The organism is Stenotrophomonas sp. STEN147 (assembly GCF_056757995.1).
Map to the genome: position 1 here is coordinate 1 of NZ_JBRRCG010000005.1, position 198,194 is coordinate 198,194.

At 67.0% G+C, this 198,194-nt stretch carries 184 protein-coding genes and 9 tRNA genes; 76 read left to right on the forward strand and 117 right to left on the reverse strand.

What is annotated here, in order from left to right:
- Nucleotides 1-354: 354 nt before the first annotated feature.
- From ACVOKU_RS07180 to lpdA, 5 genes are all read left to right on the forward strand, one after another.
- Nucleotides 355-1,764, forward strand: coding sequence for a ribosomal protein uL16 3-hydroxylase (locus ACVOKU_RS07180; RefSeq protein WP_481559507.1), 1,410 nt, complete (start codon nucleotides 355-357; stop codon nucleotides 1,762-1,764).
- A gap of 3 nt (nucleotides 1,765-1,767) precedes the next feature.
- The gene (locus ACVOKU_RS07185; protein WP_481559508.1) at nucleotides 1,768-2,670 is read left to right on the forward strand and encodes a GNAT family N-acetyltransferase; all 903 of its coding nucleotides are present in this window, start codon (nucleotides 1,768-1,770) and stop codon (nucleotides 2,668-2,670) included.
- 186 nt (nucleotides 2,671-2,856) lie between these two features.
- Nucleotides 2,857-5,688, forward strand: coding sequence for a 2-oxoglutarate dehydrogenase E1 component (locus ACVOKU_RS07190; RefSeq protein WP_053515372.1), 2,832 nt, complete (start codon nucleotides 2,857-2,859; stop codon nucleotides 5,686-5,688).
- A 43-nt stretch (nucleotides 5,689-5,731) separates the two neighbouring features.
- Nucleotides 5,732-6,937, forward strand: a complete 1,206-nt coding sequence (sucB, locus tag ACVOKU_RS07195; RefSeq protein ID WP_065175459.1) for a dihydrolipoyllysine-residue succinyltransferase — start codon at nucleotides 5,732-5,734, stop codon at nucleotides 6,935-6,937.
- A gap of 65 nt (nucleotides 6,938-7,002) precedes the next feature.
- A complete protein-coding gene (lpdA, locus tag ACVOKU_RS07200) occupies nucleotides 7,003-8,439 on the forward strand; it encodes a dihydrolipoyl dehydrogenase (protein WP_053515369.1) in 1,437 nt (478 codons plus the stop codon).
- A gap of 87 nt (nucleotides 8,440-8,526) precedes the next feature.
- Here lpdA and ACVOKU_RS07205 read toward each other — a convergent pair whose 3' ends face one another.
- From ACVOKU_RS07205 to ACVOKU_RS07255, 11 genes are all read right to left on the reverse strand, one after another.
- On the reverse strand, nucleotides 8,527-8,784 hold the full coding sequence (locus ACVOKU_RS07205; protein ID WP_481559509.1) for a hypothetical protein: 258 nt from the start codon (nucleotides 8,782-8,784) through the stop codon (nucleotides 8,527-8,529).
- Nucleotides 8,784-9,002, reverse strand: a complete 219-nt coding sequence (locus tag ACVOKU_RS07210; RefSeq protein ID WP_053515365.1) for a hypothetical protein — start codon at nucleotides 9,000-9,002, stop codon at nucleotides 8,784-8,786. The genes ACVOKU_RS07205 and ACVOKU_RS07210 overlap by 1 nt, the downstream gene beginning before the upstream one ends.
- Before the next feature lie 118 nt (nucleotides 9,003-9,120).
- Nucleotides 9,121-10,710 carry an alkaline phosphatase D family protein gene (locus ACVOKU_RS07215; RefSeq protein ID WP_481559510.1) on the reverse strand — a complete coding sequence of 530 codons (1,590 nt, stop codon included), beginning with the start codon at nucleotides 10,708-10,710 and terminating at the stop codon, nucleotides 9,121-9,123.
- Entirely contained in the window at nucleotides 10,710-12,953 is a 2,244-nt protein-coding gene (locus ACVOKU_RS07220; RefSeq protein WP_481559511.1) for a TonB-dependent receptor family protein, read from the reverse strand. Before ACVOKU_RS07220 ends, ACVOKU_RS07215 begins: the two co-directional genes overlap by 1 nt.
- A 219-nt stretch (nucleotides 12,954-13,172) precedes the next feature.
- Nucleotides 13,173-14,597: a replicative DNA helicase gene (locus tag ACVOKU_RS07225; RefSeq protein WP_053515359.1), complete on the reverse strand. Its 1,425-nt coding sequence runs from the start codon at nucleotides 14,595-14,597 to the stop codon at nucleotides 13,173-13,175.
- Nucleotides 14,598-14,809: 212 nt separating this feature from the next.
- Nucleotides 14,810-15,364, reverse strand: a complete 555-nt coding sequence (locus ACVOKU_RS07230) for an NADPH-dependent FMN reductase (RefSeq protein WP_481559512.1) — start codon at nucleotides 15,362-15,364, stop codon at nucleotides 14,810-14,812.
- A 65-nt stretch (nucleotides 15,365-15,429) separates the two neighbouring features.
- Entirely contained in the window at nucleotides 15,430-17,370 is a 1,941-nt protein-coding gene (gene asnB, locus ACVOKU_RS07235) for an asparagine synthase (glutamine-hydrolyzing) (protein WP_481559513.1), read from the reverse strand.
- Nucleotides 17,371-17,373: 3 nt separating this feature from the next.
- Nucleotides 17,374-19,653, reverse strand: coding sequence for a thiamine pyrophosphate-dependent enzyme (locus tag ACVOKU_RS07240; RefSeq protein ID WP_481559514.1), 2,280 nt, complete (start codon nucleotides 19,651-19,653; stop codon nucleotides 17,374-17,376).
- An 87-nt stretch (nucleotides 19,654-19,740) separates the two neighbouring features.
- Nucleotides 19,741-20,400: a glutathione S-transferase family protein gene (locus ACVOKU_RS07245; RefSeq protein ID WP_053515351.1), complete on the reverse strand. Its 660-nt coding sequence runs from the start codon at nucleotides 20,398-20,400 to the stop codon at nucleotides 19,741-19,743.
- Between the two features lie 127 nt (nucleotides 20,401-20,527).
- Nucleotides 20,528-21,070 (reverse strand): GNAT family N-acetyltransferase, encoded by a 543-nt coding sequence (locus ACVOKU_RS07250; protein WP_053515349.1) that lies wholly within the window; start codon nucleotides 21,068-21,070, stop codon nucleotides 20,528-20,530.
- 109 nt (nucleotides 21,071-21,179) lie between these two features.
- Nucleotides 21,180-22,022, reverse strand: coding sequence for a glycine zipper 2TM domain-containing protein (locus tag ACVOKU_RS07255; protein ID WP_481559515.1), 843 nt, complete (start codon nucleotides 22,020-22,022; stop codon nucleotides 21,180-21,182).
- Between the two features lie 162 nt (nucleotides 22,023-22,184).
- Here ACVOKU_RS07255 and ACVOKU_RS07260 point away from each other — a divergent pair, with 162 nt between their 5' ends.
- Nucleotides 22,185-22,400, forward strand: a complete 216-nt coding sequence (locus ACVOKU_RS07260; protein WP_262100338.1) for a DUF6116 family protein — start codon at nucleotides 22,185-22,187, stop codon at nucleotides 22,398-22,400.
- Entirely contained in the window at nucleotides 22,397-23,170 is a 774-nt protein-coding gene (locus ACVOKU_RS07265) for a TatD family hydrolase (protein WP_481559586.1), read from the forward strand. The genes ACVOKU_RS07260 and ACVOKU_RS07265 overlap by 4 nt, the downstream gene beginning before the upstream one ends.
- A gap of 35 nt (nucleotides 23,171-23,205) precedes the next feature.
- Here ACVOKU_RS07265 and ACVOKU_RS07270 read toward each other — a convergent pair whose 3' ends face one another.
- Entirely contained in the window at nucleotides 23,206-24,021 is an 816-nt protein-coding gene (locus ACVOKU_RS07270; RefSeq protein WP_481559516.1) for a tRNA threonylcarbamoyladenosine dehydratase, read from the reverse strand.
- A gap of 79 nt (nucleotides 24,022-24,100) precedes the next feature.
- Here ACVOKU_RS07270 and ACVOKU_RS07275 point away from each other — a divergent pair, with 79 nt between their 5' ends.
- Nucleotides 24,101-24,535 carry a hypothetical protein gene (locus ACVOKU_RS07275; protein WP_065175471.1) on the forward strand — a complete coding sequence of 145 codons (435 nt, stop codon included), beginning with the start codon at nucleotides 24,101-24,103 and terminating at the stop codon, nucleotides 24,533-24,535.
- A gap of 136 nt (nucleotides 24,536-24,671) precedes the next feature.
- Entirely contained in the window at nucleotides 24,672-25,166 is a 495-nt protein-coding gene (locus ACVOKU_RS07280) for a glycine zipper 2TM domain-containing protein (RefSeq protein WP_053516924.1), read from the forward strand.
- A gap of 72 nt (nucleotides 25,167-25,238) precedes the next feature.
- Here ACVOKU_RS07280 and ACVOKU_RS07285 read toward each other — a convergent pair whose 3' ends face one another.
- Nucleotides 25,239-25,448 carry a cold-shock protein gene (locus ACVOKU_RS07285; RefSeq protein ID WP_053516923.1) on the reverse strand — a complete coding sequence of 70 codons (210 nt, stop codon included), beginning with the start codon at nucleotides 25,446-25,448 and terminating at the stop codon, nucleotides 25,239-25,241.
- Nucleotides 25,449-25,684: 236 nt separating this feature from the next.
- Between ACVOKU_RS07285 and ACVOKU_RS07290 the strand changes: the two genes are divergently transcribed.
- The 3 genes from ACVOKU_RS07290 to arsC all read left to right on the forward strand — a co-directional run bounded on the left by ACVOKU_RS07290 (nucleotide 25,685) and on the right by arsC (nucleotide 27,789).
- A complete protein-coding gene (locus tag ACVOKU_RS07290) occupies nucleotides 25,685-26,170 on the forward strand; it encodes a DUF456 domain-containing protein (RefSeq protein WP_481559517.1) in 486 nt (161 codons plus the stop codon).
- A 120-nt stretch (nucleotides 26,171-26,290) separates the two neighbouring features.
- Nucleotides 26,291-27,448 (forward strand): phospholipase A, encoded by a 1,158-nt coding sequence (locus ACVOKU_RS07295; RefSeq protein WP_481559518.1) that lies wholly within the window; start codon nucleotides 26,291-26,293, stop codon nucleotides 27,446-27,448.
- Entirely contained in the window at nucleotides 27,448-27,789 is a 342-nt protein-coding gene (arsC, locus tag ACVOKU_RS07300) for an arsenate reductase (glutaredoxin) (RefSeq protein ID WP_481559519.1), read from the forward strand. The genes ACVOKU_RS07295 and arsC overlap by 1 nt, the downstream gene beginning before the upstream one ends.
- Before the next feature lie 65 nt (nucleotides 27,790-27,854).
- Here arsC and ACVOKU_RS07305 read toward each other — a convergent pair whose 3' ends face one another.
- From ACVOKU_RS07305 to ACVOKU_RS07315, 3 genes are all read right to left on the reverse strand, one after another.
- A complete protein-coding gene (locus ACVOKU_RS07305) occupies nucleotides 27,855-28,490 on the reverse strand; it encodes a glutathione S-transferase family protein (protein WP_481559520.1) in 636 nt (211 codons plus the stop codon).
- A 57-nt stretch (nucleotides 28,491-28,547) separates the two neighbouring features.
- Complete coding sequence (locus tag ACVOKU_RS07310) at nucleotides 28,548-28,889, reverse strand: hypothetical protein (protein ID WP_053516936.1); 342 nt, start codon at nucleotides 28,887-28,889, stop codon at nucleotides 28,548-28,550.
- 108 nt (nucleotides 28,890-28,997) lie between these two features.
- The gene (locus ACVOKU_RS07315; RefSeq protein ID WP_065181962.1) at nucleotides 28,998-30,515 is read right to left on the reverse strand and encodes a fumarate hydratase; all 1,518 of its coding nucleotides are present in this window, start codon (nucleotides 30,513-30,515) and stop codon (nucleotides 28,998-29,000) included.
- Nucleotides 30,516-30,641: 126 nt separating this feature from the next.
- Between ACVOKU_RS07315 and ACVOKU_RS07320 the strand changes: the two genes are divergently transcribed.
- The 4 genes from ACVOKU_RS07320 to ACVOKU_RS07335 all read left to right on the forward strand — a co-directional run bounded on the left by ACVOKU_RS07320 (nucleotide 30,642) and on the right by ACVOKU_RS07335 (nucleotide 34,853).
- Entirely contained in the window at nucleotides 30,642-31,538 is an 897-nt protein-coding gene (locus tag ACVOKU_RS07320; RefSeq protein ID WP_481559521.1) for an RNA polymerase sigma-70 factor, read from the forward strand.
- 36 nt (nucleotides 31,539-31,574) lie between these two features.
- The gene (locus ACVOKU_RS07325; RefSeq protein ID WP_481559522.1) at nucleotides 31,575-32,024 is read left to right on the forward strand and encodes a carboxymuconolactone decarboxylase family protein; all 450 of its coding nucleotides are present in this window, start codon (nucleotides 31,575-31,577) and stop codon (nucleotides 32,022-32,024) included.
- Nucleotides 32,025-32,143: 119 nt separating this feature from the next.
- The gene (locus ACVOKU_RS07330) at nucleotides 32,144-33,994 is read left to right on the forward strand and encodes an ABC transporter ATP-binding protein (RefSeq protein ID WP_481559523.1); all 1,851 of its coding nucleotides are present in this window, start codon (nucleotides 32,144-32,146) and stop codon (nucleotides 33,992-33,994) included.
- 79 nt (nucleotides 33,995-34,073) lie between these two features.
- On the forward strand, nucleotides 34,074-34,853 hold the full coding sequence (locus ACVOKU_RS07335) for a ferredoxin--NADP reductase (RefSeq protein ID WP_481559524.1): 780 nt from the start codon (nucleotides 34,074-34,076) through the stop codon (nucleotides 34,851-34,853).
- A gap of 50 nt (nucleotides 34,854-34,903) precedes the next feature.
- Here ACVOKU_RS07335 and ACVOKU_RS07340 read toward each other — a convergent pair whose 3' ends face one another.
- Nucleotides 34,904-35,395, reverse strand: a complete 492-nt coding sequence (locus tag ACVOKU_RS07340; RefSeq protein WP_481559525.1) for a glutathione peroxidase — start codon at nucleotides 35,393-35,395, stop codon at nucleotides 34,904-34,906.
- Nucleotides 35,396-35,513: 118 nt separating this feature from the next.
- Here ACVOKU_RS07340 and ACVOKU_RS07345 point away from each other — a divergent pair, with 118 nt between their 5' ends.
- Entirely contained in the window at nucleotides 35,514-37,682 is a 2,169-nt protein-coding gene (locus ACVOKU_RS07345) for a M3 family metallopeptidase (RefSeq protein ID WP_481559526.1), read from the forward strand.
- 111 nt (nucleotides 37,683-37,793) lie between these two features.
- Here ACVOKU_RS07345 and cfa read toward each other — a convergent pair whose 3' ends face one another.
- From cfa to ACVOKU_RS07360, 3 genes are read right to left on the reverse strand one after another with little or no spacing between them, the layout of a single operon-like run.
- Nucleotides 37,794-38,909, reverse strand: coding sequence for a cyclopropane fatty acyl phospholipid synthase (cfa, locus tag ACVOKU_RS07350; protein ID WP_481559527.1), 1,116 nt, complete (start codon nucleotides 38,907-38,909; stop codon nucleotides 37,794-37,796).
- Between the two features lie 19 nt (nucleotides 38,910-38,928).
- Nucleotides 38,929-39,813 carry a DUF3298 and DUF4163 domain-containing protein gene (locus ACVOKU_RS07355; protein ID WP_065175544.1) on the reverse strand — a complete coding sequence of 295 codons (885 nt, stop codon included), beginning with the start codon at nucleotides 39,811-39,813 and terminating at the stop codon, nucleotides 38,929-38,931.
- A 36-nt stretch (nucleotides 39,814-39,849) separates the two neighbouring features.
- Nucleotides 39,850-40,152, reverse strand: coding sequence for a GNAT family N-acetyltransferase (locus tag ACVOKU_RS07360; protein ID WP_053516908.1), 303 nt, complete (start codon nucleotides 40,150-40,152; stop codon nucleotides 39,850-39,852).
- A gap of 209 nt (nucleotides 40,153-40,361) precedes the next feature.
- Here ACVOKU_RS07360 and ACVOKU_RS07365 point away from each other — a divergent pair, with 209 nt between their 5' ends.
- Nucleotides 40,362-40,523, forward strand: coding sequence for a hypothetical protein (locus ACVOKU_RS07365; protein WP_481559528.1), 162 nt, complete (start codon nucleotides 40,362-40,364; stop codon nucleotides 40,521-40,523).
- Nucleotides 40,524-40,578: 55 nt separating this feature from the next.
- On the opposite strand, the gene ACVOKU_RS07370 is transcribed toward ACVOKU_RS07365, so the two are convergent.
- The gene (locus ACVOKU_RS07370; RefSeq protein WP_053516907.1) at nucleotides 40,579-41,205 is read right to left on the reverse strand and encodes a rhomboid family intramembrane serine protease; all 627 of its coding nucleotides are present in this window, start codon (nucleotides 41,203-41,205) and stop codon (nucleotides 40,579-40,581) included.
- A gap of 7 nt (nucleotides 41,206-41,212) precedes the next feature.
- Nucleotides 41,213-42,778 (reverse strand): POT-type proton-dependent oligopeptide transporter, encoded by a 1,566-nt coding sequence (locus tag ACVOKU_RS07375; RefSeq protein ID WP_481559529.1) that lies wholly within the window; start codon nucleotides 42,776-42,778, stop codon nucleotides 41,213-41,215.
- 164 nt (nucleotides 42,779-42,942) lie between these two features.
- Between ACVOKU_RS07375 and ACVOKU_RS07380 the strand changes: the two genes are divergently transcribed.
- Nucleotides 42,943-43,791, forward strand: a complete 849-nt coding sequence (locus tag ACVOKU_RS07380) for an endonuclease/exonuclease/phosphatase family protein (protein WP_481559530.1) — start codon at nucleotides 42,943-42,945, stop codon at nucleotides 43,789-43,791.
- A gap of 128 nt (nucleotides 43,792-43,919) precedes the next feature.
- Here the strand turns inward: ACVOKU_RS07380 and ACVOKU_RS07385 are convergent, their stop codons facing one another.
- Nucleotides 43,920-44,531: a superoxide dismutase gene (locus tag ACVOKU_RS07385; protein WP_049458515.1), complete on the reverse strand. Its 612-nt coding sequence runs from the start codon at nucleotides 44,529-44,531 to the stop codon at nucleotides 43,920-43,922.
- A 218-nt stretch (nucleotides 44,532-44,749) separates the two neighbouring features.
- Here ACVOKU_RS07385 and ACVOKU_RS07390 point away from each other — a divergent pair, with 218 nt between their 5' ends.
- Both ACVOKU_RS07390 and ACVOKU_RS07395 read left to right on the forward strand, forming a co-directional pair.
- A complete protein-coding gene (locus ACVOKU_RS07390; RefSeq protein ID WP_053516903.1) occupies nucleotides 44,750-45,208 on the forward strand; it encodes a guanyl-specific ribonuclease in 459 nt (152 codons plus the stop codon).
- Complete coding sequence (locus ACVOKU_RS07395; RefSeq protein WP_065175478.1) at nucleotides 45,205-45,618, forward strand: barstar family protein; 414 nt, start codon at nucleotides 45,205-45,207, stop codon at nucleotides 45,616-45,618. Before ACVOKU_RS07390 ends, ACVOKU_RS07395 begins: the two co-directional genes overlap by 4 nt.
- Nucleotides 45,619-45,739: 121 nt before the next feature.
- On the opposite strand, the gene ACVOKU_RS07400 is transcribed toward ACVOKU_RS07395, so the two are convergent.
- Both ACVOKU_RS07400 and ACVOKU_RS07405 read right to left on the reverse strand, forming a co-directional pair.
- Nucleotides 45,740-47,500 carry a hypothetical protein gene (locus ACVOKU_RS07400; RefSeq protein ID WP_481559531.1) on the reverse strand — a complete coding sequence of 587 codons (1,761 nt, stop codon included), beginning with the start codon at nucleotides 47,498-47,500 and terminating at the stop codon, nucleotides 45,740-45,742.
- Between the two features lie 10 nt (nucleotides 47,501-47,510).
- Complete coding sequence (locus ACVOKU_RS07405; protein ID WP_065175480.1) at nucleotides 47,511-48,110, reverse strand: NfuA family Fe-S biogenesis protein; 600 nt, start codon at nucleotides 48,108-48,110, stop codon at nucleotides 47,511-47,513.
- Nucleotides 48,111-48,200: 90 nt separating this feature from the next.
- Here ACVOKU_RS07405 and ACVOKU_RS07410 point away from each other — a divergent pair, with 90 nt between their 5' ends.
- The 3 genes from ACVOKU_RS07410 to zupT all read left to right on the forward strand — a co-directional run bounded on the left by ACVOKU_RS07410 (nucleotide 48,201) and on the right by zupT (nucleotide 49,867).
- Nucleotides 48,201-48,551, forward strand: coding sequence for a 4a-hydroxytetrahydrobiopterin dehydratase (locus ACVOKU_RS07410; RefSeq protein WP_065181954.1), 351 nt, complete (start codon nucleotides 48,201-48,203; stop codon nucleotides 48,549-48,551).
- Nucleotides 48,548-48,961: an energy transducer TonB gene (locus ACVOKU_RS07415; RefSeq protein WP_053516898.1), complete on the forward strand. Its 414-nt coding sequence runs from the start codon at nucleotides 48,548-48,550 to the stop codon at nucleotides 48,959-48,961. The genes ACVOKU_RS07410 and ACVOKU_RS07415 overlap by 4 nt, the downstream gene beginning before the upstream one ends.
- Nucleotides 48,962-49,057: 96 nt before the next feature.
- On the forward strand, nucleotides 49,058-49,867 hold the full coding sequence (gene zupT / locus ACVOKU_RS07420) for a zinc transporter ZupT (RefSeq protein WP_111186415.1): 810 nt from the start codon (nucleotides 49,058-49,060) through the stop codon (nucleotides 49,865-49,867).
- A 148-nt stretch (nucleotides 49,868-50,015) separates the two neighbouring features.
- Here the strand turns inward: zupT and ACVOKU_RS07425 are convergent, their stop codons facing one another.
- Nucleotides 50,016-50,990 (reverse strand): RluA family pseudouridine synthase, encoded by a 975-nt coding sequence (locus tag ACVOKU_RS07425; RefSeq protein WP_481559532.1) that lies wholly within the window; start codon nucleotides 50,988-50,990, stop codon nucleotides 50,016-50,018.
- Between the two features lie 408 nt (nucleotides 50,991-51,398).
- Between ACVOKU_RS07425 and rne the strand changes: the two genes are divergently transcribed.
- Nucleotides 51,399-54,629 (forward strand): ribonuclease E, encoded by a 3,231-nt coding sequence (gene rne, locus ACVOKU_RS07430; RefSeq protein WP_481559533.1) that lies wholly within the window; start codon nucleotides 51,399-51,401, stop codon nucleotides 54,627-54,629.
- A gap of 111 nt (nucleotides 54,630-54,740) precedes the next feature.
- Here rne and ACVOKU_RS07435 read toward each other — a convergent pair whose 3' ends face one another.
- The 10 genes from ACVOKU_RS07435 to ACVOKU_RS07480 all read right to left on the reverse strand — a co-directional run bounded on the left by ACVOKU_RS07435 (nucleotide 54,741) and on the right by ACVOKU_RS07480 (nucleotide 68,524).
- Nucleotides 54,741-55,625, reverse strand: coding sequence for an endonuclease/exonuclease/phosphatase family protein (locus tag ACVOKU_RS07435; RefSeq protein ID WP_481559534.1), 885 nt, complete (start codon nucleotides 55,623-55,625; stop codon nucleotides 54,741-54,743).
- A gap of 2 nt (nucleotides 55,626-55,627) precedes the next feature.
- A complete protein-coding gene (locus ACVOKU_RS07440) occupies nucleotides 55,628-58,795 on the reverse strand; it encodes a discoidin domain-containing protein (RefSeq protein WP_481559535.1) in 3,168 nt (1,055 codons plus the stop codon).
- On the reverse strand, nucleotides 58,792-59,628 hold the full coding sequence (locus ACVOKU_RS07445; RefSeq protein WP_053516890.1) for a carbohydrate ABC transporter permease: 837 nt from the start codon (nucleotides 59,626-59,628) through the stop codon (nucleotides 58,792-58,794). The genes ACVOKU_RS07440 and ACVOKU_RS07445 overlap by 4 nt, the downstream gene beginning before the upstream one ends.
- Nucleotides 59,625-60,506 (reverse strand): carbohydrate ABC transporter permease, encoded by an 882-nt coding sequence (locus tag ACVOKU_RS07450; protein ID WP_065175483.1) that lies wholly within the window; start codon nucleotides 60,504-60,506, stop codon nucleotides 59,625-59,627. Before ACVOKU_RS07450 ends, ACVOKU_RS07445 begins: the two co-directional genes overlap by 4 nt.
- Nucleotides 60,503-61,825, reverse strand: coding sequence for a sugar ABC transporter substrate-binding protein (locus ACVOKU_RS07455; RefSeq protein WP_481559536.1), 1,323 nt, complete (start codon nucleotides 61,823-61,825; stop codon nucleotides 60,503-60,505). Before ACVOKU_RS07455 ends, ACVOKU_RS07450 begins: the two co-directional genes overlap by 4 nt.
- A gap of 25 nt (nucleotides 61,826-61,850) precedes the next feature.
- A complete protein-coding gene (locus tag ACVOKU_RS07460) occupies nucleotides 61,851-63,455 on the reverse strand; it encodes a glucoamylase family protein (RefSeq protein ID WP_053516886.1) in 1,605 nt (534 codons plus the stop codon).
- A gap of 177 nt (nucleotides 63,456-63,632) precedes the next feature.
- Nucleotides 63,633-66,689 (reverse strand): TonB-dependent receptor, encoded by a 3,057-nt coding sequence (locus tag ACVOKU_RS07465; protein ID WP_253119524.1) that lies wholly within the window; start codon nucleotides 66,687-66,689, stop codon nucleotides 63,633-63,635.
- Nucleotides 66,690-66,766: 77 nt separating this feature from the next.
- Entirely contained in the window at nucleotides 66,767-67,804 is a 1,038-nt protein-coding gene (locus ACVOKU_RS07470; protein ID WP_053516884.1) for a LacI family DNA-binding transcriptional regulator, read from the reverse strand.
- A 148-nt stretch (nucleotides 67,805-67,952) separates the two neighbouring features.
- Nucleotides 67,953-68,228 carry a BolA family protein gene (locus tag ACVOKU_RS07475; RefSeq protein WP_074899338.1) on the reverse strand — a complete coding sequence of 92 codons (276 nt, stop codon included), beginning with the start codon at nucleotides 68,226-68,228 and terminating at the stop codon, nucleotides 67,953-67,955.
- Nucleotides 68,225-68,524, reverse strand: coding sequence for a YciI family protein (locus tag ACVOKU_RS07480; protein WP_481559537.1), 300 nt, complete (start codon nucleotides 68,522-68,524; stop codon nucleotides 68,225-68,227). The genes ACVOKU_RS07475 and ACVOKU_RS07480 overlap by 4 nt, the downstream gene beginning before the upstream one ends.
- A gap of 359 nt (nucleotides 68,525-68,883) precedes the next feature.
- Between ACVOKU_RS07480 and ACVOKU_RS07485 the strand changes: the two genes are divergently transcribed.
- The 3 genes from ACVOKU_RS07485 to ACVOKU_RS07495 are packed head-to-tail and all read left to right on the forward strand — an operon-like array spanning nucleotide 68,884 to nucleotide 72,275.
- Nucleotides 68,884-69,789: a segregation and condensation protein A gene (locus tag ACVOKU_RS07485; protein WP_053516881.1), complete on the forward strand. Its 906-nt coding sequence runs from the start codon at nucleotides 68,884-68,886 to the stop codon at nucleotides 69,787-69,789.
- Between the two features lie 13 nt (nucleotides 69,790-69,802).
- On the forward strand, nucleotides 69,803-70,675 hold the full coding sequence (scpB, locus tag ACVOKU_RS07490; protein WP_180875560.1) for an SMC-Scp complex subunit ScpB: 873 nt from the start codon (nucleotides 69,803-69,805) through the stop codon (nucleotides 70,673-70,675).
- Nucleotides 70,668-72,275: a pseudouridine synthase gene (locus ACVOKU_RS07495; protein ID WP_481559538.1), complete on the forward strand. Its 1,608-nt coding sequence runs from the start codon at nucleotides 70,668-70,670 to the stop codon at nucleotides 72,273-72,275. Before scpB ends, ACVOKU_RS07495 begins: the two co-directional genes overlap by 8 nt.
- Before the next feature lie 79 nt (nucleotides 72,276-72,354).
- On the opposite strand, the gene ACVOKU_RS07500 is transcribed toward ACVOKU_RS07495, so the two are convergent.
- From ACVOKU_RS07500 to ACVOKU_RS07510, 3 genes are all read right to left on the reverse strand, one after another.
- A complete protein-coding gene (locus ACVOKU_RS07500; RefSeq protein WP_053516878.1) occupies nucleotides 72,355-72,789 on the reverse strand; it encodes a hypothetical protein in 435 nt (144 codons plus the stop codon).
- A gap of 105 nt (nucleotides 72,790-72,894) precedes the next feature.
- Complete coding sequence (locus ACVOKU_RS07505; RefSeq protein ID WP_461289854.1) at nucleotides 72,895-73,701, reverse strand: amidohydrolase; 807 nt, start codon at nucleotides 73,699-73,701, stop codon at nucleotides 72,895-72,897.
- A 14-nt stretch (nucleotides 73,702-73,715) separates the two neighbouring features.
- Nucleotides 73,716-74,864, reverse strand: coding sequence for a pyridoxal phosphate-dependent aminotransferase (locus ACVOKU_RS07510; protein ID WP_111186422.1), 1,149 nt, complete (start codon nucleotides 74,862-74,864; stop codon nucleotides 73,716-73,718).
- Between the two features lie 142 nt (nucleotides 74,865-75,006).
- On the opposite strand from ACVOKU_RS07510, the gene ccmA reads away from it, so the two are divergent.
- The 11 genes from ccmA (at nucleotide 75,007) to ACVOKU_RS07565 (ending at nucleotide 83,470) form a co-directional block, all read left to right on the forward strand.
- A complete protein-coding gene (ccmA, locus tag ACVOKU_RS07515; protein ID WP_429001223.1) occupies nucleotides 75,007-75,708 on the forward strand; it encodes a heme ABC exporter ATP-binding protein CcmA in 702 nt (233 codons plus the stop codon).
- Nucleotides 75,705-76,400, forward strand: coding sequence for a heme exporter protein CcmB (ccmB, locus tag ACVOKU_RS07520; protein WP_053516872.1), 696 nt, complete (start codon nucleotides 75,705-75,707; stop codon nucleotides 76,398-76,400). Before ccmA ends, ccmB begins: the two co-directional genes overlap by 4 nt.
- Before the next feature lie 43 nt (nucleotides 76,401-76,443).
- Nucleotides 76,444-77,214 (forward strand): heme ABC transporter permease CcmC, encoded by a 771-nt coding sequence (gene ccmC / locus ACVOKU_RS07525; protein ID WP_065181944.1) that lies wholly within the window; start codon nucleotides 76,444-76,446, stop codon nucleotides 77,212-77,214.
- Nucleotides 77,211-77,399: a heme exporter protein CcmD gene (ccmD, locus tag ACVOKU_RS07530; protein WP_053516869.1), complete on the forward strand. Its 189-nt coding sequence runs from the start codon at nucleotides 77,211-77,213 to the stop codon at nucleotides 77,397-77,399. Before ccmC ends, ccmD begins: the two co-directional genes overlap by 4 nt.
- Complete coding sequence (gene ccmE, locus ACVOKU_RS07535; protein ID WP_481559539.1) at nucleotides 77,396-77,872, forward strand: cytochrome c maturation protein CcmE; 477 nt, start codon at nucleotides 77,396-77,398, stop codon at nucleotides 77,870-77,872. Before ccmD ends, ccmE begins: the two co-directional genes overlap by 4 nt.
- A complete protein-coding gene (locus ACVOKU_RS07540) occupies nucleotides 77,873-79,792 on the forward strand; it encodes a heme lyase CcmF/NrfE family subunit (RefSeq protein ID WP_065175491.1) in 1,920 nt (639 codons plus the stop codon). It begins immediately after the preceding gene.
- 8 nt (nucleotides 79,793-79,800) lie between these two features.
- On the forward strand, nucleotides 79,801-80,418 hold the full coding sequence (locus ACVOKU_RS07545) for a DsbE family thiol:disulfide interchange protein (protein WP_053516864.1): 618 nt from the start codon (nucleotides 79,801-79,803) through the stop codon (nucleotides 80,416-80,418).
- Between the two features lie 4 nt (nucleotides 80,419-80,422).
- Nucleotides 80,423-80,869: a cytochrome c-type biogenesis protein gene (locus ACVOKU_RS07550; RefSeq protein WP_481559587.1), complete on the forward strand. Its 447-nt coding sequence runs from the start codon at nucleotides 80,423-80,425 to the stop codon at nucleotides 80,867-80,869.
- Nucleotides 80,863-81,855 carry a tetratricopeptide repeat protein gene (locus tag ACVOKU_RS07555; RefSeq protein WP_481559588.1) on the forward strand — a complete coding sequence of 331 codons (993 nt, stop codon included), beginning with the start codon at nucleotides 80,863-80,865 and terminating at the stop codon, nucleotides 81,853-81,855. Before ACVOKU_RS07550 ends, ACVOKU_RS07555 begins: the two co-directional genes overlap by 7 nt.
- A gap of 161 nt (nucleotides 81,856-82,016) precedes the next feature.
- Nucleotides 82,017-83,129, forward strand: a complete 1,113-nt coding sequence (metX, locus tag ACVOKU_RS07560; RefSeq protein ID WP_481559540.1) for a homoserine O-acetyltransferase MetX — start codon at nucleotides 82,017-82,019, stop codon at nucleotides 83,127-83,129.
- A complete protein-coding gene (locus ACVOKU_RS07565) occupies nucleotides 83,129-83,470 on the forward strand; it encodes a DUF1294 domain-containing protein (RefSeq protein WP_053520347.1) in 342 nt (113 codons plus the stop codon). The genes metX and ACVOKU_RS07565 overlap by 1 nt, the downstream gene beginning before the upstream one ends.
- Before the next feature lie 13 nt (nucleotides 83,471-83,483).
- Here ACVOKU_RS07565 and cydC read toward each other — a convergent pair whose 3' ends face one another.
- On the reverse strand, nucleotides 83,484-85,157 hold the full coding sequence (gene cydC, locus ACVOKU_RS07570) for a thiol reductant ABC exporter subunit CydC (RefSeq protein ID WP_481559541.1): 1,674 nt from the start codon (nucleotides 85,155-85,157) through the stop codon (nucleotides 83,484-83,486).
- Nucleotides 85,154-86,893 carry a thiol reductant ABC exporter subunit CydD gene (cydD, locus tag ACVOKU_RS07575; protein WP_481559542.1) on the reverse strand — a complete coding sequence of 580 codons (1,740 nt, stop codon included), beginning with the start codon at nucleotides 86,891-86,893 and terminating at the stop codon, nucleotides 85,154-85,156. Before cydD ends, cydC begins: the two co-directional genes overlap by 4 nt.
- A 228-nt stretch (nucleotides 86,894-87,121) precedes the next feature.
- On the opposite strand from cydD, the gene ACVOKU_RS07580 reads away from it, so the two are divergent.
- The 6 genes from ACVOKU_RS07580 to ACVOKU_RS07605 all read left to right on the forward strand — a co-directional run bounded on the left by ACVOKU_RS07580 (nucleotide 87,122) and on the right by ACVOKU_RS07605 (nucleotide 91,847).
- Complete coding sequence (locus ACVOKU_RS07580) at nucleotides 87,122-88,711, forward strand: cytochrome ubiquinol oxidase subunit I (protein WP_053520344.1); 1,590 nt, start codon at nucleotides 87,122-87,124, stop codon at nucleotides 88,709-88,711.
- A gap of 17 nt (nucleotides 88,712-88,728) precedes the next feature.
- Entirely contained in the window at nucleotides 88,729-89,880 is a 1,152-nt protein-coding gene (gene cydB, locus ACVOKU_RS07585) for a cytochrome d ubiquinol oxidase subunit II (RefSeq protein WP_053520343.1), read from the forward strand.
- 27 nt (nucleotides 89,881-89,907) lie between these two features.
- On the forward strand, nucleotides 89,908-90,024 hold the full coding sequence (gene cydX, locus ACVOKU_RS07590) for a cytochrome bd-I oxidase subunit CydX (protein WP_053520342.1): 117 nt from the start codon (nucleotides 89,908-89,910) through the stop codon (nucleotides 90,022-90,024).
- A gap of 55 nt (nucleotides 90,025-90,079) precedes the next feature.
- Nucleotides 90,080-90,156, forward strand: a tRNA-Pro gene (locus ACVOKU_RS07595).
- 141 nt (nucleotides 90,157-90,297) lie between these two features.
- A tRNA-Pro gene (locus ACVOKU_RS07600) sits at nucleotides 90,298-90,374 on the forward strand.
- A 267-nt stretch (nucleotides 90,375-90,641) separates the two neighbouring features.
- Nucleotides 90,642-91,847, forward strand: a complete 1,206-nt coding sequence (locus ACVOKU_RS07605; protein WP_053519699.1) for a CynX/NimT family MFS transporter — start codon at nucleotides 90,642-90,644, stop codon at nucleotides 91,845-91,847.
- A gap of 37 nt (nucleotides 91,848-91,884) precedes the next feature.
- On the opposite strand, the gene ACVOKU_RS07610 is transcribed toward ACVOKU_RS07605, so the two are convergent.
- The 11 genes from ACVOKU_RS07610 to ACVOKU_RS07660 all read right to left on the reverse strand — a co-directional run bounded on the left by ACVOKU_RS07610 (nucleotide 91,885) and on the right by ACVOKU_RS07660 (nucleotide 103,189).
- A complete protein-coding gene (locus tag ACVOKU_RS07610; protein WP_481559543.1) occupies nucleotides 91,885-93,156 on the reverse strand; it encodes a glutamate-5-semialdehyde dehydrogenase in 1,272 nt (423 codons plus the stop codon).
- A complete protein-coding gene (proB, locus tag ACVOKU_RS07615) occupies nucleotides 93,153-94,310 on the reverse strand; it encodes a glutamate 5-kinase (RefSeq protein WP_074899354.1) in 1,158 nt (385 codons plus the stop codon). The genes ACVOKU_RS07610 and proB overlap by 4 nt, the downstream gene beginning before the upstream one ends.
- Nucleotides 94,311-94,320: 10 nt before the next feature.
- Nucleotides 94,321-94,584 (reverse strand): YciI family protein, encoded by a 264-nt coding sequence (locus ACVOKU_RS07620; protein WP_065181936.1) that lies wholly within the window; start codon nucleotides 94,582-94,584, stop codon nucleotides 94,321-94,323.
- On the reverse strand, nucleotides 94,584-95,879 hold the full coding sequence (gene argH, locus ACVOKU_RS07625; protein ID WP_481559544.1) for an argininosuccinate lyase: 1,296 nt from the start codon (nucleotides 95,877-95,879) through the stop codon (nucleotides 94,584-94,586). The genes ACVOKU_RS07620 and argH overlap by 1 nt, the downstream gene beginning before the upstream one ends.
- Nucleotides 95,880-95,898: 19 nt before the next feature.
- A complete protein-coding gene (argC, locus tag ACVOKU_RS07630) occupies nucleotides 95,899-96,852 on the reverse strand; it encodes an N-acetyl-gamma-glutamyl-phosphate reductase (RefSeq protein WP_053519694.1) in 954 nt (317 codons plus the stop codon).
- A complete protein-coding gene (locus ACVOKU_RS07635; RefSeq protein WP_065175501.1) occupies nucleotides 96,849-97,451 on the reverse strand; it encodes a GNAT family N-acetyltransferase in 603 nt (200 codons plus the stop codon). The genes argC and ACVOKU_RS07635 overlap by 4 nt, the downstream gene beginning before the upstream one ends.
- A gap of 3 nt (nucleotides 97,452-97,454) precedes the next feature.
- The gene (locus tag ACVOKU_RS07640; protein ID WP_053519692.1) at nucleotides 97,455-98,783 is read right to left on the reverse strand and encodes an acetylglutamate kinase; all 1,329 of its coding nucleotides are present in this window, start codon (nucleotides 98,781-98,783) and stop codon (nucleotides 97,455-97,457) included.
- A 75-nt stretch (nucleotides 98,784-98,858) separates the two neighbouring features.
- Nucleotides 98,859-99,947 carry an acetylornithine deacetylase gene (locus ACVOKU_RS07645; RefSeq protein ID WP_053519691.1) on the reverse strand — a complete coding sequence of 363 codons (1,089 nt, stop codon included), beginning with the start codon at nucleotides 99,945-99,947 and terminating at the stop codon, nucleotides 98,859-98,861.
- 85 nt (nucleotides 99,948-100,032) lie between these two features.
- Nucleotides 100,033-101,229 carry an argininosuccinate synthase gene (locus ACVOKU_RS07650; RefSeq protein ID WP_053519690.1) on the reverse strand — a complete coding sequence of 399 codons (1,197 nt, stop codon included), beginning with the start codon at nucleotides 101,227-101,229 and terminating at the stop codon, nucleotides 100,033-100,035.
- 60 nt (nucleotides 101,230-101,289) lie between these two features.
- Entirely contained in the window at nucleotides 101,290-102,300 is a 1,011-nt protein-coding gene (locus ACVOKU_RS07655) for an N-acetylornithine carbamoyltransferase (RefSeq protein ID WP_053519689.1), read from the reverse strand.
- Between the two features lie 319 nt (nucleotides 102,301-102,619).
- Nucleotides 102,620-103,189 (reverse strand): glycine zipper 2TM domain-containing protein, encoded by a 570-nt coding sequence (locus ACVOKU_RS07660; RefSeq protein ID WP_053519688.1) that lies wholly within the window; start codon nucleotides 103,187-103,189, stop codon nucleotides 102,620-102,622.
- Nucleotides 103,190-103,376: 187 nt separating this feature from the next.
- Here ACVOKU_RS07660 and cysS point away from each other — a divergent pair, with 187 nt between their 5' ends.
- The 3 genes from cysS to ACVOKU_RS07675 are packed head-to-tail and all read left to right on the forward strand — an operon-like array spanning nucleotide 103,377 to nucleotide 106,484.
- On the forward strand, nucleotides 103,377-104,753 hold the full coding sequence (gene cysS, locus ACVOKU_RS07665; RefSeq protein WP_481559545.1) for a cysteine--tRNA ligase: 1,377 nt from the start codon (nucleotides 103,377-103,379) through the stop codon (nucleotides 104,751-104,753).
- 34 nt (nucleotides 104,754-104,787) lie between these two features.
- Entirely contained in the window at nucleotides 104,788-105,240 is a 453-nt protein-coding gene (locus ACVOKU_RS07670) for a SufE family protein (protein ID WP_481559546.1), read from the forward strand.
- Nucleotides 105,237-106,484: an MFS transporter gene (locus ACVOKU_RS07675; RefSeq protein WP_481559547.1), complete on the forward strand. Its 1,248-nt coding sequence runs from the start codon at nucleotides 105,237-105,239 to the stop codon at nucleotides 106,482-106,484. Before ACVOKU_RS07670 ends, ACVOKU_RS07675 begins: the two co-directional genes overlap by 4 nt.
- A gap of 514 nt (nucleotides 106,485-106,998) precedes the next feature.
- Here ACVOKU_RS07675 and dksA read toward each other — a convergent pair.
- The gene (gene dksA, locus ACVOKU_RS07680; RefSeq protein WP_481559548.1) at nucleotides 106,999-108,216 is read right to left on the reverse strand and encodes an RNA polymerase-binding protein DksA; all 1,218 of its coding nucleotides are present in this window, start codon (nucleotides 108,214-108,216) and stop codon (nucleotides 106,999-107,001) included.
- 272 nt (nucleotides 108,217-108,488) lie between these two features.
- Here dksA and yidD point away from each other — a divergent pair, with 272 nt between their 5' ends.
- Genes yidD through ACVOKU_RS07695 form a run of 3 tightly spaced genes read left to right on the forward strand, consistent with a single transcriptional unit; the run spans nucleotide 108,489 to nucleotide 110,939 of the window.
- Nucleotides 108,489-108,743, forward strand: a complete 255-nt coding sequence (gene yidD, locus ACVOKU_RS07685; protein WP_053519683.1) for a membrane protein insertion efficiency factor YidD — start codon at nucleotides 108,489-108,491, stop codon at nucleotides 108,741-108,743.
- Nucleotide 108,744: 1 nt separating this feature from the next.
- Entirely contained in the window at nucleotides 108,745-110,091 is a 1,347-nt protein-coding gene (locus ACVOKU_RS07690) for a dihydroorotase (RefSeq protein ID WP_481559549.1), read from the forward strand.
- Nucleotides 110,091-110,939, forward strand: a complete 849-nt coding sequence (locus ACVOKU_RS07695) for a M23 family metallopeptidase (protein WP_481559550.1) — start codon at nucleotides 110,091-110,093, stop codon at nucleotides 110,937-110,939. The genes ACVOKU_RS07690 and ACVOKU_RS07695 overlap by 1 nt, the downstream gene beginning before the upstream one ends.
- 210 nt (nucleotides 110,940-111,149) lie before the next feature.
- Here ACVOKU_RS07695 and ACVOKU_RS07700 read toward each other — a convergent pair whose 3' ends face one another.
- The 5 genes from ACVOKU_RS07700 to efp form a co-directional block, all read right to left on the reverse strand.
- A complete protein-coding gene (locus ACVOKU_RS07700; protein ID WP_481559551.1) occupies nucleotides 111,150-111,854 on the reverse strand; it encodes a squalene/phytoene synthase family protein in 705 nt (234 codons plus the stop codon).
- An 11-nt stretch (nucleotides 111,855-111,865) separates the two neighbouring features.
- A complete protein-coding gene (locus tag ACVOKU_RS07705) occupies nucleotides 111,866-112,561 on the reverse strand; it encodes a phosphoglycolate phosphatase (RefSeq protein ID WP_481559552.1) in 696 nt (231 codons plus the stop codon).
- Nucleotides 112,558-113,274, reverse strand: coding sequence for a bifunctional 2-polyprenyl-6-hydroxyphenol methylase/3-demethylubiquinol 3-O-methyltransferase UbiG (ubiG, locus tag ACVOKU_RS07710; RefSeq protein WP_111186435.1), 717 nt, complete (start codon nucleotides 113,272-113,274; stop codon nucleotides 112,558-112,560). The genes ACVOKU_RS07705 and ubiG overlap by 4 nt, the downstream gene beginning before the upstream one ends.
- Before the next feature lie 24 nt (nucleotides 113,275-113,298).
- The gene (locus tag ACVOKU_RS07715) at nucleotides 113,299-114,642 is read right to left on the reverse strand and encodes a TRZ/ATZ family hydrolase (RefSeq protein ID WP_481559553.1); all 1,344 of its coding nucleotides are present in this window, start codon (nucleotides 114,640-114,642) and stop codon (nucleotides 113,299-113,301) included.
- Between the two features lie 162 nt (nucleotides 114,643-114,804).
- Nucleotides 114,805-115,371 (reverse strand): elongation factor P, encoded by a 567-nt coding sequence (gene efp / locus ACVOKU_RS07720; RefSeq protein WP_053520087.1) that lies wholly within the window; start codon nucleotides 115,369-115,371, stop codon nucleotides 114,805-114,807.
- A gap of 121 nt (nucleotides 115,372-115,492) precedes the next feature.
- On the opposite strand from efp, the gene epmB reads away from it, so the two are divergent.
- Nucleotides 115,493-116,509, forward strand: a complete 1,017-nt coding sequence (epmB, locus tag ACVOKU_RS07725; RefSeq protein ID WP_481559554.1) for an EF-P beta-lysylation protein EpmB — start codon at nucleotides 115,493-115,495, stop codon at nucleotides 116,507-116,509.
- 60 nt (nucleotides 116,510-116,569) lie between these two features.
- Here the strand turns inward: epmB and ACVOKU_RS07730 are convergent, their stop codons facing one another.
- Genes ACVOKU_RS07730 through ACVOKU_RS07740 form a run of 3 tightly spaced genes read right to left on the reverse strand, consistent with a single transcriptional unit; the run spans nucleotide 116,570 to nucleotide 120,442 of the window.
- Complete coding sequence (locus tag ACVOKU_RS07730) at nucleotides 116,570-118,696, reverse strand: putative bifunctional diguanylate cyclase/phosphodiesterase (protein ID WP_053520089.1); 2,127 nt, start codon at nucleotides 118,694-118,696, stop codon at nucleotides 116,570-116,572.
- Nucleotides 118,693-119,625 carry a phosphate/phosphite/phosphonate ABC transporter substrate-binding protein gene (locus ACVOKU_RS07735; protein WP_053520090.1) on the reverse strand — a complete coding sequence of 311 codons (933 nt, stop codon included), beginning with the start codon at nucleotides 119,623-119,625 and terminating at the stop codon, nucleotides 118,693-118,695. Before ACVOKU_RS07735 ends, ACVOKU_RS07730 begins: the two co-directional genes overlap by 4 nt.
- A gap of 46 nt (nucleotides 119,626-119,671) precedes the next feature.
- Nucleotides 119,672-120,442, reverse strand: coding sequence for an RNA methyltransferase (locus tag ACVOKU_RS07740; RefSeq protein ID WP_053520091.1), 771 nt, complete (start codon nucleotides 120,440-120,442; stop codon nucleotides 119,672-119,674).
- Nucleotides 120,443-120,562: 120 nt separating this feature from the next.
- On the opposite strand from ACVOKU_RS07740, the gene ACVOKU_RS07745 reads away from it, so the two are divergent.
- Nucleotides 120,563-121,390, forward strand: a complete 828-nt coding sequence (locus ACVOKU_RS07745) for an inositol monophosphatase family protein (RefSeq protein ID WP_053520092.1) — start codon at nucleotides 120,563-120,565, stop codon at nucleotides 121,388-121,390.
- A 497-nt stretch (nucleotides 121,391-121,887) separates the two neighbouring features.
- Here ACVOKU_RS07745 and htpX read toward each other — a convergent pair whose 3' ends face one another.
- A complete protein-coding gene (gene htpX / locus ACVOKU_RS07750) occupies nucleotides 121,888-122,754 on the reverse strand; it encodes a protease HtpX (protein ID WP_481559555.1) in 867 nt (288 codons plus the stop codon).
- Between the two features lie 93 nt (nucleotides 122,755-122,847).
- On the opposite strand from htpX, the gene gluQRS reads away from it, so the two are divergent.
- The 3 genes from gluQRS (at nucleotide 122,848) to phaR (ending at nucleotide 125,243) form a co-directional block, all read left to right on the forward strand.
- Complete coding sequence (gluQRS, locus tag ACVOKU_RS07755) at nucleotides 122,848-123,768, forward strand: tRNA glutamyl-Q(34) synthetase GluQRS (protein WP_481559556.1); 921 nt, start codon at nucleotides 122,848-122,850, stop codon at nucleotides 123,766-123,768.
- Nucleotides 123,769-123,785: 17 nt separating this feature from the next.
- Nucleotides 123,786-124,526, forward strand: a complete 741-nt coding sequence (gene phbB / locus ACVOKU_RS07760) for an acetoacetyl-CoA reductase (protein WP_065175510.1) — start codon at nucleotides 123,786-123,788, stop codon at nucleotides 124,524-124,526.
- Between the two features lie 183 nt (nucleotides 124,527-124,709).
- Complete coding sequence (phaR, locus tag ACVOKU_RS07765; RefSeq protein WP_262100364.1) at nucleotides 124,710-125,243, forward strand: polyhydroxyalkanoate synthesis repressor PhaR; 534 nt, start codon at nucleotides 124,710-124,712, stop codon at nucleotides 125,241-125,243.
- A gap of 83 nt (nucleotides 125,244-125,326) precedes the next feature.
- Here the strand turns inward: phaR and ACVOKU_RS07770 are convergent, their stop codons facing one another.
- From ACVOKU_RS07770 to ACVOKU_RS07795, 6 genes are all read right to left on the reverse strand, one after another.
- Nucleotides 125,327-126,274 (reverse strand): TraB/GumN family protein, encoded by a 948-nt coding sequence (locus tag ACVOKU_RS07770; protein WP_481559557.1) that lies wholly within the window; start codon nucleotides 126,272-126,274, stop codon nucleotides 125,327-125,329.
- A 1-nt stretch (nucleotide 126,275) separates the two neighbouring features.
- Nucleotides 126,276-127,205 (reverse strand): DUF1684 domain-containing protein, encoded by a 930-nt coding sequence (locus ACVOKU_RS07775; RefSeq protein WP_253119473.1) that lies wholly within the window; start codon nucleotides 127,203-127,205, stop codon nucleotides 126,276-126,278.
- Nucleotides 127,206-127,216: 11 nt separating this feature from the next.
- On the reverse strand, nucleotides 127,217-129,112 hold the full coding sequence (mutL, locus tag ACVOKU_RS07780) for a DNA mismatch repair endonuclease MutL (protein WP_481559558.1): 1,896 nt from the start codon (nucleotides 129,110-129,112) through the stop codon (nucleotides 127,217-127,219).
- Nucleotides 129,113-129,243: 131 nt separating this feature from the next.
- Nucleotides 129,244-130,794 carry an N-acetylmuramoyl-L-alanine amidase gene (locus ACVOKU_RS07785; RefSeq protein ID WP_164150591.1) on the reverse strand — a complete coding sequence of 517 codons (1,551 nt, stop codon included), beginning with the start codon at nucleotides 130,792-130,794 and terminating at the stop codon, nucleotides 129,244-129,246.
- A gap of 82 nt (nucleotides 130,795-130,876) precedes the next feature.
- The gene (tsaE, locus tag ACVOKU_RS07790; RefSeq protein WP_481559559.1) at nucleotides 130,877-131,359 is read right to left on the reverse strand and encodes a tRNA (adenosine(37)-N6)-threonylcarbamoyltransferase complex ATPase subunit type 1 TsaE; all 483 of its coding nucleotides are present in this window, start codon (nucleotides 131,357-131,359) and stop codon (nucleotides 130,877-130,879) included.
- Complete coding sequence (locus ACVOKU_RS07795; RefSeq protein ID WP_481559560.1) at nucleotides 131,356-132,840, reverse strand: NAD(P)H-hydrate dehydratase; 1,485 nt, start codon at nucleotides 132,838-132,840, stop codon at nucleotides 131,356-131,358. Before ACVOKU_RS07795 ends, tsaE begins: the two co-directional genes overlap by 4 nt.
- Nucleotides 132,841-132,863: 23 nt before the next feature.
- Between ACVOKU_RS07795 and queG the strand changes: the two genes are divergently transcribed.
- Nucleotides 132,864-133,940: a tRNA epoxyqueuosine(34) reductase QueG gene (queG, locus tag ACVOKU_RS07800; protein ID WP_065181916.1), complete on the forward strand. Its 1,077-nt coding sequence runs from the start codon at nucleotides 132,864-132,866 to the stop codon at nucleotides 133,938-133,940.
- A gap of 69 nt (nucleotides 133,941-134,009) precedes the next feature.
- Nucleotides 134,010-135,350: an exodeoxyribonuclease VII large subunit gene (xseA, locus tag ACVOKU_RS07805; RefSeq protein ID WP_481559561.1), complete on the forward strand. Its 1,341-nt coding sequence runs from the start codon at nucleotides 134,010-134,012 to the stop codon at nucleotides 135,348-135,350.
- A gap of 35 nt (nucleotides 135,351-135,385) precedes the next feature.
- Here the strand turns inward: xseA and ACVOKU_RS07810 are convergent, their stop codons facing one another.
- Entirely contained in the window at nucleotides 135,386-136,282 is an 897-nt protein-coding gene (locus ACVOKU_RS07810; protein WP_053520218.1) for a M48 family metallopeptidase, read from the reverse strand.
- An 86-nt stretch (nucleotides 136,283-136,368) separates the two neighbouring features.
- Nucleotides 136,369-138,252, reverse strand: a complete 1,884-nt coding sequence (locus ACVOKU_RS07815) for an SUMF1/EgtB/PvdO family nonheme iron enzyme (protein ID WP_481559562.1) — start codon at nucleotides 138,250-138,252, stop codon at nucleotides 136,369-136,371.
- Between the two features lie 84 nt (nucleotides 138,253-138,336).
- On the opposite strand from ACVOKU_RS07815, the gene rnd reads away from it, so the two are divergent.
- Nucleotides 138,337-139,416, forward strand: coding sequence for a ribonuclease D (gene rnd, locus ACVOKU_RS07820; protein ID WP_481559563.1), 1,080 nt, complete (start codon nucleotides 138,337-138,339; stop codon nucleotides 139,414-139,416).
- Nucleotides 139,417-139,483: 67 nt separating this feature from the next.
- On the opposite strand, the gene ACVOKU_RS07825 is transcribed toward rnd, so the two are convergent.
- Nucleotides 139,484-141,778: a TonB-dependent receptor gene (locus tag ACVOKU_RS07825; RefSeq protein WP_481559589.1), complete on the reverse strand. Its 2,295-nt coding sequence runs from the start codon at nucleotides 141,776-141,778 to the stop codon at nucleotides 139,484-139,486.
- A 252-nt stretch (nucleotides 141,779-142,030) separates the two neighbouring features.
- Between ACVOKU_RS07825 and ACVOKU_RS07830 the strand changes: the two genes are divergently transcribed.
- Nucleotides 142,031-142,106: transfer RNA gene (locus ACVOKU_RS07830), tRNA-Ala, on the forward strand.
- A gap of 38 nt (nucleotides 142,107-142,144) precedes the next feature.
- On the forward strand, nucleotides 142,145-142,579 hold the full coding sequence (locus ACVOKU_RS07835; protein WP_481559590.1) for a VOC family protein: 435 nt from the start codon (nucleotides 142,145-142,147) through the stop codon (nucleotides 142,577-142,579).
- 13 nt (nucleotides 142,580-142,592) lie between these two features.
- On the opposite strand, the gene ACVOKU_RS07840 is transcribed toward ACVOKU_RS07835, so the two are convergent.
- Together ACVOKU_RS07840 and ACVOKU_RS07845 are read right to left on the reverse strand one after the other, a co-directional pair.
- Nucleotides 142,593-142,766, reverse strand: coding sequence for a hypothetical protein (locus tag ACVOKU_RS07840; protein WP_312551774.1), 174 nt, complete (start codon nucleotides 142,764-142,766; stop codon nucleotides 142,593-142,595).
- 109 nt (nucleotides 142,767-142,875) lie between these two features.
- Nucleotides 142,876-143,637 carry an SDR family oxidoreductase gene (locus ACVOKU_RS07845; RefSeq protein WP_481559564.1) on the reverse strand — a complete coding sequence of 254 codons (762 nt, stop codon included), beginning with the start codon at nucleotides 143,635-143,637 and terminating at the stop codon, nucleotides 142,876-142,878.
- A gap of 132 nt (nucleotides 143,638-143,769) precedes the next feature.
- Here ACVOKU_RS07845 and ACVOKU_RS07850 point away from each other — a divergent pair, with 132 nt between their 5' ends.
- Nucleotides 143,770-144,609, forward strand: a complete 840-nt coding sequence (locus ACVOKU_RS07850; RefSeq protein ID WP_065175524.1) for a bifunctional transcriptional activator/DNA repair enzyme AdaA — start codon at nucleotides 143,770-143,772, stop codon at nucleotides 144,607-144,609.
- A 90-nt stretch (nucleotides 144,610-144,699) separates the two neighbouring features.
- On the opposite strand, the gene ACVOKU_RS07855 is transcribed toward ACVOKU_RS07850, so the two are convergent.
- Nucleotides 144,700-145,725 (reverse strand): NADP-dependent oxidoreductase, encoded by a 1,026-nt coding sequence (locus tag ACVOKU_RS07855; RefSeq protein ID WP_312551777.1) that lies wholly within the window; start codon nucleotides 145,723-145,725, stop codon nucleotides 144,700-144,702.
- Nucleotides 145,726-146,090: 365 nt separating this feature from the next.
- On the opposite strand from ACVOKU_RS07855, the gene ACVOKU_RS07860 reads away from it, so the two are divergent.
- The 7 genes from ACVOKU_RS07860 to dxs all read left to right on the forward strand — a co-directional run bounded on the left by ACVOKU_RS07860 (nucleotide 146,091) and on the right by dxs (nucleotide 152,361).
- Nucleotides 146,091-146,166 (forward strand) — tRNA-Phe (locus ACVOKU_RS07860).
- Between the two features lie 74 nt (nucleotides 146,167-146,240).
- Nucleotides 146,241-146,316 (forward strand) — tRNA-Phe (locus ACVOKU_RS07865).
- Nucleotides 146,317-146,443: 127 nt separating this feature from the next.
- On the forward strand, nucleotides 146,444-146,995 hold the full coding sequence (locus ACVOKU_RS07870) for a lipocalin family protein (RefSeq protein WP_481559565.1): 552 nt from the start codon (nucleotides 146,444-146,446) through the stop codon (nucleotides 146,993-146,995).
- Nucleotides 146,996-147,158: 163 nt separating this feature from the next.
- Entirely contained in the window at nucleotides 147,159-147,635 is a 477-nt protein-coding gene (locus ACVOKU_RS07875) for an LEA/WHy family protein (protein WP_481559566.1), read from the forward strand.
- Nucleotides 147,636-147,696: 61 nt separating this feature from the next.
- Nucleotides 147,697-149,487 (forward strand): acyl-CoA dehydrogenase C-terminal domain-containing protein, encoded by a 1,791-nt coding sequence (locus tag ACVOKU_RS07880; RefSeq protein ID WP_481559567.1) that lies wholly within the window; start codon nucleotides 147,697-147,699, stop codon nucleotides 149,485-149,487.
- Between the two features lie 195 nt (nucleotides 149,488-149,682).
- A complete protein-coding gene (locus ACVOKU_RS07885) occupies nucleotides 149,683-150,348 on the forward strand; it encodes an HNH endonuclease (protein ID WP_481559568.1) in 666 nt (221 codons plus the stop codon).
- Nucleotides 150,349-150,453: 105 nt separating this feature from the next.
- Entirely contained in the window at nucleotides 150,454-152,361 is a 1,908-nt protein-coding gene (gene dxs / locus ACVOKU_RS07890; RefSeq protein ID WP_481559569.1) for a 1-deoxy-D-xylulose-5-phosphate synthase, read from the forward strand.
- Between the two features lie 70 nt (nucleotides 152,362-152,431).
- Here the strand turns inward: dxs and ACVOKU_RS07895 are convergent, their stop codons facing one another.
- The 3 genes from ACVOKU_RS07895 to ACVOKU_RS07905 all read right to left on the reverse strand — a co-directional run bounded on the left by ACVOKU_RS07895 (nucleotide 152,432) and on the right by ACVOKU_RS07905 (nucleotide 153,684).
- Complete coding sequence (locus tag ACVOKU_RS07895; protein ID WP_053518700.1) at nucleotides 152,432-152,635, reverse strand: hypothetical protein; 204 nt, start codon at nucleotides 152,633-152,635, stop codon at nucleotides 152,432-152,434.
- Nucleotides 152,636-152,805: 170 nt separating this feature from the next.
- A complete protein-coding gene (locus ACVOKU_RS07900) occupies nucleotides 152,806-153,345 on the reverse strand; it encodes a DUF3011 domain-containing protein (RefSeq protein ID WP_053518699.1) in 540 nt (179 codons plus the stop codon).
- A gap of 132 nt (nucleotides 153,346-153,477) precedes the next feature.
- Nucleotides 153,478-153,684 carry a hypothetical protein gene (locus ACVOKU_RS07905; protein WP_065175527.1) on the reverse strand — a complete coding sequence of 69 codons (207 nt, stop codon included), beginning with the start codon at nucleotides 153,682-153,684 and terminating at the stop codon, nucleotides 153,478-153,480.
- A gap of 404 nt (nucleotides 153,685-154,088) precedes the next feature.
- On the opposite strand from ACVOKU_RS07905, the gene ACVOKU_RS07910 reads away from it, so the two are divergent.
- Nucleotides 154,089-154,364, forward strand: coding sequence for a hypothetical protein (locus tag ACVOKU_RS07910; RefSeq protein WP_111186453.1), 276 nt, complete (start codon nucleotides 154,089-154,091; stop codon nucleotides 154,362-154,364).
- 11 nt (nucleotides 154,365-154,375) lie between these two features.
- Nucleotides 154,376-154,609 (forward strand): DUF1653 domain-containing protein, encoded by a 234-nt coding sequence (locus ACVOKU_RS07915; RefSeq protein WP_312551793.1) that lies wholly within the window; start codon nucleotides 154,376-154,378, stop codon nucleotides 154,607-154,609.
- 57 nt (nucleotides 154,610-154,666) lie between these two features.
- Here the strand turns inward: ACVOKU_RS07915 and ACVOKU_RS07920 are convergent, their stop codons facing one another.
- Together ACVOKU_RS07920 and ACVOKU_RS07925 are read right to left on the reverse strand one after the other, a co-directional pair.
- Nucleotides 154,667-154,840, reverse strand: a complete 174-nt coding sequence (locus tag ACVOKU_RS07920; protein WP_006380555.1) for a DUF1328 domain-containing protein — start codon at nucleotides 154,838-154,840, stop codon at nucleotides 154,667-154,669.
- A gap of 106 nt (nucleotides 154,841-154,946) precedes the next feature.
- Nucleotides 154,947-155,588 carry a LysE family translocator gene (locus ACVOKU_RS07925; protein ID WP_481559570.1) on the reverse strand — a complete coding sequence of 214 codons (642 nt, stop codon included), beginning with the start codon at nucleotides 155,586-155,588 and terminating at the stop codon, nucleotides 154,947-154,949.
- A gap of 202 nt (nucleotides 155,589-155,790) precedes the next feature.
- Between ACVOKU_RS07925 and ACVOKU_RS07930 the strand changes: the two genes are divergently transcribed.
- Nucleotides 155,791-156,486 carry an aspartate/glutamate racemase family protein gene (locus tag ACVOKU_RS07930; RefSeq protein WP_481559571.1) on the forward strand — a complete coding sequence of 232 codons (696 nt, stop codon included), beginning with the start codon at nucleotides 155,791-155,793 and terminating at the stop codon, nucleotides 156,484-156,486.
- Between the two features lie 19 nt (nucleotides 156,487-156,505).
- Here ACVOKU_RS07930 and ACVOKU_RS07935 read toward each other — a convergent pair whose 3' ends face one another.
- The 10 genes from ACVOKU_RS07935 to thrS all read right to left on the reverse strand — a co-directional run bounded on the left by ACVOKU_RS07935 (nucleotide 156,506) and on the right by thrS (nucleotide 164,992).
- The gene (locus tag ACVOKU_RS07935; protein WP_481559572.1) at nucleotides 156,506-156,868 is read right to left on the reverse strand and encodes a hypothetical protein; all 363 of its coding nucleotides are present in this window, start codon (nucleotides 156,866-156,868) and stop codon (nucleotides 156,506-156,508) included.
- 250 nt (nucleotides 156,869-157,118) lie between these two features.
- Nucleotides 157,119-157,195, reverse strand: a tRNA-Pro gene (locus ACVOKU_RS07940).
- Nucleotides 157,196-157,262: 67 nt separating this feature from the next.
- Nucleotides 157,263-157,619, reverse strand: a complete 357-nt coding sequence (locus tag ACVOKU_RS07945; protein ID WP_053518690.1) for a MerR family transcriptional regulator — start codon at nucleotides 157,617-157,619, stop codon at nucleotides 157,263-157,265.
- Nucleotides 157,600-157,899: an integration host factor subunit alpha gene (locus tag ACVOKU_RS07950; protein ID WP_005410432.1), complete on the reverse strand. Its 300-nt coding sequence runs from the start codon at nucleotides 157,897-157,899 to the stop codon at nucleotides 157,600-157,602. Before ACVOKU_RS07950 ends, ACVOKU_RS07945 begins: the two co-directional genes overlap by 20 nt.
- Nucleotides 157,900-157,926: 27 nt before the next feature.
- Nucleotides 157,927-160,308 carry a phenylalanine--tRNA ligase subunit beta gene (gene pheT / locus ACVOKU_RS07955; RefSeq protein WP_481559573.1) on the reverse strand — a complete coding sequence of 794 codons (2,382 nt, stop codon included), beginning with the start codon at nucleotides 160,306-160,308 and terminating at the stop codon, nucleotides 157,927-157,929.
- An 85-nt stretch (nucleotides 160,309-160,393) separates the two neighbouring features.
- Nucleotides 160,394-161,389 (reverse strand): phenylalanine--tRNA ligase subunit alpha, encoded by a 996-nt coding sequence (locus ACVOKU_RS07960; RefSeq protein ID WP_481559574.1) that lies wholly within the window; start codon nucleotides 161,387-161,389, stop codon nucleotides 160,394-160,396.
- A 190-nt stretch (nucleotides 161,390-161,579) separates the two neighbouring features.
- A complete protein-coding gene (gene rplT, locus ACVOKU_RS07965) occupies nucleotides 161,580-161,939 on the reverse strand; it encodes a 50S ribosomal protein L20 (RefSeq protein ID WP_003484828.1) in 360 nt (119 codons plus the stop codon).
- A gap of 10 nt (nucleotides 161,940-161,949) precedes the next feature.
- Complete coding sequence (gene rpmI, locus ACVOKU_RS07970) at nucleotides 161,950-162,147, reverse strand: 50S ribosomal protein L35 (RefSeq protein WP_005410436.1); 198 nt, start codon at nucleotides 162,145-162,147, stop codon at nucleotides 161,950-161,952.
- Between the two features lie 352 nt (nucleotides 162,148-162,499).
- Nucleotides 162,500-163,039, reverse strand: coding sequence for a translation initiation factor IF-3 (infC, locus tag ACVOKU_RS07975; protein WP_081358927.1), 540 nt, complete (start codon nucleotides 163,037-163,039; stop codon nucleotides 162,500-162,502).
- Nucleotides 163,040-163,087: 48 nt separating this feature from the next.
- The gene (gene thrS, locus ACVOKU_RS07980) at nucleotides 163,088-164,992 is read right to left on the reverse strand and encodes a threonine--tRNA ligase (protein WP_481559575.1); all 1,905 of its coding nucleotides are present in this window, start codon (nucleotides 164,990-164,992) and stop codon (nucleotides 163,088-163,090) included.
- Between the two features lie 431 nt (nucleotides 164,993-165,423).
- Here thrS and ACVOKU_RS07985 point away from each other — a divergent pair, with 431 nt between their 5' ends.
- From ACVOKU_RS07985 to ACVOKU_RS07995, 3 genes are read left to right on the forward strand one after another with little or no spacing between them, the layout of a single operon-like run.
- Nucleotides 165,424-165,720 (forward strand): hypothetical protein, encoded by a 297-nt coding sequence (locus tag ACVOKU_RS07985; RefSeq protein ID WP_180876053.1) that lies wholly within the window; start codon nucleotides 165,424-165,426, stop codon nucleotides 165,718-165,720.
- Entirely contained in the window at nucleotides 165,720-165,983 is a 264-nt protein-coding gene (locus ACVOKU_RS07990; protein ID WP_053518684.1) for a hypothetical protein, read from the forward strand. Before ACVOKU_RS07985 ends, ACVOKU_RS07990 begins: the two co-directional genes overlap by 1 nt.
- Nucleotides 165,984-165,993: 10 nt before the next feature.
- Nucleotides 165,994-167,553 carry a PepSY-associated TM helix domain-containing protein gene (locus ACVOKU_RS07995; RefSeq protein WP_481559576.1) on the forward strand — a complete coding sequence of 520 codons (1,560 nt, stop codon included), beginning with the start codon at nucleotides 165,994-165,996 and terminating at the stop codon, nucleotides 167,551-167,553.
- Nucleotides 167,554-167,590: 37 nt separating this feature from the next.
- Here ACVOKU_RS07995 and ACVOKU_RS08000 read toward each other — a convergent pair whose 3' ends face one another.
- Nucleotides 167,591-168,781 (reverse strand): glycoside hydrolase family 18 protein, encoded by a 1,191-nt coding sequence (locus ACVOKU_RS08000; RefSeq protein ID WP_481559577.1) that lies wholly within the window; start codon nucleotides 168,779-168,781, stop codon nucleotides 167,591-167,593.
- A gap of 260 nt (nucleotides 168,782-169,041) precedes the next feature.
- Between ACVOKU_RS08000 and ACVOKU_RS08005 the strand changes: the two genes are divergently transcribed.
- Nucleotides 169,042-170,088 (forward strand): serine hydrolase domain-containing protein, encoded by a 1,047-nt coding sequence (locus ACVOKU_RS08005; RefSeq protein ID WP_481559578.1) that lies wholly within the window; start codon nucleotides 169,042-169,044, stop codon nucleotides 170,086-170,088.
- Here the strand turns inward: ACVOKU_RS08005 and ACVOKU_RS08010 are convergent.
- From ACVOKU_RS08010 to tpiA, 27 genes are all read right to left on the reverse strand, one after another.
- Nucleotides 170,057-171,619, reverse strand: a complete 1,563-nt coding sequence (locus ACVOKU_RS08010) for a winged helix-turn-helix domain-containing protein (protein ID WP_481559579.1) — start codon at nucleotides 171,617-171,619, stop codon at nucleotides 170,057-170,059. The genes ACVOKU_RS08005 and ACVOKU_RS08010 overlap by 32 nt on opposite strands.
- A gap of 137 nt (nucleotides 171,620-171,756) precedes the next feature.
- Nucleotides 171,757-173,865, reverse strand: a complete 2,109-nt coding sequence (gene pnp, locus ACVOKU_RS08015) for a polyribonucleotide nucleotidyltransferase (RefSeq protein ID WP_053518678.1) — start codon at nucleotides 173,863-173,865, stop codon at nucleotides 171,757-171,759.
- 151 nt (nucleotides 173,866-174,016) lie between these two features.
- Nucleotides 174,017-174,277: a 30S ribosomal protein S15 gene (rpsO, locus tag ACVOKU_RS08020; protein WP_005417886.1), complete on the reverse strand. Its 261-nt coding sequence runs from the start codon at nucleotides 174,275-174,277 to the stop codon at nucleotides 174,017-174,019.
- Nucleotides 174,278-174,449: 172 nt separating this feature from the next.
- A complete protein-coding gene (gene truB / locus ACVOKU_RS08025) occupies nucleotides 174,450-175,358 on the reverse strand; it encodes a tRNA pseudouridine(55) synthase TruB (protein WP_481559580.1) in 909 nt (302 codons plus the stop codon).
- A gap of 111 nt (nucleotides 175,359-175,469) precedes the next feature.
- Nucleotides 175,470-175,853 carry a 30S ribosome-binding factor RbfA gene (rbfA, locus tag ACVOKU_RS08030; RefSeq protein WP_053518676.1) on the reverse strand — a complete coding sequence of 128 codons (384 nt, stop codon included), beginning with the start codon at nucleotides 175,851-175,853 and terminating at the stop codon, nucleotides 175,470-175,472.
- A gap of 123 nt (nucleotides 175,854-175,976) precedes the next feature.
- Nucleotides 175,977-178,619 (reverse strand): translation initiation factor IF-2, encoded by a 2,643-nt coding sequence (gene infB / locus ACVOKU_RS08035; RefSeq protein WP_481559581.1) that lies wholly within the window; start codon nucleotides 178,617-178,619, stop codon nucleotides 175,977-175,979.
- A 92-nt stretch (nucleotides 178,620-178,711) separates the two neighbouring features.
- Nucleotides 178,712-180,223, reverse strand: coding sequence for a transcription termination factor NusA (gene nusA, locus ACVOKU_RS08040; RefSeq protein WP_053518673.1), 1,512 nt, complete (start codon nucleotides 180,221-180,223; stop codon nucleotides 178,712-178,714).
- A gap of 4 nt (nucleotides 180,224-180,227) precedes the next feature.
- Nucleotides 180,228-180,818, reverse strand: a complete 591-nt coding sequence (gene rimP / locus ACVOKU_RS08045; RefSeq protein ID WP_053518672.1) for a ribosome maturation factor RimP — start codon at nucleotides 180,816-180,818, stop codon at nucleotides 180,228-180,230.
- Between the two features lie 367 nt (nucleotides 180,819-181,185).
- Nucleotides 181,186-181,262, reverse strand: a tRNA-Met gene (locus ACVOKU_RS08050).
- Nucleotides 181,263-181,344: 82 nt separating this feature from the next.
- Nucleotides 181,345-181,421: transfer RNA gene (locus tag ACVOKU_RS08055), tRNA-Met, on the reverse strand.
- A 126-nt stretch (nucleotides 181,422-181,547) separates the two neighbouring features.
- Nucleotides 181,548-183,008: an NADH-quinone oxidoreductase subunit NuoN gene (gene nuoN / locus ACVOKU_RS08060; protein ID WP_053519920.1), complete on the reverse strand. Its 1,461-nt coding sequence runs from the start codon at nucleotides 183,006-183,008 to the stop codon at nucleotides 181,548-181,550.
- Nucleotides 183,009-183,023: 15 nt separating this feature from the next.
- Entirely contained in the window at nucleotides 183,024-184,532 is a 1,509-nt protein-coding gene (locus ACVOKU_RS08065) for an NADH-quinone oxidoreductase subunit M (RefSeq protein ID WP_481559582.1), read from the reverse strand.
- 23 nt (nucleotides 184,533-184,555) lie between these two features.
- Nucleotides 184,556-186,718, reverse strand: coding sequence for an NADH-quinone oxidoreductase subunit L (gene nuoL, locus ACVOKU_RS08070; protein ID WP_481559583.1), 2,163 nt, complete (start codon nucleotides 186,716-186,718; stop codon nucleotides 184,556-184,558).
- A gap of 7 nt (nucleotides 186,719-186,725) precedes the next feature.
- Nucleotides 186,726-187,031: an NADH-quinone oxidoreductase subunit NuoK gene (gene nuoK, locus ACVOKU_RS08075; protein WP_053519917.1), complete on the reverse strand. Its 306-nt coding sequence runs from the start codon at nucleotides 187,029-187,031 to the stop codon at nucleotides 186,726-186,728.
- Nucleotides 187,028-187,687, reverse strand: coding sequence for an NADH-quinone oxidoreductase subunit J (locus ACVOKU_RS08080; protein ID WP_074899414.1), 660 nt, complete (start codon nucleotides 187,685-187,687; stop codon nucleotides 187,028-187,030). Before ACVOKU_RS08080 ends, nuoK begins: the two co-directional genes overlap by 4 nt.
- 9 nt (nucleotides 187,688-187,696) lie before the next feature.
- Nucleotides 187,697-188,185 (reverse strand): NADH-quinone oxidoreductase subunit NuoI, encoded by a 489-nt coding sequence (gene nuoI, locus ACVOKU_RS08085; RefSeq protein WP_053519915.1) that lies wholly within the window; start codon nucleotides 188,183-188,185, stop codon nucleotides 187,697-187,699.
- A 4-nt stretch (nucleotides 188,186-188,189) separates the two neighbouring features.
- Nucleotides 188,190-189,284: an NADH-quinone oxidoreductase subunit NuoH gene (nuoH, locus tag ACVOKU_RS08090; RefSeq protein WP_481559584.1), complete on the reverse strand. Its 1,095-nt coding sequence runs from the start codon at nucleotides 189,282-189,284 to the stop codon at nucleotides 188,190-188,192.
- Complete coding sequence (gene nuoG / locus ACVOKU_RS08095) at nucleotides 189,281-191,515, reverse strand: NADH-quinone oxidoreductase subunit NuoG (protein ID WP_053519913.1); 2,235 nt, start codon at nucleotides 191,513-191,515, stop codon at nucleotides 189,281-189,283. Before nuoG ends, nuoH begins: the two co-directional genes overlap by 4 nt.
- A complete protein-coding gene (gene nuoF, locus ACVOKU_RS08100; protein ID WP_065175540.1) occupies nucleotides 191,512-192,852 on the reverse strand; it encodes an NADH-quinone oxidoreductase subunit NuoF in 1,341 nt (446 codons plus the stop codon). Before nuoF ends, nuoG begins: the two co-directional genes overlap by 4 nt.
- A 4-nt stretch (nucleotides 192,853-192,856) precedes the next feature.
- Nucleotides 192,857-193,384, reverse strand: a complete 528-nt coding sequence (gene nuoE, locus ACVOKU_RS08105; RefSeq protein ID WP_006381132.1) for an NADH-quinone oxidoreductase subunit NuoE — start codon at nucleotides 193,382-193,384, stop codon at nucleotides 192,857-192,859.
- A gap of 97 nt (nucleotides 193,385-193,481) precedes the next feature.
- A complete protein-coding gene (locus ACVOKU_RS08110; protein ID WP_193396108.1) occupies nucleotides 193,482-194,789 on the reverse strand; it encodes an NADH-quinone oxidoreductase subunit D in 1,308 nt (435 codons plus the stop codon).
- On the reverse strand, nucleotides 194,786-195,532 hold the full coding sequence (locus tag ACVOKU_RS08115; RefSeq protein WP_481559585.1) for an NADH-quinone oxidoreductase subunit C: 747 nt from the start codon (nucleotides 195,530-195,532) through the stop codon (nucleotides 194,786-194,788). The genes ACVOKU_RS08110 and ACVOKU_RS08115 overlap by 4 nt, the downstream gene beginning before the upstream one ends.
- Before the next feature lie 33 nt (nucleotides 195,533-195,565).
- On the reverse strand, nucleotides 195,566-196,120 hold the full coding sequence (locus ACVOKU_RS08120) for a NuoB/complex I 20 kDa subunit family protein (protein WP_005410463.1): 555 nt from the start codon (nucleotides 196,118-196,120) through the stop codon (nucleotides 195,566-195,568).
- Nucleotides 196,111-196,467 carry an NADH-quinone oxidoreductase subunit A gene (locus ACVOKU_RS08125; RefSeq protein ID WP_053519909.1) on the reverse strand — a complete coding sequence of 119 codons (357 nt, stop codon included), beginning with the start codon at nucleotides 196,465-196,467 and terminating at the stop codon, nucleotides 196,111-196,113. Before ACVOKU_RS08125 ends, ACVOKU_RS08120 begins: the two co-directional genes overlap by 10 nt.
- 111 nt (nucleotides 196,468-196,578) lie before the next feature.
- A tRNA-Leu gene (locus ACVOKU_RS08130) sits at nucleotides 196,579-196,663 on the reverse strand.
- Nucleotides 196,664-196,714: 51 nt separating this feature from the next.
- Nucleotides 196,715-197,152, reverse strand: coding sequence for a preprotein translocase subunit SecG (gene secG / locus ACVOKU_RS08135; RefSeq protein ID WP_065175541.1), 438 nt, complete (start codon nucleotides 197,150-197,152; stop codon nucleotides 196,715-196,717).
- A 33-nt stretch (nucleotides 197,153-197,185) separates the two neighbouring features.
- On the reverse strand, nucleotides 197,186-197,941 hold the full coding sequence (gene tpiA / locus ACVOKU_RS08140; RefSeq protein ID WP_065175542.1) for a triose-phosphate isomerase: 756 nt from the start codon (nucleotides 197,939-197,941) through the stop codon (nucleotides 197,186-197,188).
- Between the last annotated feature and the right edge of the window lie 253 nt (nucleotides 197,942-198,194).

Consider the following 198,194-nt stretch of genomic DNA (forward strand, 5'->3'; position numbering starts at 1 on the left):
ACGCCCCGCGCGCTCGCCGGTGTTGCTTTTTATTTTATTTTCCCATCCGGGGGCGCCCCCCGCTGTAAACTGCCCGGGGCGGGGGGGGGGGCCTGCGCGGGGGTGTCCGCCGCATGGATGCGGCGGCCAAGCTTACAGGGACGTACTTGCAGCGTCCCCCGCGCAGCCCACCCGCCCGGCCAGGCACGGCTTTTTGCCTTCACGCGACCAAGCACCCGCCACGAGGGGCTCCGCCGTTGGCCGGACACCCCGCGACAAACCACCGCACGTGCGCAATCCCAACGAACGTCGGACAATGGACGCCTTGGCGGCACGCCGCGCCGCCCTCCCGCTTCCCGCTGCAAGGATTCCCCCATGGCCGCCCGCAAGTCCTCCGCCCCGCTCATCGAAGTCACCGCCCGCCCCGGCCAGCCGCTGGGCATGTCCCCGGCCGTGTTCCTGCGCGATTTCTGGCAGAAGCGTCCGCTGCTCATCCGCAACGCCTTCGCTGATTTCCAGTCTCCGGTGCAGCCGGAAGACCTGGCCGGGCTGGCCTGCGAAGAAGGCGTGCTGGCACGCCTGATCGAGCACGACAAGCGCCAGGACGGCTGGCGCGTACGTACCGGCCCGTTCCAGGAAGACGTATTCCCCGCCCTGCCCGACCACGACTGGACCCTGCTGGTGCAGGACGTGGACAAGTGGGACCCGGACGTGCGCGCGCTGATCGAGCACTTCCGCTTCCTCCCGCGCTGGCGCATGGACGACGTCATGATCAGCTTCGCCGCCACCGGCGGCTCGGTCGGTGCCCACGTCGACCAGTACGACGTGTTCCTGCTGCAGGCCCAGGGACATCGTCGCTGGCAGATCGACGCCAGCGAGTCGATCAAGGGCCGGCGCCCGCCGCTGGGGTTCCGTGCGGACGTGGAACTGAAGCTGCTGGAGGTGTTCAAGCCCACCCACGACTGGGTGCTGGCGCCCGGCGACATGCTCTATCTGCCGCCGAACGTGCCCCACCACGGCGTCGCCGAAGACCCCTGCCTGACGTTCTCCTTCGGCATGCGCGCGCCGTCCTCGGCCGAACTCATCAGTGACTACCTGGACACCCTGATCGCCGATGCCGACGAGAACATCCGCTATCAGGACCCCGACCTGAAGCTGCCGGCCGATCCGAACGAGATCGACACGGTGGCGATGGCACGGGTGATCACCGCCCTCAACGCCATCCGCATGAACGACCCGGACAAGCTGGGCGACTGGTTCGGCCGCTTCATCACCACCTACCGCGCCGCCGGCGAAGTGATGGCCCACCAGGCCGCGCCGGAACAGGAAGAGGTGGTCGCCGCCCTGCAGTCCGGCCTTCTGCTGCAACGCCACCCCTGGGCCCGCCTGGCCTGGCGCCGGGCCAAGCGGGGCGCCAGCCTGTACGTCAGCGGCCAGGACTTCGCGCTGCCGGTGAAGGATGCGCAGCGCCTGGCCGGTGCCGAGCAGCTCGACGCGGCCGCCTATCGCGGACTGTCGGACAAGGGCCGCGCGGTGGTCCAGCAGCTGCTGGTCGGCGGCGTGTTCCAGCTGATCGACCCCAGCGAGCTGTATGGCGCCGACGACGAGGGCGAGGATGAAGGCGTGCTCGGTGAGGTGGTCGAAGGCCGCGACCAGGTGGAGGTGATCGATGACGACGCCGTGTCCGACGATGTCCACGTGGTGACCGTGCATGACGATGGCATCGAGGTCATCGTCAACTTCGAAGACGACGAAGAAGACGACAGCGACGCCGGTCGCGCCTGAGTCATGCCCTCGATCCGCGTCCATCAGGTGGGTCATGCCGATGCGCATGGCGCCATCCACGCTGTGCGCCAGCAGGTGTTCGTGCAGGAACAGGGCATTGCCAGCGAACTGGAGCGCGACGCGATGGACCCGGTCAGTGCCCATGTACTGGCGCTGGATGCCGACGGCACGCCGGTCGGCACTGGCCGCCTCACACCAGATGGCCGCGTCGGCCGCATGGCGGTGCTGGCGAGCCACCGCAGCCAGGGCATCGGCGAAGCCCTGCTCGAGGCCCTGGTCGAGGCCGGCCATGGCCTCGGCCTGGCCGAGCTGCATCTGCATGCACAGCTGCCCGCCCGCGACTTCTACGCGCGGCAGGGCTTCCTGCCTGAAGGCGAGGTCTTCGAGGAGGCCGGCCTGGAGCACCAGCAGATGCGCCGCCGGCTGGGCGGGGCCAGCGCGATCAACAGCCGCGCCGAGGCCGTGGCCGCCACCACCGCCATCCTCCACCGTGCCCGTCGCCAGGCGTGGCTGCACAGCCACCTGCTGGACCCGGGCCTGCTCGATGCCGCCCCGGTACAGGCCGCCCTGCGCCGCTTCGCCAGCGCCCGCCACGACAAGCAGCTGCGGGTGATCGTGCATGACGCGGCGGCCCTTGGTCGTGCCGGCGCGCCGCTGCTGGCGATGGCACAGCGGCTGCCCAGCGTGATCCTTTTCCGCGAGGTGGCCGATCCGGTCGACCGGGCACTGGCGTCCGCCTGCCTGATCAATGACAGGGGCGACTTCTACTTTCGTCTGATCGGCCATCGCCTCGACGGCGAGGCCGGCATCGCGCTGCCGGCACGTTCGCGGCAGTTCGAGCAGCAATTGCAGCGCGTCTGGGACCGTTCGCGCGATTGCAGCGAACTCCGCGCGCTCGGCCTCTGAGCGCGACGGTCGGGTTCAACCTGTCTGGAAGCGGCACCGGGGGACGCACGATGGCCTCCGCGATGCCCCTTCGTGTCCGGATGGGGGTACAATTTGGCTGTTTGAACGCGCCTGCGCAGGGCTATTCATCTTCCTGCCGGGTCCTTCTTAAGCCATACCCCACAAAGCGAATCAACACCCTCCATCGTGGACAATCTACTGAAGCAGTTTGCGCAATCTTCGCAACTCGCCGGCGGCAACGCCTCCTATGTCGAGGACCTGTACGAGCAGTACCTCGTCTCCCCGGACAGTGTCGATCCCAAATGGAAGACCTACTTCGACGGCTTCAAGGGCCGCGAAGCAGGTGACATTCCGCACTCGGCCGTCATTTCCCACATCGCGGACGCGGCCAAGGATGCGCTGAAGGCCGGCACCGGTGCAGGTGCGGGCGACGAGCGTGAGCGCAATGTCGGTCGTCTGATCACCGCCTACCGTTCGCGCGGCCACCTGGACGCCCGCCTGGACCCGCTGGGCCTGGCTGCGCCGGTCAATACGCCGGACCTGGGCCTGCCGTTCCACAGCCTGTCCGATGCCGACCTCAACAGCGAGTTCAGCACCGGTGGCGTCGGCGGCCAGCCGCGCATGAAGCTTCGCGATCTGCTGGCGCGCCTGAAGGCGACCTACACCGGTTCGATCGGTGCGGAGTTCATGCACATCGCCGAGGTCGAGCAGCGCCAGTGGATCTACAAGAAGCTGGAACTGGCCGGCGGCAACTACCAGTTGGACGCTGACACCCAGCGCCGCACCCTGGAGCGCCTGACCGCGGCTGAAGGCCTGGAGCGCTACCTGCACACCAAGTACGTCGGCCAGAAGCGCTTCTCGCTGGAAGGCGGCGATGCGCTGATCCCGATGATGGACACCATCATCCGCAGCGCCGGCAAGGACGGCGTCAAGGACGTGGTGATCGGCATGGCCCACCGCGGCCGCCTGAACGTGCTGGTCAACACCCTGGGCAAGAACCCGCGCAAGCTGTTCGACGAGTTCGAAGGCAAGTTCGAGCACGACGAGCATGCCTCGGCCGGCGACGTGAAGTACCACATGGGCTTCTCCGCCGACGTGGCCACCGAGGGTGGCCCGGTTCACCTGGCGCTGGCGTTCAACCCGTCGCACCTTGAAATCGCCGACCCGGTCGTGGCCGGTTCCGTGCGTTCGCGCCAGGAGCGCCGCAAGGACACCGCCCGCAAGCAGGTCATGCCGATCCTGATCCACGGCGACGCGGCCTTCTCCGGCCAGGGCGTGGTCATGGAACTGTTCCAGATGTCGCAGGCCCGCGGCTTCGCCGTCGGCGGCACCGTGCACATCGTGGTCAACAACCAGGTCGGCTTCACCACCTCCAATCCGCTGGATACGCGCTCCACGCGCTATGCCACCGACGTGGCGAAGATGATTGCCGCACCGGTGCTGCACGTGAACGGAGATGACCCGGAAGCGGTGGTGTTCGCCGCCCAGCTCGCTTTCGAGTTCCGCCAGAAGTTCGCCAAGGACGTGGTCATCGACCTGATGTGCTACCGCCGTTGGGGCCACAACGAGGCCGACGAGCCGGCGATCACCCAGCCGCTGATGTACCAGGTGATCCGCAAGCACCCGACCACCCGCGAGATGTATGCCGAGCAGCTGGAAAAGGCGGGCGTGATCGCCGCCGGCGCCGGCAAGGCGATGGTCGATGCCTACCGCGAGAAGCTGGACGCCGGTGAAGTGACCACCGAACTGGCCAAGGTCGAGAAGACCCCGCCAAGCAGCCCGCTGTTCGTTGATTGGCCGAAGCTGCTGGAAGGCAAGCTGTCCGACCCGGTCTCGACCAAGGTCGAGAAGAACAAGCTGGTCGAGCTGGCCAAGCTGATCAACACCATCCCGGACGAAGTGCAGCTGCACTCGCGCGTGGCCAAGGTCTACGACGACCGCCGCAAGATGGCCGCAGGCGAGATTCCGGGCGACTGGGGCTTTGCCGAGAACCTGGCCTACGCCACCCTGCTGGACGAAGGCCATGCACTGCGCCTGGTCGGCCAGGACGTCGGCCGCGGTACGTTCACGCACCGCCACGCGATCCTGCACGACCAGAAGACCGACAACTACTACATGCCGCTGCGGCAGCTGGTGGATTCGCCGGAGAAGGCCACCGTCATCGATTCGCTGCTGAGCGAAGAAGCGGTGATGGCCTACGAGTACGGCTTCTCCACCACCGATCCGAACACGCTGTGCATCTGGGAAGGCCAGTTCGGCGACTTCGCCAACGGCGCCCAGGTGGTGATCGATCAGTTCATCGCCGCCGGTGAAGCCAAGTGGGGCCGCATTTCCGGCCTGACCCTGCTGCTGCCGCATGGCTATGAAGGGCAAGGCCCGGAACACAGCTCGGCGCGCCTGGAGCGCTTCCTGCAGCTGTGCGCGCTGGAGAACATGCTGGTGGTCGTGCCGTCGACCCCGGCCCAGGCCTTCCACATGCTGCGTCGCCAGCTGCACATGACCACCCGCAAGCCGCTGGTGGTGATGTCGCCGAAGTCGCTGCTGCGCCACAAGCTGGCAGTGTCGACCCTGGACGAGCTGGCCAACGGCGAGTTCCAGCACCTGATCGGCGATGCCAATGCCGACGCCAAGAAGGTCAAGCGCGTGGTGCTGTGCTCGGGCAAGGTCTACTACGACCTGCTGGAAGACCAGACCAAGCGTGGCCAGGACGACGTTGCGATCATCCGCGTGGAGCAGCTGTATCCGTTCCCGCGTGCGCTGCTGGCTGCCGAACTGAAGAAGTACGGCAAGGCCACCGACGTGGTGTGGACGCAGGAAGAACCGCAGAACCAGGGCGCGTGGTACCAGATCCGCCACCACCTGCAGTTCTGCCTGGCCGAGGGCCAGAACCTGCACTACGCCGGTCGCGCACGTTCGGCGTCGCCGGCTGCCGGTCACATGGCTGACCATGTCCGCGAGCAGCAGCAGCTGATTGCCGACGCACTGGTCAACCCGTTCAACGACCAGGTCGCTGAATAACTCTCCTCCCCCTTATTTAGAAGACAAACCAGGAAGCTCCCGCATGGCCACCGAAGTCAAAGCCCCGGTACTGCCCGAATCCGTCGCCGACGGCACCATCGCCACCTGGCACAAGAAGGTGGGCGACGCCGTCAAGCGCGACGAAAACCTGCTTGACCTGGAAACCGACAAGGTCGTCCTGGAAGTGCCGTCGCCGGTCGATGGCGTGCTGAAGGAGATCAAGTTCGACGTGGGCGCCACCGTGACCTCCAGCCAGGTCGTGGCGATCATCGAGGAAGGCGCCGTGGCGGCTGCCCCGGCTCCGGCCGCTGAAGAGAAGAAGGCCGATGCCCCGGCTCCGGCCGCAGCCGCTGCTCCGGCTCCCGCCGCGGCTCCGGCCCCGGCAGCCAAGTCGGCCGCCGATGCGCTGCCGCCGGGTGCCCGCTTCACCGCCATCACCGAGGGCGTGAACCCGGCCGACGTGGACGGCACCGGCCGTCGCGGCGCGGTGACCAAGGAAGACATCGTCAACTTCGCCCGCAACGGCGGCGCCGGCAAGGCCGGTGGCGCACGTCCGGAAGAACGCGTGCCGATGACCCGCATCCGCAAGCGCATCGCCGAACGCCTGATGGAGTCCAAGAACTCCACCGCCATGCTGACCACCTTCAACGAAGTCGACCTGTCCAAGGTGTCGGCCGCGCGCAAGGAACTGCAGGACGAGTTCGTCAAGGCCCACGGCATCAAGCTGGGCTTCATGAGCTTCTTCGTGAAGGCCGCCGCCAACGCGCTGCAGCGCTTCCCGCTGGTCAACGCGTCGATCGATGGTGACGACATCATCTACCACGGCTACTCGGACATCTCCATCGCCGTGTCGACCGAGAAGGGCCTGGTGACCCCGGTGCTGCGCAACGTCGAGCGCATGTCGTTCGCCGACATCGAGAAGACCATCGCCGACTACGCCAAGAAGGCCCGTGACGGCAAGCTGAGCCTGGAAGAACTGCAGGGCGGCACCTTCACCGTGACCAACGGCGGCACCTTCGGTTCGCTGCTGTCCACGCCGATCATCAACCCGCCGCAGAGCGCCATCCTGGGCATGCACGCCATCAAGGAGCGTCCGATCGCCCAGAACGGCCAGGTCGTGATCGCGCCGATGATGTACCTGGCGCTGTCCTACGACCACCGCATCATCGACGGCAAGGACTCGGTGCAGTTCCTGGTGGACATCAAGAACCAGCTGGAAAACCCGGGCCGCATGCTGTTCGGCCTGTAAGACCTCCCGCCCCCTTCCGCGCCCGCGCGGAAGGGGGTTCCGGTAAAGCATCAAGGACTAATTCAATGGCTGAACAATTCGACGTCGTCGTCATCGGTGCGGGCCCGGCCGGTTACCACGCTGCCATCCGCGCGGCCCAGCTGGGCCTGAAGACCGCCTGCATCGACGCAGCGCTGGGCAAGGATGGCAAGCCGGCGCTGGGCGGCACCTGCCTGCGCGTGGGCTGCATCCCGTCCAAGGCGCTGCTGGATTCCTCGCGCCAGTTCTGGAACATGAGCCACATCTTTGGCGACCACGGCATCAGCTTCAAGGACGCCAAGATGGACGTCGAGGCGATGGTTGGCCGCAAGGACAAGATCGTCAAGCAGTTCACCGGCGGCATCGCCATGCTGTTCAAGGCCAACAAGGTCGCCACCTACTACGGCTTCGGTGAACTGCAGCCGGGCAACGTGGTCAAGGTGAAGCAGCACGACGGCTCGGAAGTCGAGCTGAAGGGCACCAACGTCATCATCGCCGCCGGTTCGGATTCGATCGAACTGCCGTTCGCCAAGTTCGACGGCGAGACCATCGTCGACAACGTCGGCGGCCTGGACTTCACCGAAGTGCCGAACCGCCTGGCGGTGATCGGCGCCGGCGTGATCGGCCTGGAGCTGGGCAGCGTGTGGAAGCGCCTGGGCGCTGAAGTGACCATCCTCGAGGCGCTGCCGGAGTTCCTGGCCGTCGCCGACGCCGAAGTTGCCAAGACCGCGGCCAAGGAATTCAAGAAGCAGGGCCTGGACATCCGCCTGGGCGCCAAGGTCTCCAAGACCGAGATCACCGGCAAGGGCAAGAAGAAGGAAGTCGTTGTCACCTACACCGACAGCGAAGGCGAGAAGACCCTGACCGTGGACAAGCTGCTGGTGGCCGTCGGCCGTCGCGCTGCCACCAAGGGCCTGCTGGCGGAAGGCACCGGCGTGAAGGTCAACGAGCGTGGCCAGATCGAAGTCGATGCGCATTGCCACACCGGCGTCGATGGCGTCTGGGCGGTGGGCGACTGCGTGCGCGGCCCGATGCTGGCGCACAAGGGCTTCGAGGAAGGCATCGCCGTGGCCGAACTGATCGCCGGCCTGCCGGGTCACGTCAACTTCGACACGATTCCGTGGGTCATCTACACCGAGCCGGAACTGGCCTGGGTGGGCAAGACCGAAGCACAGCTGAAGGCCGAAGGCATCCCGTACAAGGCCGGCAGCTTCCCGTTCGCCGCCAACGGCCGTGCCGTGGCAATGATCGAGCCGGCAGGTTTCGTGAAGATCCTGGCCCATGCCGAGACCGATCGCATCCTCGGCATGCACCTGGTCGGCGCCAACGTGTCCGAGCTGGTGCACGAAGGCGTGCTGACCATGGAGTTCAGCGGTTCGGCCGATGATCTGGCCCGTATCTGCCACGCCCACCCGTCGCTGTCGGAAGTGGTCCACGACGCGGCGATGGCGGTCAGCAAGCGCGCCATCCACAAGGCCAATTGATCGGCCCGGTGGCATGACAAAAAAACCCCGCCTCGGCGGGGTTTTTTTGTTTGGCCTTCTGATGTGGAGCCGAGCACGGGCCCGGCGCTACACCTTTCCAGCAGGCGGCTCCGGTGCATCGTCACAGATGCGATGCTGCACCACGGTTTCACCCACCCTCCATTCCTTCACCACCCTGCAGCGTTCCTTGGGCCTGTCAGGCTTGGCGAGCTTGGCCGCCGCAGCATCCGCTTCGTCGGCAGCGGCGGTCTGCTGGCGTTCCAGCCAGGCTGATGGCGGTGTCGCGGGCGTGGCAGGGGCCGGCGCCGCGAGCGCCAATACCAGTACCGCGATGGCCGGCGTCATCACGCAGCCACCGGACCGCGGCCGCCACCCAGCAGGCGTGCCGGCAGCATGAACAGCGCGCGCAGGAAAGCGAACAGCGCCGAGAACGTGATGCCGACCAGGCGGAACGGCAGGCTCAGCAGCCACACGAACGGCCAGGCGATCAGGGCAAGGATCGCCAACGGCCAGCACAGCACGAACAGCAGGCACCACACGCCCAGCGCGAACAGGGTCTTCATCACGGTCTCCTTGCGGCGGCCCCTTGCCGCCTGCGACCACAGTGCCGCCCTGCCCCGGAGGGAGCAAACGGTTTGCGACGAAACCCGGCAGGGCGCGATGAAACCCGGAACGCAGCCGCTATACCTGCACCGCCCCTGGGCGGCCGTGGGCGACCTGGAAACGCGCGGCGGTCCGCACCGCGGCATCGGTACGCAGCACGCTGTCGGCCAAGCGCAGTTCCGCACCCACGGCCTGCCGGTTGAGCTGCAGCTTCCACCAGCCACGGCGGTCGCCGTCGAAATAGCGGATGTGCGGATTCAGGGGAATCGACGGTCCGTAGTAAGGGCCATACGGTGTGTCGTCTCCGCCACTGCTGATGGCGGGGGCGATGAACTCGGTGGCCACCACGGGAGCATCGGCCGCATCGAAGTCCAGCTTCAGATCGTTGACGAAGGTGGAATGCCAGTCGCCTCCCAGCACGATCGCATTGCCCTGCCCGCCCGCCTGCAGCGCCTGCAGCAACCGGTTGCGCGCGGCAGGATACCCATCCCAGGCATCGTTCCAGAACCGCTCGCGCGGGGTGCCGCCGTCCAGCCGCAGCTGCGCCATCAGCAGCTGCTGCACCACCACATTCCAGCGCGTGCCCCGCGCGGCCGCCATCGACTGCGCGAACCACGCCTCCTGGCCGGGCCCGAGCATGCTCATGCGCGGGTCCAGTGCCGCCTCGCAGCGCGGCGACTCGCCCACGCCGCAGGGGTTGGCCGGACGGAACTGGCGGCAGTCGAGCAGGCTCAGCTGCGCGAGGTCGCCGTAGCGCAGGCGCCGGTGCACCCGCAGGCCACCATTGCCGGCCGGAGTACTGCGCATGGGCAGGTGCTCGTAGAAGGCGCGATAGGCAGCGGCCCGCCGGACGATGAAGTCCTCCACCGGCACGCTGTCCTTTTCAGGATGGACGCCGGAATAGTCGTTCTGCACCTCATGGTCATCCCAGATCACCGCAAAGGCGTGCGCGGCGTGCGCTGCCTGCAGGTCCGGATCGAGCTTGTACAGCGCGTACTGGTCGCGATAGCGCTGCAGACTGACGGTCTCGCCGCTGAATCGCTCCGCATCCAGTGTTCGGCCGCGTGCGTTCTGCAGTGGACTGTACTCGTACAGATAGTCGCCGGCATGCAGTACCAGGTCGACATCGCTCCGCGCGATATCACGCAGTACCGGGTAGTAGCCGCTGTTCCAGGCCTGGCAGGTGCACAGGGCCAGGCGCAGCTGCTGCAGCTGCGCGTCCGGCAGCGGCGCGGTGCGGAAGTGGCCGACCGTGCTTTCCTCATCACCGTCGCAGGCAAAACGGTAGTAATAGTCACGGCCGGGACGAAGGCCATTGATCTCCACGTGCACCGAATGCGCCAGCTCGGGCACCGCTGCGGCGACGCCGCGCTGCACCGGACGGCGCATGCCGGGATCTTCAGCCACGAACCAGCGCACCGGCACCGCCCGCGACGGCATGCCACCGCCGTTGAGCGGATCGGGGGCGAGCCGTGTCCACAGCACAGCCCCCTGCGGGTCCGGATCGCCGGCGGCGACGCCGAGGGTGAACGGATCGCGGCCCAGACGTGGCCGTGGGCCTGCCGCAGCCAGCCCCGGCATCGCCGCCAGTGCGATCGCCGCCCCCGTCCCCTGCCACGCCATGCGCAGCAGGCGACGACGGTGCTCCGGATCCATGGGCCGCTGCATCAGAAGCGCACGGTCGCCGTCGCCATCACCTGCCGCGGCGCACCCACCTGCATGGTGGCCAGGCTGCGCGTGGGATCTGCGGCATAGGTGCCGTTGGTGTTGATCGAAGACAGGTAACGCTTGTCCGCCAGGTTGGTCAGGTTCACTGCCACTGTCAGGTTCTGCGCGGGCCCCAGAGAGCCGAAATCGTAAGCCACCGAGGCGTTGACCAGCCAGTAGCTGGGAACCGACAGGTCATTGGTATAGGTCACGTAACGCTTGCCGACATGGTTGGCGGACAGGCGCATGTCCCACGGGCCCGGCGTCCAGGCCAGGGTGCTGGCGAACATCCATTCCGGCGTATCCACGGTCTTCCTGCCGCGGGTCGGTACCACCCCGTTGTTGACGTAGTCGTCGTCGTAGGTGCTGTCGTTCCACGACAGTGCGTTGGACCAGGTCACGTCCTGCACCGGCTTCAGCTGCAGGGTCGCCTCGGAACCGCGGCTGGTCACCGAACCGACGTTGGAGAACAACGCAGGACAGCCGAGGATGCCCACGCACTGGGCGATGGCAAGCAGGCGGTTGTCGAACTTCACGTCGTACACCGCGACCGACGCCTCATACCCCTGCCCGTAGCCGCGCCAGCCCAGTTCGATCGTGCGCGACTGCTCCGGCTTGAGGTTGCGCGCACTGGCATCGAAGGCCTGCTGCGGCACGTTGAACGGACTGCCCACGCCCAGCGCATAGGCGGCGATGTTCCTGGCGAACGAACCGAAGATTTCATTGCCTTCGTTGAGCTTGAAATTGAAGCCGGCCTGCGGCAGCAGTCCCTTGCTGGAGGTCAGGCTGCTGTTGTTGGCATAGCTGCCCAGCGGCGTGCGGACGCGGGTGCGGGTGTGCGGCGACTTCGCGCCGATGTCCACCGTCAGGCGGTCGTCGAACAGGCGGAAGCGGTCCTGCACATAGAACTGGCGGGTGATGGTGGTGTAGAGCTGGCGCCACACGCGCTGGTCCGGATTGCGCAGGAAGAAGTCATCGGTGATCGGGCCATCGATGTAGTAGAAGTTGCGCTGCACGCTGTGGCCGTTGTCCTCGTACCACAGGCCGGCTTCCAGCTCGTGCCCGCCGACGTTCCAGGTGAACGCGGAGGTCACGCCGGTACGGTCGATCGCGTACTCGGTGGTGCGGATCGAGATCGGAATCTCGCGCGCGGTGCCCGGATTGGAAGGATTTGACGGACTGAACCAGTGGCCCTGCCCGCGGTTGCTGTGATTGTAGACATTGACCTTCAGGCGCATCGCATCGTTGAGGCCGAAGTCGCCGGCGACGCTGGAGATATCGTCGTTGCGCAGGCCATGACCGGAGTAGTACGCATCCCAGGGGCTGTTGACGCCGCCACTGAACTGCCCGCGTGCCGCGGCCAGCGCGCGGTCCCAGTCCGGCGCGTAGTTGTCCCAGTTCCAGCCCAGGCGGTCGATCATCTCCAGCGACAGATCCTGGTAGTCCGCCTCGACCCGGCGTGATGCGTTGAACAGCGCAGTGATCCTGCTGTCCACGCCGAAGTTGTAAACGGCCTTGCCGTTGAACTGCTTGAGCTCCTGCGAGCCCTTGCCCTTCCACTTGTCGCCTTCGGAGTACACGCCGGACAGGTACGCGGCGAACCCCTGGTGCTCGCCGGTCTCCAGGCGCGCATAGCTGCGCCGCGCGTTGTCGCTGCCGAAGCCCTGCGCCAGCACCACGCCGTACTCGGTGGAAGGGTCGATCGAATAGAACTGGAACACGCCCCCCAGGTTGCTGGTGGACGGCGTCCCCAGCGCGCCGATGCCGGTGGAGACTTCCGCACCGCCCAGGTTCTCGCTGATGACCGCGCGGCTGACATGCAGGCCATTGCTGTTGCCGTAGCTCATGTTGCCCAGCGGAATGCCGTCCAGCGTGTAGCCGAGCCGGTTCTGGTTGAAGCCGCGCAGGCTGATGCTGGTCGACCACTCGTAGGCACCGGTGGCGTCACCCGACTCGAAATGCACGCCCGGCTTGCTGGCCAGCAGCTTGAGCGGATTCGCGCCCGGCGGCAGCACCTTCATGTCCTCGGCGGTGACACGCTGCACCTGGCGCGCTTCGCCGCGGCCGATCACCGAGATCGAATCGAGGGTGGTCGCCGACGGTGCATCGGAGGTGGGGGCGGTTTCAGCGGCCGCCAGCGACGGCAGCGAGGCACAGACCAGCAGAGCCAGCAGATTGCGGCGGAGCGGAGCGTGGGACGGCATGGGAGGCGGATTCCTTGGACGCGCTGGACGCCAGCGACGGGCGTCGGAAGTGGGAGGACAGCGGCGGCATGGTAGGAAGGCCCAGTTACATGTCAGTTACACGTCATGTGACCATCGCCCGGCAAGGTACGCGCCTTGCGCACGCACCAACGCAAAGAGCCGGGCACGCGCCCGGCTCCTGCAGAACAGAAGTAGATCGCCGGCCCGCGGCCGGCAGCCCTACTCGAACGAACCGACCGAATCGTGGGCCAGATTGTCGAAACGCGTGTACTCGCCGAAGAACTTCAGTTTGCACGAACCGGTCGGGCCGCCACGGTGCTTGCCGATGATGATTTCGGCCAGGCCCTTGTCCGGTGAGTTTTCCTTGTTGTAGTAGTCGTCGCGGTAGATGAACACGATCATGTCCGCGTCCTGCTCGATGGCGCCCGATTCGCGCAGGTCAGCCATCACCGGGCGCTTGTCGGTACGCGTTTCCAGCGAGCGGTTGAGCTGGGAAAGTGCGATCACCGGCACGTTCAGCTCCTTGGCCAGGCCCTTCAGCGAACGCGAGATCTCCGAGATTTCGGTCGCGCGGTTCTCGCTGTTGCCGGGCACGCTCATCAGCTGCAGGTAATCGATCACGATCAGGCCCAGGTCGTGCTCGCGCTTGAGGCGGCGGCACTTGGAGCGCAGCACTTCCGGCGATACGCCCGGCGTGTCGTCGATGAAGATCTTGGTTTCCTTCAGCATCTTGATCGCGCTGGTGACGCGGCTCCAGTCCTCGTCTTCCAGCTGGCCGGTACGCAGGCGCTGCGCGTTGATCCGGCCATTGGAGGAGATCAGTCGCATCGCCAGCTGTGATGCGGACATTTCCATCGAGAACACCGCCACGCCCTTCTTCGACTTGATCGCCGCATACTCGGCGATGTTCAGCGCGAAGGTGGTCTTGCCCATCGCCGGGCGCGCGGCCAGGATGATCAGGTCGGTCGGCTGCAGGCCGGCCGTCATCGCGTCGAAATCGTTGTAGCCGGTTGGCAGGCCGGTGATGTTGCCGCCGTTCTCGAAGCGGTTGCGCAGTTCCTCGAAGGCATCCTTCAGCGCGCCGGGCATGGCGACGAAATCCGTACGCCCGCGTGCGCCCTGCTCGGCAATGGCGAACACGCTCTTTTCCGCCGACGCCAGCAGCTCGCTGCTGTCGCGGCCTTCCGGCTGGAAACCATCGTTGACGATGTCGGTACCGACCTGGATCAGCTGCCGCAGCACCGCCTTGTCACGCACGATCTCGGCGTAGGCGGCGATGTTCGCCGCCGACGGCGTGGTGCTGGCCAGTTCGATCAGATAAGCGCCATCCCCTACCAGCTCCAGCTTGCCCTGCGATTCGAACCATTCGCCCAGCGTCACCGCATCGAAGGGTCGGTCACGCTCGGACAACTCGCGGATCGCGCGGTAGATCATCTGATGATCGCGGCGATAGAAGTCGGTCTCGGTCAGCTGGTCGTTGACCCGGTCGAACGCTTCGGGTGCCAGCATCAGGCCACCCAGCACCGCCTGCTCGGCCTCCACCGAATGCGGTGGCACCCGCAGCTGGTCGATGCGCGAATCATCGCGTTCGAAGCCATCACCGCGGTCTCTGCGGTTGGAACGGAAGCCGGGACGGGCGGACATGCGGCGGTGTTTCCTGCAAAAGTGGGCCAGACGAGTGTAGGCATGCGCCGACCCTGGCGGCCATGGACAAGCCTGTGGATAAGCCGTGGAAGAACGGGGGATATCCGCCGGAGCCTGGCCAGAATGGCGCGGAGGCGTCGCACTGCCTGCGACGGGCGCCCGTGCGACGCCCGCAGCCCGCCATTATCGCAGATCCCTTCGCCCGCAGCGGCCTACCGGCCGTGCGTGGCGATCAGCGCCAGGAACCGGTCCACATACCCCTGCAGGAATTCCCGCGTGGCGTCGTTGTGGATCGTACCGTCGGCGTCGATCAGGCCATCCTTGAAATGAATGAACGCTTCCGGCTGGCCGAGCACATGCATGTCGAGGAAGGCCAGGCTGTTGCGCAGGTGCTGCTGCGCCACCGCGGTGCCGATCTGGCCGATGGACGCACCGATCACCGCAGCCGGCTTGCCTGCGAATGCGCTGTCGCCATAGGGGCGCGAGCCGATGTCGATGGCGTTCTTCAGCACGCCCGGCACCGAACGGTTGTATTCAGGCGTCACGAACAGCACAGCGTCGGCGGCACGCACCTGCTCCTTCAGGCGGACACACGATGGCGGGTAATCGGCGTCGAAATCCTGGTCATACAGGGGAAGGTCGCGGATCTGCACGTACTGGAACCGGGCCCGGTCGCCGGCAAGCTTTTCAAGTGCATGGGCCAGCCGGCGGTTGCATGACTCCCGGCGCAGGCTTCCGACGAACACGGCGATGGTGGGAACGGACATCGGACGGACTCCTCATGGGGCGGGAAACCCATCCTATTCACCGCCCCCTTTCCAGGCAGTGAAGGTCAGCCGCTGACGCTGGCCCGGACCTGGCGCCAGTGGGCCTGCCATGCCTGGAACATCAGCACGTTCCACAGATGCGTGTGCCACTTGCGCTGACCGCCAAGGAACTGCTGCCACAGCGGCTGTACCGCGGCCGCCGACAGCACGCCTTCGCGTTCCAGCCGCGAAGGCTGCAGCAGATCGTCGGCCCACGGCCGCAGGTCGCCCTTCAGCCAGTCGCTGACAGGCGCACCGAAACCACGCTTGGGCCGGTGCACCATCGCGTGCGGGACATATCGGCCCAGCACGCGCTTGAGCAGGACCTTGCTGGTCGTTTCACTGCGCTTGAAGCCCAGCGGCAGCGACCAGGCGAACTCGGCCACCCGCCAGTCCAGCAACGGCGCACGCGCCTCCAGGCTGACCGCCATCGAAGTGCGGTCGACCTTGCACAGCAGGTCATCAGGCAGGTAGGTCACGAAATCGGCCAGCATCATCGCGTCTGCCGGCGTGCCCGCGCCGTGCAGCGGATCGGCCAGGTCATAGAAGCTGCCGGCCGGCTGCGCACCGGGCACCACCGCCGCCGGGTCACGCCAGCGCAAAATGCGGTTGCGGTACACATCGCCGATGCCGCGTGCGCCGGTTTCGGCCAGCAGCGCCGCCAGGCCTCCCGTGCGCGACGCCTCGCCCTGCTGCTGCGCGCGGGCACCCATCCAGCGCCGCAGCGGGCCAGGCACGCGACCCAGCATCTGCCAGTTGCGCAGCGCGCGCACGTAGCGGGTGTAGCCGAAGAACAGCTCATCGCCACCATCACCGGACAAAGCCACAGTCACCCCCTGCCTTGCCAGCCGGGCCACCAGCGCGGTCGGCACCTGCGAGGCATCGGCAAAAGGCTCGTCGAACATCGTCGGCAGCTGCGGCACCACCGCCAGTGCGTCGGCTCCACTGACGTAGAGTTCGGTGTGGTCGCAGCCCAGATGCGCGGCCAGTTCCCTGGCCAGCGGTGCCTCATCGTGGGTTGAATCCTGGAAGCCGATGCTGAAGCTGTGCACCGGCTGCCTGCTCTGCGCCTGCATCAGCGCCGCCACCAGCGACGAATCGGTCCCCCCGGACAGGAACACGCCGACGGGCACATCCGCGACCATGCGCAGCGCCACGGCGTCGCGAAGCAGGGCATCAAGCTGCTCCTCGGCCTCCTCGATGCGGCCCTGGAAGGGTGCGGCCAGTGCGGCCTGCATGCGCGCACGCGCGTCCCAGTACGGACGCTGCGCCTGCTCCGGCCGGTGCGCGCCGGCTCCGGCGGCAACCATCGCCGCATCCACCCGCAGCACCCGGCCGGGCATCAGCTTGTAACAGCGCTGATGGATGCTGTGCGGCGCCGGGATGTAATCCAACCGCAACAGCAGCGTCAACGCATCCCGATCGATATCGTTGTCGAACGCTGGATGCTGCCACAGTGCCTTCAGTTCGGAACCGAACACCAGCGCGTCACCGGCCCAGCCGTAGTACAGCGGCTTCTTGCCGACCCGGTCACGGGCCAGCCAGAGGCACTGCTCGCTGCGGTCCCACAGAGCGATGGCGAACATGCCGTTGCAGCGCTGCAGGGTGTCTTCCAGGCCCCACTGCAGGATCGCGGCCAGCAGCACCTCGGTATCGGAGTGGCCACGGAACGCATGGCCCAGCGGCTCCAGCTCGGCGCGCAGGGCCGCGAAGTTGTAGACCTCGCCGTTGTAGGCCATCACATAGCGGCCGTCGGACGATGCCATCGGCTGGTGGCCCAGCGGGGACAGATCGAGGATGCTCAGCCGGCGGTGCGCCAGTGCGATCCCGGCAGCGGCATCGACCCACGTGCCACCATCATCCGGCCCGCGATGGTGCAGCGCCTGGCCCATGGCCAGGGCCTGTGCCTGCAGTTCCTCGGCCGGCACCATCGGTGCCGGCAACAGCATTCCCGCCAATCCACACATGCATCAGGGTTCCTGCGCCAGGTCGAGGGCGGCGCCAATCACCGCATTGTCGCTTGGAAGCCCGAACATTGCTGCCCCCGCCAGCGGCGTATAGGTATCGGCGCCGCAGACCCGACGCAGCGGCAGGTGACCGAAGCCGGCCTCGACCAGGGCCGTGACCACCCCCTCGCCCACGCCACCGCTGTGACGCCCCTCGTCCAGCACCAGCACGCGCCGCGCCGTGGCCGCCTGGGTGGCAATGAATCCGCCGTCCAGCGGTACCAGCCAGCGCAGGTCGACCACCCTCACCTGCCACCCGAGCTGCTGGCCGATCACCCGCGCGGCACGCAGCGCCATCGGCACACCATTGCCATAGGTGTAGATCACCAGATCCTGCGCCTCTGGGGCATACACCCGTCCTTCCCCTGGCAGCAGCGCCTGTCCCTGTTCCGGATAGTCGAACAGCCACTGGCCGTCACCCGGCTCGTGCAGGTCCTTGCTCATGTACAGCGCGATCGGCTCCAGGAACACCGCCACGCGGCCATCCACCCGGGCCAGCGCCGCCAACGTGCGCAGCATCATCACGGCGTCATCGCCACGCGAGGGACAGCCCACCACCAGGCCGGGAATGTCGCGCAGGGCCGTGATCGAATTGTCGTTGTGGAAATGGCCGCCGAATCCCTTCTGGTAGCCCAGCCCTGCCACCCGCAACAGCATCGGGTTGCGGAACTGGTCATTGGAGAAGAACTGCAGTGAACACGCCTCACCACGTATCTGGTCGATGGCGTTGTGAAGGTAGGCCAGGTACTGGATCTCGGGGATCGGCAGCATGCCCATGTTGGCCAGCCCCTGCGCCATGCCCAGGATCATGGTCTCGTCCAGCAGCGTGTTGAACACGCGACGCGGGCCGAAACGACGCAGCAGGTCGCGGGTCAAGGTGTACACGCCTCCCTTCTGCGCCACATCCTCGCCGAACAACAGGCTGTGCGGATACTTGCACAGCAGTTCCTGCAGTCCGTGATTGATCTGGATGGCCAGATGACGCGGCGGTTGCCGCTCCGGCAATGCATCAGCGCCGCCATACAGCGACAGTCGCGCCTCGTCCGCGACCGCGCGCCGGGCCTCGGCGTGCACCGCTGCAGGCGTATAGGGCGCCAGCGGTGCCATCACCTGCTCAAGGGACTGCAGCTTCGGCTGGCGCTCGGCATCGGCGGCGGCCGCCATGCAGCGCACACGCATCGCTTCATAGGCCGCCTCGACGGCCGCGGCGTCCATCCAGCCCGACTCCATCGCGATCTGCGCCGAGCGCAGCAGCGGATCCTGCGCCTCCGCCGCACACAGCTCCGGCAACGCGCGCCACTCCACCTCGAAATCGGTACCGGCATGCCCCATCAGCCGCGTGGTACGCAGGTGCAGGAAGGTCGGCCTGCGGGTTGTCCGGCAATGCTCGACCGCGGCCTGCACCTGCGCATGGCCGCTGGCCAGATCCAGCCCGTCAGCGAAGAAGTAGTCCAGTCCCGGCTGGCCGCCAAAGCGCTCGGAGATCCATCCCTCCGGTGTTTTCACCGAAATGCCCAGGCCATTGTCCTCGCAGACGAACAGGATGGGCGCCGGCAGTTTCTGGTAGGCCGACCACATGGCGGTGTTGAACGCCGTCTGTGCGGTGGCGTGATTGGCCGAGGCGTCGCCGAAGGAACAGACCACGATGCTGTCGGCCGGAATCGGCAACGGCTGGCCCAGGCGCTTGCCGCTCTCGATGGCCAACGCAGTGCCCAGCGCCTTGGGCAGGTGCGAGGCGATCGTCGAGGTCTGTGGCAACACCCACAGCGGCCGGCTGCCCCACACCTTGTGCCGGCCTCCGCTGGCAGGATCGTCGGCGCTGGCGGCGAACGACAGTGCCGCGTCGCGCACTGGATCCATGCCCGGCACCTGCCGCGCGCGCTCGGCCATGAAGGCGCCGGAGCGGTAGTGCAGGAACGCAGGATCGGTGTGCCGGCAGGCCCGCGCCAACAGCGCATTGCCCTCGTGGCCGGACGAGCCGATGGTGTAGAAGACCTTGTTCTGCACGCGCAGCACGCGCGCCATCAGGTCCAGCTGGCGGCTGGCCAGCTGCGATTCGAACAGGTCGGCAAAGGCCGCCGCGCTGAGCGTGCTGCCTGGCAGGATCGGCGCGTGCGGCGCGGGCCGGGGCCGCGGCGTGCCCCGCCAGCCGCGCACCGCCTCCAGGAAATTGACGTCGCACACTTCGGCGCGGTTGAGCCCGCGCATGCGCGCGGGAATGGGATCTGGAACCACAGCGAACATCGAACACCCTCCGTGTCGTTGTTGCGTAGCGTGGCGCGGGCCCGCCGGCGTCCCTCACAGCCGGCCTGCCCGACGCTCCCCCGGGAATCAGGCCACCGCGTTGAATCGCGCCAGCACCTCCGCGCCCACGGCCGGCATCGGCACGAACCGCGGCTGCGCCCGCACCCGCTGCAGCCAGGCCTGCACCTGCGGGAACGGATCAAGGCGGATGCCACCATCGCTGGCAACGTCGGTGTAGGCAAACAGCGCGATATCGGCGATGCCATAACTGCGACCGGTGAACCAGGGCGACTGCCGCAGGTGCTGTTCCATCACCGCCAGTGCGGTGCTGGCGCGCTCCTGCAGGCGCGGCAGTTCGGCGCGCCGCGGGGAATCGGCCGGCGTCCAGCCGCGGATGAAACGGGCTACCGCCACGCAGGGTTCATGCGTGTACTGCTCGAAGAACATCCAGCTCAACGCCTGCGCCCGCTCCCAGCCATCGCCGGGCAGGTAGGGCGTGCCCTCGGCCAGCCAGAACAGGATCGCGTTCGATTCGGTCAACACGCGGCCGTCCTCGCGCACGATCAACGGCACCTTCGCATTGGGATTCAATGCCAGGAACTCCGGCGTGTGGGTCTGGCCATGGGCGCTGTCCACCTCCACCCAGCGATAGCGGCTGCCGAGGTGTTCCAGCAGCATGCGCACCTTGTGGCAATTGCCTGAAACGGACATGCCATGCACCGTCAACGGAACGCGTTCTTCCACCATTGCCTGCTCCAGGAGACCCGGCCGACGACCGGTTGCGCGCAGTCTGGCAAGCGCGCCCGCCGATGCCAAGCGCGGGTGCAGCATGCCCATCGCGCAGCCCGCCGCTGGATGCAGCCCGTCGGGCCCCTCAGCGCACGCGCTGCTGCCACTGCTGGCGCGACTGCCCCCAGATCTGCATCGGTTTGCCCTGGTACGGCGGCGGCAGCTCGCCCATGCGCAGCAGCGTACTGCCCAGCTTGCGGGCCACGACACGGGAATTCTCGTTGTCCTCGGCAATGGTATGGATCACCTCCTCCCACCCGAGTGCGTTGAAGGCCCAGTCGATCGCAGCGGTCGCCGCCTCCGGCGCGTAGCCCTTGCCCCAGCTGGCACGCCGGATGCTCCAGCCGACCTCGGTGCCCGGCCAGTCCTGTGGCTGCCAGGGCCCCATGCGACCGACCCACTCACCACTGGATTTCTCGATCACGCTGAACATCGAAAAGCCGAACAACTGCCACGCGCCAGCCAGGCTGCAGAATCCACGCCATGCCACTGACGGTGGCTGTACTCCGCCCAGCGTGCGCATCACCTCTTCATCCGCGCAGAACGCCAGATAGGGCTCGAAATCCTCGCGATGCGGTGGGCGCAGGATCAGGCGCTCGGTTTCCAGGCGCAGGTCGAAGATGCTCATGCCGACTCCAGGGCGATGACGGAGCGCCATCATCGCAAATGTCACCCGGCCACAAAAACAGACAGGCCGGCAGAAGCCGGCCTGTCGCCTGTCCGCTGCAGCGGCGGGATTACTGGCGGGTCGGTGCCGTGGCGCCGGCTGCCGCTGTCTGCGTGACCAGCTGGCCATCGACCACCGGCAGGCGATCGCTGGCTGGCTTGTTGTCCATGCGCACGGTCTTCTCGGCACCATCATAGCGGTAGGTCACGTTGTAACCCTTGACCACGTCGTTGGTGCCCATGGCGATGCGGTTGCCGGGCTTGCTGGCCATGCGCATGGTGCCGGTGGTGCCGTCCTCGTTGCGATAGGTGACGTTGTAGCCGGTGACACGGCTCGACTCGGAGGTGGCGGTCTCGGTGTGGCACTGGCGCTCGGTGCGGTTGACCACACGGCCACCGACGTGGCGCTTGTCCACCTGGTTGCCGATCAGGCCGCCGGCCACGGCACCGGCTGCGGTCGCCGCCTTCCTGCCATTGCCGCCGCCAACCTGATTACCCAGCAGGCCACCGATCACCGCGCCGGCGACGGTGCCACCGACGTTGCCATCACGCTCGGGCAGGCGTTCCTGCACGACCACATCCTGGCAGACCTCGTGCGGCGTCTGGGTGGTGGAGGTCTCGCGCACCGCGTCGGTGCCGATGACCGTGGCGTACGCCTTCTGCTTTTCGGTGATCGGGTCGACCTTCAGCACATCGGCATACTCCAGGCCGCGCGGCGCGGTGGCATCGAGCTGGTTGCCACGCGCACCATCGTCGGTGGCGCTGCCATCGGCCAGGCGCGATTCGCCGTTGGGGGCGCCGGCGCTGATGGAATCCGGCGACGGGTTGCCGCTCTTCATGAAGGCGGCCGTGGCGATACCACCCACCAGCAGCGCGCCCGCTGCGACCAGGACAGTTGTAGTTGTGCTTTTCATGACCTGCTCCTTGCGGACCGTCCGCAACGTTCTCGGCACAGATTGCAGCACGGCCTCCCTGAACGGAATCTCCACATTTCCTGCTCGTCGCCGTAACCCATTCAGCATCGGGAAATGCTGGGCCCGTGGTAGCGTTTGCATATTCACCAGGAGGATCCCGCCATGGCCAACCCGATGCTGCTGCCGGTACTGCAATGGGCGCGCCGGCTGCGCTACCCCACGCTGTTCAAGCTCACGGCGGGGCTGTTCGCGCTGACCCTGTTCATTCCCGATCCGCTTCCCTTCGTCGATGAACTGGTGCTGGGCCTGGGCACGCTGCTGCTGGCCAACTGGAAGACCCGCGGCACCCGCACGCCGCCACCGCTGGAGCAGCGCTGAGCGTGCTGGTCGACAGCCATTGCCATCTCGATGCAGGCGAGTTCGATCCCGACCGTGCCGCCGTGATCGAGCGCGCGCGCGCGGCCGGGGTGCAGATCCAGGTCGTGCCGGCCGTCACCGCCGCCAGCTGGCCGAAGCTGCGCGAGGTCTGCCAGCAGGCACCCGGCCTGTACCCCGCGTACGGGCTGCATCCGATGTTTCTTGCCGAGCATCGCGCCGGGCACCTTCCGCTGCTGCGGGAGTGGATCGAGCGTGAGCGTCCGCGGGCGATCGGCGAATGCGGCCTGGATTATTTCGTGGAAGGCCTGGAGGCGGAGGCGCAGCAGACCTATTTCACCGGCCAGCTGCGCCTGGCGCGCGACTTCGACCTGCCGGTGATCGTGCATGCGCGTCGGGCCGTGGATGCGGTGATCGCAGCGATCCGCCGCATCGGTGGCCTGCGCGGCGTGGTGCACAGTTTCTCCGGCAGCCCGGAGCAGGCGGCACAGCTGCACCGGCAGGGCTTCCTGCTGGGTCTGGGCGGCCCCCTGACCTACGAACGGGCACAGCGCCTGCAACGGCTGGTCCGGGAGATGCCGCTGGAGCAGCTGCTGCTGGAGACCGACGCGCCCGATCAGCCCGACGCGGCCATCCGTGGGCAGCGCAATGAGCCGGCACGCCTGTCGGTCATCGCGCGCCACATCGCGGCGTTGCGGCAGACGGACCTGGAGACCGTGGCAAAGACCACGACCGACAACGCACGGCGGCTGTTCGCGCTGCCGGCGGCCTGATAGCCGTTCCGCCGGGCGTGGTCCGGCGCTACCGGTCAAACCTCAACGGACTCGGCCTTGACCCTCTTCGGCTCCAGCAGCATTTCCAGCGCCTTGCCGACGGCGGCAAAGGCGAAGGCACCGGTGATATGGGTGGCCGCCCCCAGCCCTGCGCCGCAATCAAGCTTGAGCGCAGCGTCCGCCCCCAGGTTGGGACGGAGGCCGCAGACACTGCCATCGGCCTGCGGATACTTCACATTTTCCAGCGAGTACACCGCCGGCACGCCGAAGTAACGCTTGGCGTTCTTGGGGAAGTTGAACTCGCTGCGCAGCTTCTTGCGGATCAGCGCCAGCATCGCGTCGTGCTCGGTGCGCGAGACATCGCGGATGCGCACCAGGGTCGGATCGGTGCGGCCACCCGCGGCGCCGACCGTCAGCAGTGGCAGCTTGCGGCGGCGGCACCAGGCGATGGTCTCCACCTTGACCCGGAAGCTGTCGCAGGCATCGATCACCAGATCGAAGCGACGATCCAGCAGGTCCGCCATGTTGGCTGTGGTCAGGAACGCCTGCACCGCGTCGACATCGAGTTCCGGGTTGATCGCCCGGCAGCGCTCGGCCATGGCGTCGGCCTTGTTGCGCCCGTAATTGCCCTCCATCGCCGGCAGCTGCCGGTTGGTGTTGGACACGCAGATGTCGTCCGCATCGATCAGGGTGAGATGGCCGACCGCCGAGCGCGCCAGCGCCTCGACCACCCACGAGCCGACCCCGCCCATGCCGACCACCGCCACGCGGCTGCCCTGCAGGCGCTCGAGCGCACCCACGCCATACAGCCGTTCGATGCCGGCGAAGCGTTGTTTGACCTGTTCATTCATCGGTCTATTTTAACGTGCAGCGGCCGGCGTCCACAGCACGCCGGGTCGAACCTACCGTTGCACACCTGGAGAGCCCGCCATGAATGCCAGCCCCCCTCGCCCGCCGTCCTCCGCCTATCGCTACCTGTTCGTGCTCGCGCTGGGTCTGCTGATCGGCCTGATCGCCACCGTGATGGTCGGCCGCGCACTGCAGGCCCGCCGCGACCCCTTCCCGGACAGCCTGATGCAGGTGATGCAGCGGCAATCCCAGCTGCTGCAGCAGGCTCAACAGCAGAACCGCTGCAGCCTGGCCGACAGCGTGCCGCGCCTGCAGACGCTGCGCCTGCTCTCCAACGACCTGGACCTGGCCTTCCCCGGCCTGAAGGACAGCGCGCAGTTCCAGCAGCATGCCAGCCAGTACCGGGCCGGCCTCAATGCCGCCCTGGCGACGCCACCGGCAGACTGCACCGCGCTGGCCCAGGTGGTGCAGACGCTGCAGGCGGACTGCCGCGCCTGCCATCAGGATTTCCGTTGAACAGCGTTCATCCCGCAGCCGGTCATGGCGGCGTTGATTGGCGTCTTGTTCACGTTGGAAAGGAGACGATTCGCGCACCCTGCTGCATGACGCAGTACCACCCAACACATCCGCCTTCACGGCCAGGAGACGCCCCATGAAGATCCAGCTCATCGCCGCCAGTGCCATCGCCACCCTCGCCCTGGCCGGCTGCGCCACCTCGCCGGGTTACGGCGGCGGCGGCTACAACAATGGGTACAACAACGGCGGCTACGGCAACAACTCCGGCTACAACCAGGGCCGTTGCGCCGACTGCGGCATCGTCACCCGCATCAACACCGTGCAGTCCGGCCGCACTGCGCCCAGCGCGACCGGCGCGATCCTCGGCGGCATCGTGGGTGCGGTTGCCGGCCATGAGATCTCCGACCACACCGGCGGCAGCCGCGGCAACAAGAACATCGCCGCAGCGGCGGGTGCCGTGGGTGGCGCGCTGGCCGGCAACCAGATCCAGAAGAACGTGACCAGCGATACGTATGACATCAGCGTGCGCATGGATGACGGACGCACCATCGTCGTCAACCAGCGTGATCTGGGCGGCATCCGCGAAAACACCTACGTTCGCGTGGTCAACGGCCGGGTGATCCTGCGCTGATCCGCTGCCGGTCCCGTACAAAGAAAAAGGCCCGCTTGCGCGGGCCTTTTTCATGTGACGGCTGCAGACCGGTCAGATCGGCTGCACGGCGTCGGCCTGCAGGCCCTTCTGGCCCTGCACGACGGTGAAGGTAACCTTCTGGCCTTCCTTCAGGCTCTTGAAGCCCTGGGTCTGGATGGCGCGGAAGTGCACGAACACGTCTTCGCCGTTTTCACGGCTGATGAAGCCGAAGCCCTTTGCATCGTTGAACCACTTGACAGTACCGTTCTCGCGTTCGGACATCTCACTAACTCCCTGATGACTCTCTCTTGTTGTTGGAAACGCCTTGTGGGCGGCTGACAAGCAAGGGGGAAGCGAGGTGCATCGATGCAGCGGATCGGGAAGATCTTGCTTCATCAGGCCACGATCCACGGTGACCTTGCCAAGCTCAGCGACTGCAACTTAACCCGGCCAAAACGAAAAAGCAACTGGCAAAATCTTTCACTGTCAACCCCAAAAAGACAACCATACGGGACAGCATGGGCCTCTCATTCATCTTGTATCTGCTAGCGGTCATTTTTGTCCTGGTTGGTATAGCCGGCATCGTCCTGCCGGCACTTCCAGGCATCCCGCTGGTGTTCGTCGGCCTGCTGCTGGCGGCGTGGGCCGACGGCTTCACCCATGTCGGCTGGCCGACCCTGCTGGTACTGGGCGTGCTGACCCTGCTTTCACTGCTGGCCGATGTGCTGGCCACGGTGGTCGGGGCCCAGCGTGTCGGGGCCAGCCGCAAGGCGCTGTGGGGCACCTTCATCGGCAGCATCGCCGGTCTGTTCTTCATGCCCATCGGCCTGTTCGCCGGCCCGCTGGTCGGCGCTCTGCTGGGCGAGTACTGGCACACGCGCGAACTGGGCCGCTCGACCAAGGTTGGACTCGCCACCTGGCTGGGCATCCTGCTGGGCCTGGCGCTGAAACTGGCGATGGTCATCGCGATGGTGGGCCTGTTCGCGTTCGCCTGGTTCCTGTAACGCACGATCTTCACGCCACGCGCACACCTGCGCCGGGCATAACTCCACGGGGCTGGCCGTTGCTGCGGGCAGCCGCCACACTGTGCGTCTTCCCGTAGTCACCCCGAAGGGCCTGCTGCAATGACCCTCCCGCCGTTGCTCCCCCGTCTGGCGCCGTTGGCGCTTGCCCTGGCCAGCGCCGCGCCGCTGGCCGCGCAGGAAATCGCGCCTGCCACGACCACCACGCCGGCCGGTTGCGCGGCCATTGAAACCGACGCCGCCCGACTGTCGTGCTACGACCGCCTGTTCGGCCGTAACGCTCCGGCCACTGCCGAAGCCGATGCCGCCGCGCAGCAGGCCGCGCAGGCGCTGCGTGAACAGCGCCGCGCCGCCCGCCTGAGCCAGGGCGAAGAAAACCTGCGGGCGCGGGTCGGTGATGTGCTGCGTCCTGCCCCCGACGACAGCGCCCTGGCCAATGCAGGCCGCGGTTCCCTGCTGGACAGCCGCTGGGAGCTGGCGGAAGACTCCAAGCTGGGTCCGTTCCAGCTGCGCGCCTACAAGCCGGTGTACCTGCTGCCGGCGTTCTGGACCAGCGACAAGAACCAGATGCCGCAGTCGCCGAATCCGGCCAACAGCGTGACCGAGCCGCAGGCGCTGGACAGTTCCGAGCTGAAGTTCCAGATCAGCTTCAAGACCAAGATCGCCGAGAACCTGTTCGGCGACAACGGCGACATCTGGGCCGGCTATACCCAGAGCTCGCGCTGGCAGGCCTACAACGCCGAGAATTCGCGCCCGTTCCGCGAAACCAATTACGAGCCGGAAGTGATGATGGTGTTCCGCAACGGCTACTCCATTGGTGGCTGGCGGGGACGCATGACCGGCATCAGCCTCAACCATCAGTCCAACGGCCGCGCCGATCCCCTTTCGCGCAGCTGGAACCGGGTGATGCTCAACATCGGGCTGGACCGCGAGAACTGGGCGCTGGTGCTGCGGCCCTGGTACCGCATTCCCGAAACGCGCAGCGACGACAACAACCCGGACATCGAGGATTACATGGGCCGCGGCGACGCGACCCTGATCTGGAACCGCAATGGCCACGAAGTGTCCTTGATGGCACGCCATTCGCTGCGTACCGGCGACCGGTCGCATGGCGCCCTGCAGCTCGACTACGGTTTCCCGATCAGCAACCTGCTGCGCGGCCACATCCAGGTCTTCGACGGATACGGCGAAAGCCTGATCGACTACAACCACAAGGCCACCTACGTGGGCGTGGGCGTGTCGCTGCTGGAATGGTTCTGATGGGCGTGACGATCTGGCACAACCCGGCCTGCAGCAATTCGCGCGGCGCACTGAAGCTCATCCGCGACGCCGGCATCGAGCCGGAGGTGATCGAGTACCTGCAGGCACCGCCCGACGTGGCGACCCTGCGCCAGCTGCTTGCCGAATCCGGCTTGGCCGCCACCGACCTGGTGCGCAGCAAGGAACCGGAGTTTGCCGGACTGGCGCTGGCCGGGGCCGATGAGGCGACCCTGCTGGCGGCGATGGCGGCGCACCCGCGCCTGATCAACCGGCCCGTAGTGCGGACGGCCAAGGGCACGCGCCTGTGCCGCCCGCCGGAAACGGTGCTGGAGATCCTGTAGCCGGACGCACCACCCGGTAGCGCCGGGCCATGCCCGGCGGCACGCACTCGGCCCAACGCCGACGATCACCGCCAGTCGCTGATGCCTTCGCGTCGATAGACTTCCGCGAAGGCGGGGCGCGCCTTCATCGCGGTTGCGTGCGCCTTCAGCACTGGCCAGGTGTCAGTGGGTCGGGGCATGTTGCGCGACCAGCGCATCAGCATCACAAGCATGAAATCGACCGCGCTGGGCGCGTCGCCAAGCAGGTAAGGCCCGTGCGCCTGCAGGTGCGCAGCCACATGCTGCCAGGCTGCCTCCAGCTGCTGCCGGGCCATCGCACGCGTTGCCTCCACGCAGGCCTCGCCCGCCGCTTCGTGCGGATAGAACCATGCACGATAGGCAGGCTGCAGGGTATTGGCGCACCAGAACATCCAGCGATAGGCCTCGCCCCGCGCGGGCGTGCCCACGGCCGGCAGCAACCCCGCTTCGGGATGGCGGTCGGCCAGGTACAGCGCGATGGCCGCTGCCTCGGTCAACAGCAGGCCATCGATCTTCAGGGTCGGCACCCTCCCGGCCGGATTCAACGCGAGGTAGTCCGCCGCCTTGTGCTCGCGCCTGTCGAAATCCAGCAGCACCAGTTCGTGCTCGATGCCCAGTTCGATCAGCAGCCAGTGCACGACCAGCGAAGCGGTACTCGACGAACCATACAGGGTGGTGCTCATGCGCGGGATCCGTTGCGGGTGGAGCCAGCGATTATGCGCCCGCCCGGCGGCCACTGCTCAACCGCAGCTGCTCATGCAGGTGTCGCGACGTTCGCCGCAGCTCATCATCGGCTGCCGCAGCGTGCAGTCATGCGCCTTCAGTTCGCAGGAGCGGCGCAGATCGGCATTGGCGATGTCCTTGCAGCGCTTGTCGGCAGCCGGAGCCATCTGCTGTTCGCAGCTGCTCTGCCGACTGCCCAGGCTGTCCGCCTGCGCCATGCAGCTGCGATGGCTGGCCTGGCACTGCATGCGGCATTGCGCCGATGCGCTGAAATCCGCTCCTTCATACGAAGAGGAGGTGCTGCTGCAGCCGGCCAGTGCGAACAGCCCGGCAAGCGCGAAGTTCCGTAACAGCGGCATGAACGTTCCCGGTTCGAGTCGCATGGAAACTAGCAGATGTTCCGTGCCGGCTCGTTAAACGACAAACGGCGCCAACAGGCGCCGTTTGCCACCAAGCGTGTGCCGCGCTTACTCCACCACCACCGGAATCTTGCCGATGCGGGCCTGCCATTCGCGCGGGCCGGTCTTGTGCACCGATTCGCCGGTGGAGTCGACCGCCACCGTCACCGGCATGTCCTGCACGGTGAACTCGTAGATCGCTTCCATGCCGAGGTCGGCAAACCCGACCACCTTGGCTGCCTTGATCGCCTTGGACACCAGGTAGGCCGAGCCACCGACCGCCATCAGGTACGCCGACTTGTTGTCACGGATCGCCTCGATCGCAGCCGGGCCGCGCTCGGCCTTGCCGACCATGCCCAGCAGACCGGTCTGTTCCAGCACCTGGCGGGTGAACTTGTCCATGCGCGTTGCCGTGGTCGGGCCGGCCGGACCGACCACTTCGTCGCGCACCGGATCGACCGGGCCGACGTAGTAGATGAAGCGTCCCTTCAGATCGACCGGCAGTTCCTCGCCCTTGTTGAGCATGTCGACCATGCGCTTGTGCGCGGCGTCGCGGCCGGTCAGCAGCTTGCCGTTGAGCAGCAGGGTCTGGCCCGGCTTCCAGCTGGCCACCTCCTCCGGGGTGATCGTATCCAGGTCCACCCGGGTGCCCTTGGAGGCGTCGTAGGTCAGCTTCGGCCAGTCCTCCAGCGACGGCGGATCCAGCATCACCGGACCGCTGCCATCCAGGGTGAAGTGCGCGTGGCGCGTCGCGGCGCAGTTCGGGATCATCGCCACCGGCAGGTTGGCCGCGTGGGTCGGGTAATCGTTGATCTTGATGTCCAGCACCGTGGTCAGGCCCCCCAGGCCCTGCGCGCCGATGCCCAGCGCATTGACCTTCTCGTACAGCTCCAGGCGCAGCTCTTCGATCCGGTTGGACGCTCCACGGGCCTGCAGCTCGGTGATGTCGATCGGCTCCATCAGCGCTTCCTTGGCCAGCAGCATGGCCTTCTCCGCAGTGCCGCCGATGCCGATGCCCAGCATGCCCGGCGGGCACCAGCCGGCCCCCATGGTCGGCACGGTCTTGAGCACCCAGTCGACGATGGAGTCGGACGGATTGAGCATGGCGAACTTGGTCTTGGCTTCCGAGCCGCCACCCTTTGCGGCCACGATCACATCCACCTTGTTGCCCGGCACGACCTTCACGTTGACCACGCCCGGGGTGTTGTCCTTCGTGTTGATGCGCTTGCCGGCCGGATCCGCCAGCACCGAAGCACGCAGCTTGTTGTCCGGATGCAGATAGGCGCGGCGCACGCCTTCATTGGCCATGTCTTCCACGCCCATGGTGGCGTCGTCCCAGCGCACGTCCATGCCGATTTCCAGGAACACGGTGACGATGCCGGTGTCCTGGCAGATCGGACGATGGCCTTCGGCGCACATCCGCGAATTGATCAGGATCTGGGCCATCGCCTCCTTCGCGGCCGGCGACTCCTCGCGCTCGTAGGCAGCGGCGAGATTCTTGATGTAGTCGACCGGGTGGTAGTACGAGATGTACTGCAGCGCGTCGGCGATGGACTGGATGAGGTCTTCCTGCTTGATCGATGTCACGGCTTGCTCGCTTGCTCGAGGCTGGCGGGGGTAATCCGCCCATTTTACCCCCTCCCCGGCTGCGGGTAGAGTCTGTGGGGTCAGATCCCTTGTCACGCCCCTGCCCGCTGCGGCGTCCTTGCCCGCATGAACGCCGAAACCGCCTTCCAGACCCACCGTCCGCGCCTGATGGCCCTCGCCTACCGCCTGCTGGGCAGCCGCGCCGACGCCGAGGACGTCGTCCAGGACGCCTGGCTGCGCTGGTCCGGCGCCGACCCGGCCAGCGTCCGCGACGCCGAGGCATGGCTGGTCACCACCACCACGCGCCTGGGACTGGACCGGCTACGTGCGGCCAAGCGCGAGCGCGCGCATTACGTGGGCCCGTGGCTGGCTGAACCAATGGCGGTCACCCTGGAGCCGGACCCGGCGCCCGGCCCGGCCCAGTTGCACGCCCTGGCCGATGATGTATCGGTGGCCTTCCTGACCCTGCTTGAACAGCTTGGCCCGGAGGAGCGCGCCGCGTTCCTGCTGAAGGAAGCGTTCGACCACGACTATCGCGAGATCGCCGAACTGATCGGCCACAGCGAGGCCAACTGCCGGCAACTGGTGCACCGGGCCCGGCAGCGGCTGCAGGCGGGCCGGCCGCGCTTCAATGCCGACGCCAGCCAGCACCGGCAGTTGCTGGCACGCTTCATGGATGCATCCCAGCGCGGCGACAGCGAGGCGATCCAGGCCCTGCTGCATGCCAACGCGCTGATGGTCTCCGATGGAGGCGGCGTGGTCACCGCAGCGGTGCGCCCGCTGCGGGGTGCCGAACGCATCGGCCGCCTGTTCTGGGCCATTGCCCGCCGTGGCGGCACGCACCCGGCCCGGCTGGGCTACGTCAACGGCGAGCCGGCGATCCTGGGCTTCGACGGCGATCGCCTGCATTCGGTCACCACCATCGAGGTGATCGATGGCCGCATCGCGCGCCTGTACAGCGTGCTCAATCCGGAAAAACTGCCCGCGGTTGTCACGCACGCAGACGGGGCGGCGTCCTGGTAAGGGAAGGCGGCCATCGGGGCCGCCGTGGAGCCCACGATGTCCAACCCCGCCTCACCCCGCGTTCCCTATACCCGCCTGGCCGCCAAGGCTTTCAAGGGCCTGCTGGAAACCAGCCAGGCAGTGCATGACAGTTCGGTCGATCCGACCCTGATGGAACTGGTGTTCCTGCGCGTGTCGCAGCTCAACGGCTGCGGCTACTGCATGGACATGCACGGCACGGCGCTGCGCAAGGGCGGCATCGAGCCGCGCAAGCTGGACACCCTGCCCGCCTGGCACGAAAGCCGCTTCTTCGATGCGCGTGAGCGCGCTGCGCTGGGCTGGGCCGAGGCCCTGACCCGGCTCACCGACGGCGCGCCATCGCAGGCAGCGTTCGATGCGCTGGCACCGCACTTCGATGAGAAGGGCATCAGCGACCTGAGCATGGGCATCGCGGTGATCAACGCCTGGAACCGCCTCGGCGCCGGCCTGCTGCCGCCGCTGCCGTGATCCACGAGGGTGCGGGGCCTCGCGCAGCGTGGCTCCGCACCGGTGGCGCCCTGACGTGCGCGCTCCCTACGGCGCCGCATTCATGCCTTCGCCACGGCTCAGGCGCGCACAATGGCGACATGCCTTCAGCCGAAAAGAAGCCCAGCCTGCGCCAGCGCTTCAATGCGATGCGCAACGTGCCACCGTTCCTGCGACTGGTGTGGAAGACCAGCCCCGCACTGACCCTGGTCAGCCTGGGACTGCGCCTGATCCGTGCCCTGCTGCCGGTCGCCATGCTGTATGTGGGCAAGCTGATCATCGACAGCGCGCTGCAGCTGAGCCGGCACGATGCCGGCTTTCCACCGCTGGGCGAGGCCCTGGCCAGCGGCCTGCTCAATCCGCTGCTCGGGTTGCTGGCCCTGGAACTGGGCCTGGCCATCGTCTCCGACCTGCTGGGCCGGATGGTGGCCTACGCCGATGCCCTGCTGTCGGAGCTGTTCGCCAACGCCACCAGCATCCGGCTGATGGAGCACGCCGCAACGCTGGATCTGGAGGACTTCGAGGATCCGGACCTGCAGGACAAGCTGGACCGCGCGCGGCGCCAGACGATGGGCCGGATGAACCTGATGAGCCAGCTGTTCGGCCAGGTGCAGGACGCCATCACGGTGGTCAGCCTGGCGGTGGGCCTGCTGGTCTACGCGCCGTGGCTGATCCTGCTGCTGGCGCTGGCCCTGGTGCCTGCCTTCATCGGCGAATCGCACTTCAACGCCGCCGGCTACAGCCTGAATTTCCAATGGACGCCCGAGCGCCGCCAGCTCGACTACCTGCGCCAGCTCGGCGCCAGCGTGGAGACGGCCAAGGAAGTGAAAATCTTCAACCTGCACCGCTTCCTGGTGGAGCGTTACAGGAGCCTGTCGGTGGCGCTGTTCAAGGCCAACCGGGCGCTGGCCCGGCGCCGTGCCGTGTGGGGCACCCTGCTGGCCGCGCTGGGCACGCTGGGTTATTACACCGCCTACGCCTACATCGCCTGGCGCACGGTGCGCGGCGATTTCTCGATCGGCGACCTGACCTTCCTCGCCGGCAGCTTCCTGCGCCTGCGCCAGCTGCTGGAGGGCCTGCTGATCGGCTTCTCGCAGGTGGCCAGCCAGGCCCTGTACCTGGACGATCTGTTCTCGTTTTTCCAGATCCAGCCGGAGATCCATTCGCGCGAGGGCGCCGTAGCCGTGCCGCAGCCCATCCGCCAGGGCTTCGTGTTCGAGAACGTCGGCTTCCGCTATCCCGATGCCGAGCAATGGGCCGTCCGCCACCTCGATTTCCAGCTGCATGCCGGCGAAGTGCTGGCACTGGTCGGCGAGAACGGTGCCGGCAAGACCACGCTGGTCAAACTGCTGGCACGGCTGTACGAGCCCGACGAGGGGCGCATCCTGCTCGACGGCCGGGACCTGCGCGACTATGACCTGGATGACCTGCGCGCCAATCTCGGGGTGATCTTCCAGGACTTCGTGCGCTACAACCTGAGCGCCGGGGAGAACATCGGCGTTGGCCAGGTCGAGGCGATGGCGGACCGGGAACGGGTTGCCGATGCCGCGCGCCGGGGCATGGCCCAGGAAGTGATCGAGTCGCTGCCACGCGGCTACGACCAGCTGATCGGGCGTCGCTTCAAGGAGGGCGTGGACCTCTCCGGCGGGCAGTGGCAGAAGATCGCCATCGCCCGCGCATGGATGCGCAATGCGCAGGTGATGATCCTGGACGAGCCAACCGCAGCGCTGGATGCGCGCAGCGAGTTCGAGGTATTCCAACGGTTCAGGGAACTGGCGGACAATCGCACTGCCGTACTCATCTCCCATCGCTTCTCGTCGGTGCGCATGGCCGACCGCATCCTGGTGCTGGCCGATGGCCGGCTCGAGGCCAGCGGCACCCACGAGCAGCTGATGGCCCAGGGCGGCCGCTACGCCGAGCTGTTCGAGCTGCAGGCCGCCGGCTACCGCTGAGAACGCCTCTCGTTCCGCCTAATGAGAACCTGTCTCATTTGAGATAGAATTACCCCGACGACTTCCAACAGATACGCCCATGTCTTCCGCTTTCGGCGCCGAAACGGTGCTTGAGGTCCGCCACTGGACCGATGCCTACTTCAGCTTCACCCTCACCCGCGACAGCGGTTTCCGCTTCGAGAACGGCCAGTTCGTGATGATCGGCCTGGAAACCGACGCCCGGCCGCTGCTGCGCGCCTACTCCATCGCCAGCGCGAACTGGGAAGAGCAGCTGGAGTTCTTCAGCATCAAGGTGCAGGACGGCCCGCTGACCTCGCGCCTGCAGCACATCAAGCCCGGCGACAAGGTTCTGGTGGGCAAGAAGCCCACCGGCACCCTGCTGATCAGCGATCTGCATCCCGGCAGGAACCTGTACCTGCTGGGCACGGGCACCGGCCTGGCGCCCTGGCTGTCGATCATCAAGGACCCGGAGACCTACGAGCGTTTCGAGAAGGTGATCCTGTGCCACGGCGTGCGCTACGAGAAGGACCTGGCCTACCGCGACTATTTCGAGAAGGACCTGCTTGAGCACGAGTTCCTCGGCGAGATGATCGGCGACAAGCTGTTGTACTACCCGGCCGTCACCCGCGAACCGTTCGCCAACCAGGGGCGCCTGACCTCGCTGATGGAAAGCGGGGAAATGCAGCGCACCCTGGGCCTGCCGGAACTGAGCCCGGAGAATGACCGCGCGATGATCTGCGGCAGCCCGCAGATGCTGGCCGACCTGCGCACGGTGCTCGACGCCCGTGGCTTCCAGGTCTCCCCGCGCATCGGCCAGCCGGGTCACTATGTGTTCGAGCGCGCCTTCGTCGAGAAGTGACCGGTAGCGCCGGGCCTGCGTCCGGCGCTGTCGCGGGAAGCGGCAGCCCCCTACTGCCGGGACTGCAACGCTTTCTCGATGTCCCCGCGCAGGCTTTCCGGCTTGTCGGTCGGCGCGTAGCGTTTCAGCACCTGCCCGTCGCGTCCGACCAGGAACTTGCTGAAGTTCCATTTGATCGCGCTCAGCCCCAGCAGGCCGGTCTTCTCGGACTTCAGCCACTTCCACAGCGGGTGTGCACTGTCGCCGTTGACCTGGATCTTCTCCGACAGCGGGAAGTCCACTGCGTAGGTCAGCGCACAGAAGCTGCGGATCTCCTCGGCATTGCCCGGTTCCTGGTGGCCGAACTGGTCGCAGGGGAAGCCGATGACCATCAGGCCCTGCGGGCCGTACTCGCGCCACAGCGCCTCCAGTCCCTCGTACTGCGGGGTGAAACCACACTTGCTGGCCACGTTGACCAGCAGCAGCGCCTTGCCGCGGTACTGCTCCAGGGCCTGCGGCTGGCCGTCCAGGTCGGTGAAACCGAAATCGAACGCAGTGGTCATGGCAGATCTCCGCAATGGGGGGTTCCGATGGTATCCCCGCCCATGCCTTTCGACACAAGCCCGATCCCATTACCCCGGGTTAACCTCGGGCACTTGTCTGCCTTACCGGAGTACCGCCTTGACCACCCGCCTTGCCCTTGCCGTGGCCATGACCCTCGGCCTTGCCCTGCCCGCCTATTCCGCCGGCGCCGCCACCCCGGCTGCCAGCACCACCGCACAGCAGGCCAACCCGTTCTTCGCCGAAAGCCCGCTGGCACTGCACTATCCGCAGTTCGACAAGATCAAGGACAGCGACTTCGCTCCGGCCTTCGACGCCGGCATGGCGCAGCAGCTGAAGGAAATCGAGGCCATCGCCAACAACAAGGCCAAGCCGACCTTCGACAACACCATCATCGCCCTGGAAAAGAGCGGTGACATCCTCGACCGCGCGACCACCGTGTTCTTCGCCCTGGTCGGCGCGGACACCAACGACACCCGCAAGAAGCTGCAGGCCGACTACTCGGCCAGGTTCGCCGCGCACAGCGATGCGATCGCCCTGAACAGCAAGCTGTTCGCGCGCATCCAGGCGCTGTATGACACCCGCACTCAGCTGGGTCTGGACGCCGAAGGCGTGCGCCTGGTCGAGAAGTACTACGACAACTACGTGCGCGCCGGCGCCAAGCTGTCCGAGGCGGACAAGGCGAAGCTGAAGGAAATGAACGCCGAGCTGGCCAACCTCGGTACCCGGTTCAGCCAGAACGTGCAGTCGGAAGTGAACGCTTCGGCGATCACCGTTGATGACGTGAAGGAGCTGGATGGTCTGTCCAGGGAGCAGATCGCCGCCGCCGCCGAAGCCGCCAAGGCCCGTGGCCTGGACGGCAAGTATGTGATCACCCTGCTCAACACCACCGGCCAGCCGCCCCTGACCAACCTGGCCAACCGCGCCCTGCGCCAGAAGATCTACGAAGCATCGGTCAGCCGTGGCAGCCGCGGCGGCGAGTTCGACAACACCGCCATCGTCTCGCGCATCATGCAGCTGCGTGCCGACAAGGCCAAGCTGATGGGCTTTGCCAACTTCGCCGCGTACAACCTGACCAACCAGACGGCCAAGACCCCTGAGGCGGTCAACGCGATGCTGGGCAAGCTGGCCCCGGCCGCAGTGGCCAACGCCAAGCGCGAAGCGGCCGACCTGCAGGCAATGATCGACCAGGAGCAGAAGGCCGCGGGCAAGCCGACGTTCGCGCTGGAGCCGTGGGACTGGGCCTTCTACAGCGAGAAGGTGCGCCAGGCCAAGTACAACTTCGACGAGTCGCAGCTGAAGCCGTACTTCGAACTGAAGAACGTGCTGGAGAACGGCGTGTTCTTCGCCGCCAACCAGGAATTCGGCCTGACCTTCAAGCAGCGCACCGACCTGCCGGTCTATCACGATGATGTCACGGTCTACGACGTGTTCGACGCCGACGGCAGCCAGCTGGCGATTTTCCTGTTCGACCCGTACGCCCGTGCCTCCAAGCGCGGCGGCGCATGGATGAACTCGTATGTCTCGCAGTCGAAGCTGACCGGCTTCAAGCCGGTGGTGGCCAACCACCTCAACATCCCCAAGCCGCCGGCCGGCCAGCCGACCCTGCTGACCTGGGATGAGGTGACGACCACCTTCCACGAATTCGGCCACGCCCTGCACGGCATGTTCTCGAACGTGAAGTACCCGTACTTCTCGGGCACCTCGGTGCCGCGTGACTTCGTCGAGTTCCCCTCGCAGGTCAACGAGATGTGGGCCGATGACAGCGCCATCCTGAAGAACTACGCCAAGCACTACCAGAACGGCACGGCGATGCCGCAGGCACTGCTGGACAAGGTGATCGCCGCGGCCAAGTTCAACCAGGGCTTCGCCACCACCGAGTACCTGGGTGCGGCCATGCTGGACCAGCGCTGGCACCAGATCGGCCCGGACCAGGTGCCGGCCGCCAAGGACGTGATGGCCTTCGAGCGCGCCGCGCTGGAGAAGGACGGCATCTACTACGCACCGGTTCCGCCGCGTTACAAGACCCCGTACTTCAGCCACATCATGGGCGGCTACTCGGCCGGCTACTACGCCTACATCTGGTCGGAAGTGCTGGACGCCAACACCCAGAAGTGGTTCCGCGAGAACGGTGGCCTGAGCCGCAAGAACGGCGACCACTTCCGCGCTACCCTGCTGTCGCGCGGCGGCAGCGTCGACGCGATGCAGCTGTTCCGCGATTTCGCCGGCCACGAGCCGCAGATCGAACCGCTGCTGGAGAAGCGTGGCCTGACCGGCACCGGCAACTGATCGCCGGTGCGATAGCGTGAAACGAAAACCGCCCGGGAGACCGGGCGGTTTTTTCGTTGTGGTTGGGGTCAGAGCCCTTTTCTGCGAAAGGGACCTGACCCCGCACTGGCTTCATCGCGGCGCCACATAGCCTCCCGGCACGCCTTCCGGCGACAGCACCAGCTGCCACAACTGCGCGTGCCGGCACCGGAAGGTCGCCATCGACCCGGCCAGATAGAAGCGCCACATCCGCCGGAAATGCTCGTCATAGCGCGCATCCAGCCGCGGCCAGGCCGCTTCCACGTTGCGCCGCCACGCCTGCAGGGTCAGGTCGTAGTCGGTGCCGAAATTGTGCCAGTCCTCCAGCACGAACCGCCCCTCGAATGCTCTGCTGATTTGCACCGCCGAGGGCAGCATCGAGTTGGGAAAGATGTAGCGCGCGATCCACGGATCGGTACGATGCCGCGACACGTTGGTCCCGATGCTGTGCAGCAGCAGCAGGCCACGTGGCGACAGGCAGCGCCGCGCCACCTCGAAGAAACTGCGGTAGTTCTTGTCACCGACGTGCTCGAACATGCCGATCGAGAAGATCGCATCGAAGGGTTCGTCCAGCGCGCGGTAGTCCTGCAGGCGGATCTCGATCGGCAGACCGGCGCACAGCTCGCGCGCGAATTCCGCCTGCTCCTGCGAGATCGTTACACCGACCCCGCTGACTCCATAGCGTTCGGCAGCGAACTTCAGCGCCTCACCCCAGCCACAGCCGATATCCAGCACCCGCTGGCCCGGGCGCAATCCCAGCTTGCGGCAGACCAGGTCCAGCTTCGCTTCCTGTGCGGCGTCCAGATCATCGGCCTGCCGCCAGTAGCCACAGCTGTACACCAGGCGCCGGCCCAGCATCGCCTGGTACAGATCATTGCCCAGATCGTAGTGGCGACGGCCGACTTCGTAGCTTCCCTGCCCGGCCTGCAGGTTGAACAGGCGCGCCTTCAGCGCGTCGGCCACTTCCCGCCAGCCGTGCACCCGTTCGTCCAGATGCGCCTGCATGAGGTGGACCAGGAATTCGTCCAGGACGTTGGCGTCCCACCAGCCATCCATGTAGCTCTCGCCCAGGCCGAGCGAACCGTGCGCCATGACCCGTGCGAAGAACCTCGGATCATGTACCTGGATGTCCTGTGGCCGGGAGCCGCCAATGCGGACCCCGGCTTCGTGGAGCAGGCCGCTGACCCGCTCCTGCAACCCTGTATCCACGCCCCCTCCTCGTCTGCGCTCAACCGCGTGCGAACAGCTCCACGTAATCCTTGGCCACGTGCGGCAACAGCACCGCCGCCGGCACATCGGCGGTCTGCGTCCCATCCGAGTATGGACCCACCTGGTAGGGCGGGAAAACAAAGCGCAGCGCGGTGATCTGCCCCTTGTCGTCGGTCAGCGGCTGGAACTGGCTGAAATTGTCGGGCTGCGGGCCGGTGCCATCGGCGATCATGCGCGATGCATTGCGCAGCGACTCCTGCAGCTCGGCCGGCTCCATGTCCTCGCCGCTGAGACGTGTCGCCACGCGCTCGCGCAGCTGGTCCGCGACGAAATCGCTGATCGCCTTCCAGCCCTTGCTGTCGGTCACCAGCTTGTCGGCGCTGAGCATCTGCTGTTGCTCCGGCAGCCAGACGAAACGTGCCACCAGGGGTTCGCCGTGGGCGCCGCCGGTGTAACGGCTGCCATCGGCACTCACCACCACCAGCTGCGGCGTCTCCAGCACCTTCTCGAAGCTCAGCGAGAGTTCGTAGGGCATGGTCGGCTTGTCGTTGCCCAGCCCATCGAGCGCCTGCTGCAGCTCGCTGCGGGCCGTGGTGGCGTAGTCCTGGAGCGCACGCGCCAGGCCCGGATAACGGTCGATGCCTGCCGGATAGCTGATGCCCACCACCTCGCGTTCGTTGTTCTCGATCACGTCGCGCAGGTCGAGCGGTGCTTCCGCAGCGGGCGCCTCGCCCGTGGCGGAGGCATCGACCGCCGGCGCCGCGTCGGCCACCGGTGCCGGGGTTTCGGCTTCACGCTGGCAGCCCGCCAGCAACAGCACGCCTGCCACACCGGCCAGCACGCTTCCGCGCAGCAGCCGGTTGTTTCCAATCTTCATCGGGATCCCCTGTTCATGTTCATCCATCATCGCCCGCCCTGGCTTAAGCGTAGCCCGCTGGCGTCATCCCGCCAGAAGGTCGTGATACTCCTCATGCCGCTGCAGGAATGCCTCGGCGTAGGCACACGCCGGCACGACCTTGTACTTCTGCTCCCGCGCGAACCGCAGCGCCACGCGGGTCAACTCGCCGGCGATGCCCCGGCCGGCGATCGGCTCGGGCACCTCGGTGTGGGTGATGACCATGCGTCTGCGCTTGATCTGGTAATCGAGCACCGCCACCTGTCCACGCACACGGGCAGTGAAGCGATGGTTGGCCTGGTCGTGATCGACCTCGTAGGCCAGACCGGGGGGCGTGACCGAAGCCATGGGACTGTCTCCTGCGGCGACTGCGTGGATGGTGCGCAGCCGGGCGCCATGATCGCGTGAAGCCTGAACAGGGGCAAGTCCAGGCCCTCCACGTCAGTTTGCGACCCTAAAGCTGGAGCGCACGCGGCCGCTATCGCCTGCGGAGGGGTCCGGCCACGCTGGCACGGCCCTTGCGACCGTAGACCGTGCGACTGCCGTGGAGGCCCCCGATGCACCCCAGCGATTCCCGTTCCGATACCGACCGCGCCCTGCTGGAGGGCCTGCTCCAGCTCGCAGTGGAAGGCCAGACCGAAGACCAGGATTTCCAGCGCATCGGCGAGGAAGTCTTCGCCCGCCTGCTGGACACCTACGGCCAGCAGACCCGGGCCTGACCACGAGCGGGGGCCCTGCGCCGGGGTCGGATCCAGCGGGTCCGACCCCGGCCCCTCAACCGCCGCCCAGGCGGAAGGTCGGGTTGGACAGTTCGCGCAGGAAGTGGGTGAAGATGCTCGGCTGCATGGCCAGCATGAAGATCACGCCGAATGCCGCGCCGGCCAGGTGTGCGCTGTGGTTGATGCGGTCGCCGCCGCGCTTGTCCATCCAGATGCTGTAGCCGACATAGAACGCGGCATACACGATGGCCGGTGCGGGGATGAAGAACACCAGGATGATCGACCACGGCTTGATCAGGATGAAGGCGAACAGCACCGCCGACACCGCGCCCGAAGCCCCCAGGCTGAGGTAGTTCGGATTCTTCTGGTTCTTCAGGTAGCTCGGCAGGATCGAGACCACCAGCGCGCCGATGTAGAACGCCGGATAGGTCAGGTAGCTGCCGGTCAGCTGCACCATCACGCTCTCGATGAATCCCCCGAAGAAGAACAGGGTGATCATGTTGAAGATCAGGTGCGACCAGTCCGCGTGGATGAATCCATAGGTCACCAGCCGGTCGTACTGGCGGTGGCGGTCGATGGCCGGTGGCCACAGGATCAGGCGGTCGGCCAGCGCGCGGTGGTTGAACGCCCTCCATGACAGGATGGCGGTGATGGCGATCAACAGCAGATTGACGGGGGTCATGTCAGGCTCAGGCAGCGCGGTAGTTGTCGACCATACGATAGCGTTTCGCGTACCAACCGAAAGCCAACGCCGCGATGAAGGCGAAGCCGGCGAAGAAGAACATCAGGAACGCCGCCTCGCTCAAGCCGGTGCCGGCGATCTGGTGGGTCACCGCTTCGTTGCGTACGGCCGCATTGGACAGCAGCACCCACAGGTTGCCGATGGTGGTGGTCAGGTTCCAGAAGCTCATCACCACCCCCTTCATCGCCTGGGGCGCCTGGCTGTAGGCGAACTCCAGGCCGGTCGCGGACACCAGGACCTCACCGAAGGTCAGCAGCGCGTACGGCAGGATCTGCCAGAAGATCGACATGGCATTGCCGCCATCCATCACCACCTGGATGCCGCCGACGACGATCCAGGCCAGGCCGCTGAAGGCGATGCCGGCGGTCATCCGGCGCAGCGCGGTCGGCTCGAAGCCGAAGCGGCGCAGGGCCGGGTACAGCACCAGGTTGTTGAACGGGATGAGGATCATCACCAGCAGCGGGTTCAGCGCCTGCATCTGCGAGGCGGTGAACCAGCTCGGCATCTGCATCTGCTGTCCCTGCAGCACCCAGGTCGAGGCCTTCTGGTCGAACAGCGAGAAGAACGGCGTGGTCAACGCGAAGATCACCAGCACGCGCAGCACCGAACGCACGCCCTCCACGGCTTCGGCCGGATGGTGCGCACGGGCGCGGTCCAGCTGCAGCCAGGTGCCGCCACCGACACCGGCCAGGATCGCCACCAGCGCAAGGCACAGGCAGATCACGATGCCCAGCGAGCCGACCAGGCCGAACGATGCCACCGCCAGCACCAGGCCGGCCACGGCGATCGCCAGGCCCGGACGGCCCTGGCCCGCCACCCGCGCGGTCAGTGCCGTGCGCGCCACGTTGGCGAACGAATGCGGGTCCTTCGGCGGCAGCGGCACCAGTACGTAGCGCTTGCGGCCAAGCCAGAACACGAAGGTCGCCACGAACATCAGGATGCCCGGAATGCCGAACGCCCACTGCGGGCCCCAGTTCTTCAGCACCAGCGGAATCAGCAGCGACGCAAACAGCGAGCCGAAGTTGATGATCCAGTAGAAGGCATCGAACACCAGCTTGGCCAGGTGCTTGTTGCTCTGGTCGAACTGGTCACCCATGAACGAGGCCACCAGCGGCTTGATGCCACCGGCACCCAGCGCGATCAGGCCCAGGCCGAGGAAGAAGCCCTGGCGGCTGTTCTCGAACAGCGCCAGGCACAGGTGGCCGGCGCAGTAGACCAGGCTGAACCAGAGGATCGTGTGGTACTTGCCGAAGAACCTGTCGGCCAGCCAGCCGCCCAGCAGCGGGAAGAAGTACACGCCGATCATGAAGCTGTGCATGATGTCCTTGGCTTCACCGGCACGGCCTTCCGCAGTGATTTCCTGCAGCAGCAGCGAGGTGATCAGGAACTGCACCAGGATGTTGCGCATCCCGTAGAAGCTGAACCGTTCGCAGGCCTCATTGCCGATGATGTACGGGATCTGGCGCGGCATCTTTCCCTGGCCGGCGATGGGGGCGACTGCGTCGTGGCTCATCCTGTAAGGCATTCCTGCAAAGCGAAAGCCGCAAGGTTACCGGAACCTGCGGGCTGGAAGCACGCTGCGGGGCTGCATGACAGCGCCGCCGATCCATGGCAGGCGGTACCGGTGCCCTGCCGGAAGTCACGGCACCTGCACGACAAAAGCGTAAACTTATCGTTATGCGCGCCCTCGTCCTCGTCCGCCCCCTGCTCGGCTGCTGCCTGTTGCTGCTTGCATTGCCGGCACCGGCGCGGCCGCAGGCCGCGGACACCACGACCCTCGACGCGCAGGCCCGGCAGCTGACCGTGGCGGCCCTGGAACTGCCCGGGCGGGACGATGCGCAGTGGAAGCAACGCCGCGAACAGGTGGCGCAGCTGTTGACCGAGCTGCAGCCGGACGTCATCTCGGTACAGCAGGTGCGGCAGCAGCAGGGGCGCAACCCGGCCTGCTGGCTGGCCAACCGGCTGCGCTACAGCTGCGACTTCGTCACGGCCGACCCGCCCAGCCAACCGCTGCGGCACGGCAATGCGATGCTGACGCGGCTGCCGGTCAGCGAGGATGGCGTGACCCTGCTGCACCCGCCCGGTACGTTCAGCGCGGCGGGCATGATGCGGCTGCGGCTGGGCGAGGCCCTGGTCAATGTCTACGTGACCCGCCTGCGCCCGGAGCCGGATGAAGCGGCGGCCCGCCAGCACCAGACCAGCGACCTCATGGCCTGGATCAGCGCGACCGCAGAAGGCCTGCCCAGTGTGATCGCAGGCGATTTTTCCGCCGGTACGGTGGAACTGGTGCGCGCTACGCCGGGCTTCCAGCCGGCCCGGCGCAGCCCGGGCGGCCGGGCGGAAGCGTCAGCTTCCGGTGCCGGCGGCGCCAGCGGTCACGGTCTGGATGTGCTGTTCCAGGTCAAGCATTTCGGTGGCATCCGCCAGCAGCCCATCCTGCTGCCGGCCGACGGCGAGCTGCCTGGACTGCGCCTGGGGATGATGGCCACCCTGCGCCTGCAGGGCGATACGGCCACCGCGGAATAGGCCCGCCCTCGGCCCCGGTGGGTGCCGACCATGGGCGGCACCCACCAGGTCCCGCCCGACGTCCAGACGCTGGCAAACAAAAAGGCCGGGGTCTCCCCCGGCCTTCTCATGTCATCCCGTCACCGCCTTCAGGCGATCGCGTCCTGGTAACGGCGCTCGACTTCGTTCCAGTCGATGACGTTGAAGAACGCGCCGATGTATTCCGGACGACGGTTCTGGTACTTCAGGTAGTACGCGTGCTCCCACACGTCCAGACCGAGGATGGGCGTGTTGCCTTCCATCAGCGGGCTGTCCTGGTTGCCGGTGCTTTCCACCACGACCTTCTTGTCGGGGGTGACGCTCAACCATGCCCAGCCGCTGCCGAAGCGGGTCAGCGCCGCCTTGGTGAAGGCGTCCTTGAACTTGTCGAAACCGCCCAGGTCCTTGTCGATGGCCTTGGCCACGTCGCCCACCGGGTTGCCGCCCGCGTTCGGCGCCATCACCGTCCAGAACAGCGAGTGGTTGGCATGGCCACCGCCGTTGTTGCGCACCGGGCCCTGCAGGTTCTCCGGCAGCGACTTCAGCTTCTTCACCAGCTCTTCCACCGGCAGGTCAGCGTACTCGGTACCTTCCAGCGCCGCGTTGACGTTGTTGATGTAGGTCTGGTGATGCTTGGTGTGATGGATCTCCATCGTCGCCGCGTCGATATGCGGCTCCAGCGCGTCGTAGGCGTAGGACAGCTTGGGCAGGGTATAGGCCATGATGCATCTCCTGATTGCGAGGGCACCCGACGGTGTCGGGTGTAGCGCGGTGAATGATGGGGACAGACCACTAGATTACCAAGGGGGATGTAAAGGAAATTGCGTCCTGCCGGTGAGCATGCCGGCAATTGTTACGCAGCGGTGACGCGGCGGTTCCTCATGCAGCGTGCAGCGCACAGGCGCTACAGTGCATGCACCACCCTCACCCGTTCGTGCCCATGCGCAACCCCCGGCTGCTGATCACTGCCATCGCCCTGCTGCTGCTCGGCCTGGTCGTCAACCACGTCATGCAGCGGCCGCCGGCACCGCAGTTCGCGCCGGACCTGCAGGGCGCTCCGGCCCGGAGTGCCCCGACCCCGGCACACGGCGATGGCGCACGCAGCGGCCTGCCCGCCTTCCTTCCCGCCGAAGCACGCCAGACCATCACCCTGATCCAGCGGGGCGGGCCCTTCCCGCACCGCCAGGATGGCAGCACCTTCGGCAACCGCGAGCAGCGCCTGCCGCAGCGACCGCGTGGCTACTACCGCGAGTACACGGTCGACACCCCCGGTGCGGGCAACCGGGGGGCACGCCGCATCGTCACGGGCGGCGATCCAGCAGAGGCGTGGTACTACACCGATGACCATTACGGCTCATTCCGCAGCTTCACCGTTCCATCCCCCGGAGACGCTCGATGAGCCACGATGATTTCGGCCTCGGCCTGCACGACATCAACAACGCCGGCGTGTATGCCATCGACAGCGCGGACATCGGCGCGCTTGCCGCGGCCATGCGCGATGCCGGCCTGAAGGTGATCCGCATCGATCTGGAGGGCGTGACCGACAAGCGCACCCTGCTGGCGCGGCTGTCCGCGCAGCTGGACTTCCCGGCCGGTTTCGGCGGCAACTGGGATGCCCTGTCGGACAATCTTCGCGACCTGCAGTGGCTGCCGGCCAGCGGTTATGCGCTGTTCCTGGCGGATGTCGACGCGCTGCGCGCTGGCGCAGCCAAGGATTTCGACACCCTGCTCGACGTGCTGGACGAAGCCAGCCGGGATTGGGTCGGCCGCGACGTGCCGTTCTGGGTGTTCCTGTCACAGAGCGAGTAAAGGGGCGACGCCGACCAAGGCCGGCCGCCCGCAATGGTTCCGGCGAAGAGCCCCCTTGTTGTTCAAAGGGGGCGCGCAAACGGCGCGGGGATAAGGAAACATGCGTGGACAATGGGAGCCGCTAGCGGCTCCCATTGTCTTCCTGCAGTTCCTTCTTGAACGGGATATCCGGCGGCGGCCGGGCCACGGCCGGCTGGTCCTGCATGTTCGGGTCGGTCAGGCCGCAGCCGCCACCCGCCTGCAGAATGGAGATGACGCAGGAAATCCGGGTGCTGGTGCCGGGAAGCGGAATCTCCATCGCCTTGACGCCCTTGCGCACCCACTCGGCCAGCAGCGACTCCTGCGGCACCCAGTATTTGTCGAACGAGGTGGGCGTGTAGTCGTAGGGCGGTCGCTTCAGCCATGTCCCCGACTGGGCGATGCGTTCCTTGCTCCAGCCGTCGTTGTCCCCCCCGGGAGCGCCGCGCTCCGCATTGCCGGGGCCGTCCTGCCCCGGTACCCGCACGCTGCCGTCGGCGTTGAACAGGCCGTTGCCCCGGCCCGCGCTGCTCGCCTGCGCGGCGCCGCTGCGGGCGCCATCACGAGTGCGATCGGAGGCCCCCCAGTCGTCGCCCCGGGCCGGCGTAGCCCAGTTGCCCGGGGTCGGCGTCGGGCGGGCACCGGCCTGTGCCGGTGTCGTGGCGGCGGCTGATGGGCGCGCCGCGGGACTGCTCACCGCAGCCGCGCTGCCCTGGGCTGCGGGGGCGGAGGTTGCCGCACTGCCACTGGAAGGCGCAGGCGAAGCGACCGGTGCAGACGCCACCTCACGTTCGCGCACCTGCACGTCGCGGCCTGCGGGCGCCCGTACTGCAGGCTCACGGCCTGCGATCGGCGCCATCCGCACCTGCGGATCGACAACCGCCTGCACTTCGCGTTCGCGCACCTGCACATCCTGCTGCGGAACGCGGATCGGTACTTCCGCTGCGCGCACCGCCGGAGCCACGACGGGCGTCTCCACGATGGCTACCTCACGTTCCTGCACCTGCGTCTGGCGGATCTGCGGCACCCTCACCTGCACATCCGGCGTGCGCAGCGCTTGCGGTGTGGGCGGCGCCTCCAGCGGCTGCACGCTGCGCTCGCGCACGCTGGGCGTTCTGTCGCGCGGCACGATGCTCACTTCGGTGCGCGGCACGCTGACCGGCGGCACCACGAAATCGGTCGTGGCCTGCGCCACGTCGGTCGCCTGGACCGGCGAAGGCGGCGGCGTGGCCGGTGGGGCCGGCTCGGTCGGCATGGCTTGCGGAGGCGTACTGGCGGCAGCGGGGGCCGCAGCAGCGGATGGCTGCGGGCGCGCCGCGACCGGTCGCGGCTGCGGCGCAGTTGCCGATCCTGCCGCGTCTCCTGCAGCCGTGCGCCCAGCTGCAGCCGCGGTAGCCGATTCGGCGCCGGGCTGGTCGCCTCCGCCCTCCTGGCTGGCGCGGCCGACAAACTCGATCTGCACGCGCTCACCGTCGGAACCCTGCTCGGCGGGCGCCGACGTGCGGATTACCGCCACCCACAGCAGCAGCAGGAAGAACAGCAGGTGCAGCAATGCACTGGCGACGGCCGACGTCCAGCGCATCCAGCGCTGGTCACGCGGCGCCGGCTCCCAGTCCTGCCACAACAGGCGCCGCAGCGCCTGCCAGCGGGGCAGCGCCGGCAGCGTCCCGGGGCGTCCCGGCAGAGGCCTGGGCAGCAGCACCGCGATCACCTCGCGGGCATGGAACGGGCGTGGCAACGGGCTCAGCGAGCGCAGCCACAGCGCCCAGCCATAAGGCAGGCGCGTGTTCTTCTCCAGGATGATCGGTTGCTGCTGGCGCGCCAGCAGCAGGTCGATGAGTTGCTCGGCTCTGGGCAGAGGCACGCGTCGGCGATCAGGCGGCGTTGCCGCGCGGAATGTACGGTGCGTGGCCGCTGTCGTGGTCGGTCGCGTCGCGCACTGCGGTCACGCCGGGCACCCGGCCCATCAAGGTCTTTTCGATGCCCTGCTTGAGGGTCACATCGGCCATGCCACAGCCCTGGCAGCCACCACCGAAACGCAGCAGCACCACGCCCTCGGCCGAGACTTCCTGCACTGCGACCTTGCCGCCATGGGAGGCGAGCTGTGGATTGATTTCATTCTCCACCACCCAGTGCACGCGCTCGACCAGCGAAGCGGCCTCCCCGGGCGCTTCGCCCTTGATGCGCGGCGCCTTGATGGTCAACTGCTGGGCACCTGCCGCGCCAGCCACGATGTCGATCTCCGCGCCATCGAGCCAGCCGACGCTGCCGGCGTCGACATACAGGGTGAACCCGTCGCAGTCCACGGCCCACTCGTCGCCGTGCAGGTCCGAGGGTTCGGCGAATTCCAACCGCGCATCGGCACGCGGAGTGCCGGGATCGACCGCGCTCAGGCGTACGCCCATGCCGGGCGCGCCCTCGCGTTCGATCAGCTTGCGGAAATGGGTCTGGGCAGTGTCGGAGATCTGGATCATCAGGCTATTCTAGCCAAGTAAGTGTCAACCGCTCATTCGGTTTATACACCGTCCGGCGCATTGTTCAGTCAACACGAGGTGGAGATTCCCATGGCCGACCTGATTCCACTGGCCCAGGCCCGTTGCGTGCCGCGCAAAGGCAGCGACCACAAGCTGGGCGAGGCCCGCCTGGCCGAGCTGCTGCCGCAGATTCCCGGCTGGGAACTGACCGAAGGCGGCCAGGCGCTGCTGCGCACCTTCCGCTTCAAGGACTACTACGCCACCATGGCCTTTGTGAATGCACTGGCCTGGATCGCCCACCACGAGGATCACCACCCGGACCTGGGCGTGCACTACGACCGCGCCGTGGTGCGCTATTCGACCCACGACGTCGGCGGCCTGAGCGAGAACGACTTCATCTGCGCGGCCAAGACATCGGCCCTCACGGAGCAACTGCCATGAATGTGCGAGTGCTGAGCCTGTCCCTGATCGCTGTGACCGGCCTCGCCGGCTGTGGCGCCTCCGAGCCGTCGCCGCCCGTGCCGCCGCCGACCGAGGTGGCTGCGGTGAAGACGCCGCCACCGCAGTACCCGCTCGAGCTGGCCTGTACCGGTACAGGCGGCACCAGCACATTCAAGGTGACCATCGGCACCGACGGCAAGCCCAGCGAAGTGACCCTGCTGAGCGGCGCGGGCAACCCGCAGCTGGATGAGCTGGCCAGGAATGCCGTGCAGGGCTGGCAATTCAAGGCCGCCACCCGCAATGGCCAGGCCGTGCCCGCCACCATCCAGGTACCGGTCAGCTTCAACCCGCCGCAGCCGAAGCCGGACCAGTGTTTCGCGGTGGAAGAGCGCCTGCGCCGCGGCGGCTGACCGCACACCATGACGAGGCCAGCCGACGCCCGCCTCGCCCTTGCCGCCCCGGCAGTGCCCGGGGCGGTTGTCTGTTGACCAGGACCGCGTCGGTACATGCTGCAGATCCCCCCCGAAAACATCTGGATCGCGCTGGCGGTCACCCTCGCGGCCGGCCTGGCGACCGCCATCGGCAGCCTGCTGGTGCTGTTCTCGCGCCGCCCCAACCCGCGCCTGCTGGCGTTCGGCCTGGCCTTCGCCGGCGGCGCGATGGTCTACGTGTCGCTGTCGGAGATCCTCAACAAGTCCATCGCGTCGTTCGCTCTGGCCTATGGCGAGCGCACCGGCTTCACCTACGGCACGCTGGCGTTCCTGGCCGGTGTGATCGTGATCGTGCTGATCGATCACTTCATTCCCAATCCGCACGACAGCCTGGACAAGCAGGACCCTGCGTTCCGCGAGAACAGCCGCGAGTACCTGAAGCGCGTCGCGCTGCTGACCTCGGTGGCGATCACCGCACACAATTTCCCGGAAGGGCTGGCGACCTTCTTCGCTACGCTGGAAAGCCCGTCGGTGGGCATGCCGCTGGCCTTCGCCATCGCCATCCACAACATTCCCGAGGGCATCGCAATCGCGGTCCCGGTGTACTTCGCCACCCAGAACAAGCTCTATGCGTTCGGCGCCAGCCTGCTGTCGGGCCTGGCCGAGCCGGTGGGGGCCATGCTGGGCTACTGGCTGCTGTCCGGATCGCTGTCGCACGCCACGTTCGGCTGGGTGTTCGGCCTGATCGCCGGCGTGATGGTGTTCCTGGCCCTGGATGAACTGCTGCCGGCGGCCAAGCGCTATGCCAAGGGTCACGAAACGGTGTACGGCCTGGTTGCAGGCATGGGAACGCTGGCGGTCAGCCTGGTGCTGTTCAAGTGGTGAGCGGGTTGCGGCCAACGGGCTGAGCCCCATCGCGGCTGGCGGCGTGCTTCTTTGATTACTCTCTTTGCACGAGCAAAGAAAGCGACAAGCCCACTCATCGCAGGGAAGCGACGGTGCCGACCAAGCACCCGGCGCCGCCGAACCGCCGTCAGCGCAGGCGGTCCAGCGCCTCGACCAACTCATCCGCCAGCGGAGCGTTCAGCACGTAGGGGGTCTTGCCGTCGTCCAGCGCGAACTCCAGCGAGGCCGCGTGCAGGAACAACCGCTTCAGGCCGATCTGCTCACGAAGCCGCTTGTTCACCGCAGGATCGCCGTACTTGTCGTCACCGGCCACCGCATGCCCCAGATGCTGGGCGTGCACCCGGATCTGGTGGGTCCGGCCGGTCTCGATGCGCACCTCGCAATAGGAGTGGCCCCCACGCCGCTCCAGCACACGGAAATGACTGATCGATTCCTTGCCGATCGCATTGACCTGGACATGTCGCTCACCGCCCTGGCGCAGGCCAACGTGCAGCGGCGCGTCCACCGTCATCACCCCGTCGGGCATGCGTCCGGCCAGCAGGGTCAGGTAACGCTTGCGGATGCCGGCGCCATGGTCTTCACGCAGCAGCGCCTGCAGCTCGCTCAGCGCAGACCGCTTCTTGGCCACCACCAGCAGGCCCGACGTATCGCGGTCGAGACGGTGGACCAGTTCCAGCGTCTGGCCCGGGCGCAGGGCGCGCAGGGTCTCGATGGCCCCGAAGCTGATCCCGCTGCCGCCATGACTGGCCACGCCCGAGGGTTTGTTCAGCGCCAGCAGCCGTGCGTCCTCGAAGACGATGGCCTGTTCCAGACGGCGCATGAACGACTCGGGAGGGCCAGTTTTGTCTCCCTCCTCGGTGAGACGGACCGGCGGCACCCGCACCTCGTCGCCCGCCTCCAGCTTGCGCTCGGCCTTGGCGCGGCCGCCATTGACCCGCACCTGCCCGCTGCGCACCAGCTTGTAGACCAGACTGCGCGGGGCCCCTTTCAGCTGGCCGAGCAGGAAATTATCCAGGCGCTGGCCGGCGCGGTCGGCGGGAACGGTGATCATGCGCACGGATGGCTTGTCGCCAGCTGGCTTGGTGGGGTCTTGGGCGGTCATCAGGCTGTTTATTCTGTTACACTCGGGGGGCGAGATAAGGGATTGATTTCGTTGGAAGTTACTCAGGGCCAGAAGCCCAGCTTCCGACGAATCCGGCACAGTGCGCGACCACCGCCCGCGGGGCGGCCATGTTAGCGGCTCACCGGCCTTCCCGGCCATCGCCGGATGCCTGACACGCAACCGTGCTGAACATGTCCCGCGTGGCGCTCCAGCCTGGCTGACAGCTGCCTGCGGCCCTGCAACACCCCAAAAACCATATGAGTGAAGCGCTCCCGCGGCCTGCCGTGGTGTCGTAGCGCTGGAAACCCAAGCCCCCCTCCCCGCGCTTGCGCGAATGGGGGGCGAGCCGTATCCAGAGGCGAAACCCCATGGCGTTCCGCGCGGTAGCCGCTTGCGAGGAACGCAACAATGAAGCGAATGCTGATCAACGCCACGCAGGCTGAAGAGCTGCGTGTTGCCATCGTGGATGGCCAGTCGTTGTATGACATCGACATCGAGCAGCCGTCGAAGGAACAGAAGAAGTCCAACATCTACAAGGGCCGGATCTTCCGCATCGAGCCCTCGCTGGAAGCCGCCTTCGTCGAATATGGCGGTGGCCGCCATGGCTTCCTGCCGCTGAAGGAAATCTCCCGCGACTACTTCCAGGCCGGTGTCGACCACAACAAGGCCGGCATCCGCGAGCTGCTCAAGGAAGGCCAGGAAGTGGTGGTCCAGGTCGACAAGGAAGAGCGTGGCAACAAGGGCGCCGCCCTGACCACGTTCATCTCCCTGGCCGGCCGCTACATGGTGCTGATGCCGAACTCGCCAAGTGCCGGCGGCGTCTCCCGCCGCATCGAGGGCGAAGACCGGGCTGCCCTGAAGGACGCACTGGACAAGCTGAACATTCCCGACGACATGGGCGTGATCATCCGTACCGCCGGCGTCGGCCGCGATGCGGAAGAGCTGCAGTGGGATCTGGACTACCTGCTCAGCGTCTGGCGGGCGATCGCCGAGGCGGCGCTGAGCAAGCCGGCCCCGTTCCTGATCTACCAGGAATCGCGCCTGATCGTGCGCGCCCTGCGTGACTACCTGCGCGCCGACATCGGCGAGATCCTGGTGGACACCGAGGAGATGTACGAGCACGCCAGGGAGTTCATGCAGCAGGTGATGCCGCAGACCCTGCGCAAGCTCAAGCATTACAAGGACGACATCCCGCTGTTCAACCGCTTCCAGATCGAATCGCAGATCGAAGGCGCCTACGAGCGCAATGTGCGCCTACCGTCGGGCGGCTCGATCGTGGTCGACCAGACCGAAGCACTGACCGCCGTCGACGTGAACTCCTCGCGCGCGACCAAGGGCAGCGACATCGAGGACACCGCCTTCCAGACCAATCTGGAAGCGGCCGAGGAAGTGGCCCGCCAGCTGCGCCTGCGCGATCTGGGCGGCCTGGTGGTGATCGACTTCATCGACATGTCCTCCAACAAGCATCAGCGCGAGGTCGAGAACCGCCTGGCCAACGCGCTGAAGTACGACCGCGCACGCGTGCAGGTCGGCCGCATCTCGCGCTTCGGCCTGCTGGAAATGAGCCGCCAGCGCCTGCGCCCGAGCCTGGGCGAATCGAGCCAGATCGTCTGCCCGCGCTGTGATGGCCACGGCCGCATGCGCAGCGTCGAGTCGCTGTCGCTGTCGATCATCCGCGTGGCCGAAGAGCACGCGATGAAGGAGAACACCGGGCAGGTGCTGGTGCAGGCGCCGGTGGAGATCGCCAATTACCTGCTGAACGAGAAGCGCAGCGCGCTGCGCGAAATCGAACAGCGCCATGAAGCGCCGATCGTGATCGTCGCCGACGAGCAGTTGCATACCCCGCACTACACGGTCACCCGCCTGCGTGAGAACGAACTGGGCGAGGAAAGCAGCCGTCCGAGCTACCAGCGTGGCACTCCGCGCAAGCTGCCTGTGCACGCCCTCACCAAGGGCCAGCTGAACATCCCGCCGCCGGTGGTGACCCAGGTCAAGCACACCTCCCCCGCCCCGGTGCGTGAGGAAGTGGAGCCGGCTGCAGCGGCACCCGCGCCGGTGGTGGCTGCGCCCGCCGCCCCGTCGACCGGCGGTGGCGTGATCGGTTGGATCAAGCGCGTGTTCGGTGGTGAGCCGGCACCCGCCCCGGCGCCGCCGGCCGCCCGCCAGCCGCAGCAGGACGGTGGCCGCAGGGAGCGCAACAAGGATCGCAACAAGGACCGCAAGGACCGTCGCGACGACAATCGCGGCAACGGCAATGCGCAGCAGCAGAAGGAGGGCGGCAACCGCAAGGATCGCGGCGAACAGCGCAAGGACGGCCGTCAGGGTGGCAATGGCAACACGAACGGCAACGGCCAGCCGCAGGGCAAGCAGAAGGACGGCCAGCAGCCGCAGCAGCAGAACAAGCCGCGCAACGAGCAGCAGGGCCAGAACCCGCAGCAGCAGCCGAAGCTCAAGCAGCCGAAGCAGCCGCGTCCGCAGCAGGACGGCGACAAGCCGGCCGAGAAGCCGCAGCGTGGTGCCGCAGAAGCCCAGACCGACACGGCGACGGCGTCCGCTGCAGTGGCGGCCAGTGCCATCACCGCTGCTGCGGTGACCGCGCGGGAGGCTACGGCGCCGGTCGCGGCGGTGGTCGCACAGCCGCCGGTCGAAACCGCGGCGCCGGCCGAAGTCGCGCCTGTCACCGCCGTTGAAGGTGACGCCACTGCCGCGACGGGCGAAGAGGCACCTGCCGACACCACGGGCGAGCAGGCCGGCGAAGGCGCGACCCGCCGTCGTCGTGGTCGTCGTGGTGGCCGCCGCCGCCGCCGTGGTGGCGCCGAGAATGCGGCCGGCACCGATCCGCTGGGCGAAGACCAGGATGACGGTGACGAAGGCGATGACGCCGACAGCACCGACAGCGCCGAGCCGCGTGTCGACCACGCTGCCGGGTCAGCACCGGTTGCAGCCACCCAGCCCGCCCGCTCGCAGCCGGAGTTCGACTTCGATGATGACGTCGAGCCGTCCATCGTCGAAGGCGAGAAGCCGACCCGCGTTGCGGCTGCCGTGGCCGCCGCACCGGCCGCCGTGGTCAGCAGCGCCGTGGTTGAAGCCGCCGCCCCGGTGACCGCCGCGCCTCCGGCACCGGTCGAGACGGCTGCCAAGGCAGAACCGGCGCCATCGCCGGTGCAGACCAGCATGCTCGACGCCATCGACGCCGCAACACCCGCACAGCCCGTGGTGGCGGCAACCCCGTCGGCGGACGCCGCACCGGTGATCGAAGCAACGCCGGTGGTGGCCGAAGCGGCCCCTGTGGTGGACGTGAAGCCGGTCGTGGTCGAGCCTGCACCCGTCGTGGAGTCGAAGCCGGAGGCTGTTGAGGCAGCGCCCGTGCCTGAAACCGCGCCGGTGGCCGTTGAGGCTGCCCCGATGGTTGAAGTGAAGCCGGTCGTCGAGCCTGTCGTGGTTGCCGAAGCCCCGGTCGCACCGGTGGCCGTGGAAGCCCCGCCGGTGGACGCCCCTGCGCCGGTCGCCGATGCCGTCGTGACGCCGACCCTCGACCCGGTCGCGGATGGCCATGCCGACGCTGCCGCCCAGGCGGCCGACGCCAAGGCCGACGAAGAGGACGAAGAGGCCGCCAAGCGCACGCCGCCGGCCAACTGACCGCTCGTTGATCGGGTGACAGCAGAACGGCGGGGATCGATGATCCCCGCCGTTTCTGTTTGTGCATCGGGCTGTATCGTGCCGACCGGGGATAGGCCGCTGGGTCGTTGTTCAGGGTTTCGGGGCGAACTGCAATCGCGTCCAGACGCCGTAATGATCCGAAGCCCAGCGGCCGCTGTCATCCGGCTGGTCGAACAGCAGCCTGGCCTCACGCGCAACCAGCTGATCCTGCTGGAAGAAGATGTGATCGATCCGCGAGGGCGCCGGGTAGTAATGCCGGTTGAGGGTGCTGACAGCCGCGAGGTCGGTGTTCACATGCACGCTGCCATAGCTGTCGCCATAGTGGCTGCGCAGCTCGCTCAGGTCACCCGCATCGACCAGTGCATTGAAGTCGCCGGCGATCACCACCGGCGCGCCGTCCGACGTTGCGGCGATGAAGCGCAGCAGATCCTCCACCTGCGTCCGCCGGATGCGCTTGCCGCTTTCATCGCTGCGCTCATTGAGATGGGTTGCATAGAGGTTGACTGGCCGGCCCTCCACCTCGATGCGCAGGTGGGCCACGGTGCGATAGTCGTCCAGCGGCAGCAGCAGGTGCTCGCCCTGGGCGAGGATCGGCTGTCGCGTCAACAGTGCGTTGCCGTAGCGCTTGGGCGCGCCGACCGGATCGGTGGACACGAACACGTATCGGTAGCCCAGCTGGCTGGCGAGCCATTGCGCCTGGTTGCGCACGTTGCGCCGCTGGATCACTTCCTGCAGCGCGATGGCATCAGGTTGCAGGCGCTTGAGTTCTGCCAGGATGGTACGACGCCGGCTGGGCCAGTCCTCGCGGTCGTGGTGCAGGTTGAAGGTGACCATGCCCATGCCAGGCGCGTGGGCCGATGCGTCCCCATCGTCCGCCGGTGGTACGTCCGCCATCGCCGCGGCAGGCAGCGCCAGCGCGATCGCCATGCCCAGTGCGCACGCTGCCGCGCGCGCACGCCATGCCTTCCTACCCATGCTTACTGTCCCTTGCGCTCGGAGCGACGCACTGCCGCCGGCACTTCGATCTCGACGCGGGCAGGCAGTTCGTGCACATGCAGTTCGCGGTCGACCCATTCACCCGGCGCGCCATTGATGGTGGCGTCACCCGGTTCACCCGCGTAGGGCCACGGAAGTACCACGCCTCCAGCCGGTGGTACCAGGCCGGGCTGCACCTCCAGCACCAGCAGCTTGTCACTGCGCCGCAACCGATAGTTCAACTGCCCCTGCGGCGTACGCAGGCCCTGCACCGCGATGCCCTCACCCTGCAGCCAGGCCGTTGGAACGCCGCCGGCCAACACCAGTGACTCATCCATGTCGCGGCTATAGGCGAACATGTCCAGCGCCGAGCGCACGAAATCCGACGCGACCCATGCATGCGGCAGGTCGCCGACGAAGAACGGCTTGCGCGGTGTCCGCGAGACCACTTCCGCCCATTGGTTCCATGCCGGCGGGGCACGGTCCTTGAAGAAGAACTCGGTCGCCTGCCAGGCGCGGTCGCGCCAGCCCAGGCGCACGAAGGCGGCGACGTTGCGCCACTCATACGGCGTGTAGTCCTTCCATTCGCGCTTGCCATCGCGACGCGCGACGAATTCCTTCCAGTAACGCTCGAAGGTTGCTTCCAGGGCCTGCTGCGGCAGCCGGCCCTGCTCGCCCCCGGGCGCCAGCGCGATGGTCGTCGATGTCGCATCGAAATCGCCCAGCTCGGCCGAGCCAGGCAGGTAATCGATGTTGTGCTGCTGCATGGCCGACAGCAGCGATGCCTGCAGGTCGTCGCGGAACTGATCGCGTGACTCGGCGATCTGCATCGCCTCCACCTTGCCCAGTTGCGTCGCCAGCAGCGCAGCGTCCTTGTAGCCACGCAGCGCCCAGAAGTTGTCCCAGTACGAATGCATCGGCTTGGCCGAGTAACCTTCGTGGCTGATCGAGGCCGGCATCATCCCGTAGAAGGCCGGGTTGCGTGCACGGTTCTCCTCGGTGCGCTCGCTGGCACGCAGCTGCTCCATGTACTGGTAGGCCCCCTGCACGTGCGGCCACATCAGTTCCATGAACGTGCTGTCGCCGGTGTAGCGGCCATACTCGGCGATGTTGTAGATCAACTCACCATGGCTGTCGTTCTCCGGCACCGGGTCGCTGCCACGTGCGTCGACGCAGCACGGCACCTTGCCATTCTCGAACTGGAACGGCGCATACCAGTTGAGGTAGTCACGCACCGCGTCGCTGCGGCCCATGCGCAGCAACCCCTCGGAGATCATCGCGCCGTCGCGGATCCAGCTGCGCGCATACGAGCGCGTGCCCGGCTGCAGGCTGGGCCCGACGCGCGAGATCAGCATGTGCGCTACCGCGGTGCGCAGCGTATCGACCATCGGCTGGCCCGCCTTCGGAACCTGCAGCGACACCACGCCGAGCTTGGCACGCCACATGTCGGCAACCTGCTGCTGCGCCTTTGCCACGTCCACAGCCTGCGGCGCCCAGCCACCGGTCTGCGGCAGCACCACCGCCACTTCGCGGCTTTGCCCGGGTTCCAGGGTGATCGTGTACAGCAGCGCGCCCGACGCCATGCCGGTGCTGTCCTTCACCGCGGTCGTCGCCGGCAGCTTGCCCGAGGCGAGGTGCATGGCATCGAGCTTGCCATCGAAAGAGGTGGCAAAACGCGCATCAGGTACCTGCAGCGGGTAGATGCGTGGCTCGCCATTGATGCGGACCAGCTGCTCGCCGACGTCGAGGCTGTCGATGCGGCTGAAGCCGCCGGTGGTGTTGAGGAACTGGGTTGGCGGATTGACCTGCCAGGGGCGGATGGCCAACGCCAGCGTGTACTCGTGGGCCACCTTGTCCGGATTGCTCAGGCGGTAGCGACCGATCAGCTGCGCACGCTCGGGCGTGCCCTGCACGAATCCGGTGACCGCCAGCCCCACCTTCTCATGCACCCAGTCGACATTGGCGATGGGCAGGTAGCGATCCTGCAGCGACTGGGTGATGGCCACATCACTCCAGGCGATCAGCTTGCCATCCAGGCGGACGAACGGCTCGATGCTGAAGCTGCCCTTGGCAGGCTCCAGCGCACCGTCTTCGCTGATCAGCGCCTGTTGCTGGCCGCCATCCAGACCCAGCAGGGTCCAGTACGGCTGTTCGCCCACGAACGCGCGCGGTACCGCACCGCGTGGGAGATCAGCGGCAACCGACGACAGGAATGCATTGGGCGTGGCTGCGAAGTCCAGTGGCTTGAGCGTGATGTCACGGATGCCATAGCGCCAGTTCGGACCTCCCTGCAGGTCGAAGCGCACATAGCGCGCATCGGTATCCGGCAGCGCCAGCCAGTCACGGCCACCGCCACCGGCGGTCACTTCGCGTGCCATGCGCCAGTCGCGTCCGTCCACGGACGTGCGCACGGTGTAGCGGGTCGCCTGCAGGTCCGGCAGCCAGTCGATCACCGCACCGCCGATCTCGCGGCTCTTGTGCAGGTCCAGGCTGATGGTCTGCTGCTTCACCCCACCGCTGATCCAGAAGGTATCGCTCTTGCCGTCCACCATCCGGTCCTGCAGCGCCGTGGCGGTGTCGGCAATCACCTCCGGCCGCAGCGGCGATTCGTCCCGTGCGGGCAGGCCCTGCAGGGTCAGCCTGTCGAAGCACACCGTGCCGCGTCCGCCGACCTTGCTGTAGATCGTGAACTCGACTGCGGCGCTGCGCGCCATTTCCTTCTCCGGCGACGGCCCCCACGCCTTGTCGATCTGCCGACGCCGGTACTCGACCGGCGTCCACGACCTGGGAAAACTGTAACCGGGGCGGTTGACCCACCACACGTTGTCACCGCTGGCGTCGATCAGCTTGAACTGCAGATCATTGGCCGGTGAATCACCGCGCAGCTGGAAGCCGAAGCGGTAGTTGACCGGATACTCGACCGCCAGCGCGCGACGGATGCCGACGTAACCCGATACGTTGTGGAAGTCGTAATCCAGGCACAGCGCGCGGCCGCCACCCGCGCCGCTGACCGGGCGCAGCGAGCCGCTGACCTGGTCGGACAGCACCAGCTTCCAGGCACTGACATCGTCGAAGTCGTCCAGCACCTTCGGCGCCGGCAGCGCCGGAGGGGCGGCGATCGCCAGGGAGGTCCACAACAGGCCCAGTCCAACGGCGATCGCACCCTTCATCCCTTCACGCTCCCCAGCAACAATCCTTGGATGTAGTACCGCTGCAGCACCAGGAACAGTGCCAGCACCGGAACCACGGTAACCACCGCGCCGGCCATCATCATTTCCACGTCCATGATGTGTTCGCGCGAGAGGGTGGCCAGGGCCACCGGCAAAGTGTAGTGCTCCTGATCGGTCAACACGATCAGCGGCCACATGAAATCGTTCCATGCGCCCATGAAGGTGAAGATCGCCAGGGTCACCAGCACCGGCTTGAGCATCGGCAGCACGATCTGGAAGAAGATGCGCAGCTCCCCTGCCCCGTCGATGCGCGCGGCCTCCAGCAGTTCGTCCGGGATCGACCGCGCGTACTGCCGCACCAGGAAGATGCCGAACACGCTCGCCAGCGCCGGCACGATCACGCCACCGAAGCTGTTGACCAGCCCCAGCTGCTTCATCAGCAGGAACAGCGGCAGCATCGCCACCTGGGCGGGAATGACCAGCGCCGCCATCAACACCTGGAACAGGCGCTCACGGCCAACGAAATTCAGCTTGGCGAACGCATAGCCGGCCATCGTATTGAGCAGCAGCGAGCCCAGCGTGATCGCCAGCGACACCAGCAGGCTGTTGGCGAAATTGCCGCCCATGCCGGTACGCGCGAACAGCTCGTGGTAGTTGTGGGTGGTCACCTGCGAGGGCAACAGCGGAGGCGGGAAATGGCTGGCCTCGCCCTGCGGCATGAACGAGACCGAGACCATCCACAGCAGCGGTGCAAGGCTGACCAGGGCCAGCACCAGCAACGCGCCGTTGATCCACCACGGATGCCAGCGCGACTGGCCGATTTCACGACTCATACCAACTGCCTCCTGCGGCCAAAGCGCAGCATCACGGTGGTCACCGCCAGGATGATCAGGAACAGCAGGAATGCCACCGCGGAGGCGCGTCCCAGGTTCCACCACTTGAAGCCTTCCTCGAACATGAAATACAGCACGCTGACCGTGCTCTGCAGCGGGTCGCCACGCGTCATCACGTAAGGCTCGGCGAACAGCTGGAAGTAGCCGGAGACGGTGATCACTCCGACCACGAGCAGCACCGGGCCGAGCATGGGCAGGGTGATGTGCAGGAACTGCTTCCAGCGCGAGGCACCGTCGATCCGCGCCGCTTCGTACAGATCATGCGGGATCGCCTGCAGGCCGGCCAGGAAGATCACCATGTTGTAGCCGAAGTTCTTCCACACCGCGAACAGCATGATGGTGGGCATCGCCCAGTTCGGGTCGCCCAGCCAGTCGATCGGGCTGATGCCCAGATGGCCCAGGCCGTAGTTGACCAGGCCGTAGCTGGTATGGAACAGGTAGCGCCAGATCACCGCCACCGCCACCAGCGTGGTCACCACCGGCGCGAACAGCGCGGTGCGGAACAGCGCCTTGAAACGCGCGGCAGGCGCGTTCAGCAGCATCGCCGCGCCCAGTGACACACCGATCGACAGCGGCACACCGATCAGCACGAAGTAGCTGGTGTTCCACAGCGACTTCCAGAACATCGGCGTCTGCAGCAGGTCGATGTAGTTGCCGAGGCCGACGAAACGCAGGTTGCTGCTGTCGGCCAATGCGTACAGGTCGAAGTCGGTGACGCTGAGCGCCAGCGCCGAGGCGACCGGCAGGCCGAAGAACACCCCCAGCACGATCAGCGAGGGGCCTGCGAAGATCCATCCGGCCAGCGAAGTTCGTTTCATTGCGCGCTCCCATCGGCCAGGGTGCTGCTTGAACGCGTCGGCGAAGGCGCGCGCTCCTGCAGGCGTTGTTGTTCATGCATCCAGCGACGCTTGGCCAGCACCTTGTCCACGCGCTGGTCCAGCTCGGCCACGGCGTCGTCCTGAGGCATCCCGCCGCGCACCACCTTTTCGGTGACGATGCGCATTTCCTGCACGATGCGCTCCCACTCAAGCACCTTGGGCGTCGGGCTGACCCGCTCCAGCTGGTCGCGGAACGCCGCCGCCAGCGGATCACCGGCCAGGGACGGTGCATCCCAGGCACTGCGACGCGGCGGCAGATCACCGATGATCGAATGGAAACGGGCCTGGATTTCCGGGCGCGACAGGAACTCGATCAGCTTCCAGGAGGCTTCCTTCTGCTGCGATTTGCGGAAGATCACCAGGCTGGTACCGCCGGCGATGCCCGCACCGGGGCCATCCGGGCCCGGCAACGCCGCGGTGCCCCACTGCCCTTCCAGCGCCTTCGGCTGCAGCTTCTTGAACTCGCGGATGTTCCAGGGGCCGGAGATGTAGAACACGTTGAAGCCGCGGAAGAATTCATCCCAGACATTGGAGATCTGCGTCTCGGACATCTTCGGCGCCCAGCCCTGCTCGAACATGTTGGCGTAGAAGGCCAGCGTGCGGCGGAAGCCCGGGCTGGAGAAGTTGCCACGGGTATCGTCGTCGCGCAGCAGCGGATCGGGTTGCTGCAGCGCCAGCGACAGCTGCTGCTCGAACTCGTTGATCGGCATCAGCACGGCATACCGGTTCGGGCCCTGCATGCGCTTGATCGCCGCCATCTGTTCGTTCCACTCCTGCCAGGTCCGCGGCGGGTGGTCGTATCCGGCCTTGGCCAGCAGGTCCTTGCGGTAATAGATCAGGCGGGTATCGACGTACCACGGCACGCCCACCAGCTCGCCATGGATCACGTTGGTATCCCAGATGCCCTGGAAGTAATCCTTCGGATCGACCACCGCCGAGCGCTGCACGAACGGTTGCAGCGGCGTCAGCGCATCGAGCTCGGCGAATTCGGGAACCCAGGTGTTGCCCAGCTGGCAGACATCGGGCAGGCCATCGGCGGCGAACGCGGTGAGCAGCTTCTCGTGCGCCGCGGTCCATGGGATGTTCTGCACATCCACCTTGATGCCGGGATTCTCGGCCTCGAATTCGTGGATCAGCTCGCTGACCACTTCCGCTTCGCGCCCCATCGCCCAGAAGCGCACGGTGGTGGTGCCCGGTTCGGTACGGGCGCAGCCCGCCACGACCAGCGCGGCCAGGGCCGGCAGCGCCCAACAGCGCATGCGATGGAGCCAGTTCTGCACAGCGTTACTTTCCCTGGCCTGTGGTGCGGTTGGCATTGTTCTTCTGTTCCTGTGCGGCGGCCGCGCGTGACTCGGCGATGCCGACCGCGCGCGCCGATGCAGCCTTCTCGTCCTTCTGCAGTTCCAGCGGCTGGAACGAGCCCTCGGGGGCCAGCCAGCCGCCGCTGAATCCGGCGCGCTCCAGCCCCTTGCGGATGTAGGGGTTCTTCTTCATGACTTCCCACACGAAGTCGTTGCGGTAGTTGGCGATCATGGTCAGGATCGGGCCCTGGTCGATGGCGATGTAGTCGCTGGCGACCCAGCCACGATCCGGCACCAGGCGCCCGGTCTTGATCGGAATGTCGTAGCTGAAGCTGGGATTGAACGAATCCAGGAAACCGTAGCTGGAATAGATGTAATCGCCGAAGCGCTTGTGCATCTCCAGCGTGGCCGGAATGACCTGCTCAGGGGCGAACACGATCGAGGCCACCGCCGCGGTCGGCGCGATGGTGCCGTCGTCGAAGTTCTCGCGCAGGCCGGCGCCGCGCGAGGAGTAGTGGCGGAACTGGCGCTGCTCGCCGCGATATTCCTGGGTGGTGTTCTGCGGACCATCGCTGGCGGTCAGTCCCCACACGTTCTCGCCGTACTCCTTCCACTGCATCGGGTTGGCGATGGCGTACTCGCGCTGGGCCAGCGCGGCCGAGCGGCTGTTGAGGAAGTAGGTGCTGCCGCGCTCGCGCATGTAGGCATCCTGGATATCGCGGAAATCGATCCAGACATGGCTGTACTGGTGGCCGAACAGAGGCCCGAAGGACAGGTATTCCTGGCCCTGGTAGACGCCCCAGTCGTTGTCGTAGGTCCGGGTCCACACCGTCCATGCGTCGGGGCTGACCGGATGCGTGGGCGAGCCGAGGGCAAGGATGTACACCATCATCGCCTCGTTGTAGCCCATCCAGTCGTGGTCGATGAAGCCGCTTTCGGGGAACCAGCCCATCGAGATCAGCGGCGCGCGCTGCTGCAGCCACGGCCAGTCGATCTTCCTGTACAGGGTATCGGCAATCTGCCGGATCTCCTTCTCGCGCGGATCATCGCCGTCGTAATAGGACTGCGCGAACAGCACGCCCATCATCAGCAGCGCGGTATCCACCGACGACAGTTCGACCCAGCTGTCGTAGCGGCGGCCTTCCTGCATGTCCAGGAAGTGATAGTAGAAGCCCTTGTAGCCGGCTTTGCCGGTGCGCTGCGGGCCCATCGGCACGTCACGGAAGAATTTCAGCGTCGTCAGCGTGCGGTCGATCGCCTGGTTGCGGCTGACCCAGCCATTCTCGATGCCGATCGGATAGGCGGTGAGCGCGAAGCCGACCGAGGCGATGCTGGCGAACGGGCGTGACGGATAACGGTCCGGTGTCAGGCCGTTCACTTCATTGGTGGTGTCCCAGAAGAACTGGAAGGTGCGGCGTTCAATGTCATCGAACAGCGGCGGCAGTTCCGGCTTCATCGGCCGCGGCGGTGCATCGGCCTCGATCAGGATCACCGGCGGCCGGGGTTTGGCGGGCTCCTGCTGGGCCGGCTTGCAGGCGGCGATGGCCAGGGTCATCGCTGCGGCGGACAACAGGTGGCGTGCCTGCATGGCGCGGTTCCTCCGGTGGACTGATCGATGGGAAAGCATAACGTCCAATGATCTGAAATCGTTTACAAACCACACATTTAAAAAAGCCACGGGAACGTGGCCTGACAGCGCGATCATCGCAGTTGCCGATGCCGCCGGCGAACCGGCGGCATCGACTCCTGCAGCAGGCGTACCCGCTTAGAAGCGGAAGCCCACTTCCGCCTTGATCTGGCGGGGCGTACCGATGATGTCACCGGTCTCGTTGTAGCTGGCCTGCAGCTTGCCGTTGGTCTTGACGTAGTTGTAGGTGGAGAAGTTGTCGAAATCGAACACGTTGATGATGTCCAGGCGAGCGTACAGCTCGGTATCACCCGGCATCTTGAACGTCTTCGTCGCCTGCAGGTCGACCGAGCGGTAGCCGAAGATCTTGCCACCCACCAGGAACTTGCCGTTGGCGTTGGGCACGGCCGCCTGCGGGGTGGGCAGGGTGTAGCCGCTGGCCTGCGGCACGGGGTACCAGTCGTTGACGGCCGTCGGCGTTGCCAGGGTGATCTTGCCGCCGAAGGTGATGCCCCAGAAGCCCGCGTACGAACCGGTCATCACCAGGCGGTGACGGGGAGCGCCGTTGGAACGGATGGTCGGGTAATCGCCGATCAGGCCGCGGTCGAAGGCGTACTTCTCATTGATGTCGCGGTTGTGGCGTGCGGTGGTCCAGGTGTAGGCGATCGAGGTGCCCCAGCCGCTTTCCTTGGTGAACGGCTTCTGCGCCGACAGCAGGACCTGGGTGGCGCGGGTCTTGATGCCCTGCTGGCCGATGATCAGGCTGCCGAAGCCCGGCACGTTGCAGCTCCAGGCCTGGCTCAGGCCCGGCTCGGTACCGCCGCACAGGCGCGGATCATCGAAGAACTGGCCGGTCGGGTAACGGTTGCCCAGGGTGAAGGCGAAACCGTCGTAGCTCAGGGTGCGGGCGATGGTGGCATCGGTCAGCCAGTCACCGATCTGGTTGCTCATGCCCAGGCTGAACTGATCCGAGTACGGTGCCTTCAGCTTGTTGTTCAGCAGGTCGACCTCCAGGCCGGCGTTGCTGGTCGATCCCACCAGCGCCTGCAGGTTGCCGATGCCGTTGAGCAGGTTCGGATTCCAGTCGTAGCAGGCGGCCTGACCGTTGATGCAGGTCCCGGTGGCCGGGTTGCGGAAGTAGATGGTCGGCTGCGGCAGGGCCAGCTTGGTGGTCTCCAGCTGCAGGTTGTCGAACAGGTCGCGGTCGTAGGAACGGCCGGCACCACCGTGGATCACATGCTGCTCGTCGGCGTTGATGTCATACGAGAAGCCCAGGCGCGGCTGCCAGGCATCCTTGAATGCCTTGCGGTTGTGACCGTTGCTGATGTAGTCGCTGATGTCCAGGCCGCCCAGCGCCAGCGAATCGGCGTAGGTCTGGCCGGCGGGTGCGCGCGGATCCTGCGAATAGATGGCATCGACCACCTGCTGCGGGGTCACGAAGTCCAGGTAGGACGGGGTCTTCTCGTAATCCCAGCGCAGGCCGATGTTCAGCTGCAGGTGGTCATTGACCTGCCAGTCGTCCTGGATGAACACGCCGTACTGCTTGGACTTGGAGCGTACTTCGCCGGACACGCCCGACACGCCGGTCACCGGCTTGACGAACTGCGCCTTGTACGGAATGGAGTCCGGGAAGTCCGGATCACCCAGGGTGTAGGTGAAGGTCGGGTTGATCTGCGCCGCATCGGAAGCGTACAGGTCGATCTGCTTGTACTTCACGCCCATCTTGATGGTGTGGTCGCCCGCCCACTGGATGCCATCCAGGGTCAGGTTGTCTTCGATCGACCAGCCCTTCTGGCCCTTCACCTGCGAGTCCAGTGCCGAGGCGCCACCGATCTTCACGATCGTGCGGTCTTCAGGACCGTCCGGCGCGGTGTAGGTGATGCCGTTGGCCAGGGTCAGCGGGGTCGGGTTGTTGAACGAATCTTCGTGGGTGACCATCAATTCGTTGTAGTAGCGCTCGCCGCTGTGGTTCCAGCGCAGCGCGTAACGACGGTCGGTATTGACCACTTCACGGCCGGCTTCCGGCGAGGTCTGGCCACTGAACTGCGACTGCGTTTCGTCGCGGTCCTGGAAGGTCAGCTCGATGCGATCGTTGTCGGTCGGCTCGAAGTCGATCTTGCCGAAGATCAGGTCCTGCTGGAACGGCTGGCTGGCCGGGCCGAGACCGGCGGCGCCGGCGGGCGGCAGCAGACCGGCGGCACCGGTGACCGCACCGTCCGGTGCGATGGTGACCGGCAGGTCGAAGCGCTTGGCTTCGTAGGTCACGAAGAAGTGGGCCTTGTCCTGGATGATCGGGCCGCCCAGCGCGAAGCCGTATTCCTTCTCGGCCGACACCTGCTTGTCCTTGCCGCCCTGGCGTTCGGCCGGGGTCTTGGCGCGCATGTCCTCGTCGGTGTAGCGATAGAACGCCTCACCCTTGAATTCGTTGGTGCCGGACTTGGTCGCTGCGGTCACCGCAGCGCTCGAGACCTGGCCGTACTCGGCCTTGTAGTTGCCGCTGATGACCTTGTATTCGCCAATGGCCAGCTGCGGGAAGGGGTTGCCTGCGCTGCCGGACTGGCCGGCCACACCGCCGCCCTTGACGTAGCTCTTCTGGCCCACGCCATCGATGTACACGTTGGTGCCATCGGCATTGGTGGCGCCGCCGCGCAGCGAGGTATTGCCCTTCGCATCACGGGTGAAGATCAGGCCCGGCACCGCGTCGGCGAACTCCAGGAAGTTGCGCGACACCTGCGGGGTGGTCTGGATCTGCTGCAGGCTGACGGTCTTGCCGACTTCGGACGTGCGCACTTCCTGCAGCAGGGTCGGCGCGACGACGTTGACGGTGTCCAGGTTGGTGGCCGCGGTCGAACCCGGGGTACTGCTGGCAGCGCCGGCGAAGTTCAGGGTGGCGGTGGAGGCCACGGTCACGGTGACCTTCTGGGTCTGGCCGTTGGCCACCACGTCGTAGGTGCCCGGGTCCAGGCCCATCAGCGAGTAGCTGCCGTCGGCGCGGACGGTGCCGCGGCGCACGGTGCCGGTCGCAACGTTGGTGGCGGTGACCTCCGAACCGGCCTGTGCGCCGGCAACCTGGCCGCGCAGGCTGGCGTTGGCCGACTGCGCCAGGGCGTTCGGGGCGGCGGCCAGCATCAGGCAGCTGACCAGTGCGGTGCTCAGCAGCCGGCGCGCCGGCGTGCGGATAGTGGAATGCATCATCAACTCAATCTCCGGGTGGCGGCGACCGCGTGTGCGGTCCCCTGCGATCAATCAAAAAAGAAGGAACGCCTCCGGCTTCAACGGCCGGATGGCGGAGTGGTGGAATCGCGAACAACGAGACGGGGTACCAGGGTCTGCTTGTCCCCGGCCCCTTCCGTGGAGGTGCCGTCCATCAACTGCATCAGGCGCGTCATCGCCCGATCGCCGAGCTCGGCGATGCTGACCTGCATGGTGGTCAGCGACGGGTGAACGAAACGTGCCAGCGGAATGTCATCAAAACCCGCCAGGGCGACATCGGACGGAACATGGACGCCTGCCTGCGCGAAGGCGTACAGGCAGCCAAGTGCCATCATGTCGTTGGCGGCGAACACGGCATCGGGCAGCGTGCCGGCTGCCAACAACTCCTGACCGGCGCGATGGCCGGAAGCTTCGTCGAAATCACCGGGCAGCTCGATGCCTTCGGCGCTGCCGCCGGCAGCCGCCAGCGCGTCACGGAAGCCGCGCAGGCGCTCGCGCGCGTCGAAGTTGAGGTCCGGGCCAGAAATGAACGCGATGCGCCGGTGACCGGCATCGAGCAGATGACGGGTCATCGCCATTGCGCCCGCGTGGTCGTCGATGCTCAACACCGGATGATCCTGCCCAGGCAGGTAGGTGTTGATCAGTACGGTGGGCAGCGACTGCGGCAGGTTGTCGGTCAGGAAGCCGGGGCTCTCCGCATAGGGCGAGAGCACCAGCAGGCCATCGACACGCCCGCGCATGGCGCGCAGGGCAGCACCCTGCTGCTCCTGGTCGCCGTGGTAGCTGGACACCAGCAGATGCTGGCGGCGACTGCGGGCAACGCCGTCGATGCCGCGCATCAGCTCGGAGAAGAACTCGCCGTACAGGTCCGGCAGCACCACGCCGACCGTGTTGGTGCGGCGGCTGCTCAGGCTGCGGGCGGCGGCGTGCGGGGTGTAACGCAGCCGTGCGGCCACCTCCAGCACAAGCTGGCGGACCGGTTCGGCGACATTTTCATGCCCGTTGAGCGCGCGGGAAACCGTGGCCACGGAGACCCGGGCTTCGCGTGCGACATCCTTGATTGTAATGGCTGCCTTGTTCACGAAGCCGCCCTCCACGGCTTGGACCTACCAGCATTGGCGCGGAATGTAAGCGTTTCCATCTGGGCTTGTAAACTGTCCGTTAGACGAATGTCCTGAAATGGACATGGAAATCTGTCCCTGGCGGTCCACGCACGGACCGGCAATGACAGTGCGGGACAAGGGCTCAGCCCTGTTCTGACGGTGCCAGCGCGCGGATGGACAGCGCGTGGATGTCGGTTTCCATCATCGCGCCCAACGCCGCGTATACCGCGCGGTGGCGGGCCAACGGGCCGAGGCCGGCAAAGCGCTCGCTGACCACATGCACGTTGAAATGGCCACGGCCATCGCGCGCGCCAGCGTGGCCGGCATGACGATGACTGTCGTCCTCGATCTCGAGCACGCTCGGGGCCAGCGCCTGCTGCAGCGCATCACGGATCCGCTCGATCCGGTCCGCGTTCACGGCAGCACCTGGCGGAAGGGCCGCACCTGCACCCTCACGTAGACACCTGCGGCCACATAGGGGTCCGCATCGGCCCAGGCCTGCGCCTCCGGCAGCGACCCGAAGCGGGCGATCACCACCGAACCACTGAACCCCGCCGGGCCTGGATCTTCGCTGTCGATCGCCGGACAGGGGCCGGCCAGCAGCAGTCTCCCTTCAACACGCAGCGCGTGCAGCCGCGCCAGGTGTTCCGGCCGGGCCTGCAGCCGTTGCGTCAGCACGTCCTGGCCGTCATAGCCTTCAATCACATACCACACCGGCATTTCCTCGCTCGCGTTGTCGGGTCCGCCGATTCTAGCCAAAGCCTCCTCGCCCTGGCCGCGGCTGGACACTGGCTCGGCAAAGGCTTACCCTAGAGTCCATTGCACGTGGCTGGATGCAGCAACCCGTCGGTTTTTGCGGCCAACGCAGCCCCCGACGACCGACCTGCCGCTTCCGGGCAGGCCACGTAGACGACCTCCCCGTAGTCCCGTCGCTGCCGTCTCCTGCGGCGCGTCCTGCTGTTTGATATGTGTGGAATCGCGCCGAGACAGGCGCGCCTGGTGCCTTGGGGCCCGCGGTGCACGCGCGGCGCCGGGTGCCGCGACTGGTCCGTTGCAATCCTGATGTCCATTAGATGACTTCCGAACTCGCGCTCGACGCGAACCCGCCAACCCGGCCGCCCGCCCCCCAGCAGCAGGAAATGCCGCTGGCCGTCGTGCATGGGCAACCGGTCCTGCAGATTCCGCAGGACCTGTACATCCCGCCGGATGCGCTGGAAGTCATCCTGGATGCCTTCGAAGGTCCGCTGGACCTGCTGCTGTACCTGATCCGCCGGCAGAACCTGGACGTGCTGGACATCCCCGTGGCCGAGATCACCCGGCAGTACGTGGAGTACATCACCGTGATGCGCGAGCTGCGCTTCGAACTGGCGGCCGAGTATCTGGTGATGGCAGCGATCCTGGCCGAGGTGAAGTCGCGCATGCTGCTGCCGCGCCCGGTCAGCGACGAAGGCGATGAAGCCGATCCGCGCGCCGAACTGGTGCGCCGGCTGCAGGAGTACGAACGTTTCAAGCAGGCGGCGGAGGACATCGATGCCCTGCCCCGCCAGGACCGGGACACCACGGTGGCCCATGCCTTCATGCCCGAACGCGCCACGGTGAAACTGCCGCCGCCGGTGGACCTGAAGGAGATGCTGCTGGCGCTGCACGATGTGCTCAAGCGCGCCGAGCTGTTCAGCGGCCACGCGATCAAGCGCGAGGCGCTGAGTGTGAGGCAGCGCATGGGCGAAGTGCTCGGCCGCATGGAAGACGGCAGGTTCTACCGTTTTGAAAGCCTGTTCACTGCTGAAGAAGGCAAGCTGGGCGTGCTGGTCACCTTCCTGGCCGTGCTGGAACTGGCCAAGGAGCAACTGCTGGACATCGTCCAGGAGGAACCGCTGGCGGCGATCTACGTGAAGTCGCTGGCGGCCGGCAACACCAATGCCCCGCTGCAGTTCAGCAGCGAGTTCGACGACAACGACGCCGCCAACGAGAACGAGTGAGCGCTGCCTGCCGATGGATCAACCGCTGATCAACCGCATTGTCGAAGGTGCCCTGCTGGCCTCCAGCCAGCCGCTGACCCTGGCCCAGCTGAAAGACCTGTTCCCGGAAGAGGAACCAGCACCGCCGGGCAGCATCGAACGTGCGCTGGAGCACCTGCGCGAAGGCTGCGAAGGCCGCGGCGTGGAACTGGTCGAGGTCGCCTCGGGCTTCCGCTACCAGGTCACCGGCGAGGTGCATGGCTGGATCAGCCGGCTGTGGACCGAACGCAAGACCCGCTACACCCGTGCCACCCTGGAAACGCTGGCGCTGATCGCCTACCGGCAACCGATCACCCGCGGCGAGATCGAGCAGGTGCGCGGCGTCGCTGTCAGCAGCAACATCATCCAGGCACTGGAAGAGCGCGAATGGATCCGCGTCGTCGGCCACCGCGACGTGCCCGGCAAGCCGGCACTGTTCGGCACCACCAAGGGCTTCCTGGATTACTTCGGCCTCAAGCGCCTGGATGAGCTGCCGCCGCTGTCGGAGTTGAAGGACCTGGGCGAGCTGGAACCACAGCTGGCCCTGGACCGCGATGCACCGGCTGCCGCCAGCGCCGACGGCCCCGACGTCTCGGCCGAGCCGGACGGTGCCGCCAATGATGATGCCGGCCTGGCCGGTGGCAACACCCCGCATTCCGCCGACGCAGTCCCTGCGGCGGCCACCGATGAGCAAGCACCTTCGCCCCTCGATGATGGGCACCCCGATTCCGCGCCGGGCGAGCGCGCGGTGCCAGTGAACGAACGCGAAGACAACGCCGTCGCGACGACGACCGTGGCTGTTGACCAAGCCGATTCCGAACCAGAGGCCGACCTCGAAACCGTCGGCCGGAGCAAAACTGATGAGTGACACCCCTCGCAAGCTGTCGTTGAACAAGCTCTCGCTCAAGCGCGAAGCCACCTCCGAACAGTTCAAGTTGGAAGAACGCCTGCACAAGGTTCTGGCCCAGGCCGGCCTTGGCTCGCGCCGCGCGCTGGAACAGCGCATCGCCGAAGGCCTGGTCAAGGTCAACGGTGAAGTCGCGCAGACCGGCATGTCGGTCAAGAGCGGCGACAAGATCGAACTGGACGGCCGCGGCTTCGTCGCCACGGCCCTGTCCGAACCCTCGCGCGTGCTGGTCTACAACAAGCCGGAAGGCGAAGTGACCACCCGCGAAGACCCCGAAGGCCGTCCGACCGTGTTCGAATCGCTGCCGCCGCTGAAGGGCGCGCGCTGGATCGCGATCGGTCGCCTCGACATCAACACCACCGGCCTGCTGCTGGCGACCACCGATGGTGAACTGGCCAACGCGATGATGCACCCGTCCTTCGAGGTCGAGCGCGAGTACGTGGTCCGCGTGCGTGCACCGGAAGGCCAGGAAAAGGTGGCCGATGCCATCGTCGACCGCCTTGCCCGTGGCGTCGCGCTGGAAGACGGCCCGGCCAAGTTCGACGAGATCGAACGCATCGGCGGCACCGATTCGCACGACTGGTTCCGCGTCGTGGTCAAGGAAGGCCGCAACCGCGAAGTGCGCCGCCTGTGGGAATCGCAGGGCTGCCAGGTCAGTCGCCTCAAGCGCACCCGCTACGGCCGGGTCAGCCTGCCGCGCGAACTGGCCCGTGGCCAGGCGGTCGAGCTGCCGAGCGCCCAGGTCGAAGCGCTGCGTGCTGAACTGAAGCTGGAAGAAGGCGCTCCGTCGGCCCTCACCCTGCAGCCGGTGATCGGCCAGCGCCGCGCCGCCAAGACCACCGTGCGCGTGCGCGAAGGCGGCCGTGGCAACGCTTACGTCAATGGCCACAGCACGGCCGACGAAGGGCGCGAACTGCGCCGTTTCGACACCCTGCGCGAAGACCGTGGCCGTGGCCGCGGCGGCAAGGGGGGCGGCTTCAAGGGCGGCCTCACGGTCAGCGGTGAAGCCGCGGCCAAGCAGTCGCAGAAGCCGTTCAAGCAGCGCAAGCCGAAGAATGACCGTTCGCTGCCGGAAGGCAATCCGGCTGCGTTCCGTACCTGGTACGTGCCCGATGGCGTCAGCACCGGCCCGAGCGGCCACCGCAACGCCGGTCCGGGCGCACGTGGTCCGGGCGGCGGCCAGGGCCGTCCTTATGGCAAGCCGAAGGGTCCGGGCGCCGCAGGCGGCCAGGGTCGCGGTGGCGCCGGTGGCCAGGGCCGTCCCGGCGCGGGCAACCGCAGCCAGGGCGCGCAGGGCAACAAGCATCCGTACGGGCACCCGGGCAACGCCCCGAGCTTCCCGTCCGACCACGCCAACCCGGGCTTCAATCCGTATGGCAGCCCGAAGCCGGCGCAGGGCGCCCGTCCGGGCAGCCGCGGTCCCGGCGGTGGCCACCGTGGCCCGGGTGGCCCCGGTGGCAATCGCGGGCCCGGCGGTCCGGGTGGCAACCGCGGTGCGGGCGGCCCCGGCGGCAATCGTGGCCCGGGTGGCCCCCGTCGCGGCGGTCCGCGCGGCGGCTGATCGGCGACACGCCTGACATGAAAAACCCCGGCATTGGCCGGGGTTTTTCGTTATCGGGTGCCGCTGCGACGGGAACCGGTCAACGCCGGCTGATGGTGAAGGCCGTGCCGTCCACACCCAGGTCCCAGCCCTTGCCGGTACCGGACAGCGCCAGCGAGATGTCGCCCTTGGTCATCACCTGCGCATTGCTGGATTTCACCGCACCGGCATGAGCCCCCACCGACGCGTAGGTACCGAGCAGTTCATCCACGCTGACGGCGCCGGTGAAGCTGCCGCGCCCGTCGGTGATCTTCGATTTGCCCACGGTCAGGCCACCGCCCTTCATCTGGATGCGCACTGGCAGACTGGCACCGTTGCTGCAGCTGACGGTGCCGGTGCCCGAGGCCGTCTTGTAGATCAGCGACCAGCCAGACAGGTTGTAGCGCAGGTGGCAGTCGAGATTGCCACCGGCATGCGCGGCCGGAGCCAGGGAGGTGGCGGCCAGCGCCAGCAGCAGGGCAAGGGACTTGTTCATCGGCAGGACTTCCACAGCGTTCGGACTGCCGGCGAATCTAGCAGCGCGCGCGTGCAGGGTGAATGCAGGCGCGCGCGGTGATGCGGACAGCGTTCAGCCCTTCGTTCAGGCCTGCACGTCCAGATGGAAAGCATCGGCATCGAGCATCGCCGGGAAGCGCGCACGGTGCAGCGCCAGCGCGTCGGCCGAAATGGTGGTGGTCACCACCTGCTCGCGCTCGCGGATCTCCACCTGCGGCTGGCCGAGGAAATCCAGCACGGCGCTGTCGCCGGCATAGTGCAGCTGGTTGCCGTCCACGCCGACACGGTTGACCGCAGCGACGAAGCACAGGTTCTCGATCGCACGTGCGCGCAGCAGCGTCTTCCACGCGTAGGCACGCGCCGAAGGCCAGTTGGCAACGAAGATCTGCAGATCGAAATCCAGCTGTTCCGGCCGTTCCACGTTGTAGCGGTTGCGGCAGAACACCGGGAACCGCAGGTCGTAGCAGACCTGCGGATTGATGCGCCAGCCCTTCCATTCCACGCAGAGGCGGTCGCGGCCGGCGGCATAGCGCTCGTGCTCGCCGCCATAGCGGAACAGGTGGCGCTTGTCGTAGTACTGCAGTCCACCGTCGGGGGTCGCGAACAGCAGCCGGTTGTACACGCCCGCGCCGTCGCGCAGCTGCACACTGCCGACCACCGCCGCGTTCAAGGTTCTGGCCTGTTCGCGCACCCAGGCGACGGTGGGGCCATCCATGCCTTCAGCCTGTGCGATGGCCTCGTTGGAGAAGCCACTGGTGAAGGTCTCCGGCAGGATCACCAGATCGGTGGTGCCGGCGAGCGGCGCCAGCAGCGCGCCATAGTAGGCGCGGTTGCCGGCCGGGTCATGCCAGCGGGTGTCGCCCTGGACGAGGGAAATGCGCAGATCCTGCATGGTCTTCACTCCGCTCACAGCAGGCGCAGGCGTTCGATCGCCGCGTCCAGGGTCGCCTCGTTCTTGGCGAAGCACAGGCGTACCAGGCGCTGGCCGGTCGGTGCGGTTTCGTAGAACGGCGACAGCGGGATGGCGGTGACGCCCTTCTCGATGGTCAGCCACTTCACGAACTCATGGTCGGGCAGATCGCTGATGGCCGAGTAATCGACCAGCTGGAAGTAGCCGCCCGGCACCGGCAGCGGCTTCAGCCGCGTACCGGCCAGCTGCTCGCGGAAGCGGTCACGCTTGGCCTGGTAGAACGCGCCCAGTTCCAGGTGGTGCTCCGGTTCGTCGCGGATCATCGCGGCAAAGCCATACTGGGCCGGGCCGAAGCTGGTGAAGGTGTTGTACTGGTGCACCTTGCGGAATTCCGCGGTCAGCAGCGGCGGCGCCACCGCATAACCGATCTTCCAGCCGGTGCAGTGGTAGGTCTTGCCGAAGCTGGAGATGACGAAGGTCCGCTCGCGCAGTTCCGGATAGCGCAGCACCGATTCGTGGCGGCGGCCATCGTAGATGATGTGCTCGTACACCTCATCGGAAATCAGGTAGATCTGCGTGCCACGCAGTACGTCGGCCAGCGCCTGCATGTCGGCCTCGTCCAGCATCGCACCGGAGGGGTTGTGCGGGGTGTTGACCATCAGCATGCGGGTGCGCGGCGTGATGGCCGCACGCACGCGGTCCCAGTCCACGGCGAACGTCTGCGGGTCCAGCGGCACATGCACGGCGGTGGCGCCGGCCAGCTCGATGGCCGGCTCGTAGCAGTCATATGCGGGGTCCAGCACGATCACTTCCTCGCCGGCGCGCACCACGGCGTGGATGGCATTGAAGATGGCCTCGGTTGCGCCGCTGGTGACGGTGATTTCGGTGTCCGGGTCGACCTGGGCGCCGTACAGGTCCAGTGACTTCTGCGCGATGGCCTGGCGCAGCGGCGCCACACCGGTCATCGGCGGATACTGGTTCAGGCCGGCCGCCATCGCCCTGGCGGTTTCGTCGATCAGCCGCTGCGGCGCGGAAAAATCCGGAAACCCCTGGCCCAGATTGACTGCACCGTGCTCGGCAGCGAGCTGGGACATGACGGTGAAGATGGTGGTACCGACCTTGGGCAGCTTGGTGGTGGGTTGCATCGGCCTGGGCTAATGGGAACAAGGGCTGGAAGTGTACGAAATCCGGACCCGGCTGCGGCGCGAGCCGGTCGTGGCGGGTCATGCCGGGCGGCTGTTTGCACATGCCCGGTCAGCGGGATACCGCGCTTGGCGCTCGCCGTGCATGGCGCGGCGCTACCGGGCGGGTTTCATCGCTACAATTGCCGCCGCACTCCGGCATGAAGATCCCTGCCCCTTGGACACCCCTGCATTGCTGGCCGCCAGCGGCCTGAGCTTCTCGCGCAATGACGCGCCCGTGTTCGGCCCGCTGGACTTCCACGTGGATGCTGGCGAGGCGCTGCTCGTGCAGGGCGGCAACGGTGCCGGCAAGACCACCCTGCTGCGCGTGCTCGCCGGCCTTGCGCGACCCGGCGCCGGCCAGGTGCGGATCGACGGCAGGCCCGCCAGCAATGCCGAACGGGCGCGCTATGTCGCCTATCTCAGCCATCTTCCCGCGCTGAAGCCAGACCTGGACACACTGGAGAACCTGCACTTCCTGTGCGGCCTGCACGGGCGCCGTGCGCGGCAGATGCCGGGCAATGCGCTGGCCATCGTCGGCCTGGCCGGGTATGAGGACACCCTGGTGCGGCACCTGTCGGCCGGACAGAAGCGGCGGCTGGCGCTGGCCCGCATCTGGCTCTCGCCCGCCCCGCTGTGGCTGCTCGACGAGCCCTACGCCAACCTCGACCTGGAGGGCATCACCCTGGTCAACCGGATGATTTCGGCGCACCTGCGCGCAGGTGGCGCCGCCCTGGTCACCACCCATGGGGCCTACGCCGCACCACCGGTGCGTACCCGCCAGCTCGACCTCGGCGGTGCCGCATGATCGCCCCGGGTACCGAACCGGGCCTGTGGCAGACCGCGCGCGCCCTGGTCAGGCGTGACCTGCGCCTGCTCTGGCGCCGCCGCGGCGATGCGTTGCAGCCGCTGCTGTTCGCCCTGCTGGTGGTGGTGCTGTTCGCACTGGCACAGGGACGCGATCCACAGCCGCTGGCGGCGACCGCGGGTGCGGTGCTGTGGCTGGCGGTGCTGCTGGCCGGGCAGCTTGCGCTGGATTCGTTGTTCCGCTCCGACGCCGAGGACGGCTCGCTGGAGCAATGGCTGCTGGCACCGGTGCCACTGGCGTGGCTGGTGCTGGTACGGGTGCTGCTGCACTGGGCCACCACGGCCCTGCCACTGATCGTATTGAGCCCGCTGCTGGCGGAAATGCTGCATCTGCCGCATGACCAGCTGCCGATGTTGCTGGCATCGTTGCTGCTGGGAACACCGTTGCTGAGCCTGATCGGTGGTGTGGTCGCTGCACTGACCGTGGGCATCCGGCGCTCTGGTATTCTCGTGGCGTTGCTGTCGTTGCCGTTGTACGTGCCGGTGCTGGTCTTCGGTGCAGGCAGCCTGGCTGCAGCCAGCCGTGGACAGGATCCGGTCGGCGCGCTGCTGATGCTGGGTGCCGGCCTGCTGGTGGCACTGGTGCTGGCACCGCTGGCGACTGCCGCTGCGATTCGTATTTCTCTGAGTTGATCGAGCTGAGAGCCAATCCACCCCTGCTGGATAGCCGTCACGCATGAATCCGATTGTCCGCTGGTTCCACCAACTCGGTTCTCCGCCCACGTTCGATCGTTTCGCCGCCCGCTGGTCGCGGGTGTTCTACCTCGCGGCCGTGCCGGTCCTGCTTGTCGGAATCTGGCAGGCATTGCTGGTGGTGCCGCCGGAAGCCCGGCAGCTGGACAGTTTCCGCATCCTCTACATCCATGTGCCCAGCGCCTGGATGAGCCTGTTCGTATTCGCGCTGATGGCGCTGTACGCCGCCATTGCCCTGATCTGGCGGATCAAGGTCTGCGAGATCCTGGCCATGGCGTGCGCGCCGATGGGCGCAGGGTTCACGCTGATCACCCTGCTCACCGGCAGCATCTGGGGCAAGGGCACGTGGGGGACCTGGTGGGACTGGGACCCGCGCATGACCAGCGAACTGGTGCTGCTGTTCCTGTATCTGGGCGTGATCGGCCTGTACCACGCCATCGAGGACCGCCGCAGTGCCGCCCGTGCGGCCGGCCTGCTGGCCATCGTCGGCGTCAGCCTGCTGCCGGTGATCCGCTATTCCGTGGACTGGTGGGGTGGGTTGCACCAGCGCCAGTCGATCAACGTGTTCGGTGAATCGGCCATCGACAGTGCCATGATCGCCCCGCTGTGGTGGATGGTGATCGGTACCAAGTTCTGGTTCGCCGGCTCGGTGCTGGCCAAGGCGCGCGCCGACAATCTCGACCGCGAGGCCGGCAAGGCCTGGGTCGGTGGCCGCATCGACGCCGCGCAGGCTGCTGCGGAGAACCCGCAATGAGCCACCTGCCCTACGTGATCGGTGCGTACGCGGTGTTCGTGCTGGTGCTCTGCGCCGACGCGCTCGGCTCCTGGCTGCGCCTGCGCGCCGCCCGGCGCATGGCACAGGCCCGGCAGCAGCGGCAGCAGGCACGTGCCAGCGCCCAGGATGTCCCACCGTCGCTGTCCACGGAGCTGGAACGATGACACCGGTCCAACGCCGCCGCCTGGCCTGGGTCCTGCTGGCCCTGCTCGCTTCCGGCCTGGCCACCGCGCTGGTGGCGATGGCACTGGAGCGCAACATTGCCTACCTGTACACGCCCTCCGAAGTGCTGCGTGGCGACGTCGAGCCGCAATCGCGGTTCCGCCTCGGCGGCATGGTGGTGAAGGGTTCCTTCAACCGCCCGCCCGGCTCGCTGGATGCCCACTTCCTGGTCACCGATGGCGATGCCCAGCTGGCGGTGACGACCTCGCGCATCCTGCCGGACATGTTCGCCGAAGGCACGGCCGTGGTCGCCAGCGGCCGCCTGCAGGAGGGCGCGCTGCAGAACGCCGTGTTCGTCGCCGACGAAGTGCTGGCCAAGCACGACGAGCAGTACGTGCCGAAGGAAGTGGCCGACAAGATGGGCCAGGCCCATCTCAAGCACGACGTGCCGGTGACGGCACCCGAGGTCCGCTGAGTGCTGCCCGAACTGGGTCAGATCCTGCTGCTGTGCGCACTGCTGGCGTCGCTGCTGCTGGCCGGCCTGCCGCTGGCCGGCGCCCATCGCGGCAACGCGGCGTGGATGGCGGTGGCACGGCCGGCCGCTTACGCGCAGCTGCTGCTGGTGGCCGGTGCATTCGCGGTGCTGACCGCCACCTTCGTGCAGCAGGACTTCTCGGTGCGCTACGTGGCCGAGAACTCCAACTCGCTGCTGCCACTCATCTACCGCTACTCGGCGGTGTGGGGCGCGCACGAAGGCTCGCTGCTGATGTGGGCGCTGGTGCTGGCGCTGTGGACTGGAGCGGTCGCGCTGTTCTCACGGCACCTGCCCCGGCACGTGCAGGCGCGCGTGCTGGCGGTGATGGGCATCGTCAGCGTGGGCTTCCTCGCCTTCCTGATCTTCACCTCCAACCCGTTCCTGCGCTTGAACCCGGCCCCGCTGGAGGGCCGTGACCTCAATCCGCTGCTGCAGGATCCGGGGCTGATCATCCACCCGCCGATGCTGTACCTGGGCTACGTGGGTTTCGCGGTGCCGTTCGCCTTCGCCGTGGCCGCGCTGCTGGAGGGACGCGTGGACGCACGCTGGCTGCGCTGGACGCGGCCATGGACCAATGTCGCCTGGGCGTTCCTGACCCTGGGCATCGCCCTGGGCAGCTGGTGGGCCTACTACGAACTGGGCTGGGGCGGCTGGTGGTTCTGGGATCCGGTCGAGAACGCCAGCTTCATGCCATGGCTGGTCGGCGCCGCACTGATCCACTCCCAAGCGGTCACCGAGAAGCGCGGCACCTTCGGCAGCTGGACCCTGCTGCTGGCGATCGCCGCATTCGCGCTGTCGCTGCTGGGCACGTTCCTGGTGCGCTCCGGCGTGCTGACCAGCGTGCACTCGTTCGCCGCCGATCCTTCGCGGGGCTTGTTCATCCTCGTGTTCCTGTCACTGCTGGTGGGTGGAAGCCTGCTGCTGTACGCGCTGCGCGCGGGCCAGCTCAGCATCGACGCCGATGATGCCCGCCGCGGCTTCACCGCAACCTCGCGCGAAACGCTGCTGCTGGCCAACAACCTGCTGCTGGCCACCGCCTGCGCGATGGTCCTGCTCGGCACGCTGTACCCGCTGCTGGCCGATGCGCTGGCGCTGGGCAAGATTTCGGTCGGCCCACCCTACTTCGGCAGCCTGTTCCTGCTGTTGATGGCGCCGTTGGTGCTGCTGCTGCCCTTCGGCCCGCTGGTGAAATGGCAGCGCGACCAGCCTTCGCGCGCGATGGCCCTGCTCGCCCCCTGGTTCGGCCTGGCGGTACTGCTCGGTGCGCTGGCCTGGTGGCAGGCGCCGCAGAACGGATGGAAAGCCGGCATCGGCGTTGCCGCGGCGGCCTGGGTCGCGCTGGGCACCGCCCGCTTCGTCTGGCAGCGGTTGCGTGGCAATGGCCGCTTTACTGCCGAAATGCTCGGCATGATCGTTGCCCATGCCGGCGTCGCCGTGTTCCTGGCGGGCGCGTTGCTGGTGGAAGCGCTGAACGTGCAGCGCGAAGTGGCGCTGGCACCGGGCCAGCAGATCGTGGTCGGCGGTCACGAAGTGCGCTTCGAAGGCGTGGATCACCGTGAGGGCCCCAACTTCATTGCCGACCGCGGTCATCTGCGGGTGTTCCGCGACGGCCGCGAACTGGCCCTGCTGCATCCGGAGAAGCGGCAGTACGCCAGCGGTGGCCAGGTGATGACCGAGGCCGGCATCGATGCGCGCATCGGCGGTGATGTCTACGTGGCATTGGGTGAGCCGCTGGGCAACAATGCGTGGGCGGTCCGCGTCCACATCAAACCGTTCGTGCGCTGGATCTGGCTGGGCGCGCTGCTGATGGCCCTGGGTGGATTCATCACCGCCGCTGACCGCCGCTTCCGTCGTCCGTAGGAGTTTCCATGTCCGAGTCCCCCGCCCCGCGCCCCTCCCGCCCGCTGCCGCCGGTCGCCATCGTGATCGGCGTGCTGTTCTTCTTCGGCCTGCTCGGGTTGATGATCTACGGCGTGATGAAGTCGGGCGACCCGCAGCGCGACGTGCTGCCTTCGGCCCTCATCGACAAGCCCGCCCCCGCCTTCGCGCTGCCGGTGCTGCACGACCCCCAGATGATCGTGCGCAGCGAAGAACTGCGCGGTGCACCCTATCTGCTGAATGTCTGGGGCAGCTGGTGCGCGGCCTGCCGCGAGGAACACCCGGTACTGACCCGTTTCGCCGAGAGCAAGCGCGTGCGCGTGATCGGCTACAACTGGAAAGACGACCCCACCGATGCCCTGCACTGGCTGGAACAGCTGGGCAATCCGTTCATGGTCGTGCTCAGCGACATCGAAGGCCGTACCGCGATCGACTGGGGCGTGACGGCCGCGCCGGAGACCTTCCTCGTCGACGGCAGCGGCATCGTGCGCTGGAAGTACAGCGGAGCGATGACGCAGAAGGTGGTCGACGAGAAGCTGATCCCGGCGCTGGAGAAGATCGAGAAGGCACAGAACGATGCGGCCGGTTCGCAGCGCGTTGCTCCGTAGCGGCCTGCGCGGGCTGCTGGTGCTGCTGCTGGCCGGGTCGCTGCCCGGCCTGGCGCAGCAACCACTGCATGACCCACAGCCGCTGCAGTTCCGTGATGCAGCGGAGGAGCGTCGTTTCCACGACCTCGCCGCGCAGCTGCGCTGCGTGCAGTGCCAGAACCAGTCGCTGGCCGATTCCAACGCCCAGATCGCCCAGGACCTGCGCCGGGAGGTACTGCAGCTGATGCAGCAGGGCCATGACGATACGCAGATCAAGCGCTTCCTCGTCGCCCGCTATGGCGACTTCGTGCTTTACCAGCCCCCACTGCAGCCGGGCACCTGGTTGCTGTGGGGGGGGCCGCTGCTGGTACTGGGCGCCGGCGCGCTGGTGGTGGTGGGCATCGTCCGCCGTCGTGCCCGCACCGTGGCCGCCGCACCGCCGACATCGGCCGACGTGGGAGAGGACTGGTGAACGATTGGCTGCTTTTCGCGGCTGCCGCCAGCGCTGCGCTCACTGCGCTGCTGGTGTTGTGGCCGCTGCGGCGGCAAGGCCGCACCGGCTTCGTCGTCGCCGTGGTTGCCGTGGGCATCGCCGGCGCCTGCCTGTACCAGCTGGTCGGGAACCCGCAGGCGGCACGGGTGCAGCCGGCGCCATCGGTGGCGACCCTGCGCGAAGGCGTGCAGGCCCTGCAGGGCGCGCTGCAGCGCGATCCACAACGTGCCGATGGCTGGGCACTGCTCGGCCGCTCGCAGAGCGAACTGGGCAACGCCGCCGCGGCTGCCGAAGCCTTCGCGCGCGCGGTGGCACTGGCACCGGACGACCCGGGCGTGCTGGTGGAGGCGGCGCAGGCGCGCGCCCAGGCCGATGCCGGAAAGCAGTTCGACGACACCGCCGTATCGTGGCTGCAGCGGGCGCGCACGCTGGCGCCCGATGCCGAACGGGCCAGCTGGCTGCTCGGCATCGCCCTGCGCCAGCGCGGCCGCAACAGCGAAGCCGCCGATGTCTGGAGCGGCCTGCTGCCGCACCTGGAACCGGGTGCCGCGCAGGCGCTGCAGGCACAGATCGCCATTGCCCGCGAAGCGGCCGCACAGGCACATGAGCCAGCCCCGGCAACCTCGCCTGCAGTGCTGCAAGTGCGTGTGCAGCTGCCCGTCTCCGTGCAGCATGCGCAATGGCCGGCGGGCGCGCAGATCTTCGTGCTGGCACGTGCGGTCGGCGGCCCGCCGATGCCGGTCGCGGTGCGCAAGCTGCCTCTGGCTGGTTTTCCCGGCACGGTCGGACTTGGCGACGGCGACAGTCCAATGCCCACCGCGCCCCTGTCAGCGCATCGCGAGGTGGAAGTGCTGGCGCGGATCTCGCGCAGTGGCAGTGCCAATCGCGGCGACGGTGACCTGCAGAGCCTCCCGGTAAAGGTGACCCTGCCGCATGAGGACGTGGTGGAACTGCGGTTTCCGTAACACCACACCGCTGCGCTCGCCGGGCACGGCCCGGCGCTGCCTGTGCGCTTGCCATCGGTAGCGCCGGGCCATGCCCCACAGAGGGTTGGCGTGCGACATTCGCCCGCTGATGGAAACCAGCGTGTCGCCAGCTCCACATGCCGCCCCGCTAGAATGCCCGCATGACCGAATTCATTCCGCCCGGCACCCGCTTCCATGCCCTGCCTTCGCCCTTCCCGTTCAAGCGCGGCGGCGCCCTGCACGGTGCGCGCGTGGCCTACGAGACCTGGGGCACGCTGGCTGCCGATGGGGGGAACGCGATCCTGATCGTCACCGGCCTGTCGCCGGACGCGCATGCCGCCGGCAACGCAGGCAATCCCGCACCGGGCTGGTGGGAGGCGATGCTCGGGCCGGGCAAGCCGATCGATACCGACCGCTGGTTCGTGGTCTGCGTGAACTCGCTGGGCAGCTGCAAGGGCTCGACAGGACCGGCATCGATCGATCCGGCGACCGGCGAACCGTACCGACTCGACTTCCCCGAACTGTCGATCGAAGACGGCGCACGCGCCGCCGTCGAGGTGGTGCGTGCGCTGGGTATCGAACGGCTGGCGTGCGTGATCGGCAACTCGATGGGCGGCATGACCGCGCTGGCGGTGCTGATGCTGCATCCGGGGATCGCGCGCAGCCACATCAACATTTCCGGCAGTGCGCAGGCGCTGCCGTTCTCCATCGCGATCCGATCGCTGCAGCGGGAAGCGATCCGTCTCGATCCACGCTGGAACAGTGGCCGCTACGACGACACCCACTACCCGGAATCCGGCATGCGCATGGCGCGCAAGCTGGGGGTGATCACCTACCGCTCGGCGCTGGAATGGGACGGCCGCTTCGGTCGCGTGCGCCTGGATTCGGACCAGGCCGACGACGATCCGTTCGGCCTGGAGTTCCAGGTCGAAAGCTATCTCGAAGGCCACGCACGCCGCTTCGTGCGCTTCTTCGATCCGAACTGCTATCTGTACCTGAGCCGCTCGATGGACTGGTTCGACCTGGCCGAGTATGCCGATGGCGATGTCATGGCCGGACTGGCCAGAATCCGTGTGGACAAGGCGCTGGCCATCGGTGCCAACACCGACATCCTGTTCCCGGTGCAGCAGCAGCAGCAGGTGGCCGACGGCCTGCGCGCCGGTGGCGCCGATGCACGCTTCATCGGACTGGACTCGCCGCAGGGCCATGATGCCTTCCTGGTCGATTTCGATCGGTTCGGCCCGGCTGTTCGCAGCTTCCTCGACACGCTCTAGTGGGATGGCGGCGTCATCTCGCGCTGGCCGCCTTCGGCGCGCTGATCGCACTGACGATCAGCGGCGTTCTGCCCCTGTGGCTGGGCGGCTGGTGCCTGCTGGCCAGTGCCGTGTCGTTTGGCCTGTATGGCCATGACAAGCGCGCCGCACAGCGCAACCACCGGCGCATTCCGGAACGGACACTCCAGCTGCTGGCCTTCGCCGGCGGCTGGCCTGGCGCATTGCTGGGCCAGGCGACGTTCCGCCACAAGCATCGCAAAGCCGCATTCCAGTGGGTGTTCGGATTGTGCGTGCTGGCCAATGTGGCCTCGATCGCGGTGATGCTGCGCGAATTTTCCTGATGAGGCGCGCCGCTCACACCTCGCGGATCAGCACACCATCGCGCAACCGGTACTGCGCGTCGACCACGCCATCGGGCAGGTCGTCATGGGTGATCATCAACAGGCTGCGACCGTCCAGCAGGCCGGCCAGATCGTGCAGCAGCGCATGGGCCGTGTCCACGTCCAGGCCTTCGGTCGGTTCGTCCAGCAACAGGATCGGCGCGTTGCGCAACAGCGCGCGGGCCAGCGCCAGGCGTCGCGCCTGACCCGCGGACATCGTCGCACCGTTCTCGCCAACCCAGGCCAGCAGGCCACCATTGCGCTCGGCCCACTCGCCCAGCCGCACCCTGTGCAACACCGCCCACAATGCAGCGTCGTCGGCGTCAGGATCCCCCAGGCGCAGGTTCTCCGCCACGCTGCCGGCGAACACCGGGGCGTTCTGCGGCAGCCAGGCCAGCTGCCGATGCCACTCGGCCTGGGCAAAATCACGCAGGTCCCGCCCGCCATAGGTCAGCCGGCCCTGCTGCGGATCCCACAGGCGCAGCAGCAGGCTGGACAACGTGGTCTTGCCGCAGCCACTGTCGCCACGGATCGCGATGCGCTCGCCGGGCGCCAACGTCAGCTGCAGCCCGCGCAGCACCGGGCGTACCGCCCCCGGCCACTGGAAGTGGACGTCATCCCAGTGCACGCGTGCGTGCACCGGAACCGGCTGCGGTGCCAGCGGTTCGTCCACGGCCGGCGGCTGCTCGACGATGGACTGCAGGCGATCGGCCGAGATGCGACCGGACTGCAACGACTGCCATGCCAGGCCCATCCCCGCCCACAGCTCGATCAGCGCCACCGTCAGGAACACCAGTCCGGCTGCCATTTCAGCCGCGATGCGCTGCTGCTCGGCCGCATGCAGGGCCAGTGCCAGCATGGCCACCAGGCCGAGCCCGGCCACGCTGCCGTGCAGTGTCGACGCGGCGATCAGGCGCCAGCGGCGACGGCGATCACGCGCGGCCAACTGCTTGGCGGCCACCCGCACCTTCAGCTGCCACGCCGCATCGGCATGCAGCGCCGCCAGATCGCCCGCGCCTTCCAGTCCTTCAAACGCGGCAGTGCGCAGTGCGGCTCGATGCGCGGCGCGATCCGCTTCCTCGCCATCGCGGCCCCGCACGCCCAGCCACGGCACACCGAAGGCAATCAGCGCGGCCAGCACCGCCAGCAGTACCGCTGCGGACGGCAGGATCATCGCCGCCGACAGCACGGCCACCATCGACAGGGCACCCAGCGCGACCAGCGGGCCCAGCGCGCGGACCAGCAGGCCGTCCACTTCACCGATATCACCGAGCAGGCGCGCGAGCAGCTCGCCGGTGCGGGTGGCCCCCAGCCGCGCTGGCGCCAGCGGCAGGGCGCGCCGGAAGAACCACACCCGCAGGTCACGGGCGATGCGCAACGTGGCATCGTGGCCAACCAGCTTCTCGAAATAACGGGAAACGATGCGTGCCATGGTCAGGCCACGGATGCCGGCCGAAGGCGAAAAGAAGTTGAAGCCCTGGCCGAGACCGGCGGCACCGGCCAGCGCCGCTGCGGTGAGGAAGCCACCGGACACGCCAAGCAGGGCGGTGCCTGCCAGCATCGTGGTCCACAGCAGCAGCATGGTCAGCAGCAGACGCGGCCGCTGCTGCAGGAACACCGCACGCAGCGTATCGGGCGAGCGGGTCATGCGTGCACCGCCTGCGCCGGCTCGACCAGACGTCCTTCCGGCAGCAGCAGGCAGCGATCAGCCCAGGCGATCACGGCCGGGCTGTGGGTGGCAACCACCACGCTGCGACCACGCGCGTAGGCGGCAAGACTGCGCAGCAGCGCGGCCTCGGTATCTGCATCGAGGAAGGCGGTCGGCTCATCCAGCAACAGCACCTGCGGGTCGCGCAGCAGCAGGCGGGCCAGGCCGATGCGTCGTGCCTCTCCTCCGGACAGGCCGAAGCCGCGTTCACCGATGATCGTGTCCAGCCCCTGCGGCAGCCCCTGCGCGAACGCGAGCACCTGCGCTGCCTCGGCCACCGCGCGCAATCGTGCATCACTGGCGCCAGGATCGGCCAGCCGCAGGTTGTCGGCGATGCTGCCGTGGAACAGATAGGGGCGCTGGCTGGCATAGGCCACCTGCACGCCGGGGCGCAGCATCAGCCTGCCCTCGCGCGGCGGCAGCCAGCCGGCCAGTGCCTCCAGCAGCGTGCTCTTGCCGCTGCCGCTGGCACCTACCAGTGCCAACCGCTGGCCTGGCTCCAGCAGCACATCCACGCCCTGCAGCACATCCTGCGACGCGCCCAGCGGGCGCAGCACCAGGCCCTGCGCCTGCAGCGGCGGCAGTGCGGCCTCGGCCGGCTCCACTGCCAGCGGCACGACCTCGTTCTCGATCAACCCCTGCTCATCCGGCAACGACTGCAGCAGGCGCTCCACTTCGGCTGCCGCGGCCAGCGCGTTGGCACGATCGTGATAATGCGCGGCCAGCCGTCGCAGCGGTGCATAGAATTCCGGTGCCAGCAGCAGGCAGAACAGGCCTGCGCCCAACGTCGGCACGGCCGCATGCAGCGACATCATGCCCAGATAGCTCAAGCCCAGGTACAGCGCGACCATCGCCACGCTGACGGAAGCGAAGAACTCCAGCACCGTGGACGACAGGAACGCGATCCGCAGCACTTTCATCGTGCGCAACCGCACGCCCTCGGCAGCGGCTTCTATGCCCGCCAGCTCGGCCTCGCCCCGTCCGTACACGCGCAGCAGGCCCAGGCCCTTGATGCGGTCGGCGAAATGGCCGCTCATGCGCGCCAGCTCACCCAGCTGCGCGCGACCTGCCGCTTCGGCGCCCCACCCCACCAGCATCATGAAGAACGGCACCAGCGGCGCCGTGAACAGCAGGATCAGCGCCACCACCCAATCCACCCAGGCCACCGCGGCCAGGATCAGCACGGGCACCACCACCACCTCAGTGCGCACCGGCAGGAAACCGCTGTAATAATTCTCGATCGCATCACCGTGATGCAGCAGCAGCTCGCCCAGCTCGCCGGTGCGGCGCTGCCGCAGCCACAGCGGCCCGTGGCCGAGCAGGCGCGCGAACACGCGCTCGCGCAGGGCCAGGCGGGCAGTGTCGGCAACATCGCCGGCGGCAGCCTGGGTCGCGCTGCCCAATGCCGTGCGCAGCAACAGGATCAGCGCCAGTGCGGCCAGCACCGGCAGGCCCGAGGACAGCGGCGCCTGCTCCACCAGCACCTGCTGCACCAGCCAGGCGATGGCGGCGGCCTGGCCGATCAGCAGCGCGCCGGACAGGCTGATGCATACGGCCGCCAGGCGCTGGCGGCCCCGTGCCCCCCGCGCAAGGTCGGCCAGCCACGCGGTGCGGGCACGCCGCTGCCGGTTCGTCTCGGCTTCCGGCGAAAGGACGGTCGGTTCGGCAGCGCTCAAAGGGTCTTCACAGGGAGTGGAGGATGGATGGCATTGTAGGCACAGGCAACAGCCTCCCCCTGCGGCCAGGGGTCGCAGTTTTCACAGGGCCCGCATACGATCTCTTCGCATACCTGTTCATACATTGATCTGGATCAAGGCTGTCTGAAGTAGTCGGTCACATCATTCACGTCGTAGACCACCCTTCCCGCCACCTGCAACGGCACTATCCAACGAGGTAGCCAGGCCATGATTGATCAGACAGTCGTAGAACTGTCGCGGCTGCAATTCGCGCTGACCGCGATGTACCACTTCCTATTCGTACCACTCACCCTGGGCCTGTCGTTCATGGTCGCCATCATGGAGAGTGTCTACGTGATGACCGGCAAGGAGATCTGGCGCCGGATGACCCTGTTCTGGGGCGTGCTGTTCGGCATCAACTTCGCCATGGGCGTGGCCACCGGCATCGTCATGGAATTCCAGTTCGGCATGAACTGGTCGTACTACAGCCATTATGTGGGTGACATCTTCGGTGCGCCGCTGGCGATCGAAGGGCTGATGGCCTTCTTCCTTGAAGCCACCTTCGTCGGCCTGTTCTTCTTCGGCTGGAACCGCCTGAGCAAGGTCAAGCACCTGACGGTCACCTGGCTGATGGCGCTGGGCACCAACCTGTCGGCGGTGTGGATCCTGATCGCCAACGGCTGGATGCAGAACCCCACCGGCGCGGTGTTCAACCCGGAAACCATGCGCATGGAAGTGGTCGATTTCATGGCCGTGGTGTTCAACCCGGTGGCGCAGGCCAAGTTCGTGCATACCGTCAGCGCCGGCTACGTGACCGGCGCGGTGTTCGTGATGTCGATCAGTGCCCTGTTCCTGCTGCGCAACAAGCACAAGGACCTGGCCCGCCGTTCGTTCGCGGTGGCCGCTGCGTTCGGCCTGCTGTCATCGCTGTCGGTGGTGGTGCTGGGCGATGAGAGTGGCTACGCCGCCAGCGAGCACCAGAAGATGAAGCTGGCCGCGATCGAGGCGATGTGGGAGACCGAGCGTGCCCCGGCGGACTTCACCGCCTTCGGCATTCCCAACCAGCAGACGCACCAGAACGACTATGCGGTGAAGATCCCATACCTGATGGGCCTGATCGCCACCCGTTCGCTGGACCAGCCGATCCCGGGCATCCTGGAACTGGTGGAGCGCGCCGAGCACCGTGTACGCGGCGGCCAGCTCGCCTACGGTGCGCTGGAACGCCTGCGCGCCAACAAGAACGACGTCGAAGCCCGTGAGATGTTCGACCGCCACTGGCAGGATCTGGGCCATGGGCTGTTGCTCAAGCGCTACCGCGAGGACATCCTCAACGCCACCCCCGAACAGATCTCGCAGGCGGCAATGGATACCGTGCCGCGCGTGATGCCGCTGTTCTGGACCTTCCGCGTGATGGCGGGCCTGGGCTTCTATCTGATCGCCTTCTTCGCATTGGCCTTCTACTACTCGTGCCGCAACAACTTCCAGGACAAGCGTTGGTTCCTCACGCTGGCCCTGTGGACGCTGCCGGCACCGTGGATCGCGATCGAATGCGGCTGGTTCGTGGCCGAGTACGGCCGTCAGCCCTGGGCGGTTGATGGCGTGCTGCCGACGTTCTACGCGGCATCGGGCCTGGCCCTGCACCAGATCGTGCTGACCCTGGCCGGCTTCACCGCGATCTACACCGCACTGATCGTGGTCGAGATCAAGCTGATGCTCAAGGCGATCCGCAAGGGTCCGGACGAGGTGCTGCCGTCGCTGCAGTCGCCCCGCCCGCATGCTTCCCACAATGCCGCAGCGCCGGCCGCCGGCCAGGCCTGAGGCAGGAGAAAACCAAGATGGATTTCATTCTTCTGGACTACACCACGCTGCGCGTGATCTGGTGGCTGCTGCTCGGCATCCTGCTGATCGGCTTCGCGGTGATGGATGGTTTCGACCTGGGAGTGGGCACGCTGCTGCCTTTCGTGGCCCGCACCGACGCCGAGCGCCGGCTGGTGATCAACACCATCGGCCCGGTATGGGAAGGCAACCAGGTGTGGCTGATCCTGGGTGGTGGTGCGATCTTCGCCGCCTGGCCGCCGCTGTACGCGGTCAGCTTCTCAGGCTTCTACCTGGCGATGTTCGTCATCCTGTTTGCCCTGATCCTGCGCCCGGTCGGCTTCAAGTTCCGCAGCAAGATGCCGGGCGAGCGCTGGCGCAACACCTGGGACTGGGCGCTGTTCATCGGCGGCTTCATCCCTGCGCTGATCATGGGCGTGGCGGTGGGCAACGTCCTGCTGGGCGTGCCGTTCCACTTCGATGACAGCATGCGCATCTTCTACACCGGCTCGTTCTTCGGGCTGCTGATGCCGTTCGCGCTGCTGGCCGGCCTGCTCAGCGTTTCGATGCTGGTGGCCCACGGTGCCGCGATGCTGGTGATCAAGACCGATGGCCCGGTGGCTGAACGCTCGGCACGCTTTGGCAGCATTGCCGCGCTGATCGCCTTCGCACTGTTCGCGGTGGGGGGAGCCTGGGTGGCCTTCGGCCTGCCGGGCTACCAGATCACCTCGCAGGTGATCACCGACGGCGCCACCAACCCGCTGCTGAAGAGCGCCGAGCTGGGCGCGGCCGGCGGCTGGATGCGCAACTACAGCACCATGCCGGCGACCCTGCTGGCGCCGCTGGTCGGCCTGCTTGGCCTGCTCGCCAGCGCGGTGCTGCTGCGTGCCCGTCGCGGCGGCCTGGCCTTCATCGCCTCCGGCGCAGCCATCGCCGGCATCATCCTGACCGTCGGCTTCGCGATCTTCCCGTTCCTGCTGCCGTCCTCCAGCCAGCCCACCTCCAGCCTGACCGTGTGGGATGCCTCGTCCAGCCATCTGACCCTGTGGATCATGCTGCTGGCCACGGTGGTGTTCCTGCCGATCATCCTTGCTTACACCACCTGGGTGTACCGCGTGCTCAAGGGCAAGACCACCAGCGATGAAATGGGCAGCAACCCCAACGCCTACTGATCCCCAGCCTCCCAAGGAGAACCGAACATGTGGTATTTCGCCTGGATCCTCGGCGCCGGCCTCGCCTCGACGGTCGCCATCCTCAATGGCATGTGGTTCGAAGCCCGCGAACAGAACCGCATCGACACAGAGAATCGTCGCTGAAATGTAAAAAAACCTTGCCGCCCAGGCCTTCACACGGTATCTTAGGCGGCTCCTTCGGGGTGTAGCTCAGTCTGGTAGAGCGCTACGTTCGGGACGTAGAGGTCGCAGGTTCGAATCCTGTCTCCCCGACCACTTCGGTGGTCGCATTGAAGCTTGGTGAAGTCGTCCAGGCTTTTTTGTTCCCTGAAGAGCCGCTGCCCCCGGCAGCGTGAAGGAAACGGCGTTCACCCCTTGCCGCCATCGGGGTGAATGGCTAGAATAGGCGGCTCCCTTCGGGGTGTAGCTCAGTCTGGTAGAGCGCTACGTTCGGGACGTAGAGGTCGCAGGTTCGAATCCTGTCTCCCCGACCACTCCGGTGGTCACCAAGAAGCCTGGAAGACGCCATCGTCCTCCGGGTTTTTTTGTGTCTGCCGTCCAGCGACCCGCCGGACGCGACGCCGGAGAGGCGCGCCGCAGCGTGCCGAAAAGTGCCGATAGCGACAGATTGCGCCGACGGGACCTCGCCCCGCCTGCCAGCCACGTACAATGATGTCCACTCCCCCACCCGCCGCGTCGGCGTAGACCGATGCCGGCGCTGCACGCCACTGTGGCGGCGTGCGACACCTGCAAGGACCACCATGAGCTCCTCCTCATCCGAATCGCCGTCGCTGCTGCACGGCCGCGTTCTGGCATTCGCCGCCATCCTGCTGGCGGCGGTCAACCTGCGCACTGCCGTCACCTCGATCACCCCGCTGCTGGACGTACTGGGCCAGCAGTTCGGATTCGGCACCACCATGACCGGCGTACTGGGCATGCTGCCGACCGCCTCGTTCGCGCTGTTCGGCGTGGCCACGCCGGCTGTGGCCCGGCGCCTGGGCCTGGAGCGCACCACCCTGCTGGCGATGATCCTGGCCACGGCAGGCCTGCTGCTGCGCTCCAGCGCCGGCAACGTCGGCACCCTGCTGCTGGGCGCGGTCGTCGCGCTGGCTGGCATGGGCATCGGCAACGTGGTGGTGCCGCCGCTGGTGAAGCGCTACTTCGCCAACAAGGTCGGCACCATGAGCACGCTCTACATCAGCGTGCTGCAGCTGGGCACCATGCTGCCGGCACTGCTGGCGGTGCCGGTGGCCAGCGCGGCCGGCTGGCGCGTATCGCTGGGCATGTGGGCATTGCTGGCATTGGCCGCCGCGCTGCCGTGGCTGGTACTGGCCAGGCGCGCGCCGAAGCCGCAGGCCGACGCTGCCGATCCCACCGCGCAGCCTCACGGCAAGGTCTGGCGCACCTCGTTGGGCTGGAGCATGACGCTGATGTTCGGCATGACATCGCTGATGACCTATTCGATGTTCACCTGGCTGCCGCGCATCGTGGTCGAAGCCGGCGCCACACCTGCGTTCGGTGGGGTGATGGTGGCGGTGTTCTCGGCGCTGGGCCTGTTGCCGTCGCTGGTCATTCCGTCGATGGCGGTGCGCCTGCAGAATCCGTTCCCGCTGGTCCTGATCGGCTATTCGTCATTCGTGATCGCCTTTGCCGGCCTGCTGCTGGCCCCCATGAAGGCGCCGCTGCTGTGGGCCTGCCTGCTCGGCGTGGGCCCCTCGACCTTCCCGCTGGCGCTGACCCTGATCAACCTGCGCACGCGTACCCCGACCGGTTCCGCCGCGCTGTCCGGCTTCATGCAGGGCGTGGGTTACAGCTTCAGCTGCCTGGGTCCGTTCCTGGTCGGTTGGCTGCATACCGTCAGCAACGGCTGGACGCTGCCGTTCGGCTTCCTGTTCGGCTGCGCCACGCTGATGCTGTGCGCATCGTGGGTGGCCTGCAAGCCGCGAAAGCTGGAAGACCTCTGGTAAACGGCTCGCCGCCGGCGCAGGCCTGGCGGCTGCCGGGTCAGACCCGCGTCTGACCCTCGCCGCGGACCACGAAGCGCTCGACCGTCAGTGCCTCCAGCCCCATCGGACCATAGGCATGCAGGCGCGTGGTGGAGATGCCGATCTCGCTGCCCAGCCCAAGCTGGCCGCCGTCCGAAAAGCGCGAGGACGCGTTGACCATCACCACCGCCGAGCGCAGCGCATTGACGAACCGCTCGGCATTGACGGCATCGGTGGTCGCGATCACTTCGGTGTGATCGGAGGTGTAGCGGCGGATATGCGCGATTGCCGCATCGAGATCATCGACCACGCGCACGGCCAACACCAGATCGAGGAATTCGGCTGCGTAATCCTCGTCGGTCGCCTCGGTGCTGCCCGGCAGCAACGGACGCGCGTGGGCATCCGCGCGCAGTTGTACGCCCCGTTCGCCAAGCGACTGCGCCACGCGCGGCAGGAACTCCGCCGCCACGCGCTGATGCACCAGCAGCGTCTCCAGTGAATTGCATGCGGCCGGCCGGCTGCACTTGCCATCGACCAGCAGACCGATGGCCTGGTCGAGATCGGCGCTGGCATCCACGAACAGATGGCAGACGCCCTTGTAGTGCTTGATCACCGGCACGCGCGCGTGTTCGGCGACAAAGCGGATCAGGCCTTCGCCGCCCCGCGGAATCGCCAGGTCGATCAGCTCGTGCAGTTGCAGCAGCTCCAGCATCGCCTCACGCCGCAGGTCGGTCAGTACAGTCACCGCTGCGGGGGGAACACCGTTGGCCTGCAACGCACCGGCCAATGCCTGGGCAATGGCGGTATTGGAATGGATCGCCTCGGAGCCACCACGCAGGATCACGCCGTTGCCTGCCTTCAGGCACAGTGCGGCCGCTTCGGCGGTCACGTTCGGGCGCGCCTCGTAGATCATCGCGATCACGCCCAGCGGCACCCGCACTTTCTGCACGCGGATGCCGTTGGGGCGGACGTCGTCGCGGGTCACCTGCCCGACCGGGTCGGGCAACGCGGCAACCTCACGCACCGCTTCGGCCATCGCCAGCAGACGCGGCGGGTCCAGTGCCAGCCGGTCCAGCATGGCACTGCCGACGCCCTTGTCGCGCGCGGCGGCCAGGTCGCGCGCATTGCCGGCCAGGATCTGGCCGGCATTCACTTCCAGTGCCTGTGCCATGGCCTGCAGCAGCGCGCGCCGCGCTTCGCTGTCGAGGCCTGCAACCGCCTGCGCCGCGTCACGGCAGGCGCGTGCCTGTGCTTGGATGTCACTCATCGGGGTGTCCTGCGGTCCGGTCATGGCAGCACCAGATCGTCACGATGGACGACGCTGCCCCCATAGTTGTAGCCCAGTACGGCCTGGATGTCGCGCGAATGGCGGCCAGCGATGCGGCGCACGTCGTCAGCCGCGTACTGGCTGACACCACGGGCAACGCAGACCCGCCCTTCGGCGGTGTTCCAGCACACCTGCACCATGTCGCCCCGGCGGAAATCACCGTCGGCACCGGTGATGCCGCCGGGCAGCAGCGAAGCGCCCTTCTCGCGCATCGCCTGCGCCGCGCCGGCGTCGATCACGATCGCGCCATCGGCCAGGGGGGCATGGCGCAGCCAGTGCTTGCGCGCCGCTTCACGGCTGCGTGCGGCATGGATCCGGGTGCCGAACAGGCGATCCTGCGCCAGCGCGCGCACCACCTCGCCGCTGCGGCCGTTGAACAGATAGGTTTCGATACCCAGCCGGCCGGCCTTGGCGGCGGCCTCCAGCTTGGTACGCATGCCCCCGGTGCCCGCGCGCGAGCCGGCGCCGCCGGCCATCGCCAGCACGTCCGGGCCCAGTTCCGGCACATCGTGCAGCGGCCGTGCGTCGGCCACGGTGCGCGGATCGGCGCTGTACAGGCCATCGATGTCGGTGGCGATGAACAATGCGTCGGCATCGACCAGCGCCGCCACGGTCGCGGCCAGGTTGTCGTTGTCGCCGAGCTTGAGTTCATCCACCGAGACGGTGTCGTTCTCGTTCACCACCGGCAGCGCACCCAGCCGCAGCAGTTCGGTGAGGGTGGCGCGGGCGTTGAGGTAGCGGCGGCGGTTGCGCAGGTCGTCGTGGGTCAGCAGCACCTGCGCGACCGGGCGCTCGAAGAAGCGTTGCCACAGGCCGATCAGCTGCGCCTGGCCAAGCGCAGCCAGTGCCTGCCGCGCAGCCATCGCAGCGCCCGGCTCATCGGCACGCGGCAGGATCGCGCGGCCGGCGGCGACCGCGCCCGACGAGACGATCACCACTTCGCGGCCAGCCAGCACATTGGCCGAGACGAACTGGGCCAGGCCAAGCGCGTGGCGTGGCGACAGGCCGCCTCCATCGGCAGCGAGCAGGCTGCTGCCCACCTTCAGTACGGCACGTCGCCATGGCGGCAGCGCCTGTTCGGGAAACGGCGAAGCGACGGGGGCGGCGTGCGGGGTCATGGCCGGGCTCTCAGCGGGTATTCCATTCGTGCACGGTCAGCTCGGAGGCCTGCATCGTCACCAGCGGATCCGTGGCGACGATGGCCTGCGCCTGTGCGAGGCTCTCCACGTTGCACAGCACGTAGGCACCGCCGCTGCCGTCGGCGAAACCACCGGTGAGCTGCAGCTGGCCCTGCGCACGCAGTCCATCGAGGAAATCCAGATGCGGCTGCACAGCGGCGGCACTGAAGCCGGGCCGGCGCATGGCCAGGACCAGATAGACGGTGCCCGCCATCAGGACAGCGCCTGCCAGCGCGCGCGCAGCTCATCCAGGCGCAGGTCCGATGCCGAACCCGGCGAGACACGCGCGGCCAGGCTGCCCTCCGGCGTGCGTCCCTGCCCTGCGCTGTCGGCACCTGCCGCGGCAGCCTTGTAGGCGTCGCGGAACGGCACGCCGGCCACGGCAGCCTCGACCGCGACGTCGGTGGCATACATGCCGGAATCGATCGCCGCGCGCAGCCTGTCCTCGCGCCATTCCAGATTGGCCAGCAGCGCCGGCAGCAGTTCCAGCGCGGCCAGGCCGCGACCGAAGCCGTGGAAGATGGCCCCCTTGGACGACTGCAGATCACGATGGTAGCCGGACGGCAGCGACAGCAGCTGTTCGATTTCGGTGCGCGCCGCGGCAACGCTGGCGTGGGTGGCACGCATCAGTTCGATCACATCGGGGTTGCGCTTGTTCGGCATGATCGAGCTGCCGGTGGTGTACTGCGCCGGCAGTGCGACGAAGCCGAATTCGGCGCTGGTGAACAGCGACAGATCCCAGGCGATGCGACGCAGGTCCAGGGTAGCGCCACCCAGCGCCTCCAGGGCGGCCAGCTCGAACTTGCCGCGCGACAGCTGTGCATAGATCGGTGATACCTGCATGCGCGCGAAACCGAGCGCAGCCGTGGTGTGTTCACGGTCCAGCGGCAGGTTCACGCCATACCCGGCGGCGGTACCCAGCGGGTTGGCATCGACCAGCGCATGGGTGTCACGTGCACGGATGGCATTGTCGATGAAGGCTTCCGCCCAGCCGGCCCACCACATGCCCGCCGAGGACACGACGGCTCGCTGGATGTGCGTATAGCCCGGCACCGGCAGGTCCTTTTCCGCCTGAGCGCGGTCGAGCGCGACCTTGGCCACCTCGGCGCTGAGCTGGGCGACGCGCTGCAGCTTTTCCTTCAGCCACAGGCGCGTGGCGACCAGGATCTGGTCATTGCGGCTGCGACCGGTGTGGATCTTGCGGCCGGCATCACCCAACCGCTCGGTCAGGCGCGCTTCGATCGCCGAGTGACCGTCTTCATAGCGCGTATCCAGCACGAAACGGCCTGCGCGGAAGTCGTCTGCCAGCACCTCCAGCTCGCGCAGCAGGCCCTCCAGCTCGCTGGCGGCGAGGATGCCGATGTGCTGCAGGCCCTGTGCATGCGCGGCGCTGGCCGCGATGTCATGCAGGAAGAACTCACGGTCGAGGATCACGTCATCGCCGGCGAGGAAGGTCTGGATCTGGACGTCGACAGCGACGCCGGGTTTCTGCCAAAGAAGGTCTGCCATGGGGGCTCCGGATGCGGGTTCAGTGCGGGATCGACGTCAGTTCGTCGATGCCCAGCGCAAGGTTGAGATTCTGCATGGCCTGGGTGGCCGCGCCCTTCAGCAGGTTGTCCAGCGTCGCCACCACCACCACCCGCTTGCCACCCGGGGCCAGGGTGAAGCCACCGATCTGGGCACCGTGGCGGCCGGCGATGCGGCTGACCCACGGCGCGTCATCCACCACCTCGATGAGTGCTTCGCCGGCATAGGCCTGCTGGAAACGCTCGACGATCTGCTCGCGCGTCTGTGCGCGGTTCAACCACAGATTGGCGGTCAGGGTGATGCCGCGGAAATGGGGCGCCACATGCGGCATGAACTCCACTGCCACCCCCAGCTGCACCGACACCTCGCGCTCGTGCACGTGGTTGGTCAGCGCGTACGGCATCAGGTTGTCGGCCAGCAGTTCGACGTTGTTCTTGTCGGAGGGCGTGGTGCCCGCACCGGAGTAGCCGGACACGCCGAAGCACTGCGGGGGCCCGGCCAGCAGGTCCAGCAGCGGATGGATCGCCAGCTGCATCGCGGTGGCGTAGCAGCCAGGATTGCTGATGTGCTTCTGCCCGGTGTAGCGACCGCGGGTCAGCTCCGGCAGACCGTAGTACCAGCTGTGATCGAAGCGGTAATCGGCCGACAGGTCCACGATCACCGTATCGGGCCGGGCGCTTTCAAGCGCGGCCACGAACGGTGCGGCCAGGCCATTGGGCAGCGCCAGGATCACCGCGTCCACGCCCTTGGCCGCCACCGCGTCGGCGTCGAGGTTCTCGTAGCGCAGATCACCCTGCACTTCCGGGTGATGGTCAGACAGGCGCTGCCCTGCACGTTCGCGCGAGGATACGAACGCCAGGCGCAGGCGCGGATGCGCGGCAACGAGCTTGATCAGTTCGGCACCGGTATGGCCGCGGGCACCGATGATGCCCAGGGAGAAAATCGAATCGTTCATGCGTGGCTGTCCAGACGGTACTGCAGGTGGCGCTTCACGCCCTGCCATTCCGCATCGATGATGGAAAAGATGACGGTGTCGCGCGGCGTGCCGTCGGCATGCCGTTTGTGGTTGCGCAGCACGCCATCCTGCTTGGCCCCCAGGCGGGCGATGGCGGTGCGCGAGGTGGTGTTGAACCAGCTGGTTTCCAGCACCACGCTGATGCAGCCCATGACTTCGAAGGCATGCTGCAGCAGCAACAGCTTGGCCTCGGTATTGGCACCGGTACGCTGCGCGCGCGGTGCATACCAGGTATAGCCGAGACTGAGCCTGGGCACGGCGGCATCGAGGTCATAGAAGCGGGTGCTGCCGACGATGTCGCCAGCGGCATCACGGATGACGAAGGGCAGCACCCTGCCCTCCGCCTGCGCCTGCAGTGCGGCCTGTACGTAGGCGCCTGCCTGTGCCGGCGCCGGCACCTGGGTGTACCAGAGCCGGTCCAGTCCGCTGCCTTCCAGCGCGGCACGCAGGCCGTCCACGTGTCCCTGCTGCAAGGGCTGCAGCGTCACATGCTGGCCGCGCAGGGTCGGCACCGTCGCCCAGGTGTCGGTGACGGTCATCGTTCAGCCCTGCAGGCTCGGTGCGCGTGCAGCGCAGTGATCGACATAGGTGCGGATGCGGTCGATGCCATCGGCACCGAACCAGAACACCTTCCACTGGTCCTGCTTGTAGCAGCCGTCGGATTCGGCGTAGTAGAAGTGATTGATCGGATTGCCGTGACGCGAGCGCCAGAACAGCTGAGGCGTTTCCTCCAGCATCACGTTCCAGACCGCACGCCCCAGGCCCTCGCCCTGCGCATCATCGAGCACGGCGAACTTGTCCAGATAGACACCTTCGGCCTCGTTGGTCAGGATGACGGCCGTCCGATAGTTCTCGCTGACGTACGCGCGCAGCAGCCTGGTCTTCTGGAAGTAGTCCGGCACCAGGGTGCGGCCGAAGCTGGATTCGATCAGGCCCTTCAGGCGTGGCAGATCCAACTCGTCCCACGTGGCCGCACGCAGCACCTTCTCGCCCTTGCGCACCAGCGTGCCTGAGCCCTTGTGGGTGAACAGTTCCTTGGCCAGATCGGCCGGCCGGGTGATCGACACCGACGATTCCAGCGGCAAGCGATCGAGCAGATCCTTGATCTGTTCGATCTTGACCTTCATGCCGCCGTGGATCCACGGCTGTGCGATCAGGTGGTCGTACTCGGTGGACAGGTTGATCGAATCGATGACGTTGCCCGCCTCGTCCAGCAGGCCACCGGTACCGGTCAGGAAGATGATCTTGTACGGCTGCAGTTCCTGCACCAGTTCGTTGGCGGCAAAGTCGGCATTGACGTTCAGGATCTGTCCGCCGGCGGTCTCACCCAGGCTGGTGATGACCGGGATCGATCCGGCGCGCAGGCTGGCTTCGATCGGCGCCAGGTTGACCTTCTTCACTTCACCGACCAGGCCGTAGGTGTCCACGTCAAGGTACTCGGCCTCGAACACGCCACCGGTGATCGAGGTGGCACGCGCTCCATTCTGCTGCAGAGCTTCGACCAGCCGCAGGTTGGATTGCTGGAACACCCGGCGCACGATCGCCAGTGCTTCCGGCGAGGTCACGCGCAGGCCGTTGACGGTCTGCTTCTCGATGCCAGCAGCGGACAGCTCGGCGTCCAGCTGAGGGCCGGCACCGTGCAGCACGATCGGGGTCAGCCCGACTTCCTGCAGGAAGGACAGCGAGGAGGTCAGCGCTTCAAGATCGTCGCGCAGCACGGCGCCACCGACCTTGACCACGGCGAAGCGCTTGGCGTCCAGCTGCGAGAAGCGCTTGAGGTACTGGCTGATCTCCTTCGCGCTGGCCATGCTGGACAGCAGGCGCACGATGGTCTGGCGGGTCTGGCGGTGGGGCTGGAGGGCAGGAGACATTTCGATTTCGTCACGGGCGGCGGTCGCCGCGTTGCAGTTCCACCATGCCGGGGCATGGCGGCGTTGTGGGGTTGATCAGGCGCCGGCGCCGATGATGCGGTGCACGGCGTCGGTATAGCGTTGCAGCTGCTCCAGCGTCACGAACTCATCGGCCGTGTGGGCCTGGGCAATGTCGCCGGGGCCGAACACCAGCGTGGTATAGCCTGCCGCGGAGAACAGCGAGGCCTCGGTCCAGAAGTCCACCGCGTTGCCGATCGGCAGCTCCAGCGCATCGGCCACGTCACGCGCCAGCAGACGGCGGTTCTCGGCTTCGGCGATGTCACCGGCCGGGAGGCTGGGGCCACGGAAGGTTTCGGTGAACAGCGCGGCTTCCGGTTCGGCAAGACCCGCGAAGGTCGCCAGCAGCGCATCGATGTCCATCGAGGGCAGGGGGCGGAAGCCGAAACGCACTTCGGCTGCCGGTGCGATCATGTTGGCCTTGATCCCGCCTTCGACGCGCCCGATGTTGAAACGCAGCCCGGTCAGGCCACCGAAGCGTGCAGATGCAAGGGAATCCACATGATCCAGGGCCCGATTGCCCCAGCGCATCGCCTGGTGCAGCGCACTGGCGGCGGCATCCTGCCTGCCGGACGCATGGCCCGCACGGCCGGCGAACTGCATCAGCACCGAGCTGATGCCACGGTGCGCGAGCACGGCCTCGCTCATGGTCGGCTCGGCCACCAGCACCGCGTCATAGGCAATGCCACGGGCCAGGAACGCGGCGATGCAGCGTGGATCGTTTGCTTCCTCGTCGCTGGAGAACAGGAACGCGGCGTCGCCGTCACTGGCATTGGCCGCAGCCACCAGCGCCGCCGCAGCGCCCTTGATGTCACACACGCCCAGGCCGACCACACGATCGTCCAAGCGGCGCATCACGTGCGGGTCGGCCGTCCAGTGCGGCGAATCCGGCACCGTGTCCAGATGCACGTTGAACAGGTACTTCGGTGTGCCGCGCACGGCATACAGGCTGACCGCACCGGCCCCGTGATCGATCACTTCAACGGTGAAACCCGGCAGGTTGGCGCGCAGGTAATCGAAGATGCCAGCGGTGCTGATCGCGCGCGGCGGGTTGCGGGTGTCGAAGGACACCAGGGCCTGCAGGTGATCGAGTGTCTGTTCAAGCATGAATCAACAGTTCCTGTGAAATTCCGCCGGGCATGGCCCGGCGCTACCGTATCGCCTCTGCTGGAGCGCCCCAGCGCAATCGCGGTCAACCGCGATTGACCTGCGCGTACAGCGTGGAGCTCATGCCGAACAGCTTGATGAAGCCTTCCGCCTCTTCCACGCCCCAGTCGGCCGACTGCGCATAGGTGGCGCCCTTGGTGTTGAGCAGATGCGGCGACTTCACCGCCACCGCGTCCACGCGCCCGCCACGGGTCTCCAGTACCACTTCGCCGTTGACCTTGGCCTGCGAGGACTTCAGGAACGCTTCGATGTCGGTCTTCAGCGGGTCGTGATAGAAGCCTTCGTAGACCAGCTCCACCCACTTGCGCGCCACGTCCGGCTTGAAGCGGTTCTGCTGCTTGGTCAACACCGCGTCTTCCAGCGCGCGGTGGGCGGCCAGCAGCGAAACCAGGCCAGGGGCCTCGAACACGATGCGGCCCTTCAGGCCGATCACGGTGTCGCCGGTGTACACGCCACGGCCCACGCCGTACGGAGCGAACAGCTTGTTGAGCTGGGCCAGGATCTGGTCGCCCGGCAATGCCTTGCCGTCGAGCTCGACCGCTTCGCCCTCGACGAACTTCAGGGTGACGGTCAGCGCCTGTTCCGGCCATTCACTGCGCGGCGAGCACCAGCCACGTGCGCCCTCGCCCGGAGCTTCCCAGCGGTCGATCTCGCCACCGGACATGGTCACGCCCAGCAGGTTCTCATTGATGGTGTAGGCCTGCTGCTTGGCGCGCACGCCGAAACCACGCTCTTCCAGGTACTTCTGTTCGTAGGCGCGGGTCTGGGTGTGCTCCTTCTGGATCTCGCGGATCGGCGCGATGATCTGGTAGTCGCCCAGCGCCTTAACCGCCAGATCGAAGCGGACCTGGTCGTTGCCCATGCCGGTGCAGCCGTGGGCGATGATGTTGGTGCCCAGCTCGGCGGCACGCTTCAGCGCGGCATCGACGATCAGGTAGCGGTCCGAGACCAGCAGCGGGTACTGGCCCTGGTAGCCCTCGCCCGCCCACACGAACGGCTTGACGAAGCCCTCCCAGATGGCCGGGCCACCGTTGACGGTGACATGGCTGGTCACGCCCAGCTCGGCGGCACGCTTCTCGATGAAATCACGCTCTTCATCATCCACGCCGCCGGTGTCGGCGAACACGGTATGCACGTTGTAGCCGCGCTCCTGCAGGTACGGCACGCAGAAGCTGGTATCGAGGCCACCGGAGAAGGCGAGGACGACGTCTTTGTTGCTCATGGGGGGTAATGTCCTGGTAGCGCCGGGCCATGCCCGGCGGGGTTTTTGAATGGGAAAGAATCAGCGCCCGGCAACCGCCGCCATGATCGCCTTCTGTACGTGCAGGCGGTTCTCGGCCTCGTTGATGGCGATGCACTGCGGCGAGTCCATCACCGCGTCGGTCGCCTTCACGTTGCGACGCAGCGGCAGGCAGTGGCTGAAGACACCGTTGTTGGTCAGTGCCATCTTGCGTTCGTCGACGATGAAGTGCTTGAACTGGTCGCGGATCGGCTTTTCCGGCTCCCAGTTGCCGAAGAACGGCAGCGCGCCCCAGCTCTTGGCGTAGACCACATCGGCACCGGCGTAGGCGCTGTCGATGTCATGGCTGATCTTCAGCGAACCGCCGCTCTCGGCCACGTTCTGCTCGGCCCAGCCCATGTAGCGGTCGTCGAGAATGTAGTCGGCAGTCGGGCACAGCAGGGTCACGTCCATGCCCATGCGGGTGGCGATGGTCAGCGCCGAGTTGGCCACGGCGGTATTCAGCGGCTTGGGATGATAGGTCCAGGTCAGCACGTACTTCTTGCCGCGCAGGTCCTGGGTGCCGAAGTGCTCCTGCAGCGCCATCACGTGAGCCAGTTCCTGGCACGGGTGGGTGATGGTCTCCATGTTGATCACCGGCACCGGCGAATACCTGGCGAAGCTGTTGAGCACGATGTCCTGGCGGTCATAGGCCCAGTCCACGAACTTCGGGAACGCGCGCACGGCGATGATGTCGCAGTAGCGGCCCAGCACCTTGGCCACTTCGGCGATATGTTCTTCGGTATCGCCGTCCATCACCGTACCGAGGTTGAACTCGATCGGCCACGCATCCTTGCCCGGTTGCAGCACCACCGCGTGGGCACCCAGCTGGAACGCGCCCAGCTCGAAGCTGGTGCGGGTGCGCATCGACGGATTGAAGAACACCAGCGCGATCGACTTGCCCTTGAGCTGGTCGCCGAGCTTGTTGCGCTTGAACAGCGCTGCCTGGGTCAGCAGCGCATCAAGCTCGCTGCGGCTCCAGTCCTGGGTGTTCAGGAAGTGCTTGGGGGACATCATCTTTCCTTGCGTGGCGGCGTCAGGTTCGACGCGGTGGAAGGGAAATGCGGAAACCAAAGGTGGGGTGAAATCGTTGCAGTTGAAGCTTTCAGGAAGCGGAAACGAAAAAACCCAGCCGGCGGGCTGGGTTTCTATCGGACGAACAGCAAAAAGCTCCGGTTACCCAGCGAGAATGTGGGGTTCCGGTCGACGGGCACGCGAGGTCATGCCCGACGCCTGTCGGGCTGCGCTGCTGTCGTGCTGGAAGTCGGTGAGCTTCATGGCCGGGCATCTTTGCACGCGGCCGGCGCCGGCGCAAGGGGCCGGGGTCCCAGAATCAGGGATTACTGGCGGTGCCCTGCTCCGGGCCGACCCAGGGCGTGATCGAGACCCGGACCTTGAGCCGGTTGCCAGGGTCTTCCGGCAGGCGCGAGCGGTACTTGGTGCCCCTGTAGACGTAATCCACGTCGTAGGCGATGGGCCGACGGAACTCGCGCCCGACGGGAACGATCCGGCAGTCGCGGGTCAGCATCGGCCCGTTGTTGGTGGGACCGGTGGGCGCGGCCGGCGTCTCGGCTGCGGTCTCGTCCACCGCCTCCTCGTCGCTGCGCTTGAACATCGAGCGCACCGAGTCCCAGAAGCGGCTGATCCGGCCCTTGTCCTCCGTCGGCTCTTCGCCGGTGACATTCACCGGGGCCAGGGTCCGGGTCGACACCGGCTCGCAGTGCTCCTCGGTCCGGGTCGCGCGCAGGGTCTGGAACACCGGCTCGACGTTCAGCACCTGGGCGTAGTCGAACTTCACGTTCTCCACGATCACCACCCGGTTGCGGGGCTCCCCCTCCTGGGCCAGAGCCACGGCCGGCAACGCCGACAGCCAGGCCAGGGTCAGCAACGCGGTGGATTTCATTGGCGACGGGAGCAAGGACACGGCAATAGTGTAGGCAGTGACGAGCGCAAGGGGCTGAACATTACCCGTCCGCGCCGTTCCTGCCCACCCCACCTGGGTGGCCCCCGGGTCCACCGGTGGCAGGCGGTCGCCCCAAAGGGGGCCGACACGTTCTAAAATCGCAGGCTTGTCCCCCAGCCACACCCCCATGACCCTGCGCCTGCACAACAACCTGACACGCCAGCTCGAACCGTTCATTCCGCTCGACCCGGCCTGTCCGACCCTGTATGTGTGCGGCCCGACGGTCTACAACTACGTGCACATCGGCAATGCCCGTGGGCCGGTGGTGTTCGGCGTGCTGGCCGACCTGCTGCGGCGGCGTTTCGGCGCCCTGCGCTACGCCCGCAACATCACCGACGTGGATGACAAGATCAACACGGCCGCGCGCGAACAGGGGGTGCCGATCAGCACCATCACCGACCGTTTCGCCGCCGCCTACCGCGAGGACATGGCCGCGCTGGGCGTGGTGCCGCCGGACATCGAACCGGAAGTGACCGCGCACATGCCGCAGATCATCACCATGATCGAGCAGCTCATCGCCAACGGTCATGCCTATGCCGCCGAGGGCCACGTGCTGTTCGCCGTTGCCAGCTTCGATGGCTACGGCAAGCTCTCCCGCCGCGACCCGGAAGAAATGCTGGCCGGCGCCCGCGTCGATGTCGCGCCGTACAAGCGCGATCCAGGCGATTTCGTGCTGTGGAAGCCGTCCACCGACGACCTGCCGGGCTGGGCCTCGCCGTGGGGCCGTGGCCGCCCGGGCTGGCACATCGAATGCTCGGCGATGGCTGCCGCCCATCTGGGCCAGACCATCGACATCCATGCCGGTGGTGTCGACCTGCAGTTCCCGCACCACGAGAACGAAATCGCGCAGAGCGAATGCGCCCATGGCGGAAAGATCTTCGCCCGCTTCTGGCTGCACAACGGCATGCTCAATTTCGGCGGTGCCAAGATGAGCAAGTCGCTGGGCAACATCGAACGCGTGCACGACCTGGTGCGCCAGCACCCGCCGGAAGCGCTGCGCCTGGCCCTGCTGTCGGCCCACTACCGGCAGCCGCTGGACTGGTCCGACGCGCTGATCGAACAGTCGGTGCGCACGCTGGACCGCCTCTACGGCACCCTGCGCGAGCTCGCCGCGGTTCCGGCCGTGGCGGTGATCCCGGCCACGGTCGAGGCTACCCTGGATGACGACCTCAACACGCCGCAGGCACTGGCCGAACTGGCGCGCATCGCCGCCGAAGCACGCCGCGCCATCGAGCCGGCCGAACAGGCGCGCCTGAAAGGCGAGCTGCTCGGTGCGGGCCTGGCGCTGGGCCTGCTGCAGGCCGACCCGGCGCAGTGGTTCGGCACCGTTGCCCACGATGATGGCGAGGATGCGCGCATCCAGGGCCTCATCGATGAACGCGCCGCCGCCAAGAAGGCGCGTGACTTCGCCCGCTCCGACGCCATCCGCGACCAGCTGGCCGCCGAAGGCATCGTGCTGGAAGACACCCCGCAGGGCGTGCGCTGGTCGCGCAAGCGCGGCTGATCCGCGCCGCCACGCCCCTACCCAAGAGATTGCAGTGATCGACTCCCCGTTCCCGCTTGAACCCACCGCCGCCGAGGCCCAGGCCGCCATCGCCGAGGAATTCGGCTTCTTCGGCGACTGGTCCGAGCGCTACCAGTACCTGATCGACCTCGGCCGCAAGCTGCCGGCCTTCCCCGAAGAGTGGAAGACCGAAGACCACCGCCTGCTCGGCTGCCAGTCGATGGTCTGGATCGTTCCGGAAGGCAATGCGCAGTCGCTGCGCTTCCACGCCATCAGTGATTCGGCGATCGTCTCCGGCCTGATCTTCCTGGCCCTGCGTGTCTATTCCGGGCGCTCGGCACAGGAAATCCTGGACACGCAGCCGAGCTACATCCAGGACATCGGCCTGGCCCGCCATCTTTCGCCGACCCGCAGCAACGGCGTCGCAGCGATGCTGGCCTTCATCCGCGAGACGGCGCAGGCCCAGCTGCAGCGCGGACACCCGTGAGCGGGACCGCCCCGGCCGAAGATACGGCGCTGGGCCTGTTGGCCCGGCCAGGCTTCGCCAAGCTGCTGGCCTACCGCATCTTCGCCATGTTGTCCTACCAGGTGGTGGCCGTCACCGTCGGCTGGCACATCTACGAAGTCACCCGGAATCCATTCTCGCTGGGCCTGATCGGTCTGGCCGAGGTGCTGCCGTTCTTCTGCGTGGCCCCGTTCGCCGGCTATCTGGTCGATCATCTGCCGCGGCGCAGGCTGGGCATGGTCGCCTGCTCCGGCCTGATCGCCACGGCGCTGGTACTGACCAGCGTGGCCAAGGGCTGGCTGCCGTTCCACGGCGTGTGGCCGATCTATGCGGCAATTGCACTGACCGGCATGGTCCGTGCCTTTCTTTCGCCGATCTACAATGCATTGTTCGCCCGCGTGCTGGCGCGCGAGCAGTTCGCACGCGGCGCGGGACTGGGCGCTGTGGTGTTCCAGGCCGGCATGGTGGTGGGTCCGGCGCTGGGCGGCGTACTGGTCGGCCTGGGAGGCAAGGGGCTGTCCTATGGCGTGGCGACGGCCTTCGCGTTGGTGGCAGTGGCCTGCCTGGCCACGCTGAAGGTGGAGGAACCGGTGCACAGCGGCCCCGCAGCACCGATCTTCCAGAGCATCGCCGAAGGTGCCCGCTTCGTGGTCGGCAACCGCATCATGGTCGGCGCGATGGCGCTGGACATGTTCTCGGTGCTGCTGGGCGGCGTGGTGGCGATGCTGCCCGCCTTCCTGCATGAGATCCTGCACCATGGACCCGAAGGGCTGGGCATCCTGCGCGCTGCGCCCGCTCTGGGCTCGATCGGCGTGGGCCTGTGGCTTGCCCGGCACCCCCTGCACCGCAACGCCGGCCGGGTGTTGTTGTCTGCGGTCGCGGGCTTCGGGCTGTGCGTGATCGGTTTCGGGCTGTCGCAGCACTTCTGGCTGTCGGCGCTGATCCTGCTGTTCTACGGCGCCTTCGATGGCGTGTCGGTGGTGGTCCGCTCGACCATCCTGCAGCTGGCGACGCCCGAGGAAATGCGTGGGCGGGTATCGTCGATCAACGGCATCTTCATCAGTTCGTCCAACGAACTGGGCGCCTTCTATGCCGGCACGATGGCGAAGCTGCTCGGTCTGGTGCCAGCAGTGGTGCTGGGCGGGTTCGCCGTGCTGAGCGTGGCCGGGATCACCGCATGGAAGAACCCGACGCTGCGGAAGTTGAATCTTCGCGACCTGCAGTGAACCTGTAGAGCCGAGCCCATGCTCGGCTGCGCATTTCCGTGCGCCCACACAGCGGTTGCGCCGGGCCGCGCCCGGCGGGCTTCTTCCGCGACCGCGGCGGGGTGTAACTCGCTTCGCTCGGACACCCGCGCCTCTTCGCCCCTGATTCCCCTGCGGTGCTCGGCTCGCTACAAGGCGGTCCCAACAGCCGCGAGCGCACGCATGACCGCTCCTGGTAGAGCCAAACCATGCTTGGCTGCTTTTGCTTTTGCTTTTGCTTTTGCTATTCCTTGCCCTCCGGCTTCGGCCTGAGCCGAGCGTGGGCTCGGCTCTACATCGGCCGCGCACGCAGGGATGCGTCGAGAGCCTGTGGGTGGGGCCGGGCAGAACCGTCCGCGGCATGGATACCGCGGCCGAGCTTACACCCGCGGGCTCCACCGATACCCGGAAGGCGCTGCCCTACACAGCCAACGTGAACCCAACAAAAAACCCGGCCAAGGCCGGGTTTTCTGCATGACCAGACAACGATCGGGAATCAGTCGCCCTGCTGCTTCTGCAGGTGCTCCCAACGCTCCTGGGCGTCGATGGTGCGCTCGGCCGTCAGGCGGGCTTCCAGGCGCTCCAGACCGATCTCTTCACCCGTGTCCACGCAGTAGCCGTAATCACCGGCTTCCAGGCGCTTGAGCGTGCTGTCGATCTTGCCGATCAGCTTGCGGTAGCGGTCGCGGGTGCGCAGTTCCAGCGAGTTCTCGGTCTCACGGGTCGCACGCTCGGCCTCGTCGCCGATATCACGCACTTCCTCGCGCAGATTCTCGATGGTCTGCTTGGACTCCTCCACCAGGTCCGCGCGCCAGTTCTGCAGGCGCTGGCGGAAGTACTCCTGCTGCAGCGGGCTCATGTATTCCTCTTCCGACGACGGCTTGTAACCGGCCGGCAGAATCGGGCGGCCGGTGGCCTCGTCGGTCTTGTACTCGACAACCTTGTACTTGCTGCGCGGGGCCGGCGCGGCCGAGCGGGCGGCGACGGCCACGGCGACCTTGCCGACAGGGCGCGACACGGTCTTCGGAGCGGGATCGGATTTCACGGCGGTTTTGGCAGGCGATTTCGAAACGGGCACGGGATTCTTGGATTGCGGGGCGGTCGATGCGGAAGATGCAGCGGCCGAGGCCGGCTTGGATGCCGGTTTGGCTGCAGCACCTGCCGCGGTCTTGGCCGGGACAGGCTTGGCCGGAGCCTGCGTTGCGGCAGGCTTCGGTGCGGACTTCACTACGGGGGCCGGTGCCGGCTTGGCAGCCGGCGTGGCGATATTCTTGGTGACCTTCTTTACAGCGGCAGGCTTGGCCGCCGGCTTGAGCGCCGCGGCCTTCTTTGCCGCTGGCGCTGCAACCGGCTTTTTCACCGCCGCCTTCGGCGCCGGCTTGGCTGCCGGCTTCTTCGCAGCCGGTTTGGCAGCAGCCTTCTTGACCGGCGCCGCCTTGCTGGCCGCCTTTTTCACTGCCGGCGCCTTCTTGCTGGCAGCAGCAGGTTTGGCCTTGACCGGCGCAGTGGCCTTCTTGACGGCCGCTTTGCTTGCCTTGGCCGGCGTTTTTTTCGCGGTGGCCTTCCTGGCCGCCGGTTGCGAGGACGCTGCCTTGGTCGCCGGCTTGGCCGCCGGCTTCTTGACAACGGGCTTTGCCGCCAACTTCTTCACAACAGGCTTGGCGGTTTTCTTGGCGGCCTTTGCGGCCTTCTTTGCAGTTTTTTTAGCAGCCACGAAACGCTCTTCCTTGGATTCCCCGGGGCCCGGGAAAGCGGGCCTTTATAGCCTACCCGACCCGCAGCAGCAACCTCGACAGCCCCGCTCCATTCAGTCCTGGAGTCAAGGCCCCCAATGGGCAGTCCGACGAACACGGACCGCCTCGCGCGGTACGGAACCTGGCCGGCACCCGAAGGTGCCGGTACCGGTCGCAGGCCATCGGCGACATGCGACCAACGGCCCATCCTGCACAAATGCGGCCTTCATGCCAACTGGCATAAGATGACTGGGTGATCTCGCGCCTGCTCATTGCCCTGCTGCGCTTCTACAAGCGCTTCATCAGCCCCCTGCTGGGGCCACGCTGCCGTTTCGTGCCCAGCTGTTCTGAATACGCGATGGAAGCCATCTCCCTGCATGGCCCGCTGCGCGGCAGCTGGCTGGCCGCGCGCCGGCTCGGCCGCTGCCACCCCTTCCACCCCGGCGGTGTCGACCTCGTGCCCGAACGCACCGACACCCCTTCATGCCGTTGCACAGGAAAACACTGACATGTCCTCCACGCTCATCACCAATGCCCGCATGGTCAATGAAGGCCGCACCTTCGATGGCGACCTGCGCATCGAGAACGGTCGCATCGCGCAGATCGGCACCGGGCTGTCGCCGCGCGAGGGTGACCAGGTGGTGGACGCCGCTGGCCGCTGGCTGTTGCCCGGCATGATCGACGACCAGGTGCACTTCCGCGAGCCGGGCCTGACCCACAAGGGCGATATCGCCAGCGAATCGGCAGCGGCCGTGGCCGGCGGCCTGACCAGTTTCATGGACATGCCCAACACCAATCCGCCGACGCTGGACTCCACCATCCTGGAAGCCAAGTACGAACTGGCCCGCGGCCGCGCCTGGGCCAACTACGGCTTCTACCACGGGGCCAGCAACGACAATCTTGAGGCCATCCGCCAGCTCGATCCGAAGAAGGCGCCGGGCGTGAAGGTGTTCATGGGCGCGTCCACCGGCAACATGCTGGTCGACAACCCGGAAACACTGGACGCGATCTTCCGCGAGTGTCCGACCCCGATCATCACGCACTGTGAAGACACGCCGATGATCGATGCCAACCTGAAAGCCTTCCAGGAAAAATACGGCGACGCGCTGACCCCGGACATGCACCCGGACATCCGTTCGCGCGAAGCGTGCATCACGTCGACGCGGCTGGCGCTGTCGCTGGCACGCAAGCACGGCACCCGCCTGCACGTCCTGCATATCTCCACCGCCGACGAACTGGCACTGTTCGAGAAGGGCCCGCTGATCCGGGCCGATGGCAGCCGCAAGCAGATCACTGCCGAAACCTGCGTGCACTTCCTGCACTTCGCCCGCCCGGATTACGCCACCAAGGGCAACCTGATCAAGTGCAATCCGGCCATCAAGGACGTGGCCGACCGCGAGGCGATCACCGCCGCGCTGGCCGACGACGTGCTGGACGTGCTGGCCACCGACCATGCCCCGCACACCTGGGAGGAGAAGCAGAAGCCCTATGCGCAGGCGCCGTCCGGCCTGCCGCTGGTGCAGTACGCGCTGGTGGCCGCACTGGAGCGCGTGCACGAGGGCAAACTGACCCGTGAGCAGGTGGTGCAGAAATTCGCGCATGCCCCGGCCCAGCTGTTCGACGTGGAGCAGCGCGGCTTCCTGCGCGAAGGCTATTTCGCCGACCTCGTGCTGGTGGAAGACGTGCCGTTCACGGTCAAGCGCGAGGACGTGCTCTCCAAGTGCGGCTGGTCGCCGTTTGAAGGCACGACCTTCCGGTCCCGCATCGCCTCCACCTGGGTCAACGGCCAGCAGGTGTGGGACGGCAGCGCGCTGGTGGGCGAGCCGGCCGGCCAGCGCTTGACCTACGACCGCTGATGCGCGCGGCTCTATTTACCGGGGCGCTGCTGCTGGCGGCCCCCCTGCTCGCCGCACCGGCGGCGCAGGCCCAGGACGGCATCGGCAGCCTGATCGACAGCCGCGTGGTGTTTCCTGCCAGTGCGTCGCAGGGCGCGCTGGTGATCGGCAAGGTTCCCGCCGGCAGCCGGGTGCAGTATGCCGGCCGCTCGCTGCGCGTGAGCGGTTACGGCAGCGTGGTGTTCGGTATCGGCCGTGATGAAAAGGGACCGCTGCGCGTGCAGGTGCAGCGCCCGGACGGCGGCAGCGAAACGGCCACCATCACGGTGACGCCGCGTGACTGGCCGACCGAACGGGTCAACGGTGTGCCGCCGAAGACGGTCAATCCTCCGCCCGCCATTGCCGAACGGATCAAGCGCGAGCAGGCACAGGTGACCGCCGCGCGTGCCCGCGACGATGACCGCACCGACTTCACCCAGACCTTCATCTGGCCGGTGCAGGGCCGCATCAGCGGCCGCTTCGGCAACGCGCGCGTCTACAACGGGCAGCCCGGTGCCGGCCATTCCGGCATGGACATCGCGGTACCGACCGGCACCCCTGTGAAGGCACCGGCCGCGGGCATCGTCACCTTCGCCGGGCCGGACCTGTACCTGACCGGCGGTACGCTGCTGCTCGACCACGGCTTCGGGGTCAGCTCCAACTTCCTGCACCTGTCACGCATCGACGTAAAAGTTGGCGACCGTGTGGAACAAGGCCAGGTGATCGCCGCAGTCGGCGCCACCGGCCGTGCCACCGGCCCACACCTGCACTGGGGCATGAACTGGTTCGACACCCGCATCGATCCGCTGCTGGTGCTGGAGCGGAAGTAACCCGCGTGCACCCTCGCCGGGCATGGCCCGGCGCTACCAGAGCCACCAGCGGTAGCGCCGGGCCATACCCGGCGAGCGCAGCGGCAACGGAATCAGCGACCCGCAACCCGGTAGCGCCGGGCCATGCCCGGCGAGCGCAGCGGCAACGGAATCAGCAACCTGCAACCCGGTCGCGCCGGGCCATGCCCGGCGAGCGCAGCGGCGACGGAATCAGCCGCGTGCGGCCCACCACACCCGCAGCAGGGTGCGCAGCGGGGTCGCCTCGATCGGCTTGCCGGCCGCCTGGGCCGTCAGGCGTGCACGGGCCAGGCTGGACCACACGCGGCGCGGGCGCGGGCCGGGCACGCGCGTGCCCCACCCCTTCAACAGGTGCTGCGCCCAGCGCTGCGCGGCGGAGCGGGTGTCCTCGTCCAGCAGGCTGCGCGGCACGCCGACCACGCCTGCGTCCTGCAGGCGCTGGGCCAGCGTCTGCAACTGCACGGCCCGGCCCGCACCGGTCCGCGGCCTGTCATCGAACAACACCACTTCCACGGCCGCGACCGCTTCAGCGTAGCGGGCCAGCGCGGCTTCGGCACGGGCCGCATCCGGCGCGACGGTGCGTGCCTCCACCAGATCCGGCAGCGTTTCCGCCAACCGCGCCCACGGCGCACGCACCGGTTCCAGCACACGACCCAGCGGATGGCGCGAACGCTGTCCTTCCCAGCTGCGCAGCTCCTCGCCCCACCATGCCAGCTTGGCATCGGCCGGCAACGGATCGCCACTGGTATTGAGCATGTCGTCGAATTCCTGCAGCAGCGCGAACCACGCTACGGCCAGCTCACGGTGCGATTCGGCCACGAACGGCGCGGCCACCGACCATTCCGGCCAACGGCTGCGCCATTTGTCGAGGAAGCTTTCCAGCGCGGTGCTGCTCACTACGATCGTCCTTACGGGTGGGCCGGGCGTGCCGGCCGGGTTGGCCACAAGCTGGCCAGTTGCAGAAGTGCAGCGTTCTCGACCAGTACATCGGCCTGCCAGGCCAACGGGTCGTCGCTGTGCAGGCGGTAGCCCCACAGCGCGGCCACCGATGGCATGGCCGCGGCGCGCGCCGCGATGATGTCGCGCTCGTCGTCGCCGACATACACGCAGTCGCCCGCCGCAACACCAATCGCCTGCGCAGCGTGCAGCAGCGGCAGCGGGTGCGGCTTGCGCTCGGCCAGACTGTCGCCGCCAACCAGCACGGCGCAGCGCTGCTGCCAACCATGCTGCGGCAGGATCAACCGCGCCAGGTACTCGGGCTTGTTGGTGACGATGCCCCATACCGTTCCAGCTGCATCGAGCGCGGCGAGCATGCCGGCGACGCCATCGAACAGCACCGCGTGCTGGCCGATCAACGCTTCATAGCGCTGCAGGAACTCCGGGATCAGCGCGTCGCGCGCATGCGCATCCAGGTCCGGGAAGGCCACCGCGATCATCGCCCGCGAGCCCTTGGACACCACCGGGCGCAGCTGCGCCGGATCGATCGGCGCGCGTCCACGTTCGGCCAGCATGGCGTCGCAGGTGGCAACGAAGTCCGGCGCACTGTCCAGCAGGGTGCCGTCCAGGTCGAACAGCACCGCGCGCGGGAAGTGCGTGGCGGTCATGCCGGCTTGACCGCGTAGGCCAGGTAGTTGATGTCGGTGCGGGTGCTGAGGCGGGCACGGTTGCGCCACGGCTCATACGCCATGCCGCTGACATCGGCCAGCTGCAGATCAGCCTCGCGCAACCAGCGTGCCAGTTCGGCCGGCCTGATGAATTCCTGGTAGTGGTGGGTACCCTTCGGCAACAGGCGCGCCACGTATTCGGCACCGACAATGGCCACCGCGAATGCGGCGGCCGTGCGGTTGATGGTCGACAGGAACAGGTGACCGCCCGGCTTCAGCAGCCGCCTGCAGGCCTCGATGATCGCGCCGGGGTCCGGCACGTGCTCGAGCATCTCCATGCAGGTCACCACATCGAAGCTGCCCGGCTGTTCAGCGGCCAGGTCCTCGGCGGCCTGCACCCGGTAGTCGACCTTGGCACCACTTTCCAGTGCGTGCAGGCGCGCGACCTTGACCAGCTCCGGGGCCAGATCGATAGCGGTGACATCGGCACCGGCCTGGGCCAGTGCTTCGCTCAGCAGGCCGCCACCGCAGCCGATGTCGAGCACGCGTGCGCCGCGCAGCGGCACGCGGTCGGCCACGTACTTCAGGCGCACCGGGTTCAGCGCATGCAGCGGCTTCTGCGGACCATCGGCGTCCCACCAGCGGTTGGCCAGTGCGGCGAACTTGTCCAGCTCGGCCTGATCGAAATTGGAGGAAGCATGGGGGACAGTCATGGGGAATCCTTGCAGCGCCAGGGTTCAGGCGCGGATATGGCGGATGCGCTCGCGCCACTGGCGCGCGTTGGCGATGATGCCCGGCAGGTCCATGCCGACCAGCTCGCGCTGCACCAGCTTGGGCTTGCCGGCAATCCAGACGTCGCTCACCTGCTGCCGGCCGGTGGCGTACACCAGCTGCGAAAGCACGTTGTGCAGCGGCTGGGTTTCCAGCGCGGACAGGTCCACGCAGACCAGATCGGCCTGCTTGCCCACCTCGATCGAGCCGATCCGCTCGCCGAAGCCCAGCGCACGGGCACCGCCGAGGGTGGAAGCGCGCAACGTGGTGGCCGCGTCCAGCGCGGTGGCGTCGTTGGCGACAGCCTTGGCCAGGATCGCCGCGGTGCGGTTCTCGCTGAACATGTCCAGGTCGTTGTTGCTGGCACAGCCATCGGTGCCGATGGCCAGGTTCACGCCTGCGCGCTGCAGGGCGCAGGCGGGGCAGAAGCCGGAGGCCAGTTTCAGGTTCGATTCCGGGCAATGCACCACGCTGACGCCACGCTCGGCGCACAGGTGGATCTCCGCGTCGGTCAGCTGGGTCATGTGCACCGCGATCAACCGGTCATTGACCAGGCCGAGGCGATCGAGCCGCGCCAGCGGACGCTGGCCATGCAGCCTGATCGAGTCGCTGACTTCCTGCGCGGTCTCATGGGTATGCAGGTGCACCTGCATGTCGAGCTGGTCGGACAGCATCCGCACCCGCTCGAAATTGGCATCGCTGACCGTGTAGGGCGCATGCGGTGCGAACGCGACGCCGATCAGACTGTCGTTGCGCCACTGGTCGTGCAGTTCACCGGCCTTGGCGAAGTACTCGTCGTCGCTCTTCGCCCAGGCGGTCGGGAAATCGATGATGACCGCCCCCACCAGCGCGCGGAAACCATGCTTCTTGTAGACCGCCGCCTGCACGTCGCCGAAGAAGTAGTTCTCGTTGGCGCAGGTGGTGCCGCCGCGCAGCATCTCGGCAATGGCCAGCGTGGTGCCGTCGGCGACGAACTCGGGGCCGATCACCGCCGCTTCCACCGGCCAGATGTGCTCCTGCAGCCAGGTCATCAGCGGCAGGTCATCCGCAACGCCGCGCAGCAGGGTCATCGGGTTGTGCGTGTGCGCGTTGACCAGGCCCGGCATCAGCGCGGCGTCCGGACGGCTGACCACCTGCGCGGCACGGAAGCGCGCCCGCGCTTCGGCACGCGGCAGCACGGCCACGATCTCGGCGCCACGCACGGCTACGGCATGGTCTTCCAGCACCACGGCATGCGGTTCGATCGGAACGACGTACCCGGCTTCGATGAGCAGGTCGCAGGCTTCGGGGAGGTGCGGGCTGTCGCTCATGCAGGCTCACTTGGCTGGGGGGAGAACCTCACGGGAGGCGGTAGCGCCGGGCCATGCCCGGCGGCTGACCGTTGCGGCGCCGTGGACGCCGGCAACGGGTTCCGGGCGATGCCCGGAAAGCCGGGCCTGGGCCCGGCTCACAGGTCATCCGGCTGCGCCGGATTACTTCACGCGCGAGGAGTACTCGCCCGAACGGGTGTCGACCCGGATGACTTCATCCTGGTTGACGAACAGCGGCACGCGGACCACGGCACCGGTTTCCAGGGTGGCCGGCTTGCCGCCACCGCCGGAGGTGTCACCGCGGACGCCCGGATCGGTTTCGGTGATCTTCAGCTCGACGAAGTTCGGCGGCTGCACGAAGATCGGCGCACCGTTGAACAGGGTCACGATGCAGGCTTCCTCGCCCTTCAGCCACTTTTCGGCGCCGCCCATGCCGGCCTTGTCGGCCTGGACCTGCTCGAAGGTCTCCGGATCCATGAAGTGCCAGTACTCGCCATCGCTGTACATGTAGTTCATGTCGGTGTCGACCACGTCGGCCACTTCCAGGTCGTCGGTCGCCTTCATGGTCAGTTCGACCACGCGGCCCGAACGGATGAAGCGGTACTTGACGCGGGTGAACGCCTGGCCCTTGCCCGGCTTGACGTATTCGGTATCGGTGATGACCGCCGGTTCATTGTTGACCAGGATCTTCATCCCGTTCTTGACGTCATTCATGCCCACAGTGGCCATGCTCAAGCTCCTCAAATGGCAAAACCGCCGCGGGTGCGGCGAGCCGGTAGAATGGAAAGCCCACCGGATGCCGGTGGGCGACTGTTTTTCTGCCCCCATGATAACCGCAGGCCCCCTCTCCATGCAGCTTTCCGCCTTTCCCCGCCCGTCGTCGCCGGGTGCACCCGCACGCTGGCAGGAACTCTGGCGCCAGGCGCTGCGCGACCCGCACGCACTGCTGGCGCGGCTGGAGCTGGATCCGGCCGCACTGGGCGTGTCCGAGGCGGCCATGGCCCAGTTCGCGCTGCGCGTACCGGAGGGATTCGTGGCCCGCATGCGCAAGGGCGATGCGGCCGACCCGCTGCTGCGCCAGGTACTGCCGGTCAATGACGAGATGCAGGTCGTTCCCGGGTTCAGCTTCGACGCGGTCGGCGATGGTGCGGCCAGGAAGGCGACCGGGGTGATCCAGAAGTACCGGGGCCGGGCGCTGCTGATCGCCACCGGCAGCTGTGCGATCAATTGCCGCTACTGTTTCCGCCGGCACTTCGACTACGCCGCTGAAAATGCCGCCAAAGGGGGCTGGTGGGAAGCGGTGGACGCCATCGCCGCCGATCCGGATATCGACGAAGTAATCCTGTCCGGGGGAGATCCGCTGTCGCTGGCCACCCACAAGCTGGTCGAACTGACCGACGCGCTGCGGCGGATTCCGCACATCAGTCGCCTGCGCATCCACACCCGGCTGCCGATCGTGCTGCCGGAACGGGTCGACGACGAGCTGCTGGCCTGGCTGGGCAGCCTGCCGTGGCCGCTGGCGATCGTGGTCCATGCCAACCATCGCAACGAGTTCGATGCCAGCGTGGACGCGGCAATGGCGCGCCTGCGTGGGACCGGCGCACAGCTTCTGAACCAGGCGGTGCTGCTGCGTGGCGTCAACGACAGCGTGCAGGCGCTGCAGGAGCTGAGCGAACGCAGCTTTGCCGCCGGCGTGCTGCCCTATTACCTGCACCAGCTGGACCGGGTCGAGGGCGTGGCCCACTTCGAGGTGGATGACACCCGCGCCAGGGAGTTGATCGCCGGCCTGACCGCGCGCCTGTCCGGCTACCTGGTTCCCAAGCTGGTGCGGGAACTGCCCGGCGACCCGAGCAAGCGCCCGCTGTAACGATCCCGCCGGGGTCAGAGCCGTTCCCTGCAGAAAGGGATCTGACCCCTGAACCAGGACTCAGACGCCGGACTCGATCATCCGCACCACTTCGGTCGCGGTGACCGGGTGGCTCAGCCAGTAGCCCTGGCCAAGATCGCAGCCGCGCTGGGCCAGCAGCTCGAACTGCGCCTGCTGCTCGATGCCCTCGGCCACCACCGTGATGCCCAGCGCGTGGGCCATGGCGATGATCGCCGTGGTCAGCGCCAGGTCGTCCGGATCACGCTGCATGTCGGCAATGAAACTCTTGTCGATCTTCACGCCGTCCACCGGCACCTGGCGCAGGTGGCTCAAGCCCGAGAAGCCGGTGCCGAAGTCGTCCAGCCACACCTTGACGCCGGTGCGGTGCAGCTTGTCCAGCAACTGCGCGGCCACCATCTCATCACCGATCACGGCGGTCTCGGTCAGTTCCAGATGCAGGCGCGAAGCCGGCAGCCCCGACTCATGCAGGCACTGTGCGACCAGTGACGGCAGCTCGCCGCCACGCAGCTGCCGGGGCGACACGTTCACCGACACGAACAGATCATCGCCGCCCGCACTGCGCGGCCACTGCGACGCTTCCATGCAGGCCGCGCGCAGCACCTTCGGCCCGATCACCTCGATCAGCCCGCTCTGCTCGGCCACTTCGATGAACACCGACGGCGGGATCGTGCCCAGAGTGGGGTGCTGCCAGCGCAGCAGCACCTCGACGCCGACCATCCGCCGGTCGCGGGTGCGGAAGATCGGCTGGTAGGCCAGGCGCAGCTCGCCGCGCTCCCAGGCGCCGCGCAGTTCCTGTTCCATGTGCACGCGGCGCTCGACGGCATGGTCCATCGCCCGGCTGTAATACCGGTAGCAATTCTTGCCGGCCATCTTCGCCTGGTACATGGCGATGTCGCCGTTCTTCAGCAGTGTGGTCGCGTCTGCGGCATCGTCCGGGAACAGGGTCACGCCGATGGAGGTGCCCAGGAACAGCTCCCTGCCCTGCACCACCAGCGGCTTGCCCAGTTCGCGCACCAGCACCTCGGCCAGCAGCCGCGCATTGGCAGCGACATCGCCGTCGCCGACCAGGATCACGAACTCGTCGCCGCCAAAACGGGCCAGCAGCGCCTCATCGCCCCCGGCCTCGGCGACGGCGCGGCCGATCCGCTGGGCAAACTGCAGCAGCGCTTCGTCGCCCGCTTCATGCCCGAGGGTATCGTTGACCCGCTTGAAATCGTCGATGTCCGCAAACAACAGGCCCAGCCGCTGCTTGGACGCACGCGCGGCCATCAGCCGGTGGTCCAGAGCTTCGCGGAACGCCAAGCGGTTGGTCAGGCCGGTCAGTGCGTCGGTGTAGGCCATGTGCCGCACCTCGCGGTCGTGGCGGGCGATGGCATCACGCATGCGGGCGAATCCCCGCACCAGCTCGCCGACCTCGTCGTCGCGGGTATTCTCCAGCAGCGGCGCCTGGTAGTCGCCGGCTTCGATGCGACGGGCCGCCACCGCCAGGTCGCGGATCGGCGCGACCAGGGTGCGCTGCACGTAGAAGATCACCGCCACGCCGATCACCACCAGCAGGCCGAGCATCAGCAGCAGCCAGCCCAGATGACGGCTGCCGACCTGCTGCAGGCGCTCGCCCAGCGTTGCGTTGGCGGCCTGCTCGCGCTGCTGCACTTCGTCCAACGCCATGCCGACGCGGACGCCGCCGATGCGCTGGTTGCCGACCATGATCGGCATCGTGTTGTCGAGCACCTTTGGCGACTGCTGCACCACCAGCGTCCGCGCGGCGATCGCGCCCGGCGCAAGGGGATCTCCCATCGGCTGACCGAAGGCAGCGACCTCCACCGAACCGTCGTGCACCAGCCGGCCACGTTCGTCGAACACCAGCACATAGCGCACCACGGGCTGCCGCGACGTGCTGCGCACCAGTGCGCCGACCTGGTCCAGATCGTGGTAGTACAGCGGGTTGGCCAGCGCATCGGAAAGCTCACGGGCGATCGCTTCGCCGCGGCTGCGCACGCTGCGGTCGAACAGTTCATGGATGACGCCGCCGCTGAGGTTGCGCACCTCGCTCTGCATCGCCGCCTGCCGCCCCAGCAGCACCGCCAGGATCGCCACCACCACAAGCATCGCCCCGCCCATCGCGAGCAGGAACCGCGCCTGCATTCCCGAGCCGAGCCACTTCATTCCACTTCCATCCGCACGCGCGTCAATCCTTGTTTCAATTCATCCAGCCGCTGCTGCGCATGCGCGTCGACGCGGTGGAAACCGGAAGTACCAAAAAAACGGTGAAGCGCCGCCTGTGCCTGTGGATCACTGGCCGCCTGCAGCAGGACCTCCTGCAGGCGGTCACGGACGCGTGCATCCAGGTCGGCGCGCACCACCTCCACGGCGCGAGGATAGGGCTCCGTGCGCAACAGTTCGCGGAAGTCGCGCCGGAACGCCCGCGGCATGCGCCGTTCATCGTTCCAGTCCACGCTGCTCACCGCACCCCCATCGGCCACGCCCTTGTGCACGTAGGTGGCGATGTTCAGCTCGCTGCGGGCGAACACATAGCCGACGCTGTCCGTGCCCGGGGCGTCCCACGTACCCGCGAGGATCTGTGGGGACAACCCGTGGCCCAGCAACGTCATCACCGGCACCAGGTAGGCGCTGGTGGATGCGGTGTTCTGCAGCGCAAGGCGGTGGCCCCGCAGGTCCTCCAGCCGCTGGAACGGGCTGTCGCGGCGCACGAAGAATACGGTCTGGTACTCACGCACGCCATTGCGCTCGGTCAGCAGCAACGGCCGCGCACCGCTGCGCTGCCCCAGCGCCACGGCGGTTCCGGCGGTTTCCGTGACCCAGTCGACCTGCCCCCGCCGCAGATAGCTGGCCATCTGCTGCGGATCACGCGCCATCAGTATCCTCCCCTCCTGGATGCCGACGTCGTGCATGCGTGCCACCACGTAGTCCAGCAGCGGCTGCAGCTGCTGGTAATGGGCCTTGGGATCGTCGCTGATCCGGCCCAGCACCAGCACCGGATCCGGCGCAGCGCGCACCGTTCCGGCCAGCAGGACCATGGCCAGGCTCAGCAGCGCCCCCTGCATTGCCGTTCGCAGACCCGACACCGGTTTCATCCCCCCTGGGTATCCGGACAGACTACCCGAAAAAATGAGAACGTCGTCAGCCGTTGTGACTGCCCGGCTTGGCAAGACGAGCCATGCGCTGGGCATCGGCCAGGATGCCGCGCAGCAACCGCACTTCCTGCTCGCTCGGCTCGCTGCGCAGGAACAGGCGGCGCAGCTTGCGCATCGCCGACTCCGGCGCACGGCCCTTGTGGAAATCGATCTCGTCCAGGGTGTCGCCAAGCTGGGCGAAGAAGCTCTCCATCTGTTCGTGGCTGGCCACCTGCTCACGAAAGCCCGGTTCGGCGCCAACGGCAGGCTGGGCGCCGAGCAGCTGCATGCGCACCTCGTAGGCCAGCACCTGCACGGCGGCGGCGAGGTTGAGCGAACTGAACGCCGGATCGGACGGAATGTGCACCGCCGCGTGGCACAGCTGCAGCTCCTCGTTGGTCAGGCCGGTCCGTTCCCGGCCAAACACCAGCGCCACCTCGGCACCCTCACCGGCCTTGGCGACCGCACGGGCCGCTGCGTCGGCGGGCAGGTACTCCTCCAGCTGGACCCGGCGTGCGCGGGCCGTACACCCCAGCACCAGACGGCAGTCGGCGACGGCCTCGGCCAGGGTGGCCACCACGGGCGCATCGCCGAGCACGTCCTCGGCGCCGGCCGAGCGGCGGAATGCCTCCTCGTCCAGCGGTTTTTCCGGGGCCACCAGTACCAGGCGGGCCAGGCCCATGGTCTTCAGGGCGCGGGCGGCGGCGCCCATGTTGCCGGGATGCTGGGTTCCGACCAGGACGAATCGGAGGCGGGTGGCGGCGGGGAACTGGGACATGAACAGGGAAAAGGTCGAGCTGGACGATGACCAATGGTAAACTGTGCTGCCGGCCACTGCGCCGGACCCGCTCTTTTCCCCCGCCAGTCCTACCCTTCTGCCTTTCCGGGAGCCCACGCCATGCAGAAACCCGCCGTCACCGTCATGGTCAAGGCCGCCCGCCTCGCCGGCAACGTCCTGTTGCGCAACATCAACAAGCTCGAGGCACTGAACGTGGTGCAGAAGGGGCGGATGGACTACGCCAGCGAAGTCGATGCGGACGCGGAAAAGGTCATCGTCAAGGAGCTCAAGCGCGCGTATCCCGAGTACGGCGTGTTTGGCGAGGAAGGCGGCGTGCAGGGCGAACATCGCCACATGTGGGTCATCGATCCGCTGGACGGCACCAGCAACTACCTGCGCGGCGTGCCCCACTACTGTGTATCGATCGCCCTGGTCGAGAACGGCGAGCCGACCGACGCGGTCATCTTCGATCCGCTGCGCAACGAGCTGTTCACCGCCAGCCGTGGCGCGGGCGCCGTGCTGAACGACCGTCGCATCCGCGTGGCGGATCGCAAGGACCTGGGCGGCACCATGATCCAGACCGGCTTCGCTCCGCGCGAGCGCGCCCGTGCCGGCGCCCAGTTGAAGGCGGTCGATGCCCTGCTGGTGCAGGCCGAGGACATCCGCCGTACCGGTTCCGCTGCGCTGGACCTGGCCTATGTCGCCTGCGGTCGCGCCGACGCCTACTTCGAGGCCGGGGTGAAGGCCTGGGACATCGCGGCCGGCGTGCTGCTGGTGCGTGAGGCCGGTGGCAAGGTGTGCGATTTCAAGGGAGCACCGCTTGCACGCATGGACAACCGCGGTCCGGAAACCCAGCAGGTCGTGGCGGGCAACCTGAAGGTGGCCGAGTCGCTGCAGAAGGTGCTGGTCAACACGGGCTATGCAGCCGAGTTCGACGCGAAGTTCTGAGCGTCCCTGTAAAGCGGTTCATGGCGACGGCACCTGTGAAGGTGCCGTTCTTGTTTGCGCGCCCGGCGACTCACTTCCGCCACCGCCGAGAGGTATCACCTTCAAGGTCGAAGGCAGACGCGGCCGCTTCGCTCGCCGGGCATGGCCCGGCGCTACCCGTCATCGTCGCGCAGCTGTGGTTCTTGACGTTGGGTCCGCCTTGAGCGAGCCGAGCACCGCAGGTCCGGCGAGGGCGAAGAGGTGCGGGTGTCTGAGCGCAGCGAGTTCCCGCACCGTCCCTCGACGGACCGAGGAGCGCAGGGTACCAATGCGCAGCATTGGCTCGCGCCCTGGCGGCGTGTTTCTTTGGTTACTTTCTTTGCACGAGCAAAGAAAGTGACACCCCTCCACAGTTGCGGAAACGATCCCGCGGGCACGCGTCGAGGCCGCCAACGCGTAAACAGAAACGCCCGGCACGGGGCCGGGCGTTCCTGTAGCAGTGCATTGCAACTGGAGGCTTACACCACCGTCGAGGCCCGCAGCGCGGCGATGCGCTCTTCCAGCGGCGGGTGGCTCATGAACAGCTTCTTCGCGGTCGAACCGGCGATGCCGAAGGCGGCGATCTGGGTCGGCAGCGTGCTCTGGCCGTGGTTGAGCCGCAGGCGCTCCAGCGCGGCGATCATCTTCTGGCGACCCGCCAGCGAGGCGCCACCGGCATCGGCGCGGAACTCACGATGGCGCGAGAACCACATCGAGATCATGGTCGCGAACAGGCCGAACACCATCTCCAGCACGAACACGATGATGTAGTAGGCGAACCCGCGGCCACCGCCTTCGCGGTTGCCCGACAGTGCGCTGTCGATGACGCCGCCGACCACGCGCGCCAGCACGATCACGAAGGTGTTCAGCACACCCTGCAGCAGCGCCATGGTGATCATGTCACCATTCGCCACGTGGGCGATCTCGTGGCCCAGTACCGCTTCGGCCTCGTCTTCGCTCATATTCTGCAGCAGACCGGTGGACACCGCCACCAGCGCGTTGTTGCGGTTGGCGCCGGTGGCGAATGCGTTGATCTCCGGGCCATCGTAGACCGCCACTTCGGGCATGCCGATGCCGGCCGCCTTGGCCTGGCGCTCGACGGTGGCCAGCAGCCAGCGTTCCGTCTGATTGCGCGGCTCGGTGATCACCACCGCGCCGGTGGAGCGCTTGGCCATCCACTTGGACAACAGCAGCGAGATGAAGGAACCGCCGAAGCCGAAAATCGCAGCCATCACCAGCAGGCCGCTCATCTGGTTCGGATTCACCCCCAGCAGCGACATCACGATGCCGGCCAGGATCAGCACTGCAAAGTTGGTGGCTAGAAAGAGTGCGATGCGGGTAAACATGGGAAATTCCGGCTCGGAAGGGGTCGATATCCGTCAATTTGCGGTGCGGTCAGCTTGAATTCAAGCACCAACCTGACCGACGATTCAGCCAGCATGACCTCCCCCCTTTCCTGCGGCCGCTTCGCGCCCTCGCCTACCGGCCTGCTGCACCCCGGCTCCCTGCTGGCTGCGTTCGGCAGCTGGCTGCTCGCACGCCATCACCATGGCCTGTGGCGGCTGCGCATCGAGGACATCGATCCCCCACGCACCGTGCCCGGGGCTGCGCACGCGCAGTTGCAGGCACTGGCCGCATTCGGCCTGGCCCACGATGGTCCGGTGCTGTGGCAGAGCGAACGTGGCGATGCTTACCAGCAGGCTCTGGACAGGCTGCTGGCCAGCGGGCAGGCCTTCATCTGCCACTGCAGCCGCAGCGAACTGGCAGCCCGGGGTGGCATCCACCATCGCTGCGTCGCGCGGCAGCCCCGACCGGACCCTGCCGTCCGCTTCCGCGTACCGGCCGGCAGCGTGGTGCAGTTCGACGATGGCCTGCGCGGCCGTCAGGTGCAGGACGTCCACGCCGAGGTGGGTGATTTCGTGCTGCGCCGCGCCGACGGGTGCTGGGCCTACCAGCTGGCGGTGGTGGTCGACGATGCCGCGCAGGGCGTCACCGACGTGGTGCGCGGCGCCGACCTGCTCGACTCCACCGCGCGGCAGATCCTGCTGCAGCAGGCACTCGGACTGGCAGTGCCGCAGTACTGGCACCTGCCGCTGCTGCTGGACGCCCCGGGGCACAAGCTGTCCAAGTCGCTGGCCGCGCTGCCGGTCGACAGCGCCCGCCCGGTACCGGTGCTGCGTCAGTTGTGGGGCCTGCTCGGCCAGTCGCCCGCCGCACTCGAGGGTCACGACGATCTGCACGACCTGCTCGCGGCCGCCCGGCAGGCATTCGATCCGGCCCGCCTGCCACGCACGGACATCCTGTTGCCGACGGGCGCACTTTCCGCGCCGATGTTGCAGAATCCCCCTTCCCCCACCTGAAACCCGGACTGCATTCCATGACATCTCGCGTCGCACTGGTCACCGGCGGAACCGGCGGCATCGGCACCGCCATCTGCCAACGCCTGGCCGACCAGGGCCACCGGGTCGCCACCAACTATCGTGATGAAGCCAAGGCCCGCGCCTGGCAGCAGGCGATGACCGAACGCGGCTACAGCGTGTCCATCTTCGCCGGCGACGTGTCCGATCCGGACAGTGCCGAAGCCATGGTGCGCGCCGTCGAAAACGAACTGGGCCCGGTCGAGATCCTGGTCAACAACGCCGGCATCACCCGCGATACGACCTTCCACCGGATGCGTGCGGACCAGTGGCATGACGTGATCAACACCAACCTAAATTCGGTGTTCAACGTCACCCGCCCGGTCATCGAAGGCATGCGTCGCCGCGGCTGGGGCCGGGTCATCCAGATCAGCTCGATCAACGGCCTGAAGGGCCAGTACGGCCAGGCCAACTACGCCGCCGCCAAGGCCGGCATGCACGGCTTCACCATCTCACTGGCGCGCGAGAACGCGGGCTTCGGCATCACCGTCAACACCATTTCGCCGGGCTACGTCGCCACGGACATGGTCATGGCCGTGCCGGAGGAGGTGCGGGCCAAGATCATCGCCGACATTCCGACCGGGCGCCTGGGCAAGCCGGAGGAGATCGCCTACGGCGTGTCCTTCCTGGTGGCCGAGGAGGCCTCGTGGATCACCGGCAGCAACCTGGACATCAACGGCGGCCACCACATGGGCTGGTGATCCGCGCGGGGGCGGCCGGTCACGTGCCGGACCGCACCTGCCTGCGGTCATGCTGCGCAGCACGCAAACCCTTGTTGCGCAACATGATCCGCCGTGAAAGCCAAGCCTGGCGGGGGCTGGGGCGGTTGCAACGGCTGCTGCACTGCGCCATGCTGCGCGTCTACTGTGACGAGTGACCGCTTCATGGCTGCGACCCGCATCATCAAGAAGTATCCGAACCGCCGTCTCTACGACACCGAGATTTCCAGCTACATCACCATCGAGGACGTCCGCCAGCTGATACTGGACGGTGAAGACTTCGAGGTCCGCGACGCCAAGAGCGGTGACGACCTTACCCGTTCGGTCCTGCTGCAGATCATCGCCGACCAGGAGCAGGACGGCGAGCCGATGCTCTCCACCCAGTTGCTGAGCCAGCTGATCCGCTTCTACGGCGACTCCCTGCAGGGATTCATGGGCAACTACCTGGAACGCAGCATGCAGGTGTTCCTGGACCAGCAGCAGCAGTTCCGCCAGCAGATGGGCAACCTGCTGGGCCAGACGCCGTGGGCGATGATGAACCAGCTGACCGAACGCAACCTGGAGCTGTGGCAGGAATTCCAGCGCAGCATGGGCACCGGCTTCGGCGGCCCCCGCCCTGGCGGAACCGGCACGGGAACCGGAACCGGCAGCAAACCGACCGAACCGGGCACCGGCACCGGCGGCAAGACCCGCCGCTGAGCTACGGCAGGGACGGACATGAAAACGAGAACGGCGCGCCACTGGCGCGCCGTTTTCGTCTGCGGGTCATCCGCAGGCAGACGTCAGCGCTTCGCCTTGCACGCTGTGCAGACGCGCTCGACCTTGTAGCCCTTCGCCCTGAGCTTCTCGACCACGCCATCGCTGCCGAGCAGATGCAGCGTGCCAACCACCACCAGCGTGCCACCCTGCCCCGCCTGCAGATAAGGCACCAGCTTCGGCACCCAGGCATCATTGCGGCCGGTATTGATGCGCTGATACAGCTGCGGATACTGCTGGCGCATCTCGGCAGCCATTTTCGTCCACAGCAGGCGCTCGTCACCGCGGCGCCAGGCGTCGTGCAGCATGCGTGCCTGTTCATCGCCCTTGTCGGCCTGATCGAGGGCTTCGGACAGCATCTGCCGCTGTTCCTGCACCGACATCCCATCAAGCATGCCGATCTGCGTATCGATGTCCTCCAGGCCACCGGTGCTGCGCCCGGTCGCCTGTGCGCGCTCCATGAAGTGACGGTCCAGACCGAGCGCCGGGTCCAGGCCCATCTTCTGCATCTGCCCCACTGAAATGCTCAGGCCGACAAACCAGGGCTTCATGCCCTGCATCTGCGCCAGCGGCAGCTTGTTCGCGGTGGCGAACGCCTGCAGTTTCTGCCAGGTCGCTGCATCGAGATCACGCTTCAGTTCGCTGCCGTCGGTGCGCACGGCGGCCTGCACCATGCGGCTGGCCAGCTGCGGCGACTGCATGTCTTCCGGCGACAGTTCGAACAACACGCGCTGCGAGGCCCCGAAGGCCTGCTCCACATCAGCCGACAGCGGATAGTCCTGCGGCTTCAACAGATGGAACGAGCCGAGCAGATACAGCCGTGAATCGCCGGGGCCGGTGACCTTCCACAGCAGCGGTACCGGCGGCTTGACCGACGCACCTTCAGCGGCCGGGGCATTGCGGCCCTGCGCCAGTGGCGCCACCGCGCAGGCCAGCAGCAACAGGGCGGCGTGGAACAGGTGTCTGATCGTCATGTCAGCCTTCTCCTTCAGGCAGGTGGTAGGCCTTTTCGCCCGCGTCCACGCGAAGGTCCAGCCGGTTCTCCGGCGGTGCCAACGGGCAGGTCGCGTAGGGCGTGAACGCGCAGGGCGGGTTGTAGGCGTGGTTGAAATCGATGAGCACGCGGCCATCGGCGCCGGGGGCGCCGGTATCCAGATAGCGGCCAGCGGGATAACTGCCGCGGCCGCTGGTGCGGTCCGCGAAAATCAGGAACAGGGGCTCGCCGGGGGCACCGATCGCCTCCAGCCGCCAGGTCCGCCCATCACGCTCGAACTCGACGGCACCGGCATTGGGCATGTCGGTGGTCAATCCGGTGATGTCGACGATCGGCAAGGTCTTGCCCGGCGCGTGCGCAACGAAGCGCGCCTGCACCTGCCAGTCGGGACCTCCCGGCCAGTACTGCAGGCCGGCGAAATCCCGGCGTGCAGGCGCGTCGGCATGCTTGACCCTCAGCGCATCGCGCGGACCACGCCGGATCAGGCTGAGCTGGCCCTTGCCACCGTCGAAGGCAAGCAGGGTAGGCTGCGGATCCTTGTCGGTATCCATGCGGATGCGCCCCCTCACCGGCTGGCCATTGTGAGTGAGCTCCGCCCCGGCTTCCGGCGTGAACCACCATTGCCGGCCCTCGCGCCGCAGCAGGCCGAGCTTGTCCGGCCCCACTGCCAGGCGGATGCCATTGGTGGCACCGCTGCCAACGAAGTGCGAGCTGTTCTGCAGCCAGTGCAGACCGACCAGCGCCGTCCAGCCATCAGGCCGTGTCAGGTCCTGATAACGCGCCACGCGCCATTGCTGCTGCGCGGCGGCGTATGCCGGATCTTCCACCACCGCAGGCGCCGGCGGCGGCGCCGGGCTGCAGGCTGCCAGCAACAAGACAGCCAGCAGGCCGCCCATTCCCCGATACGCCATCGATGCTCCCCTCAACGTCCGCGCAGGAACCAGCGGTCGATCTCCGCCAGCGAAAAACGGGCCCAGGTCGGCCGGCCGTGGTTGCACTGGCCGGATCGCTCGGTGATCTCCATGTCGCGCAGCAGGGCGTTCATTTCCGGCACCGTCAGCCGGCGATTGGCACGCACGGCGCCATGGCAGGCCATGGTCGACAGCAGTTCATCACGCGCGCTCGCTACGCGGCGGCTCTGGCCGTGCTCACGCAGGTCGGTCAGCACATCGCGGAGCAGCCCCTCCGGCTCGGCGTGGGCCAGCAGCGCGGGAATGCTGCGCACATGCAGTGAGCCCGGGCCGGCCCGCGTCACCTCGAAACCAAGCGCGGCCAGCGTCGCGGACTCGCTCTCTGCGGTATCCGCTTCGCGTTCGCCCACCGCCAGCGTGATCGGCACAAGCAACGGCTGAGACTGCAGGCCGATACCATCGTGCGCGTTCTTCAGCCGCTCGTAGCCGATGCGTTCGTGCGCCGCGTGCATGTCGACCACGATCAGGCCTTCGGCATTCTCGGCCAGGATGTAGATGCCGTGCAGCTGCGCGATCGCATAGCCCAAAGGCGGCACGCCCGCGTCTGCACGGGTGTCCGGCAGGCCGTTTCCGCTCGGCATCGCGGGCTGCGCAGTGCCGGCTTCGCCTGCAGCAGGCGTGGCATAGAGCGCGGCGTAGGCGGCCGGCGCATCGGCAACCTGCAGGCCCAGCGGCTGCTGCGGGCGCCATCCCTGATATCCGCCACCGCCGCCCGCCCCCGGAGCAGGGCCACGGACCAGACCGAATCGGGATGCGCCCACGGTCGATGCCGCCGCGGCTGCCCCGGCGTCCGCTGCCTGCCCGGCACCTGCACCGATCTCCTGCGCCGACACGCCGGCTCGGGTATCAGCCAGCGCGTCCTTCAGCGTGCGGTAGACGAAATCATGGACCAGCCGCGCATCACGGAAACGCACTTCGTGCTTGGCCGGATGCACGTTGACGTCCACGCGCGTGGGGTCGAGTTCCAGGAACAGCACGTAGGCGGGCTGCCGGCCATGGAACAGCACATCGCCGTAGGCCATCTTCACCGCGTGGGCAACGCTGCGGTCGCGCACCGAACGGCCGTTGACGTACAGGTACTGCTGGTCGGTACTGGCCCGCGAATAATGCGGCTGCGCGATCCAGCCGTGCAGGCGCAGGCCCGCGCCGCTGTGGTCCACGCGCACCGCCTGCAGCGCGAAGTCATCGCCCAGCGTCTCGGACAGGCGCGCATCCGAATACAGGTCACCCGGCTTGTAGCGGCGTGATGCCTTGCCATTGTGCGAGACACGCAGCTCGACGTCCGGCCGCGCCAGCGCCAGCGAGCGCAGCCATTCTTCGATGTGCCCCAGTTCGGTGCGCTCGGCGCGCAGGAACTTGCGTCGCGCGGGCACGTTGTAGAACAGCTCGCGCACTTCCACCGTGGTACCCGGTGCGTGCGCGCGCGGCGTGACCTCGCCGATCTTGCCGCCATCGATCTGCAGCGCGGAACCGTGCTCGTCATCTGCGCGGCGCGACGCCAGGGTGAAACGACTGACCGACGCGATCGATGGCAGCGCTTCGCCGCGGAACCCGAGCGTGGCCACCGACTCCAGATCGTCCAGGTTGGCGATCTTGCTGGTGGCATGCCGCGAGACGGCCAATGGCAGCTGCTCCGCTGCGATGCCACTGCCGTTGTCGCGGATGCGGATCAGGCGCACGCCGCCTTCTTCCAGGTCGATGTCGACACGGCTGGCGCCGGCATCGATCGCATTCTCGACCAGTTCCTTGACCACTGACGCGGGGCGCTCGACCACCTCGCCGGCGGCGATCTGGTTGATCAGGATGTCCGGCAAGGGCCGGATCGGGCGCGGGCCGGGCGCGCTCATGGGGCAAGGTAGGCAGCAGACTTCATGCGCCGATGATAGCGGAGGTACCGCGTGGAGAGTCGAGCCGGATCACCTGTGCGATGCCGATGATGCGCCACGCCCCAGGCATGGCCGGTCCAACAGGGTGCAGCCTACTTGCTGCCGCCGGCCATGGTGGCGGCCGCGTCGATCTCGGCCTGTGCGCGGGCCGCGTAGAGCGTCCCCGGCGGCGGCTGCCGGCTGAAGAACGTGTGCACGCCATCGAGCACCGCACCGGCGATCTTGCGCTGGTAGCCCGGGTCGATCAGGCGGCGCTCCTCGTCCGGATTGGAGATGAAGGCGGTTTCCACCAGCATCGCCGGCATGTCCGAGGTGCGCAGCACCGCGAAGTTGGCCCGCTCGATGTTTGGCTTGTGGTTGTTGCCGATCCGCTTCAGTCCACCCAGCACATGACCGGCCGCATCTTCGGAGGCCTTCATGTAACCGCTCTGCGCCAGATCGAGCAGAACGTTGGCCAGCGTGCCTTCGGTCTGCTGCAGGCGCACGCCACCGACCAGATCGGCGGCGTTTTCCTTGTCCGCCAGCCAGCGCGCACGCTGCGACGAGGCACCCTTGGTGGACAGCACGTACACCGATGAACCGGTCGCCGAGCGGTTCTCGGCGGCGTCCGCATGAATCGAGATGAAGATGTCAGCCTTGTTCGCGCGGGCCTTCTGTGCGCGCATCGGCAGCGGGATGAACACGTCGCTGTCGCGGGTCAGATAAGCTTTCAGGCCCGGCGTGGCATTGACCTGACGGGCCAGCTCACGCGCCACCGCCAGGGTGACGTCTTTCTCGCGCTTGCCGGTGGGCCCGATCGCGCCCGGATCCTGTCCGCCGTGGCCGGGATCGATCGCCACCACCAGGTGCCGCATGCCAGGCTGCATGCGGATGCGCGAAGCGTCGCTGGGCATCGCCGGACGCGGCGGTTCGGGCGGCGGCGATGCCGGTACCGGTGCCGGGGCTGGCGGATTGCTCACCACCGCAGCGGTGCGCTGGCCGGCCAGGATCGCCGCGGGCGACGATGCCGGCGGGGTGCTGCTGGCGCTGGTGCCCGCAGCGGCCACCTGCACGGGCGCGGTGGACGGCGCCGGCGTGGGCGCGGCCGGGGCGGCAGCCGTGGCACTGGCCTGCTGCTGCACCTGCGCGGTCAACAACGCGGTAGCGCGGGCGGCGTCGCTGCGCGTCTGCATGCTGGGTGCCGTCGTCTGCGTGGTCGTGGCAACCGGAGCCGGAGCCGGCGCCGGCGCCGCAGCGGCCACGCCCGGGCTGTCTCCCGGCCATTCGATCACCAGCTTTGACGCCTCCCCTTCGCGCTGCATCTGCGGGCGGAACGGCGCCACGGATTCCGCAAGATCGAAAACAACACGGAAGGTGCCCGGAACCGGTTGTCCGGTGCGCACTGCCGTCACCACGCCCTGCGCAGCCGGCATCTTCAGGTTGCGCACGGCAGTGGAGTCCGGGAAATCGACCACCAGCCGGTTCGGGTTGGCCAGCGACAGCGTCTTGTAGCCGCCACTGCCGACCAGCGAGATTTCCGCGCGGGTGCCGGTGGAACCTGTATTCAGCTGCACCTGGCGGACTTCACCCGCCCACGCGCTGAGGCTCGCCAGACCCAGTCCGACGGCGGCACAGATGGCGATGAGACGGTTCCCCAGGCGCATGGCTCAGGATTCAATCACCGCGCTGAACGGAATGCAATACCTTTTTCCTTAATAATCCGTAACCTGCCGATCTTTGTTCTCGTCAGGCGACAGAAACAGGCCGCAAGTCTCCACCTTCGGCCAGCCGCTGCAGCCATTCCCGGCCAGCGTCGCTGAGCCCACTGAGACGCGCCCGGCGCCCTTGACCCTCGATCTCCAGCGCCACGACCAGGTCCGTCGGCGGCAATGCGCCCGCCCCCCGTTCCGGCCACTCGACCAGCCACAGCACCGCACTGCCCTCGTCCAGGCCCAGGAAATCCAGTTCCCCGGCCTGGCCGATGCGGTACAGGTCCAGATGCCACGCCTCGCCACCACTGGCCAGCGGATAGCGCTCGACCAGGGTGTAGGTCGGGCTGCGGATCGCCCCCTGCACGCCCAGCGCACGCAGCAGCGCACGCGCGGTGGTGGATTTGCCGGCGCCGAGGTCGCCGCGCAGTTCGATCAACGCCTGCGGCGGTCGCGTGGCCGCCAGCCACTGCCCGAGACGTTCGGTGGCGTCGCTGTCGGCAAGGAAGAATTCGGTCATGGGGAGCGTTCCGGATTGGCCAGCCGCCGCAGGGGCGCCAGCAGGTCGGTGGGAAGCAGGCCACGCGCGCCGTCGGTGGCCGCGGCGTCGCCGGCAAGCGCGTGCAGCAGGGCGCCGCCTGCTGCGGCATCGAATGCGTCCAATCCCTGCGCGCGCAGTCCAGCAATGACGCCGGTCAGCAGATCTCCCATGCCGCCGACCGCCATGCCCGGGTTGCCGGCCGCGATCAGCCGCGGCAGCCGCGCAGGTGCCGCGACTACACTGCCGGCACCCTTCAGCACCACGGTGGCGTGATAGCGCTCGGCCAGCGCCTGCGCGCTGCCGAAGCGATCGGCCTGTACCTCGGCGGTACTGCAGCCCAGCAGGCGTGCAGCCTCTCCCGGATGCGGCGTCAGGATGGCATCAGGCACCGCGTGCGGGTCCTGCGCCAGCAGATTCAGGGCGTCGGCGTCGATCACCAGCGGACGCCCGCAGGCGAGCACGCTGGCATGCAGCGCACGCGCCCAGTCGTCCTGGCCAAGGCCCGGCCCGATCGCAACGACCCGTGCGCGGTCCAGCAGCGCAGGCAACGCCGCGCCATCTTCCAGCGCATGCGCCATCGCCTCGGGCAGGCGCGCAAGCATCGCCCCCACATGCTCACGACGGGTGCCGACACTGAGCAGTCCGGCACCGGCACGCAGTGCGGCCTCGGCCGCCATCACCGCTGCGCCGCCACTGCCGTGGTTGCCGCCCACACACAGCACATGCCCGGACTCGCCCTTGTGGGTATTGGCCCGGCGCGGCGGCAGCAGCGCCCGCAGACGGTCGCCGACCCAGCGTTCCGCGCTGGCCGCGATGCCTTCCCGCGCCGCCTCCGGCAGGTCCAACGGCGCCAGCCGACGCTGGCCGACATGATCCAGCGCGTCGCCGGTGTACAGGCCCCGGTGGCAGACAATGAACTGCAGGGTGACCGCCGCGCGCACCGCAACGCCGGGCACGCCGCCCTGATCGGCATCGACACCGCTGGGTACATCCAGTGCCAGCACCGGCGCCGGAGAGGCGTTGAGTGCTTCGATCAGCGCCTGCGCCATGCCGGCCGGGGCCCGATCCAGGCCGAGACCGAACAGCGCATCCACGCCGACGTCGGCGACCGGCAGCTGGCCGTCGAACTCGATGCTGCTGCCGCCGGCGGCAGCGAATGCGGCCGCCGCCTGCTGCGCCAGCGGCGTGGCGGGCAGCCTGCCCGGCAGGGTGATCACCTGCACCTGGCGGCCCGCCTGCAGCGCATGGGTCGCCAGTACGTAGCCATCGCCGCCGTTGTTACCGGCGCCAGCCACCACATAGAGACTGCGGGCATCCGGCCATTGCTGCAGCAGGCACTGCCAGCCCGCCAGGCCAGCCTGCGCCATCAGGCTCCAGCCACCATCACCGGCAAGCGCCGACGCGCGGGCGTCCAGCGCGCGCGCAGCAGCGGTGTCGAACAGAAGAGAGAGATCGGGCATGCCGGGATTTTATACTGGTGCACATGTCCTCCGTCCCCGCCCCTGCCCCAGCCGACCCGGTCCAGGCCGTGCAGCGCATCCGCGAACTGGCCCGTGCACACGGTTTCCAGCGCTGCGGCATTGCCGGCATCGAGCTGGGCGAGGACGAGGCACACCTGGCCGACTGGCTGGGCCAGGGCCTGTACGGGACCATGGACTGGATGGCACGCCACGGCACGCTGCGCGCACGCCCGGCGGAACTGCTGCCGGGCACGGTGCGGGTCATTTCCGTGGGCATGGACTACAGCCACCGCGACGATACCGAAGCCTGGGCGACCCTGGCCGATCCCGGCCGCGCCTACGTAGCGCGCTACGCGCTGGGGCGCGACTACCACAAGCTGATGCGCAACCGCCTGCAGAAGCTCGCTGCGCGGATCAACGATGAAGTCGCGCCACTGGGCTACCGCGTTTTCGTCGATTCGGCACCGGTGCTGGAACGGGCCCTGGCCCGCAACGCCGGGCTCGGCTGGATCGGCAAGCACACCTGCCTGATCGATCGCCAGGGGGGCTCATGGTTCTTCATCGGCGAGATCTACATCGACCTGCCGTTGCCGGTCGACGCGCCCGCCACTGCGCACTGCGGCACCTGCACGCGCTGCATCGACATCTGCCCCACGCGCGCCATCACCGGCCCGCACCGGCTGGATGCGCGCCGCTGCATTTCCTATCTGACCATCGAGCATGACGGCGCGATCCCCGAGGACATGCGGCCACTGATCGGCAATCGCATCTACGGCTGCGACGACTGCCAGCTGGTCTGCCCGTGGAACAAGTTTGCCAAGCGCACCGATGAAGCCGATTTCCGCGCACGCAACAACCTGGACACCGCGCGCCTGGATCAGCTGTTCGCCTGGGACGAGGCGGAATTCCTGCGCCGCACCGAGGGCAGCCCGATCCGTCGCAGCGGCCATGAGCGCTGGCTGCGCAACATCGCTGTGGCACTGGGCAACGCGCCGACAGCGCCGCAGACCCTGGCCGCACTGCAGACCCGCATCGATGATCCCTCGCCGCTGGTGCGCGAGCACGTGCAGTGGGCGCTGGCACAGCACCGCACGACCTGACCCGGGCGTGCCCGGCGCGCGCCAACGTGCGATCCTGAGTGCCCGCTCCACCCGCAGCGCGCCGTACCCATGCAGCCACGCAACAACGACATTCTCACTCCCAGCCAGCTCAACACGCTGGCGCGCGACCTGCTGGAAGGCAGCTTCCCGGCGATCTGGGTCGAAGCCGAACTGGGCAGCGTGGCCCGCCCTGCGTCCGGGCACCTGTACTTCACCCTGAAGGACGCACGGGCGCAGCTGCGTGCGGCGATGTTCCGGATGAAGGCGCAGTACCTGAAGTTCGTACCGCGCGAGGGCATGCGCGTGCTGGTGCGTGGCCGGGTGACCCTGTACGACGCACGCGGCGAGTACCAGATGGTGCTCGACCACATGGAGGAAGCCGGTGAAGGCGCGCTGCGGCGGGCGTTCGAGGAGCTGAAGGCGCGCTTGGACGCCGAAGGCCTGTTCGATCCTGCTCGCAAGCGGGCGCTGCCCGCGCATGTGCGGCGGCTGGCGGTGATCACCTCGCCGACCGGCGCCGCCGTGCGCGATGTGCTGAGCGTACTGGGCCGCCGTTTCCCGCTGCTGGAGGTGGACCTGCTGCCGACCCTGGTGCAGGGCTCCAGCGCCGCCGCGCAGATCACCCGCCTGCTGCAGGCAGCCGATGCCAGTGGTCGCTACGACGTGATCCTGCTGACCCGCGGCGGCGGTTCACTGGAAGATCTATGGGCATTCAACGACGAAGCGCTGGCGCGCGCGATCGCCGCCAGCGAGACGCCGGTCGTGTCGGCCGTCGGCCACGAGACCGACTTCAGCCTGAGTGATTTTGCCGCCGACCTGCGCGCGCCGACACCTTCGGTGGCGGCCGAGCTGCTGGTCCCCGACCAGCGTGACCTGGCCCTGCGCCTGCGCCGCAATGCCGCGCGGCTGGCACAGCTGCAGCGCCACGCGGTAGGACAGGCCATGCAGCGCGCCGACCGTGCGCTGTTGCGATTGAATGCGCAGAGCCCGCAGGCCCGGCTGGACCTGTTGCGGCGCCGTCAGCTGGAGCTGGGCCGGCGCCTGTACGCGGCCTTCAACCAGCAGCAGGAGCGCCGTGCCGCGCGCCTGCGCCATGCCGCCGCGGTGCTGCGTGGCCATCATCCGCAGCGCCAGCTGGATGCGATGCAGCGTCGCCTGTCGGCCCTGCGCGGACGCCCCCATGCAGCGATGCAGCGGCTGCTGCAACGCGATGCGCTGCGCCTGCGCGGCCTGGCCCGGTCCCTGGAAGCGGTCAGTCCATTGGCCACGGTGGCACGCGGTTACAGCATCCTGACCCGTGCCGATGATGGTGCACTGGTACGACAGGTTGAACAGGTCCAGCCCGGCGACGCACTGCAGGCACGCGTGGGCGACGGCGTCATCGACGTGCAGGTCACTTCGGTCAGGTAAGGGGGCGGCCAAGGCGCAGCCTGGCGTGCGCCTTCCTACCTGGCCGCCTCACAGAACTGCTTCCGGTACTCCAGCGCCTTCGGCATCAGTGCCTGCAGATTCTGGATCCGGGTTCCCGGGTTGGGGTGGGTGGAGGCGAACTCCGGCGGCGACTGACCACCACTGGCCTGGCCCATCCGCTGCCACAGCGGCACCGCTTCGCGCGGATCGAAACAGGCAGCCGCAGCCAGCATCAACCCCACCTCATCGGCCTGGGTCTCGTGGCTGCGTGCATAGGGCAGCAGATAGCCATAGCCCATCGCCGACATCACCATCTGCTGCTGCTGCGCATCCATGCCACTGGCAGCCCCGGCCATCTGCCCGATCTGGGTCAGCTTCTGCTGTGCCATGCGCTGCGCTCCATGGCGCAGCAGCGCATGGGCGATCTCATGCCCCATCACCACCGCCATCGCATCCTTGGTCCGCGCCACCGGCACCAGCCCGGTATAGACCGCCATCTTCCCGCCCGGCAGGCAGAAGGCGTTGGCCTGCTCGGAGGGGATCACGTTCACCTCCCACTGGAAGCTGCGCGCGAAATGGGCCGGCTCCACGCCATGCTCCCGCGCCAATGCGGTCTCCACCACATCGACCTTGGCGATCAACCGCTCGGCAATCGCACGCACGTCACGCGAGATCTGCGCGTTCGGGTCCAGTGGCCGCTCCTGCGCCAGGATCTGCTGGTAGGCCTGCAGGCCCAGCGCGGTTTCCTGCTGGGCATCCAGGCTGCTGTCGATCATGACCTTCTCGCCGGTATAGGGATCGACCGTCCGGTTCGAAAACCAGTAAAAGGCCGCGTAACCCGCCGCCAGCAGCAGTACCCACCAGCGGATGTTGCCGAACAGGCCACGCCGCTGCGGGCCCTGCGGCGAGCGGGAAAATGGGTCGTTGCGCATGCGGTGGTCTTCCGGCTGGCCCCGCCGGCCGGCGGGCACGGCGCAATCTTAGTGTGCCGGAGCCCGCGCCGGGTGAAGCCGGCCGCTCAGATGCCGCGTACCAGGCGGAACCCGATGCGGGCGTTGGTGGTGTCCGAGTCCTGCGACTGCCGCCAGGCCGCCCGGGTCTGCTCGGGAGAGTTCGCCCAGTTGCCTCCGCGGATCACCCGCGCCCGGCAACCCGGGTTGAACCAGGCCACGCCGTCGGAGGGCGCACGCCGGTAGCTGGAATGCCAGCAGTCGGCCACCCATTCGCTGAGATTGCCGGCCATGTCGTGCAGGCCGAACGCGTTGGCCCGGAAGTTCGCCACCGGCGCCGGGCCCCACCAGCCATCGCCATAGCCGATGAACGCGTTGTGCCAGTGCCGGCCGGACGGCGAGACATCCTTGCTGCCGGTGAAGTTGCCGCTGCCCGGCGGGGGCGTGCCTGCATCCCCCCAGGGATAACGGCCGCTGCTGCCGGCGCGCAGCGCGTACTCGAATTCGGCCTCGCTGGGCAGCCGGTAGCTGTAGCCGGTCTGCTCGGACAGCCATGCGGCATAGTTTTCCGCGTCGCGCACGCTCACATGCATCACAGGCGCATTGCCCAGCGCGCGTGCGCCGTCGTAATCCGAGCGCCAGTCGACACCGCTGCGGCGGATGAAGTTGCCGCTGCGCTCGTCATAGACCACCGAATGACCGCGACGGGTCGCGCGTGGGCGGGCATTGGTGGCTTTGACGTAGCGCTCGAAATCGCTGACGGTGACCTCGGTGATGGCCATCGCGAAACCGCGGTCAAATCGTACGTAATGCGAAGGGCGCTCGGCATCGGTGGCGCCGGGCTCGGCGTCCCCTGCGCCCATCTGGAAGCCGCCATGCGGCACCACCACCATCTGCGGGCCACGCCCGCCATCGCGCATCGCATCGCTGAACACCTGGCCGGGACGGAAGCTGCCGTAATGGGTTGCCAGATCGATGCGCTCGCGCAGCTGCGCCACGACCGCGTCGCCGGGCAGCGCGATGCGCAGTGCTTCGGCCAGCTTCTCGCGTGCTGGTTTCAGGCCCTGCGGCGTCGCCAGGTCGCGCAGGCCCTCGTCGCGCAGCTGCACCAGGGTGTCGGCCCGGATCTGCTCGATGCGCTCGAAGGCGTCGGCGATGGTCGGCGAGGAATCACGGACCTTGCTGGCTTCAGCCAGCCAGGTGCCGGCACTGGCGAAGTCACGGCGGCGGGCGGCCTCCTCGGCACGCCGGATCAGGCCGCTCTCCGCCGCAGCAAGGCCCTGGCGTGCGCGGCGGTTGCCCTCGTCAAGCGCCAACGCCTCGCGGAAACTGCCGATCGCGCCGTCACCGTCCTCGCCGATCCGGTCCGCGCGCAGGTCCTCCTCGCCGGCCCGGTTGTAGGCCACCACGCGTTGCGCGGTCTCCACCCGCGCCTGCAGGGCACGGACCTTTTCATCGTCAGGGGCCAGGGTCAGCAACACCAGCGCCTGGCGTCCCGCTTCGGCCAACGCCTCGCGCTGCTGCAGCGGCCGCACCAGCAAGGCGTCGGTCTGCTGCAGCAGGCGCTGGCGGGCACGCAGCAGGCCAGCACGGGCCTGGCGGTCGTCAGGCACCTCCTCCTGCACCGCCAGCCACAGCGGGATGGCGGCATCGCCATCCTCGTACAGCCGATCCTGGGCAAACGCCTGCTGGGCGGCCCTTCGCAGCTGCGCCAGGCTGCGCCCCTCCCGATCGACACGGGGCGGCGTCCACTGCTGCACGTCTTCGGCGGCATCCTCACCGGCGATGGTCACGCTGCCCTGCACCGCCGGCCGATCCTCCGGCGCCGGTGGCGATGCCGCCTGGCCGGAACCCTCGCCGGCCTTGCCTGCCGGTGTCGGCGGTGACGGGGTGCAGGCGACCAGAGCCAGGACCAGGCTGGCGCACAGCGCGGACGACAGCGGAAAACGCAAGCAGAGCCTCCTTCGGCACGGACGCGGACCGACGTTAGGCTATTCTCCCCTGCCTGAGCAAACCCGAGTAGCAGGCCCTGACCCGTGGCAATCTGGATCACCACCCCCGCCGAGCTGGATGCGTACTACCAGCAGCGCCCCACCCGCATCGGTCTGGACACCGAATTCATCCGTGAACGCACCTTCTGGCCACAACTGGCGCTGGTGCAGATGGCGGTCGGCGAGGACATCCTGCTGATCGATCCGCTGATTCCCGGCATGCCCGAAGCACTGGCCCCCTGGCTGACCGATACGTCGATCATCAAGGTGATGCACAGCGCCAGCGAGGATCTGGTGGCCTTCAAGTGGACCTGCGGCGTGCTGCCACGACCGCTGTTCGATACCCAGATCGGCGCGGCGCTGGCCGGGATCGGTGCCGGCATGGGCTACCAGAAGCTGGTGCAGGAGATCACCGGCGTGACCCTGGCCAAGGGCGAGACCCGCTCGGACTGGATGCGCCGCCCGCTCTCCGAGTCGCAGCTGCAGTATGCCGCCGATGACGTCGAGCACCTGTTCGCGCTGCATGACGCGATCGACGCGAGACTGCGGGCGATGGGACGCCAGCAGTGGCTGCACGACGACGCTGAACGTCTGTTGGCCAGCGTCGCCAACGATGAGGACCGCTGGCCGCACCTGTCCATGCGCTCGGCCCAGTTCCTCGATGCCGAGGCACAGCGACGCCTGCTGCGCCTGCTGCGCTGGCGCGATGTGCAGGCACGCCAGAGTGACCGGCCGCGCAGCTGGATCCTGGACAACGAACTTGCCGCCCTGCTGGCGCGCTCGCCACCGGCCGATGTCGACGCGCTCGCCAAGCTGTTCGAATCGTTCCCGAAGGCGCCGCGCAAGCTGACAGCCGCCGTGTGGCAGGCCCTGGACACTCCGCTGGCCGATGAGCAGAACGCGCCGCTGGCAAGCCAACCCACCGACAGCAGCAAGAAGACGCTGAAGAAGATGCAGGATGCCGTGGCCGAATGCAGCCGCGAACTGGGCCTGGCGGACGGCGTGCTGGCCTCGCGCAAGCATCTGGAAAGCTACCTGGAGCACCGCCAGTGGCCGTCGGCGCTGGCCGGCTGGCGCCAGCAGGCGCTGGAATCGCGCCTGCAGCCATTGCTGCCGGTGCGCTGACAGCCCGCTGCAGCAACGGAAAGGGGCGGCCAGGATCACCGGGCCGCCCCTTCCGGCAACCGTTCGATTACCAGTTCATGTTCAGCGACACACCCACGGTACGCGGCTCGTTGTACACCGCGGCCATGTAGTTCTCGATCACGCCCTTGAGATTCTTCTCGTTGGTGACGTTGCGTGCGAACAGCGCGACTTCATAGGCACCGTAGTTGCCGGAGTAACCGATCTTCAGGCCGCCCTCGAAGTCACCCTTGGAGTTGAACTCCCTGCTGTCATACAGCACGAAGCTGGTGTAGCCCTGCTTGTTCCAGTCGGTGGACACGAACATCGTGGCCGCGTCGCTGACCGGGAAATCGTAGCGTGCGGCCAGGTTGACGTTGTACTTCGGTGCGTTCGGCAACGGGTTGCCGTCGATCTGCGCGAAGGTGTTCGCACCCACCTTGATGGTCGGATCATCCACCGTGCACACCACCTGGCCATTCAGGCCGCAGACCTGCGCGTACACGCGCTTGTCCTTGATCTCGCTGTGCAGCAGGCTGACACCGGCGCTCAGGGTCAGGTTGGGAACCGGACGCAGTTCCATGTCTGCTTCGAAACCATACGCCTTGGCCTTGTCTGCATTGAACAGCACGCCGTTGCCGTCCGAATCGTTGCCGTTGAGCTGGATATCGTTGACGGTGTAGGTGAACGCGGTGGCGTTCAGGCGCAGGCGGTTGTCCCACAGGCTGCTCTTCACGCCGGCCTCCCAGGACAGGATGGTCTCCGAGTCGGCGGTGGTGAAGTCGGCATTGAACACCGCCGAACGGCCCTGGATGGTGGGCCCACGGAAGCCGCGCGCCACCTTCGCATAGACGCTGACGTCCGGCGTGATCTGGTACATCGCACTCAGGTCCCAGCTGGGCGTGGTATCGGACATCCTGACGTCAGTGCGGCCCTTGTAGGTCACCACACCGGCCGCGGTATCGGCGGTCTTCAGCAGCCGGGTGTGCTTCTCGTCGCGGGTCTGGCGCAGGCCGGCGGTCACCGTGAACCTGTCGGTGAAGGCGTAGCTGAGCTGGCCGAAACCGGCCCAGGAGGTGTTCTTGTTGCGCAGGCGTACCCAGTTGTTCGGATTGCGCGCAGCGCCCTGCAGGAACCAGGCACGCTGGTAGAAGTCGGTGGTGTCGCTGCCGTTGAAATAGAACGCGCCGGCCTGCCACTGCAACGCGCTGTCGTCATGGCTGGCCAGACGGAATTCCTGGGTCCACTGGTCCAGGTCGCGGATCCGGCCCATCGACTGGCCGTAACCGTTGGGCACGCCGTTGACCGGATAGTTCACCGCAGCACCGCCATCGGTATCGCCACGGCTGTAACCGGAGGTGGTTTCATACGCGGTGATCGAAGTGAAGTCGATCGCGCCGAAGTCATAGCGCGCCTTCACCGAGCCACCGTAGGTCTTGTAGGCCTGCGGGTTGTTGTCGGCTTCGTCGTAGGCGACCTGGTCGCGCGGCACGTCGGTGCGGTTGGAACCCTTGGTCAGCGCGCCGCGCAGGAACAGGGTCGAGGTGCCTTCGTAATCGCGCGCGTGTGCCGAGGCCAGGATCGAGAACTGCTCGCTCGGCGTCAGCAGCAGCTGGGCGCGGACGTTGCGGTCATCGAAACCGCCCATGGCGTTCTTCTTCGGGCTGACGGTGCCATCCGCACTCGGGCCGCTGTAGGTGTTGTCGACATAGTCATCGCGATGCTGGTACAGGGCCGACACGCGGAACGAGGCGATATCGTTGATCGGACCGCCAAAGCCGCCATCGATCGACACGCTGTTGTAACTGGCGTAGCTGGCGCTGACGCGGCCGGTGTAGTCCTGCGTCGGCTTGAGCGTGTCGAACTTGACGATGCCGGCCGTGGTGTTGCGGCCGAACAGCGAACCCTGCGGGCCGCGCAGCACTTCCACCTGGTCCACGTCGTAGACCGGATTGGACTTGAGCACCACGTGCTCCAGCACCACGTCATCCTGGATGATCGACACCGGCTGGGAAGCGCCCAGATAGAAATCGATGTTGCCCAGCCCGCGGATGTAGAAGCGCGGGAAGATGCGACCGGTGGTGGTTTCCGCATACAGGCTCGGCACGCGGCCGGACAGCGCCAGCAGGGTGTCGTCGCCGCCGGCGGTGAAGTCGCGCATGCGCTCGCCCTGCACGACGCCCACCGACACCGGCACCTCCTGCAGGTTCTGCTCACGGTGTTCGGCGGTCACGGTGATGGTATCCAGCCCGGTGGGGGTCGGCGCACTGTCCTGCGCCGCGGCGCCGAAGCTGCCGACCAGCGCCAGGCCTGCGCAGGCCAGCGCGAGCGGATGGCGACGGAAGGAAACGAGGGAAGACGACATGCCCGACAGACGGCGGGAATCGGTATGGGAAGGCATCGAAAGCTCTGAGGAGACGTCCGGGCGGCCTGCGCGGGCCGGGCGGCGAGAAAGGGAACTGCTGCGCAGACTGGGGATTATCCTCCAAATTGTTACGATTTCGTTTCGCGCAACGGAATCGCACGAAAGCCGGCGGACTCGGCACAGTCGCCTATGGGCACGGTCGCGCGTCGCTTGGCAAGGCCGACCGCCAGCGATACAATGACAGCGCACTACGGGGCCATAGCTCAGCTGGGAGAGCGCGTCGTTCGCAATGACGAGGTCAGGAGTTCGATCCTCCTTGGCTCCACCATCCACGTGCCCACCAGGGCATGAAAAAGGCCGGAACTCCTGACACCCAGGGTCCGGCCTTTTTCGTTCTACACTCCGGGCAACCGGCAATGTACTGGATCGATGAAGATCACATCACTCTCCCCCATTCTGTCAGTGAACGATATCGGGGAGTCGATCGAGTTCTATCGGCGTGTGCTTGGCTTCGACCTGGCCTGGTCGTGGGGCGAACCGGCCGACATCGCGGCTGTGTGCCGCGATGGAGTCGAGATCACCCTGACCCGTCGCCCTGGTGCCAAGCCCGCTGGGGGCTCACATGTCTACCTCAATGTCACAGATGTCGACGCCTTCCATGCGAGGCTGCTGGACGCTGGAGTCGCGGTGCGGGTCCCCATCGGTGAGCGGGCCTATGGCATGCGCGACTTCCGCGTGGCCGATCCCAGCGATAACGAACTCAGCATCGGGCAGCCGCTGGTCCCGGTAGACGACGCTTGAAGCAATGACGCGTTCAGGCAGGCTCCTGCCCGCCATCCTTGCGCCGTGGACTGCGCGAGTGGGCGTCACGCACCTGCTGATCGCGCTGTCCCGGACGCTGCTTGGCGACGTCGTCCTGCTTCCGGTCCTGGCGGCTTTCCTGCACCCCCTGACGTGGATCGGGCGTGTCCTTTTCGTGTCTGCTCATGCGTGGCTCCGCCGCCGGCGGAGGCCGGCGCTGGTGCCACGCTAGAGGTCGCCGGGTAACGGACGGGTCAGTCCGGCGCGAACGCCATGTGCAGCCGCCTGCCGTCCCCTCAGGTGCGATTGATGGATACACCGCCGTCCACGCGCATCGCACTGCCGGTCACGAAGCTGCCTTCATCGCTGGCAAGGAACAGCGCAGCGTTGGCGATCTCTTCCGGCCCGGCCAGGCGCTTGAGCGCATGCAGCGACCGTACGAAGTGCAGCGCATCCTCGTCTGGCGCAGCCTGCCGGCCCATCTCCGTGTCGGTGCCGCCGGGCAGCAGCACGTTGCAACGCACGCCCCGTGCGCCGTACTCGGCGGCGATCACCTGGCTCAGGCCGATCAGCCCGGCCTTGCTCGAGGCGTAGGCGGCCATGCCGGGCAAGCCGACGGTATGGCCGACGATGGTGCCGACGAACACCAGCGAGCCGCCGCCCCGCGCCAGCAGGGCTGGCAACTGCGCACGCGCGGCGTGGAAGGCTGCATCGAGGTTGGTGGCCATCACCTGCCTCCAGGCGTCCACCGGAAACTCCGCAGCGGGCACGCCCGGCCCCAGCATCCCGGCGTTGTTGATCGCGATGTCCAGGCCTCCGAAGGCCCGCTGCGCCAGGTCGACCAGCACCTGTGCGGTGTCCGGCCCGGCGACATCGGCGGCATGCACCACCGCCTCGCCGCCGGCAGCACGGATCTGATCGGCCAGCGCCTGCAACGGCTCCGGCTGCCGCGCGTTGAGCACCAGCCTTGCGCCCTCGGCGGCGAAACGCAGCGCGCAGGCGCGGCCGATGCCGGCGCTGGCACCGGTGATGAGGGCGATCTTGTCGTGCAGGCGCATGTTCGGGGTCCAGGCAGTGAAGTGGACCCTACGATGTCGTGCCCCTGCCCGGTTGACACTCCGTTTCCGGGCCCTGCTGGCGCGTGCAGGAAACGGAGTTTCCGCCAGCGGGGCACGTGCCAGAATCGACGCATGGACACTGCCATCGCAACCACCGATGCCCGTGTCGAACGCGTCTGCCGCCACCTGCAGGCCCGTCTCGACGAACCCTCGCTGCAGGAGCTTGCCGAACTGGCGGGCTGCAGCCCCACCCGGCTGCATCGCCTGTTCAAGCAGGCCACCGGATTGACCCCGAAGCAGTATGCGGCGGCCCTGCGTGCCGATCGGCTGCGCACGGGACTGCAACAGCAGGCGCGTATCACCGATGCCTTCCACGACGCCGGCTTCGGCTCCAGCGGCCGCTTCTACGAGAATGCGCCGCGCCTGCTGGGAATGACGCCCCGGCAATGGCGCAGCGGTGGACGCGGTGAGGTGATCCATTTCGCCATCGCCGAAAGCTCGCTGGGCAGCGTACTGGTGGCCAGCAGCAGCATCGGCGTGGTGGCGATCCTGCTCGGCGACGATCCGGAAGCGCTGCTGCAGTCGTTGCAGCAACGCTTCCGCCAGGCCGAGCTGGTCGGCGCCGACAGCGGCTACGAGCAGCTGGTCGCGCAGGTGATCGGCCTGGTCGAGGATCCGGCACGTGGCGCGACACTGCCACTGGACATCCGCGGCACCGCCTTCCAGCAGCGCGTCTGGCAGGCGCTGCAGCAGATTCCGCAGGGGCAGACCGCATCGTATGCCGACATTGCCGCGCGCATCGGCGCGCCGCGTTCCAGCCGCGCGGTCGCGCGTGCCTGCGCCAGCAATCCACTGGCGGTGGCGGTGCCATGCCATCGCGTGGTGCGCCGCGATGGCGATCTGTCCGGCTATGCCTGGGGTGTGGCCCGCAAGCGCGAACTGCTGCGCCGGGAGAATGCCGCCAACGGCTGATGCCGCCGCATCAGGACCGGGCGGATGCCGCCCGTGGCCGGCTCACGCCGTGGCAGCGCCGGGCCATGCTCGGCAGACCTCGGCGAGGGCTCAGTCCAGCTTCACCACCAGCTTGCCGAAGTTGCGCCCCTGCAGCAGCCCGAAGAAGGCATCCGGTGCGCTCTGCAGCCCTTCGACCACGTCCTCGCGGTACTGGATGCGCCCTTCCCGCAGCCAGTGCGCCATCTCGCGCTCGAACTGCGGCCACAGGTGGTTGAAGTCGTGCACGATGAAGCCGCGCACCGTCAGCCGCTGCCGCAGGATCTGGCTGAACAATGCCGGCAGGCGATCGGGCCCGGGATGCTCGACGCCGCGCGCGTTGTAGGTGGCGATGGTGCCGCAGACCGGAATGCGCGCGAAATCGTTGAGCAGTGGCAGCACCGCGTCGAGTACGTGGCCGCCGACATTCTCGAAGTAGACGTCGATGCCGTCCGGCACGGCGGCGCGCAGCTGCGCGGCGAAATCGGCCGCGCGATGGTCCAGCGCCACGTCCACGCCAAGCGATTGCAGGTAGGCGCGCTTGCCATCGCCGCCGGCAATGGCGACCACGCGGGCGCCCTGCAGTTTGGCCAGCTGGGCGACGGTTGCCCCCACCGGTCCGGTCGCTGCGGCGACCACCAGCGTCTCGCCCGGCTGCAGCCGGGCGATTTCATGCAGGCTGGAATACGCGGTGAATCCCGGCATGCCATACACGCCGAGTGCCGTGCTCAGCGGCAGGCCCGCCGGGTCCAGCCGGCGCCCCAGCACCTGCGCATCCAGCACCGCATGGGTCTGCCATCCACCGGGCGCCAGGAACAGCTCGCCCACTGCGATTCCGGCCGCATTCGACTGCAGCACTTCGGCGACGGTCTGCCCTTCCATCACCGCACCCACGGCAACGGGAGGCGCATAGGAAGGTCCCTCGTCCATGCGCCCGCGCATATACGGATCCAGCGACAGATAGCGGTTGCGCAGCAGCACCTGTCCTGCTGCCGGCGCCGGCAGCGGCGACTGCTCCAGGCGGAAATTGGCAGCGATCGGCGCACCCTGCGGCCGCGAGGCGAGCACGATGCGGGTGGTGGTGGGTTGATCAGGCATGGGATGGACTCTGCTGCGGGCAGCATTGGACAGGAGGGGCGACAATACGCCGCGACGATCGGCGCGTGCGGCGGCGAAAACAGCGTTCCATCGCCTGCCTGATGGACCCGCGGCCGCATGCCCTGCCCCTGCGTGTTTGCCGATGCGGGCGGTCCGCTGATTTCCGCTGCAGGCGACGATCGCCGCCGCGACCACCCGCCTCGTCCGCCATCGACCTGCGCCGCCACCTCGGCACGACGCAGGATCAACCACTTGCGCCCGCGCAGACGGCAATGTGAAGGTTTTTTTCCAAAATGCTTGCCGAAGACAGCCGACCTCCGTAATATGCGCGTCCTTGGCAGCGACGTCGCTGCAACGAAACACGTGGCCGAGTAGCTCAGTTGGTAGAGCAGGGGATTGAAAATCCCCGTGTCGGCGGTTCGATTCCGTCCTCGGCCACCACGTTCGAAGGCCTGCAGAAATGCAGGTCTTTTTTTTCCGGCCACCGCTGTCGATCGCGGTCTGCCGCACAATCTGGCCGAGTAGCTCAGTTGGTAGAGCAGGGGATTGAAAATCCCCGTGTCGGCGGTTCGATTCCGTCCTCGGCCACCATGCTTGAAGACCTGCAGAAATGCGGGTCTTTTTTTTGTTTCCGGCGCGCCATGCAGGCGGTTGACGAAACATTCACACCGGCACGCAGCACGCCCCCTACGCTCCAGTGTCCTGCCGGAGTCTGCCGATGCATCTGCGCCCTGCCCTGTTCGCCTGCCTGCTGCTGGCTTCGCTGTCCGCGACCGCCAGCGAACCCGTGCGTGCCGTCGATGCGCTGGACATCGACCGCTATGCCGGCCAGTGGCACGAGATCGCCCACCTGCCCGTGTCGTTCCAGAAGCGCTGCGTTGGCGACATCACCGCACACTATGCACTGCGCAGCGATGGCCGCATCAGCGTCACCAATGCCTGCCGCAATGGCGACGGCGAACGCGTGGTGGCTGAAGGCGTGGCCCGGCCCGTGGCCGGACATCCCGGCCAGCTGCAGGTGCGCTTCGTCCCCGACTGGCTGAGCTGGGTGCCGCTGGTCTGGGCCGACTACTGGGTGCTGGCGCTGGATCCGGACTACCAGTGGGCGATGGTCGGCGGCCCTGACCGCAAGTATCTGTGGATCCTGTCGCGCCTGCCGGAAATGGACCGCGCACGGTTCGAACAGCTGAAGGCCAAGGCCGAGGCGATGGGCTACGACCTGGCGCCGCTGCGCCTGATGGCACCGATACGCGACGCAGCGGCCGACTGAGCCGCCCCGCGCGGCTGCGCGCAACGCGCCCACCCGGGCGCTGCGCGTGCCCGGCCGCCATCTTCACGCGCTACCCTCTGCGGCGGGTCGCCAGAGGCGATCCACTAAACCATACGCCGTAGTATGCTTACGCCAACGCACCCCCTTCAGAGGACTTGCGCCCATGTTGCACCGTTTCCGTACCGTCTTGATCGTCCTGTGCACCCTCGCCCTCGCCGCCTGCAGCGACGGCATCGTCAAGCGCGTCTCGGAACCGGCCGCCAGCCTGCAGCAGCTGACCGTCCGCGCCGACGGCAACTGGACCGTGGCGCTGCGCCTGCAGAACTACAGCTCGATGCCGATGACCTTCGACGATGTGTCCCTGGCGCTGAGCGTCGGCGACAGCGAAGCCGGCACCCTGCAGGCCCGTCCCGGCATCTCCATCGGCGGCACCTCCGCCGACGTCATCACGGTCGACCTGGTGCCCAGCTCGGCCGCGCGCCTGGTGGTGGCCGATGCGCTGGCCGGCAACCGCACCCTGGCCTATTCCCTGAAAGGTTCGGTGACAGCCACGCCGCAGGAAAAGAAGCAGCGCAGCTTCGACGTCAGCAGCCGCAGCACGTTGAACCAGGCGCCGGGCCTGCCGGGCGTGCTGCGCTGAACACCGCTTTCCATCGCGGCGCACCGCGCCGTTCTCCCTGTCCCTGATCGAGACGTATCCGATGAGCAGCTACACCGCCCCGCTTTCCGACCTCCGTTTCGCCCTGCACGACGTGCTCAAGGTCGAACCGCTGTTCGCCCGCCTGGGCTTCACCGACGCCACCGCCGACGTGGTCGATGCCGTGCTGGAAGAAGCCGGCCGTTTCAGCGCGAGCGTGCTGGCCCCGCTCAACAGCGTGGGCGATGAAATCGGCTGCGTGCTCGACCAGGCCACCGGCGAAGTCACCACCCCGCCTGGCTTCAAGCAGGCATATGACCAGTTCGTCGACGGCGGCTGGACCGGCCTGACCGCCGCGCCGGAACTGGGCGGCCAGGGCCTGCCACACACCCTGGGCGTGCCGCTGAACGAAATGATCAACGCCGCCAATCTGGCGTGGGGCAATTTCCCGCTGCTCTCGCACGGCGCCATTGAAGCGCTCAGGCAGCACGGCGAAGCGTGGCAGCACGACGCCTTCCTGAAGCCCCTGATCGAAGGCCGCTGGACCGGCACCATGTGCCTGACCGAACCGCACTGCGGTACCGACCTGGGCCTGCTCAAGACCAAGGCCGAGCCGAACGCCGATGGCAGCTATGCGATCACCGGCACCAAGATCTTCATCACTGCCGGCGAGCACGACCTGACCGGCAACATCGTGCACCTGGTGCTGGCCAAGCTGCCCGACGCGCCTCCGGGTGCAAAGGGAATCTCGCTGTTCGTCACCCCGAAGTTCAAGGTCGACCGCGAGGGCAACGTCGGCGAGCGCAACGCACTGCGCTGCGGCTCCATCGAGCACAAGATGGGCATCAAGGGTTCGGTCACCTGCGTGATGAACTTCGACGGCGCGCAGGGCTATCTGGTCGGCCAGCCGCACAAGGGCCTGCAGGCGATGTTCACCATGATGAACACCGCGCGCCTGGGCGTCGGCCTGCAGGGCATCGGCCTGTCCGAACGCGCCTATCAGAACGCGCTCAAGTACAGCCGTGAGCGCCTGCAGTCGCGCGCCCTGAGCGGCGCGAAGTTCCCGGACAGGCCGGCCGACCCGATCCTGGTCCATCCGGACGTGCGCCGCATGCTGCTGACGGTGAAGTCACTGGTCGAAGGCAGCCGTCTGCTGGCCCTGCACGCGGCCACCCTGATCGACATCGCCCACCGCGCCGACGACGCTGCCGAGCGCGAGCGCGCCGACACCCTGGTGAGCTTCCTGACCCCGATCTCCAAGGCCTGCCAGACCGAATGGGGCATCGAGAACACCTACAACGCCCTGCAGTGCTTCGGTGGCCACGGCTACATCCGCGAACACGGCATGGAGCAGCTGGCGCGCGATGCACGCATCACCACGCTGTATGAAGGCACCACCGGCATCCAGGCGCTGGACCTGATCGGCCGCAAGACCGCCTCCAGCCAGGGGGCCGGCCTCAAGCTGATGCTGGCCGAGATCGAGGCCTTCGCCAGGGAACACGAGGGCAACGAAGCGCTGGCCGAGTTCATCGGCCCGCTGCGCGCCAAGGCTGCCGAATGGGGCAAGCTGACCATGGACGTGCTGCAGCGCGCGGCCGGCAACCCGGACGAACTGGGTGCGGCCAGCTACGACTACCTGTTCTATTCCGGCTACGTGGTGCTGGCGTACTGGTGGGCACGCAGTGTCGCCGCCGCCGACGCCAGTGCGCACGGCGCGGCATTCGCGCAGGGCAAGCGCGAGACCGCGCGCTTCTACTTCGCCCGTGTGCTGCCGCGTACGCTCAGCCATGCTGCCGCGATCCAGGCCGGTGCCGCGCCGCTGATGGCGATGGACGACGAGCGCTTCGGCGCCTGAGCCCTTCCCGCCGGTAGATCCACGCCATGCGGATGAGGGGTCAGAGCCCTTTCCTTCGGAAAGGGATCCGACCCCAGCCTGACCGCCCTCGATCATCCCTCTGGAGAAAAGCCCCCCTTTGTTAAGGGGGGCGCGCCATCGGCGCCGACGGGCGATACACAAATCGTCAACATTCAGGTATAAGCTGTTCTCCCGATGGAGACAGACACTACACGCTTGGGTCTGATCGAAGCCGGAGCCCCGTTTTCTGCTCCGGGCGTCGAAGCATCGCCCAACGTCACGACGTTGCACCGCCCCGGTTCGGTCCGGCTGCTCTCGCTCGACGCCCACGGACGCGTACTGGACTGGATCACCTGGCAGGATGCCGCCTGCCTCTACGCCCGCGAGGCCGTCGCCTGGACCCTTGGCGACCCCTGCCTGCACATCCACGGCGGAACCAACCGGTTCAGCGGCCTGCAGAGTGGCCTGGACCTGCATCCGATCATCGCCGCGCGCGGCCACGCGCGATCCCGTGCCATCGACCCTACCCCGAACCTGACCAACCCGGCCCTGTTCGCCCGCGATTCGCACCTGTGCCTGTATTGCGGCCAACAGTTCAACCGTCCCGCGCTGACCCGCGACCACGTCATGCCGCTGTCCAAGGGCGGGCTGGACTGCTGGGAAAACGTGGTCACCGCCTGCTTCCACTGCAACTCGCGCAAGAGCGACCGTACCCCGCAGCAGGCCGGCATGCCGCTGCTGGCGGTGCCCTACCGGCCCAGCTGGATCGAGCACCTGATCCTGTCCAACCGCAACATCCTGGCCGACCAGATGGCGTTCCTGAAAGCGCAGCTGCCCAAGCGTTCCAAGCTCAGCACCTGAAGCTGCCGGCCGGCAACCCTCACCGTCCTGTCACGGACGGCGGCGTTTGCTTGCCCCACCCCCGTTTGAGGGCGAAAATGGTCGTTCAGAACACGTGCGAACATGATGATCGACTCTGCCCGCTATCCCCGCCTCGCGCACATCCAGACGCCGGATGACCTGCGCACGTTCGACGAATCCGAGCTGAGGGCGGTCGCCGACGAACTGCGCGCCTACCTCATCGAATCGGTGGGCAAGAGCGGCGGACATTTCGCCGCCGGCCTGGGCGTGATCGAACTCACCGTCGCCCTGCACTACCTGTACCAGACCCCGCATGACCAGCTGGTCTGGGATGTGGGCCATCAGACCTACCCGCACAAGATCCTCACCGGCCGCCGTGACGAGATCCACACCGTCAAGCAGAAGGATGGCGTGGCGCCGTTCCCCAAGCGCGAGGAAAGCGAGTTCGACACCTTCGGCGTCGGCCATTCCTCGACCTCGATCTCGGCCGCACTGGGCATGGCCATCGCCCGCCAGTCACAGGGCGACGACCGCAAGATCGTGGCGGTGATCGGTGACGGCGCGATGACCGCCGGCATGGCCTTCGAGGCGCTGATGCACGCGGGCGGCATGGAGCCGGAGCCGAATCTGCTGGTGATCCTCAACGACAACAACATGTCGATCTCCGAGGCCGTCGGCGGGCTGACCAAGATGCTCGGACGCGCCACCGGCAGCCGCACGCTCAATGCACTGCGCGAAGGCGGCAAGAAGATCCTGGGCGACAAGAAGAACAATCCGGCGCGCTTCGTGAAGCGCTGGGAAGAGCACTGGAAAGGCATGTTCGTGCCCTCCACGATGTTCGAGGAGATGGGATTCCACTACACCGGCCCGATCGACGGCCACGACCTGCCCGCCCTGCTGTCCACGCTGAAGACGCTGCGCGCCTCCAAGGGCCCCAAGCTGCTGCACGTGATGACCACCAAGGGCAAGGGCTACGAGCCTGCCGAAGGCGACCAGATCGGTTATCACGCAGTGGGCCCGTTCGATCCCGACAAGGGCCTGGTGGCCAAGACCGGCGCCAAGAAGCCGACCTACACCGACGTGTTCGGCGACTGGCTGTGCGACGCTGCCGCCGCGGAGCCACGCCTGTACGGCATCACCCCGGCGATGCGCGAAGGCTCCGGCCTGGTGCGCTTCAGCAAGGAATACCCGCAGCGTTACTTCGACGTGGCGATCGCCGAACAGCACGCGGTCACCCTGGCCGCCGGCATGGCCACCCAGGGCGGCAAGCCGGTGGTGGCGATCTATTCCACCTTCCTGCAGCGCGCGTACGACCAGCTGGTGCATGACGTGGCCATCCAGGACCTCGACGTGCTGTTCGCGATTGATCGCGCCGGCGTGGTCGGACCGGATGGAGCGACGCATGCCGGCAACCTCGACCTGAGCTTCCTGCGCTGCGTGCCGAACATGGTGGTGATGGCCCCGTCCAACGAGGCAGAGTGCAGGCAGATGCTCAGCACGGGCCTGCAGTACGCCGGTCCGGCTGCGGTGCGTTACCCGCGTGGCAGCGGTACCGGCGTCGCGGCCGGCAGCGACCTGTCCACGCTGCCGATCGGCAAGGGCGAGCTGCGCGTGCAGGGCAGCCACATCGCCCTGCTGGCGTTCGGCAGTACCGTTGCCGCCGCCGAACAGGTGGGCCGCGAGTTGGGCCTGAGCGTGGTCAACATGCGCTTCATCAAGCCGCTGGACCGCGACCTGGTACTGGCAATGGCCGCCCAGCACGAAGGCCTGGTGACCATCGAAGACAACGTGGTAGCCGGTGGTGCCGGTTCCGGCGTGGCCGAACTGCTCAATGCCGAAGCGGTGCTGCGACCGATCCTGCATCTCGGCCTGCCCGATGCCTACCAGCATCATGCCAGCCGCGAGGACCTGCTGGCAGAAGCCGGCATCGATGCCGCCGGGATCCGCGCGGCCGTGCTCAAGCGCTGGCCGCAGCTGGCTGCCACCCTTCCGCCGCTGAGCGCGGCGGGCTGACCGTTCCCGGTGGAACCGGGCAGGCGCCCGGTTTCCCCGCGCCTGCTGCGGAACGACGCGCGGTCGCTGTTCAACCGTAGCTGATCGCTTCCACGAACGCGCCGCTGGCTTCCACGCGCACGGCGGCGCGCTGCCCGGTGTCCACGAAGTGCAGCCGGGCCAGGGCCTGGGCGAAATCGAAGGCCCGGGCGCCGTCGCGGAACTCGATCGGCTCCGGTCTATCCGGGTGCAGAACGCGCCATTGGCGCTGTTCGCACTGAAGGCGGATCAACATGCAGCTCACTCCTTGAGGCAGCGTATCGATGATGGCGGAAGGCGTGCACCGGTGCCGGCACGGATTGCCGATGCAATCAAGACACCCGGTGTCCTGATTGCAGACGATACGGCGTTCAAACTGTGAGCAATATCAGATTTTTCTGATTTTGACGCAGATGGCCAGAAGGATCAGTTCACCTGGAACTGGGCGCGGCAACCATCACTGACCCAGATGCCGCGGCGGTCCCAGCCCCAGGTCCGGCCCTCGATACAGGCACTGCGGGAGTCCTGCCGGATCAGGCGTACGCTGCGGCGGACGCGGGTGTCACAGTATTCCTGTCGATGGCCGTTGGAATGACAGGCGATGACTTCGCCACCGCGGCCATTCCCGTTGCCCCATCCACCTCCCCAGCCGCCGCCACGACGCGATTCGCCGACGAACTCGGCCCGGCAGCCCCGGGTCACCCACACGCCGGAGCGCGACTGGCCCCAGGTCTCGCCCTCCACGCACGGCGAGCCGGACAACTGGCGGATCAACCGGGGCCGTCCTTCGAGGCGGCACTCATTGCTGCGGTTCTTGACCGATTCGCATCGCACGATGCCGCCCCCGTCGCGGCCGCCATGGCGATCGTCGTCATAACCATAGTTCTGCGCCTGCGCGCCCCCGGCGGCGGCCAGCATCGGCAGCAGTGCGCAGGCCAGGGTGCGCCAGGTGAGTGCGTTGCCCATCGAGATCTCCAGATGAATGCGTGGCGGCAAGCATCCTGGATTCGCGGCGCGGCGCACAGAGGGCAACGCACCGTCGGTTCTTTCCCCATTCAAACAGCTCAACCGCGGCTGACCGCGCCGCGTGGCCGGCCGCTAGGCACCGATGCGCAGGACATCCACGGCACCCCCCAGTGCCTCCACACGCACGATGCAGTGCTGGCCCGTGCGGCGGTGATGCTCCTGGGCCAGTTCGGTGGCGACATCGAACGCGTCGGCGCCGCGGGCGAACGAGGCGGTGGTGCGCGCCTCGGGGTCCAGCACGAACCAGTGCTGGGCATTGCAGTGGACGGTAAACACCATGATCGACTCCAACGGAGGGAATGGACGCGGCGCCGGGATGAGGTGAGAGCGCCGATACCTGTTCAGGCTAGCGAGCGCTTCAGGCAGGGCCTATCAGATTTGTCCGAAAAATCCCCGCCAGCGGATCGGAATTCGCGCTTCGTCACATCCCTGAGCCCGTTCACCCCATGACTTTCGTGATTCTTGTCACGAAGTCAGCTTGGCTTCACACTATCGTCACCAACAGGGGCCCCTTCCACATGCGCACCTTCCAACCGCCGCAGCGCTCGACGCTGCTGAAGTTCTACTTCGCAGCCTGCTACCTGGTCCTGATCGAGGAACTGATCCGCGCGTCGATGAGTTGAGCGCTTGCCGCTGCTGCTGGCCCGCCGCACACTGACGGTTTAGGCCACGGAATGTCCTCGATGAAAGCCCTCATGCTGGCGCCGCTGTTGCTGGCCCTGGCCGCCTGCGCAGCACCGCAACAGACGCCCGTGCGCGAAGCGGCGGCCACTTCGGCACCCGTAGTCGGCGGTGATCGCGATGCCCATGGCTGCATCGGCTCGGCTGGCTACCAGTGGTGCGAGCGCAGCCAGCGCTGCGAGCGCCCCTGGGAACTGGCCCAGGCGCAAGGCCTGGCCAATACCGCCGAGGCGATCGACGCCTACTGCGCGACGCCGGCACAGCCGGCGCGCAGATGAGTGCGGCACCCATGACGGCGCTCAGTCCCCTGCCCACGCTTGCGCGCGGCCGCTATCGCCATTTCAAGGGCGGCGAGTATGAAGTGATCGACATCGTGCGCAGCAGCGAAACACTGCAGCCGATGGTGCTGTACCGCGCCCTGTATGGCGAAGGCGGATTGTGGGTGCGGCCCTACGCCATGTTCGTAGAACAGGTACCGGGTGCAAGCGGCCCACAGCCTCGTTTCGCACGTATCGACGACTGACGGCTGTGCGTCTCGCGTGGCAGCGCACACCTGCGCGCGCTGCCACGCGGTCAGCCGCTAGCTGACCTTCTTCGCGACGGTCATGCCCAGCAGGAACAGCACCACGGCAATGATGATGCCGGCCCAGAACAGGAACTTGGCGATACCCACCGCGGCACCCGCGATGCCGCCGAAGCCGAGCACGCCGGCGATCACACCGATGATGGCGAAGATGATGGCCCACTTGATCATGTCGATCCTTTCCCCACAGGGACTGAAAACAGTGCGATCAGCGTAGGCTGCGGCCGATGCCTGCCTCGTGAGGGAGCCGCGCGTGCGGCGTGAAGCCGCGTACCGGTCAACGGGGCCGGAAGCGCAGCAGGGCCACCGCGAACGCCAGGAACACGCCGCCCACCAGCCGCTCGAACCAGCGCCGGGCGAACGGCCGGCCGAGCCAACGGCGCAGGCCATGGCCACCGGCGGCATACATCACGTACCAGAACAGCTCGCAGCTGGCGAAGGTTGCCACCAGGACGCTGTACTGCACGGCCTGACCCCGCGCGGGATCGACGAACTGCGGCAGGAACGCCGTGGCGAACAGCAGCAGCTTGGGATTGCTCAGGCCCACCAGCAGGCCGCCGCGGAATACCGCCCAGGCTCCGTCCGCTGGCAGCACCGTCGCCGGAGCCTCAACGTCCACCGGCGCTGCCGGCCGGCCGCTGTCGCGCCACGCTTTCAGGCCCAGCCAGGCCAGGTAGGCCACGCCCAGATAGCGCAGCACTTCAAACAGCATGGGTGAGGAGTGCAGCAGTGCGCTCAACCCGGCGGCGGAGGCCGCCAGTACCGCCAGCATGGCCAGCAGGCAGCCGGCCATGGCCGGGAGGCTGGCGCGGAATCCCAGGCCGACGCTGCGTCCGAGGATATGCAGCATGTTCGGTCCAGGGGTGCCACACAGCACGAACACCGTAGCCAGGAACCACCACCAGGTCTGCAGGGACATTCGGCCATCCACGAAAGAGAACCGTCCCAGCATAGGCGGTGGCTCACCGCGACGTCACATACAGCGCGATGCCGATGCGACGGTTACAGGTGGCCGCGATCTGCAGCTGCATCCAACAGATGTGCCGATGCGCCTGTCGGCGGTCGCGGCGACATCGCTGCCCGCCTGTGCTGCAATGGCGCCTCCCCACCTGGAGCGGCACATGAAGACCCTGGGCCTGATCGGCGGCATGAGCTGGGAGAGTTCGGCGCAGTACTACCGCCTCATCAACGAGGAGGTGCGCCGTCGCCTGGGGGCCGCGCACTCGGCGCAGCTGCTGATGTGGTCGGTGGATTTCGCTCCGATCAAGCAGTTGCAGCACGACGGCGACTGGGACGCGCTTGCGCGGCACATGGTGGATGCGGCAGAGCGCCTGCAGGCGGGTGGCGCCGATGTACTGCTGATCTGCACCAACACGATGCATGCGCTGACCGCGCAGATCGAAGCAGCCTGCCCGCTGCCGCTGCTGCACATCGCCGACCCGACTGCCACCGCCATCGTGGCGGCCGGTTGGCGCAGGGTGGGCCTGCTCGGTACGGCCTTCACAATGGAACAGGATTTCTACCGGGGACGCCTTGCCGGTCGCTTCGGGCTGGAAGTGCTGGTACCCGACGCCGAAGATCGCCAGCAGGTCCACGACATCATCTACCAGGAGCTGATCACCGGCGTGGTCAGCGATCGCTCGCGACAGGTCTACGCAGACGTGATCGCGCGGCTGGTCGCGCGTGGTGCCGAAGCGATCATTCTCGGCTGTACCGAAATCATGCTGCTGGTACGCCCGGAAGACAGTGCGGTGCCGCTGTTCGACACCACCACCCTGCACGCCCTGGCAGCGGTTGACGCTGCGCTGGCGGGATAGAGGGCCGGCGTGGACGCGATCAGTCCGCCCCCTGCACTTCCAGCGCCGTGACCAGCCAATCCACTACGGCCTGCGAGTCGCACAGGAAGAAGATCGCATCCCCGGACCGGGCCTCGGTCAACAAGCGATAGACCGTGATTGCCACCGCCGACTGATTGGCGATGAACACCTCGGGGCTGCGCGGCCCCTCGTTGTGCCGGGAAACGGCCTGCAATGCGCGGCGCGCAGCCACCGTTGCGGCCGGGTCGGCACTGCGGGTCAACTCGGGCCCACGCAGGCCCCAGCTGACAAAGACGTGCTTGCCCTTGAACGTGGTGTCCAGGACCTGCACCTCGGCGGAACCTGCCTCAGCCGAGCGATGAATGATGGTACTGCTGATCAACGCAACCCCCTGTGGTCGTCGTGGTCCGCGCATCCACCTCCACGGACCCGCTGCACGCCCGTGACCGCAGCCACATGCTGCGCCAGCGGACGCGGAAGAGAGACGGAAGGAGAAGCCGATGCGATCGGATGTGCAGCGATGATACGGGATGTCGGTCACGCATGGGCTGGCGTACACGGCCGCATCGCCCATCGGTTCACCCACAAAAAAAGCCCACGCATCGCTGCGCGGGCCTTCTGTTCCATCACAGTGGTCGGGACGGCCGGATTCGAACCGACGACCCTCTGCCCCCCAGGCAGATGCGCTACCAGGCTGCGCTACGCCCCGACTGATGCTGCGATGTTCCCGCCAGTGCGGCGGGGCGTGAAGTATAGCGGATCACGCGGGATTTGGGTCACCGGCGAAGCAATTGCAGCACTTCTTCCAGCTCCATCCGCACCTGCTTGATGATCTGGTTGCTCAGCGCCGATTCCTCGCGGGCATCGGGGCCCTCCAGACGCAGGCGGGCACCGCCGATCGTGTAGCCCTGTTCGTACAGCAGGCTGCGGATCTGCCGCACCATCAGCACGTCATGGCGCTGGTAGTAGCGGCGGTTGCCGCGGCGCTTGGCCGGCTCAAGGCTGGGAAACTCGGTTTCCCAGTAGCGCAGCACGTGCGGCTTGACGTCGCACAGCTCGCTCACTTCACCGATGGTGAAGTAGCGCTTGGCCGGGATCGGCGGTAGTTCGCGGTTACTGCCCGGATCCAGCATAAGCTTCCACCCTTTCCTTGAGCTTCTGGCCCGGACGGAAGGTGACCACCGTACGGGCGGAAATCGGAATTTCCTCGCCGGTCTTCGGATTGCGGCCCGGGCGCTGGTTCTTGCGCCGCAGGTCGAAATTGCCGAAGCCCGACAGCTTCACCTGACGTCCCTGTTCCAATGCTTCACGCAGCACATCGAAAAACGCGTCGACGAATTCCTTGGCTTCACGCTTGTTCAGACCGACTTCGTCGAACAGCTTTTCCGCCATCTCCGCCTTGGTCAATGCCATTGCCTGCTACCCCCGAGTGCTGCCCGCTCAGCCGCGGATCCGGGCGTGGTGTTCACGCTCGATGGCGGTGACCGCCTCGGCCACCACCGCATCCACGTCGCGGTCCGTCAGAGTGCGCGACTTGTCCTGCAAAATCAAGCCCATAGCGAGACTCTTGAATCCCGGCTCGACCCCCTGGCCCACATAGCGGTCGAACAGGTTCAGCTCGCGCAGGAGCGGGCCGGCGGCCAGGCGGACCGTGGCGGCCAGATCGCTCCAGGCCACCTGCTCCGGCACCAGGAACGCCAGGTCGCGGCGCACCGCCGGGAAGCGCGACAGCTCGCCGGCACGCGGCAGGCGGCGCGCCGACAGCGGCTCCAGGTCCAGCTCGAAGGCGTAGACGTCGGTCTCGATGTCCATCGCCTTGGCCAGGCGCGGGTGGATCTGGCCGATCCAGCCGATCGCAACCCCGTCGCGGAACACCTCGGCCGAGCGCGCCGGGTGGCCATGCGCACGGCTCGACGGGCGGAACTCCAGCGAGGCACCACTGGCAGCAGCCAGGGACTCCAGATCCCCCTTCAGGTCATGGAAATCGACCTTGCGGGACGGCAGACCCCACTGCACCGCCTGCGCATCGCCGCACACCGCGGCCGCAACACGCGGAGTTTCCAGCGGCGCCGGCTGGCCCTCCCCGGCCTGGCGGGCGAACACGCGGCCGATCTCGAACAGGCGCACCCGGCCCAACTGGCGCGCAGCGTTGCGGCCCAGCGTGGCCACCAGGCCCGGCAGCAGCGACGGGCGCATCACCGCCAGTTCGGCCGACAGCGGATTGGCCAGCGGCACCAGATCGTCGCGCAGCTGCCACTGGGCCAGCAGCGCATCGTCGACGAAGGCGAAATTCAGGGTTTCCTGCAGGTCGCGCGCGATCAGCTGGCGACGCACGCTGAGGGTGTCGAGCTGGGTCTCGCTCGGCATCGCCACGCGCGCGGCACCGCCCGGCAGGGTGGTGGGAATCTGCTCGTAGCCATGGATGCGGGCCAGCTCTTCGATCAGGTCCTCTTCGATGGCGATATCGAAACGGCGGCTCGGTGCGGTGACCTGCCAGCCGTCGGCCGTGGCGACCACCTCCATGCCCAGCGCGCGCAGGATGCGCTCCACTTCGGCATCCTCGATGGTGATGCCGAGCACGCGGGTAATGCGCGCGCGGCGCAGCGCGATGGTGGCCGGCTGCGGCAGGTCAGCCTCGCGCACGGCCTCGGTGACCGGTGCCGGGGTGCCGCCGGCCAGGTCCAGCACCAGGCGGGTGGCGTACTCGATGGCGGTGCGCGGCAGCGCCGGATCGACGCCGCGCTCGAAGCGGTGGCCGGCATCGGTGTGCAGGCCCAGCTTGCGGCCACGGCCCATGATCGCTGCCGGCGCGAAGTGCGCAGCCTCCAGGAACACGCTGGTGGTCGCGTCGGTCACACGGGAATCGAAGCCCCCCATCAGACCCGCCAGGCCCACCGCGCGATCAGCATCGGTCACGACCAGGAAACTGTCGTCCAGCACGGCATCGCGGCCATCGAGCAGCTTCAGGTTCTCGCCTGCGCGTGCGCGTCGCACGGCGATGCTGCCCTGCAGGGTGCCCAGGTCATAGGCATGCATCGGCTGACCCAGTTCCAGCATCACGTACTGGGTGATGTCGACCAGCAGCGACACCGGACGCACGCCACTGCGGCGCAGGCGCTCGGCCATCCACAGCGGGGTCTTCGCCGCAGGGTTCAGGCCCTCGATGACGCGCCCCAGGTAACGCGGCGCCTCGGCGCCGGCGTCGAGCCGGATCGACAGCTCGCGGCTGCCGACGGCGGCGACCGGTGCTGCAGCGAAGTCCAGCACCTGGCTGCGGGTGGCGGCCGCTACGTCGTAGGCGATGCCGCGCACGCTGAAACAGTCGGCACGGTTCGGGGTCAGCTTGATCTCGATGCTGGCATCGGGCAGGCCCAGGTAGTCGACCAGGGCCTGGCCGACCGGGGCATCCGCGGGCAGTTCCAGCAGGCCGGAAGCATCGTTGTCCAGGCCCAGCTCCTTCGCCGAGCACAGCATGCCGTTGGACTCGACACCCCGCAGCTTGGCCGGCTTGATCTTCAGTTCGCCGATCTGCGCACCGACCATCGCCAGCGGCGCGACCAGGCCCGGACGCGCGTTCGGTGCGCCGCAGACGATCTGCAGCAGCTCGCCCTGCCCGGCATCGACCCGGCAGACCTGCAGGCGGTCCGCTTCGGGATGGCGCACGGCCTCGACGATGCGCGCCACCACCACGTGCTGCAGGCCCTCGCCCAACGCGGTCACGTCTTCCACTTCCAGGCCGATCGCGGTCAGCACCGCACTCAGCTCATCGCGCGACGCGCGGGTGGGGACGTGGCTGCGCAGCCAGTTTTCGGAGAATTTCATGTTGTCACCCTGGTGGACCCGGCGCAGGCGCCTGGGCCGTCGAATGTGTGAGTCCGCCAGGCTGGGCCCGGCGTTGCCGAATGCGTTACGCGAACTGCTTCAGGAAGCGCACATCGTTCTCGAAGAACGCGCGCAGATCGTTGACGCCGTAGCGCAGCATCGCGAAACGCTCCACGCCCATGCCGAAGGCGAAACCGGTGTAGCGCTCAGGATCGATGCCGACGCTGCGCAGCACGTTCGGATGGACCATGCCGCAGCCGAGCACTTCCAGCCAGCGGGTGCTGCCATCGGGCTGCTGCCAGGCGATGTCCACTTCCGCACCGGGCTCGACGAACGGGAAGTAGCTGGGACGGAAGCGCATCTCGAAGTCGCGCTCGAAGAAGGCACGGATGAATTCGGCAAGCGTGCCCTTCAGGTCGGCGAAGGTCGAGTGCTCGTCCACCAGCAGGCCTTCGACCTGATGGAACATCGGCGAGTGGGTCTGGTCGCTGTCGCTGCGGTACACCTTGCCGGCGGCGATCATGCGCAGCGGCGGCGCATGGTCGCCCATGTAGCGCACCTGCACACCGGAGGTGTGCGTGCGCAGCAGGCGGCCGTCACCGAAGTAGAAGGTGTCATGCATGGCGCGCGCCGGGTGGTGCGGCGGGAAATTCAGCGCCTCGAAGTTGTGCCAGTCATCCTCGATCTCCGGCCCTTCCGACAACTCGTAGCCCAGTCGGCCGAAGATGCCGGTGATGCGCTCCAGGGTACGGGTGATCGGGTGCAGGCCGGCGCGTTCGCCATTGCGGCCCGGCAGGGTGATGTCGATGGCTTCGGCGGCCAGGCGCGCATCCAGTGCCGCATCCTCCAGCAGCGCCTTGCGCTCGCCCAGCGCGCGGGTCAGTGCGTCGCGGGCCTGGTTGATCGCTTCACCGGCGGCCTTGCGCTCGTCGGCCGGCAGGGCGCCGAGCTGCTTGAGCTGCGCAGTGATGCTGCCGCTCTTGCCGAGCAGGGCCACGCGCAGCTGCTCCAGCACGTCGGGGCTCTGTGCAGCGGCCACCTCGGCCAGCGCCTGGGTGGTGAGGGATTGGATGTCGCTCATGGGGGGCCGGAACTCCAGTCGATCTGCCATCGCGGCAGGCGAAGGGCCGACCCCTGTCGCCACCGCCGTCCCCGCGTCGCCGTGGCCACGCCGGGACCCAAAAAAGAATGGGGAAGGACTTGCGCCCTTCCCCATGCATTGCCTTGACCTGACACCGTTCCGGATGAACGGCAACGGCATCGGGAAGGACTTATGCCGCCAGCGCGCCCTTGGCCTTTTCGGCCAGCGCGGCAAAGCCGGCTGCGTCGTGCACGGCGATGTCAGCCAGGACCTTGCGGTCCAAGGTGATGCCGGCCTTCAGCAGGCCGTTCATGAAGCGGCTGTAGCTCAGACCATTGATGCGGGCAGCCGCATTGATGCGGGTGATCCACAGCGAACGGAAGTTGCGCTTCTTCTGCTTACGGCCGATGTAGGCGTACTGCTGTGCCTTGATGACCGCCTGCTTGGCAACGCGGAAGACCTTGCGGCGAGCGTTGTAGTAGCCCTTCGCCAGGGTCAGGATTTTCTTGTGGCGGCGACGCGCCTGTACGCCACGCTTTACTCGTGCCATGTGTCAGTCCTCAGAGGTAGGGAAGCATGCGGTCCAGACGGCCTGCGTCTTCTGCACGGACATGGCCCGTCTGACGCAGATTACGCTTCCGCTTGGTCGCCTTCTTGGTGAGGATGTGGCTACGATTTGCGTGGCCGCACTTGTACTTGCCGGACGCGGTCTTGCGGAAGCGCTTGGCCGCCGCCCGGTTGGTCTTGATCTTGGGCATTGCTATGTCCTTGATGGTGTTTTTTTACTGACCAGGGCGGTGGCTGCGCCACGCTTTCCGTCCGTGCCCTTGCCTGCTTTTAAGCCCTGCCTCCCCGGGGGAGTGGGCCGGTCCTGTTGCCGTATTCAGTGAAACAGAGAAAACAGCACCCGGCGAACCGGGCCGCCCATTATGCCCGCCCTTCCCGACCGATGCAAACCTTTGATCGGCAGGGAGTTGAGGCAGCCATCGAGGGACGACGCCGGGCGCGCCCGGGCGTCTCGCCACGACCCGAGACTGGGCCCATGACGAACAAAGCCGGGCACGCGCCCGGCTCTGCAGGGAGGGGGCCGGGCAGCTGCCCGACAGGCCCTTACTTCTTCTTCGGCGCGATCATCATCACCATCTGACGCCCTTCCAGGCGCGGACGGGATTCGATGACGATGTCCTCACCCAGATCGGCTTCGATCCGGTTGGCCATTTCGCGACCCAGTTCCTGATGGCTCATTTCACGGCCACGGAAGCGGATGTTGACCTTGATCTTGTCGCCCTCTTCGAGGAAACCGCGCATCTTGCGCAGCTTGATCTGGTAGTCGCCCTCGTCCGTGACCGGACGGAACTTCACTTCCTTGATCTCGACCTGCTTGGTCTTCTTCTTGGCCTCGCTGGCCTTCTTCTGCGCTTCGAACTTGAACTTGCCGAAGTCCATGATCTTGCAGACCGGCGGATCGGCCTGCGGCTGGATTTCGACCAGGTCCAGGCCTTCGTCTTCAGCCATGGACAGCGCTTCGTCGCGCGACAACACGCCGATCATTTCTCCGTCACTGCCGATCACGCGGACGCGCGGCACCCGGATTTCCTGATTCTTGCGGTTCTGTTTGTTGTCAGGGGTACTGATATTGCAATCTCCCAGAGGAATCGAACCGGCCTGCGCACCCTCTGGCGCGCGGGCCGGACCCTATCAAACCGCGCTCTCGGCCTGCAGCCGCGAGATGAAGGCCTCGACGCTCATGCTGCCCAGGTCCTCGCCGGAACGCGTACGCACGGCAACCGCGCCGTTTTCCTTTTCACGGTCTCCAACGACCAGCAGATACGGCACGCGCTGCAGCGTGTGCTCCCGAATCTTATAGCCGATCTTCTCGTTACGCAAATCGGCGATGACTCGGAAGCCTTGATCCGCAAGGGTTTTGCGAACCTGATCAACGTATTCAGCCTGGGCGTCGGTAATGTTGGCCACCACCACCTGGGTCGGCGCCAGCCAGGCCGGGAACTGGCCGGCATGGTGCTCGATCAGGATGCCGATGAAACGCTCCATGGAGCCGACGATCGCCCGGTGCAGCATGACCGGATGCTTCTTCTGGCTGTTCTCGTCCACGTACTCGGCGCCCAGTCGGCCGGGCATCATGAAGTCGACCTGCATCGTGCCCAGCTGCCAGGTACGGCCGATGGCGTCCTTCAGGTGGTACTCGATCTTCGGGCCGTAGAAGGCGCCCTCGCCCGGCAGTTCCTGCCACTCCACGCCGCAGCTGGCCAGCGCCGAGCGCAGTGCGCCCTCGGCCTTGTCCCAGGTGGCGTCATCGCCCAGACGCGATTCCGGCCGCAGCGCGATCTTGATCTGGATCTCCTCGAAGCCGAAGTGCCGGTAGACCGCCAGCGCCTGCTGGTGGAAGGCGGTCACTTCGGATTCGATCTGCGCCTCGGTGCAGAACACATGGCCGTCGTCCTGGGTGAAGCCGCGCACGCGCAGGATGCCGTGCAGGGCGCCGGAGGGCTCGTTGCGGTGGCAGGAACCGAACTCACCGTAGCGGATCGGCAGGTCGCGGTAGCTGTGCAGGCCCTGGTTGAACACCTGGACGTGGCCCGGGCAGTTCATCGGCTTGACCGCGTAGGTGCGCTTCTCCGACTCGGTGAAGAACATGTTGTCCTGGTAGTTGTCCCAATGACCGGACTTCTTCCACAGGCTCACGTCCAGGATCTGCGGGCAGCGCACTTCGCCATAGCCGCTGTTGCGATAGACCTTGCGCATGTACTGCTCGACCACCTGCCACAGCGCCCAGCCCTTCGGGTGCCAGAACACCAGGCCCGGCGCCTCTTCCTGCAGGTGGAACAGGTCCTGCTGCTTGCCGATGCGGCGGTGGTCGCGCATTTCGGCTTCCTCGATGCGCTTGATGTAGGCATCGAGCTGCTTCTTGTCGGCCCAGGCGGTGCCGTAGATGCGCTGCAGCTGCTCGTTCTGCGCGTCACCACGCCAGTACGCACCGGAAATGCGGGTCAGCTTGAAGGCCTTCAGGAAGCGCGTGTTCGGCACGTGCGGGCCACGGCACATGTCCACGTACTCCTGGTGGTAGTACATGCCCATGGCCTGGATGTCGTCGGACATGTCCTCGATCAGGCGCAGCTTGTAGTCCTCGCCACGCGCCTTGAAGATCTCGATCACTTCCGCGCGCGGCGTCATCTTCTTGATGACGTCGTAGTCCTGGGCGATCAGTTCACCCATGCGCTTCTCGATCGCGGCCATGTCGTCCGGGGTGAACGGGCGCTCGGAGTAGATGTCGTAGTAGAAGCCCTCGGCGATCACCGGGCCGATGACCATCTTCACGTCCGGGTACAGCTGCTTGACGGCATGGCCGACCAGGTGGGCGCAGGAGTGGCGGATGATCTCCACGCCCTCCTCGTCCTTGGCGGTGATGATGCGCAGGCTGGCATCGTGATCGATGATGTCGCTGGCATCGACCAGCACGCCATCGACCGAGCCGGCGATGGTCGCCTTGGCCAGGCCGGCACCGATCGACTGGGCGACATCCATGACGCTGACGGGGTTTTCGAACTCGCGGCGGCTGCCGTCGGGAAGGGTAATGTTGATCATCGCAGTGGCTTCGTGCGGGGGCCCGCGCTGCGGGCTGGAAAGCGGCTCCGGGCAGGCGCCCGGGCAATAAAAAAGCGCCGCGAGGGCGCCTGGAACGCAGGGCCTTCGGGGGCAGGTCAACCGTGGGCGGTGGTAGTGCTCATGTCGCACGCTCGGCCGGCGCTGGGCGCGGGCCACCTTGTTCCAGTCAGGATAATGACTGCGATTTTAGACCAGTGCGCGGGAAAGCCCAAGCACTCCCCGTCGCGCCCCTGAATGGCCGTCGCTGGCAGCCTGAAATCGCAATGATTACCATATCCAGGCAGCCCGCCCCGTGCCAGCCTGCCCGCTTTCCCCCAGGACCTCGTGATGCGCCACCCGCTCCGACCGGCCTACGCCGGCCCCGCCCGTGTCCCGCGTTCGCCGCCCTCGCGCCGCGCAGGCTGCCGGCAATGATCACTGTCGGCCTTTCCACGCTCGGCTTCTGCAGCCTGGGCGTGCTGTCTGCGATGTTCTCGGCGACGGCCTTCTATGCCGCCTCGCCGCATTGCCGCTGGCCGCGCCTGCGCCGGGCCGGCCGGCTTGGCCGACAGATCGGCCTGGTCGCCGCTGCGGCCGCACTGTGGCTGTGGATGGCCGAACTGGGCTTCGCCGCCGGGCTGGTGGCGATGCTGTGCACCTGGATGCTGGCGGCGATGCTGCTGCCGGCCGTCGCCGCCTGGCACCGCCCCGGCACGGAGCCGCGCTGATGTGGGCCCGCGCCCTCGCCGGCATCTTCGCCGGCTTCCTGCTGGCCGCGGCCGCCACCGGACTGGTGGCCTGGCTGCCGCCCGGCCCCTGGCAGCACGCCCTGGTACCGGCCCTGATCGCCTTCATCCCGCTGTGGATGCTGGCCGCCCTCTGGGCGTTCAGCTTCCGCCGTGCCGCGCACGCCTGGCTGGCCCTGGCCGGCAGTGCTGGCGCCGGCTTTGCCGTGCTCGGCCTGCTGCGCCTGGCCGGTGCGGTGCAATGAGACCGTCCCCATGAAGTTCTCCTCGCAGACGCTGCGCACATTCACCACCCTGCACACCTGGGTCGGCCTGGTCGCCGGCTTCGGCCTGTTCGTGGCCTTCTATGCAGGCGCTCTGACGCTCTTCCACCATGACCTGCCGTTGTGGCAGACGCCGGGCGCGGCATCGGCGTTGCCCGCAGACCTGGATGACGCACAGCACCTGCTCGAGGACGTGCTGGCGGCCCACGCGGAGGCACGCCGCCACGTCGGCATGACCTTCCCCGGCACCGACCATCCGCAGCCGCTGGCCTACTGGCAGACCGATGACGGCAGCTGGCGCTACGCCTGGCCGGGCCACACCGACGGCAGCCCGACGCCGCCGCAGACCGGTCTGGCCGAACTGGTCAACGAGCTGCATTACAGCCTGGGCCTGCCGGTGGCCGGCGTGTATGTGATGGGCATCGTCAGCCTGCTGTACGGCATGGCCCTGCTCAGCGGCCTGGTGATCCACCTGCCGAAACTGCTGGGTGACCTGTTCGCGTTGCGCCCGGGCCGCAACCTCAAGCAGCAGTGGCAGGACGCGCACAACGTGATCGGCGTGCTCAGCCTGCCCTTCCATCTGATGTTCGCCGTCACCGGCGCCCTGCTCTGCCTGGCGTTCGTGCAGATGGCACTGCTCAATCCACTGATCTTCGAGGGCAAGCTGCTGCAGGCCGTGCCGACCGCGATGGATACCGCTCCGGTGCGCGAGGCCAGCGGCGTTCCGGCACCGCCGGGCAGCCTGCAGGTCCTGCATGCGCGCGCCCTGGAAGTAGCCCGCGCACAGGGCGTGGCCAACTTCGAACCGGCCTATCTGAAACTGGCCAATGGGGGCGACGCCAAGGCCACCATCGAGATCACCGGCGAATCCACCGGCACGCTGGGCCCGCTGGGCGCGGTCGCCCTGGACGTGGCCACCGGCGACGTGCTGGCCACGCAGCTGCCGGGCCAGCGCGACGCCAACCACGCCACGCTGAGCGCCGCCTACGCGCTGCACTTCGGCGAGTTCGGCAACGGCGTGGTGGTCTGGTTGTACTTCCTGATGGGGCTCGGCGGCGCCTTCCTGTTCTATTCCGGCAACCTGCTGTGGATCGAATCGCGACGCAAGCGACGCCAGCCCGAGCAGTCGCGTGCGGCCGTCAACATGGCGCGTGCCACCGTCGGTGTCTGCATCGGCCTGTGCGTGGCGATCTCGTTGGCGTTCGTGGTAGCGCTGGTGCTCGAACGCGCAGCACCCGCGGCGGTCGACCCGGGCATCCGTTGGGCCTGTTTCAGCAGCTGGGCCGCGTGCGCGCTGTGGGCATTCCTGCGCAGGCCCGCACAGGCCGCCCGGGAACTGCTGTGGGCCGCTGCGGCCGCGACCGCGCTGGTGCCGGTCGTGCATGGTGCATTGAACGGTGACTGGCTGTGGCGTGCCGCCGCTGCCGGGCACTGGCCGCTGTTCTGGATCGACGCCGTCGCCCTGGCGATGGCCTTCGGCTTTGCGCGCCTGGCGCTGGCCAGCCAACGCCGGGCGCGCAACGGCGACCCCAACAGCGTCTGGGCCGACTGACCGCCCCGCCGGGCCATGCCGGCGGAGCGCCGCGCCTTCAATCGCCCACGCGGGCCTTGTGCCAGGGCGCCAGCATCGCGTTGAGCAGGCTGGCCTGTTCATCGTCGCCGGTCAGCTCCCACATGAAGACACCGGCCAGCCCCTGTTCGCGGGCGAACTGCGCCCGCAGGCCGATCGAACGCGGGTCTTCATAGCTGATGAAGACGTTCTCCTGCGGGTTGTACAACCACGGGCTCTGCGCCTGCGGGTGCCAGTGCCTGGTCCAGCCCGGCTGATCGAGGTAACGCGCCTTGATCACCCGCCAGTCGCCGGCATCGGCCGGCGCACTGTAAGCCTGGTACAGGCCGTCGGCAGTCTCCCCGGTCACCTTGAAGCCGCGCCCGTAGAACGGCACGCCCAGCACCAGTTTGTCCGCCGGCACGCCATGTTCGCGGTAGTACTGCACCGCACCGGCCACGTTGTTCCACCGCCGCAGTTCCGGCGCCAGCGGGTCGGCCGGCACTTCATGCAACGGCGCGTTGAAGGTCGACACGGCCGAAAAACCGGTACCCATGTCGTAGCTCATCAGGTTGATGAAATCGAGTATCCGGGCCAGCGCCGGCAGATCGTAGCTGGCGGCGGGATCATAGGGGCCATCGGTCTGCAGCCGGCCAGCGGCCAGCGCGGCGGTCAGCAGCATCGGCTGCCCTGCCCTGCGCCCGTACGTATCGAGCGCGGTACGGAACGCCTGCGCCAGGCGCGTCATGTTGGCCCGGTCCTGCGGACGATGGGCCAGTTCCTTCGGGCCGCCACTGACCGGAAACTCCCAGTCGATGTCCACGCCATCGAAGCTGCCTGCGTGCCGTTCGAAGAACAGCGCCATGCAGGAGTCGACCAGGCGCCTGCGGCTGGCTTCGGTCAGCGCGGCATCGGAGAACCCACCGGCGCCCCAGCCGCCGATCGAGATCAGCGTGCGCAGATGCGGATGCGCTTTTTTCAGGTCAGCCAGTTCGGCAACGTTCTTCGATGCGTCCGCACCGATCACGCATCGGCCGTCTTCGATGGTGGAGAACGCGTAGAACAGATGCGTCAGGCGCTCGGCTGGAATGCTCGACACCGGATAGCGCCCGGCCGAGCCACCGGGGTAGTAGGCGCCGAAGATCGGCGACTGCGCCGGCGCAGCGTGCACTGCGCCGGGCACGGCAGCGGTGACGAGTACGGCAAGGACGGCCAGGGTCTGGCGGAACATGGGATCTCCCGGTTCGAAGGCGCAGCCACGGTAGCAAACCGATCACGCCCCGGCGCGGCTTCATCGAATGTCGTCCACTGGACAGGCACGGACGCCCGCAGGATGACATCGGCATGTCCCTGACGCCCCACGGCAGGACAGCGCACTGCCCTCGCCGGTACCGGCCCTTCAGAATTCTTCAGACACGCGTCCAGCACTTCAGCGAAGGACCGGGCTCAATCCAGTCTCCTTTCCGATGGAGCCCGACCATGCGTCCGTTGATGTCCTTCCTCCTTCTGCTGCTGGCATTCCTACCCCACGCCACCGGCGCCGCAACGCCCGCCTCCGTCCGCCTGCCCGCGCTGGAGCAGGCCATCGCCCGCGATGACCTCAAGCAGATCCGCAGCGTGCTGCTGCAGGTCGACGGCAACGTCGTCTACGAGGGCTATTTCAACGGCGCGGACGCGGGCACCCTGCACGATGTGCGCTCGGCCAGCAAAAGCGTGACAGCACTGCTGATCGGCGCCGCCATCGGCGAGGGGGCGCTGCCGGGCGTGCAGGCCCGGGTCTACGACTACTTCCCCGGATTCACCGCGCGCCACGCCGTCGACCCGCGCCTGCGCGCCCTCACCCTGCAGGATCTGCTGACCATGAGCAGCCTGTGGGAATGCGACGACGAGAACCCGTTCTCGAGCGGCCACGAAGAGCGCATGTACGTGAGCGAGCGCTGGCTGGACTTCGCCCTGTCCCTGCCGGTGAAGGGCTTCGCGCCCTGGATGCAGCGACCGGAGGACAGCCCTCATGGTCGCTCCTTCGCGTACTGTACGGCCGACTCGTTCGTGCTCGGCGCCGTGCTCGAGCGGGCCACCGGCATGCCACTGTCGGACTATGCCGCCCAGGCACTGGAGCGTCCGCTGGGCATCACCGAGAGCCACTGGAACCATTCACCGGAGGGCATCGGAATGGGAGGCGGCGGCACGCGCTACCGCAGCCGCGACCTGGCGCGGCTGGGGCAGCTGGTGCTGGATCAGGGGCGCGGCAATGGCCGGCAACTGGTTCCCCGCGACTTCATCGCTGCAATGATCCGGCCACAGGCACGCACTGGCGATGGCAGCGAGTACGGCTACCAATGGTGGGGCCTGCAGCTGACGGTGCAGGGCAGGCAGCGGACCGTGTGGGCGATGTCCGGCAACGGCGGCAATTATGTCTTCCTGATTCCCGACAGGAATGCCGTGGCTGTAGTCACCAGCCAGGCCTACAACCGCAGCTTCGCCCATCCGCAGTCGCGGCGGATTCTCACTGAATTCCTGCTTCCGGCACTGCGCTGAGACCGGACAGATCGGAGGGTCGCCATGCGGCGGCGAGGACCTGCGCGCGCTGCCTGGCGACATCCGCATCGATACGCGCCAGCAGCGGCTCCCACTCCGGCGCGCTGCGCAGCGGAGCATACAGCGGCGTGGCACGCAGCCATGCGGCATCGCGGAAGCCATCGTCCACCGCCTGGTGCAGCGCGGCCACGGCGGCCTTCGCATCACCCACCGACTGCAACAGCAGAGCCCGCTCGAGCGCAGCATCGGCCCAACCATCACCCCTCCCCGCCGGCAGGCGCTGCAATCGCGCACGTGCCCATGCCGGATCGATGGCCGTCGATCCGTACAGGCCCGCCAGCGTCTCTCCCAGCGATTGCTGCGGCCGCAGCCGGTGCGCCGTCGCGAACGCCTCGGCCGCCGCCGCGGTGTCACCGGCCAGCAATGCCAGTTCTCCCTGCAGGCGCAGCAGCTGGGGATGTGGTGTGCCACGCGTCAATGCGATGGCCAGCTCCTCCCGGGCACGCCCGGCGGCCCCGGCAACGTACAGGCTGCGCGGCCACGCGATGTTGGCGAACACGTTGTCCGGGTAAAGCTGGAAGTTGCGCGCATGGCGCTGCGCTGCCGCCTGGGTGAAACCGAGCAGTTCCATTTCGCGCGCCACCTGCACATCTCGGAAGCGGATGCGTTCGGGTGCCTTGAGCGCGAGGTTGGCGCGCAGCGCCAGCGACAGGTGGCCCTGCTCCTGCTGCAGGTAGGCCAGCGATGCCCGGGTGCGCTCGTCCGCAGGATCGAGCTGGATCGCGCGCACGTAGTCGGCTACCGCATCGTCCATCCGCCCAAGGCAATCATGCGCATACCCGCGCAGGGCGTACGTGGCACCGTCATGCGGCGCCCGTGCACGTTCGGAGTCGGCCAGCGCCAGCGCTTCGTGCATCTGCTGCGGAGAACCGTTGAACAGGCATCCCTGCGCCGACAATGCACGTGCCAGCCCACGCCGGGCCGCGCTGGATTCTGGATCGACCTGGAGTGCCTGGCGGTAGAGGGCGATCGCGCGTTCGTTGTTGCTCGCCTGGCCGATGCCGGCGTAATAGTCCGCGCGCTGCAGCAGGGACGTGGCTGCGGCGGGCGGAGCCTGGTCCGGCCACGCCAGCACCGCCACCGCCAACCCGCCCACCGCCACCAGCGCTGCAGCCCACCACCAGCGCCCCCGTGACGATCCGATCACTGGCGGCGGTGCCATCGGTATCGGTGCGGCGCACAGCTGATAGCCGCGCCCGCGCACCGAACGGATGTAGCGCGGCCGACGGCTGTCATCGCCGAGTGCCTGCCGCAGCAGTTTCACGCGCTGACTGACCGCATCCTCGCCAACCACCGCAGGCGCCCAGACCTGGGCCGCCAACGTGTCGAAATCCACCACACGGGTGCCGTGTGCAAGCAGCACGTCGAACAGGGTCCAGCTCAGGCCACTGATGGGCAGGGCCTCACCGGCCCGGCTCACGCGCTGCGCCGGGCGGTCGATGTCCAGGTCGAGCAGGCGCAGGAGGTCCATGCCAACAGCATAGCGGCAAGCCCGCTCCGGTTGCCGGACAAAGAAAAAGCGGGCCGAAGCCCGCTTTCTCATTCCAGCGACGTCAGCGGCGGTGGCTCAACCCGGGTTGACACCTGCCGTGATCGACCGTGGGTGGATCATTCGGCGCTGGCGCCTTCGCCTTCTTCCACGGCCTTCATCGACAGGCGGATACGGCCCTGCTTGTCGACTTCCAGCACCTTGACCTTGACCACATCGCCTTCCTTCAGCTTGTCGCCGACCTTCTCGACGCGCTCGCTGGAGATCTGCGAGACGTGGACCAGACCGTCCTTGCCCGGCAGGATGGTGACGAACGCGCCGAAGTCCATGATCTTGGCGACCTTGCCTTCGTAGATGCGGCCCGGCTCGACGTCCGAGGTGATCTGCTCGATGCGGGCCTTGGCGGCCTGGGCAGCGATCGCGTTGACCGAGGCAATGACGATGGTGCCGTCATCCTGGATGTCGATCTGGGTGCCGGTTTCCTTGGTGATGGCCTGGATGGTCGAGCCACCCTTGCCGATCACTTCGCGGATCTTGTCCGGGTGGATCTTGATGGTCAGCAGGCGCGGCGCGTAGTCGGACAGTTCCGAACGCGGAGCGGTCAGGCCGTGGGCCATTTCGCCCAGGATGTGCAGACGGCCAGCCTTGGCCTGCTGCAGCGCCTGCTTCATGATCTCTTCGGTGATGCCTTCGATCTTGATGTCCATCTGCAGGGCGGAGATGCCCTCAGCGGTACCGGCCACCTTGAAGTCCATGTCGCCCAGGTGATCTTCGTCACCCAGGATGTCGGACAGGACGACGAAGCGGTCGCCTTCCTTGACCAGACCCATGGCGATACCCGCCACCGGGGCCTTCACCGGCACGCCGGCGTCCATCAGGGCCAGCGACGAACCGCAGACCGAGGCCATCGACGAGGAACCGTTCGACTCGGTGATTTCCGAGACGACGCGGATGGTGTACGGGAAGGCTTCCAGCGACGGCATGACAGCCAGCACGCCGCGCTTGGCCAGGCGACCGTGGCCGATCTCGCGGCGCTTCGGGCCCATCATGCGGCCGCACTCACCCACCGAGAACGGAGGGAAGTTGTAGTGGAACAGGAAGTTTTCCTTGTACTCACCGGCAACGGCATCGATGACCTGACCGTCGCGGGCGGTGCCCAGGGTGATGGTCACGATGGCCTGGGTTTCGCCGCGGGTGAACAGCGAGGAGCCGTGGGTACGCGGCAGCACGCCGGTCTTCACGGAGATCGGGCGGACGGTGTCCAGCGCACGGCCGTCGATGCGGACCTTGGTGTCCAGCACCGAGTCGCGCATGGTGCGGTATTCCAGTTCGCCGAATTCCTTCGACAGCTCGGCCGGGTTCCAGCCTTCGGCAGCCACGCGGCCGGCCAGGGCTTCGACCACGTCCTTCTTGATCGCCGAGATGGCGTCGCGGCGCTGCAGCTTGTCACGCACCTGGAAGGCTTCGCCCAGGCGCGGGCCGATGGCTTCCTTCAGGGCGGCGATCAGCGCTTCGTTCTTGGCCGGGGCTTCCCAGGTCGACGGCTTGGTGCCGGCTTCGACGGTCAGCTCGTTGATCGCGTTGATGACCTTCTGCATTTCGCGGTGACCGAAGGTCACGGCGCCCAGCATCACTTCTTCCGACAGCAGCGCGGCTTCGGATTCGACCATCAGCACGGCGTTGGAGGTACCGGCAACGACCAGTTCCAGCTGCGAGTCAGCCAGTTCACTGACGGTCGGGTTTAGGATGTACTCGCCGTTCTTGTAACCGACCTTGGCAGCGCCGATCGGACCCATGAACGGGGTGCCGGCCAGAGCCAGGGCCGCCGAAGCACCGATCAGGGCCGGAATGTCACCGTCCACGTCCGGGTTCAGCGACATCACCGTGGCGATGATCTGCACTTCGTTCTTGTAGTCTTCCGGGAACAGCGGACGGATCGGACGGTCGATCAGACGCGAGATCAGGGTTTCCTTCTCGGTCGCACGGCCTTCGCGCTTGAAGAAACCACCCGGAATGCGGCCGCCGGCGTAGAACTTCTCCTGATAGTCGACGGTCAGCGGGAAGAAGTCCTGGCCTTCACGCGCGCTCTTGGCGGCGACGGCGGTGACCAGCAGTACGGTGTCGTCCATCTTGACGATGACGGCGCCGCTGGCCTGACGGGCGACTTCGCCGGTCTCAAGCGTGACGGTGTGCTTGCCGTACTGGAAGGTTTTGGTGATTTTTGCCACGGAGGGTGTCCTTGGGGATGCTGTCTGCGAATTTGGACCGTCGGCGACCCTTGCCGCCAGCGGGTGACCGGATCGTTCCGGCCTGAATCGGGGATTGCGGTACTACAAAACAAAACCGCGGCGCATCGCTGCGCCGCGGGGGATTCGTTGCTTAGCGACGCAGGCCAAGCTTCTCGATCAGGGCCTTGTAACGCTCGACGTCCTTCTTCTTCAGGTAGTCGAGCAGGCTGCGACGGCGGTTGACCATCTGCAGCAGGCCGCGGCGGCTGTGGTGATCCTTCTTGTGGGTCTTGAAGTGGCCGGTCAGCAGTTCGATGCGGGCGGTCAGCAGGGCCACCTGGACTTCCGGGGAGCCGGTGTCGGCGGCGCTGCGCTTGTTGTCTTCAATGACCTTCTGGGTGTCGATCGACATGTCTTTTTCTCAGTGATGCGTGGCCGGCAGGAACGCGCTTCGCGCACCGCCAGGCTCGCCGTGGACTACAGGGATGAAACCTGCGCGGGGCAGGCTGCCAGAAAATGGCCGCGAAATTGTAACGGCCAGGGGCTCCGGGGACAAGGACCGGGGCTGAACCGCCCCGCCCTGTTCAGAGGTTGAAGCGGCGCTGCGGGGCCAGCAGGCCACTGTCATCGACCTGACCGAGGCCCTGGACAGCGGCGTCCGGACCGAACACCGCCACCAGACCGCGCGGCCAGCCGGCATCGCGCAACCGCTGCCCCATGCAGAACCGTTGCGTCTGGGCGGCGTCCAGCTCGACCCGCGGATACCCGCCCAGCCCGTCGGCCAGCGGCAGCAGCAGCGCATCCATGGCCGCCAGGTCGCCCGTTTCGACCATGGCCCGCAGCTGGTCCAGGGTGACCATCGCCGGCTCGCGGAACGGCTCCACCCACAGCCGGCGCAGGGCGCTGATGTGCGCACCACAGCCCAGCGCCTCGCCGAGATCACGCGCCAGGCTGCGGATGTAGGTACCCGAGCCACAGGTGACGCGCAGGCGCAGCCGCTCGGGCTGCTGTTCCAGGACCTCGATGGCATGCACCTGGACCTGCCGCTCCGGCGCCTCGATGGCGTCGCCGCGGCGGGCCTTCACGTACAGCGGCTCGCCTCCCTGCTTCAGCGCTGAATAGATCGGGGCCCGCTGGTGGATGCTGCCGGTCAGCGGTGCCAGCGCGGCCTGCAGGACGTCAGCAGTGATCTGCGGCACCGGACGCTGCAGCAGCACTTCGCCTTCGGCGTCATCGGTGTCGGTGGTCTGGCCGAGCACGATCTCGGCGTCATAGGCCTTGGCCGAGCCCAGCAGCAGGCCGGCGATCTTGGTCGCCTCACCGAAGCACAACGGCAGCAGGCCGGTGGCCAGCGGGTCGAGACTGCCGGTATGCCCGCCCTTCTCGGCACGGAACAGGCGGCGCGCCACCTGCAGGGCAGCGTTGGAGCTCATGCCGGTCGACTTGTCGAGCAGCAGGATGCCGTCCAGGCGGCGGAACTGAATTCGCGTCATGACAGATACGGGTGTAGCGCCGGACCATGCCCGGCAAGCGCGCGGCGCGGCCTGCATCAGACATCGCGCAGCCGGAATGCAGCAACGCCGGGCATGCCCGGCGTCGCGCGGTTATTCTTCGTCGCTCTCGCGGCGCTTCTCGGCAGCCACGGTGTCGGGCAGATCGCGCAGGATGTTGTCGATGTGCTCGCCCCGATCAACCGAGTCGTCGTAATGGAAATGCAGCTCCGGCACGTGGCGCAGCTTCATCGCCCGGGCCAGGTCCATGCGCAGGCGATAGCCCAGTTCCTTCAGGCCGGCCACCGCTTCGGCCGAACGTTCCGGCATCAGCGCGGTGACGAAGACCTTGGCATGGGCCATGTCGCGGGTGATTTCCACGTCGGACACGCTCACCGAGGGCAACCCGTGCTCGCGCACGGCGTTGTGCACCAGGGTGCCGAGTTCACGGCGCAGCTGGGCGGAGACACGGTCGGTTCGATGGAAAGTCTTGGGCACGCGGTCGGGCTCTTGAATTGAATGTGACCCGACCAAGGTCGGGCCCTACCGGGAGAGACGGCCCGACCGGGGTCGGGCGCCACCAGGGGTGGACCGGCCCGCGAGGGCCGGTCCGTTGCAGCATTACAGGGTACGCGGCACTTCGATGCGCTCGAAGCACTCGATCTGGTCGCCCGGCTTGACGTCGTTGTAGGCCTTCACGCCGATGCCGCATTCGGTACCGTTGCGGACTTCCTCGACGTTTTCCTTGAAGCGACGCAGCGATTCCAGCTCGCCTTCGAACACCACCACGCTGTCGCGCAGGACGCGGATCGGCTTGCTGCGCTTGACCACGCCTTCGATGACCATGCAGCCGGCGACGGCGCCCAGCTTGGAGCTGCGGAAGACATCGCGGACCTCGGCGATACCGATGATCTCTTCGCGGATCTCCACGCCCAGCAGACCGGAGGCCACCTGCTTCACCTGATCGATCACGTCATAGATGATCGAGAAGTAACGCAGGTCCACGCCGTTGGATTCGATGATGCGACGGGCCGAAGCATCCGCACGCACGTTGAAGCCGATGACGGTGGCCTTGGAGGCGGCAGCCGAATTGGCGTCCGACTCGGTGATGCCGCCCACGCCGGAGTGGATCACGTTGATGCGGATGTCGTCGTTGGACAGCGCGACCAGGGCCTGGCTCAGCGCCTGCACCGAACCCTGCACGTCGGCCTTGATGACCAGGTTGAGGACCTGCTGGCCCTCACCCTTGCCCAGGGTCGCCATGATGTCTTCCATCCGGCTGCCCGCCGTGGCGACCAGGCGCGACTCGCGGCGCTTGGTCTCACGCTGCTGGGCAACGTCCTTGGCCAGACGCTCGTCCTCGACCACCACGAAGTCGTCACCGGCCTCCGGCACGCCGGACAGGCCCAGGACCTGCACCGGGATGGACGGGCCGGCGAACTCCGGCTGCTTGCCGGTTTCGTCGAACAGCGCTCGCACGCGGCCGTACTGGATGCCGCACACCAGGTAATCGCCCTTCTTCAGGCGGCCCTGCTGCACGAGCACGGTGGCGACCGGGCCGCGGCCCTTGTCCAGCGACGATTCAATCACCACGCCGGACGCGCGGCCTTCATCGACAGCCTTCAGCTCCAGCAGTTCGGCCTGGATCGAGATGGCGTCCAGCAGGTCGTCGATGCCCAGGCCGGTCTTGGCCGAGATCTCCACCATCTGGGTGTCGCCACCGAAGTCTTCGGCCACGACCTGCTCGGTCAGCAGTTCATTCTTGACCCGCATCGGATCGGCGTCGGACTTGTCGATCTTGTTGATTGCCACGATCAGCGGCACGCCGGCGGAACGGGCATGCTGGATCGCTTCCTTGGTCTGCGGCATCACGCCGTCATCGGCAGCGACCACCAGCACCACGATATCGGTCAGTTTGGCACCGCGGGCACGCATCGAAGTGAAGGCTGCGTGGCCCGGGGTATCCAGGAAGCTGATCACGCCCTTCGGCGTATCCACGTGGTACGCACCGATGTGCTGGGTGATGCCGCCGGCTTCGCCGGTGGCGACCTTGGTGCGGCGGATGTAATCCAGCAGCGAGGTCTTGCCGTGGTCGACGTGGCCCATGATGGTGACCACCGGCGGGCGCTGCACGGCTTCGCCCTGGTTTTCACCGGTCGATGCCAGCAGTGCGTCCTCGGCGTCGTTGTCGTTGGCACGGATCGCCTTGTGGCCGAGTTCCTCGGTCACCAGCGCCGCCGTGTCGTGGTCGATGGACTGGGTGATGGTGGCCATCACGCCCATCTTGAACAGCGCCTTGACCACCTCGCCGCCCTTCAGCGCGAGCTTCTGCGCCAGGTCGGCCACGGTGATCGTGTCGCCGATCGCCACTTCACGCACGACCGGTGCGGTCGGACGTTCGAAGGCATGCGGACCGGCGTTGCTGCCACCGCGCGACATGTCGCGACGGCCGCCGGCCTGGTTCCGGCCGCCCGGACGACCACGGGTCGTGCTGTTGCTGTTGCCACGACGTGCACGGTCGGCGGCCGACAGGTGCATCTGGCCGGAGAAACGATCGCCCGGGCCACGCTCGTTGCGCGGCGCGCTGCGGTTGTTGCGGTCGTCGCTGCGTGGCGGCGCGCCACGCGGGGCAGCCGGGGCTGCGGCCGGGGTACGCGGCGGACGCGGTGCGGTTTCGTCGATCGGAGCGCGCGTCTTCGGCTGGCTGGCGGCCAGCGCCTCGGCGGCCTTGGCGGCAACCGCTGCTTCCTCTGCAGCCTTCTTCTCGGCTTCGGCACGCTCCTTGGCGGCAATCTCCTCCTCGCGTGCACGGACGATGGCCTCGTCGCGCAGACGGTCCTTCTCGGCCAATGCCTGCTGTTCGGCGAGGTTGCGGGCGCGCGACTCTTCCAGCTTGCGCAGGATGTCGGCGCGCTCTTCGTCCGGAGTCATCGCACGACCACCATCGGCCTTGACGTAGGTACGCTTCTGGCGCACCTCGACATTCACGGTCGTCTTGCTGCGACCGGAATTGACCGTCACTTCCTGCTGTTTACGGCGGTTGAGGGTGATCTTCTTTGCAGACTGATCGGTCTCTTCCGGCGCCTGCTCGGGCTTGCCGTGCGAACGACGAAGGAAGCCCAGGAGCTTCACCTTCTCGGTGCTGGTCACGACCTGGTCGGGACCGCTGAACTTCATGCCGGCACCGGCCAGCTGTTCAAGCAGTTTTTCGACCGGTGTGTTGACCAGTTCGGCAAGCTTGCGGATGGTGGTTTGCTGCGACATTCGGATCCTATGATCTTGTGGGCGCCCCCCCGCATCTGGAGGTGGCGCGGATTCTACGCCCTGAGCGGCTCAGGGCCCTGTTCATTGCCGGCTCATTCGCCGCGTTCCAGTCGGGCGATCTCCTCGGCACGCGCGGCCAGGATCAGCGCGGCGGCGCGCTCCTGGTCCAGCCCTTCGATGCCGAAGTCCACGACCTCGTCGGCGGCCAGGTCGGACAGATCCTCGCTGGTGCGCACGCCGTGGCCGGCCAGCGCATACGCGGTGGCTTCGTCCATGCCCTTCAGGGACAGCAGGTCCTGCGCCGGCTGGCCGTCTTCAAGGCCTTCCTCGACTGCCAGGGCCTCATTGAGCAGCGCATCGCGGGCACGAGCGCGCAGCTCTTCGACGATATCCTCGTCGAAACCTTCCACGGCCAGCAGTTCGCCGACCGGGACATAAGCGATTTCCTCGACGGTGCCGAAGCCTTCGCTGACCAGGATGCCGGCGATCTCCTCGTCCACTTCCAGCTTGTCCATGAACAGCTGGCGGGCCGAAGCCTGCTCGGCCTCCGACTTGGCGGTGACCTGGTCCTGGGTCATCACGTTGAGCTGCCAGCCGGTCAGGCGGCTGGCCAGGCGCACGTTCTGGCCACCCTTGCCGATCGCCTGGGCCAGGCGGTCCTCGGCAACGGCCAGATCCATCGAGTGCTTGTCCTCATCGACGATGATCGACTGCACCTCGGCCGGCGCCATCGCATTGATGACGAAGTTGGCCGGGTTGTCGTTCCACAGCACGATATCCACGCGCTCGCCATTGAGCTCGTTGGACACCGCCTGCACGCGCGAACCGCGCATGCCGATGCAGGCACCGATCGGATCGGTGCGCTGGTCGTGGGCCAGCACGGCGATCTTGGCGCGGTCGCCCGGATCGCGGGCACAGGCCTTGATTTCCACCAGGCCCTGACCGACTTCCGGCACTTCCAGCTTGAACAGCTCGATCATGAACTCCGGCGCGGCGCGGCTGATGAACAGCTGCGGGCCACGCGGCTCCGAGCGCACTTCGGCCAGATAGCCGCGGACGCGGTCACCGGCGCGCAGCACGTCGCGCGGAATGCCCTTGTCCTTCGGGATGAAGCCTTCGGCGTTGCCGCCGAGGTCGACGTAGATGTTGCCACGCTCGGCACGCTTGACCACACCGGTGATCAGCTCGCCGACGCGGTCCTTCCATGCGTCCACGACCTGCTGGCGCTCGGCTTCGCGAACGCGCTGCACGATCACCTGCTTGGCGGCCTGGGCGGCGATGCGGCCGAAGTCCGGGTTCTCGATCTGCTCTTCGATGTAATCGCCGACGTCCACGCCCTCGGCTTCATCGATGGCGTCCATCAGGCGGATCTGGCGGTCGGGCGACTCCATGACCACGTCATCGGCCACCACTTCCCAGCGACGGAAGGTTTCGTAGCTGCCATCCTTGTGGTCGATGACCACGCGGGTCAGCACTTCCTCGTCGGGATAGCGCTTCTTCGCTGCCGAGGCCAGGGCGGCCTCGATGGCATCGAAGATCACTTCACGCGGCACGCCCTTCTCGTTGGCGACCGCGTCGACTACCAGCAACAGTTCCTTGCTCATTGGCTCACTCCGCGCGCGGCTTCTTTGCCGCCGGCTCGTTGGAAGAAGAATTCTTGTTCGGCTTCGGACGCTTCGGTGCCGGACCGGTCGGCTTGCTCGGGGCCAGCCCCAGCGCCACCCAGTCGGGCAGGATCCGTGCCTTGTCGATGTTGTCCGCCGACACGACCACTTCGGCCTTGTCGACGATGAAGGTGATGGTGCCCGCCGCCTCGTCGGTCGCTTCGATACGGCCCTGCAGGCGACGTCGGTTGTCCTGCGGCAGCTTCAGGGTGACCTTGGCCGACTCCCCCAGGTGGCGAGTGAACTGCTCCAGGTTGAACAGCGGACGATCGACGCCCGGCGAAGACACTTCCAGCGTGTAGTTGCCGCTGATCGGGTCTTCGACGTCCAGCTGCGCCGACACTTCGCGGCTGACCCGCTCGCAGTCGTCGACATTGATGATGCGCTCGGGCTGTTCAGCCAGCGGCACGTCGATGTAAAGGCGCAGGGTCGCACCGCCGGGGGCCGGCAGATACTCAACGCCCAGCAGCTCCAGGCCCAGCGACACAACGGTCGGGGCGAGCAGATTCGCGATGTCGGTTGCCTTGTCGCTCACAGCCTGCCTTGATCTCTTGGTTGGGTGCCGGCCATGGCCGGCGTGAACATGACGCCCCGGAAACGACAAAGGGCCCGCAGGGCCCCTTTTCCGGAAAGACTCCGGTGACTGGATTCCGGTTGCAGCACGCCGCGGAGGCATGTTGCGAGCCCTCCTTCCGGGTGAGGTCTCCACAGGGGAGCGCCGCCTTCAGGGGTACTGCTTAGGCCGCTGATGATAGCGGCTGCACCGCGCTGGTGCAAGGCAGGGACCCGGGGTCAGATCCCTTTTCCGCGGGGAAAGGGGTCTGACCCCGAACACGCGGAAAGCACGCATACCTCAAAGAAAAACGCCTTCGAAGCAGAACTTCGAAGGCGATCTCTTTACTTGGTAGCGGGGGCAGGATTTGAACCTGCGACCTTCGGGTTATGAGCCCGACGAGCTGCCAGACTGCTCCACCCCGCATCAGAAGCGGAATCATGAGGCATAACTGCAATAAATGCAAGCTTTCCCTCATTCATCAAGCCGGATGGCGCCGGCCCGATGTTGGTAGCGGGGGCAGGATTTGAACCTGCGACCTTCGGGTTATGAGCCCGACGAGCTGCCAGACTGCTCCACCCCGCACCGGAAGTGTTTGAACTGCTGCCCCACCCTGGCGAGGGGGCCACTGCAACGATGTTCTGGCTGAACCGCTGCAGTGACAACTCAGGCTGCGCATATTACACGAATCGCGCAGCTTTGTGTCAACTTTTATGCAAGATGCGCAAAAGCCTGCTGGCACCAGACCATGATCGGGTTCCAGGCCAGGCCCAGGGCCAGCAGCGCCAGCGCGTTCACGCCCAGCACCAGGCCCAGCACGCGATCGTTGCTGCGCGGAATGGCCTCGCCCACCGGCTCATCGAAGTACATGACCTTGATGACCCGCAGGTAGTAGAAGCAGCCGACCACTGCGCACAGCACGCCGAGGATCGCCAGCCACAGCAGGCCGCCGTTGACGGCCGCACCCAGCACCGCCAGCTTGGTCCAGAAGCCGAGGAACGGCGGAATGCCCGCCAGCGACGCCATGATGCACAGCACCAGGCCGGCCATCCACGGGTTGCGGGCGTTCAGGCCCTTGAAGTCCTCGATGTTCTCGGCCTCGAAGCCGGCACGCGACAGCGCGATGATCGCACCGAAGGCAGCGGTGGACATGATGGCGTAGGCCAGCGCATAGAACAGCGCGGCAGCGTAGCCCTGCGAGCCACCACCGGCGATGCCCATCAGCAGGAAGCCGATGTGCGAGACGGTTGAGAACGCCAGCATGCGCTTGAGATTGCTCTGCGCGATCGCCATCAGGTTGCCGATCACCAGCGATACGGCGGCCAGGCCGGCGATCAGCAGCTGCAGCTCGGTCGACAGCGGGCCCACGCCCATTTCCAGCAGGCGGTAGGCCATGCCGAACGCAGCCAGCTTCGGTGCCGAGCTGATGAACAGCGCGATCGGCGCCGGCGCACCCTGGTAGACGTCCGGCAGCCACATGTGGAACGGTGCCGCACCCAGCTTGAAGGCCACGCCCGCGATCATGAACACCGCGCCGGTGATCAGCAGCACGCGCTCTTCGGAATGCGGGATGGCATCGCGGATCACGTCCAGGTGCAGGCTGCCGGTGGCGCCGTAGATCAGCGACATGCCATACAGCAGCAGGCCGGAGGCAAGCGAACCGAGCACGATGTACTTCATCGCCGCTTCCGAGGCCAGGCCGCTGTCGCGGTTGCTGGCCACCAGCGCATACGAGCACAGCGCCAGCAGTTCCAGGCCCAGGTAGACCATCAGCAGGCTGCCGGCCGAGACCAGGATCATCATGCCGGCCGTGCCGAACAGGATCAGCACCGGGATCTCACCCTGGAACAGGTTGCGGTCGCGCAGGTAGCGCCAGCCGTACACGAGGGTCAGGCCGCTGAGCAGCACGATCCCGGTCTTCATCACGTCCGCGGCGGTATCGCGCACGAACATGCCATGGAAGACCTCTCCCTGCCCGCCCACGCCGGTCGCCAGCATGAACAGCACGACGGCCAGTGCAGCAACCGAGAACAGGTGGGTGACGATCTTGTTCCGCTCGCTGACGAACAGGTCGAGGATCATCAGGGCGAAGGCGCTGCCGATCAGCACCAGCTCGGGGGCGAGCGGAGGCAGGTCAGCAGCGGTCAATGGCAGCAGCGGCGAGGTGGTCATCATCAAATCCTGGAATTACAGCAGCTTGCTGGATGCGATCTGCATCGCCAGCTTCGCGATCGAGGGCTCCATCAGGTCGGTCAGCGGCTTGGGGTAGATGCCCAGGGCAAGCACGCCGATGGCGAACACGCCCAGCACCAGCCATTCGCGGCCGTTGATGTCCTTCAGTTCGGCGACATGGCTGTTGGCCACTTCGCCGAAGAAGATGCGCTTGTACAGCCACAGGGTGTAGGCCGCACCGATGATCAGGGTGGTGGCCGCGCCCAGGGCGATCCACGGGTTACGCTGGAAGGCGGACAGGATGACCATGAACTCGCCGACGAAACCGCTGGTGCCCGGCAGGCCCGCATTGGCCATGAAGAACAGCATGGCGAAGGTGGCGAACCAGGGCATCACATTGACCACGCCGCCGTAATCGGCGATGCGGCGGCTGTGCATGCGGTCGTACAGCACGCCGACGCAGGAGAACATCGCACCCGACACGAAGCCGTGCGAGATCATCTGCACCATCGCGCCCTGCAGGCCCAGGCGGGCCGCATCGACGTTGCCGGCTTCACGCACCAGCCACAGGGCAATGAAGGTACCCAGGGTGACGAAACCCATGTGCGCGATCGACGAGTACGCGATCAGCTTCTTCATGTCGTCCTGGACCAGGGCGACCAGGCCAACGTAGATCACCGCGATCAGCGACAGCGCGATCACCAGCCAGGCCCACTCCAGCGAAGCATCCGGCACGATCGGCAGGTTGAAGCGCAGGAAGCCGTAACCACCGATCTTCAGCGCGATGGCGGCCAGGATCACCGAACCGGCGGTCGGCGCTTCCACGTGCGCATCCGGCAGCCAGGTGTGCACCGGGAACATCGGCACCTTGACCGCGAAGGCGATCAGTAAGGCGAAGAAGATCCAGGTCTGCTCCTTGGCCGTCAGCGGCAGCGCGTACAGATCGGCCAGCTGGAAGCTGCCGCCCTTCATGTACAGGTAGATCAGCGCCACCAGCATCAGCACGGAGCCGAGGAAGGTGTAGAGGAAGAACTTCAGTGCGGCGTAGATGCGACGCGGGCCACCCCAGACACCGATGATGAGGAACATCGGGATCAGCATCGCTTCGAAGAACACGTAGAACAGCATCGCGTCCGTCGCGGCGAAGATGCCGACGGTGACGCCTTCCAGGATCAGGAAGGCCGCCACGTACTGGTTGACGCGCTTGTCGATCGCGCTCCAGGCACCGATCAGGGCAAGCACGCTGACCAGGGTGGTCAGCAGGATCAGCGCCACGGCGATGCCGTCCACGCCCAGGTTGTAGCCGATCTTGTACGCCGGGATCCACGCATGGGTCTCGACGAACTGCAGGCCATCGATGCCCGGGTTGTAGCCGCCCAGCAGCGAGAGGCTCGCCACGAAGGTCAGCACCGCCACGCCCAGCGACGCCCAGCGGGCGGTCTGCGCATCACGGATCGCAAGGATCAGGGCACCACCGATGATCGGCAGCCAGATGAGGACACTGAGTAGAGGCCAGTTCGACACGTCTTCTTATTCCGTACAGGTCATCAACGCAGGTAATGCATCAGCACGCCCAGCAGGGCAATCAGGCCGATGATCATCGCGAAGGCGTAGTGATAGAGGAAACCGGATTGGGTACGACGCAGCACGCCGGCTGCGACGTCCACAACACGTGCCGAGAGATTGACCACGCCGTCGACGATGTTGCTGTCGATCCAGCGCGAGACCCTGCCGAGCTTGACGCTGCCACCGGCAAAGCCATCGATCCACAGCTTGTCGAAGCCGTACTTGTTTTCCAGCACCGACACCAGCGGGGCGAAGGCCTTGCGCGCCTTGCCCGACAGGTCCGGCTTCCACAGGTAGAACAACGCGGCCAGCAGGAAGCCCGCCAGGGTCAGCCAGAACGGCGGCAGCATCATGCCGTGCAGCGCGAACGCCACCGGGCCATGGAATTCCTCGCCGAGGAAGGCCACGGTGTTCTTGGCCGGATCGTAGAAATCAACGATGCCGGTGAAGAACGTGGTCGCCTGGCCCTTGATCGCCTCATGGGCGTGGTGGCCGGCCCAGTCGGTGCCGTGAAGCATCGGACCGATGCTGAAGAAGCCGATGGCGATCGACGGGATGGCCAGCAGGATCAGCGGCAGGGTCACCACCCACGGGGTCTCGTGCGGCTCGTGCGCGCCGTGGCCATGACCGTGGTCGTCATGGTGGGCGTCGGCAGGGTGCGCATCGGCGGCATGGTGATCGTCATGGCCGTGGCCATGATCGTCATGCGCGTCGCGGAAGCGCTCCTTGCCATGGAAGGTCATGAACAGCAGGCGGAAGCTGTAGAAGCTGGTCACCAGCACGCCGCCCAGCACCGCCCAGTAGCCATAGGTGGCCACCCAGCTGCCCTGGATATGGGCATGGATCTCGGCGGCCTCGATGATGGTGTCCTTCGAGTAGAAGCCGGAGAAGAACGGCGTACCGACCAGGGCCAGGGTACCGATCCACATGGTGATGAAGGTGATCGGCATGTACCTGCGCAGGCCGCCCATCTTGCGCATGTCCTGCTCGTGGTGCATGGCGATGATGACCGAACCGGCGCCGAGGAACAGCAGCGCCTTGAAGAAGGCGTGGGTCATCAGGTGGAACACGGCGGCCGAGTAGGCCGAAACACCCAGCGCCACGGTCATGTAGCCCAGCTGCGACAGCGTCGAGTACGCGACCACGCGCTTGATGTCGTTCTGCACGATACCGATCAGGCCGGTGAAGAAGGCCGTGGTGGCACCGATGAACAGGATGAAGTCCAGCGCGGTCTGCGACAGCTCGAACAGCGGCGACATGCGGGTGACCATGAAGATACCGGCGGTCACCATGGTCGCGGCGTGGATCAGCGCCGAGATCGGCGTCGGGCCTTCCATCGAATCCGGCAGCCACACGTGCAGCGGGACCTGGGCCGACTTGCCCATGGCGCCGATGAACAGGCAGATGCAGATCAGGGTGGCGATCGACCAGATCACCGGCTCGTTCAGCAGCTGCATCCCGAACAGGGTGCCGTCCCAGATCTGCAGCTGGGCGCGCGGGTCGGCCAGCATGCTGGCCTGCGAGAACACCTCGGAGTAGTCCAGGGTGCCGAACACCCACAGCACGCCGGCGATACCCAGCAGGAAGCCGAAGTCACCGACGCGGTTGACCAGGAACGCCTTCATGTTGGCGAAGATCGCGGTCGGGCGCTTGAACCAGAAGCCGATCAGCAGGTACGACACCAGGCCCACCGCTTCCCAGCCGAAGAACAGCTGCAGGAAGTTGTTGCTCATCACCAGGGTGAGCATCGAGAAGGTGAACAGCGAGATGTAGCTGAAGAAGCGCTGGTAGCCCGGATCGTCCTGCATGTAGCCGATCGTGTAGATGTGGACCAGCAGCGACACGAAGGTCACCACCACCATCATCATCGCGGTCAGCTTGTCGACCATGAAACCGACGTGGGCCGAGTACTGGCCGACTTCAAAGAAGGTGTAGACGTTCTGGTTGAACGGCTGCGCCCCGCCCCACAGCAGCTGGTAGAGCGTGTACATCGACAGGCCGCACGCAACCGCAACGCCGAGGATGGTGATGGTCTGCGCGCCGAAGCGCTTGACCTGGCGACCGAACAGGCCGGCGATGATGCTGCCGAACAGCGGTGCAAGCACCACTGCGATCAACAGACTCTTGGAGAGAGTGATTTCCATCTGTGGATCAGCCCTTCAGCGAATCGACTTCGCCGACATTGATCGTGCGGCGGGTACGGAACAGGGTCACCAGGATCGCCAGGCCGATGGCGGCCTCGGCAGCGGCGACGGTCAGGATGAAGAACACGAACAGCTGGCCGGACGGGTCGCCCAGCTGGCGCGAGAATCCGACGAAGTTGATGTTCACCGACAGCAGCATCAACTCGATCGACATCAGCAGCACGATGATGTTCTTGCGGTTGAGGAAGATGCCGGCAAGGCTGATGCAGAACAGCACCGCGCCCAGCGCCAGGATATGGCCCAGAGTGATCATGCCTTGGTCTCCTCTTCGCCCGCCGCAGGCGTGCTGTTGCTGTGCACCACCGGCTGCTCGGCACTCATCTTGACCACGCGCAGGCGATCGTGCGCCTTGACCATGGTCTGCTGCGTCGGGTTCTGGGTCTTCAGGCCTTCGCGGCGACGCAGGGTGAGCATCACCGCGGCCACCACGGCCACGGTCAGGATGACGGCGGCGAACTCGAACGGCAGCAGGTACTCGGTGAACAGGCTGCGGGCCAGCCAGGTGACGTTGGACGTGTCAGCGGCCAGAGCGGCCGCATTGTCGGCCGGGAACGGATTGACCGCCCTGCCCTTGACGCCGATCAGCATCAGCATCTGCACCAGCATCGCCACGGCCACGATCAGGCCGACCGGCAGGTAACGCACCCAGCCCTCACGCAGGTTCGACGGATCGATGTCGAGCATCATCACCACGAACAGGAACAGCACCATCACCGCGCCGACGTAGACCAGCACCAGCGCCACACCGAGGAACTCGGCGCCCACCAGCAGCCACACGCAGGCAACGGAGAAGAAGGTCAGCACCAGGCACAGAACGGCGTGCACGGGGTTGCGCACGCTGATCACCGCCGCGGCGGAGATGCCGGCCACGATGGCGAAGACCCAGAAAGCGATATTTACCCAATCCATCTCTCGACCTCAGCGGTAAGCGGCATCGGCGGCGCGACGCTCGGCGATCTCGGACTCGAGACGGTCGCCCAGGGCCAGCAGCTGCGGCTTGGTAACGATGTTTTCGCCACGATTCTCGAAGTGGTACTCGAGGATGTGGGTTTCGACGATCGAGTCCACCGGGCAGCTTTCCTCACAGAAGCCGCAGAAGATGCACTTGAACAGGTCGATGTCGTAGCGGGTGGTACGGCGGGTGCCGTCCTCGCGCTTGGCCGAATCGATGGTGATGGCCAGCGCCGGGCAGACCGCCTCGCACAGCTTGCAGGCGATGCAGCGCTCTTCGCCGTTGGGATAGCGGCGCAGCGCATGCAGGCCACGGAAGCGCGGCGACTGCGGGAACTTCTCCATCGGGTACATCATCGTGTACTTCGGCCTGACGCTGTACTTCAGCGTCAGCCAAAGGCCGGCCAGCAGTTCGAGCAGCAGCAGGCTCTTGAAGTAATGGGTAATCCTGTTCATCACTTTAGACGCCCTTTTGAATCACGCCGAAGAACACCATGACGGCGGTGACCGCGATCCAGAAAATGGTCAGCGGAATGAAGACCTTCCAGCCCAGGCGCATGATCTGGTCGTAGCGGAAGCGCGGGAAGCTGGCACGGAACCAGATGTAGGCACTGGCGAAGAAGAACACCTTGACGAACAGCCACGGCGCGCCACCCTTCCAGATCCAGTCGACCAGCGGCGACACAGTGCCCGGATCGATCCAGCCCTGGATCGGGCTCAGCCAGCCACCGAGGAAGAAGATCGAGATCAGGAAGCTGATCAGGATCATGTTCGCGTACTCGGCCAGGAAGAACAGCGCGAACGCGCCGCCGGAGTACTCGACCATGTGGCCAGCGACGATTTCCGACTCGCCTTCCACCACGTCGAACGGCGCACGGTTGGTCTCGGCCACACCGGACACCCAGTACACGACGAACAGCGGGAACAGCGGAATCAGGAACCAGTCGAAGAAGCCGGAACTGCCGGCCTGGGCCATCACGATGTTGCTCAGGTTCAGGCTGCCCGAAGCGATCATGACGCCGACCAGGGCGAAGCCCATCGCGATTTCGTAGCTGATCATCTGCGCCGAGGCACGCATCGCACCCAGGAACGCATACTTCGAGTTGGACGCCCAGCCGGCCAGGATGATGCCGTAGATGCCCAGCGAGGTCATCGCCAGCAGGTACAGCAGGCCGGCATTGGCGTTGGACAGCACGATCTGCGAATCGAACGGAATCACCGCCCAGGCCGCGAACGCCGGGGCCAGGGTGATCAGCGGTGCCAGCAGGTAGATCGCCTTGTTGGCGTTGCTCGGCTGGACCACTTCCTTGAACAGCAGCTTGAAGACGTCGGCGAAGGCCTGGAAGATGCCCATGCCCACGTACATCGGGCCATGGCGGACGTGCATCCAGCCGATCAGCTTGCGTTCCCAGACCACGTAGAAGGCCACCGAGACGATCACCGGTACGGTGATCACCAGGATCTTCAGGATGATCCAGATCAGCGCGCCGATGTCACCGAGGCCGAGCAGCCACTGGTGCAGCGGATCGACCGCGTTCAACAGCAATTCGTTCATGCAGCCACCACCGTTACGCGAGCGGCACCCAGCGGCGCGGTCGCGCCGTGGCCCGATTCAATCCAGACCGAACCCGCAGCGACGCGGGCGTCGACCACCACCGGCAGGGTGGCGCGACCGGCGTCGGTGCCGACCTTGGCCATCTGCCCTTCCTGCAGCTGCAGGCGTGCGGCATCTTCCGTGTTGAGGACGATGCGCGGGGCGTTGTTCAGCGGATGCGACTGCAGCGCCGGAGCGCGACGGACCACGGCATCGGTGCGGTAGATCGCCGCCGTCGAGGCCACTTCCAGGCCTTCGCCTGCAACGGCCGGCTGGGCCGACGCAGCCACGGTGACCGATACCGGTGCCAGGCTGGCACGCAGGCCCGCCAGATCGATGAAGTCGAAACCGGCCACCGCCAGCTCACCGCCCAGCGCACGCAGGACGCGCCAGCCTTCACGGGCCTCGCCCGGCAGCTTGCCACCGGCACGGGCCGACTGTTCGCGGCCATCGAGGTTGGTCAGGGTGGCGTCGATTTCCGGCAGCGCACCGATCGGCAGGATCACATCGGCGACGTCGCGGGTCGAGGCGCAGGCGAAGTGGCTGAACGCCACGACCTGGGCACCGGCCAGCGCCTTGCGCGCGGCAGGCGCATCGGCGAAGTCCAGGCCCGGCTCCAGGCCGTACACCACGTAGGCCTGGCGCGGCTGCGCCAGCATCGCGGCGACGTCCCTGCCGGCCGGCAGCACGCCCGCACGGGTCAGGCCGACGGCGTTGGCGCCCTGCGGAATGCGGCACAGGCGGGCACCGGTGGCGGTGGCGAAATCACGCGCGGCGGCGCGGATCGCGGCGGCCTGCGGGTGGTTCTCGGCGATGGCACCGACGATCAGCACGGTGTTGCTGCCACCCTGCACCGCCGAACGCAGCTCGGCATTGGCCAGGGCATCGACGAACTGCGACGGTGCGACGATCTGCTTGCCGGCGATGCTGAAGGCGAAGTCGAAGTCGACCGGGTTGACGACGTGGATCTTCGCGCCGTTCTGGGTCTGCGCCTTGCGCAGGCGGGCATGCAGCAGCGGCAGTTCATGGCGGATGTTGCTGCCCAGAACCACGATGCGGTCAGCGCCTTCGATCTCCGCCAGCGGCAGGCCGAACACTTCGGCGGTGGCGGCGTCGGAGAAATCGCGGTTGTTGATGCGGTGATCGATGTTGCCCGAGCCCAGGCCCTTCGCCAGGCGCGCCAGCAGAGCGCCCTCCTCGTTGGAGGTCGACGGGTGCACCAGCACGCCCAGGGTGTCGCCCTGGTTCGCCTTCAGGATGTCGGCGGCAGCGGCCAGGCCTTCGGCCCAGCTCACTTCCTTCCACTCGCCGTTGACCTTGCGCAGCGGCTTGACCGCACGGTCTTCGCTGTACAGGCCCTGGTGCGAGTAGCGGTCGCGGTCGGACAGCCAGCATTCGTTGACCGCTTCGTTGTCGCGCGGCACCGAACGCAGCACTTCACCGCGGCGCACATGCAGGAACAGGTTCGACCCCATCGCGTCGTGGTAACCCAGCGACTCGCGCGCGGTCAGCTCCCACGGACGGGCACGGAACTGGAACACCTTGTTGGTCAGCGCGCCGACCGGACAGACGTCGACGACGTTGCCGGACAGTTCGGTGGTCAGGGGCTTGCCGTCGTAGGTACCGATCTGCAGGTTCTCGCCGCGGTACATGCCACCCAGTTCATAGGTGCCCGCCACTTCGGCGGTGAAACGGACGCAGCGGGTGCACTGGATGCAGCGGGTCATCTCGGTGGCGACCAGCGGACCCATGTCCTCGTCCGGGACCACGCGCTTGCGCTCGTTGAAGCGGCTGACCGAACGGCCATAGCCCAGCGACACGTCCTGCAGCTCGCACTCGCCGCCCTGATCGCAGATCGGGCAGTCCAGCGGATGGTTGATGAGCAGGAACTCCATCACCGAGCGCTGGAACTTCAGCGCCTTCTCACTGCGGGTGGCGACCTTCATGCCGTCCATCACCGGCGTGGCGCAGGCCGGCGCCGGCTTCGGCGACTTCTCCACGTCCACCAGGCACATGCGGCAGTTGGCGGCGATCGGCAGCTTCTCGTGGTAGCAGAAGCGCGGAATCGGAATGCCGGCCTTGTCGGCGGCCTGGATGATCATCGAACCCTTGGGCACGACCAGGGACTTGCCATCGATCTCGATGGTCACATGGTCCGGTGGCACGTTCGGGTTTACGGGTTGCGCGCTCATGCGGCGGCTGCCTCCACCTTCTTGCCGTCAACCATCGAATGACCGTTGACGATGTAGTACTCGAATTCGTCCCAGAACTGGCGCAGGAAGCCCTGGATGGGCCATGCCGCCGCTTCGCCGAACGCACAGATGGTGTGGCCTTCGATCTGGCCGGCCACCGCCTTCAGCTGGTGCAGGTCTTCCATCGTGGCCTTGCCGGCGACGATGCGCTCGAGCACGCGGTGCATCCAGCCGGTGCCTTCGCGGCACGGCGTGCACTGGCCGCAGGATTCCTTGTGGAAGAACTGGCTGATGCGGCAGGCGAACTTGACGCAGCACACGCTGTCATCCAGCACCACGACCGCCCCGGAACCCAGGCCGGAGCCCAGCGCACGGATGGTGTCGTAGTCCATCGGCAGGCCCTTCAGCTCCGCCGCGGTGAGCACCGGCATGGAGACGCCGCCCGGAATCGCACCCTTCAGGGTACGGCCCGGGCGCAGGCCACCGGCCATTTCCAGCAGCTCGTCGAAGGTGGTGCCGAGCGGCACTTCAAAATTGCCGCCGTTCTGCACGCAGCCGGAAACCGAGAAGCACTTCGGGCCGCCATTGGCGGTCCGGCTCAGGCCCTTGAACCACTCCGGACCGTTGCGGATGATCGCCGGCACCGAGCCGTAGGTCTCGGTGTTGTTGATCGTCGACGGCTTGCCGTACAGGCCGAAGTTGGCCGGGAACGGCGGCTTGTAGCGCGGCTGTCCCTTCTTGCCTTCCAGCGATTCCATCAGCGCGGTTTCTTCGCCGCAGATGTAGGCACCGGCACCGAGAGCACCGTAGATGTCGATGTCCACGCCTGAGCCCAGCACGTTCTTGCCCAGCCAGCCGTTCGCGTAGGCGTCGGCCAGGGCCTGCTCGAAGTGCTCGAAGGGCTCGTGGTGGAACTCGCCGCGCAGGTAGTTGTAGCCCACGGTCGAACCGGTGGCGTAGCAGGCGATCGCCATGCCTTCCACCACCGAATGCGGGTTGTAACGCAGGATGTCGCGATCCTTGCAGGTGCCCGGCTCGGATTCATCCGAATTGCAGAGGATGTACTTCTGCATGTTGCCCTTGGGCATGAAGGACCACTTCAGGCCGGTCGGGAAGCCTGCGCCACCGCGGCCGCGCAGGCCGGAGGCCTTGACCATCTCGATGACCTGCTCCGGCGGGATCTTCTCTTCGAGGATCTTGCGCAGGGCAGCGTAGCCACCGGTCTTGAGGTAGCTTTCGTACGACCACGGAGTGTCGTAATGCAGGGTGGTGTAGACCACCTGGTGCGGCAGCGGCGCGGGACCGACCGGGCCCTTGGATTCGTGGTGATGTGCCATGCCCTTACTCCAGCCCGTCCAGCAGCTCGTCGACCTTTTCCAGGGTCAGACGCTCATGGTAGTGACCGTTGATGACCATCATCGGCGCACCGCCGCAGCCGGCCAGGCACTCTTCCTCGCGCTTGAGGTAGACGCGGCCGTCCGGGGTCGATTCGCCGTGCTTGATGCCCAGCTTCTTCTCGCAGTGGCGCACGATGTCCTCGGCGCCATTGAGCCAGCAGCTGATGTTGGTGCAGATGGCCACGTTGTTGCGGCCCACCTTCTCGGTCTCGAACATCGAGTAGAAGCTGGCGACCTCGTAGGCCCACACCGGCGGCAGGTCCAGGTACTTGGCCACGCCGGCGATCAGCTCGTCGGTCAGCCAGCCCTCGTTCTGCTCCTGGGCCGCATGCAGGCCCTGCAGCACGGCAGAGCGCTTGCGGTCCGGCGGGAACTTGGACAGCCAGTGATCGATGTGAGCGCGGGTCTTGTCGCTCAGCACCACCATCGGGTCGACGTCGCGCGCCGCCTCGAAATTACCTGTCGCCTTCATCGGCCGACCTCAGCGAAATGCATAACGTGAAATTCCAGGAACTGCGGCGCCGGCTTGCGCCGGCTGCCTGCAGCAGGCGTTGGCGTGGCAGACGGCATTACCGGTCAACCTCGCCGAACACCAGATCGTAGGTACCGATCATCGCCACCACGTCGGCCAGCATGTGGCCGCGCACGATCGAGTCGATCGAGGACAGGTGGGCGAAGCCCGGCGCACGCAGGTGCACGCGGAAGGGCTTGTTGGCGCCGTCGGAAACCAGGTAGCAGCCGAACTCGCCCTTCGGGGCCTCCACCGCCGAGTAGGTCTCGCCGGCCGGCACGCAGTAGCCTTCGCTGAACAGCTTGAAGTGGTGGATCAGCGCTTCCATGTCGTCCTTCATGTCCTCGCGGCTGGGCGGAGCGACCTTGAAGTTCTTGACCATGACCGGGCCGGGGTTGGCCTTCAGCCATGCCACGCACTGCTTGATGATGCGGTTGGACTCGCGCATCTCGGCGACGCGGACCAGATAACGGTCGTAGCAGTCGCCTTCCTTGCCCAGCGGAATGTCGAAATCAACGGCATCGTACTTGGCATACGGACGCTTCTTGCGCAGGTCCCAGGCGACGCCCGAACCGCGCAGCATGACGCCGGTCATGCCCCACTGGTGCGCCAGTTCCGGAGTGACCACTCCGATGCCGACGGTGCGCTGCTTCCAGATGCGGTTGTCGGTCAGCAGGGTTTCGTATTCGTCGACGCGACCCGGGAACTCATTGGTGAAGTTCTCCAGGAAATCCAGCAGCGAGCCCTCGCGCGAAGCATTGAGCTGCTTCAGCGCCTTGCCCTTGTGCCAACGGGATTCCTTGTACTTCGGCATGTGGTCCGGCAGGTCGCGGTAGACACCGCCCGGACGGTAGTACGCCGCGTGCATGCGCGCGCCGGAAACCGCTTCGTAGCAGTCCATCAGCTCTTCGCGCTCGCGGAAGGCATACAGCATCACCGCCATCGCGCCCAGGTCGAGCGCGTTGGAACCCAGCCACATCAGGTGGTTGAGGATGCGGGTGATCTCGTCGTACATGGTACGGATGTACTGCGCACGCTCCGGCGCTTCGATGCCCATCAGGGTCTCGATCGCGCGCACGTAGGCGTGCTCGTTGCACATCATCGACACGTAATCCAGGCGATCCATGTAACCGATCGACTGGTTGAACGGCTTGGACTCGGCCAGCTTCTCGGTACCACGATGCAGCAGGCCGACGTGCGGGTCGGCGCGCATGATGGTCTCGCCGTCCATCTCCAGGATCAGGCGCAGCACGCCATGCGCGGCCGGATGCTGCGGGCCGAAGTTCATGGTGTAGTTGCGGATTTCCTGCCGGCTTTCGGCGGCATTGCTGGCGAACGCTTCGCCGGCCTGGTGTACGTGGCTCACTTCACTGCCTCCTGCGCGCGCTCGCCGGCTGCGGTCTGCAGACGGGCGTCGTCGCGGATCACGCGCGGCACGCCGACACGCGGCTCAACCGAGGTGACCGGTTCGTAGATCACGCGCTTCTTTTCTTCGTCGTAGCGCACTTCGACATTGCCGATCAGCGGGAAGTCCTTGCGGAACGGATGGCCGACGAAACCGTAGTCGGTCAGGATCCGGCGCAGGTCCGGGTGGCCTTCGAAGATCACGCCATACAGATCGAACGCTTCGCGCTCGAACCAGTTCAGGCCCGGCCAGATGCCGGTCAGCGAGGACACCACCGGCAGCGCTTCGTCAGGTGCGAAGCAGCGCAGGTGCATCATCAGGTTGTGCTGGTACGAGCGCAGCTGCGCCACCACGGCAAAGCGCCGGGTCGGCATGTGCTGCGGGCGGGCGCCTTCGGCACTTTCCTCGCTGGGGAACTCGCCCCACGCGAAGCGGCCCTGCGCCTTGCCCTCGACGCCGCGGCTGAAGCCGTGCGAGGACACGTCGGCGGTGTCCCATTCGTCGGAGCCATAGCCCAGGTAGTCGACGCCGCAGAGGTCCACGGCCTGCTCGAAACCAAACTCGTCACGCAGCGCCAGGGCGGTGGCGTGCCACTCGGCGGCAGGCACTTCCAGCGTCACTTCGCCGCGGGGTTCGACCACGATGACCTTCGCACCAGCGAAACGTGCGGAGAGTCGGTCGATGAAGGATGCTTGCTCTGCCATGGGGGCTTGGCGCGCTCTTGTCAGGTGAAGGGGTCAGCGGGCGATGGTCTGTGTACGCCAGATCTTCTTCTGCAGCTGCAGGATCCCGTACACCAGCGCCTCGGCGGTCGGCGGGCAGCCCGGGACGTAGACGTCCACCGGCACCACGCGATCACAGCCGCGCACGACAGAATAGGAATAGTGGTAATAACCACCGCCATTGGCACAGCTGCCCATGGAGATCACCCACTTGGGGTCGGGCATCTGGTCGTAGACCTTGCGCAGTGCCGGGGCCATCTTGTTGACCAGCGTACCGGCGACGATCATCACGTCGGACTGGCGCGGCGACGGGCGGAACACCACGCCGTAACGGTCCAGGTCCAGGCGCGCGGCGCCGGCGTGCATCATCTCCACGGCACAGCAGGCCAGGCCGAAGGTCATCGGCCACATCGAGCCGGTACGCGCCCAGTTCAGCAGGGCGTCGACGCTGGTGGTGACGAAGCCTTTTTCCAGCAGGGGATTGTCGCCTTCCGGCCGCAGGATGTCATCAACCCGCCCTTCCGGGGTCGGATTGTTCATCAGGCCATCGAGCGTCTGAATCACTCCCATTCCAGCGCTCCCTTCTTCCAGACGTAAATGAAACCGAGGAACAGCATGCCGACGAACAGGCCCATGGTGACCAGCGAACGGGCACCCAGCTCCATGAAGACCTGGGTCCACGGCACGATGAAGATGATTTCCAGGTCGAAGACGATGAACTGGATCGCGATCAGGTAATAGCGCACATCGAACTTCATGCGCGCGTCTTCGAACGCTTCGAAGCCGCACTCGTACGGCGAGAGCTTTTCCAGATCAGGGCGGCGGGGACCGAGGAGTCGGCCGACCAGCATCAGCACGACGCCGATACCGGTGGCAACGATCAGAAACAGCAGAGACGGCAAATATTCGGCCAGCACAGCGATTCTCTCTTGCCTCTGCCGCTGCGCCTGCAGGCGCTTTGGCATGGGGGAGTGGACGGGAATCGCCCTGGCGCATTGCGCGCCAGGTGAACCCGCTTTACTTACAAATGGTGCCCAAGAGGGGACTCGAACCCCTACGACTTGCGTCGCTACCACCTCAAGGTAGTGCGTCTACCAATTCCGCCACCTGGGCAAACGATCACATCAGACTATCTTCCCGATGCGCCGCGTATTGTAACCGGCTTCAGTCTTTCTGGGAGCCTTCCGACGGCTTTTCTTCACCAGAAACCGAAGATTCCGCCTGAGCCGGCACAGTCGCCGCCGGAACCGGGGCTGCCGGGACCTCATCGGCCTTCGGAACGGCCGGCAGTTCGCCTGCAGGGGCGGCCGGAGCGCTGGCCGCCGGGGCGGACATCAGGCCCAGGTCCTGCTCGGCGGCAGGACGACTGCCGTGGCCGGCATACCAGGCCATGAAGAGGCTGATGCCGAAGAACACCACGGCCAGCCACTTGGTCGACTTGGACAGGAAGTTCGAGGCGCCACGCGCACCGAACACCGTTCCCGAGGCACCGGCACCAAAGCCCGAACCAGCCGCTGCGCCCGAGCCACGCTGCATCAGGATCAGCGCGATCATGGCTACGGCAACCAGCACGTAGACGACATTGAGGATCAACATCAGCATTGGAAATCCGCCCTCGGACAATACTTCTAGGATTTAGTTCGCGGCCGCCGCCTTCGCGATGGCCAAGAAGTCCGCGGCCACCAGGGAGGCGCCGCCGACCAGCCCACCATCGACATCCGGCTGCGCGAACAGTTCACCGGCATTGTCGGGCTTCACGCTGCCGCCGTAAAGAATGGGCAGTGAATCAGCAATTCTAGCATCGATGCGCGCGACTTCGCCACGGATGAACGCGTGCACCTGCTGCGCCTGCTCCTTGCTTGCGGTGCGGCCGGTGCCGATCGCCCAGACCGGCTCGTAGGCGACCACGGCGCTGGCGAAGCCGTCGGCACCGACGAGATCCAGCACCGGCGCCAGCTGGCTGGCGATGACCGCTTCGGTCTGTCCGGCCTCGCGCTGCTCCAGGGTCTCCCCCACGCACAGCACCGGCACCAGGCCGGCATGCAGGGCAGCGGCGAACTTGCGGGCAACCAGTTCGCTGCTCTCGTGGTGGTACTGGCGACGCTCGGAATGTCCAACCAGCCCATAACGGGCACCGACCTCGTGCAGCATGGCCGCGCACACTTCGCCGGTGTAGGCCCCCTTCTCGTTGCTGCTCACGTCCTGGGCACCGAAGGTCATGCCGGTCGCGCCGAACTCCTCGACCAGCTCGCCCAGGTACGGCAGCGGCGGCAGGATGACGACATCGACCCCGTCCAGCGGCAGTCCCGCAGCCACCTGCCCCAGCAGTTCATTGGCGAATTGACGGCTGCCATGCAGCTTCCAGTTTCCGGCGACGATCTTGCGGCGCATGAGCGGGTGGCTCCTGTGTGAAGTCAGCCGGTCATGATACCCGCTACGGCAAAAATCCGTTTCCGTGTAAGCGGTTACATGGATTTCCAGCCAACGACGCGGCCCCTCGTGGCGGGGTGGGGTTGGTCGCGAGGAGCCCCGGGCGGACTCGTGGGGTTGGCCGGACGGGTGGGGATGACGGGGGACGCCGTGAACCCATCCCTGGGGGCTTGGCCGCGGCATCCATGCCGCGGACACCCCCGCCATCCCCACC

Coding starts and splice junctions, on each gene's coding strand:
- ACVOKU_RS07180 (WP_481559507.1), top strand. CDS start 355: ATGGCCGCCCGCAAGTCCTCCGCCCCGCTCATCGAAGTCACCGCCCGC.
- ACVOKU_RS07185 (WP_481559508.1), top strand. CDS start 1,768: ATGCCCTCGATCCGCGTCCATCAGGTGGGTCATGCCGATGCGCATGGC.
- sucB (WP_065175459.1), top strand. CDS start 5,732: ATGGCCACCGAAGTCAAAGCCCCGGTACTGCCCGAATCCGTCGCCGAC.
- lpdA (WP_053515369.1), top strand. CDS start 7,003: ATGGCTGAACAATTCGACGTCGTCGTCATCGGTGCGGGCCCGGCCGGT.
- ACVOKU_RS07205 (WP_481559509.1), bottom strand. CDS start 8,784: ATGACGCCGGCCATCGCGGTACTGGTATTGGCGCTCGCGGCGCCGGCC.
- ACVOKU_RS07210 (WP_053515365.1), bottom strand. CDS start 9,002: ATGAAGACCCTGTTCGCGCTGGGCGTGTGGTGCCTGCTGTTCGTGCTG.
- ACVOKU_RS07215 (WP_481559510.1), bottom strand. CDS start 10,710: ATGCAGCGGCCCATGGATCCGGAGCACCGTCGTCGCCTGCTGCGCATG.
- ACVOKU_RS07220 (WP_481559511.1), bottom strand. CDS start 12,953: ATGCCGTCCCACGCTCCGCTCCGCCGCAATCTGCTGGCTCTGCTGGTC.
- ACVOKU_RS07225 (WP_053515359.1), bottom strand. CDS start 14,597: ATGTCCGCCCGTCCCGGCTTCCGTTCCAACCGCAGAGACCGCGGTGAT.
- ACVOKU_RS07230 (WP_481559512.1), bottom strand. CDS start 15,364: ATGTCCGTTCCCACCATCGCCGTGTTCGTCGGAAGCCTGCGCCGGGAG.
- asnB (WP_481559513.1), bottom strand. CDS start 17,370: ATGTGTGGATTGGCGGGAATGCTGTTGCCGGCACCGATGGTGCCGGCC.
- ACVOKU_RS07240 (WP_481559514.1), bottom strand. CDS start 19,653: ATGTTCGCTGTGGTTCCAGATCCCATTCCCGCGCGCATGCGCGGGCTC.
- ACVOKU_RS07245 (WP_053515351.1), bottom strand. CDS start 20,400: ATGGTGGAAGAACGCGTTCCGTTGACGGTGCATGGCATGTCCGTTTCA.
- ACVOKU_RS07250 (WP_053515349.1), bottom strand. CDS start 21,070: ATGAGCATCTTCGACCTGCGCCTGGAAACCGAGCGCCTGATCCTGCGC.
- ACVOKU_RS07255 (WP_481559515.1), bottom strand. CDS start 22,022: ATGAAAAGCACAACTACAACTGTCCTGGTCGCAGCGGGCGCGCTGCTG.
- ACVOKU_RS07260 (WP_262100338.1), top strand. CDS start 22,185: ATGGCCAACCCGATGCTGCTGCCGGTACTGCAATGGGCGCGCCGGCTG.
- ACVOKU_RS07270 (WP_481559516.1), bottom strand. CDS start 24,021: ATGAATGAACAGGTCAAACAACGCTTCGCCGGCATCGAACGGCTGTAT.
- ACVOKU_RS07275 (WP_065175471.1), top strand. CDS start 24,101: ATGAATGCCAGCCCCCCTCGCCCGCCGTCCTCCGCCTATCGCTACCTG.
- ACVOKU_RS07280 (WP_053516924.1), top strand. CDS start 24,672: ATGAAGATCCAGCTCATCGCCGCCAGTGCCATCGCCACCCTCGCCCTG.
- ACVOKU_RS07285 (WP_053516923.1), bottom strand. CDS start 25,448: ATGTCCGAACGCGAGAACGGTACTGTCAAGTGGTTCAACGATGCAAAG.
- ACVOKU_RS07290 (WP_481559517.1), top strand. CDS start 25,685: ATGGGCCTCTCATTCATCTTGTATCTGCTAGCGGTCATTTTTGTCCTG.
- ACVOKU_RS07295 (WP_481559518.1), top strand. CDS start 26,291: ATGACCCTCCCGCCGTTGCTCCCCCGTCTGGCGCCGTTGGCGCTTGCC.
- arsC (WP_481559519.1), top strand. CDS start 27,448: ATGGGCGTGACGATCTGGCACAACCCGGCCTGCAGCAATTCGCGCGGC.
- ACVOKU_RS07305 (WP_481559520.1), bottom strand. CDS start 28,490: ATGAGCACCACCCTGTATGGTTCGTCGAGTACCGCTTCGCTGGTCGTG.
- ACVOKU_RS07310 (WP_053516936.1), bottom strand. CDS start 28,889: ATGCCGCTGTTACGGAACTTCGCGCTTGCCGGGCTGTTCGCACTGGCC.
- ACVOKU_RS07320 (WP_481559521.1), top strand. CDS start 30,642: ATGAACGCCGAAACCGCCTTCCAGACCCACCGTCCGCGCCTGATGGCC.
- ACVOKU_RS07325 (WP_481559522.1), top strand. CDS start 31,575: ATGTCCAACCCCGCCTCACCCCGCGTTCCCTATACCCGCCTGGCCGCC.
- ACVOKU_RS07330 (WP_481559523.1), top strand. CDS start 32,144: ATGCCTTCAGCCGAAAAGAAGCCCAGCCTGCGCCAGCGCTTCAATGCG.
- ACVOKU_RS07335 (WP_481559524.1), top strand. CDS start 34,074: ATGTCTTCCGCTTTCGGCGCCGAAACGGTGCTTGAGGTCCGCCACTGG.
- ACVOKU_RS07340 (WP_481559525.1), bottom strand. CDS start 35,395: ATGACCACTGCGTTCGATTTCGGTTTCACCGACCTGGACGGCCAGCCG.
- ACVOKU_RS07355 (WP_065175544.1), bottom strand. CDS start 39,813: ATGGATGAACATGAACAGGGGATCCCGATGAAGATTGGAAACAACCGG.
- ACVOKU_RS07360 (WP_053516908.1), bottom strand. CDS start 40,152: ATGGCTTCGGTCACGCCCCCCGGTCTGGCCTACGAGGTCGATCACGAC.
- ACVOKU_RS07365 (WP_481559528.1), top strand. CDS start 40,362: ATGCACCCCAGCGATTCCCGTTCCGATACCGACCGCGCCCTGCTGGAG.
- ACVOKU_RS07370 (WP_053516907.1), bottom strand. CDS start 41,205: ATGACCCCCGTCAATCTGCTGTTGATCGCCATCACCGCCATCCTGTCA.
- ACVOKU_RS07375 (WP_481559529.1), bottom strand. CDS start 42,778: ATGAGCCACGACGCAGTCGCCCCCATCGCCGGCCAGGGAAAGATGCCG.
- ACVOKU_RS07380 (WP_481559530.1), top strand. CDS start 42,943: ATGCGCGCCCTCGTCCTCGTCCGCCCCCTGCTCGGCTGCTGCCTGTTG.
- ACVOKU_RS07385 (WP_049458515.1), bottom strand. CDS start 44,531: ATGGCCTATACCCTGCCCAAGCTGTCCTACGCCTACGACGCGCTGGAG.
- ACVOKU_RS07390 (WP_053516903.1), top strand. CDS start 44,750: ATGCGCAACCCCCGGCTGCTGATCACTGCCATCGCCCTGCTGCTGCTC.
- ACVOKU_RS07395 (WP_065175478.1), top strand. CDS start 45,205: ATGAGCCACGATGATTTCGGCCTCGGCCTGCACGACATCAACAACGCC.
- ACVOKU_RS07405 (WP_065175480.1), bottom strand. CDS start 48,110: ATGATCCAGATCTCCGACACTGCCCAGACCCATTTCCGCAAGCTGATC.
- ACVOKU_RS07410 (WP_065181954.1), top strand. CDS start 48,201: ATGGCCGACCTGATTCCACTGGCCCAGGCCCGTTGCGTGCCGCGCAAA.
- ACVOKU_RS07415 (WP_053516898.1), top strand. CDS start 48,548: ATGAATGTGCGAGTGCTGAGCCTGTCCCTGATCGCTGTGACCGGCCTC.
- zupT (WP_111186415.1), top strand. CDS start 49,058: ATGCTGCAGATCCCCCCCGAAAACATCTGGATCGCGCTGGCGGTCACC.
- ACVOKU_RS07425 (WP_481559532.1), bottom strand. CDS start 50,990: ATGACCGCCCAAGACCCCACCAAGCCAGCTGGCGACAAGCCATCCGTG.
- rne (WP_481559533.1), top strand. CDS start 51,399: ATGAAGCGAATGCTGATCAACGCCACGCAGGCTGAAGAGCTGCGTGTT.
- ACVOKU_RS07435 (WP_481559534.1), bottom strand. CDS start 55,625: ATGGGTAGGAAGGCATGGCGTGCGCGCGCGGCAGCGTGCGCACTGGGC.
- ACVOKU_RS07440 (WP_481559535.1), bottom strand. CDS start 58,795: ATGAAGGGTGCGATCGCCGTTGGACTGGGCCTGTTGTGGACCTCCCTG.
- ACVOKU_RS07445 (WP_053516890.1), bottom strand. CDS start 59,628: ATGAGTCGTGAAATCGGCCAGTCGCGCTGGCATCCGTGGTGGATCAAC.
- ACVOKU_RS07450 (WP_065175483.1), bottom strand. CDS start 60,506: ATGAAACGAACTTCGCTGGCCGGATGGATCTTCGCAGGCCCCTCGCTG.
- ACVOKU_RS07455 (WP_481559536.1), bottom strand. CDS start 61,825: ATGCGCTGTTGGGCGCTGCCGGCCCTGGCCGCGCTGGTCGTGGCGGGC.
- ACVOKU_RS07460 (WP_053516886.1), bottom strand. CDS start 63,455: ATGCAGGCACGCCACCTGTTGTCCGCCGCAGCGATGACCCTGGCCATC.
- ACVOKU_RS07465 (WP_253119524.1), bottom strand. CDS start 66,689: ATGATGCATTCCACTATCCGCACGCCGGCGCGCCGGCTGCTGAGCACC.
- ACVOKU_RS07485 (WP_053516881.1), top strand. CDS start 68,884: ATGACTTCCGAACTCGCGCTCGACGCGAACCCGCCAACCCGGCCGCCC.
- scpB (WP_180875560.1), top strand. CDS start 69,803: ATGGATCAACCGCTGATCAACCGCATTGTCGAAGGTGCCCTGCTGGCC.
- ACVOKU_RS07495 (WP_481559538.1), top strand. CDS start 70,668: ATGAGTGACACCCCTCGCAAGCTGTCGTTGAACAAGCTCTCGCTCAAG.
- ACVOKU_RS07500 (WP_053516878.1), bottom strand. CDS start 72,789: ATGAACAAGTCCCTTGCCCTGCTGCTGGCGCTGGCCGCCACCTCCCTG.
- ACVOKU_RS07505 (WP_461289854.1), bottom strand. CDS start 73,701: ATGCAGGATCTGCGCATTTCCCTCGTCCAGGGCGACACCCGCTGGCAT.
- ACVOKU_RS07510 (WP_111186422.1), bottom strand. CDS start 74,864: ATGCAACCCACCACCAAGCTGCCCAAGGTCGGTACCACCATCTTCACC.
- ccmA (WP_429001223.1), top strand. CDS start 75,007: ATGGCGCGGCGCTACCGGGCGGGTTTCATCGCTACAATTGCCGCCGCA.
- ccmB (WP_053516872.1), top strand. CDS start 75,705: ATGATCGCCCCGGGTACCGAACCGGGCCTGTGGCAGACCGCGCGCGCC.
- ccmC (WP_065181944.1), top strand. CDS start 76,444: ATGAATCCGATTGTCCGCTGGTTCCACCAACTCGGTTCTCCGCCCACG.
- ccmD (WP_053516869.1), top strand. CDS start 77,211: ATGAGCCACCTGCCCTACGTGATCGGTGCGTACGCGGTGTTCGTGCTG.
- ccmE (WP_481559539.1), top strand. CDS start 77,396: ATGACACCGGTCCAACGCCGCCGCCTGGCCTGGGTCCTGCTGGCCCTG.
- ACVOKU_RS07545 (WP_053516864.1), top strand. CDS start 79,801: ATGTCCGAGTCCCCCGCCCCGCGCCCCTCCCGCCCGCTGCCGCCGGTC.
- metX (WP_481559540.1), top strand. CDS start 82,017: ATGACCGAATTCATTCCGCCCGGCACCCGCTTCCATGCCCTGCCTTCG.
- cydC (WP_481559541.1), bottom strand. CDS start 85,157: ATGACCCGCTCGCCCGATACGCTGCGTGCGGTGTTCCTGCAGCAGCGG.
- ACVOKU_RS07580 (WP_053520344.1), top strand. CDS start 87,122: ATGATTGATCAGACAGTCGTAGAACTGTCGCGGCTGCAATTCGCGCTG.
- cydB (WP_053520343.1), top strand. CDS start 88,729: ATGGATTTCATTCTTCTGGACTACACCACGCTGCGCGTGATCTGGTGG.
- cydX (WP_053520342.1), top strand. CDS start 89,908: ATGTGGTATTTCGCCTGGATCCTCGGCGCCGGCCTCGCCTCGACGGTC.
- ACVOKU_RS07605 (WP_053519699.1), top strand. CDS start 90,642: ATGAGCTCCTCCTCATCCGAATCGCCGTCGCTGCTGCACGGCCGCGTT.
- ACVOKU_RS07610 (WP_481559543.1), bottom strand. CDS start 93,156: ATGACCGGACCGCAGGACACCCCGATGAGTGACATCCAAGCACAGGCA.
- proB (WP_074899354.1), bottom strand. CDS start 94,310: ATGACCCCGCACGCCGCCCCCGTCGCTTCGCCGTTTCCCGAACAGGCG.
- ACVOKU_RS07620 (WP_065181936.1), bottom strand. CDS start 94,584: ATGGCGGGCACCGTCTATCTGGTCCTGGCCATGCGCCGGCCCGGCTTC.
- argH (WP_481559544.1), bottom strand. CDS start 95,879: ATGGCAGACCTTCTTTGGCAGAAACCCGGCGTCGCTGTCGACGTCCAG.
- argC (WP_053519694.1), bottom strand. CDS start 96,852: ATGAACGATTCGATTTTCTCCCTGGGCATCATCGGTGCCCGCGGCCAT.
- ACVOKU_RS07635 (WP_065175501.1), bottom strand. CDS start 97,451: ATGACCGTCACCGACACCTGGGCGACGGTGCCGACCCTGCGCGGCCAG.
- ACVOKU_RS07640 (WP_053519692.1), bottom strand. CDS start 98,783: ATGTCTCCTGCCCTCCAGCCCCACCGCCAGACCCGCCAGACCATCGTG.
- ACVOKU_RS07645 (WP_053519691.1), bottom strand. CDS start 99,947: ATGCTTGAACAGACACTCGATCACCTGCAGGCCCTGGTGTCCTTCGAC.
- ACVOKU_RS07650 (WP_053519690.1), bottom strand. CDS start 101,229: ATGAGCAACAAAGACGTCGTCCTCGCCTTCTCCGGTGGCCTCGATACC.
- ACVOKU_RS07655 (WP_053519689.1), bottom strand. CDS start 102,300: ATGTCCCCCAAGCACTTCCTGAACACCCAGGACTGGAGCCGCAGCGAG.
- ACVOKU_RS07660 (WP_053519688.1), bottom strand. CDS start 103,189: ATGAAATCCACCGCGTTGCTGACCCTGGCCTGGCTGTCGGCGTTGCCG.
- cysS (WP_481559545.1), top strand. CDS start 103,377: ATGACCCTGCGCCTGCACAACAACCTGACACGCCAGCTCGAACCGTTC.
- ACVOKU_RS07690 (WP_481559549.1), top strand. CDS start 108,745: ATGTCCTCCACGCTCATCACCAATGCCCGCATGGTCAATGAAGGCCGC.
- ACVOKU_RS07695 (WP_481559550.1), top strand. CDS start 110,091: ATGCGCGCGGCTCTATTTACCGGGGCGCTGCTGCTGGCGGCCCCCCTG.
- ACVOKU_RS07705 (WP_481559552.1), bottom strand. CDS start 112,561: ATGACCGCCACGCACTTCCCGCGCGCGGTGCTGTTCGACCTGGACGGC.
- ubiG (WP_111186435.1), bottom strand. CDS start 113,274: ATGACTGTCCCCCATGCTTCCTCCAATTTCGATCAGGCCGAGCTGGAC.
- ACVOKU_RS07715 (WP_481559553.1), bottom strand. CDS start 114,642: ATGAGCGACAGCCCGCACCTCCCCGAAGCCTGCGACCTGCTCATCGAA.
- efp (WP_053520087.1), bottom strand. CDS start 115,371: ATGGCCACTGTGGGCATGAATGACGTCAAGAACGGGATGAAGATCCTG.
- epmB (WP_481559554.1), top strand. CDS start 115,493: ATGCAGCTTTCCGCCTTTCCCCGCCCGTCGTCGCCGGGTGCACCCGCA.
- ACVOKU_RS07730 (WP_053520089.1), bottom strand. CDS start 118,696: ATGAAGTGGCTCGGCTCGGGAATGCAGGCGCGGTTCCTGCTCGCGATG.
- ACVOKU_RS07735 (WP_053520090.1), bottom strand. CDS start 119,625: ATGAAACCGGTGTCGGGTCTGCGAACGGCAATGCAGGGGGCGCTGCTG.
- ACVOKU_RS07740 (WP_053520091.1), bottom strand. CDS start 120,442: ATGTCCCAGTTCCCCGCCGCCACCCGCCTCCGATTCGTCCTGGTCGGA.
- ACVOKU_RS07745 (WP_053520092.1), top strand. CDS start 120,563: ATGCAGAAACCCGCCGTCACCGTCATGGTCAAGGCCGCCCGCCTCGCC.
- htpX (WP_481559555.1), bottom strand. CDS start 122,754: ATGTTTACCCGCATCGCACTCTTTCTAGCCACCAACTTTGCAGTGCTG.
- gluQRS (WP_481559556.1), top strand. CDS start 122,848: ATGACCTCCCCCCTTTCCTGCGGCCGCTTCGCGCCCTCGCCTACCGGC.
- phbB (WP_065175510.1), top strand. CDS start 123,786: ATGACATCTCGCGTCGCACTGGTCACCGGCGGAACCGGCGGCATCGGC.
- phaR (WP_262100364.1), top strand. CDS start 124,710: ATGGCTGCGACCCGCATCATCAAGAAGTATCCGAACCGCCGTCTCTAC.
- ACVOKU_RS07770 (WP_481559557.1), bottom strand. CDS start 126,274: ATGACGATCAGACACCTGTTCCACGCCGCCCTGTTGCTGCTGGCCTGC.
- ACVOKU_RS07775 (WP_253119473.1), bottom strand. CDS start 127,205: ATGGCGTATCGGGGAATGGGCGGCCTGCTGGCTGTCTTGTTGCTGGCA.
- mutL (WP_481559558.1), bottom strand. CDS start 129,112: ATGAGCGCGCCCGGCCCGCGCCCGATCCGGCCCTTGCCGGACATCCTG.
- ACVOKU_RS07785 (WP_164150591.1), bottom strand. CDS start 130,794: ATGCGCCTGGGGAACCGTCTCATCGCCATCTGTGCCGCCGTCGGACTG.
- tsaE (WP_481559559.1), bottom strand. CDS start 131,359: ATGACCGAATTCTTCCTTGCCGACAGCGACGCCACCGAACGTCTCGGG.
- ACVOKU_RS07795 (WP_481559560.1), bottom strand. CDS start 132,840: ATGCCCGATCTCTCTCTTCTGTTCGACACCGCTGCTGCGCGCGCGCTG.
- queG (WP_065181916.1), top strand. CDS start 132,864: ATGTCCTCCGTCCCCGCCCCTGCCCCAGCCGACCCGGTCCAGGCCGTG.
- xseA (WP_481559561.1), top strand. CDS start 134,010: ATGCAGCCACGCAACAACGACATTCTCACTCCCAGCCAGCTCAACACG.
- ACVOKU_RS07810 (WP_053520218.1), bottom strand. CDS start 136,282: ATGCGCAACGACCCATTTTCCCGCTCGCCGCAGGGCCCGCAGCGGCGT.
- ACVOKU_RS07825 (WP_481559589.1), bottom strand. CDS start 141,778: ATGTCGTCTTCCCTCGTTTCCTTCCGTCGCCATCCGCTCGCGCTGGCC.
- ACVOKU_RS07840 (WP_312551774.1), bottom strand. CDS start 142,766: ATGAGCAGACACGAAAAGGACACGCCCGATCCACGTCAGGGGGTGCAG.
- ACVOKU_RS07845 (WP_481559564.1), bottom strand. CDS start 143,637: ATGCGCCTGCACGACAAGATCGCCCTCATCACCGGTGCCAGCGCCGGC.
- ACVOKU_RS07850 (WP_065175524.1), top strand. CDS start 143,770: ATGGACACTGCCATCGCAACCACCGATGCCCGTGTCGAACGCGTCTGC.
- ACVOKU_RS07855 (WP_312551777.1), bottom strand. CDS start 145,725: ATGCCTGATCAACCCACCACCACCCGCATCGTGCTCGCCTCGCGGCCG.
- ACVOKU_RS07870 (WP_481559565.1), top strand. CDS start 146,444: ATGCATCTGCGCCCTGCCCTGTTCGCCTGCCTGCTGCTGGCTTCGCTG.
- ACVOKU_RS07875 (WP_481559566.1), top strand. CDS start 147,159: ATGTTGCACCGTTTCCGTACCGTCTTGATCGTCCTGTGCACCCTCGCC.
- ACVOKU_RS07880 (WP_481559567.1), top strand. CDS start 147,697: ATGAGCAGCTACACCGCCCCGCTTTCCGACCTCCGTTTCGCCCTGCAC.
- ACVOKU_RS07885 (WP_481559568.1), top strand. CDS start 149,683: ATGGAGACAGACACTACACGCTTGGGTCTGATCGAAGCCGGAGCCCCG.
- dxs (WP_481559569.1), top strand. CDS start 150,454: ATGATCGACTCTGCCCGCTATCCCCGCCTCGCGCACATCCAGACGCCG.
- ACVOKU_RS07895 (WP_053518700.1), bottom strand. CDS start 152,635: ATGTTGATCCGCCTTCAGTGCGAACAGCGCCAATGGCGCGTTCTGCAC.
- ACVOKU_RS07900 (WP_053518699.1), bottom strand. CDS start 153,345: ATGGGCAACGCACTCACCTGGCGCACCCTGGCCTGCGCACTGCTGCCG.
- ACVOKU_RS07905 (WP_065175527.1), bottom strand. CDS start 153,684: ATGGTGTTTACCGTCCACTGCAATGCCCAGCACTGGTTCGTGCTGGAC.
- ACVOKU_RS07910 (WP_111186453.1), top strand. CDS start 154,089: ATGAAAGCCCTCATGCTGGCGCCGCTGTTGCTGGCCCTGGCCGCCTGC.
- ACVOKU_RS07915 (WP_312551793.1), top strand. CDS start 154,376: ATGACGGCGCTCAGTCCCCTGCCCACGCTTGCGCGCGGCCGCTATCGC.
- ACVOKU_RS07920 (WP_006380555.1), bottom strand. CDS start 154,840: ATGATCAAGTGGGCCATCATCTTCGCCATCATCGGTGTGATCGCCGGC.
- ACVOKU_RS07925 (WP_481559570.1), bottom strand. CDS start 155,588: ATGTCCCTGCAGACCTGGTGGTGGTTCCTGGCTACGGTGTTCGTGCTG.
- ACVOKU_RS07930 (WP_481559571.1), top strand. CDS start 155,791: ATGAAGACCCTGGGCCTGATCGGCGGCATGAGCTGGGAGAGTTCGGCG.
- ACVOKU_RS07945 (WP_053518690.1), bottom strand. CDS start 157,619: ATGCTGGATCCGGGCAGTAACCGCGAACTACCGCCGATCCCGGCCAAG.
- ACVOKU_RS07950 (WP_005410432.1), bottom strand. CDS start 157,899: ATGGCATTGACCAAGGCGGAGATGGCGGAAAAGCTGTTCGACGAAGTC.
- pheT (WP_481559573.1), bottom strand. CDS start 160,308: ATGAAATTCTCCGAAAACTGGCTGCGCAGCCACGTCCCCACCCGCGCG.
- ACVOKU_RS07960 (WP_481559574.1), bottom strand. CDS start 161,389: ATGAGCGACATCCAATCCCTCACCACCCAGGCGCTGGCCGAGGTGGCC.
- rplT (WP_003484828.1), bottom strand. CDS start 161,939: ATGGCACGAGTAAAGCGTGGCGTACAGGCGCGTCGCCGCCACAAGAAA.
- rpmI (WP_005410436.1), bottom strand. CDS start 162,147: ATGCCCAAGATCAAGACCAACCGGGCGGCGGCCAAGCGCTTCCGCAAG.
- thrS (WP_481559575.1), bottom strand. CDS start 164,992: ATGATCAACATTACCCTTCCCGACGGCAGCCGCCGCGAGTTCGAAAAC.
- ACVOKU_RS07985 (WP_180876053.1), top strand. CDS start 165,424: ATGATCACTGTCGGCCTTTCCACGCTCGGCTTCTGCAGCCTGGGCGTG.
- ACVOKU_RS07990 (WP_053518684.1), top strand. CDS start 165,720: ATGTGGGCCCGCGCCCTCGCCGGCATCTTCGCCGGCTTCCTGCTGGCC.
- ACVOKU_RS07995 (WP_481559576.1), top strand. CDS start 165,994: ATGAAGTTCTCCTCGCAGACGCTGCGCACATTCACCACCCTGCACACC.
- ACVOKU_RS08000 (WP_481559577.1), bottom strand. CDS start 168,781: ATGTTCCGCCAGACCCTGGCCGTCCTTGCCGTACTCGTCACCGCTGCC.
- ACVOKU_RS08005 (WP_481559578.1), top strand. CDS start 169,042: ATGTCCTTCCTCCTTCTGCTGCTGGCATTCCTACCCCACGCCACCGGC.
- ACVOKU_RS08010 (WP_481559579.1), bottom strand. CDS start 171,619: ATGGACCTCCTGCGCCTGCTCGACCTGGACATCGACCGCCCGGCGCAG.
- rpsO (WP_005417886.1), bottom strand. CDS start 174,277: ATGTCGATCGACACCCAGAAGGTCATTGAAGACAACAAGCGCAGCGCC.
- truB (WP_481559580.1), bottom strand. CDS start 175,358: ATGACGCGAATTCAGTTCCGCCGCCTGGACGGCATCCTGCTGCTCGAC.
- infB (WP_481559581.1), bottom strand. CDS start 178,619: ATGTCGCAGCAAACCACCATCCGCAAGCTTGCCGAACTGGTCAACACA.
- nusA (WP_053518673.1), bottom strand. CDS start 180,223: ATGAGCAAGGAACTGTTGCTGGTAGTCGACGCGGTCGCCAACGAGAAG.
- nuoN (WP_053519920.1), bottom strand. CDS start 183,008: ATGACCACCTCGCCGCTGCTGCCATTGACCGCTGCTGACCTGCCTCCG.
- nuoL (WP_481559583.1), bottom strand. CDS start 186,718: ATGGAAATCACTCTCTCCAAGAGTCTGTTGATCGCAGTGGTGCTTGCA.
- nuoK (WP_053519917.1), bottom strand. CDS start 187,031: ATGATCACTCTGGGCCATATCCTGGCGCTGGGCGCGGTGCTGTTCTGC.
- ACVOKU_RS08080 (WP_074899414.1), bottom strand. CDS start 187,687: ATGGATTGGGTAAATATCGCTTTCTGGGTCTTCGCCATCGTGGCCGGC.
- nuoI (WP_053519915.1), bottom strand. CDS start 188,185: ATGAACAGGATTACCCATTACTTCAAGAGCCTGCTGCTGCTCGAACTG.
- nuoH (WP_481559584.1), bottom strand. CDS start 189,284: ATGAACGAATTGCTGTTGAACGCGGTCGATCCGCTGCACCAGTGGCTG.
- nuoG (WP_053519913.1), bottom strand. CDS start 191,515: ATGAGCGCGCAACCCGTAAACCCGAACGTGCCACCGGACCATGTGACC.
- nuoF (WP_065175540.1), bottom strand. CDS start 192,852: ATGGCACATCACCACGAATCCAAGGGCCCGGTCGGTCCCGCGCCGCTG.
- nuoE (WP_006381132.1), bottom strand. CDS start 193,384: ATGAAGGCGACAGGTAATTTCGAGGCGGCGCGCGACGTCGACCCGATG.
- ACVOKU_RS08115 (WP_481559585.1), bottom strand. CDS start 195,532: ATGGCAGAGCAAGCATCCTTCATCGACCGACTCTCCGCACGTTTCGCT.
- ACVOKU_RS08120 (WP_005410463.1), bottom strand. CDS start 196,120: ATGGGAGTGATTCAGACGCTCGATGGCCTGATGAACAATCCGACCCCG.
- secG (WP_065175541.1), bottom strand. CDS start 197,152: ATGCTGATGTTGATCCTCAATGTCGTCTACGTGCTGGTTGCCGTAGCC.
- tpiA (WP_065175542.1), bottom strand. CDS start 197,941: ATGCGCCGCAAGATCGTCGCCGGAAACTGGAAGCTGCATGGCAGCCGT.